Annotated in this window: 209 protein-coding genes, 3 tRNA genes, 5 pseudogenes and 1 riboswitch (1 of these 218 running past the window's edge); of the genes and pseudogenes, 85 read left to right on the top strand and 132 right to left on the bottom strand. The window is 62.8% G+C overall.

The window, feature by feature from the left end; all coding sequences use genetic code 11:
* Positions 1–91 carry the final stretch of an IS110 family transposase gene (locus ACIPHM_RS20110; RefSeq protein WP_400332026.1) on the top strand. It extends 935 nt beyond the left edge of the window, so only the last 91 of its 1,026 coding nucleotides appear in the window; the start codon falls outside the window, past its left edge; its stop codon occupies positions 89–91.
* A gap of 305 nt (positions 92–396) precedes the next feature.
* Here ACIPHM_RS20110 and ACIPHM_RS20105 read toward each other — a convergent pair whose 3' ends face one another.
* Both ACIPHM_RS20105 and ACIPHM_RS20100 read right to left on the bottom strand, forming a co-directional pair.
* A complete protein-coding gene (locus ACIPHM_RS20105; RefSeq protein WP_400332023.1) occupies positions 397–1,203 on the bottom strand; it encodes a basic amino acid ABC transporter substrate-binding protein in 807 nt (268 codons plus the stop codon).
* Positions 1,204–1,287: 84 nt separating this feature from the next.
* Positions 1,288–2,064 carry an enoyl-CoA hydratase gene (locus ACIPHM_RS20100; protein WP_400332020.1) on the bottom strand — a complete coding sequence of 259 codons (777 nt, stop codon included), beginning with the start codon at positions 2,062–2,064 and terminating at the stop codon, positions 1,288–1,290.
* Positions 2,065–2,580: 516 nt separating this feature from the next.
* On the opposite strand from ACIPHM_RS20100, the gene paaN reads away from it, so the two are divergent.
* From paaN to paaK, 5 genes are all read left to right on the top strand, one after another.
* The gene (gene paaN / locus ACIPHM_RS20095; protein ID WP_400332017.1) at positions 2,581–4,275 is read left to right on the top strand and encodes a phenylacetic acid degradation protein PaaN; all 1,695 of its coding nucleotides are present in this window, start codon (positions 2,581–2,583) and stop codon (positions 4,273–4,275) included.
* Between the two features lie 171 nt (positions 4,276–4,446).
* Positions 4,447–5,649, top strand: coding sequence for a 3-oxoadipyl-CoA thiolase (gene pcaF / locus ACIPHM_RS20090; RefSeq protein ID WP_400332014.1), 1,203 nt, complete (start codon positions 4,447–4,449; stop codon positions 5,647–5,649).
* A gap of 60 nt (positions 5,650–5,709) precedes the next feature.
* Complete coding sequence (gene paaG / locus ACIPHM_RS20085) at positions 5,710–6,492, top strand: 2-(1,2-epoxy-1,2-dihydrophenyl)acetyl-CoA isomerase PaaG (protein ID WP_400332011.1); 783 nt, start codon at positions 5,710–5,712, stop codon at positions 6,490–6,492.
* 132 nt (positions 6,493–6,624) lie between these two features.
* On the top strand, positions 6,625–7,083 hold the full coding sequence (gene paaI, locus ACIPHM_RS20080) for a hydroxyphenylacetyl-CoA thioesterase PaaI (protein ID WP_400332008.1): 459 nt from the start codon (positions 6,625–6,627) through the stop codon (positions 7,081–7,083).
* Positions 7,084–7,170: 87 nt separating this feature from the next.
* Positions 7,171–8,466, top strand: a complete 1,296-nt coding sequence (gene paaK, locus ACIPHM_RS20075) for a phenylacetate--CoA ligase PaaK (RefSeq protein WP_400332005.1) — start codon at positions 7,171–7,173, stop codon at positions 8,464–8,466.
* A gap of 119 nt (positions 8,467–8,585) precedes the next feature.
* On the opposite strand, the gene ACIPHM_RS20070 is transcribed toward paaK, so the two are convergent.
* Positions 8,586–9,728, bottom strand: a complete 1,143-nt coding sequence (locus ACIPHM_RS20070) for a murein transglycosylase A (RefSeq protein ID WP_400332002.1) — start codon at positions 9,726–9,728, stop codon at positions 8,586–8,588.
* Between ACIPHM_RS20070 and ACIPHM_RS20065 the strand changes: the two genes are divergently transcribed.
* Entirely contained in the window at positions 9,727–9,984 is a 258-nt protein-coding gene (locus ACIPHM_RS20065; protein WP_400331999.1) for a hypothetical protein, read from the top strand. The genes ACIPHM_RS20070 and ACIPHM_RS20065 overlap by 2 nt on opposite strands.
* Before the next feature lie 49 nt (positions 9,985–10,033).
* Here the strand turns inward: ACIPHM_RS20065 and apaG are convergent, their stop codons facing one another.
* Positions 10,034–10,408: a Co2+/Mg2+ efflux protein ApaG gene (gene apaG / locus ACIPHM_RS20060; protein WP_400331996.1), complete on the bottom strand. Its 375-nt coding sequence runs from the start codon at positions 10,406–10,408 to the stop codon at positions 10,034–10,036.
* Positions 10,409–10,695: 287 nt separating this feature from the next.
* On the opposite strand from apaG, the gene rpe reads away from it, so the two are divergent.
* The 8 genes from rpe to ACIPHM_RS20020 all read left to right on the top strand — a co-directional run bounded on the left by rpe (position 10,696) and on the right by ACIPHM_RS20020 (position 23,483).
* Positions 10,696–11,376 (top strand): ribulose-phosphate 3-epimerase, encoded by a 681-nt coding sequence (gene rpe, locus ACIPHM_RS20055; protein WP_400331993.1) that lies wholly within the window; start codon positions 10,696–10,698, stop codon positions 11,374–11,376.
* Positions 11,373–12,089 carry a phosphoglycolate phosphatase gene (locus tag ACIPHM_RS20050; RefSeq protein WP_400331990.1) on the top strand — a complete coding sequence of 239 codons (717 nt, stop codon included), beginning with the start codon at positions 11,373–11,375 and terminating at the stop codon, positions 12,087–12,089. Before rpe ends, ACIPHM_RS20050 begins: the two co-directional genes overlap by 4 nt.
* A 408-nt stretch (positions 12,090–12,497) precedes the next feature.
* On the top strand, positions 12,498–14,003 hold the full coding sequence (gene trpE, locus ACIPHM_RS20045) for an anthranilate synthase component I (RefSeq protein WP_400331988.1): 1,506 nt from the start codon (positions 12,498–12,500) through the stop codon (positions 14,001–14,003).
* Between the two features lie 305 nt (positions 14,004–14,308).
* Positions 14,309–15,814 (top strand): efflux transporter outer membrane subunit, encoded by a 1,506-nt coding sequence (locus ACIPHM_RS20040; RefSeq protein ID WP_400331986.1) that lies wholly within the window; start codon positions 14,309–14,311, stop codon positions 15,812–15,814.
* 19 nt (positions 15,815–15,833) lie between these two features.
* Positions 15,834–16,907 carry an HlyD family secretion protein gene (locus tag ACIPHM_RS20035; protein WP_400331983.1) on the top strand — a complete coding sequence of 358 codons (1,074 nt, stop codon included), beginning with the start codon at positions 15,834–15,836 and terminating at the stop codon, positions 16,905–16,907.
* 10 nt (positions 16,908–16,917) lie between these two features.
* The gene (gene rbbA, locus ACIPHM_RS20030) at positions 16,918–19,719 is read left to right on the top strand and encodes a ribosome-associated ATPase/putative transporter RbbA (RefSeq protein WP_400331981.1); all 2,802 of its coding nucleotides are present in this window, start codon (positions 16,918–16,920) and stop codon (positions 19,717–19,719) included.
* Positions 19,720–19,808: 89 nt separating this feature from the next.
* The gene (locus tag ACIPHM_RS20025; RefSeq protein ID WP_400332051.1) at positions 19,809–20,933 is read left to right on the top strand and encodes an ABC transporter permease; all 1,125 of its coding nucleotides are present in this window, start codon (positions 19,809–19,811) and stop codon (positions 20,931–20,933) included.
* Between the two features lie 288 nt (positions 20,934–21,221).
* Positions 21,222–23,483, top strand: a complete 2,262-nt coding sequence (locus tag ACIPHM_RS20020; protein ID WP_400332048.1) for a DUF3141 domain-containing protein — start codon at positions 21,222–21,224, stop codon at positions 23,481–23,483.
* A gap of 49 nt (positions 23,484–23,532) precedes the next feature.
* Here ACIPHM_RS20020 and ACIPHM_RS20015 read toward each other — a convergent pair whose 3' ends face one another.
* The gene (locus tag ACIPHM_RS20015; protein WP_400331978.1) at positions 23,533–24,972 is read right to left on the bottom strand and encodes an ATP-binding protein; all 1,440 of its coding nucleotides are present in this window, start codon (positions 24,970–24,972) and stop codon (positions 23,533–23,535) included.
* The gene (locus ACIPHM_RS20010) at positions 24,969–25,634 is read right to left on the bottom strand and encodes a response regulator (RefSeq protein ID WP_400331975.1); all 666 of its coding nucleotides are present in this window, start codon (positions 25,632–25,634) and stop codon (positions 24,969–24,971) included. Before ACIPHM_RS20010 ends, ACIPHM_RS20015 begins: the two co-directional genes overlap by 4 nt.
* A 200-nt stretch (positions 25,635–25,834) precedes the next feature.
* On the opposite strand from ACIPHM_RS20010, the gene dsbD (ACIPHM_RS20005) reads away from it, so the two are divergent.
* From dsbD (ACIPHM_RS20005) to ACIPHM_RS19965, 9 genes are all read left to right on the top strand, one after another.
* Complete coding sequence (dsbD, locus tag ACIPHM_RS20005) at positions 25,835–27,736, top strand: protein-disulfide reductase DsbD (RefSeq protein ID WP_400331972.1); 1,902 nt, start codon at positions 25,835–25,837, stop codon at positions 27,734–27,736.
* Positions 27,733–28,563 carry a prolipoprotein diacylglyceryl transferase family protein gene (locus tag ACIPHM_RS20000; protein WP_400331969.1) on the top strand — a complete coding sequence of 277 codons (831 nt, stop codon included), beginning with the start codon at positions 27,733–27,735 and terminating at the stop codon, positions 28,561–28,563. The genes dsbD (ACIPHM_RS20005) and ACIPHM_RS20000 overlap by 4 nt, the downstream gene beginning before the upstream one ends.
* A 9-nt stretch (positions 28,564–28,572) precedes the next feature.
* Positions 28,573–29,382 (top strand): thiol:disulfide interchange protein DsbG, encoded by an 810-nt coding sequence (dsbG, locus tag ACIPHM_RS19995; protein WP_400331966.1) that lies wholly within the window; start codon positions 28,573–28,575, stop codon positions 29,380–29,382.
* A gap of 448 nt (positions 29,383–29,830) precedes the next feature.
* Positions 29,831–30,418, top strand: coding sequence for an anthranilate synthase component II (locus tag ACIPHM_RS19990; RefSeq protein ID WP_400331963.1), 588 nt, complete (start codon positions 29,831–29,833; stop codon positions 30,416–30,418).
* A gap of 54 nt (positions 30,419–30,472) precedes the next feature.
* Positions 30,473–31,501, top strand: a complete 1,029-nt coding sequence (gene trpD / locus ACIPHM_RS19985) for an anthranilate phosphoribosyltransferase (RefSeq protein ID WP_400331960.1) — start codon at positions 30,473–30,475, stop codon at positions 31,499–31,501.
* A gap of 123 nt (positions 31,502–31,624) precedes the next feature.
* Positions 31,625–32,437, top strand: coding sequence for an indole-3-glycerol phosphate synthase TrpC (gene trpC / locus ACIPHM_RS19980; protein WP_400331958.1), 813 nt, complete (start codon positions 31,625–31,627; stop codon positions 32,435–32,437).
* Positions 32,438–32,585: 148 nt separating this feature from the next.
* The gene (locus ACIPHM_RS19975) at positions 32,586–33,281 is read left to right on the top strand and encodes a CYTH domain-containing protein (protein ID WP_400331955.1); all 696 of its coding nucleotides are present in this window, start codon (positions 32,586–32,588) and stop codon (positions 33,279–33,281) included.
* Between the two features lie 61 nt (positions 33,282–33,342).
* The gene (locus ACIPHM_RS19970) at positions 33,343–34,176 is read left to right on the top strand and encodes a uracil-DNA glycosylase (protein WP_400331951.1); all 834 of its coding nucleotides are present in this window, start codon (positions 33,343–33,345) and stop codon (positions 34,174–34,176) included.
* Between the two features lie 375 nt (positions 34,177–34,551).
* Complete coding sequence (locus tag ACIPHM_RS19965; protein WP_400331948.1) at positions 34,552–36,825, top strand: TonB-dependent receptor; 2,274 nt, start codon at positions 34,552–34,554, stop codon at positions 36,823–36,825.
* Here ACIPHM_RS19965 and ACIPHM_RS19960 read toward each other — a convergent pair.
* Both ACIPHM_RS19960 and ACIPHM_RS19955 read right to left on the bottom strand, forming a co-directional pair.
* Entirely contained in the window at positions 36,819–37,760 is a 942-nt protein-coding gene (locus ACIPHM_RS19960; RefSeq protein WP_400331945.1) for a pirin-like C-terminal cupin domain-containing protein, read from the bottom strand. The genes ACIPHM_RS19965 and ACIPHM_RS19960 overlap by 7 nt on opposite strands.
* Positions 37,761–37,795: 35 nt before the next feature.
* Complete coding sequence (locus ACIPHM_RS19955) at positions 37,796–38,395, bottom strand: FMN-dependent NADH-azoreductase (RefSeq protein ID WP_400331942.1); 600 nt, start codon at positions 38,393–38,395, stop codon at positions 37,796–37,798.
* Positions 38,396–38,617: 222 nt separating this feature from the next.
* Here ACIPHM_RS19955 and ACIPHM_RS19950 point away from each other — a divergent pair, with 222 nt between their 5' ends.
* Positions 38,618–39,556, top strand: a complete 939-nt coding sequence (locus tag ACIPHM_RS19950; protein ID WP_400331939.1) for a LysR family transcriptional regulator — start codon at positions 38,618–38,620, stop codon at positions 39,554–39,556.
* Positions 39,557–39,613: 57 nt separating this feature from the next.
* Here the strand turns inward: ACIPHM_RS19950 and ACIPHM_RS19945 are convergent, their stop codons facing one another.
* From ACIPHM_RS19945 to ACIPHM_RS19935, 3 genes are all read right to left on the bottom strand, one after another.
* A complete protein-coding gene (locus ACIPHM_RS19945) occupies positions 39,614–41,410 on the bottom strand; it encodes a M61 family metallopeptidase (RefSeq protein ID WP_400332045.1) in 1,797 nt (598 codons plus the stop codon).
* A 66-nt stretch (positions 41,411–41,476) separates the two neighbouring features.
* A complete protein-coding gene (locus tag ACIPHM_RS19940; protein WP_400331936.1) occupies positions 41,477–42,238 on the bottom strand; it encodes a DsbC family protein in 762 nt (253 codons plus the stop codon).
* An 87-nt stretch (positions 42,239–42,325) separates the two neighbouring features.
* Positions 42,326–43,513: a UbiH/UbiF family hydroxylase gene (locus tag ACIPHM_RS19935; RefSeq protein WP_400331933.1), complete on the bottom strand. Its 1,188-nt coding sequence runs from the start codon at positions 43,511–43,513 to the stop codon at positions 42,326–42,328.
* Positions 43,514–43,699: 186 nt separating this feature from the next.
* Here ACIPHM_RS19935 and ACIPHM_RS19930 point away from each other — a divergent pair, with 186 nt between their 5' ends.
* Together ACIPHM_RS19930 and ychF are read left to right on the top strand one after the other, a co-directional pair.
* Entirely contained in the window at positions 43,700–44,569 is an 870-nt protein-coding gene (locus ACIPHM_RS19930) for a neutral zinc metallopeptidase (protein ID WP_400331931.1), read from the top strand.
* Between the two features lie 168 nt (positions 44,570–44,737).
* Positions 44,738–45,832, top strand: coding sequence for a redox-regulated ATPase YchF (ychF, locus tag ACIPHM_RS19925; protein ID WP_400331928.1), 1,095 nt, complete (start codon positions 44,738–44,740; stop codon positions 45,830–45,832).
* A gap of 179 nt (positions 45,833–46,011) precedes the next feature.
* Here the strand turns inward: ychF and ACIPHM_RS19920 are convergent, their stop codons facing one another.
* Together ACIPHM_RS19920 and ACIPHM_RS19915 are read right to left on the bottom strand one after the other, a co-directional pair.
* Positions 46,012–46,488, bottom strand: coding sequence for a GNAT family N-acetyltransferase (locus ACIPHM_RS19920; protein ID WP_400331926.1), 477 nt, complete (start codon positions 46,486–46,488; stop codon positions 46,012–46,014).
* Entirely contained in the window at positions 46,485–47,141 is a 657-nt protein-coding gene (locus ACIPHM_RS19915) for a GntR family transcriptional regulator (protein WP_400331924.1), read from the bottom strand. The genes ACIPHM_RS19920 and ACIPHM_RS19915 overlap by 4 nt, the downstream gene beginning before the upstream one ends.
* Positions 47,142–47,210: 69 nt before the next feature.
* Here ACIPHM_RS19915 and ACIPHM_RS19910 point away from each other — a divergent pair, with 69 nt between their 5' ends.
* The 3 genes from ACIPHM_RS19910 to ACIPHM_RS19900 all read left to right on the top strand — a co-directional run bounded on the left by ACIPHM_RS19910 (position 47,211) and on the right by ACIPHM_RS19900 (position 51,431).
* Positions 47,211–48,677, top strand: coding sequence for an SLC13 family permease (locus ACIPHM_RS19910; protein WP_400331921.1), 1,467 nt, complete (start codon positions 47,211–47,213; stop codon positions 48,675–48,677).
* 256 nt (positions 48,678–48,933) lie between these two features.
* The gene (locus ACIPHM_RS19905) at positions 48,934–50,259 is read left to right on the top strand and encodes a glycosyltransferase family 87 protein (RefSeq protein ID WP_400331918.1); all 1,326 of its coding nucleotides are present in this window, start codon (positions 48,934–48,936) and stop codon (positions 50,257–50,259) included.
* Positions 50,260–50,264: 5 nt separating this feature from the next.
* Complete coding sequence (locus tag ACIPHM_RS19900) at positions 50,265–51,431, top strand: glycosyltransferase family 2 protein (RefSeq protein WP_400331916.1); 1,167 nt, start codon at positions 50,265–50,267, stop codon at positions 51,429–51,431.
* Between the two features lie 36 nt (positions 51,432–51,467).
* On the opposite strand, the gene ACIPHM_RS19895 is transcribed toward ACIPHM_RS19900, so the two are convergent.
* On the bottom strand, positions 51,468–51,872 hold the full coding sequence (locus tag ACIPHM_RS19895; RefSeq protein WP_400331914.1) for a GtrA family protein: 405 nt from the start codon (positions 51,870–51,872) through the stop codon (positions 51,468–51,470).
* A 304-nt stretch (positions 51,873–52,176) separates the two neighbouring features.
* Between ACIPHM_RS19895 and ACIPHM_RS19890 the strand changes: the two genes are divergently transcribed.
* On the top strand, positions 52,177–54,618 hold the full coding sequence (locus tag ACIPHM_RS19890; protein WP_400331911.1) for a penicillin acylase family protein: 2,442 nt from the start codon (positions 52,177–52,179) through the stop codon (positions 54,616–54,618).
* Positions 54,619–54,727: 109 nt separating this feature from the next.
* Here the strand turns inward: ACIPHM_RS19890 and ACIPHM_RS19885 are convergent, their stop codons facing one another.
* The 3 genes from ACIPHM_RS19885 to ACIPHM_RS19875 form a co-directional block, all read right to left on the bottom strand.
* Positions 54,728–56,227, bottom strand: a complete 1,500-nt coding sequence (locus tag ACIPHM_RS19885) for an MDR family MFS transporter (RefSeq protein ID WP_400331908.1) — start codon at positions 56,225–56,227, stop codon at positions 54,728–54,730.
* A 397-nt stretch (positions 56,228–56,624) separates the two neighbouring features.
* Positions 56,625–56,864 carry a GlsB/YeaQ/YmgE family stress response membrane protein gene (locus ACIPHM_RS19880; RefSeq protein WP_400331906.1) on the bottom strand — a complete coding sequence of 80 codons (240 nt, stop codon included), beginning with the start codon at positions 56,862–56,864 and terminating at the stop codon, positions 56,625–56,627.
* A 21-nt stretch (positions 56,865–56,885) separates the two neighbouring features.
* Positions 56,886–57,140 carry a GlsB/YeaQ/YmgE family stress response membrane protein gene (locus ACIPHM_RS19875; protein WP_400331903.1) on the bottom strand — a complete coding sequence of 85 codons (255 nt, stop codon included), beginning with the start codon at positions 57,138–57,140 and terminating at the stop codon, positions 56,886–56,888.
* A gap of 316 nt (positions 57,141–57,456) precedes the next feature.
* On the opposite strand from ACIPHM_RS19875, the gene hemA reads away from it, so the two are divergent.
* The 5 genes from hemA to ACIPHM_RS19850 all read left to right on the top strand — a co-directional run bounded on the left by hemA (position 57,457) and on the right by ACIPHM_RS19850 (position 61,727).
* Positions 57,457–58,749, top strand: a complete 1,293-nt coding sequence (gene hemA, locus ACIPHM_RS19870; protein ID WP_400331900.1) for a glutamyl-tRNA reductase — start codon at positions 57,457–57,459, stop codon at positions 58,747–58,749.
* Positions 58,750–59,832 (top strand): peptide chain release factor 1, encoded by a 1,083-nt coding sequence (prfA, locus tag ACIPHM_RS19865; RefSeq protein WP_400331898.1) that lies wholly within the window; start codon positions 58,750–58,752, stop codon positions 59,830–59,832.
* The gene (gene prmC, locus ACIPHM_RS19860) at positions 59,832–60,695 is read left to right on the top strand and encodes a peptide chain release factor N(5)-glutamine methyltransferase (RefSeq protein ID WP_400331895.1); all 864 of its coding nucleotides are present in this window, start codon (positions 59,832–59,834) and stop codon (positions 60,693–60,695) included. Before prfA ends, prmC begins: the two co-directional genes overlap by 1 nt.
* Positions 60,696–60,775: 80 nt before the next feature.
* Positions 60,776–61,090, top strand: a complete 315-nt coding sequence (gene grxD, locus ACIPHM_RS19855; RefSeq protein ID WP_400331892.1) for a Grx4 family monothiol glutaredoxin — start codon at positions 60,776–60,778, stop codon at positions 61,088–61,090.
* A 19-nt stretch (positions 61,091–61,109) separates the two neighbouring features.
* Positions 61,110–61,727, top strand: a complete 618-nt coding sequence (locus ACIPHM_RS19850) for a UbiX family flavin prenyltransferase (protein ID WP_400331889.1) — start codon at positions 61,110–61,112, stop codon at positions 61,725–61,727.
* Between the two features lie 106 nt (positions 61,728–61,833).
* On the opposite strand, the gene ACIPHM_RS19845 is transcribed toward ACIPHM_RS19850, so the two are convergent.
* The gene (locus tag ACIPHM_RS19845) at positions 61,834–62,361 is read right to left on the bottom strand and encodes a VOC family protein (protein WP_400331886.1); all 528 of its coding nucleotides are present in this window, start codon (positions 62,359–62,361) and stop codon (positions 61,834–61,836) included.
* 196 nt (positions 62,362–62,557) lie between these two features.
* On the opposite strand from ACIPHM_RS19845, the gene ACIPHM_RS19840 reads away from it, so the two are divergent.
* From ACIPHM_RS19840 to ACIPHM_RS19815, 6 genes are all read left to right on the top strand, one after another.
* A complete protein-coding gene (locus ACIPHM_RS19840; protein WP_400331883.1) occupies positions 62,558–62,851 on the top strand; it encodes a hypothetical protein in 294 nt (97 codons plus the stop codon).
* A gap of 325 nt (positions 62,852–63,176) precedes the next feature.
* Entirely contained in the window at positions 63,177–63,488 is a 312-nt protein-coding gene (locus ACIPHM_RS19835; protein WP_400331880.1) for a hypothetical protein, read from the top strand.
* Positions 63,489–64,655: 1,167 nt separating this feature from the next.
* Complete coding sequence (locus ACIPHM_RS19830; RefSeq protein ID WP_400331877.1) at positions 64,656–66,326, top strand: methyl-accepting chemotaxis protein; 1,671 nt, start codon at positions 64,656–64,658, stop codon at positions 66,324–66,326.
* Positions 66,327–66,454: 128 nt separating this feature from the next.
* Positions 66,455–67,297: a CheR family methyltransferase gene (locus ACIPHM_RS19825; protein WP_400331874.1), complete on the top strand. Its 843-nt coding sequence runs from the start codon at positions 66,455–66,457 to the stop codon at positions 67,295–67,297.
* Positions 67,281–67,808 carry a chemotaxis protein CheD gene (locus ACIPHM_RS19820; RefSeq protein ID WP_400331871.1) on the top strand — a complete coding sequence of 176 codons (528 nt, stop codon included), beginning with the start codon at positions 67,281–67,283 and terminating at the stop codon, positions 67,806–67,808. Before ACIPHM_RS19825 ends, ACIPHM_RS19820 begins: the two co-directional genes overlap by 17 nt.
* On the top strand, positions 67,805–69,652 hold the full coding sequence (locus ACIPHM_RS19815; protein ID WP_400331868.1) for a chemotaxis protein CheW: 1,848 nt from the start codon (positions 67,805–67,807) through the stop codon (positions 69,650–69,652). Before ACIPHM_RS19820 ends, ACIPHM_RS19815 begins: the two co-directional genes overlap by 4 nt.
* A 171-nt stretch (positions 69,653–69,823) precedes the next feature.
* Here ACIPHM_RS19815 and ACIPHM_RS19810 read toward each other — a convergent pair whose 3' ends face one another.
* The 4 genes from ACIPHM_RS19810 to ACIPHM_RS19795 all read right to left on the bottom strand — a co-directional run bounded on the left by ACIPHM_RS19810 (position 69,824) and on the right by ACIPHM_RS19795 (position 74,190).
* Entirely contained in the window at positions 69,824–71,005 is a 1,182-nt protein-coding gene (locus ACIPHM_RS19810; protein WP_400331865.1) for a DUF3734 domain-containing protein, read from the bottom strand.
* 108 nt (positions 71,006–71,113) lie between these two features.
* A complete protein-coding gene (locus ACIPHM_RS19805; protein ID WP_400332042.1) occupies positions 71,114–71,899 on the bottom strand; it encodes a 3-hydroxybutyrate dehydrogenase in 786 nt (261 codons plus the stop codon).
* Positions 71,900–72,066: 167 nt separating this feature from the next.
* The gene (gene ettA, locus ACIPHM_RS19800) at positions 72,067–73,734 is read right to left on the bottom strand and encodes an energy-dependent translational throttle protein EttA (protein ID WP_400331862.1); all 1,668 of its coding nucleotides are present in this window, start codon (positions 73,732–73,734) and stop codon (positions 72,067–72,069) included.
* 66 nt (positions 73,735–73,800) lie between these two features.
* Entirely contained in the window at positions 73,801–74,190 is a 390-nt protein-coding gene (locus tag ACIPHM_RS19795) for a 2Fe-2S iron-sulfur cluster-binding protein (RefSeq protein ID WP_400331859.1), read from the bottom strand.
* A gap of 86 nt (positions 74,191–74,276) precedes the next feature.
* Between ACIPHM_RS19795 and ACIPHM_RS19790 the strand changes: the two genes are divergently transcribed.
* The 4 genes from ACIPHM_RS19790 to ACIPHM_RS19775 all read left to right on the top strand — a co-directional run bounded on the left by ACIPHM_RS19790 (position 74,277) and on the right by ACIPHM_RS19775 (position 76,796).
* A complete protein-coding gene (locus ACIPHM_RS19790; protein WP_400331856.1) occupies positions 74,277–74,666 on the top strand; it encodes a nucleotide pyrophosphohydrolase in 390 nt (129 codons plus the stop codon).
* Positions 74,667–74,912: 246 nt separating this feature from the next.
* Entirely contained in the window at positions 74,913–76,025 is a 1,113-nt protein-coding gene (locus ACIPHM_RS19785; RefSeq protein ID WP_400332039.1) for a metallophosphoesterase, read from the top strand.
* A 4-nt stretch (positions 76,026–76,029) separates the two neighbouring features.
* On the top strand, positions 76,030–76,326 hold the full coding sequence (locus ACIPHM_RS19780; RefSeq protein WP_400331853.1) for an acylphosphatase: 297 nt from the start codon (positions 76,030–76,032) through the stop codon (positions 76,324–76,326).
* Between the two features lie 23 nt (positions 76,327–76,349).
* Positions 76,350–76,796 (top strand): GNAT family N-acetyltransferase, encoded by a 447-nt coding sequence (locus ACIPHM_RS19775; protein ID WP_400331850.1) that lies wholly within the window; start codon positions 76,350–76,352, stop codon positions 76,794–76,796.
* Between the two features lie 8 nt (positions 76,797–76,804).
* Here ACIPHM_RS19775 and infA (ACIPHM_RS19770) read toward each other — a convergent pair whose 3' ends face one another.
* A complete protein-coding gene (gene infA, locus ACIPHM_RS19770) occupies positions 76,805–77,026 on the bottom strand; it encodes a translation initiation factor IF-1 (protein ID WP_400331847.1) in 222 nt (73 codons plus the stop codon).
* 562 nt (positions 77,027–77,588) lie between these two features.
* Between infA (ACIPHM_RS19770) and ACIPHM_RS19765 the strand changes: the two genes are divergently transcribed.
* Both ACIPHM_RS19765 and ACIPHM_RS19760 read left to right on the top strand, forming a co-directional pair.
* The gene (locus ACIPHM_RS19765) at positions 77,589–78,065 is read left to right on the top strand and encodes a CBS domain-containing protein (RefSeq protein ID WP_400331844.1); all 477 of its coding nucleotides are present in this window, start codon (positions 77,589–77,591) and stop codon (positions 78,063–78,065) included.
* A gap of 314 nt (positions 78,066–78,379) precedes the next feature.
* Positions 78,380–79,081: a hypothetical protein gene (locus ACIPHM_RS19760; RefSeq protein WP_400331841.1), complete on the top strand. Its 702-nt coding sequence runs from the start codon at positions 78,380–78,382 to the stop codon at positions 79,079–79,081.
* Between the two features lie 109 nt (positions 79,082–79,190).
* On the opposite strand, the gene ACIPHM_RS19755 is transcribed toward ACIPHM_RS19760, so the two are convergent.
* Positions 79,191–80,669 carry an MFS transporter gene (locus ACIPHM_RS19755; RefSeq protein ID WP_400331838.1) on the bottom strand — a complete coding sequence of 493 codons (1,479 nt, stop codon included), beginning with the start codon at positions 80,667–80,669 and terminating at the stop codon, positions 79,191–79,193.
* A gap of 476 nt (positions 80,670–81,145) precedes the next feature.
* Here ACIPHM_RS19755 and ACIPHM_RS19750 point away from each other — a divergent pair, with 476 nt between their 5' ends.
* On the top strand, positions 81,146–81,646 hold the full coding sequence (locus tag ACIPHM_RS19750; RefSeq protein ID WP_400331835.1) for a glycine zipper 2TM domain-containing protein: 501 nt from the start codon (positions 81,146–81,148) through the stop codon (positions 81,644–81,646).
* A 274-nt stretch (positions 81,647–81,920) separates the two neighbouring features.
* Entirely contained in the window at positions 81,921–83,336 is a 1,416-nt protein-coding gene (locus ACIPHM_RS19745; protein WP_400331832.1) for an undecaprenyl-phosphate glucose phosphotransferase, read from the top strand.
* A 9-nt stretch (positions 83,337–83,345) separates the two neighbouring features.
* Here the strand turns inward: ACIPHM_RS19745 and ACIPHM_RS19740 are convergent, their stop codons facing one another.
* On the bottom strand, positions 83,346–84,161 hold the full coding sequence (locus ACIPHM_RS19740) for a WecB/TagA/CpsF family glycosyltransferase (protein WP_400331829.1): 816 nt from the start codon (positions 84,159–84,161) through the stop codon (positions 83,346–83,348).
* Positions 84,162–84,415: 254 nt separating this feature from the next.
* Here ACIPHM_RS19740 and ACIPHM_RS19735 point away from each other — a divergent pair, with 254 nt between their 5' ends.
* Together ACIPHM_RS19735 and ACIPHM_RS19730 are read left to right on the top strand one after the other, a co-directional pair.
* Positions 84,416–86,125: an FAD-dependent oxidoreductase gene (locus ACIPHM_RS19735; protein ID WP_400331826.1), complete on the top strand. Its 1,710-nt coding sequence runs from the start codon at positions 84,416–84,418 to the stop codon at positions 86,123–86,125.
* Positions 86,126–86,138: 13 nt separating this feature from the next.
* Positions 86,139–87,068, top strand: a complete 930-nt coding sequence (locus tag ACIPHM_RS19730) for an NAD-dependent epimerase/dehydratase family protein (protein ID WP_400331823.1) — start codon at positions 86,139–86,141, stop codon at positions 87,066–87,068.
* Positions 87,069–87,134: 66 nt separating this feature from the next.
* Here ACIPHM_RS19730 and ACIPHM_RS19725 read toward each other — a convergent pair whose 3' ends face one another.
* From ACIPHM_RS19725 to ACIPHM_RS19710, 4 genes are all read right to left on the bottom strand, one after another.
* The gene (locus tag ACIPHM_RS19725; RefSeq protein WP_400331821.1) at positions 87,135–88,475 is read right to left on the bottom strand and encodes a lipopolysaccharide biosynthesis protein; all 1,341 of its coding nucleotides are present in this window, start codon (positions 88,473–88,475) and stop codon (positions 87,135–87,137) included.
* Position 88,476: 1 nt separating this feature from the next.
* On the bottom strand, positions 88,477–90,141 hold the full coding sequence (locus ACIPHM_RS19720) for a glycoside hydrolase family 44 protein (protein ID WP_400331819.1): 1,665 nt from the start codon (positions 90,139–90,141) through the stop codon (positions 88,477–88,479).
* The gene (locus tag ACIPHM_RS19715) at positions 90,119–91,420 is read right to left on the bottom strand and encodes a hypothetical protein (RefSeq protein WP_400331816.1); all 1,302 of its coding nucleotides are present in this window, start codon (positions 91,418–91,420) and stop codon (positions 90,119–90,121) included. Before ACIPHM_RS19715 ends, ACIPHM_RS19720 begins: the two co-directional genes overlap by 23 nt.
* Before the next feature lie 112 nt (positions 91,421–91,532).
* Positions 91,533–92,249 (bottom strand): polysaccharide biosynthesis/export family protein, encoded by a 717-nt coding sequence (locus ACIPHM_RS19710; RefSeq protein ID WP_400331813.1) that lies wholly within the window; start codon positions 92,247–92,249, stop codon positions 91,533–91,535.
* 252 nt (positions 92,250–92,501) lie between these two features.
* On the opposite strand from ACIPHM_RS19710, the gene ACIPHM_RS19705 reads away from it, so the two are divergent.
* From ACIPHM_RS19705 to ACIPHM_RS19695, 3 genes are read left to right on the top strand one after another with little or no spacing between them, the layout of a single operon-like run.
* Entirely contained in the window at positions 92,502–94,640 is a 2,139-nt protein-coding gene (locus tag ACIPHM_RS19705; RefSeq protein WP_400331810.1) for a GumC family protein, read from the top strand.
* Between the two features lie 18 nt (positions 94,641–94,658).
* Positions 94,659–95,651 carry a DUF6492 family protein gene (locus tag ACIPHM_RS19700; protein ID WP_400331808.1) on the top strand — a complete coding sequence of 331 codons (993 nt, stop codon included), beginning with the start codon at positions 94,659–94,661 and terminating at the stop codon, positions 95,649–95,651.
* A gap of 11 nt (positions 95,652–95,662) precedes the next feature.
* The gene (locus ACIPHM_RS19695; RefSeq protein ID WP_400331805.1) at positions 95,663–96,844 is read left to right on the top strand and encodes an acyltransferase family protein; all 1,182 of its coding nucleotides are present in this window, start codon (positions 95,663–95,665) and stop codon (positions 96,842–96,844) included.
* Between the two features lie 42 nt (positions 96,845–96,886).
* Here the strand turns inward: ACIPHM_RS19695 and ACIPHM_RS19690 are convergent, their stop codons facing one another.
* The 3 genes from ACIPHM_RS19690 to ACIPHM_RS19680 form a co-directional block, all read right to left on the bottom strand.
* A complete protein-coding gene (locus ACIPHM_RS19690) occupies positions 96,887–97,111 on the bottom strand; it encodes a hypothetical protein (protein WP_400331802.1) in 225 nt (74 codons plus the stop codon).
* Between the two features lie 231 nt (positions 97,112–97,342).
* Positions 97,343–97,418 (bottom strand) — tRNA-Glu (locus ACIPHM_RS19685).
* A 17-nt stretch (positions 97,419–97,435) separates the two neighbouring features.
* Positions 97,436–97,511, bottom strand: a tRNA-Ala gene (locus ACIPHM_RS19680).
* A 299-nt stretch (positions 97,512–97,810) separates the two neighbouring features.
* Between ACIPHM_RS19680 and ACIPHM_RS19675 the strand changes: the two genes are divergently transcribed.
* The 6 genes from ACIPHM_RS19675 to ACIPHM_RS19650 all read left to right on the top strand — a co-directional run bounded on the left by ACIPHM_RS19675 (position 97,811) and on the right by ACIPHM_RS19650 (position 105,186).
* A complete protein-coding gene (locus ACIPHM_RS19675) occupies positions 97,811–99,004 on the top strand; it encodes a hypothetical protein (protein WP_400331799.1) in 1,194 nt (397 codons plus the stop codon).
* The gene (locus ACIPHM_RS19670) at positions 99,004–100,134 is read left to right on the top strand and encodes a hypothetical protein (protein WP_400331796.1); all 1,131 of its coding nucleotides are present in this window, start codon (positions 99,004–99,006) and stop codon (positions 100,132–100,134) included. The genes ACIPHM_RS19675 and ACIPHM_RS19670 overlap by 1 nt, the downstream gene beginning before the upstream one ends.
* 40 nt (positions 100,135–100,174) lie before the next feature.
* Positions 100,175–100,825, top strand: a complete 651-nt coding sequence (locus tag ACIPHM_RS19665; RefSeq protein WP_400331793.1) for a hypothetical protein — start codon at positions 100,175–100,177, stop codon at positions 100,823–100,825.
* 54 nt (positions 100,826–100,879) lie between these two features.
* Positions 100,880–102,280 carry a CsgG/HfaB family protein gene (locus ACIPHM_RS19660; RefSeq protein WP_400331790.1) on the top strand — a complete coding sequence of 467 codons (1,401 nt, stop codon included), beginning with the start codon at positions 100,880–100,882 and terminating at the stop codon, positions 102,278–102,280.
* Between the two features lie 218 nt (positions 102,281–102,498).
* Positions 102,499–104,661 (top strand): UvrD-helicase domain-containing protein, encoded by a 2,163-nt coding sequence (locus ACIPHM_RS19655; RefSeq protein WP_400331787.1) that lies wholly within the window; start codon positions 102,499–102,501, stop codon positions 104,659–104,661.
* Between the two features lie 60 nt (positions 104,662–104,721).
* On the top strand, positions 104,722–105,186 hold the full coding sequence (locus tag ACIPHM_RS19650; protein WP_400331785.1) for a CreA family protein: 465 nt from the start codon (positions 104,722–104,724) through the stop codon (positions 105,184–105,186).
* A gap of 31 nt (positions 105,187–105,217) precedes the next feature.
* Here ACIPHM_RS19650 and ACIPHM_RS19645 read toward each other — a convergent pair whose 3' ends face one another.
* Entirely contained in the window at positions 105,218–107,158 is a 1,941-nt protein-coding gene (locus ACIPHM_RS19645) for a sigma-54-dependent Fis family transcriptional regulator (RefSeq protein ID WP_400331782.1), read from the bottom strand.
* Between the two features lie 328 nt (positions 107,159–107,486).
* On the opposite strand from ACIPHM_RS19645, the gene ACIPHM_RS19640 reads away from it, so the two are divergent.
* Entirely contained in the window at positions 107,487–109,007 is a 1,521-nt protein-coding gene (locus ACIPHM_RS19640; RefSeq protein ID WP_400331779.1) for an aldehyde dehydrogenase family protein, read from the top strand.
* A 169-nt stretch (positions 109,008–109,176) separates the two neighbouring features.
* Positions 109,177–110,325: an L-threonine dehydrogenase gene (gene yiaY, locus ACIPHM_RS19635; protein WP_400331776.1), complete on the top strand. Its 1,149-nt coding sequence runs from the start codon at positions 109,177–109,179 to the stop codon at positions 110,323–110,325.
* Between the two features lie 453 nt (positions 110,326–110,778).
* Here yiaY and ACIPHM_RS19630 read toward each other — a convergent pair whose 3' ends face one another.
* Together ACIPHM_RS19630 and ACIPHM_RS19625 are read right to left on the bottom strand one after the other, a co-directional pair.
* Positions 110,779–111,393: an Imm52 family immunity protein gene (locus tag ACIPHM_RS19630; RefSeq protein WP_400331773.1), complete on the bottom strand. Its 615-nt coding sequence runs from the start codon at positions 111,391–111,393 to the stop codon at positions 110,779–110,781.
* A gap of 448 nt (positions 111,394–111,841) precedes the next feature.
* On the bottom strand, positions 111,842–112,198 hold the full coding sequence (locus ACIPHM_RS19625; protein ID WP_400331771.1) for a hypothetical protein: 357 nt from the start codon (positions 112,196–112,198) through the stop codon (positions 111,842–111,844).
* Positions 112,199–113,721: 1,523 nt separating this feature from the next.
* Between ACIPHM_RS19625 and ACIPHM_RS19620 the strand changes: the two genes are divergently transcribed.
* The 4 genes from ACIPHM_RS19620 (at position 113,722) to ACIPHM_RS19605 (ending at position 116,764) form a co-directional block, all read left to right on the top strand.
* Entirely contained in the window at positions 113,722–114,075 is a 354-nt protein-coding gene (locus tag ACIPHM_RS19620) for an immunity 8 family protein (RefSeq protein ID WP_400331769.1), read from the top strand.
* A 415-nt stretch (positions 114,076–114,490) separates the two neighbouring features.
* Entirely contained in the window at positions 114,491–114,733 is a 243-nt protein-coding gene (locus tag ACIPHM_RS19615) for a hypothetical protein (RefSeq protein WP_400331766.1), read from the top strand.
* An 882-nt stretch (positions 114,734–115,615) separates the two neighbouring features.
* Complete coding sequence (locus tag ACIPHM_RS19610) at positions 115,616–115,840, top strand: hypothetical protein (RefSeq protein WP_400331763.1); 225 nt, start codon at positions 115,616–115,618, stop codon at positions 115,838–115,840.
* A gap of 306 nt (positions 115,841–116,146) precedes the next feature.
* Positions 116,147–116,764: a hypothetical protein gene (locus ACIPHM_RS19605; protein ID WP_400331761.1), complete on the top strand. Its 618-nt coding sequence runs from the start codon at positions 116,147–116,149 to the stop codon at positions 116,762–116,764.
* Positions 116,765–117,515: 751 nt separating this feature from the next.
* On the opposite strand, the pseudogene ACIPHM_RS19600 reads toward ACIPHM_RS19605, so the two are convergent.
* Positions 117,516–118,498 (bottom strand): annotated as a pseudogene (locus ACIPHM_RS19600) (IS3 family transposase); the annotation flags it as partial.
* A 64-nt stretch (positions 118,499–118,562) separates the two neighbouring features.
* Here ACIPHM_RS19600 and ACIPHM_RS19595 point away from each other — a divergent pair.
* Entirely contained in the window at positions 118,563–119,576 is a 1,014-nt protein-coding gene (locus ACIPHM_RS19595) for an IS110 family transposase (RefSeq protein ID WP_400331758.1), read from the top strand.
* Between the two features lie 229 nt (positions 119,577–119,805).
* On the opposite strand, the pseudogene ACIPHM_RS19590 reads toward ACIPHM_RS19595, so the two are convergent.
* Both ACIPHM_RS19590 and ACIPHM_RS19585 read right to left on the bottom strand, forming a co-directional pair.
* Positions 119,806–119,922, bottom strand: a pseudogene (locus ACIPHM_RS19590) (transposase); the annotation flags it as partial.
* Positions 119,923–120,426: 504 nt separating this feature from the next.
* On the bottom strand, positions 120,427–120,753 hold the full coding sequence (locus ACIPHM_RS19585) for a DUF6984 family protein (protein WP_400332036.1): 327 nt from the start codon (positions 120,751–120,753) through the stop codon (positions 120,427–120,429).
* Positions 120,754–120,844: 91 nt separating this feature from the next.
* On the opposite strand from ACIPHM_RS19585, the pseudogene ACIPHM_RS19580 reads away from it, so the two are divergent.
* Positions 120,845–121,464, top strand: a pseudogene (locus tag ACIPHM_RS19580) (IS3 family transposase); the annotation flags it as partial.
* Positions 121,465–121,527: 63 nt separating this feature from the next.
* On the opposite strand, the gene ACIPHM_RS19575 reads toward ACIPHM_RS19580, so the two are convergent.
* The 5 genes from ACIPHM_RS19575 to ACIPHM_RS19555 all read right to left on the bottom strand — a co-directional run bounded on the left by ACIPHM_RS19575 (position 121,528) and on the right by ACIPHM_RS19555 (position 138,623).
* Complete coding sequence (locus ACIPHM_RS19575; RefSeq protein ID WP_400331756.1) at positions 121,528–121,857, bottom strand: colicin immunity protein; 330 nt, start codon at positions 121,855–121,857, stop codon at positions 121,528–121,530.
* Positions 121,858–121,863: 6 nt separating this feature from the next.
* Positions 121,864–133,614, bottom strand: coding sequence for a colicin E5-related ribonuclease (locus ACIPHM_RS19570; protein WP_400331753.1), 11,751 nt, complete (start codon positions 133,612–133,614; stop codon positions 121,864–121,866).
* Between the two features lie 89 nt (positions 133,615–133,703).
* On the bottom strand, positions 133,704–134,612 hold the full coding sequence (locus ACIPHM_RS19565) for a peptidylprolyl isomerase (protein WP_400331751.1): 909 nt from the start codon (positions 134,610–134,612) through the stop codon (positions 133,704–133,706).
* Positions 134,613–134,679: 67 nt separating this feature from the next.
* Entirely contained in the window at positions 134,680–136,488 is a 1,809-nt protein-coding gene (locus ACIPHM_RS19560; protein ID WP_400331747.1) for a ShlB/FhaC/HecB family hemolysin secretion/activation protein, read from the bottom strand.
* A complete protein-coding gene (locus tag ACIPHM_RS19555; protein WP_400331744.1) occupies positions 136,485–138,623 on the bottom strand; it encodes a filamentous hemagglutinin N-terminal domain-containing protein in 2,139 nt (712 codons plus the stop codon). Before ACIPHM_RS19555 ends, ACIPHM_RS19560 begins: the two co-directional genes overlap by 4 nt.
* 439 nt (positions 138,624–139,062) lie before the next feature.
* On the opposite strand from ACIPHM_RS19555, the gene ACIPHM_RS19550 reads away from it, so the two are divergent.
* On the top strand, positions 139,063–139,929 hold the full coding sequence (locus tag ACIPHM_RS19550) for a hypothetical protein (protein ID WP_400331742.1): 867 nt from the start codon (positions 139,063–139,065) through the stop codon (positions 139,927–139,929).
* Positions 139,930–140,024: 95 nt separating this feature from the next.
* Here the strand turns inward: ACIPHM_RS19550 and ACIPHM_RS19545 are convergent, their stop codons facing one another.
* The 7 genes from ACIPHM_RS19545 to petA form a co-directional block, all read right to left on the bottom strand.
* Positions 140,025–140,591 carry a PH domain-containing protein gene (locus tag ACIPHM_RS19545; RefSeq protein WP_400331739.1) on the bottom strand — a complete coding sequence of 189 codons (567 nt, stop codon included), beginning with the start codon at positions 140,589–140,591 and terminating at the stop codon, positions 140,025–140,027.
* Between the two features lie 388 nt (positions 140,592–140,979).
* Positions 140,980–141,055 (bottom strand) — tRNA-Thr (locus ACIPHM_RS19540).
* 125 nt (positions 141,056–141,180) lie between these two features.
* Complete coding sequence (locus ACIPHM_RS19535) at positions 141,181–141,639, bottom strand: ClpXP protease specificity-enhancing factor (RefSeq protein ID WP_400331736.1); 459 nt, start codon at positions 141,637–141,639, stop codon at positions 141,181–141,183.
* A gap of 76 nt (positions 141,640–141,715) precedes the next feature.
* Entirely contained in the window at positions 141,716–142,327 is a 612-nt protein-coding gene (locus ACIPHM_RS19530) for a glutathione S-transferase N-terminal domain-containing protein (RefSeq protein WP_044457268.1), read from the bottom strand.
* A gap of 83 nt (positions 142,328–142,410) precedes the next feature.
* Positions 142,411–143,130, bottom strand: a complete 720-nt coding sequence (locus tag ACIPHM_RS19525; protein ID WP_400331733.1) for a cytochrome c1 — start codon at positions 143,128–143,130, stop codon at positions 142,411–142,413.
* Positions 143,131–143,161: 31 nt separating this feature from the next.
* Positions 143,162–144,547: a cytochrome bc complex cytochrome b subunit gene (locus ACIPHM_RS19520; protein ID WP_400331730.1), complete on the bottom strand. Its 1,386-nt coding sequence runs from the start codon at positions 144,545–144,547 to the stop codon at positions 143,162–143,164.
* Positions 144,548–144,549: 2 nt separating this feature from the next.
* Positions 144,550–145,164 (bottom strand): ubiquinol-cytochrome c reductase iron-sulfur subunit, encoded by a 615-nt coding sequence (gene petA, locus ACIPHM_RS19515; RefSeq protein ID WP_400331728.1) that lies wholly within the window; start codon positions 145,162–145,164, stop codon positions 144,550–144,552.
* Positions 145,165–145,590: 426 nt separating this feature from the next.
* Between petA and mscL the strand changes: the two genes are divergently transcribed.
* Positions 145,591–146,037, top strand: coding sequence for a large conductance mechanosensitive channel protein MscL (gene mscL / locus ACIPHM_RS19510; protein ID WP_400331725.1), 447 nt, complete (start codon positions 145,591–145,593; stop codon positions 146,035–146,037).
* A gap of 73 nt (positions 146,038–146,110) precedes the next feature.
* On the opposite strand, the gene ACIPHM_RS19505 is transcribed toward mscL, so the two are convergent.
* On the bottom strand, positions 146,111–146,860 hold the full coding sequence (locus ACIPHM_RS19505) for a Nif3-like dinuclear metal center hexameric protein (protein WP_400331722.1): 750 nt from the start codon (positions 146,858–146,860) through the stop codon (positions 146,111–146,113).
* 18 nt (positions 146,861–146,878) lie between these two features.
* Between ACIPHM_RS19505 and ACIPHM_RS19500 the strand changes: the two genes are divergently transcribed.
* Complete coding sequence (locus ACIPHM_RS19500; RefSeq protein ID WP_400331719.1) at positions 146,879–148,096, top strand: Do family serine endopeptidase; 1,218 nt, start codon at positions 146,879–146,881, stop codon at positions 148,094–148,096.
* A 162-nt stretch (positions 148,097–148,258) separates the two neighbouring features.
* Here ACIPHM_RS19500 and ACIPHM_RS19495 read toward each other — a convergent pair whose 3' ends face one another.
* From ACIPHM_RS19495 to ACIPHM_RS19365, 27 genes are all read right to left on the bottom strand, one after another.
* On the bottom strand, positions 148,259–148,939 hold the full coding sequence (locus tag ACIPHM_RS19495; RefSeq protein WP_400331716.1) for a hypothetical protein: 681 nt from the start codon (positions 148,937–148,939) through the stop codon (positions 148,259–148,261).
* Positions 148,940–149,085: 146 nt separating this feature from the next.
* Entirely contained in the window at positions 149,086–149,880 is a 795-nt protein-coding gene (gene tatC, locus ACIPHM_RS19490; RefSeq protein ID WP_400331713.1) for a twin-arginine translocase subunit TatC, read from the bottom strand.
* A gap of 105 nt (positions 149,881–149,985) precedes the next feature.
* Positions 149,986–150,528, bottom strand: coding sequence for a Sec-independent protein translocase protein TatB (gene tatB, locus ACIPHM_RS19485; protein ID WP_400331710.1), 543 nt, complete (start codon positions 150,526–150,528; stop codon positions 149,986–149,988).
* A 12-nt stretch (positions 150,529–150,540) separates the two neighbouring features.
* Complete coding sequence (gene tatA / locus ACIPHM_RS19480; RefSeq protein WP_400331707.1) at positions 150,541–150,789, bottom strand: Sec-independent protein translocase subunit TatA; 249 nt, start codon at positions 150,787–150,789, stop codon at positions 150,541–150,543.
* A 292-nt stretch (positions 150,790–151,081) separates the two neighbouring features.
* Positions 151,082–151,456 (bottom strand): histidine triad nucleotide-binding protein, encoded by a 375-nt coding sequence (locus ACIPHM_RS19475; protein ID WP_400331704.1) that lies wholly within the window; start codon positions 151,454–151,456, stop codon positions 151,082–151,084.
* 52 nt (positions 151,457–151,508) lie between these two features.
* The gene (locus tag ACIPHM_RS19470; RefSeq protein WP_400332033.1) at positions 151,509–151,826 is read right to left on the bottom strand and encodes a DUF4870 family protein; all 318 of its coding nucleotides are present in this window, start codon (positions 151,824–151,826) and stop codon (positions 151,509–151,511) included.
* A gap of 184 nt (positions 151,827–152,010) precedes the next feature.
* Positions 152,011–152,367 (bottom strand): phosphoribosyl-ATP diphosphatase, encoded by a 357-nt coding sequence (locus tag ACIPHM_RS19465; RefSeq protein WP_400331701.1) that lies wholly within the window; start codon positions 152,365–152,367, stop codon positions 152,011–152,013.
* A gap of 5 nt (positions 152,368–152,372) precedes the next feature.
* The gene (gene hisI / locus ACIPHM_RS19460) at positions 152,373–152,771 is read right to left on the bottom strand and encodes a phosphoribosyl-AMP cyclohydrolase (RefSeq protein WP_400331698.1); all 399 of its coding nucleotides are present in this window, start codon (positions 152,769–152,771) and stop codon (positions 152,373–152,375) included.
* A 17-nt stretch (positions 152,772–152,788) separates the two neighbouring features.
* Positions 152,789–153,562, bottom strand: a complete 774-nt coding sequence (gene hisF, locus ACIPHM_RS19455) for an imidazole glycerol phosphate synthase subunit HisF (RefSeq protein WP_400331695.1) — start codon at positions 153,560–153,562, stop codon at positions 152,789–152,791.
* A 37-nt stretch (positions 153,563–153,599) separates the two neighbouring features.
* Positions 153,600–154,349 (bottom strand): 1-(5-phosphoribosyl)-5-[(5-phosphoribosylamino)methylideneamino]imidazole-4-carboxamide isomerase, encoded by a 750-nt coding sequence (gene hisA, locus ACIPHM_RS19450; protein ID WP_400331692.1) that lies wholly within the window; start codon positions 154,347–154,349, stop codon positions 153,600–153,602.
* A 191-nt stretch (positions 154,350–154,540) separates the two neighbouring features.
* A complete protein-coding gene (gene hisH / locus ACIPHM_RS19445; protein WP_400331689.1) occupies positions 154,541–155,182 on the bottom strand; it encodes an imidazole glycerol phosphate synthase subunit HisH in 642 nt (213 codons plus the stop codon).
* Positions 155,179–155,805: a MarC family protein gene (locus ACIPHM_RS19440; RefSeq protein WP_400331686.1), complete on the bottom strand. Its 627-nt coding sequence runs from the start codon at positions 155,803–155,805 to the stop codon at positions 155,179–155,181. The genes hisH and ACIPHM_RS19440 overlap by 4 nt, the downstream gene beginning before the upstream one ends.
* Positions 155,806–155,931: 126 nt before the next feature.
* Entirely contained in the window at positions 155,932–156,519 is a 588-nt protein-coding gene (gene hisB / locus ACIPHM_RS19435; RefSeq protein ID WP_039393608.1) for an imidazoleglycerol-phosphate dehydratase HisB, read from the bottom strand.
* 27 nt (positions 156,520–156,546) lie between these two features.
* The gene (hisC, locus tag ACIPHM_RS19430) at positions 156,547–157,611 is read right to left on the bottom strand and encodes a histidinol-phosphate transaminase (RefSeq protein WP_400331683.1); all 1,065 of its coding nucleotides are present in this window, start codon (positions 157,609–157,611) and stop codon (positions 156,547–156,549) included.
* Between the two features lie 29 nt (positions 157,612–157,640).
* Complete coding sequence (locus ACIPHM_RS19425) at positions 157,641–158,207, bottom strand: hypothetical protein (protein WP_400331680.1); 567 nt, start codon at positions 158,205–158,207, stop codon at positions 157,641–157,643.
* A gap of 1 nt (position 158,208) precedes the next feature.
* Positions 158,209–159,531 carry a histidinol dehydrogenase gene (hisD, locus tag ACIPHM_RS19420; protein ID WP_400331677.1) on the bottom strand — a complete coding sequence of 441 codons (1,323 nt, stop codon included), beginning with the start codon at positions 159,529–159,531 and terminating at the stop codon, positions 158,209–158,211.
* Complete coding sequence (hisG, locus tag ACIPHM_RS19415) at positions 159,528–160,181, bottom strand: ATP phosphoribosyltransferase (RefSeq protein ID WP_095178579.1); 654 nt, start codon at positions 160,179–160,181, stop codon at positions 159,528–159,530. Before hisG ends, hisD begins: the two co-directional genes overlap by 4 nt.
* Positions 160,182–160,213: 32 nt before the next feature.
* The gene (gene murA, locus ACIPHM_RS19410; RefSeq protein ID WP_400331674.1) at positions 160,214–161,554 is read right to left on the bottom strand and encodes a UDP-N-acetylglucosamine 1-carboxyvinyltransferase; all 1,341 of its coding nucleotides are present in this window, start codon (positions 161,552–161,554) and stop codon (positions 160,214–160,216) included.
* A complete protein-coding gene (locus tag ACIPHM_RS19405) occupies positions 161,551–161,790 on the bottom strand; it encodes a BolA family protein (protein ID WP_044457291.1) in 240 nt (79 codons plus the stop codon). The genes murA and ACIPHM_RS19405 overlap by 4 nt, the downstream gene beginning before the upstream one ends.
* Before the next feature lie 18 nt (positions 161,791–161,808).
* Positions 161,809–162,576 carry an ABC transporter permease gene (locus ACIPHM_RS19400; protein WP_400331671.1) on the bottom strand — a complete coding sequence of 256 codons (768 nt, stop codon included), beginning with the start codon at positions 162,574–162,576 and terminating at the stop codon, positions 161,809–161,811.
* Entirely contained in the window at positions 162,573–163,499 is a 927-nt protein-coding gene (locus tag ACIPHM_RS19395; protein WP_400331669.1) for an ABC transporter ATP-binding protein, read from the bottom strand. The genes ACIPHM_RS19400 and ACIPHM_RS19395 overlap by 4 nt, the downstream gene beginning before the upstream one ends.
* Before the next feature lie 306 nt (positions 163,500–163,805).
* Positions 163,806–164,063, bottom strand: coding sequence for a lipid asymmetry maintenance protein MlaB (locus tag ACIPHM_RS19390; RefSeq protein ID WP_400331667.1), 258 nt, complete (start codon positions 164,061–164,063; stop codon positions 163,806–163,808).
* Between the two features lie 4 nt (positions 164,064–164,067).
* Positions 164,068–164,688, bottom strand: a complete 621-nt coding sequence (locus tag ACIPHM_RS19385; protein ID WP_400331665.1) for a phospholipid-binding protein MlaC — start codon at positions 164,686–164,688, stop codon at positions 164,068–164,070.
* Between the two features lie 241 nt (positions 164,689–164,929).
* Positions 164,930–165,838: a VacJ family lipoprotein gene (locus tag ACIPHM_RS19380; RefSeq protein ID WP_400331663.1), complete on the bottom strand. Its 909-nt coding sequence runs from the start codon at positions 165,836–165,838 to the stop codon at positions 164,930–164,932.
* Between the two features lie 5 nt (positions 165,839–165,843).
* Positions 165,844–166,398, bottom strand: a complete 555-nt coding sequence (mlaD, locus tag ACIPHM_RS19375; protein WP_400331660.1) for an outer membrane lipid asymmetry maintenance protein MlaD — start codon at positions 166,396–166,398, stop codon at positions 165,844–165,846.
* A 53-nt stretch (positions 166,399–166,451) separates the two neighbouring features.
* Positions 166,452–167,219 (bottom strand): lipid asymmetry maintenance ABC transporter permease subunit MlaE, encoded by a 768-nt coding sequence (gene mlaE, locus ACIPHM_RS19370; protein ID WP_400331657.1) that lies wholly within the window; start codon positions 167,217–167,219, stop codon positions 166,452–166,454.
* Entirely contained in the window at positions 167,216–168,034 is an 819-nt protein-coding gene (locus ACIPHM_RS19365; protein WP_400331654.1) for an ABC transporter ATP-binding protein, read from the bottom strand. Before ACIPHM_RS19365 ends, mlaE begins: the two co-directional genes overlap by 4 nt.
* Positions 168,035–168,296: 262 nt before the next feature.
* Here ACIPHM_RS19365 and ACIPHM_RS19360 point away from each other — a divergent pair, with 262 nt between their 5' ends.
* Positions 168,297–168,878: a GNAT family N-acetyltransferase gene (locus ACIPHM_RS19360; protein ID WP_400331651.1), complete on the top strand. Its 582-nt coding sequence runs from the start codon at positions 168,297–168,299 to the stop codon at positions 168,876–168,878.
* 65 nt (positions 168,879–168,943) lie between these two features.
* On the opposite strand, the gene ACIPHM_RS19355 is transcribed toward ACIPHM_RS19360, so the two are convergent.
* The 4 genes from ACIPHM_RS19355 to ACIPHM_RS19340 all read right to left on the bottom strand — a co-directional run bounded on the left by ACIPHM_RS19355 (position 168,944) and on the right by ACIPHM_RS19340 (position 172,419).
* Positions 168,944–170,155 (bottom strand): thiamine phosphate synthase, encoded by a 1,212-nt coding sequence (locus ACIPHM_RS19355; protein WP_400331648.1) that lies wholly within the window; start codon positions 170,153–170,155, stop codon positions 168,944–168,946.
* A 72-nt stretch (positions 170,156–170,227) separates the two neighbouring features.
* Positions 170,228–171,073: a thiazole synthase gene (locus tag ACIPHM_RS19350; protein WP_400331645.1), complete on the bottom strand. Its 846-nt coding sequence runs from the start codon at positions 171,071–171,073 to the stop codon at positions 170,228–170,230.
* 1 nt (position 171,074) lies between these two features.
* Complete coding sequence (thiS, locus tag ACIPHM_RS19345; RefSeq protein ID WP_150670325.1) at positions 171,075–171,272, bottom strand: sulfur carrier protein ThiS; 198 nt, start codon at positions 171,270–171,272, stop codon at positions 171,075–171,077.
* Between the two features lie 16 nt (positions 171,273–171,288).
* Positions 171,289–172,419: an FAD-dependent oxidoreductase gene (locus ACIPHM_RS19340; protein WP_400331642.1), complete on the bottom strand. Its 1,131-nt coding sequence runs from the start codon at positions 172,417–172,419 to the stop codon at positions 171,289–171,291.
* Between the two features lie 134 nt (positions 172,420–172,553).
* Positions 172,554–172,701, bottom strand: a riboswitch (TPP riboswitch).
* Positions 172,702–172,975: 274 nt separating this feature from the next.
* Here ACIPHM_RS19340 and ACIPHM_RS19335 point away from each other — a divergent pair.
* The 3 genes from ACIPHM_RS19335 to ACIPHM_RS19325 all read left to right on the top strand — a co-directional run bounded on the left by ACIPHM_RS19335 (position 172,976) and on the right by ACIPHM_RS19325 (position 177,077).
* Positions 172,976–174,769 (top strand): ABC transporter ATP-binding protein/permease, encoded by a 1,794-nt coding sequence (locus ACIPHM_RS19335; RefSeq protein ID WP_400331640.1) that lies wholly within the window; start codon positions 172,976–172,978, stop codon positions 174,767–174,769.
* 126 nt (positions 174,770–174,895) lie between these two features.
* Positions 174,896–175,696: an SDR family NAD(P)-dependent oxidoreductase gene (locus ACIPHM_RS19330; RefSeq protein WP_400331638.1), complete on the top strand. Its 801-nt coding sequence runs from the start codon at positions 174,896–174,898 to the stop codon at positions 175,694–175,696.
* A gap of 121 nt (positions 175,697–175,817) precedes the next feature.
* Positions 175,818–177,077 (top strand): MFS transporter, encoded by a 1,260-nt coding sequence (locus tag ACIPHM_RS19325; protein WP_400331636.1) that lies wholly within the window; start codon positions 175,818–175,820, stop codon positions 177,075–177,077.
* 185 nt (positions 177,078–177,262) lie between these two features.
* On the opposite strand, the gene ACIPHM_RS19320 is transcribed toward ACIPHM_RS19325, so the two are convergent.
* The 6 genes from ACIPHM_RS19320 to ACIPHM_RS19295 form a co-directional block, all read right to left on the bottom strand.
* Positions 177,263–178,186 carry an SMP-30/gluconolactonase/LRE family protein gene (locus ACIPHM_RS19320; RefSeq protein WP_400331634.1) on the bottom strand — a complete coding sequence of 308 codons (924 nt, stop codon included), beginning with the start codon at positions 178,184–178,186 and terminating at the stop codon, positions 177,263–177,265.
* Positions 178,183–179,007, bottom strand: a complete 825-nt coding sequence (locus ACIPHM_RS19315; RefSeq protein ID WP_400331631.1) for an NAD-dependent epimerase/dehydratase family protein — start codon at positions 179,005–179,007, stop codon at positions 178,183–178,185. Before ACIPHM_RS19315 ends, ACIPHM_RS19320 begins: the two co-directional genes overlap by 4 nt.
* Before the next feature lie 181 nt (positions 179,008–179,188).
* On the bottom strand, positions 179,189–180,499 hold the full coding sequence (locus ACIPHM_RS19310) for an MFS transporter (protein WP_400331628.1): 1,311 nt from the start codon (positions 180,497–180,499) through the stop codon (positions 179,189–179,191).
* Positions 180,500–180,914: 415 nt separating this feature from the next.
* On the bottom strand, positions 180,915–182,381 hold the full coding sequence (locus tag ACIPHM_RS19305) for a glutamate synthase subunit beta (RefSeq protein ID WP_400331625.1): 1,467 nt from the start codon (positions 182,379–182,381) through the stop codon (positions 180,915–180,917).
* Between the two features lie 98 nt (positions 182,382–182,479).
* Complete coding sequence (locus ACIPHM_RS19300) at positions 182,480–187,213, bottom strand: glutamate synthase-related protein (RefSeq protein ID WP_400331622.1); 4,734 nt, start codon at positions 187,211–187,213, stop codon at positions 182,480–182,482.
* 399 nt (positions 187,214–187,612) lie between these two features.
* Positions 187,613–188,314 (bottom strand): transposase, encoded by a 702-nt coding sequence (locus ACIPHM_RS19295; protein ID WP_400331619.1) that lies wholly within the window; start codon positions 188,312–188,314, stop codon positions 187,613–187,615.
* A 197-nt stretch (positions 188,315–188,511) separates the two neighbouring features.
* On the opposite strand from ACIPHM_RS19295, the gene ACIPHM_RS19290 reads away from it, so the two are divergent.
* The 3 genes from ACIPHM_RS19290 to ACIPHM_RS19280 all read left to right on the top strand — a co-directional run bounded on the left by ACIPHM_RS19290 (position 188,512) and on the right by ACIPHM_RS19280 (position 191,048).
* On the top strand, positions 188,512–189,360 hold the full coding sequence (locus ACIPHM_RS19290) for an OmpW family protein (protein ID WP_400331616.1): 849 nt from the start codon (positions 188,512–188,514) through the stop codon (positions 189,358–189,360).
* Positions 189,361–189,639: 279 nt separating this feature from the next.
* Positions 189,640–190,389: an OmpW family protein gene (locus ACIPHM_RS19285; protein WP_400331614.1), complete on the top strand. Its 750-nt coding sequence runs from the start codon at positions 189,640–189,642 to the stop codon at positions 190,387–190,389.
* Positions 190,390–190,670: 281 nt separating this feature from the next.
* Entirely contained in the window at positions 190,671–191,048 is a 378-nt protein-coding gene (locus ACIPHM_RS19280; protein ID WP_400331611.1) for a YqjD family protein, read from the top strand.
* Between the two features lie 210 nt (positions 191,049–191,258).
* Here the strand turns inward: ACIPHM_RS19280 and ACIPHM_RS19275 are convergent, their stop codons facing one another.
* The 4 genes and pseudogenes from ACIPHM_RS19275 to pilQ all read right to left on the bottom strand — a co-directional run bounded on the left by ACIPHM_RS19275 (position 191,259) and on the right by pilQ (position 196,800).
* The gene (locus ACIPHM_RS19275) at positions 191,259–192,395 is read right to left on the bottom strand and encodes a deoxyguanosinetriphosphate triphosphohydrolase (RefSeq protein ID WP_400331609.1); all 1,137 of its coding nucleotides are present in this window, start codon (positions 192,393–192,395) and stop codon (positions 191,259–191,261) included.
* A gap of 16 nt (positions 192,396–192,411) precedes the next feature.
* Positions 192,412–193,488, bottom strand: coding sequence for a 3-dehydroquinate synthase (gene aroB, locus ACIPHM_RS19270; RefSeq protein WP_400331606.1), 1,077 nt, complete (start codon positions 193,486–193,488; stop codon positions 192,412–192,414).
* 326 nt (positions 193,489–193,814) lie between these two features.
* A pseudogene (locus ACIPHM_RS19265) lies at positions 193,815–194,333 on the bottom strand (shikimate kinase); the annotation flags it as partial.
* Positions 194,239–196,800, bottom strand: coding sequence for a type IV pilus secretin PilQ (gene pilQ, locus ACIPHM_RS19260; protein WP_400331603.1), 2,562 nt, complete (start codon positions 196,798–196,800; stop codon positions 194,239–194,241). The pseudogene ACIPHM_RS19265 and the gene pilQ, both read right to left, overlap by 95 nt.
* Between pilQ and ACIPHM_RS19255 the strand changes: the two genes are divergently transcribed.
* Entirely contained in the window at positions 196,781–196,969 is a 189-nt protein-coding gene (locus ACIPHM_RS19255) for a hypothetical protein (RefSeq protein WP_400331600.1), read from the top strand. The genes pilQ and ACIPHM_RS19255 overlap by 20 nt on opposite strands.
* Positions 196,970–197,002: 33 nt before the next feature.
* Here ACIPHM_RS19255 and ACIPHM_RS19250 read toward each other — a convergent pair whose 3' ends face one another.
* Both ACIPHM_RS19250 and ACIPHM_RS19245 read right to left on the bottom strand, forming a co-directional pair.
* Complete coding sequence (locus tag ACIPHM_RS19250; protein ID WP_400331597.1) at positions 197,003–197,557, bottom strand: PilN domain-containing protein; 555 nt, start codon at positions 197,555–197,557, stop codon at positions 197,003–197,005.
* Positions 197,558–197,664: 107 nt separating this feature from the next.
* Positions 197,665–198,648 carry a hypothetical protein gene (locus ACIPHM_RS19245; RefSeq protein ID WP_400331594.1) on the bottom strand — a complete coding sequence of 328 codons (984 nt, stop codon included), beginning with the start codon at positions 198,646–198,648 and terminating at the stop codon, positions 197,665–197,667.
* Between the two features lie 352 nt (positions 198,649–199,000).
* Between ACIPHM_RS19245 and ACIPHM_RS19240 the strand changes: the two genes are divergently transcribed.
* Positions 199,001–201,460, top strand: a complete 2,460-nt coding sequence (locus ACIPHM_RS19240; RefSeq protein ID WP_400331591.1) for a penicillin-binding protein 1A — start codon at positions 199,001–199,003, stop codon at positions 201,458–201,460.
* A gap of 341 nt (positions 201,461–201,801) precedes the next feature.
* Here ACIPHM_RS19240 and cyaY read toward each other — a convergent pair whose 3' ends face one another.
* Positions 201,802–202,134, bottom strand: a complete 333-nt coding sequence (gene cyaY, locus ACIPHM_RS19235) for an iron donor protein CyaY (RefSeq protein WP_400331588.1) — start codon at positions 202,132–202,134, stop codon at positions 201,802–201,804.
* A 57-nt stretch (positions 202,135–202,191) separates the two neighbouring features.
* Here cyaY and ACIPHM_RS19230 point away from each other — a divergent pair, with 57 nt between their 5' ends.
* Together ACIPHM_RS19230 and lysA are read left to right on the top strand one after the other, a co-directional pair.
* Positions 202,192–202,419, top strand: coding sequence for a lipoprotein (locus tag ACIPHM_RS19230; protein WP_400331585.1), 228 nt, complete (start codon positions 202,192–202,194; stop codon positions 202,417–202,419).
* A 127-nt stretch (positions 202,420–202,546) separates the two neighbouring features.
* Entirely contained in the window at positions 202,547–203,812 is a 1,266-nt protein-coding gene (gene lysA / locus ACIPHM_RS19225; RefSeq protein ID WP_400331582.1) for a diaminopimelate decarboxylase, read from the top strand.
* Here lysA and msrQ read toward each other — a convergent pair.
* The 5 genes from msrQ to ACIPHM_RS19200 form a co-directional block, all read right to left on the bottom strand.
* A complete protein-coding gene (gene msrQ, locus ACIPHM_RS19220) occupies positions 203,743–204,528 on the bottom strand; it encodes a protein-methionine-sulfoxide reductase heme-binding subunit MsrQ (RefSeq protein ID WP_400331580.1) in 786 nt (261 codons plus the stop codon). The two genes, lysA and msrQ, sit on opposite strands and share 70 nt — an antisense overlap.
* 11 nt (positions 204,529–204,539) lie before the next feature.
* On the bottom strand, positions 204,540–205,541 hold the full coding sequence (msrP, locus tag ACIPHM_RS19215) for a protein-methionine-sulfoxide reductase catalytic subunit MsrP (RefSeq protein WP_400331577.1): 1,002 nt from the start codon (positions 205,539–205,541) through the stop codon (positions 204,540–204,542).
* A gap of 193 nt (positions 205,542–205,734) precedes the next feature.
* Complete coding sequence (gene ccsB, locus ACIPHM_RS19210; protein ID WP_400331574.1) at positions 205,735–206,919, bottom strand: c-type cytochrome biogenesis protein CcsB; 1,185 nt, start codon at positions 206,917–206,919, stop codon at positions 205,735–205,737.
* Between the two features lie 11 nt (positions 206,920–206,930).
* The gene (locus tag ACIPHM_RS19205; protein ID WP_400331571.1) at positions 206,931–209,066 is read right to left on the bottom strand and encodes a cytochrome c biogenesis protein ResB; all 2,136 of its coding nucleotides are present in this window, start codon (positions 209,064–209,066) and stop codon (positions 206,931–206,933) included.
* Positions 209,067–209,250: 184 nt separating this feature from the next.
* Complete coding sequence (locus ACIPHM_RS19200; RefSeq protein WP_400331568.1) at positions 209,251–209,907, bottom strand: c-type cytochrome; 657 nt, start codon at positions 209,905–209,907, stop codon at positions 209,251–209,253.
* 297 nt (positions 209,908–210,204) lie between these two features.
* On the opposite strand from ACIPHM_RS19200, the gene yihA reads away from it, so the two are divergent.
* Both yihA and hemB read left to right on the top strand, forming a co-directional pair.
* Positions 210,205–210,873: a ribosome biogenesis GTP-binding protein YihA/YsxC gene (gene yihA, locus ACIPHM_RS19195; protein ID WP_400331565.1), complete on the top strand. Its 669-nt coding sequence runs from the start codon at positions 210,205–210,207 to the stop codon at positions 210,871–210,873.
* Between the two features lie 641 nt (positions 210,874–211,514).
* A complete protein-coding gene (hemB, locus tag ACIPHM_RS19190) occupies positions 211,515–212,513 on the top strand; it encodes a porphobilinogen synthase (protein ID WP_400331563.1) in 999 nt (332 codons plus the stop codon).
* A 210-nt stretch (positions 212,514–212,723) separates the two neighbouring features.
* Here hemB and dsbD (ACIPHM_RS19185) read toward each other — a convergent pair whose 3' ends face one another.
* The 32 genes and pseudogenes from dsbD (ACIPHM_RS19185) to tuf form a co-directional block, all read right to left on the bottom strand.
* Positions 212,724–214,652, bottom strand: coding sequence for a protein-disulfide reductase DsbD (gene dsbD / locus ACIPHM_RS19185; protein ID WP_400331560.1), 1,929 nt, complete (start codon positions 214,650–214,652; stop codon positions 212,724–212,726).
* A 55-nt stretch (positions 214,653–214,707) separates the two neighbouring features.
* Entirely contained in the window at positions 214,708–215,040 is a 333-nt protein-coding gene (gene cutA, locus ACIPHM_RS19180; protein ID WP_400332029.1) for a divalent-cation tolerance protein CutA, read from the bottom strand.
* A 194-nt stretch (positions 215,041–215,234) separates the two neighbouring features.
* The gene (gene rplQ / locus ACIPHM_RS19175) at positions 215,235–215,636 is read right to left on the bottom strand and encodes a 50S ribosomal protein L17 (RefSeq protein ID WP_400331557.1); all 402 of its coding nucleotides are present in this window, start codon (positions 215,634–215,636) and stop codon (positions 215,235–215,237) included.
* 155 nt (positions 215,637–215,791) lie between these two features.
* Positions 215,792–216,769 carry a DNA-directed RNA polymerase subunit alpha gene (locus tag ACIPHM_RS19170; RefSeq protein WP_400331554.1) on the bottom strand — a complete coding sequence of 326 codons (978 nt, stop codon included), beginning with the start codon at positions 216,767–216,769 and terminating at the stop codon, positions 215,792–215,794.
* A gap of 105 nt (positions 216,770–216,874) precedes the next feature.
* A complete protein-coding gene (rpsD, locus tag ACIPHM_RS19165) occupies positions 216,875–217,498 on the bottom strand; it encodes a 30S ribosomal protein S4 (protein ID WP_400331551.1) in 624 nt (207 codons plus the stop codon).
* A gap of 152 nt (positions 217,499–217,650) precedes the next feature.
* Complete coding sequence (rpsK, locus tag ACIPHM_RS19160) at positions 217,651–218,055, bottom strand: 30S ribosomal protein S11 (RefSeq protein ID WP_400331548.1); 405 nt, start codon at positions 218,053–218,055, stop codon at positions 217,651–217,653.
* A gap of 17 nt (positions 218,056–218,072) precedes the next feature.
* Positions 218,073–218,438: a 30S ribosomal protein S13 gene (gene rpsM, locus ACIPHM_RS19155; RefSeq protein ID WP_400331545.1), complete on the bottom strand. Its 366-nt coding sequence runs from the start codon at positions 218,436–218,438 to the stop codon at positions 218,073–218,075.
* 35 nt (positions 218,439–218,473) lie between these two features.
* Positions 218,474–218,590, bottom strand: coding sequence for a 50S ribosomal protein L36 (gene rpmJ / locus ACIPHM_RS19150; RefSeq protein WP_400331543.1), 117 nt, complete (start codon positions 218,588–218,590; stop codon positions 218,474–218,476).
* A 19-nt stretch (positions 218,591–218,609) separates the two neighbouring features.
* Positions 218,610–218,828, bottom strand: a complete 219-nt coding sequence (gene infA, locus ACIPHM_RS19145; protein WP_010804116.1) for a translation initiation factor IF-1 — start codon at positions 218,826–218,828, stop codon at positions 218,610–218,612.
* Between the two features lie 9 nt (positions 218,829–218,837).
* Positions 218,838–220,175 (bottom strand): preprotein translocase subunit SecY, encoded by a 1,338-nt coding sequence (secY, locus tag ACIPHM_RS19140; protein ID WP_010804117.1) that lies wholly within the window; start codon positions 220,173–220,175, stop codon positions 218,838–218,840.
* 23 nt (positions 220,176–220,198) lie between these two features.
* Positions 220,199–220,633: a 50S ribosomal protein L15 gene (gene rplO / locus ACIPHM_RS19135; protein ID WP_039393709.1), complete on the bottom strand. Its 435-nt coding sequence runs from the start codon at positions 220,631–220,633 to the stop codon at positions 220,199–220,201.
* 11 nt (positions 220,634–220,644) lie between these two features.
* Positions 220,645–220,827 (bottom strand): 50S ribosomal protein L30, encoded by a 183-nt coding sequence (rpmD, locus tag ACIPHM_RS19130; protein ID WP_010804119.1) that lies wholly within the window; start codon positions 220,825–220,827, stop codon positions 220,645–220,647.
* Positions 220,828–220,838: 11 nt separating this feature from the next.
* The gene (gene rpsE / locus ACIPHM_RS19125) at positions 220,839–221,357 is read right to left on the bottom strand and encodes a 30S ribosomal protein S5 (RefSeq protein WP_039393711.1); all 519 of its coding nucleotides are present in this window, start codon (positions 221,355–221,357) and stop codon (positions 220,839–220,841) included.
* A 13-nt stretch (positions 221,358–221,370) separates the two neighbouring features.
* Positions 221,371–221,736 (bottom strand): 50S ribosomal protein L18, encoded by a 366-nt coding sequence (gene rplR / locus ACIPHM_RS19120; protein ID WP_010804121.1) that lies wholly within the window; start codon positions 221,734–221,736, stop codon positions 221,371–221,373.
* Positions 221,737–221,747: 11 nt separating this feature from the next.
* Positions 221,748–222,281: a 50S ribosomal protein L6 gene (rplF, locus tag ACIPHM_RS19115; protein WP_400331536.1), complete on the bottom strand. Its 534-nt coding sequence runs from the start codon at positions 222,279–222,281 to the stop codon at positions 221,748–221,750.
* A 16-nt stretch (positions 222,282–222,297) separates the two neighbouring features.
* Complete coding sequence (rpsH, locus tag ACIPHM_RS19110) at positions 222,298–222,693, bottom strand: 30S ribosomal protein S8 (RefSeq protein ID WP_400331534.1); 396 nt, start codon at positions 222,691–222,693, stop codon at positions 222,298–222,300.
* Between the two features lie 13 nt (positions 222,694–222,706).
* Entirely contained in the window at positions 222,707–223,012 is a 306-nt protein-coding gene (rpsN, locus tag ACIPHM_RS19105; protein WP_400331531.1) for a 30S ribosomal protein S14, read from the bottom strand.
* A 7-nt stretch (positions 223,013–223,019) separates the two neighbouring features.
* The gene (rplE, locus tag ACIPHM_RS19100; RefSeq protein WP_023593829.1) at positions 223,020–223,559 is read right to left on the bottom strand and encodes a 50S ribosomal protein L5; all 540 of its coding nucleotides are present in this window, start codon (positions 223,557–223,559) and stop codon (positions 223,020–223,022) included.
* 19 nt (positions 223,560–223,578) lie between these two features.
* Positions 223,579–223,887 carry a 50S ribosomal protein L24 gene (rplX, locus tag ACIPHM_RS19095; protein WP_400331528.1) on the bottom strand — a complete coding sequence of 103 codons (309 nt, stop codon included), beginning with the start codon at positions 223,885–223,887 and terminating at the stop codon, positions 223,579–223,581.
* A gap of 11 nt (positions 223,888–223,898) precedes the next feature.
* Positions 223,899–224,267, bottom strand: a complete 369-nt coding sequence (rplN, locus tag ACIPHM_RS19090) for a 50S ribosomal protein L14 (RefSeq protein WP_010804127.1) — start codon at positions 224,265–224,267, stop codon at positions 223,899–223,901.
* Positions 224,268–224,532: 265 nt separating this feature from the next.
* Entirely contained in the window at positions 224,533–224,805 is a 273-nt protein-coding gene (rpsQ, locus tag ACIPHM_RS19085) for a 30S ribosomal protein S17 (protein WP_400331525.1), read from the bottom strand.
* A complete protein-coding gene (rpmC, locus tag ACIPHM_RS19080; protein WP_010804129.1) occupies positions 224,802–224,996 on the bottom strand; it encodes a 50S ribosomal protein L29 in 195 nt (64 codons plus the stop codon). Before rpmC ends, rpsQ begins: the two co-directional genes overlap by 4 nt.
* Positions 224,997–225,010: 14 nt before the next feature.
* Positions 225,011–225,427: a 50S ribosomal protein L16 gene (gene rplP, locus ACIPHM_RS19075; RefSeq protein WP_010804130.1), complete on the bottom strand. Its 417-nt coding sequence runs from the start codon at positions 225,425–225,427 to the stop codon at positions 225,011–225,013.
* Positions 225,428–225,429: 2 nt separating this feature from the next.
* Positions 225,430–226,233 carry a 30S ribosomal protein S3 gene (gene rpsC, locus ACIPHM_RS19070; protein WP_400331521.1) on the bottom strand — a complete coding sequence of 268 codons (804 nt, stop codon included), beginning with the start codon at positions 226,231–226,233 and terminating at the stop codon, positions 225,430–225,432.
* Between the two features lie 9 nt (positions 226,234–226,242).
* Positions 226,243–226,572 (bottom strand): 50S ribosomal protein L22, encoded by a 330-nt coding sequence (rplV, locus tag ACIPHM_RS19065; RefSeq protein WP_400331518.1) that lies wholly within the window; start codon positions 226,570–226,572, stop codon positions 226,243–226,245.
* Positions 226,573–226,582: 10 nt separating this feature from the next.
* Positions 226,583–226,858, bottom strand: coding sequence for a 30S ribosomal protein S19 (rpsS, locus tag ACIPHM_RS19060; RefSeq protein ID WP_010804133.1), 276 nt, complete (start codon positions 226,856–226,858; stop codon positions 226,583–226,585).
* 13 nt (positions 226,859–226,871) lie between these two features.
* The gene (gene rplB, locus ACIPHM_RS19055; protein WP_039393727.1) at positions 226,872–227,699 is read right to left on the bottom strand and encodes a 50S ribosomal protein L2; all 828 of its coding nucleotides are present in this window, start codon (positions 227,697–227,699) and stop codon (positions 226,872–226,874) included.
* Between the two features lie 2 nt (positions 227,700–227,701).
* Positions 227,702–228,016, bottom strand: coding sequence for a 50S ribosomal protein L23 (gene rplW / locus ACIPHM_RS19050; protein WP_400331515.1), 315 nt, complete (start codon positions 228,014–228,016; stop codon positions 227,702–227,704).
* A complete protein-coding gene (gene rplD, locus ACIPHM_RS19045) occupies positions 228,013–228,633 on the bottom strand; it encodes a 50S ribosomal protein L4 (protein WP_010804136.1) in 621 nt (206 codons plus the stop codon). The genes rplW and rplD overlap by 4 nt, the downstream gene beginning before the upstream one ends.
* 2 nt (positions 228,634–228,635) lie before the next feature.
* Complete coding sequence (gene rplC / locus ACIPHM_RS19040) at positions 228,636–229,292, bottom strand: 50S ribosomal protein L3 (protein ID WP_400331510.1); 657 nt, start codon at positions 229,290–229,292, stop codon at positions 228,636–228,638.
* Between the two features lie 206 nt (positions 229,293–229,498).
* Positions 229,499–229,810 carry a 30S ribosomal protein S10 gene (gene rpsJ, locus ACIPHM_RS19035; RefSeq protein ID WP_010804138.1) on the bottom strand — a complete coding sequence of 104 codons (312 nt, stop codon included), beginning with the start codon at positions 229,808–229,810 and terminating at the stop codon, positions 229,499–229,501.
* A gap of 118 nt (positions 229,811–229,928) precedes the next feature.
* A pseudogene (gene tuf, locus ACIPHM_RS19030) lies at positions 229,929–230,141 on the bottom strand (elongation factor Tu); the annotation flags it as partial.

Raw genomic sequence — 230,141 nt, 5'->3', positions numbered from 1 at the left:
TGCGCTAGCGAACAAGCTGGCCCGAACCGCATGGGCTCTGGCCACACGCAACACGGTATTCGATGCAGGGCCGAGCGCTATGCCAACCTGAGCGCCCGCTCCCCCAACTATTATCCGAGAAACACCCACCTGGTTTTGCGACGACTGACATTGGATGACGTGAACGGCATACCGGCCTGACGACAAACCCGACAATGAAATTGGCTTTTCAAGCCGAGGGCTTTTTTAGGACCGTCAGGCGCGACTCTCATCGTGGCGCGGGGAGCGACTCCCCACAACGACGCCGGATAGATTTAGGCAAACCAAACACTGCATCGAACGCCAGTCTTGCAAAAATGGGGGTGACCATAGATTTCATTTCACACGGCACCCGCAGGTGCCGTGCTGCGCTACTTATCAGGACTTCTTCTTGCCGAAGTAGCGCTCATAGATAGCGTCGTACGTGCCATCAGCCTTGATCGCATCGACCCCCTTATTGATCTTGGCCAGCAGCTCGGCATCGCCCTTGCGCACCGCGATGCCGTAATACTCCTTCGGGAAGCTACTGTCGGCCACAGTACGCAACTTGGCGTCCGGGTTGTTCGTGATGAAGTTCACGACGACACCGTTATCCGCGACTACCGCATCCACGCCTCCCGCCTCGAGCTCCTTCATGGCAAGCGGCGTGCCTTCGAAGCGTTTGACTGCCGGATTGTTCTTGCCCATGAGCTGCTGGACGACTTCATCGCCCGTCGTCGCCGTCTGCACACCCACCTTCATCGACTTCAGGTCGTCGAACTTCTGGACGGTCGAATTGACCGGCACGGCGATCAGTTGTGACGCCTCGAAGTATGGCGTCGAGAAATCCATCTGCTTGCGGCGTTCGTCCGTGATCGTGATCGCCGAGATCAGGATGTCGCGGTCGCCCTGCACCAGCGAATTGAAGATGCCTTCGAAAGGCGTATTGATGAATCGGACGGCGATGCCCGCCTTGTCGGCGACGGCCTTCATCACATCGATATCGAAGCCGGCGATCTGCCGGGTGTCGGTTTCATATTCGAACGGCGCATAGGCCGCGTCCGAGCCAACGACGTACACAGGTTGCGAGCCATCCGGCCCCACCGATCGGCCCGAGGCTGATTCTTCCTTCTTCCCGCAGGCACTCAACAGCAGCCCCGAAGACACCACCAAGGCCAGCGCAAATGCACGTCGTTTCATCGACATCGTTTCGTCCCTTGCTGAAAAAACCGGCAGCCTAACATATGACGGCCCCCTCTCCGGAGGCCGTCACAGGTTTTCTCAACCGTTTCAACGATGCTTGAAAACCGGCTTGCGCTTCTCGACGAACGCGGCCATGCCTTCCTTCTGGTCTTCCAGCGCGAAGAGCGAATGGAAAATCCGGCGCTCGAACTGCACGCCCTCGTCGAGCGTCGATTCGAACGCCCGGTTCACCGCTTCCTTCGCCGCCATCACGACCGGCAACGAGAATTCACAGATGGTGTCAGCCGCGCCAATCGCCTCTTCGAGCAACTTGTCGAGCGGCACGACACGCGACACGAGCCCGGCGCGCTCGGCCTCGGTGGCGTCCATGAAGCGCGCGGTCAGGCACATGTCCATCGCCTTAGCCTTGGACACCGCACGCGTGAGACGTTGCGTGCCGCCCGCGCCCGGAATCACGCCGAGCTTGATTTCCGGCTGGCCGAACTTTGCGTTATCCGCCGCAATGATGAAGTCGCACATCATCGCCAATTCGCATCCGCCGCCAAGCGCGAAACCCGACACCGCCGCGATCACCGGTTTGCGGATGCGGCGCACCGTCTCCCAGTTACGCGTGATGTAGTCGCCCTTGAACACGTCCGCGAAGGTGTACTTCGACATCATGCCGATGTCGGCGCCCGCCGCGAATGCCTTCTCGCTACCGGTGATCACCATGCATCCGATGGCTTCATCGGCGTCGAAGGCGGTGAGCGCATCGCCCAGCTCATCCATCAGTGCATCGTTCAACGCATTGAGCGCTTTCGGACGATTCAGCGTAATCAGGCCGACGCGGCCGCGCGTCTCCACCAGAATGTTCTCGTACGTCATCCTCTTGTTCCTCCAGTCAAAGTCTCGTCTTGTGGTTCAGGGGCAGGCGCTCACCCGGGCGCAACGCGCGGGCCAACACCGGAAACAGATAAGGCGATGGACACGCCATTGGTTCGCAACGGCGCGGCGGCGCACGCGATTCGCCGGGGTATGCGGCTTGCCGGGCGTCGACTGTAGTGGTTAGGCATGATGCCATCGATCCCCGGCACACGCACCTTTCGTTCCGCCATGCAGACCCGTCGCTTGCGTTCCTCGCCAACACACCGCCAGGCAAGCAGAACGCGCACCGCAAACGCGTTCGAAGCCGTCGGGGAAAACCCGGCGTCATCGTGCGCGACGCCCGGAAGATTTGGTGCTATATTAACAAACCAACCGGTCGGTCAATTAATATCGCCGATAAACGTCGACGAGACGACCCGGTGCCGTCCCCTGCGTCTTGCCGCGCGAGCCACGAACTTGCCCGCGGGCAGACAGCGAATCCGCCAGCCGCATCCCGATACGGACAGACCCACAACCATGACTCATCCCCTCTTCGCCAAACACCAAGAGACTCTCGAGCGCGCCCTTCAGGCCATCGCCACGCGTGGTTACTGGAGCCCGTTCACGGAAATGCCGAGCCCGCGCGCTTATGGCGAGACGGCCGCCGCCGATGGCGAAGCCGCTTTCAAGCAGTATCTGAACGCCGCCTTCCCGCTGGAGCAGCGCGGCAGCACGGGCAGCGCCGGTCAGGAGGCGTCGCCCTTCGGGTTCGCGCTCGGCACCACCTACCCCGGTTTTGAAATCGACGCCCTGCTCGCGCGCGTGACCGACGCCCACAAGTCGTGGCGCGCCGCCACCCCGGACGCCTGGGTCGGCGTCTCGCTGGAAATCCTCAAGCGCCTGAACGCACGCAGCTTCGAGATGGCCAACGCCGTGATGCACACGACCGGCCAGGCGTTCATGATGGCGTTCCAGGCAGGTGGCCCGCACGCACAGGATCGCGGTCTCGAAGCCGTGGCCTACGCCTGGGACGAACTGCGCCGCATTCCGGCCGATGCCTACTGGGAAAAGCCGCAAGGCAAGAACCCGCCGCTGGCGATGGAAAAGCGTTACACCGTTGTGCCGCGCGGCGTGGCGCTCGTGCTCGGCTGCTGCACGTTCCCGACGTGGAACGGCTACCCGGGTCTGTTCGCCAGCCTCGCGACCGGCAACGCCGTCATCGTCAAGCCGCATCCGGGCGCGATCCTGCCGCTCGCCATCACCGTGAAAATCGCGCGTGAAGTCCTCAAGGAAGCCGGCTTCGATCCGGACGTCGTCACCCTCGCGGCCACCAACCCGAACGACGGCGCCATCGTCCAGCAACTGGCCAAACGCGGCGAAGTGCGCGTGATCGACTTCACGGGCAGCACTGCCAATGGCGACTGGCTGGAGACCAACGCCCGTCAGGCACAGGTCTACACCGAAAAGGCTGGCGTGAATCAGATCGTGATCGATTCGACCGATGACCTGAAGGGCATGGCCCGCAACATCGGCTTCTCGCTCGCGCTGTACTCGGGCCAGATGTGCACCGCGCCGCAGAACATCTACATTCCGCGTGACGGCATTCAGACGCCGGACGGCAAGGTCTCGTTCGAGGACGTCGTCGCCGCCATCGCAGGCAGCGTCCAGAAGACGTGCAGCGACCCGGCCAAGGCCGTCGAACTGCTCGGCGCGATCCAGAACGAAGGCGTGCTCGCCCGTATCGACGCAGCCCGCAAGGTGGGCGGCGTCGTGCTCGACAGCGAGACGCTCCAGCACCCCGTCTTCGCCGACGCCCGCGTGCGCACACCGCTGATCGTCGCCCTCGACGTTGCCGACGAAGCCGTCTACACGCGCGAGTGGTTCGGCCCGATCGCCTTCGTGATCGCAGTCGACAGCGGCGCGCAAGCCTTCGCACTGGCGGGGCGCACTGCCGCCGAACACGGCGCCCTCACGCTGTCGGCCTACACGACGACGCCTGACGGCGAAGCGCAGGCGCTTGACGCCGCCCTCGAAGGCCGCGTCGCCCTGTCGCTCAACCTGACCGGTGGCGTGTTCGTCAACCAGTCCGCAGCGTATTCGGATTACCACGGCACCGGCGGCAACCCGGCCGCCAACGCGAGCCTGGCCGACGCCGCTTTCGTCGCGAACCGTTTCCGCGTCGTGCAAAGCCGCCATCACGTGCCGGCCAAGTCGGACACGGGCGCGGCCTGATCCGTCGGCATTCCAGACGACATCTATATAGAGAGAGGGGACGGGAAACACCTCACGCGAACGCGACGGTAAGTCACTACCATGGTGACTCACCGTCGTGCGGCCGCCGCCAGGGCGCTGCGCGTGCCACCGAACGACTCCCGCCCAAAGCAAGCACAGGAACGAGACACCATGACCGAAGCCTTCATCTGCGACGCGATCCGCACCCCCATCGGCCGTTACGGCGGTGCGCTCAAGGACGTTCGCCCCGACAACCTCGGCGCGATTCCCCTCAAGGCGCTGATGGCGCGCAACCCGAACGTCGACTGGACGCTGATCGACGACATCATCTACGGCTGCGCCAATCAGGCAGGCGAAGACAACCGCAACGTCGCGCGCATGGCCTCGCTGCTCGCCGAGTTGCCTATCGACGTACCCGGCACCACGCTCAACCGCCTGTGCGGCTCGGGCATGGACGCCATCGGCACCGCCGCACGCGCCATCAAGGCAGGCGAAGCCGGGCTGATGATCGCAGGCGGCGTTGAATCGATGACGCGCGCGCCGTTCGTGATGGGCAAGGCCGACAGCGCGTTCTCGCGTCAGGCCGCGATTTTCGACACGACCATCGGCTGGCGCTTCATCAACCCGCTGATGAAGGCGCAATACGGCGTGGACTCGATGCCGGAGACGGCCGAGAACGTGGCCGACGACTTCAAGATCAACCGCGAAGACCAGGATCGCTTTGCGCTGCGCAGTCAGGAGAAGGCCGCTCGCGCGCAAGCCGACGGCACGCTCGCGCAGGAAATCACGCCGGTGTCCATCGCCCAGAAGAAGGGCGACGCCATCGTCGTCGAGCGCGACGAGCACCCGCGTGCGACCAGCCTCGACGCGCTCGCCAAGCTCAAGGGCGTGGTTCGCCCCGACGGCACCGTCACCGCAGGCAACGCCTCGGGCGTGAACGACGGCTCGTGCGCCGTACTGCTCGCCAGCGAAAGCGCCGCCAAGCTGCACGGCCTCACGCCGCGCGCCCGCGTGCTCGGCATGGCCACGGCCGGCGTCGCACCGCGCATCATGGGCATCGGTCCGGCCCCGGCCACGCTCAAGCTCCTCAAGCAATTGAACATGACGCTGGACCAGTTTGACGTCATCGAACTGAACGAGGCATTCGCGAGCCAGGGTCTGGCAGTGCTGCGTCAGCTCGGCATTGCCGACGACGACGCCCGCGTGAATCCGAACGGTGGCGCCATTGCGCTGGGCCACCCGCTGGGCGCGTCGGGCGCACGTCTGGTGACGACTGCGATGTACCAACTGCACCGCACTGGCGGACGCTACGCGCTGTGCACGATGTGCATCGGTGTGGGTCAGGGCATCGCGATCGCCATCGAACGCGTCTGACCGACCGCCCCGCCATCTATAGATAGAGACGCCAGAGACGACACCCGGAGGAAGACACCGATGACCGCCACGGTTCAACTGACGCTGCAAGCCAACGTCGCGACGATCACGCTCAACCGTCCCGAGAAGCTCAACAGCTTCACGCGGCAGATGCATGCGGAATTGCGCGACGCCATCGATACCGCCCAGGCACAAGGGGCGCGTGCCATCGTGCTGACGGGTGCCGGGCGCGGCTTCTGCGCCGGTCAGGATCTCGCGGATCTCGACTTCACGCCGGGCGCCTCGACCGATCTCGGCGCCCTGATCGACGAGAACTTCAACCCGCTCGTGCGCAAGCTGCGTGCCCTACCGCTGCCGGTGATCGCGGCGGTCAACGGCATCGCTGCCGGCGCTGGGGCGAACCTGGCGCTCGCCTGTGACATCGTGCTCGCGGGCGCGTCCGTCAACTTCGTTCAGGCGTTCGTGAAGATCGGCCTGGTGCCCGACACGGGCGGCACGTGGTTCCTGCCGCAGCGCATCGGCATGGCCCGCGCGATGGGGTTGGCGATGTTGGGCGACAAGCTCTCGGCCGAACAGGCCGAGCAGTGGGGACTGATCTGGCGCTGCGTCAGCGACGATGCGCTCCTGGCCGAAGCCCAGAAGCTCGCCGCACAACTGGCAACGCAGCCGACGAAGGCGCTCGCCACGATCAAGGAAGCGCTCTACGCCTCGACCACGAACACGCTCGACGAGCAACTCGACCTGGAGCGCGACGGACAACGCGCACTGGGCGCCTCGTACGACTATGCGGAAGGCGTGAACGCCTTCCTCGAAAAGCGCGCCCCGAAATTCGAAGGCCGCTGACAGCCCGCAGGACCAAGGAAAAGCCACACATCACGCAATACACGGCAGCGACGCACAACGAATGCCAAAACCACACGCGCTGCGCGAGAGACCGACGACATAACAAAACAGGACGAGACAAGAGGACCCCCGATGAGCCAGACCTCCCCCGCCGCCAAGGCTGTCAGTGAGATGACCCCGGAAGCACTCGCCCGCGCCACCGGCGAGGCCATGTACAGCACAGACCGCGCAAGCCAGTGGCTGGGCATGGAATTGCAGGAAGTGCGTCCGGGCTATGCGCGCATGACGATGCGCATCCGCGACGAATTCCTCAACGGCCACGCTATCTGCCATGGTGGCCTGATGTTCACGCTGGCGGACTCGACTTTCGCCTTCGCGTGCAACAGCTACAACGTGGTGACGGTCGCGGCCGGATGCAGCATCGAGTTCCTCAAACCGGTCTCGGGCGGCGACACGCTCACGGCCGAGGCGCAGGAGCAGGTGCTCTCGGGGCGTCATGGCATCTATGACATTCGTTTGACGAACAACGCCGGTGAAGTGGTAGCGATGTTCCGCGGCAAGTCCGCACAGATCAAGGGCACCGTCGTCTGACGTGCCCCGGCAATACGCGTGTCCGGTCACGGGCGCGCGAGATCGATGAGTAATTAGCGTAAGAAGCAAGTCCCCAAGGAGACAGTCATGACCACCGCCTTGCCGCTCGAGCCGATCGAGAAAGCGAGCCTCGACGAACTGCGCGCCCTTCAGCTCGACCGTCTGAAGACGACGCTGCGGCATGCCTATACGAATTCGCCGGTGTATCGCCGCAAATTCGACGAGGCCGGCGTCCATCCGGACGATCTGACCTCGCTGGCCGACCTGGCCAGATTCCCGTTCACGACGAAGCAGGATCTGCGCGACAGCTATCCCTTCGGCATGTTCGCGGTACCGATGGAGCAGGTCTCGCGCGTGCATGCGTCTTCGGGCACGACGGGCAAGCCGACGGTCGTGGGCTACACCGCCAACGACATCAGCACGTGGGCCGATCTGGTCGCGCGCTCGATCCGCGCGTCGGGCGCGCGTCGCGGCGACAAGGTACACATCAGCTACGGCTACGGTCTATTCACTGGCGGTCTCGGTGCGCACTACGGCGCCGAGCGCGCGGGCCTGACGGTGATCCCGTTCGGCGGCGGTCAGACCGAGAAGCAGGTGCAACTGATTCAGGACTTCAAGCCGGACATCATCATGGTCACGCCGAGCTACATGCTCGCGATTGCCGACGAGCTTGAACGTCAGGGCATGGTGGCGGCGGAATCGTCGCTGCGTATCGGCATCTTCGGTGCGGAGCCGTGGACGAACGACATGCGCTCGGCCATCGAGAAGCGCATGGGCATCGACGCGGTCGACATCTACGGTCTGTCGGAAGTGATGGGCCCGGGCGTGGCGTGCGAATGCGCCGAGACGAAGGACGGCCCGACGATCTGGGAAGACCACTTCTTCCCGGAAATCATCGATCCGCAGACGGGGGAAGTGCTGCCCGACGGCGAGTTCGGCGAACTGGTGTTCACCTCGCTCACGAAGGAAGCGCTGCCAATTATCCGTTACCGCACGCGCGATCTCACGCGCTTGCTGCCGGGCACAGCGCGCACGATGCGTCGCATGGAGAAGATCACCGGCCGCTCGGACGACATGATGATCATTCGCGGCGTGAACGTCTTCCCGTCGCAAATCGAAGAACTGCTGCTGCGCCAGCCGCTGCTCTCGCCGCACTATCAGATCATTCTGGACAAGGAAGGTCCGATGGACACCATGGCGGTGGATGTCGAGGCGGCGATCGGCTGCGACGATGCCGCGGCGCTGCAAGCCGCGGGCGGCGAGCTCAAGCGCGACATCAAGACGCTCATCGGCGTGTCGTGCGCGGTGCGTGTGAAGCCGGTCGGCGGTATCGAGCGCTCGGTGGGGAAAGCGCGCCGGGTGGTGGATAAGCGTGCGCGCTGAGTGTCGACATGCATCGGCGTTCATCACCATAAAGTCACCATGAAAAAAGCCCGCGAGATTTCGCGGGCTTTTTTTGCAAGCCGTTTCTTCGACACTCGCTCTCGCAGCGAACCTGCGGCTTACTGATTCGGCAGGAACACCCACATCCGGCCACTCTGGCGCATGCGACCGGCCAGATCGCCAGCGTCGTCGCCCAGTCCCCAGAAGAAGTCGGCGCGTACGCCGCCTTTAATCGCGCTGCCGGTGTCCTGCGCAAACATCAGCCGATTGATGGGCGAGTTCGCCTGCGGACCGAAGGGCGGGCGCGTGGTCGCGAGGAACACCGGGCTGCCCAACGGAATCGACGCCGGATCGACGGCAATCGAGCGCTCGGCCGTCAGCGGCACCCCCAGCGCGCCGATCGGCCCTTCGATACCGCCCACGCCGTGATTCGGCATTTCGCGGAAGAAGACGAAGCGCGGATTGACGTCGAGCAAGGCGTCCACACGCGACGGATTGGCGCGCGCCCAGGCGCGAATGCCCTGCATCGTCGCCTGCGCGGCCGTGATCTCGCCGCGATCGATCAGCCACCGGCCAATCGACTTGTAAGGCTGATCGTTGTTGCCGCCGTAGCCCACGCGCATGATCGAGCCGTCGTCGAGCAACACCTGTCCGGAGCCCTGCACTTGCAGGAAGAACGCCTCGATGGGGTCATCCACATACACCAGCTCGTAACCGCGCAACATGCCGCTGCGCATCAGCTCGGCGCGCGCGGGCAGGGAACCGGCCTTGCGGCCGGCGGGCCATTTGTAGAGCGGCGTCTGATATATCCCGCCGCGCACGCGCGAGCCATGCAACAACGGCTCGTAGTAGCCGGTGATCAGGCCGGTCTGCGTGCCGTCGGCGTTCGCGATGCGAAACGGCGTAAAGTACTGCTCGAAGAACTGACGAACGGCCGCCGGGTCCAGATCGTCGAGTTGCTCGGACGCGCGGCACGCCGGTTGCCAGTTACGCTGACGGCTCAGCTTCACGCAACTTTGCGCGAGCGCCAGTCGCGCGCCGATCAGGGAATCGTCCTGCCAGCCGTCGACGTCCGCCCACGCCACAGGCTGCATGCGGCCCACGCCGGATGGCGGCGTCGCCACGGTAGACGGGGGGGGGCCTGGACGATAGGGGGTCGACGGAGGCACACTCGAACAGCCATAAAGCAATGCAGCAAACGCAGCGAGCGCCAGGCCCCGGCCGGCGCGCCACCGCCCGAATACATTCAGGAAGAGCGTCATGGGTAATTTGTTCGATGAATATCCGGCACTGCTGGTCCTGCCGGAGGTATTGCTGGCGATCGTGATCGTCGCCGCTATCGTGATCCTGCGGCGCAAGCCGTCGCCCAAACGCCGGGTCCGCCAGACACGCGCGATCCGGCCGATGCCAAGCGATACGGTGGACCCGATAGACTCGGCAAGCCCGCGCGACGCCCGCCATCCGGACACCGCCGACGACCCGCTCAAACGAGAAGACTGGTCCGACGATCGCCGCTGAGGGGCGGACTTTTCGGACGCTTTGGGAATTTCGCCCCGCATACCCACGCTCAATGCAGCGTGCGCGGCATGGTGAGCGCAAATTCGGCGATAGGGGCTTCGAAGCGCGTGCCGTCCTCCGCCACGCAGAAATACTCCCCACGCATGGTGCCGACCGGTGTGGCGACCATCGCCCAGCTCGTGTATTCGAACTGCTCGCCGGGTTGCAGGAACGGCTGATGGCCGACTACGCCCAGCCCGTTCACTTCCTGCACCTTGTTGTCGCCATCGGTAATCACCCAATGCCGCGAAATCAACTGCGCGGGCACCTCGCCGCTGTTGCGGATCGTAATCGTGTAGGCGAAAGCAAACTGCTGCCGGTCCGGTTCCGATTGCTCCGGAAGGTACTGCGGGCGCACCGTGACGGTAAATTCGTACTGGCTCATCGGGAGTTCCTGTTGCGCATGCTTGCTCTCTGAGGTCGTTCTGGTCGGGTTCTTGTCGGGCGGCCGAAGGTTCCGGCATCGTGACTGGCGAAAAACGCAAGCACCGTCCCGTTTTGCAAGGCATTCTGCGGCAAGACGTCGCGGGTCGCAACCGGCAAAGGCCCTTGGCACGCCCCGCTTCGGGCGCTTGCCGGGAGACTTTCGGGCCGGCCGATCGGGCACACTACGGGCAAGCGTCATGCGAAAGCTTTAAAATACCGCTTTTGATGCCTCCGCCCCGCTCCGCCATGACGCAATTCTGTATCGCCCCCAGCATCCTGTCCGCCGACTTTGCCCGGCTGGGCGAAGAAGTCCGTAACGTCGTGGCAGCCGGCGCCGACTGGATTCACTTCGACGTGATGGACAACCATTACGTTCCCAATCTGACGATCGGCCCGATGGTTTGCGAGGCGATCCGCCCGCACGTGGACGTGCCCATCGACGTGCACCTCATGGTACGCCCTGTCGATCGCATCGTGCCCGACTTCGCCAAGGCCGGCGCGAACCTCATCACCTTCCACCCGGAAGCCTCGGAACACGTGGACCGCACGCTGGGCCTGATTCGCGACCACGGCTGCAAGGCCGGCCTCGTGTTCAACCCCGGCACTCCGCTGAACTACCTCGACCACGTGATGGATCGCCTGGACATGGTGCTCATCATGTCGGTGAACCCCGGCTTCGGCGGTCAGTCGTTCATTCCGGAGGCGCTCAACAAGCTGCGCGCAGTGCGTGCGCGTATCGACGCCTACACGGCCGAGACGGGTCGTGAGATTCGTCTGGAAATCGACGGTGGCGTGAAGGTCGACAATATCGCCGACATCGCAGCGGCCGGTGCCGACACGTTCGTGGCCGGCTCGGCGATTTTCGGCAAACCCGACTACAAAGCGGTGATCGATCAGATGCGCGCTCAACTTGCGAGCGTTGCATGATCCAGAACCCGCATCTCCAACTGGAGGGTGTCCGCGCCGTCCTGATCGATCTCGACGGCACGCTCGTCGACACGGCAGGCGACTTCGGTGTGGCGTTGAACGCCATGCTGGCCGACCTGGGCGCACCACCGGTGCCAGTCGAGCGTCTGATGACGTTCGTGGGCAAGGGCACCGCCAATCTGGTGCGCAAAACCCTTGCCGAGCGCTTCCCCGAGGCCGAAATCGACGCACTGTTCGAGCGCGCGCAAGATAAGTACGAAGCGGTCTATACGTCGATCAACGGCGAGAACACGGTGCTCTATCCGGAAGTGCGCGAAGGGCTGAGGGCCCTGCGTGAAGCCGGTTTGCCGGTGGCCTGCATCACCAACAAGCAGCATCGCTTCGCGGTAGCGCTGCTCGCGCACTACGGCCTGTCGGACCAGTTCGACCTGGTGTACGGCGGCGACTCGTGGCCCAAGCGCAAGCCGGACCCGATGCCGCTCGTCAAAGCCTGCGAAGCGTTCGGCGTCTCCCCCGCACAAGCGGTGCTCGTCGGCGACTCCGGCAACGACGCGCAAGCGGCCCGCGCAGCAGGCTGCCGGTCGCTCACGGTGCCGTACGGCTACAACCATGGCGAATCTATACAAACGATCGACACGGATGGTATAGTCGCCTCAATTCTGGGCGCTGCCCGGGCGATCGTGCCCGATGCGACGTCCGCTCTGGCGAGCTGAATTCGCCATCTTCCACACTGCATTCAAACGCATGTTCCTGAACAAGAAACGGAGTCTTAGCGTGATCGACCGGGGGGCCTGGCCCTGGCGACGCTGGTCCTGCTGAACCCTTCCCAAAGGGGTGGCCGGGACCGCTGGAGCTCGTCTTCAGCAACCCGTTTCTTGCATCGTTGTTGTTCCCAAGAAGTCATAGATCGGCGCGCCGTCCCGGACGGCGTGCGGATTCGTCGAGACGCGCTATCGCCATTGCATCGCCGTCGCATCATGGGTGCGCGCGCGTTCACTGCGACTCGACGCGGGTCAGCACAGCCACCCCATTCGCTTCGATACTGACTCAGGTATTCTCAACGCCAATCCACGCCGATTCTGCGGGACCACCCGCCGGCAAACTTGCAGGCAGAGTGCAACATGACCGAACTCGAATTCAAATCGCTAGCCAACCAAGGCTTCAACCGCATCCCGCTGATCGCAGAAGCCTTTGCCGATCTCGACACACCGCTCTCGCTCTATCTCAAGCTGGCCCTGGGCGACCAGCACGGCGCCAACACCTTCCTGCTCGAATCGGTGGTCGGCGGTGAACGCTTCGGCCGCTACTCGTTCATCGGCTTGTCCGCGCATACGCTGCTGCGCAGCTTCGGCCCGAAAACGGAAGTCGTGCGCGACGGCAAGGTCGTGGAAACGCACGAAGGCGATCCGCTCGAATTCATCACGCAATTCCAGGCGCGCTTCAAAGTGGCGCTGCGCCCGGGCATGCCGCGTTTCTGCGGCGGCCTCGCCGGCTACTTCGGCTACGACGCCGTGCGCTACATCGAGAAGAAGCTCGCGCACACCGCGCCGCGCGACGATCTGAATCTGCCCGACATCCAGTTGCTGCTCACGGAAGAACTCGCCGTGATCGACAACCTGACCGGCAAGCTCTACCTCATCATCTACGCCGACCCCACGCAGCCCGAAGCTTATTCGAAGGCACGCGTGCGTCTGCGCGCGTTGCGCGCCCGCCTGAAGGCGCCGGTCGATGCCCCGGTCACGTCCGGCAGCGTGCGCACCGAAACCGTGCGCGAATTCGACAAGACGAACTATCTGGCGGCCGTGGCCAAGGCCAAGGAAGCCATCGCCGCTGGCGAGCTGATGCAGGTGCAGGTCGGCCAGCGTCTCGTCAAGCCGTATCGCGACGCCCCGCTCTCGCTCTACCGCGCGCTGCGCTCGCTCAATCCGTCGCCGTACATGTACTTCTACAACTTCGGCGACTTCCAGGTCGTGGGCGCATCGCCCGAGATTCTGGTGCGTCAGGAACGTCGTCAGATGCCCAACGGCGAGCATGAAATCGTGACGATCCGCCCGCTCGCAGGCACGCGTGCGCGCGGCGCCACCCCCGAGCGCGATGCAGAACTGGCCACCGAGCTGCTTAACGATCCGAAGGAAATCGCGGAACACGTCATGCTCATCGATCTCGCACGCAACGACGTGGGCCGCATCGCGCAGACCGGCACCGTTCACGTGACCGACAAGATGGTCATCGAGAAGTACTCGCACGTTCAGCACATCGTGAGTTCCGTGGAAGGTCGTCTGCAACCGGGCCTGTCGAACATCGACGTGCTGCGCGCCACCTTCCCCGCCGGCACGCTCACGGGCGCACCGAAGGTCCGCGCCATGGAACTGATCGACGAACTCGAACCGGTCAAGCGCGGTCTGTACGGCGGCGCGGTGGGCTACCTGTCGTTCGGCGGCGAAATGGATGTGGCCATCGCGATTCGCACCGGCGTCGTGAAGGACGGCAATCTGTATGTGCAAGCGGCTGCCGGTATCGTGGCCGACTCGGTCCCCGAGTCCGAATGGCAAGAGACGGAAAACAAGGCGCGCGCCGTGCTGCGTGCCGCCGAACAAGTGCAGGACGGACTCGACGCCGAGTATTGATCCCCACGGTGCGCCGTCGCATGACGCGCACCGACGCATCAACGTGAAACGCTGCTGTTTGAAACGCTGCGACTTTACGTAGATTGCATGCATGTGACACGGCAACTCGCAAGGCCCCGAATCGACACCCCCGTCGATTCGGGGCCTTTGTTGATTTAGCACAACCGTTCGCTTTTTTAGACGGCTTCGGTATACGCCGATTGACGTCACCCGGGATATAGTTAGGTGTCCGTCAGGAGGTCGAAGTATCTATGGCGAAACCATGCAATCCAGGTAGGCGTTCCGGCGTCGCACATCTCCCTGCGATGACCGTGACGGCCGCACTTGTCACTACCCTGCTCACTGGCTGTATTTCGATGGCGCCCACTTACGAGCGCCCCGCAGCGCCTGTGGCCGGCGTGTGGACACCGGATGTCGGCACATCGGCCGCTACGCCCGCCGCACAGCCTGCGTCCATGCTCGACTGGCGGGAGTATTTCGCCGATCCGCAATTACGCAGCCTGATCGAGACCGCGCTGGCCAACAACCGCGATTTACGCGTCGCACTCGCGCGCGTCGAGCAGTCGCGAGCGGTGTATGGCATTCAACGCGCCGATTTGTTTCCGTCACTGGGCGTCGGCGCCAGCGGCACGCGTCAACGTCTGCCGGCCGACCTGAGCCTCATCGGCAACCCGTATATCAGCAGCCAGTACCAGGTCGGGCTCGGCCTCTCGACATGGGAGCTGGACTTCTGGGGCCGCATTCGCAATCTCAAGGACGCCGCGCTCGACAATTATTTGGCATCCGATGCGTCTCGCCGCGCCCTGGAACTCAGTCTGATCTCGCAAGTCGCTCAGACGTGGCTGAGTCTGCGCGAATTCGACGAACGTATCGCGCTGGCGCAACAGACCGTCGACAGCCGTGCCGAGTCGCTGCGGATCTTCACGCGTCGCGAGCAGGTGGGCTCGACATCGAAACTCGATCTCACCGAAGTCACCACGCTCTGGCAGCAGGCGCGTGCGCTGGTCACTCAGCTTCAGCAGCAGCGCGCCACGCAGGCGCACGCATTGCAGGTGCTCGTTGGCGTGCCCATCGACACGTCGCCGCAAGCGCTCGACCATACGGTCGACGACGCCGGCCTGATGCGCGATCTCGAACCCGGTCTGCCGTCGTCGTTGCTCGAAGACCGCCCCGACATCATTGCCGCCGAGTACCAACTGCGTGCAGCGCACGCAAACATTGGCGCCGCGCGCGCGGCATTCTTCCCGCAGATCACGCTCACCGGCTCCGTCGGCACGGCAAGCAACGCGCTCGACGGCCTGTTCAAGGCCGGCAGCGCCGCGTGGGCATTCACGCCGAGCATCAGCCTGCCGATCTTCCAGGGCGGACGCCTCGCGAACAACCTCGACCTCGCCGAAGCACGCCGCGTGGAGTCCATCGCCCATTACGAGCAGACGATTCAGAGCGCGTTCCGAGACGTAGCCGACGCCCTGAGCGCACGCCGCTGGCTGGCCGATCAGGTCACGATCCTGCAAGCCACGCAAGACGCTCAGGCCGAGCGCGCACGGCTCGCCAAGCTGCGCTACGACCACGGCGCCGCCGCCTTCCTCGAAGTGCTCGACGCGCAACGCGATCTCCTCGCCATCGAACAACAAACGGTGCAGACGCGCCGCGCACTGCTCGCCGCGCGCGTGTCGCTTTACACGGCGCTCGGCGGCGGCAGCCGCCTCATGCCCGCCGCCGACACGCCCGCCGGCCCGCTCGCACGCACGCCTCGCGTCGTCGAACCGTCTGCGCCGGGCACGGCGAACGCGGCGCAGGCCGTCCAATAAATTCGAGAGATCAAAGAACATGACGCTTCCCAACGCCAAGAAACTCGTCCCCGCGCTGATCGTGCTCGTCGTGCTCGGGCTGGGATGGTACGCCTGGAAGACCTATAGCCGCACGGGCCCGGGCGAGGGCTTCGTCAGCGGCAACGGCCGCATCGAAGCTACGGAAGTCGATATCGCGACCAAGATGGCCGGGCGCGTCGAGGCCATCTACGTGCGCGAAGGCGACTTCGTGAAGGCCGGGCAGGTGCTCGCCAAGATGCAGATCGACACGCTCAACGCCCAGCGCGACGAAGCGCGCGCGCAATACCAGCAAGCGCTCACCAACGTCGCGGCGATTCAGGCGCAGGCGGCGGCGCGTCTGTCGGACAAAGCGACGGCCGAGGCCAATGTCGCCGCGCGCGAAGCCGAACTCGACGCCGCGCAGCGACGTCTCTCACGCTCGGAAACACTCTCGAAGGAAGGCGCGTCGTCGGTGCAGGAGCTCGACGACGACCGCGCGCGCGTGCGCAGCGCCCGCGCGGCTGTCACCGCTGCCCGCGCACAGGTCTCCGCGGCCCAGTCGGCCGTGGAAGCCGCAAACGCGCAAGTTACCGGCTCGAAGTCGACGGTCGAAGCCGCGCAGGCCACCGTCAAGCGCATCGAAGCCGACATCACCGACAGCGAACTCAAGGCCCCGCGCGACGGGCGCGTGCAATATCGCGTGGCGCAGCCGGGCGAAGTGCTGGCTGCGGGCGGCAAGGTGCTCAACCTCGTCGATCTGTCCGATGTGTACATGACGTTCTTCCTGCCCGAAGCCGTCGCCGGACGCCTTGCCATGGGCGCCGACGCCCGCCTCGTGCTCGACGCCGCACCGGAGTACGTCATTCCCGCGAGCATTTCGTTCGTCTCCAGCACGGCCCAGTTCACGCCGAAGACGGTCGAGACGGAGAGCGAGCGTCAGAAGCTGATGTTCCGCGTGCGTGCGCAGATCGCGCCCGAGTTGCTGCAACAACATCTGAAGCTCGTGAAGACCGGCTTACCCGGTGTGGCGTGGGTGAAGACCGACAGCGCGGCCCAATGGCCGGCCCAGTTGCAGACGAAGCTGCCGGAGTGAGCCGCGCATCATGACGGATCCCTTGCGCCCCTCCGGCAGCAGCACGCCCCCGTCCGGGCAAGGCGTGCCGCCGGTCGTCCATGTTGCCGATGTAACGCTCCAGTACGGTCGCACGACGATCGCGCTCGATAACGTCTGCCTCGATATCCCGGCGAACTGCATGGTCGGGCTGATCGGCCCGGATGGCGTCGGCAAATCGACATTGCTCTCGCTGATCTCCGGTGCGCGCGCCGTGCAGACGGGCACCGTCGAGGCGCTTGGCGGCGACATGGCGAGCAAGGCGCACCGCGATCTCGTGTGCCCGCGCATCGCCTACATGCCGCAGGGGCTGGGCAAGAATCTCTATCCGACGCTCTCCGTCGAAGAGAACCTGCAATTCTTCGCGCGCCTGTTCGGCCACAACGCCGCCGAGCGACGTCGCCGCATCGACGACCTCACGCGCAGCACCGGCCTGCATCCGTTCCTGGACCGCCCGGCGGGCAAGCTCTCGGGCGGCATGAAGCAGAAGCTCGGCCTTTGCTGCGCGCTGATTCACGATCCCGACCTGCTGATTCTCGACGAACCGACCACGGGCGTCGATCCGCTCGCCCGCGCGCAATTCTGGGATCTGATCGCGCGCATCCGGCGCGAGCGCCCGGCAATGAGCGTGATCGTCGCGACCGCCTATATGGACGAAGCGCAGCGCTTCGACTGGCTCGTCGCCATGGACGCAGGCAATGTGCTCGCCACCGGCACGCCCGCCGAATTACTCGCGCGCACCCATCGGGACAATCTCGAAGCGGCCTTCATCGACTTGCTGCCGCAAGAGAGGAAGCTCGGCTACGAGCCGGTCGTGATCCCGCCGCTGCATATCGACGAGCACACGGAAATCGCCATCGAAGCCAAGGGGCTGACGATGCGTTTCGGCGATTTCGTCGCCGTCGATCATGTGGATTTCCGTATTCGTCGCGGCGAGATCTTTGGCTTTCTCGGCTCGAACGGCTGCGGCAAGTCGACCACGATGAAGATGCTCACCGGGCTGCTTCAGGCCAGCGAGGGTCAGGCATGGCTCTTCGGTCACGAGGTCGACCCCAAGGACATCGACACGCGGCGTCGCGTGGGTTACATGTCGCAGGCGTTCTCGCTCTATACCGAGCTGACGGTGCATCAGAATCTCGTGCTGCACGCGCGCCTGTTCCATGTGCCCGAGGCCGAAGTTGCCGCCCGCGTCGAGGAGATGGTGCAACGCTTCGACCTGACCGACGTACGCCACGCCTTGCCCGACAGCATTCCGCTGGGCATGCGCCAGCGTCTGTCGCTCGCGGTGGCGATGGTGCACAAGCCCGAGTTGCTGATTCTCGACGAACCGACATCGGGGGTCGATCCGGTCGCACGCGACAACTTCTGGCGTCTGCTGGTCGAACTCTCGCGCCGGGATCGGGTGACGATCTTCATTTCCACCCACTTCATGAACGAGGCCGAGCGCTGCGACCGCATCTCGCTGATGCACGCGGGCAAGGTGCTCGTCTCCGATCCGCCCGCGAAGATCACGAAGGATAAGGGCGCCGACACGCTCGAACAGGCGTTCATCGAATATCTCGTGGAAGCCGGCGGCGGCACGCCCGAAGCGCCGGACACACCGAAAACAGCAGTAACTCCGGAGACCGCCGCAGCCGCGCCCGCCGCAACGTCGCACGCCAAGCGCAAGGGCTTCTCCCTCGGCCGGATGATCAGCTACCTCTGGCGCGAGACGCTCGAATTGCAGCGCGATCCGGTGCGCGCCACGCTCGCGCTGGTCGGCTCGCTCGTGCTGATGCTCGTGATGGGCTACGGCATCAGCATGGACGTGGAGGATCTGCGTTACGCGGTACTCGATCGCGACCAGACCACGCTAAGCCAGAACTACGCACTCAATATTGCCGGTTCGCGCTACTTCATCGAACAGCCGCCCCTGACCGATTACGACGACATGGACCGACGTTTGCGCAACGGTGAGCTCGCGCTGGCCATCGAGATTCCGCCCGGCTTCGCACGCGACGTCTCGCGCGGCAAAACGGTGCAGATCGGCGCATGGATCGACGGCGCAATGCCAATGCGTGCGGAGACGGTGCAAGGCTACGTGCAGGGAATGCATCAGAACTGGCTGGCCGATCAGGCATTGCAACGCCTCGGTGTGCGCCCCACGGCGTCGCTCGACATCGAGACACGCTTTCGCTACAACCCGGACGTCAAGAGTCTCCCGGCGATGGTGCCGGCGGTGATTCCGCTGCTGTTGCTAATGCTGCCCGCGATGCTCACGGCGCTGTCCGTCGTGCGTGAAAAGGAGCTTGGTTCGATCCTGAACCTGTACGTCACACCCGTCACGCGCACGGAATTCCTGATCGGCAAGCAGATCCCGTACGTGGCGCTGGCGATGCTGAACTTCCTGCTCATGGCGCTTCTCGCGGTGACGCTGTTCGGCGTGCCCATCAAGGGCAATTTCCTGACGCTCCTCACCGCGATCTTCATTTTCAACGTGGTTGCCACGGGCATCGGCCTGCTGGCGTCCACTTTTACCCGCAGCCAGATCGCGGCCCTCTTCTTCACGATGATCGGCACCATGATTCCCGCGATCCAGTTCTCCGGCATGCTCACGCCGGTGCCGTCGATGGAAGGCTCGGGGCGGTTCATCGGTGAGATCTATCCGGCGACGTACATGCTGATCGTCAGCCGCGGCGTCTTCAACAAGGCGCTCGGTTTTGCCGATCTCGGCAGCGCCTTCTGGCCGATGCTCATCGCCGTGCCCGTGATCCTGGGCGCCACGATCGCGCTGCTCAGGAAACAGGACAAGTGATGGCAGGCCCGAGCACACCGCAAACGTCTGCGCCCGCCACGCCGCCGGCCTCGGCGAGCGCTGCCCCGCCGCACCGCAAGCACCCGTGGCTGCGGCACGTCGCGAACCTCTACCGGCTCGGCGTGAAGGAGCTATGGAGCCTCGTGCGCGACCCGATGATGCTGGTGCTCATCGTCTACACCTTCACGGCGTCGGTGTATTCGGCGGCCACCGCGCAGCCCGACACGCTGCATCTGGCGCCCATCGCCATCGTCGACGAGGACGCCTCGCCGTTGTCGCAGCGCATCGTGTCGGCGTTTTATCCGCCGCAATTCAGCATGCCGCAAATGATTACGGCCGATGCCGTCGACCGCGGCATGGACAAAGGCGCGTACACGTTTGCGCTGAACATTCCGCCCAACTTCCAGCGCGACATTCTCGCGGGACGTGCCGCCGAGGTGCAGCTCAACGTCGACGCCACGCGCATGAGTCAGGCATTTTCGGGTAGCGGATACGTGCAGCAGATCGTCTCGGCGGAGGTACGCGAATTCATCCAGCGCTACCGGTCGACGCCGGAAATCCCGGTCGATCTGGCGCTGCGCGTGCGCTTCAATCCGACGCTGGAGCGAGCGTGGTTCGGCGCGCTCATGCAGATCATCAACAACATCACGATGCTGTCGATCATCCTCACGGGCGCGGCGCTCATTCGCGAGCGCGAGCACGGCACCATCGAGCATTTGCTCGTCATGCCGGTGACACCGACCGAGATCATGCTGGCGAAGGTCTGGTCGATGGGGCTGGTGGTGCTGATCGCGGCGGCCATGTCGTTGTGGCTGATCGTGGGCGGCGCGCTCCATGTGCCGATCGGCGGCTCGGTGGCGCTGTTTCTGCTGGGCGCGACGCTGCATCTGTTCGCGACCACCTCGATGGGGATTTTCCTCGCGACGCTCGCGCGCTCGATGCCGCAGTTCGGCATGTTGCTGATTCTGGTGCTGCTGCCGCTGCAAATGCTCTCCGGCGGGAACACGCCGCGCGAAAGCATGCCGAAGCTGGTGCAGGACGTCATGCTCGCCGCGCCCACGACGCATTTTGTCGAACTGGGTCAGGCGATTCTGTTCCGTGGCGCCGGAATCGGCGTCGTGTGGGTGCAGTTCGTGGCGCTCGCCGTCATCGGCGCGGTGTTCTTCACCGTCTCGCTGCGGCGTTTTCGCCGCACGCTCAGTTCGATGGCGTAACGCTCGCCGGCCGGCTCGCGACAACGCCGGTGCCACCGCCGGCGCGCGAAGCGGCGTTCGCCAATCCTGTCATGCCGGATTTGTGAGGTCATTGCCATGCCCGCCAAGTCATCCGCTTCATCCGCTTCATCCGCTTCGTCTGCATCACGCGCCTCGCGCGCCTCGTCGGCCGCACTCGAGCGCCGCAACGCCCGGCGCGCTACCGCCGCTCCCCTCACCGCTGCCCCCGCGTGCGCTGGCGAGGCCCCGTGGCTCGCCGCCAATCCGTGGCTGAACCACTTGCCATGGATGGCGGCCGCCGCCGAGTATGCCGTCGACGCCTGGCAACGCAGCGTGTTGTTCGCCGACGTGATGCGTCAGCGCGGCAATCAGTATCAGGAACACCTGGCCGAATCGGCGCCGAACGTACTGGATTTCGCGGCGGAAGTGATTCTCGACGGGCACGACCTGCCGCGTCCGTGCAATTACTGCCTGACGCGCATTGTGCCGCCACCCGGCACGCCGACACTGCCCAACGCCCGCCCGTTCGTGGTGGTCGATCCGCGCGCGGGGCACGGCCCGGGCATCGGCGGCTTCAAGCCCGACAGCGAGATCGGCGCCGCATTGCGTGCGGGACATCCGTGCTATTTCGTGGGCTTCCTGCCCGATCCCGTGCCGGGCCAGACGGTGGAAGACGTGATGCGCGCCGAAGCCGCGTTTCTGGAGAAGGTGATTTCGCTGCACCCGGAAAGTGCGGGCAAGCCGGCAGTCATCGGCAATTGTCAGGCGGGATGGCAAGTGTTGATGACGGCGGCGATGCGGCCCGAGCTGTTCGGGCCGATCATCGTGGCGGGGGCCCCGTTGTCATACTGGGCCGGCTGGCGCGGGCGCAACCCGATGCGCTACTCGGGCGGTCTGCTCGGCGGCAGTTGGCTCACGGCGCTCACGAGCGATCTGGGCGACGGTCGCTTCGACGGCGCGTGGCTGGTGCAGAACTTCGAAAACCTCGACCCGGCGAACACGCTTTGGCGCAAGAAGTATCACCTCTATGCGAACGTCGACACGGAAGCGCCGCGCTATCTCGGCTTCGAGAAGTATTGGGGCGGACACGTCTTCCTGAACGCGCAGGAGATCCAGTACATCGTCGATAACCTGTTCGTCGGCAACCGCCTGACGAGCGCGGAGTTGATTACGAGCGACGGCATCCGGCTCGATCTGCGCAACATCCGCTCGCCCATCGTGGTGTTTTGCTCTTATGGCGACAACATCACACCGCCGCCGCAGGCACTAGGCTTCGTCACCGACATGTATCGCAACGACGCCGAAGTGCTCAGTCACGATCAGACCATCGTGTACGCGACGCACGAGAGCATCGGCCATCTCGGCATCTTCGTGTCGAGCAGCACGGGGCGCAAGGAGCACCGCAAGTTCGTCAACAACATCGATCTGATCGACGTGTTACCGGCCGGAATCTATCAGGCACAGATCGCCGACAAGACGCAAGACACGCTGCATAGCGAGTTGGCGGACGGCGATTACGTGATGTCGATCCAGCGGCGCAGCGTGGAGGATGTGCGCGCCATCGTGCAGCCGGATACGGAGAGCGATCGGCGTTTCGCGGCCGTGGCGCATCTGTCCGACATTCATCTGGGCTTGTACCGCAGTCTCGTGCAGCCGTGGGTGCGCGCAATGGTGACGCCGAACTCGGCGTACTGGATGCGTCTGATGCATCCGCTGCGCGTGAGCTACGAGCTCTGGTCGGATCGAAATCCGTTTGCCGTGCCGTTCGCCGAGAAGGCAGAGCGCGTGCGGCAGACGCGTCACCCCGTGTCGCCGGACAATCCCTTCCTCGCGCTGGAGACGGCGCTGTCGGCGACCATCGAGCAGTCGCTGAATTTCTATCGCGACGTGCGCGACGACGGCTACGAGAAGACATTCGAGTTGATTTACGGCCAGCCATGGGTGCAGGCGCTCGCGGGGTTGCGTGGCAGCGACGACGGCGCGGTGCGGGTGCATCCGGGCACGTCGCCGGAGCATGTGGCGTTTGTGAAGGAGGCATTGGCGCTGCGCCGTCACGAGTTGCATCAGGGCGGCCCGCTCGAAGCGGGGATTCGCGCGCTGCTGTGGGTGCATCGTCTACACGGCGAAGCCGACGAGCGGCAGTTCAATCTCGCCCGCTCGCTGCCGCGTGGCGAGGCGGAGATTTCGATCGAGCGCTTTCGCGAAATCATCCGGCGTCAGGCCGGTTTGCTGCGCATGGCGCCCGACGAGGCCATGGCGGCGATTCCGGACATGCTCGCGCAGGCGAAGCCCGAGCATATTCGGCTGGTGGCGAAGGCCGTGAAAGATCTGAGCTTCGCGGTACCGCTGGAAGACGGCGAGCAAAACGATCTGGATACCGTGCTCGCGGTGTTCGAGCATGCGGCCAGCCGCCGGTCGGCAACGTCTGCCGCTACGCCGCGCAAGCGCCCGTCTGCGCCCAGGAAAAGCGCCGCCCCCGCGACGAAAACCGTGAAGACTACGGGCGCCGCGAAGACGGCAAGCCCGGCGCGAAAGAAGAAGGCCGCTTAAACGAGCGCCGTCGGTCGTGCCACTGGAGGCATGCGCGGGATGCCTGCGCTCATCGCGCCGCTTGCCGCAGGGGTTGCCGGCTCGCGCCCAGCCCGGCCGGCACGTAAAGCCGGGCGAGCAAGCCCCCGCCGTCGCGCGGGGCAAATTCGAGCACCGCGCCGAAACGCGACGCGATGGCCTGCACGATGGAGATACCCAATCCCGCGCCCTCGCCGTGCTGCCGTCCCCGGTCGCCTCGCCAGAAACGCTGGCCGAGCCGCATCGTCTGCTCCGGCGCCAGCCCCGGCCCCCGGTCTGCGACGACAATGCTGTACTGTCGACGCGGCGCGTCGAGCCGCACCGTCAGCTCTACCGGACTGCCCGCCGGTGAGTATCGGAGTGCGTTGTCCACCAGATTTCGCACCGCCGTACTCAGCAGCGAACGCGGCACGGTCGTCCCCATGTCGTCCGCGGCCATGGTGAATGTGATTCGCGGGCCACTGCGACGCACCGCGGTGCCATGGCGTCGCTCGCACGCTGCCCCAACGGGCGGCAGCACGGGACGCCGATCCGTCTCTCCCCATTCGCTGATGACGTCATCCAGCGTCTCGCGTAACGACTCGCAGAGATCCTGGGCGTGCGCCGGGGCGTCCGCGCGCGCCAGCGTCATCATCTGCTCCAGCGTGTGCCGCAACTGACGCACGCCTACCCCCGCCTGTTGCACCGCCGCCTGCGCCGACTCCCCCTGCGTAATCTCCGCGACCTGAAGATGCGTGTCGATGGCGGTGAGCGGTGTGCGCAATTCATGTGCGGCGGCGTCGGTGAACGCCCGTTGATAGGCCAGGGCCTGCGTCAGCCGGTTAAGCAGCCCGTTGAGTGCCGCCACCACGGGACGCAACTCGGCCGGCGCGCGCCCCAGATCGATGGGCGACGTATCGTCGGCGCGCTTGTCGCGCAGCGTCGAGCGCAACACTTCGAGCGGCTTCAGTCCACGTCCGATGCCGATCCACAAGGCCAGCAAACCACCCACGACGGCAATCAGGAACGGCACGCCCGCCGCGCGCAGCAACGGGCTCGTGAGCGCCGCCCGCTTGTCGATCAGGTCCGCCGCCATCACCCGATACCCGCGCGCGTCCTGCAACACAAAGATGCGCCACGCCTTGCCGTCCACGACCCTGGTGCTGAAGCCCAGCGGTATCGGGTGCTCGTCGGTATCCGGTGCGCCGTCGGTGCGGGCGACGACCGCCCCATAACCCGAGCGGATCTCGCACGCGATCCCATCGCTGGCGCCCACGCGAATGACCTCGCCCCAATCTGCCGCGTCCGATTTCGGCGTCAGCGTGCCGCGCGCCAGTAGGCCGGAGACCATGCGTGCCGACATCGCAAGGCGCTCGTCGAGCGCGTGCTCGAGATTGGCCTGCACCCCGCGCATCATCCAGCCGGCCGCCAACACCCACAGCGCAATCAGCGCAACGCCTGCAATCAATACCGCTCTCAGTCGAAGACTCATCGCAGCACCCATCCCAATCGATACCCCAGACCGCGCGCCGTCTGAATCACGTCGCTCCCCAATTTGCGCCGCACGTTGTGAATGTGCACATTCAGCGCATTGCTGTTCACGCGCTCCGACAGCCCGTACAGCCGCTCGTGCAACATGTCCGCCGTCAGCCATCGGCCGCGACTGCCCGCCAGATTCGCCAGCAAGTCGACCTCCGTGCGAGAGAGTTCGACGGGCTCGCCATCGAGCCACGCCAGACCGCTCGCCGGCTCGAGGCGCAGCGCGCCCGCTTCGATGACCTGCGCAGCGCGCCCCTGCGTGCGGCGGATGAGCGCGTGCAGACGTGCCGCCAATTCCCGAAGATCGAACGGCTTGACCATGTAGTCGTCTCCCCCGCTGTTCAGACCGGCGATGCGATGCTCGATGGCATCGCGCGCCGTCAGGATAAGGACCGGAACGTCGGGCTCTACCGCGCGGATTTGCGCGAGAAAATCAAGGCCGTCGCCGTCCGGCAAACCCAGGTCGAGTACCAGTGCCTCAAACGAATTCTCGGCATGCGCGCGCACCGCCGCGACACCGCACGCCGCATGCTCGATCGCAAAGCCGAGCGCACTCAGACCCGCGACGATCCCGCTCGCAATCAACGAATCGTCCTCAACCAACAGCACTCGCATCAGTTCGCACCTTTTTCCGAATATGGGGCCATGTTACGTAGTTAGCGTTGCCGATTGAGCGCAGGCGGCGAGCGAGCCGGTGACGATCTCGTTCGCTATCCCAATGCCGCACTGACCCTCACTGTCCATTCGCGTCGTTAACTCTCGATTAATTGACGTCTGCCATGCTCTCTCACCGGCTTTGGAACTCCCGTAGGAGGATGGATTTGCTTCGTCGCCTTATTTCGATTTTTGTGATTTTTCTTAGTTCGCTTGGGACAACGCCGTTGGCAAATGCGTTTCCCTGGGAAAGCGAGCCCAAGTTTCTCGACGCGGCGAAAGTGTTCACCACGACACCCGCCCGGCAAACCGGCGACCAGTTTGACATCGACGCTCGGGTTGCCAAGGATTACTACGTTTATCGTCATTCGCTGCGCGCGGAAGATGCCTCGGGTAAAGCGGTTGCGCTGACGCTTCCTCCGGGGGCACGTCACGTCGACGAATTTTTCGGCGAGACGCAGATCTACACCGGCGACGCCCTGCGCATGGGCCTTCCCGCATCGACCGCCGGGCCCGTGACGCTGCATTGGCAAGGCTGTGCGCAAGCGGGCATCTGCTATCCCCCGCAGACGATGCAGATCGCGCTGCCCACCGTCGCGGCATCGATGGCCGGTGCGCCTTCCGAGGCTTTGGTCAGTGCCCTCACGCCGGTCGCCCCCTTCACACCCGTCGCTTCAACAGCCGCGAGCGCATCGATCCCGTCTTCCGCCTCGGTGCCCCCCGCCGATGCAGCCGCCCCGCTCGCAGAGGATCAGGCCGCCGCGCATCGGTTAGCGACATTGGGGCCGCTCGCCGCCACGCTGCTGTTCTTCGGCTTCGGCCTCTTACTCGCGTTCACGCCATGCACGCTGCCGATGATTCCTATCGTCTCGACGATGATCGTAGGCAACCGTGCGCCGCCGTTGCGTGCGCTCGCGCTCTCGTTGTCGTATGTAGTGGCAATGGCTCTCACGTACGCCGCCGTGGGCGTTGCGGCAGGCATGGCCGGGGCGAATCTTCAGGCCACCTTGCAGTCGCCCTGGTTGCTCGGCGCGTTTGCGGGCCTCTTTCTGGTGCTCGCGGCGTCGCTGTTCGGCGCATTCGAGTTGCGCGTCCCCGCGTTCGTGATGAACCGGCTCGACGCCGCCGGACGCCATCGCACTGGCGGCAGCCTCGCCGGTGCCGCCGCCCTCGGGCTGCTTTCCGCCCTGCTCGTCGGCCCGTGCATGACAGCGCCCCTCGCCGGCGCATTGCTCTATATCGGCCAGTCGGGCAATGCCTGGATGGGGGGCGTGGCTCTCTTTGCGCTCGGTCTGGGCATGGGGCTGCCGTTGCTGGCGATTGCGCTGTTCGGCGCGCGCATTCTGCCGCGTCCGGGGGCGTGGATGACACGCGTACGCGTCGCGTTCGCCTATGTGATGACGGGCATGGCGATCCTGATGCTCAGCCGCTTCCTGCCGGGCAACGTCAGCCTGCTGCTCTGGGGTGCGCTGGGGCTGGGTCTCGTCGTCGGTCTGGGCGGATGGGCGTGGACGTTGCGCGGAAAACCCCCGGGACTCGCGCTGACATTTGCGGCCGTGCTCACGTGTGTCTGGTCGGTGCTGATGCTCGTCGGTGCCGCCTCGGGTGGCGATTCGGTGCTGCGTCCGCTCGCGTGGTCGAATGCCGTGGCCGGCGGGGGCGCGAGTGCGGGTGCCGTCAGTCGCGACGGCAAGCCCGTCGATTACGTCGGCGTGAAATCGGTAGAAGACGTGGACGCACGTATCGCTCAGGCGGCCGCGCGCGGTCAATGGACGTTGATCGACTTCTACGCCGACTGGTGCGTGAGCTGCCACGTGATCGAGCGCAATGTCTTCGGCCATCCGGAAGTCGCTGCACGTCTCGCACGCCTGCAGATTCTGCGGCCTGACGTGACGAAAAACGACCCGACCGATCAGGCGCTGATGAAGCGCTGGGGCGTTCTCGGCCCGCCCACGCTCATCCTCATCGACGCCCAGGGCAATGAGGTGCGAGCGCAACGCATGGTCGGCGAAATGGACCCGCGCGCGTTCCTGCGTCGCCTCGACACCGTGGGGGCACCATGACGGGTATCGGTCCCTTCTCCTTGCCCACCGCGACCGTCGCACTCGCAGCGTTGGTGGCGTGGCTCGTCGCACGCTTCGCGCTGCGCGGCACGGACACGACAGCACGACGCGCCGGGGCGAGCGTCGTACTCGACGCCCTCTTCGCCGGCCTGTTGACTGCGCGACTGGCCTACGTCGTGCAATGGTGGTCCGAATACCTTGCGTCGCCGCTATCGATCCTCGCGATCGGGGACGGCGGCTTCAATCCGTGGGCCGGCTTGCCCGTCGCACTGGCCTGGGCGCTCTGGCGCACGAGACGATACCCGGCCCATCGTCGCCCGATGCTGTGCGGCGTTGCGGCCGGCGTGGCGCTGTGGGGCGCGGCGCAAATCGGTCTGAGCGCGATGCAGCGCAGCGCGCCGCCGCTGCCCGCGCTCACTTTGCAAATGCCGGACGGGCGTCCCGTGGCGCTCGGATCGTTTCGCGGCAGCCCGGTCGTGGTGAATCTGTGGGCCAGTTGGTGCCCGCCATGCCGACGCGAAATGCCGGTGCTCGCGCAGGCGCAATCCGATTATCCGAATGCGCGGTTCCTGATGGTCAATCAGGGCGAGGCGGCGTCCGTGGTCGAAGACTTCGTTCGGTCGCAGGGCCTGCAATTCGATCATCTGCTGCTCGATCCGGCCTCTGACACAATGCGCGCGACCGGCGCACGCGGGCTGCCCACCACACTGTTCTTCGCCCCGGACGGCCGCCTGGTCGATGTCCATCTGGGCGAACTGACGGCGGCGCGTCTGCGCGACACGCTGCAAAGCCGTCTCCACCAAACCCCGGCACCGCGTGTGCCCTAGGAGTTGTCAATGCTTGCTCGAAAGTTTCTCGTCCCCGCCCTGATCGTCGTGCCGGTGCTGGCCGCCGTGGCCTACGCCGTCGCCTCCGGGAAGATTGGCGGTGCGGGTAACGCCACCCCCTCCGATAGCAACACGCCGAGCGTGCTGCGCGCGCTCGCGCGTGAAGGCTTGCAGGATCTGCAACCGTTCGATGCCGGCGCTCACGTTCGGGGCTATGCGGGCAGGGCAGGCCAGCAACCGGTGGCCGTCTATGTCCTGCCCGACGGCAGCGCCATTGTCGGCGCCCGCATCAGCGTGGACGGTAAGCCCCTCGACGACGAACGCGTCAGCGAGCTCGTAGCCAAGCCGATGGGCGAGACCCTGTGGGCAAAGCTGGACGCCTCGACGTGGGTGCAGGACGGCAACACCGACGCGCCGCGCGTGGTGTATACGTTCAGCGACCCGAACTGCCGCTACTGCCACCGGTTCTGGGACGCGGCGCGCCCGTGGGTCGATTCGGGCAAGGTGCAACTGCGTCACGTGATGGTCGGTGTCATCAAAGTCGACAGCAGCACGAAGGCGGCCGCCATTCTCGGCGCGAGCGACCGGGCGGCCGCGTTGCGGCAACATGAGCGTGAGTTCGAGAGTGGCGGCATCAAGCCCGCGCCGAGCGTACCGTCCGACATCGCCCTGCGGCTCGACGCGAATCAGGACCTGATGGCCGAGCTGGGCTTTCGCGGCACGCCGGGCATCGTCTATCTCGATGCGCAGGGCACGCTCGCGCGTGTGAACGGCATGCCACGTCCCGAGATGCTCGCGACGGTGCTGGGTCCGCGTTGACGTTGAGGCCGAGGTATCGAGGCGTTGCATCGATGCATTGAAGCGTCGACACGCACAAGCGCCGCGGGGCCGGCATCCGCCAATGAAGGCCCGGCACCCGCGCAGTAGAATCGTCGAAAGTCGAGCGCTTATGCGCGCCAATTCTTGCGGGAAACGGCCCGATGACGCGCGAAACCTGCCGATTCCCCGCTTTTTGCGACGCCCCGCCCACGGCCCCCCGCAGTTGCTGCTACAATCGGCGTCACTATGAAGTCGCGTCAGTCTTCCTCCCTCCTCTGGTCGCCCCTGACCGCTGCCCTGCGCTGGTGGCGGTAACCCGCCACGTCTATCTCATCCCCATAGCGCCCTCCCCCGCGGATCGCGAAGTCAATGTGGGGGCACGCTCAGGGGACATTCGCAAATTCCATGCGTTCGACAATCCTTTGTCACCAGACGAACAGGGACCATCATGCTGCTGATGATCGACAACTACGACTCGTTTACCTACAACATCGTCCAGTACTTCGGTGAATTGGGCGAAGACGTACGAGTCTTCCGCAACGACGAAATCACGCTCGACGCCGTTGCCGAGCTCGCCCCGGAGCGTATCTGCCTCTCGCCCGGCCCGAGCTGCCCGGCCAACGCGGGTATCACGCTCGACGTGCTCAAGCGTTTCTCCGGTGAAATCCCGATTCTTGGTGTCTGCCTCGGCCATCAGGCCATTGGCGAAGCCTTCGGCGGCAACGTCATTCGTGCCCAGCGAATCATGCACGGCAAGGTGAGCGAGATCGAAACCACGCAACAAGGCGTGTTCGCGAATCTGCCCAAACGCTTTACCGTCACCCGTTATCACTCGCTGGCCATCGAGCGCAGTTCGCTGCCCGATTGCCTCGAAGTAACGGCGTGGACAGACGACGGCGAGATCATGGGCGTTCGTCACAAGACGCTCGACGTCGAAGGCGTGCAATTCCACCCCGAGTCGATTCTCTCGGAGCATGGCCACGCGGTACTGCGCAATTTCCTGCAAGCCGCGCCGCGCGCCGCCATCGCTGCCTGATATCGCCACCCGATATCGCTACCTGCGCCGAACCGACAGAGGAGAAGACAACACATGATTACCCCCCAGGAAGCGCTCCAGCGCACCATCGAACACCGGGAAATTTTCCACGACGAGATGCTTCATCTGATGCGTCTCATCATGAAGGGCGAGATTTCGCCGGTCATGTCGGCTGCCATCATCACCGGCCTGCGTGTGAAGAAGGAAACCATCGGCGAGATCGCAGCGGCCGCACAAGTGATGCGCGAGTTCGCCAACCATGTCGACGCCCCCGCCGACCAGCATTTCGTCGATATCGTGGGCACGGGCGGCGATGTGTCGCATACGTTCAACATCTCCACGGCGTCGATGTTCGTCGCCGCCGGCGCGGGCGCGAAGGTCGCCAAGCACGGCAACCGCGGCGTGAGCTCGAAGTCGGGCAGCGCCGACGTGCTCGAAGCACTGGGCGTGAACATCATGCTCTCGCCCGAGCAGGTGGCCGAGTGTCTGCGTGAGGTCGGTATCGGCTTCATGTTCGCGCCGAACCATCACCCCGCCATGAAGAACGTGGCCGCCATCCGCAAGGAAATGGGCGTGCGCACAATCTTCAACATTCTCGGTCCGCTCACGAATCCGGCCGGCGCGCCGAACCAGTTGATGGGCGTGTTCCACCCCGATCTGGTGGGGATTCAGGTTCGCGTGATGGAGCGTCTGGGCGCGGAGCACGTGCTCGTCGTCTACGGCAAGGACGGCATGGACGAAGTCTCCCTCGGCGCCGCCACGCTGGTCGGCGAGTTGAAAGACGGCAAAGTCACCGAGTACGAGATTCATCCCGAAGATTTCGGCTTGCAGATGGTGAGCAATCGCAGTCTGAAGGTCGGCAGCGCCGAAGAATCGAAGACCATGCTGATCGAAGCGCTCGAAAACAAGACGGGCACCGCACGCGAGATCGTGACGCTCAACGCCGGTACCGCGCTGTACGCGGCCAACCGTGCCGCCTCGATTGCCGAGGGGATCGAGATGGCACGCGAGTCCATCGCCAGCGGCGCGGCACGTGAGAAGCTCCACGAATTCGTCACGTTCACGCATCGCTTCAAGGCGTGAGCTTTCGCCCGATGTGCGGTGGCAATGCAGCTCCCGAGCCAAAAATCGCACAAAATCGCAATGACGGCGAACCTCTGTTCGCAGACGTTCGTCACCTTCAGTCGCCTCTGAGTATCTATTGCTATGTCTACCGTTCTCGACAAGATCCTGGCCGTGAAGGCTGAAGAAGTCGCCGCTGCAAAGCGCTTACGCGAGCTCGCGAGCCTGCGCCGCGACGCAGAAGCAACCGTTGGCGACAGCGCACTGCGCACGCGCGATTTCGTGGGCGCACTGCGCACGAAGATCGACGGCGGCCTGTCCGGCGTGATCGCGGAGATCAAGAAAGCCAGCCCCTCGAAGGGGGTCATCCGCGAGAATTTCGTCCCGCCGCAAATCGCCGAGTCTTACCAGCAGGGCGGCGCCGCCTGCCTGTCGGTGCTCACCGATGTGCAGTTCTTCCAGGGCTCGCCCGAGTATCTGAAGGCCGCACGCGCGGCGTGCGATCTGCCGGTGCTGCGCAAGGACTTCATGATCGACGCCTATCAGGTGTATGAGGCGCGCGACATGGGCGCCGACTGCATTCTGCTGATCGCCGCAGCCCTGGCGCTTTCGCAGATGCGCGATCTCGAAGCGCAGGCGCACGAATTGGGCATGGCCGTGCTCGTCGAAGTGCACAACGGGCAGGAGCTGGAGGCCGCGCTCGAACTGCGCACGCCGCTGCTGGGCATCAACAATCGCAACCTGCACAACTTCGAAGTGTCGCTCGACACGACGCTGGGCCTGTTGAAACACATTCCGCAAGATCGTCTGGTCGTGACGGAGTCGGGTATCCTGTCGCGTGACGACGTGACGCGCATGCGCGCGGCCAACGTCAATGCCTTTCTCGTCGGCGAAGCCTTCATGCGCGCGCCCGAGCCGGGCGATGCTCTCGCCACGCTGTTCGACATGCCTCGCTGACTCGCTACGCGACGTCACGCAAGCGATCGATGGCGCGGTGTCCTGCACGGGGCACCGCCCATTCGCGCAACGGCCGGCAAGACGTGTCGTTCCTGCTCGGTGTTGCGACGCCCGGCCCGCCGGCGTCCCCCTCACAGGAGCGGCCCCGATGGCCATCGAACGCGAACTCAAACTTGCCCTTCCGGGCGACCTGCCCGCCACGCGCGCCAACGCGCTGATCTCCCACCTCGACCATCTGCCCGGTGCCGAAGCACGGGGTGAGCGTCATCTCGTCAATCGCTATTTCGACACGCCCTCACTCGCCCTGGCAAGCGCGAAGGCCGCGCTGCGACTGCGTTTCGTGGCGCGCGACGGCCACGCCGGACAATGGCTGCAAACGCTCAAGTCGGTCGGGGAAGCCCGCAACGGACTTCATGTGCGTCACGAGTGGGAGCAGGCCGTGCAAGGCGAAGCCCTCGAACTGCCGAAGCTGATCGCGGCGTGCGACGTGCCGGCCACGGCCGCGTTGTTACGTGCCGACGGTGCGGACGTTGTCGCGCAGTTCGAGACGAATTTCGTGCGACGTCTATGGCGCTATGTCGCGGGTGACGGCACAGCCGTGGAGATCGCTTTCGACCGTGGGGAAGTGGCCGTCGAAACCGACGGCAAGCGTCACACCGAGCCGCTCATGGAAGTGGAACTCGAACTGCTCGACGCGCCGGACGACGACCGCGAGGGTCAGGGCGAACGCATTCTGCAAGCGCTCGCGCAGGATTTACGCGCGGTGCTGCCGGAGCTGCACGCCGATAACGTCAGCAAGGCGCAGCGCGGCTATCGTCTGCGGCAAAAGGTCCTCGGCGGCTGAGCGCCTCCCCGCAGACCACAAACCCCGCAACGTCTCCCCCCCCATTCAACAGACTCGAAGCATGGCATCACGCGCACGCACGGCACCTCAAGCTTCTCAAGCCTCTCAGGCTTCCCACGCAACGGACGACGAACGTCAGCGCTCGCTGTTCGGTGACGCAGACGACGTCGCAGGCCCCCTGAAGGGCCGCGTCGAAGATCAGTTCGCGGCGTTGCCCGGCGCGTGGAAGACGCTGGTCGCACCGTTCGTCGAGAGCGACGCCTACGCGCCGCTGTGCCGCTACGTCGACGCCGAAGTCGCGGCAGGCAAGACCGTCTATCCGGCGGACATTTTCCACGCGCTGCGCATGACCTCGCCCACGGACGTCAAGGTCGTCATCCTCGGACAGGACCCATATCACGGCGACGACAAGGGTATCGCGCAGGCGCACGGCATGGCGTTTTCCGTGCAACGCGGCGTGCGCGTACCGCCCTCGTTGCGCAACATCTATAAAGAGATCGAACGGGATCTGGGATTCGCCGCACCGTCGCACGGCAATCTCGACGCCTGGGCAAAACAGGGCGTGCTGCTCCTGAACACGACGCTGACGGTGGAAGCCGCCAACGCGGCGAGTCACGCGAAGCCGTTCAAGAAAGGCGGATGGCAAGCGTGCACCGACACGTTGCTCGCAGGCCTTGCCGCGCAGCAAGGTCCGCTGGTGTTCCTGCTATGGGGCAGCCATGCGCAGGCGAAGGCGCCGCTGCTGGCGGGTCACGGCCATCTCCTGCTCGAAGCGCCCCACCCGTCTCCGCTGTCGGCGCATCGCGGCTTCCTCGGCTGCGGCCACTTCAGCGCCGCCAACGATTTTCTCAAGACGCACGGCAAGACGCCGATCGACTGGCGAGTGCCGGCGTAATCCGTCGTCCGCCCGCGAGATTCACAAATCGCTCGCGGCTCATCGGCAGATTGCCAAGGTTGTTACGTCCTGTCGCGTCACTTCGCACGCCTTTGTGAGCGCGCTATCCGAACGATCGTTTTCACAACGACTTCGACCTCTGTCCCGGTTTTCGATCAGCACAAGCCTCGGAAACCGGGACACGACCCCCCTCTCATTTCATATAGCGGAATAGCCGGTTTCACGGAGCGACATTAAGCATTTACATGCAAAAGTGAACCCATTAAACTCCCGCACCGTAATGAGAATTCATATCACTCTCATTAACAATAACTAAACCGAGCGTTACCCGGCATGCGAAGTGTCCGCCGGTGGCGCCATTGCTGGAACACACGTATGTCCACCGCTTTCCAGACGCGCCAGCGTCTGCTCGCTGCTGCCTGCGCGCTCGCCGCCGGTGGTTTCGCCGCCCTCCCCGCTCACGCGCAAACGTCTCAGCCCGCATCCGCCTCGGCGGATACAGCGGATACAGCGGGCGCCGCACAAGCCAGCAGCAGCAACGCGCCCGCCGTTGCACTGCCGGCCACGCAGGTCAATGACAGCGCCGTATCGTCGCCGATGCAGACGAAAACGCTGCCGTCGTACAAGTTCGTCGCCCCGCTGCGCGACACGCCGCGCTCGATCACCGTCATTCCGGAAGAACTGATCAAGCAGACGAACGCCACGACCTTCGCCGACGCCCTGAGGACCGTGCCCGGCATCACGTTCATCGGGGGCGACGCCGCCGCGAACCCGTCCGCCGACCGCCCGGTCATTCGCGGCTTCGAATCGCGCAACTCGATCTTCGTCGACGGCATGCGCGACTCTGGCGTGCAGAATCGCGAGACGTTCGACATCGAGAACATCAGCGTCATCAAAGGCCCCGACTCGGTCTACGCCGGGCGCGGCGCCGTGGGAGGCAGCATCGACATCACCACCAAGACCCCGCGTCTGGAAGACTTCACCAACGCGAGTCTCGGTCTGGGCACCGACAGTTACAAACGTCTGACGATGGACGTCAACCGTCAGATCAACGATCAGACTGCCGTGCGCCTGAACGTCATGGGTCACGACGCCGATCAGGCCGGTCGCACCAACGTCTACAGCAAGCGCTGGGGCGTGGCGCCTTCGGTGGCGTTCGGCCTGAACAGCCCGACCACGGTCACGATCAGCTATTACCACCTGAATTCGTATGACATGCCGGACTTCAGCGCGCCGTTCCGCTCGATAGGGGGCACGCCCGACGGCGGCTTCCAGCGCAATCAGTTCTATGGCCTGAACACCCGGGATTACCGTCGCGCTCAGACCGATACCGGCGAAATCAAGGTCGAGCATCGCATCAACGACACGTGGAAGATCAGGAACATCACCATGGTCGGCCGCTCGACGCTCGATTACGTGGCGACCAACCCGCAGTTCTCAACGACCAATCCGGGCATGATTTCGCTCCAGGCGAAGAGCGGCAAGTACGCGACCAACAGCATCGCCAACCAGACCGAACTGACGGGCAAGGCAACGCTGTTCGGCTTCGAGCACACGCTCACCGGCGGTGTCGAATTCAGCAACGAGCAAAGCCGTTACGAGGGCTATCTGGTCTCGGACAGCGCGGGCAACAACATCCGCTCGGGCGGGCCCTGCTCGGTCGCGTACAACTGCACGACCATCGACAACTGGAACCCCAACAATCCGTGGACCGGCAGCATCGTCCTGAACGGCGACAAGCTCTTCCCCGGTGCGGCGACCAACACGCGCACGAATACGGCGTCGGCGTACCTGTTCGACAGCGTGAAGCTCTCCGAGCGCTGGATGATCAACGCCGGCGCGCGCTTCGACCGCTTCGACGTGAATGCCGTGCAAGCCGGGGCACCCGATCTGAAGAACATCTCGAACCTGTTCAGCTTCCAGTTGGGTCTGATCTACAAGGTGCTGCCGTCGTTGAGCCTGTACACGTCGTACGGCACGTCGGCCAATCCGCCGGGCGCCAATAGCGGTCTTGGCGGCGGGTCGGATCAGCTCACTGCGAAGAACACCAATCTTTCTCCGGAGCGCAGCCGCAACATCGAAGTCGGTGCGAAGTGGGATGTCATCGACCAGCGTCTGTCACTGACGGCCGCACTGTTCCAGACGGAAAAGACCAACGCGCAGGTGAGCGACGGTCTCAACGGCACGATCAACGCAGGCAGCCAGCGCGTGCGCGGTGCGGAACTGGGTTGGGCGGGGAGTCTGACGAATCATTGGCGCGTGTTCGGCGGCTATTCCTATCTGAATGCCGTGACGACCGACGCCGGTCCGGGAGCCCAGCCGGGTTCGAACGGCCTGCCGATGGTGATGGTGCCCAAGCACAACCTGACGCTGTGGACCGACTACGAAGTCATGCCGAAGCTCACGCTCGGCGCCGGCATGACGCTCTCGAGTCTCACGTACGCGTCGGTGTCACCAAGCGTGCGCAAGTGGACGCCGGGTTACGCCCGCTTCGACGCCATGGCCACGTATCGCGTGTCGCGCTCCGTCGATCTGCAACTGAACGTGCAGAACATCTTCGACAAGCAGTACTACTCGAGCGCCTACCCGATCTACGCCACGTGGGCTCCGGGTCGTACCGCCATGCTGACGCTGAACTTCCATCAGTAATCGCCGGTGTCCGAGTCGCGCAAACGCGACTCGGCATCGTTGCAAACGGGGGCCAGCGCCCCCATCGCGCCTTGCTGGTAGCGCCGCGTGAGGGTGACGAGATCGCCTTCGTCGCGCGCCGCAAAATTACCTCGATAGACGACGGCGTCGCCCAGCGGCTCACCGCCGGCGAGCATCAGCCGCGCCCCGCTGCGTCCCGCCAATTGCCACACCCCCGGCGGCAGCAACACCGCTTGTGCCGCGCCTCCTTCCGTACGCAACGCATGACCGCCAACGGCCGCTTCGCCCTGCGCGATCAACGCGACCCAGCGACGGCCGTCACAGGGAACCTCGAGCGTACGAAGCTCGTCCGCCTGCCAATCGAGTTGCAGCAGCGTGGTGCTACCGCCCTCGTCGCGCGCCACGTGACGCTCGCCCCACGCGCCGCACACCAACGTCAGATCGACGTCGCCTTCACGCCAGCGCGGCATCGCCTCGGCGCGCACTACGGTTTGCGCGGGGGCACCGTGCGGGTGACGTCCGGCACGATTGACGATCATCCGTACCCCGCGCACGCTGGCACGCGCGCCCTCGGGCACCTCTTCGTGCACCGTGCCGCAGCGGGTCTCCAGCCAGAGCAGATCGCCGGGACGCAACGTGTCGTCGCCACCGTGGGCATGACGGCAGCGCAGCGAGGTCGTCGAATCGGGAAACAGATAGGTCGCCACCACACACCCGGCATGCGGATGGGGCGGGATGCAAGCGCCGTGACGACGGAAAATGTCGACGGAGAGAAACGGGTCGGTGTGCTCGACCTGATCGAAAACACCCACCCCCGCAGCGGCCGCACATCGGCCGGGACGGGAGACGGGAAGCACGCGCGGGATGGCCCAGGCGTCGGCATGGGCGGCCGCACGCCTGTTCTGACGCGGATGCAAGGGCGTCGGATCGGCCATTGGGGGACCTGCGCGTGCGGGAAACGCGATAACGATTACAGTGCGGCGATGGCTTCGCGCGCGCCAGCGAATGCGGCGGCTGCCGATTCCGGACCGCGCGCCAGACCTTCGGCGAAGATGAACGTCACGTCCGTCATGCCGAGGAAGCCGAGAATCGTCTTGATGTACGGGGTCTGGCTGTCGGCCGGCGTGTCCTTGTAGTTGCCGCCACGGGCAAACGCCACGATCACCTTCTTGCCTTGGATCAGGCCTTCCACGCTGCCGTCTTCACGGTAACGGAAGGTCACGCGGGCACGGGCGATCCAGTCGAAGTAGGACTTCAGTTGCGACGGCACCTGAAAGTTGTACAGCGGCACGCCGAACACGATGTAATCGGCTGCCTGAATTTCGGCGATCAGTTCGTCGCTGCGGGCGATGATGGCCTTCTGCTCGGCCGAGCGTTGCTCTTCCGGCGTGAAGAACGCGCCGATCACGGCTTCGTCCAGATGCGGCACGCCGTCGGCCAGCAGGTCGCGCACGACAACCTTGGCGCCAGCGTTCTTGGCAACCAGTTGTGCCACGGTTTCGTTGGCGAGCGTGGTCGAGTTGGCGCCTTGCGAGCGGGCGGCGGAATTGATTTGCAGAATCGTGGTCATTTCACTGGCTCCAGAGCCGGGGGGGGTCCCCAAAGGTTCGAAAATCCGGTCGCGCTGGCCCCCTTTCGGGATTGCCGTGAATTGCGCGTCGGCTTGGGATGAATTCTAGTTACCCCCAAAAATGAAACAAGCCGGTAAAATCGAATTGTTTGTTCCTATTTTGGAACAATGTCCGCCGGACGGTTTTTTGCAGGATGACCGCGTCACCAAGGAGCGCGCGCGATGATTGACGATCTGAACGACATGCTGATCTTCGCGGAAGTCGTACGCTCGGGGAGCATCACGCGAGCGGGCGAGCGCCTCGATCTGCCCAAGGCGACGGTCAGCCGCCGGCTCTCGCGGCTGGAGGCCCGGCTCGGCACGCGTCTGCTGCACAAGACGACCCGGCGGCTTGAATTGACCGAAGTCGGCGAAGCGTATTACGAGCGCTGCCTGCCGATTCTCGAAGAAGTGGAAGAGACGCGCGACTTCGCGTCGCAAATGTCGAGCAAGCCCCGCGGACGGCTGCGCATCACCGCACCGGCCGACTTCGCCGCGCAATGGCTCGCGGTGCCGCTCGCGACCTTCTGCGCGGCCTATCCCGAGATCACCGTGGACGTCGATCTAAGCTCGCGTCAGGTCGATCTGATTGCCGAACGGGTGGACGTCGCCATTCGCGCAGGACAACTCTCCGATTCCACCCTCGTTGCACGGCCGCTACTCAGACTCACGCGCAGTCTGTATGCGAGCCCGCTCTATCTGAGCGCAACGGGCTTGCCCGCCACGCCCGACGAATTGGCGGGCCATCGCTTCGTGATCCTGCAAGGCGCGCGTCGTCTGTTCAATTCAGACACGCTGCACAAAGGCCGTCAGCGCATGGACATCACCATGCACGGAGCGATTCAGGTCAACAGCATGGGAATGGTCAAGGAGATGGCGCTTGCGGGCAGCGGTATCGCGGCGCTCACGGACATTCTGGCCGAAGATGCATTGCGCTCAGGCCGTCTCGTGAAGGTGCTGCCGGACTGGTCGTTGCCGGAGAGTCCGGTGCATCTGGTCACGCCCTCGCGACGCTTTCTCCCGCGCAAAACGCAGGCCTTCATCGAGCATATGCTCGCCGTCGCGCGCACGTGCCCGGAGGAAAATCGCGACCCGTCGGTGCCGGGTCCGGCGGAAGGTTAAGGCCACACGGACCTCAACTGCCTCGCACTCAGGGTGAGGGCGAAGCCGTCACACACATCAAACCGTCAGCCACTTCTCGCGACGCTGCGCCGCCGCGCGATCCCGCGTCTCGGCAATGCGGTACTGCGAGATTTCGGGCGCGTCGAGCGTGAGCGACGTCTCGCGCAACTCGTCGCGACGGAAAGCGTGCACCGTCACCCGGTCGCCCGCACGATAGCGTTCGAGCAGCTTGTCGAGATTGCCCGACGTCACGCGCAAGCCATCGATGGCGACGAGCGAGTCGCCCGCCGACAGACCGGCGGCTTGTGCCGCGCCGCCGTCGAGCACCTGCGCGAGCGCGAGATCGTCGCCGCGCTTGACGGTCTTGGCCCCGAGGGCCGGGCGGCCATTCTCGGGCGTGATCGGCTCAAGCGTGAGCCCCATGCGCTCAAGCAGCGCCGCGAGCGGCAGATCGCGCGTGCCGTTGACGGCGGTTGCGAAAAACTCCGACAGATCGAGCCCCGAGACGTCTTCGAAGAGCGGCTGCACCGCATCTTCCGCGATACCGACCGGCGAGCCGCGATAGAAGTCGCGGCCATAGCGTTGCCACAGTGCGCGCATGATGTCGTCAAGCGACTTCTGGCCGCGTGTCTGCGAGCGAATCGTCAGATCCAGCGCGAGCGCGACGAGCGAGCCCTTCGTGTAATAGCTGACGATGGCGTTCGGCGCGTTTTCATCCTGACGGTAGTACTTCGTCCACGCATCGAACGAACTCTCGGCCACGGTCTGCTTGAGACGCCCGCTGCCGCGCAGCACATTCACAACCGTCTTGGCAACGAGCTCGTAGTAGGCCGCCGGCGCGATCACGCCGCTGCGCACCAGCATCAGGTCGTCGTAATACGACGTGAAGCCTTCGAACAGCCACAGCAGGCGTGTGTAATTCTCCTGATCGAGCGTGTACGGCGCGAACACCGCCGGCTTGATCCGTTTGACGTTCCACGTATGGAAATACTCGTGGCTCACGAGACCGAGGAAGCCGCGATAGGCGTCGCTCATGCGCGCCTGGCCTTGCACCGGCAAATCGTTGCGGCTGGCGAGCAGCGCCGTGCAGGCGCGGTGTTCCAGGCCGCCGTAGCCATCGCCCACCGTCATGAGCAGGAAGACGTAGCGCGACATCGGCACACGCGAGCGCGAGCTGGCGCCCGGCTCGAACAGACGGATCTGCGCCTCGCAGATCTTCTTCATGTCGCGCAGCAGACGGTCCAGATCGAGATTCGGCACCGGCCCGGTGATCGCGACTTCGTGCGTCACGCCGCAGGCCTTGAACGTGCCGTGCACGAACGTCCCCATCTCGACGGGCGAGTCGATCAGTTCGTCGTAATCCGCCGCCACATAGCGGCCGAAGTCGAGCGCCGCCGTGCCCTCGGTCGGTTCCAGCGCCGTTGCCACGCGCCACGACTTGAAGGCCGCGCCGCGCGGACGCAGCACATCCACTTCGCACGGCGCGTGTTCTTGTCCCTGCACCTGCAGAAACACGCTGGTGCCGTTGAAGAAGCCGTGCGTGTCGTCCAGATGGGCGGCACGTACCGACAGATCCCACGCGTACACCTCATACGTCACGATCAGCGTGCCCTTGCACGGGGCGGCCTGCCATGTGTGCTTGTCGAGCTTGTCGAGCGCGACCTTACGGCCGCGGCACGTCGCGCCGATCGTCACGATGTTGCGGGCGAACTCGCGCACCATGTAGCTGCCCGGAATCCATGCGGGCAGCGTGAAGCGCTGCCCTTCGGGCGCAGGATTCGAGACCGTAACGCTCACTTCGAACAAGTGGGCGGCGGGCGACTTCGGTACGATCGCATAGCGGATCGCGGGCAGATCAGACGTGGCTTTCATGACGTGGCGGCTTCTTGTTGTCGGGATGGGCGGGCGGTGGCCGGACGGTTACTTGACCGTGGCGAGCGCCTTTTCCAGTTCGTCGGCAGGCACAGCCCCCGGCAGACGGCGGCCGTCCGACAGAATGATCGTCGGCGTGCCCGTAATGTTGAACTGATGGCCCAGCGCGACGTTCCGCTTGACCGGCTCGTCGTCGCACTTGGCTGTCGCCACCGGCGGTGCCTTCTTGTCGAGCATCCAGTCGTGCCACGCCTTGAGCTTGTCCGGTGCGCACCAGATCGCCTTCGACTTGGCGTCCGAATCCGGGCCGAGCACCGGGTAGAGGAAGGTGTAGACGGTGATGTTGTCGACGCTCGACTTGAGCGTCTCTTCGAAGCGCTTGCAGTACGGGCAGTTCGGATCGGAGAAGACGGCGATCTTGCGGCTGCCGTTGCCCTTCACGTACTTGAACGCGCGCTCGAACGGCAGCTTGGCAAAGTCGACCTTGTTGAGCTCCGACTGACGCGCTTCGGTCAGGTTCTGACGCGATTTCGTATCGACCAGATTGCCGCCGAGGATCACGTATTGCGCCTTTTCGTCGGCATAGATGATCTCGCCGCCCACCGACACTTCAAAGAGGCCGGGGATCGGCGTGCGCGCCACCGACTTGACCGGGGCATCGGCGCCCAGCGTCTTCTGCACCGCGCTCTTCACGCGGTCGAGCGTGGCGTCGGGCTTGTTCTGCGCGACGGCGGACGTCGTGAAAGTCGCGGCGCAAACGGCCACCAGACCAAACGCAGCGAGCGCCGCGGCGCGATAACGTTGCAACATCGAATATCTCCAGAAGTGTGTCGATCGAGAGGCGCAGCCGGCGTGCCCGGCAGTGACCGGGGTCGACGGCGCTTGCGCCCGAAGGGGTCAGCCCAGGGCGCGGCCGATCAGGAATTTTTTGACGAAAGGCAACATGTTCACGCTGTCGAGCCCCACGTTGCGAACGAACTTCGCGAGCGGGCTGCTCGTGGCGAACAGCTTGTGCAGGCCGTCTGTCGTGAGCGCCATGCTCCCGATATCTTCCTTGCGTGCGCGCTCGTAGCGACGCAGCACCGCGGCGTCGCCACAATCGCGAAACGATTCGCGTGCGGCGAGCGCGTCGCCGAGCGAGGTCACGTCGCGCAGTCCGAGGTTCATGCCTTGTCCTGCGAGCGGATGCACCACATGCGCTGCATCGCCCACCAGCGCGACGCGCGGCGCGATCAGACGCTTGGCCTGCGCGAGCACGAGCGGGAAGCCCTGAGCGCGCGCTGAGACCGGCGTGAGACGGCCGAGTTCACCGCCCGAGAACGTGCCGATGCGCTCGGCCAGATCTTTGGGATCGAGCGCAAGCAGATGCTTCGCGTGATCGTCGGCAGCCGACCAGACCAGCGAGACGTGCTGATCGGGCAGCGGCAGCAGCGCGATGATCTCGCCGTCATGAAACCATTGGAACGCGGTGTCGCGATGCGGGCGCTCCGCACGGAAATTGCATACGATACCGAGCTGTTCGTAGGGACGCACCGAGCCGTCGAGCCCCGCCGTGCGGCGCACCCACGAATGGGCGCCGTCGGCACCGACCACGAGCGCGGCGCGCAGCGTCTTGCCGTCGGACAAACGCACCGACGCCGCAGCGGCATCGACTTCGAGCGTCTCGGCACGGGCGTCGAGCCATTGGACTTGCGGGGAGAAACGCAGGGCGGCGTCGAGCGCGCGCTCCAGGTTCGACGACTCGGCAATCCAGGCGAGTTGCGGCACGGCGGCCTGATACGCGGAGAAATGAAGACTGCCGCGCTCGTCGCCGAACACTTCCATGTCGTAGACGGGATTCACGCGCGCGGGGTCGACCGCCTGCCAGACACGCATGCGCTCGAACAGCGCCTGCGAGCTCGACGAGAGGGAGTAAATGCGGGCGTCCCACCTATCGCCACCCGCGGGGGTGGCAGGCGCCGGCTGGGCGAGCAATGCGACGGACAGACGTGCCTGCGAGAGCAGCAAGGCGGCGGCCTTGCCGACCAGACCGCCCCCGACGACGACGACATCGTGCGTTTGGCTGGAGGTTTGCGTTAGAGACATGCGGCGAACGCAGCGCCAGCGCCTGAATCGCGCGAGCCGGCTGCTTCAGAAAACGAGATGGCGTATTGTCGCACGCCCGCAGAACGCGCGACGTCCTGCCGCCGGTCCGCCCCTGGGGCACAGCGTCGCACTTCGTTTTCGGGCGCTATACTTCGGCGCATATCGATCTAGAAAGGGATCCATCCCATGCGCCTCGATAACGAGTCGGAAAGTCAGAACGTCGAAGATCGCCGGGGCGGTGGTTTTGGGGGACGCACCACCATCGGCATCGGCACGATCGTCGTGGCGCTGGCCGCCTCGTATTTCTTCGGCATCGACCCTCGCGTCATCATTCAGGGCTCGCAGATGATCCAGGGGCAAACGCAATCGCAGCCCCAAAGCGCGCCGAATGCCGCGCCCGCCAACGATCCGAAGACCGTCTTCACCCGCAAGGTGCTCGGCAACATCGAGCGCACCTGGACGACGGTGTTCCCGCAGCAGCTCAATCGTCAGTACGTGCCGCCGAAACTGGTGCTGTTCTCCGGTTCGACGCCCACGGCATGCGGCACCGGGCAAACGGCGATGGGGCCGTTTTACTGCCCCGGCGACAGCAAGGTGTACATCGATTTGCAGTTCTATGACGAGTTGCGTCAACGCTTCGGCGCGGGCGGCGACTTCGCACAGGCCTATGTCATTGCGCACGAAGTGGGCCATCACATCCAGAATCTGCTGGGTATTTCCGAAAAGTTTGACGCAGCGCGCCGCCGGGCGAGCGAGGCGCAGGCCAATGCGCTGTCGGTGCGGCTGGAGTTGCAGGCCGATTGCTTTGCGGGGGTCTGGGCGAACAATGCGGCCAAGGCGAACCAGCAGTTGCTGGAGCCGGGCGACATCGAGCAGGGCCTGAAGGCGGCGGCCGCCATTGGCGACGACCGTTTGCAGCAGCAGTCGCAGGGACGCGTGGTGCCGGAGTCGTTCACGCACGGCACGAGCGCCCAGCGGGTGTATTGGCTGCGTCAGGGGCTGCAAACCGGCGAAATGCGCAAGTGCGACACCTTCTCGGCCAAGCAGTTGAGTTGAACGGGGGCGAGCGGCACCGTTGATGTGCGCAGCAAGGCCGCCAGCCGACCCATAAAGGCGCTGTTTCAGGCAGAACGGGTACAATAGCGGACTTTCCGCGACGCAATCACTGGCTTATTCGACGGTGCATTTGTCGGCGCGCACTTATCGGATCAGACAGGATTTAGCATGAGCCTCAAATGCGGCATCGTCGGCTTGCCCAACGTCGGCAAATCGACCCTTTTCAACGCGCTGACCAAAGCGGGCATTGCTGCCGAGAACTACCCGTTCTGCACCATCGAGCCGAACGTCGGCGTGGTGGAAGTGCCGGACCCGCGTCTGGGCAAGCTGGCCGAGATCGTCAAGCCCGAGCGCATCATGCCGGCGACGGTCGAATTCGTGGATATCGCCGGTCTGGTGGCGGGTGCGTCCAAGGGTGAAGGGCTCGGCAACCAGTTCCTCGCCAACATCCGCGAAACGGACGCCATCACGCACGTCGTGCGCTGCTTCGAAGACGAGAACGTCATCCACGTGGCGGGCAAGGTGAACCCGATTTCGGATATCGAAGTCATCAACACCGAACTGGCGCTGGCCGATCTGGGCACGGTCGAGAAGGCGCTGCAACGCTATACGAAGGCGGCCCGCTCGGGCAACGACAAGGAAGCGGCGAAGCTCGTGGCGGTGCTGGAGAAGGTGGTGCCGGTGCTGAACGAAGCGCGTCCGGTGCGCTCGCTCAAGCTCTCGGAAGACGAGCTCGCGCTGATCAAGCCCTTCTGCCTGATCACGGCCAAGCCCACGATGTACGTCGCCAACGTGAAGGACGACGGATTCGAGCACAACCCGCATCTGGACGCCGTGCGCAAGTACGCGCAAGCCGAAAATGCACCGGTGGTCGCCGTGTGCGCGGCGATCGAAGCGGAGATCGCGGACATGGAAGACGCCGACAAGGCGGAATTCCTGGCGGACATGGGCATGGCAGAGCCGGGTCTGGATCGCGTGATCCGCGCGGGCTTCAAGCTGCTGGGTCTTCAGACGTACTTCACGGCGGGCGTGAAGGAAGTGCGCGCGTGGACGATCCACGTGGGCGACACCGGCCCGCAAGCCGCAGGCGTGATCCACACCGACTTCGAACGCGGCTTCATCCGCGCGCAAACCATCTCGTTCGACGACTACATCCAGTACAAGGGCGAACAAGGCGCGAAGGAAGCCGGCAAGATGCGCGCCGAAGGCAAGGAATACGTCGTGCAGGACGGCGACGTGATGAACTTCCTGTTCAACGTCTGACGCTGCCGTCTGTCAGGACACGAAACCAAACACCCCGGCCGTTGTGCCGGGGTGTTTGGTTTTGGGGCATTAGCGAGACGCGCTGCTCATCGGGCTAGCCGACGCTTTTCAAGCACCGTCCGAAAAAACGAACCCGCGGGAGATCCGGCACGACGACCGTATCGGTCGGAGTAGGACCGTTATCGGAAGTAGCTCGGCCCGCCAAGTCTCTTCCCGTCGTTTGCGGCCATCATCTCTTCAAACTCCCCCTCCTCCGACGTCCCCCGCCCGATCACCTGAAAGCCGTGACGTTCGTAAAACGTCTTCGCCTTCACGTTGCGGACAAGGCATTTGAGGCGATAAGGTCGGTTCGGCCAATCGGGGAGTGCTTGCAGCAGCCGCGTGCCTACGCCTTGACCTTGCGACGACGGCTTGACGTAGAGCATGTGGATGAAGTCCGTGGCGGGCCAGATGGAGATGAAACCGAGGATGTCGCCGTCGTTCGACTTTGCGACACTCACATCTTCGCCTGCCGAGTGCGACGTGAAGTCGTCTTCCCGGTACATCGACGGATCGACCCACGTCATCGTCGCGATACGGACCTCGTAGTAGATCCGGGCGAGCGTCGGCGAGTCCGCTTGCGTCGCGAGGGTAATTTCCATGTGAGGATCGCTCACTGCGTCCATTCCTCGCGAATGATCCTCGCGATCTGCTCGCCCGTCGCGCGGTTGTGGGCCTGCACCAGCGCCACCGCACCCGCGTCGTCGCCCGCTTCGCATAAGCGCAGCAACTCGCGGTGCTCGTCGTGCGAGCGCGTCGCGTTGCCCGCCTTCTGCCACGTCAGGAACAGATAACGTCCGAGATTCAACCGGGCCGTCGCCACCGCACGCTGGAAGTACGGACGCTCCGCCCTCGCGTACAACATGCCGTGAAACGCCGCGTTGCGCGTGACGATGTCCGTCAGATCGGTCGCCGCCGCCAACGCGTCCAGTGCCGCCCTGGCGCGCGCCAGATCCGCTCGCGACAGATTCGGCATCGCCAACGCCATCAGACGTCCCTCCAGCAACGCACGGAAATCCGCCAGCTCGAGCGCATCCGCTGCGGTGAGCGCCGTTACCACCGTGCCGCGATTCATCCGGCTGACCGCCAAGCCATCCGAGGCGAGCATCGTCAGCGCCTCGCGCACCGGCACATGACTCACCCCCAGCGCCGCCGCCAGATGGTCCTGACGTAACGCTTCGCCCGGCTTCAACTCACCACGCCCGATCTGCTCGCGCAAGGCTTCGTACGTGCGCTCGACCGCCGTTCCCGTGCCCGATTCCTGACGCATGGACCGTCTCCCTCGGCTAACTATATATAATCGTGCAAATTATATATTATTTAACGACAGGTGACGTCCATGCCCTCAGCCAGTCCCTCCCCGTCTGCCACGTCCCCCCCCTCCGGCCCATCCAACGCCGCCTCCGGCTCGGCTCAGACCGGACGCCTCTGGCATCACGCGCTGCTCGCCGGGATCAGTACCGCCGCCGGCGTCGCGCTGTACGCCGCGGGCCTGCGTGGCGACACGCTCGCCGTCGCGGTCATCGTTCTGCTGTGTCTGAGCTACTGGGCGACGGGCTGGCTGCCGGATTTCCTCGTATCGCTGCTGTTGATGTTCCTGCTCGCGACCTGCACGTCGCTCGGCGCGAACGTCGTCTTCTCAGGCTTCACGTCGAGCGCGTTCTGGCTCGTGTTCAGCGGCGCGGTCATCGGCATGGCGCTGAGCGTGACCGGCCTTGGCGAGCGTGTGGCGGCGCGACTGGCCAACCATTGCGGACACGCCTACGGACTCGCGCTCACAGGCTTCGTTGCCATCGCGTTCGCGCTCGGTATCGTGATGCCGTCGACGCTCGGGCGCATCGCCATCCTCACCCCCATCGTGCTGAGTTTTTGCGAACGCGTGGGGCTGACGTCGGGGCGGGCGGGCCGCAATGGACTGATGCTCGCGACCGCGTTGGCCAGTTGCGAATTGTCGACGGCGATCCTCCCCGCTAACCTCCCGAATCTCGTGATGGCCGGCACCGCCGAAACGGTGCTCGGCCTGCGGCTCGGTTACGGCGAATACGCGATCGCGCTCGTGCCCGTGCTGGCCGTGGTGCGCGGCATCGTGCTGGTCGTCGTGGCGATGCGGCTCTTCCCGGATCGCCTGACGACGCTCGACAGCGCGCCCCCGGCGAGCGTCATGGCGCCGCACGCCTCAATGCGCGCCGACGAGAAACGCCTGCTCGCGGCCCTCGCGCTGATGCTCGCCCTCTGGCTCACGGAACCGTGGCATCACGTCGCGGCCGGATGGGTCGGGCTGGGTATCGCGCTGCTGTGCCTCGGACCGTTGCGCCTCGTGAACCCGGACGCCTTCCTCAAGCAAGTCAAACTCGCGCCGCTCTGGTTCGTCGCGGCGATCATCGGGCTGACGGCCGCCGTCGATCACGCAGGCTTGGCGAGCGCCTTGCGTCCCGCGCTGTCCCGTCTGGATCTGGCGCAGATGTCGACGATGTCCGCGTATCTGGTACTCGTCGCCCTCTCGCTCGCGATGACGTTTCTCGTCACCTCGAACGCCGCGCCCGCGCTTTACACGCCTCTGGTGCCTGCACTCGCCCTCGGGGCGCCGCTTGGCGTAAAGGCCGTTTTACTGACGCAGGCCGTCGGCATCTCCACCATCGCGCTGCCCTATCAAGCGCCGCCGCTCGTGCTGGCCATGGCGCTCGCGGGCATCGGCATTCGCGACGCTACCCGTTACTGTGTGGTCACCGCCCTCGTCGCGCTGGTGACGGTCGTCCCGCTCACCGCGCTCTGGTGGCAAGTCATCGGCTTGCTATCCCTTCGCTGAACGTCACCTGATATTCCCCTTCAAACGCCGGTTTGCGACGCATCCACCGGAACCGTATCGGACGTGCATCGATGCGATCCGTTTTGATCCTTTCGGAGACCGTCTCGTCTAATATGGAACCGCGTTCGCCACGGCGCGCAATGTCTCGATGCTCGAAACAATGCGCACCGCCACGAACCACCCGCGCACCACCCGCCGAATGCAATCACCGTAGTCGAGCAACGCCGTTTTCATGCAGCCAAGGGGAGGTTCATGCATGACATCGAAGCCGTCGGCCGTCGTTGAAGTGGCATCACGCGAGCGTCGGCACTGGTCCGACGACCGCGCCCGTATTCGGCTCTACAGCGGCGCAGCGCTGTGCCTCGCGCTCGCCGTGCTGATTGTGTGGGCGTACCAGCATCTCTTCGTCACCCCGCCGAAGCTCGGCCCCATCGGGCTCGATTTCCTGCCGTTCTGGGGCGCCTCTCACTTCGTGTTGCAAGGGCATCCGCTCGACGCCTACAACGTCGATCTGATGTCGCGCGTGCAGATCGCCGAGGAGCCGTGGGCCGCCAGGATGGGCGGCGTCATGCCGTGGCTGTATCCGCCGGTGATGATGGCCTTTCTCGCGCCGGTCGCGCTGCTGCCTTTCACGTATGCCTATGCGCTGTACGCCTGCATCGGCTTCGGCCTTTACTATGCAGCCCTGCGCCGCACCGCTGCCTGGCGCGACGCCCGTCTGCCCATCGTGAGTTTCCCCGGCGTTCTGCTCGTGATCATTGCGGGACAGATCGCGCTTTACACCACCGCGCTCGCGGGCTTCTCGCTGGTGCTGCTGCGCAAGCGTCCCGTGTGGGCCGGCGTGCTCGCCGGGCTGCTCTTCGTCAAACCGCACATCGCTCTGCTCTTTCCGCTCGCCTTCCTCTGCGCCCGAGCGTGGCGCGCGCTCGCCGCGTGCATCGTGACGGTCGTCGGCACGACGGTGCTGGCTGCGGCGGTCTTCGGCATCGATGTCTACGCCGCCTTCTTGCACGCCTCGGAATTCGCACGACAGAGCATCGTCAACGGCACCGCGCAGATCGCCCGCGTGCCGACCTTCTTCATCACGGCACGCATGCTGGGGGCATCGGTGGAAGTGGCGGCCATCGTTCACGGCGTGATCGCGCTGTGTGCGGTCGCGGTGACGATCGACTTCTGGCGGCGGCCGGCAACGTTCGCGTTGCGCGCCGCCACGCTCGTGTGTGCGACCACGCTGATCAGCCCTTATCTCTACGATTACGACCTCGCGATCCTCGCGCTGGTCGTCGCCTGGTATGTGCGCGACGGGATCGCGCGCGGCTGGCTGCGCGGCGAACGCGAATGGCTCGTCGTGCTGTGGCTCACGCCCGCGTTCGGCCTGCTCGGCGTGTTGCACATCGGCTTTCAGTTCATGCCGTTCCTCACCCTCGCCACGCTCGGCATGCTGTGGCGACGCCGCCGCCGTCTCGCGCATATCCCCGAAGCGCCCGGAGCGCACGATGGATACACCGTCGTCACGTGTCGTCTCGCTTCCCGCCCCGGCACCTCCGGCACCTCTGCCGCCACGCCTGCGCTCACGAGGTAATCGTCATGCCCCGCGCCGCCGTCCGCACCGATAGCCGTTCCGAGAACCGTCCGTCATCAGTCACTCATCGCGCGTCGCTTAGCGCACCGCTCATCTCGCTCGTCGTGCCATGTCACAACGAAGCCCCGGCGCTCGACAAGTTCTATCGCGCGGTGGCCCCCGTGCTCGATGGCATGCCGGGTGTGCGCTTCGAAATCATCTGCGTCAACGACGGCAGCACCGACGATACGCTGAGCACCCTGCTCGCGCTGCGACGCGCCGATGCCCGCATACGCATCATCGATTTCACCCGCAACTTCGGCAAGGAAGCCGCGTTGAGTGCGGGCATCGAGGAGGCGCAAGGCGATGCCGTGATCCCCATCGACGCCGATCTGCAAGATCCACCCGCCCTCATCCCCGTGATGATCGAACGCTGGCGCGACGGCGCCGAAGTCGTGCTCGCCAAACGCACCAACCGCGCGAGCGACAGCGTTGCCAAGCGCGTGGCGGCGGGGCTTTATTACCGCGTCCACAATCGGCTCTCGGAAGTGAAGTTGCCGGAGAATGTCGGCGATTTCCGGCTCATGGACCGGCGCGTCGTGACAGCCGTCAAACGGCTGCCCGAGCGCCGCCGCTTCATGAAAGGGCTGTTCGCGTGGGTCGGCTTCCATACGGAAATCGTGGAGTACGTGCGCGATCCGCGCAGCGCCGGCGAATCGAAGTTTTCCGGCTGGCGGTTGTGGAATTTCGCGCTCGAAGGCATCACCAGTTTCAGCACCGTGCCGCTGCGCTGCTGGACGTATATCGGCATCTCGCTTGCGCTCGTGTCGCTCGCTTACGGCAGCTATATCGCGCTGCGCACGATCATTCACGGTGTCGACGTGCCGGGCTACGCGTCGTTGCTCGTCGGCATTCTGTTCCTCGGCGGCATTCAGCTGGTCGGCATCGGCGTGATCGGGGAGTACGTCGGACGGATCTATTACGAATCGAAAGGACGCCCCCTCTATCTGGTGCGACGCCGCTATCAGTCGAGCCACAAGGTAAGCCACCTGCCCGCACGTGCGGGGGCGCGTCCTGCGCGGCATCTTCATGAGACGGAGGCTTGGCTGGCGTCGCCGCGAAGGGCGGTGCGCTCGCACGCGAATGGCGTCAAGTTCTCCGGTGCTCGCGCGCATCGCGTCGTGACGCGGTGACAGGGGACGCAGCGGGCGCAGCGTCTTCCGCCCCGCTCATGCGCCTCGATACGTCCAATACCGATGAAGCAGAAAAGTCGTCGGCGGCACGATCAGCACCACGGCGGCGATGCCCACCCAATGGTTGCCGCCAAGGTGCTCGACCGTTCGCGCGACAAGCGTCGTGAGCAACAGACCGAACACCGACACCGGCAGGAATCGCGCAAGACTCGTGCGATGCACCCGCGCCGAGAAACTCCACAGCGTATTGAGCAGATAGGAACACGGCGTGGCCGTGCAGAACGCGACAGCGTTCGCCAGCACCGGCCCCGCGCCGAACGCCTCGATGAGCGTGATCGCCACGATCACGTGTACCGCCGTCGACATCACCCCCGCCACCCCGAAGCGCATCAGCGGCACGACAAGCGTTCGCACATGCGGCGACGCACGCCAGCGTTGCATGCGTGTCGTGGATTCCGGCGAAGACGTCTGACGCAGATCCGGCATCGGCTGAGTGGCAGAAAGAGACAGATGAAGTAGACCGCGCGAGCGACGCGGACGCTGGTTCGCCTGACGATACCAGCACACGTCCACGCCCCCGAAAAAACTTGCGATGCGACATCGAGCAGTCGCGCCGTCACCGCTCGACGATTAAGAATTTATTCCATTTTTTCCGAATTTGGGTTGCATGCCCGAGCGATATGTCTAGGATTGCGTTGTACTCCGCAACAACAAGACAACGTCCAATAACGACAGGAGGAAGACAATGCAACGCCCCCATGCCATCCACGCCGCCAGTGTTCTGGCATTTGCCGTCACCACGTGGAGCGCGTCCCTGCATGCCGCCGACGCCGCCAACGCAGCGTCTGCCTCGCAAACCCTCACCGTCGCCGGTCTCTCGCAGCCAGCGGACATTCTGATCGACCATAACGGCGTGCCGCACATCTTCGCCGCCAACGAGCGCGACGGCTTTTTCGTGCAGGGCTTCAACGCCGCGCGCGACCGCCTGTTCCAGATCGACCTGTGGCGACGTCGTGGACTCGGCCAGCTCTCCGAAGTGTTCGGGCGCGCCTACGTCGCCCAGGACGACGCCTCGCGGCGCTTCGTCTACCGGGGCGATATGGCCACGGAATGGCGTCGCTACGGCCCGGACGCGAAACCCGCCGCCGAGGCCTTCGCCGCAGGCGTGAACGCCTACATCGACTGGCTGGCGCGGCATCCCGACCAGATGCCGTACGAATTCCGCAAGGTCGGCTACTGGCCGGCGAAGTGGTCCGCCGACGACATCGTGCGTATTCGCAGCCACGGCCTCACGCGCAATCTGAAGAGCGAAGTCGCGCGCGCCAAGGTCGTGTGCCGCGCATCGCTCGATGCCGACAGCGTGCGCGTCGGTCTGCAACCCGCATGGAAGACGCAGGTGCCCGAGGGACTCGACCCGTGCCTGCCCGACGATCTGCTCAAGGTCTTCGATCTCGCCACGCAAGGCGTGAAGATCACGAAGGACTCGCTGCAACACGCCGATGCCGACATCGTGCAACTCGCCGAGAACGGCCCGTACGACGTCTCCACCGAATCGGCCGAGGGCAGCAACAACTGGGTCGTGTCGCCGCAGAAGTCCACGACCGGCCGCGCCATCATGGCCAACGATCCGCACCGCGCCTACGCGGCGCCGAGCCTGCGTTACATCGTGCAGATCAGCACGCCCACGCTGAACCTGATCGGCGCGGGCGAGCCGGCAATTCCCGGCGTCGCCATCGGCCACAACGGCACCATCGCCTTCGGCCTCACGATCTTCAATATCGATCAGGAGGATCTGTACGTCTACGAACTCAATCCCGCCAACCCCGATCAGTACCGCTACCGCGGCAAGTGGGTGCCGATGCGCACCGTCCACGAGACGATCGACGTGCGCGACGGCGCGCCGGTGCAGACCGATCTCAAGTTCACGAAGCACGGGCCCGTGATTTACGTCGACGCCGCCAAGCATCGCGCCTATGCCGTGCGCACCGCGTGGCTGGAACCGGGCATGTCGCCGTACTTCGACGCCATGCGCTACATGCGCGCGAAGACCTACGCCCAGTTCCAGACCGCGCTCGACACGTGGGGCGCGCCCACCGTCAATCAGGTCTATGCGGACGCGTCGGGCAACATCGGCTGGGTGCCGAGCGGCATGGCGCCGATTCGTCCGAACTGGGACGGCCTGATGCCTGTGCCGGGCGACGGACGCTATGAATGGGCCGGCTTCTGGCGGCGCGACCAGTTGCCCTCGGCGTACAACCCGGCGAGCGGCTACTTCACAACGTCCAACGAAATGAACATGCCCGCCGGTTATCCGTACGCCGAACGCAAGCTCGGCTTCGAGTGGACCAACGGCTCACGGCACGCGCGTATCGACGAAGTGCTGAAGGCGAAAGACAAGGTCTCGCTGGAGGATTCGGAGCGCTTGCAGAATGACATCGTGTCGATTCCGGCGCGGCGTCTCATGGCGCTGCTCGCCCCGCTCTCGAGCGACGACCCGCAGACGGCCGCGGCACTCAGGCTCCTCAAGGGATGGGACGCGCACATGGGCGCCGACTCGGCGCAAGCTGCGCTGGAGGAAGTCTGGTTCAGCCGGCACCTGGGGCGCGCGTATAAAAACGCGGTGCTCTCCCAGTCGGCGGCCGACACGTTCGGCGCGCCCGATCCGGCCCCGATGCTCGACGCCCTCGAACAGCCTGCCGCCCGCTTCGGCGAAAACGCCAACGCCAAACGTGACGCCGTGCTGCTCACGAGTCTGGGCGAAGCGTGGGGCGAGATGGTCAAGCTGCAAGGCGCCGATCCGGGCACATGGCAGTGGGGCAAACTCCAGACCAACCTGAATGCCCACCCGCTCGCCGACGCCGTCGACGCCGACATGCGCGCCAAGCTCAACGTCGGTCCGCTGCCGAAGGGCGGCAGCCCATTCACGCCGAATCAGTCGACTTATCGGGTGAGCGACTTCCGTCAGACGAACGGCCCGTCGTTCCGGATCGTGGTCGACGTAGGTAACTGGGACAACACGCGTGCGATGAACCTGCCGGGCGAGTCGGGCAATCCGGATAGCCCGCACTATCGCGACCTCGCCCAGAAGTGGCTCGATGGCGAGTACTTCAAGCTGCCGTACTCGCGCGCGGCGGTGGAGGCGGCAACGGAGTCGCGTCTGCATCTCGTGCCGGAGGCGTCGCGTTGAGTTGAAATTTGCGTGGGTGAAGCGTTTGCGCTGGCGAAAATGAAAACAGCCGGCTGGGGAAGCCCGCCGGCTGTTTCTTGTCGCGATGACGAACGCGTAAGCGCGTCGATCAATGCCCGCCGGGCACGAACTCCGGCTTGTCACGTTGGGTGCGATGGGCACGGTCGACGGCGTTGGTCGGCACCAGCAGGAACAACAGCATGACGCCGATGGAGATCGCCAGAATCGACAGGAACGTGAGGTGCAGCGAATGTTGCAGCACTGCACGAATCGCCTCGTCGGCCAGCGACGACACGCCGCGGTCTTCCAGCACATGACGCAACTGATCGGACGTCACCGGCGCGAGTCCGCTCGAATGCGTCAGGCCGAAGTTGAGCACGGCGCCGAAGAGCGTTGCGCCCAGTGTGCTGCCCAGATTCCGCGAGAAGATGTTCGACGCCGTGGCGCTGCCGCGCTGCGACGGATCGACGATCTCCTGAATCAGCACGAGCGCGCTCACGCTGCCGGTGCCCATCGAGAAGCCCATCAGCAGCGAGCCGAACCCGGCGAGCAGCGGCGAACTGTTCGGGCCGAGCAAGGCAAAGACAATCCCGCCGACCGGCATCAGCAAGCTGCCGCCCACGAGAATGCGGCGCAGGCCGAAACGCGTGAAGGTCTTGGCGGCGAGCGTGGCACCGATCGGCCAGCCGACCATGATCATCGTGAGCGCCATGCCGGCCACGACCGGTGTCTGACGCAGCACCCCCTGCGCATACATCGGCAGGAACGTCGTCAGCCCCATGAGCACCATGCCCGTGAGCAATGTCGCCGCGTTGGCTGCGGCAATCGGACGGCGGCTCCACAGCGCGAACGAGATCATCGGGTCCTTGGCACGCCGCTCCTGCCAGACGAACAGCACCGCCGCGATGGCGCACGCGAGCACGCCGCCCCATACGTGGGTGTCGCTGAACGCGTTCGCGTCGGTGAGCGCGATCATGAGCGCCGCCACGGCAATGGCGAAGAACACGGCCCCAAGCACGTCGATGCTCGGGCGCTGACGCGGGGCGTCTTCATGCAGATAGGCGATGAAGCCCGCCGCGGCCAGCAAGCCGATTGGAATGTTGATCCAGAAAATCCACGACCACGACAGGTCGCGGATGATGAGGCCGCCGAGCATCGGGCCGAGCACCGCCGAAATGGCCCACACGCTCGCCAGATAGCCCTGCACCTTGCCGCGCTCGCTGATCGGGTAGTAATCGGCAATGATCACCAGACTGACAGGCTGGATGCACGCGGCGCCTACGCCCTGTAATAGACGGAAGGCAATCATCGCGGGCATGGACCAGGCCAGCCCGCCGCCGAGCGAGGCGACCAGGAAAACGGCGATACCCACGAGAATGACCGGCTTGCGGCCGTAGAGGTCGGCCAGCTTGCCGAACACCACGGTCATGGCCGTCTGCGCAAGCAGGAAGGCGGAAAAGACCCAGCTATATAGATTCAGGCCGCCGAGCTGGGCGACGATTTGTGGCATCGCGGTCGAGATGATCGTGGCTTCGATGGCAACCATAGAGGTCGCTGCCATGACGGACGCCACGATGAATGGCCGCATGGAAGTGCGTGTCGCAAACATGTGTTTTTAGAGTGGGGATACGAGCTAACGAGCCGGAAACTTGCGAGAGAGGCGCCGCGCCCCTGTCGGACACGGCAGCCACACCAGATAGCGGAAGGCGGGGATCGAACGTGGCGGCGGTGCCGCACGCGTAGTCAAGACGACTTGGGCCTGGCGATGGCGACAAGCATAGCCGAACCCGGTCAAACGCGTATGACGCGCGCGGCGTTAGCGCGTCACAGCTCGCAAGCCCGGCCCAAAAGCCTTATGCCACGGGGCCCGGCGGCCAGCAAAACCCTATTTGGATATAGGTTTTGGAAGGTTCTGGACAACGAAAGACTCGCGCGACGCCGATCTGCCGCCCGCCGTTGCCTCAGCGCGACATCTGACGTCCCGATTTCCGACCCGCGCGTGCGGCCTATCGTCGCACCAGGCGCAACAGCGCAAGCAGCACGATCGCGCCGATGGTGGCCGTGATAATGCGCCCGAGCGTGCCGTACCCCACGGCAATACCCAGATGCCGCAGCAGCCAGGCGCCGACGAACGCCCCGATCACACCGACGACGATGTCGCCAATGAGGCCGAAGCCGCCGCCGACGACCAGCCCGGCGAGCCAGCCGGCGACCAGTCCCACGAGCAAGAGCACAACGATGTCCATGACGGCCCCTCGCGTGTGGCCTCAGGCCGCGCGGCTACGTTTGATGGCGCCGTAGATCACCAGCAGCACGATCGCACCGATGATCGAGGCGATCCAGCCAGCCGACTGGCCTTCCGAGTAGATATGGAGAAACTGTCCGGCGTATTTGGCGAGGAGCGCGCCAGCAATGCCGAGGATGATGGTCATGATGATGCCCATGCTGTCCCGCCCGGGATGCAGGGCGCGCGCGATGAGACCCACGATCAGACCGACGACGATGGTGCCGATGATGCCCATGACGAACCTCCAAGGACGGGAACCCGAACGCAGTATAGACCCGATTCGTGGCATCTCGCGGCTCATCCCAAAACCGCACTGACCCGACCCCGCAGTTTTGGCTATCATCCGAGATGGCAAAAGCCCCCGAGAATATTGCCGCGCCTGGCGCCATGGCCCCCCTCGCTATGCCAGGTATAAGGGATGCCTATTTGTCAAAACCGGGCGGCTGCGCGATGATGGGGCACGCTGTCCCAACGCGCGGGGCACGCGGCGCCAATGAAACGGGCATCGCGTCGACGCGCTATAATCAGGGGCTATCAGATCCCCCCACACCATGCAACTGCTCGCTCTCGGCCTGAACCATCACACGGCGCCCGTCTCGCTGCGCGAACGGGTGGCGTTTCCGTTCGAGCGGATCGAGCCGGCGCTGGCGGGCCTCAAGAGCTTGTGGACCGGCAGTGGCAGTGGCAAATTGAGCGCCCCCGAGGCCGCCATTCTCTCGACGTGCAATCGCACCGAGATCTACTGCGTGACGGACGACGCCGCCGCCCGCGAGCGCGCGGTGCACTGGCTGTCCCAGTTCCACAACATTCCCGCCGGCGATCTCGCACCCCATCTGTACGCCCTGCCCCAGTCCGACGCCGTGCGTCACGCCTTTCGCGTGGCGAGCGGTCTGGACTCGATGGTGCTCGGCGAGACGCAGATCCTCGGCCAGTTGAAAGATGCCGTGCGCACCGCTGCCGAGGCGGGTGCTCTGGGCACGTATCTGAACCAGCTTTTCCAGCGCACGTTCGCGGTGGCCAAGGAAGTTCGCGGCCAGACCGAGATCGGCGCGCATTCGGTGTCGATGGCCGCCGCTGCCGTGCGTCTCGCTCAGCGCATTTTCGAGAGCATCAGCACGCAGAAGGTGCTGTTCATCGGCGCGGGCGAGATGATCGAGCTGTGCGCCACGCACTTCGCCGCACAGAACCCGAAAGCCCTGTACATCGCCAACCGGACAGCCGAGCGCGGCGAGAAGCTGGCCGAGCGTCTGGGCGGCACGGCAATCCGTCTGTCGGAACTGCCGCAACGCCTGCACGAGTTCGACATCGTCGTGTCGTGCACAGCGAGCACGCTGCCGCTGATCGGGCTGGGTGCGGTCGAGCGCGCCATCAAGGCCCGCAAGCACAAGCCGATGTTCATGGTCGATCTGGCCGTGCCGCGCGACATCGAGCCGGAGGTCGGCCGTCTGACCGATGTCTTCCTGTACACCGTCGACGATCTCGGCGCCGTCGTGCGCGAAGGCAATGCGCTGCGTCAGGCCGCCGTTGCTCAGGCCGAGGCGATCATCGAGACGCGCGTGCAGAACTTCATGCAATGGCTCGACGCGCGTAGCGTCGTGCCGGTCATTCGCGATATCCACGGCACCGCCGAGGCCATGCGTCTGGCCGAACTCGAGCGTGCCCAGCGCATGCTCGCGCGTGGCGACGATCCTGCCGCCGTGCTCGAAGCCCTGTCCCAGTCCCTCACCAAGAAATTCCTGCACGGCCCGACGCACGCGCTGAACACAGCGCGCGGCGATTCGCGCGAGCAAATCCTTCACCTCATTCCCGAACTGTTCCGCACCTCGGGATCCGCCGACAAATAGATGAAAGCGAGCATGCAAGCCAAGCTCGACCAGTTGACGCAACGTCTGGTCGAGCTTGATGGCCTATTGAGCCAGGGCGACGTTACGCGCGATCTGGACAACTACCGCAAGCTCACGCGCGAACACGCCGAGCTTGCCCCTGTCGTCGCGCAGTATCAGCAATACCGTCAGGCGCACAGCGATGTCGTGGCGGCGCAGGAGATGGCTGCCGACCCGGAGATGCGCGAATTCGCCGAAGCCGAAGCGACGAGCGCCCGCGAACGCATGGACGAGATGGAAAGCACGCTGCAACACATGCTGCTGCCGCGCGATCCCAACGACGACCGCAACATCTATCTGGAAATCCGCGCAGGCACGGGCGGCGACGAATCGGCGCTGTTCGCCGGCGATCTGCTGCGCATGTACACGCGCTATGCAGAGCGTCAGCGCTGGCAGGTCGAGATCATGTCGGCGAGCGAATCCGATTTGGGCGGCTACAAGGAAGTGATCGTCCGGCTGATCGGTCAGGGCGCCTACTCGCGGCTGAAGTTCGAATCGGGCGGCCATCGCGTGCAACGCGTGCCGGCGACCGAAACGCAGGGCCGCATCCACACCTCCGCCTGCACGGTGGCCGTGATGCCGGAAGCGGACGATGTCGCCGACGTCGAAATCAACCCGGCGGACATTCGCATCGACACATTCCGCGCCTCGGGGGCGGGCGGCCAGCACGTCAACAAGACGGATTCGGCCGTGCGTATCACGCACTTGCCCACGGGCATCGTCGTCGAATGTCAGGACGACCGCTCGCAGCATCGCAACAAGGACAAGGCGCTCAAGGTGCTCGCCGCGCGTATCAAGGACGCGCAAATGCGCGCCCAGCAAGCGAAGGAAGCCGCCACGCGCAAGAGCCTGATCGGCTCGGGCGACCGTTCGGAGCGTATTCGCACATACAACTTCCCGCAGGGGCGGATGACGGATCACCGCATCAACCTCACGCTCTACAAGCTCGAATACATCATGGACGGCGATCTCGACGAAATGATCAACGCCCTGGTCACCGAGCATCAGGCCGAGTTGCTGGCGTCGCTGGGCGAGGCCGCCTGATGACGCAGGGCGGCGGGCAAGGCGAGGGACAGGTGGACGTCGGCACCGTGGCATCGCTGCTGCGCGAGCCGGGGCTGCCGCCCGTGGAGTCGCGCATTCTGCTCTCGCATGTGCTCGGCTGGAGCCGCACGCAACTAATCACCCGCGACCGCGAGCCGCTCGCGCCCGAGACGGTCGCCGTCTACCGGGCACTGCATGCGCGTCGCTTGGCGGGCGAGCCCATCGCGTATCTCACCGGTACGCGGGAATTCTTCGGGCTGACGCTCTCGGTGAGCCCGTCCGTTCTCATCCCTCGGCCGGAGACGGAACTGCTGGTGGAACTCGCGCTCGTCCGGCTGGACGCACGCCCAAGCCCGCGCGTGCTCGATCTGGGCACGGGCAGCGGCGCCATCGCGCTGGCCATTGCGCATAGCCGCCCCGACGCCCAAATCACCGCGCTCGACCGTTCCCCCGAGGCGCTCGACGTCGCCCGCGAGAACGCCCGGCAACTCGGGCTAAACGAGCGCGTTAGCTTCATCGCGAGCGACTGGTACGCCGCGTTGCCGGCGGCCTGCGCGCCCTTCGACATCATCGTCTCCAATCCGCCGTACATCGTCTCGGGCGACGAACACCTCTCGCAGGGCGATCTGCGCTTCGAGCCGGTCGACGCCCTGACCGATCACGCCGACGGCCTCGCCGCGCTGCGCACGATCGTGGCGGGCGCGCCGTCGCGTCTGCTCCCGGGCGGGTGGCTGCTGTGCGAGCATGGCTACCATCAGGCGCTCGATGTCCGGGCGCTTTGCACGGCGGCGGGTTTCGCGGATGTCTTCTCCGAACGGGATCTCGCGGGGATCGAGCGCACCACCGGCGGCCGACGCCTCTGAGTGCACGCCGACGGACCCGACGGAAAACCGCTAAAATGCCGGATACGCCGACTTTCCGGCATCCCCACGGGCTTCCGATCATGACTACCCAGCAACGTATCCAGCAAATCGTCTCCGAACATCCCGTCGTCCTCTTCATGAAGGGCAACGCACAATTCCCGATGTGCGGCTTCTCGGGCCGTGCCGTGCAAATCCTGAAGGCATGCGAAGTCAACGACCTGTTCACGGTCGACGTGCTGCAAGACGAGGAAATCCGTCAGGGCGTGAAGGAATTCGCCAACTGGCCGACCATTCCGCAGCTCTACATCAACGGCGAATTCATCGGCGGCTCGGACATCATGATGGAGATGTACCAGAGCGGCGAACTCAAGCAAGTCATCGCCGAACTCGCCTGACACACGCGATTCGCGGTTGATGACGGTGTCGACGGGCGCTTCCCGGACGTCTGCGCCTGTGCGTCTGGTCGTGGCCATTACGGGCGCGACCGGGGCGGTGTATGGCGTGCGTCTGCTCAAGCAGTTGCGCGCCATGGGAGGCGCCGAAACGCATCTGATGGTGTCGAGTGCGGGCTGGCTCACACTGCGTCACGAACTCGGGCTCGAGCGGGCCGACGTGCAGGCGCTGGCCGATCAGTACCACAGCGTGCGTGAGATCGGCGCCAACATCGCCAGCGGCTCGTTCGCGACGGCGGGCATGGTCGTCGCCCCCTGCTCGATGAAGACGCTCGCGAGCGTCGCGCACGGGCTCTCCGACAACCTGATCGCCCGCGCCGCCGACGTCACACTGAAAGAGCGCCGCCGCCTCGTACTGATGGTGCGCGAAACGCCCTTCAATCTCGCGCATCTGCGCAACATGACAGCCGTCACGGAAATGGGCGGCATCGTGTATCCGCCTCTCCCCGCGTTCTACAACCACCCCGAATCGCTCGACGCGATGGTCGACGACACCGTCGCCCGCGTGATCGATCTGTTCGGGATTGCGCCGCCCGTCTCCTCAAGCTGGCGCGGTCTGGGCAAGGACGTCGAAGGCTGAAGAGCGTGAGTGCCGCTCGCTGCTGCGGCGGTTTTCCGGGTTTCGCCCGCTATCACCGGCGCTCACCCGCCCCTAGCTTCACCGCCTCCGCTTCACACCTCCCGCGTTATCTCACGCCGTCGATCCAGCGTTGCAACGTGTCGAGCGCCCCTTGCGATTGCCCGGCCGCCGACTCCGGCGTCTGCACGCACAACTCCAGCATGATGTCGTTCGGATCGAGCAGATAGAGATGTTCGCCGTCGCCATGCCGCTCGATGGCAAACCGCACGTCGTGCGCCCCAAGACGCGTCTTCCAGCGATCCAGCGCTTCGCGGTCTCGCACGCGCAGGGCAAGGTGGTGAATTTGTGTGGCAGGGGTATCGGGATGGGGATGAGGCTCGGGGGCGAGGCCGTCGCAATTGAAGAACGCCAGCGCTTCGCCCGGCGCAATCTGATAGCTCACCAGAAGATAGGGCTTGCCCCACAGGCGGCTCATGCCGGCCTGCGCCCCCGCCAGCGTGAAACCCATGACATCGACGTAGAATCGGTGCGTGAGCGTCGCGTCGTAGCTCGGGTAGGCGACATGATCGATGGCCACCGGGGTCACAGGAGTACCGCTTGCCGTGGCTTCAACGGCATGAGTGGAGTCCAGCATGGCCTGATTCATCACGATCCCCCGGACGACTGAGTGGCGACGGCATCGGGAAACTGCGGTTGTAGTGTAGCCCCGCAACCTGCGTAGCATCAACCGGGTGCCAGCGAGAGCCGCATGGACTATAGTAAAAACGCCACACTTTGCGTGCCAAGCCGCATTCCTTTGTGGTGTGACATGTTAGCGACCGGAGTTTGTCATGGAGACCGCCCTCTCGCCTGTTGTCGTCTACGCCGTAGTGACGCTCGTTTTCGTCATGCTGGTGCTGGTCGTGCCGGCCGGTGCCCGGTGGCGCAATGTCGCCTGGCCAACTGCCGTGCCGCCGCTCTCGCCGCATCGTCCGGGCGACTTGCTCGGCACGCCGCGCACGCCGTATTGGCGCTCTCCGAGCGACACGCAGGCGCTGCGCCGTCCGTCTTACTTCGCAACATCGGAGCGACGCGCACGCCATCACGCCACTTTTCTCGCCCCGCGAGATCACGAACGTCGCTGAGCGTGGCCGAGCGCATCCGATTGTGCGATTGCATCTGGATCACATCTGAATCGCACGTGATCGAACCGCATCGCGACTGAGCGTCGCTGAGCGTCGCTGAGCGCTCAGTGCATCTCTCCTGCCCCCTCAATCGCAGGATCCCTTACGCCTTGTTACATCTGTAGTGCCGCCGTAGCACCGGTGGGCGCTCGCACTCCGTAGAATCGGGTCCACGGATTGCGCGCCAGACTGCATGGAGACAATGCATGGCTGGCAGGCACGAATGACGGATCGATACCGATGATTCCGGTTCGTGCGGGGAGCGCATCGCTGATAAGGAGAACAGATGCAACGTCAATACTGGATTGCTGCCACCGCCATGGCTGGCCTCGCGGCAGCGTTCGTCTCGGGCAGTGCGCTCGCACGCACCGATGTGTCGGTCAACATCGGCATTCCCGGTCCCGCCCTCGTGGCGCCGGGTCCGGTCTATGCGCCGCCGCCCGTCTACGCCGCTCCGGCACCGATGGTCGTCGCCCCGCCGCCGGTGGTCTACGCACCGCCGCCGCGTTACTGGCGAGGGCCACCGCCGCGTCATTGGCATCACGATCGCGGCTGGGACCGCCGTGACCGGGATCGCCGTGACTGGCATCATCGGTAAGCATCTTCGCCGCACTGGCGAAAAAGCCCCGCAAGGTCATCGGACCGGCGGGGCTTCTTTTTTTTGCCAGCACGTCAGGCGTTGCAACAGGCTTGCCATCACTGATGAGGTGCCCGCATGAGGCCCAGCGAATTCCTCCGGACTTCATGCGTCATCGCATATCGACGATTCGGTCGTCTTTTGCAAACGTTCTTCGTATTGAAACGTTCCTCGTATTAAAACGATAAGCCCACATCCATGCTTCAGGCACGCTTCGTCGACGTATCTCGTCAGGCGATTCGCATTCCCCTTGCCCAGGGAAAAGGCAAATTGCGTGACGCATCAATAGCGATAGCAGCAGGGATGCCCGTAGTAACCACCGTAATAAGGACGGGCGGGCACAACCACACATCCGGCAAGCGTGACGGCAAGCAACGCGGCAACGACAAACTTCATGATCTGACTCCAGAGGTAGGAACGCGAATACGTTCGCTTTCTTTATATCGTCGCGCCTGCAGCAAGCCCATCACGCGTCTGTAAGCCGTGTAAGCGAAGGTTGCCAAACGAGGAGTGTGTCGCACTTTGTTACGTAACACGCTACGTGTGTGGCCGTAACGTCGCATGTTTGTGCGTTTCACAGCACCAAGCGAAGTCAATAACGACGCGGGTTCACATGGACGCCTCGCGCTGGCATGGCGTTTGCATCGTGGTAGATGTCGCCCTTTCTATTGCCCCGAATCGTGCGACCTTGCTTCATCCCCTCCTCCCGTTTCAGACGCGGGAGGAGGATTTTTTTCCTACACCTCCGATCCGTGTTCTGCCGTATTTCCGACATGGTATCGCGCCCTTTTCCTGCACCGTCGATGTGCGGGCCGCGCTGGTTCATTCATTTCATTTGCGCGTTTGAAATGTATCGACGCTATAAGAGCGTCGACTTCTCGTGCGATTCCTTTATCTTTAAAGCCTTATTGGACGCGGATTTCGAAGCGATTTCACCGCTCGCGCCAAAAACGACATGCGGGTAGGCACTGATCTCAAGTTGCCTGGATCGCTGTCGTAATCGCGTCTATAGAGGACTGCGCGCTCAATTCCGCAGCGACGCAATCCCTTTCGTGACGGCCGCACGACACGCGCCGGGGCTAGCGTCTCAGGGGAAAAGTCATGGAAATCGCCACGCCTGAATTCCAAATGGAACAACAGGAACTCCAGGCCGTCACCGCCGCACTCAATCGCGTGCAGGCCGTCATCGAATTCGACTTGCAGGGCCGCATTCTTCACGCCAACGAGAATTTCCTGCATACCGTCGGTTATCGTCTCGACGAAATTCAGGGCGAACATCACCGCCTGTTCTGCGAGCCCGACTATTCGGCCTCTGCCGCCTATCGCGACTTTTGGGCCAAGCTCGGTCGTGGCGAATTCGACGCGGGTGAATACAAACGCATCGGCAAGGGCGGGCGCGAGGTCTGGATCCGCGCGTCGTACAACCCGGTGTTCGACGCCAGCGGTGCCCCCTACAAGGTCATCAAGTTCGCCACCGATGTCACGGCGGACCGCACGCGTCAGGCCGAATTCGAGGGCAAGGTTCGCGCAATGGACCTCGCGCAAGCCGTCATCGAATTCAATCTCGACGGCACCGTGATCTCGGCCAACGACAACTTCCTGCAAGCGCTCGGCTACTCGCTCGACGAGATTCGCGGCAAGCACCACCGCCTGTTCTGCGAGCCGGATTACGCGGCGTCCGACGCCTACCGCGACTTCTGGGCCAAGCTCAATCGCGGCGAATTCGATGCGGGACGCTACAAGCGCGTGGGCCGGGCGGGCCGCGAAATCTGGATTCAGGCGACGTACAACCCGATTCTCGACGCGAACGGCCGTCCTTATAAGGTCGTGAAATTCGCGACCGACATCACGCAGCAGGTCGAACTGGAAGCGAGCGTGAAGCGCCGCGCCGAAGACGATCAGCACAAAGTGGCGCTGCTGCTCGATACCGTCAACCGGGCGGCCGCGGGCGATCTGACCGGCGAGATTGGCGTCGCAGGCACCGAGCCCATCGACCAGTTGGCCGACGGCATTCGTCACATGATGGACGACCTGCGCGGCGTGATCGGCAAGGTGGTCAACTCGGCAGGCGAGTTCTCGGGGGCGTCGCACGACATTGCCGAGCGCGCCAATACCGTGGCCACCGGTGCGCAGGCACTGGGCGCGACCGTCGAGGAAATGAACGCATCCATTGAAGAACTCACGGCATCGATCAACTCGATTGCCGACAACACCAAGGGCGCCGATCAGCTCGCCAAAGCGACGCAGCAGGAAGCGGAAACCGGTTCGCGTGCGATTGCCCGCTCGGTCGAGGCGATGGCACTGATCAACAAGTCGTCGGAAGACATCAGCGAAATCGTGAAGGTGATCGGCGAGATCGCCGGGCAGACTAACCTGCTCGCGTTCAACGCGGCCATCGAAGCGGCGCGTGCGGGCGAACATGGTCTCGGCTTCTCGGTCGTGGCCGACGAAGTGCGCAAGCTCGCGGAGCGCTCGTCGCAGGCGACCAAGGAAATCTCCAAACTCATTAACGAGTCGACCAAACGCGTGGCGCAAGGCAGCGACGTATCGCGTCAGGCGGGCGAAGCGTTCGAGAAGATCGTGAACGGCGTGTCGCGCACCACGCAGGCCATCTCCGAGATTTCCTGCGCGGCAGAAGAGCAACTCGTCGCCGCACGCGAAGTGAGTCTCGCGATTCAGCACGTGGCCGAAGAGACGGAGAAGTCGGCAAGCGCGTGCGAGACCATCGCACAAGCGACGACCGGTCTGAACCAGGGCGCGCAAGCGCTCGATCGCACCGTGTCGCGATTCAAGGTGTAGGGATGACCCGGCGAGCACGCGAGTCGCATACCGACAACCCTCGCCAGCATTTTTCGGCGCCAGCCCACGCGGGCCGACACTGACTGCGCACGCAGCGCCGGAGCCAACGTCCGCCAAGAGGACCCCGTATGGAAATCGAAGCCGACGCCGATGCCGTCACCCAGCAAGCGCTTTTGCGCGCTGTGCACCGGCATACCGGCATCTCGATGAACGAGAAGAAATGGACGATGTTGCAGGGCCGGCTACGACCGCGCCTGCGCACGCTGTCGTTGCGCTGCTATCGCGACTATCTCGCGCTGCTCGAGAACACGCCCGAGGAGATTCGGAACTTCGTGAATCTCGTCACGACGAACGAGACCACGTTCTTCCGCACGCCGCGCGTGTGGGACTACGTCGCCCAGCATTACCTGCCGCGCTGGCACGCCGCCAACCCCGGGCGCACTTTCCGGATGTGGTCGGCCGCCGCATCCTCCGGCGAGGAGTCGTATTCCGCCGCAATGATCTGCGAAGCATTCCGCGCGCGGCATCCCGGTTTTCAGTACCAGATTCACGCGACCGACATTTCGAGTCAGGTGCTCGCGGTGGCGATGGCGGGCAACTACGGTGGGCGCAGCATCGACGCCCTCAAGCAGCAACGCCCGGCCATGCTGGCGAAGTATTTCCGCCCGAGCGTGGGCGGCTTCACGGTCGTGCCGGAGTTGCGCGCCCACATCACGTTTGCCGAGCACAACCTGTATCAGCGCCTGGCGCGTCGCGAAGCGTTCGATCTGGTCATGCTGCGCAACGTGTTGATCTATTTCGAGACGAACGATCAGGAACGCGTGCTGGAGAACGTACGTTGCACGCTTGCCCCCGAAGGCGTGCTGATCGTCGGCGAATCGGAGTCGCTCTCGCGGCTCTCGACCGGCTATCAGTTTGAGCAACCGCTGATTTACCGCAATCAGGGAGCGTCGAATGGGGCCGTCGCATGACATTCAGGTGTTGATGGGCGAGGTGCGCATCGGGCGCGGTGAAGACGTGCTGCGCGCGACCCTCGGTTCGTGTGTCGGCATCGGTCTGATGTGGCGCGCCCGTGGCCTGTATGGCCTCGCGCACTGCCTGTTGCCCGAAGCCCCGCAGCCCACGCTCGCCATCGGGGCGAAGTACGTCACGCAGGCAGTGCCGTCGCTGCTCGCGCTGATGAAGGCCGACGATGCACGCCGCAGCGAGATCGAGGCCGTGATCGCGGGCGGGGGCAACATGATGCCGCATCAGCCAACGCCCCGGCATGGCCTGATCGGCGCGGCCAACGCCAAGATGGCGCAGGCCCTGATCGCCGGGACCGGCATTCCGATCGTGCATGTCGAGGTCGGCGGCGAAATCGGACGGCAACTGACCATCGACTGTGCTCACCACGCGTTCTTCGTGCGCACGATCGGCTCAAACGGGAGCGCTGCGGTGCCGCGTCGCCCCGCGCTCAAACTCGTGGAACGTGAATCATGAACGCACGCACGCCGGGATTTCCGTTTCTGCATCAAGACGCCATCGCGGGCGCGATGGTACTCCCGCCCACGATGTCGCCCTATCAGGGGTTCCAGGGGTATCAGGAGCATCAGGGCTACGCGCGCTCCGGCACGGGTTACGGCTCGCCGCCAGGGGTGACGGCGGGCATCACGACGCAGACGAAGACTGGCGTGAGCACGCGCGCGCCCGCCATGCCGTCGGCCACGCCGCAAGCGGCTCACGCATCGTCCAAAGCACCGGCCAGCGCACCGATACCGCAAAAGCCCCAGAAGCCACGCACCGCCGCTCCGGACGACATCGAAGTCTTCGGCTCGTTTCATCTGGGCGACGTCGAGTTCGCGCTGCCCATTGCGGCATTGCAGGAGGTGGTGAATTACCCCGGCCATGTCACCCCCGTGCCGCTCTCGCCCGACTTTCTGCTCGGCCTGTTCAATCTGCGCGGCACGCTCATCCCCATCGTCGATCTGAAGCCGTTGCTGGCGATTTCCGGAGAGGCGTGCGGCCGGGCGATGCCGATGACGGAGAAGATTGCGATCGTCGACATCGAAGGCGTGCGCGTCGGACTGCTCTTCGACAGCACGAGCGAGATCCTGCGCGTGCGGGCGTCTGAGCGCACCGGGTTCGAATACGACCCGTCGCACACGGCGCCGCAGGTGGTGTCCGGGGCGATCAAACTCGACGGCGGCGAACGCATTCTGCAAATTCTCGCGCCGGGCGCCCTCGTGCGTATCGAAAACATGCCGCAGTTGCTCGCACGTCAGGCGCTGAGCGCACCGCAGCGCCGCCAGCAACGTCAGCGTCTGCAATGCGTGTCGTTCACCATCGAACACTCTCGACTCGCGCTGCCGATGGGGGCGATTCGCGAAATCATTCGCGTCCCGGAATTGCAGAACTCGGCGCTCGCGAGTGTGTTTTGCGTCGGCATGCTCAATCTGCGCGGTACCGTGGTGCCGGTTATCGATTTCGCTCACTTTCTGGGCTTGCAGGCCAGCCAGCCGCACGCCGAGGTCGCAGGCACGGCCTCGGACCTGCGCCGGATTCTGATCGTCAAACAGGAGGATGTGCACTTCGGCCTGCGGGTCGATGCCGTGGACAGCATCGTCACGTATTTCGCCGACGAATTGCTTGCGATGCCGTCGTTCAGCGCGTCGCACGCGCAGCTTTTCTCGGGATGCATCGCACGCGAGCCGGCGAACGACATCGTGCTGCTCAACGCCGACGAACTCTTCACCCACTCCCAGGTGCTCGAACTCACGCGCGGCCATCGCGAGCTTTATCGCGAGACGGACCCTGCGCAGCGCGCAAAGGCAGGCGATGCGGCGTGCCACGGAACGAGGGCGAAGGCGTCTCCCGGCACGCGTCACGCTTACGTGTCGTTCCGTCTGCAACACATGCTGGCGGTGCGGCTCGATCAGTTGCGCGAGATCATCCACGATTCGCCGGACGTCATGCCCGCACCGGGCGCGCCGCCATTCGTGCGCGGCATGCTCAATCTGCGTCGAGAGCTGGTGACCATCGTCGATCTGCGCGCGCTCTACGGCATGCCGCCGCAAGACGACGCGCAGGCACGCAAGATTCTCGTCATCGAACACGGCAAAGACAAGTTCGGGCTGCTGGTCGACGCCATCGAGAACATCGTCACGCTCGACGAGGCGGACAAGCTGCCCGTGCCCGCCTTACTGCTCGGGCGCGCCACGCACGAGATGCGCAACGACATGCGTGAAGCGGTGGAATTGCCCACGGCGGACGGCGCCGCGCGCACGGCCATGCTGCTCGATCTTCAGTCGCTCAAGATGCGGCTGGAGACGGTGCTGACGGCATAAGCAAAGGGCGCGAAAGGAGCGCAGCGAGTCGCGAGCCAGCGACGCTCAGCGCAGTACCGGCGAATCGCGAGCGCCGGAGGCAGGGCCCTGCGGCGTGTTGGGACGGCGCGCCGCAGGGGGTAGTGCGAGAGAGACAGCGGGGGCGACAGCGGCGGCGTCAGGGGCGACGCGTCAGACGACTTCCTGACGATGGATATCGTGCGTGATAAAGCCCCGGGCGTCGTTCGGCATGGCCAGCCACTCGGGATGTGCGAGGGTGCGGCGCACATCGTCCAGACCGCTCGACCAGTGATCGAGCATGGTGGCGAGCCCGAACTGGTAGTCCTTGTAGTGCCCCTCGTACTCCTTGTTACGGTAGATAAGCTGAATGACGTTGTAGCGCTTGCTGCACGCGATTTCTTCCGCCGCATGGCACCACGGATCGCGGGCGCGCACCTCCGCGGGCACCCGGTCGAGCACTTCGCGCAGGACACGGCGATAGTGCTGCGCGCGCTGAAGGTTGTCCGTCACCAAACGCGTGCGGCTCGAAAACTGGATGTCCTTCTGACGGTCTGCGACGTCGTTCAGATTGTCGGGCAACGGACCGCGCGCACTCCACAGGTCGACCTGAAACGCGAGCGTGTCGCGGCGCGGCGACGTGCCGAGCACCTCCGAGAGCGGCGTGTTCGACACGAGGCCGCCATCCCAGAAATACTGGCCGTCGATTTCCACGGCGGGGAAGCCCGGCGGCAATGCGCCCGAGGCCATGAAGTGCTCCGCGCGCAGCTTCTCGCGGGTGTTGTCGAAATAGACGAAGTTGCCGGTATGCACGTTCACGGCGCCGACCGAGACGCGAATCTCGCGCGCATTGATCCGGTCGAAGTCGACGAAGCGCTCCAGCGTGCCGCGCAACGCCGACGTGTCGTAATAGCTCGCATGGGCCGGGTCGCCCATCGCGGTGGGCAACGGTTGCGGCCAGCGCGGCGTGAAGAAGCCCTTCTGGCCCTCGACCAGCGCACGCCATGCCTGCCATGCGCTGTAGGCGATGCGGCCCGGCTCGGGGCCGTTGAGGATGGCCGCTTCGAACGGCGCGGGCAACGGCGGAAAGACGGCCGGCTCGCAGATCGTGCGCCAGAACGCTTCGAGTTGCGCCACGCGATGCTCCGGCGCATTGCCGGCGATGATCGCCGTGTTGAACGCGCCGATGGATATGCCCGCGACCCAGGTCGGGGCAATGCCGGACTCATGCAGGCCGGCATACACGCCCGCCTGATAAGCCCCGAGCGCGCCGCCACCCTGCAAGACAAGCGCGACCGTCTCGTACGGCGGCAGATCGATGGCGCGTTTGGGGACTTTGGGCGGATTGGCCGTCATGACCGTTCTCCTGATGCTTGTCTGCTTGACCTGGAACCGCCCCGGCGTGCGAGCGTGCCGGGGCTGCCGAGCCACTGAGCGTGGCTTGCGGCGAGATGTGCGACGCGATTACTGCATGAACCAGCCGTGGCTCACCACGAACGATTGCCCCGTGAACGCGGCGCTCGGGAACGTGGCGAGGAAGAGCGCCGTCTGGGCGACGTCGTCGACCGTGGTGAACACGCCGTCGACCGTGCCGCCGAGCATCACTTTTTTGATGACCTCGTCTTCCGAAATCCCCAGTTCCCTGGCTTGCTCGGGAATCTGCTTGTCCACGAGCGGCGTGCGCACGAAGCCCGGGCAGATGACGTGCGAGCGCACGTTGTGCCTGGCGCCCTCCTTGGCGAGCACGCGGGCCAGACCGAGCAGCGCATGCTTGGCCGCAACGTAGGCCGACTTCAGCGGCGAAGCCTCATGCGAGTGTACCGAGCCCATATAGATGACGATGCCACCGCGGTCGTCCTTGTACATGTGCTTGAGCGCCGCCTTGGTCGTGAGGAAGGCGCCGTCCACGTGAATGGCCTGCATCTTCTTCCAGTCGGCGAACGCATAGTTCTCGATCGGATTGACGATCTGGATGCCCGCGTTCGAGATCAGGATGTCGATCGAGCCGAAGGTCTGCGCCACTTTGTCGATGCCGCTGTTCACCGCGTCTTCGTTGGTGACGTCCATGGCCACGCCGATGGCCTTGCCGCCCGCGGCCTTGATCTCTTCAGCAACGGCGTCTGCGCCCTGCTGATTCAGATCGGCAATCGCGATGGCCGCGCCGGCGCGTGCCAGCGTGAGCGCGATTTCTTTGCCGATGCCGCTCGCAGCACCGGTCACCACGGCGACCTTTCCATTCAACTGATTCACTGACTGGCTCATTTGCACACTCCTGATTCGTCAAAATGGCGGGTCATGCGACGCGTAGCGCACGCATGGCTCGTCGAACACTGGCGGATGGCGGACAAACCCACTGCATCGAACCGGCCTGGCCGCCGCACAAACAGAAAAGGCGCCTTGCGGCGCCTTTTCCTGCGTTACCGCGCGATCGGCTTGTAGCGGATTCGCTTCGGTTTTGCTGCCTCCTCGCCGAGGCGCTTCTTCTTGTCCGCCTCGTACTCCTGATAGTTGCCCGGGAAGAACTCGACATGCGAGTCGCCTTCGAAGGCCAGAATATGCGTGGCGATACGATCGAGGAACCAGCGATCGTGCGAGATGACCATCACACAACCGGCGAACTCGAGCAGCGCGTCCTCGAGTGCACGCAAGGTTTCGACGTCCAGATCGTTCGACGGTTCATCGAGCAGCAGCACATTGCCGCCGGAGATCAGCGTCTTGGCCATGTGCAGACGGCCACGCTCACCGCCGGAGAGCGAACCGACCTGCTTCTGCTGGTCCGAACCCTTGAAGTTGAAGCGCCCGATGTAGGCGCGCGAGGGCGTTTCGTACTTGCCCACCGTCAGTACGTCGGCACCGCCCGAAATCTCTTCGAACACCGTCTTGGTGCCATCGAGCGCGTCGCGGCTCTGGTCGACGTAGGCCATCTTGACGGTCGGGCCGACCTTGATCTCGCCGCTATCCGGCTGCTCGCGGCCCGTGAGCATCTTGAAGAAAGTGGACTTACCGGCGCCGTTCGGGCCGATGATGCCAACGATGGCGCCCGGCGGCACCGTGAAGCTCAGATCGTCGATCAGCAAACGGTCGCCAAACGCCTTCGACACGTTCTTGAACTCGACGACTTCGTTACCCAGACGCTCACCCACCGGGATGAAGATTTCCTGGGTTTCGTTGCGCTTTTGATATTCCTGGCTGTTCAGCTCGTCGAAACGGGCGAGACGCGCCTTCGACTTCGCCTGACGACCCTTCGGGTTCTGACGCACCCATTCCAGTTCCTTCTTGAGCGCCTTCTGACGGGCCGACTCGGTCGACTCTTCCTGCTTCAGGCGTTGCTCCTTCTGGTCGAGCCACGAGCTGTAGTTGCCCTTCCAGGGGATGCCGTGACCGCGGTCGAGTTCGAGAATCCACTCGGCAGCGTTGTCGAGGAAGTAGCGATCGTGGGTGACGGCCACGACGGTGCCCGGGAAGCGCGTGAGGAACTGTTCGAGCCAGTCGACCGATTCGGCGTCCAGGTGGTTGGTCGGTTCGTCGAGCAGAAGCATGTCCGGCTTGGAGAGCAGCAGACGAGCCAGCGCCACACGACGCTTTTCGCCGCCGGAGAGCACGCCGATCTTGGCGTCCCACGCCGGCAGGCGCAGCGCGTCGGCGGCGACTTCCAGCGTCTGCTCGATATTGTTGCCGTCGCTCGCGGCGAGGATCGCTTCGTACTTGGCCTGCTCGGCGGCCAGCGCGTCGAAGTCGGCGTCCGGCTCGGCGTAGGCGGCGTAGATTTCGTCGAGCTTGGTGCGCGCTTCGAACACTTCGCCCATGCCGCCTTCCACAGCTTCACGCACGGTCTGCTCGGGATCGAGCTGCGGCTCCTGCGGCAGATAACCGATATTCAGATTGGACATCGGGATCGCTTCGCCCTCGATCTCCTTGTCGACGCCCGCCATGATCTTGAGCAGCGTCGATTTCCCCGAACCGTTCAGGCCCAGCACGCCGATCTTGGCGCCCGGGAAGAACGACAGGGAGATGTCCTTGAGGATGTGACGCTTGGGCGGCACGATCTTGCCCACGCGGTTCATGCTGAATACGTACTGTGCCATTCGGCTTTCCTGATCCTGAAACGGTTATGACGGCTCACGGGCGAGCGCCAGATAGCAGCGAGTTTATCAAAGCGCGGCACGCACAGCATCGGACACGTCGATCACAAGGTCACTGCACGCGTATGCGCAGCACGGCAGCAGCCAGCCATCGGCCTTTTCGTCGCGCGACAAGCCCGGCCACTCGATCCGATACACGACCGGGGCCGGCGCGCCACCGGCGACGTCAGCCACATTGAATCGGGCCTGGCACAGACATGCGCGGCAGGTGCCGTTGCGGCACAGGCTGGGCAACTTGATGCCGGCGGCCTGCGCTGCGAGCAGGATCGGCGTGTCGGCCGGGGCATCGAAGTGCCAGCCCGAGGGCTTGAGCGTGACGCGGTACGTCTGCGGCGTTCGGGACTCGGCGGCGTCAGCCGATTCGCCCGAGCGCGTGGCGTCTGAGGGGGAACGGTCCAAGGGATAGGGGTGCCGGGGAAATGGGAGCTACACGGCGCATCTTGCGCCAACGCGCTACCATAACCCACTTCCGAGTTCCGAATCCCATGTCAAACGCTCCCCACGATGCCTCGGCACAAGGCGAGGCCGACGCGAAAGCGCGTCCCATCGCCCGTCTCATCGATACCGCCGGACTCGAAGCCGCGCTGCACGCGTTCGCCGACGCGCGCGACTGGCATCCGTTCCACACACCGAAGAACCTCGCGATGGCCCTGTCGGTCGAAGTGGCTGAGCTCGTCGAGATCTTCCAGTGGCATACCGATGCGCAGGCCAAAGCCGTCATGCAGTCGGACGAAGCGCGGCATGTCGAGCAGGAACTGGCCGATATCGCCATGTATCTGGTGCGTTTGTCGACGGTGCTGGGCGTCGACCTGAACCGCGCCGTGGCCGACAAGCTCGTCATGAACGCGCAGAAGTACCCGGTGCCGAAGACGTAACCGCGCATGGCCTTCCGTTTGGCCGAATCTGACGCCCACCTCTTGCAATCGGGCGCGGCGCCCGCATAACGGCACATAACGACATGTCGCTACATGTACCGGCCAAACGCCGCCCCCGAATTCCGAACAGACAACGCTATGTCTCACTCCTCCCAGGCTTCACAGGCATCTCAAACGCCTCCCGGCGCAGGCCACACGCACGGCAAGTCGTCCAGGCGCACGCTGCCCGCGCGTCCGCGCTGGTTGATGCTCGCCATCATCGCGGCACTGCATGCTTACATCGGTTGGCGACTGCTGACCCCGTTGCCGGTCGCCCTTGGCTGGAAAGTGCTCGGCGGGTTATGGCTCGCCGTGTCGACCGTGCTCATCCCGCTCGGTCTGATGAGCCGCGCCATCCAGAAGGAACCGCTCGCCACACTGCTGACGTGGACAGGCATGACCGCCATCGGCATCTTCTCGTCGCTCTTCGTGCTCACGCTGCTGCGCGACGTCGTGCTCGCCGTGGCGATGGCCCTCTCCTTGCTCGACACGCAACTCGTCACCCGTTCGGCCGTCATCGTGCTGATCCTCACGGCGGCGTCGACGGTGCTGGGTTTCTACAACGCGCGACGCCTCGCGCGCGTGGTCGATGTCGACGTTCCCATTGCCGATCTGCCGCCCGCGCTCAAGGGTTTCACGATCGTGCAATTGAGCGATATTCACGTGAGCTCGACGATTCGACGTCGCTATATCGAAGCCATCGTCGAAGCATCGAATGCCCTCAAGCCCGACCTCGTGGCAATTACCGGCGATCTGGTCGATGGCGGTGTGCCGGCGCTGCGCGATCACATCGCGCCGCTCGGACAACTCGCGTCTCGTCACGGCACCTATGTGTGCACCGGCAATCACGAGTACTACTCCGGAGCGCCGGCCTGGGTGGCGGAGTTGCGACGCATCGGCCTGACCGTGCTCGAAAACGAGCACGTGGTGCTCGAGCACGAGGGCGCGTCGCTCACCGTGGCAGGCGTGACGGACTTTACGGCACATCATTTCGATCCGGAAAAACGCAGCGACCCGCAAGCCGCCGCGGCGGGCGCGCCGGAAGGCGTGCCGCGCGTGCTGCTCGCCCACCAGCCGCGCAGCGCACCGGCGGCGCAAGCGGCCGGGTTCGATCTGCAACTCTCCGGACATACGCATGGCGGACAATTCTGGCCGTGGATGTATTTCGTGCCGCTGCAACAGCCGTTCGTGCATGGTCTGCACCGGCTCGGGCGTCTGGCCGTTTATGTGAGCCGGGGAACCGGCTACTGGGGACCGCCGAAACGGTTCGGCGCACCGTCCGAAATTACGCGTATCCGGCTGGTGCCGGGCAAGGCCTGACGCTATGCAACCCCTATCCATCAGTTCATCGCTCGAAACCGTTGCCGTGCGCTTGCGCGGCAAGGTTCAGGGCGTCGGCTACCGTCAGGCGGCCGTGCGTGAGGGGCATCTGATCGGTGTTCGCGGCTGGGTGCAGGCGTTGCCCGAGGGCGACATCCTGGCGGTGGTGCAAGGCACGCCCGATCAGGTCGACAAGATGCTCGAATGGATGCGTCACGGCCCGCCGGGAGCCCGCGTGACGGATTTCGAAAGCGAAGTGGAATACACCGGTCGTCGTTTCGACCGCTTTGAACAGCTCTGACGCCTGCGCCAACCCACGCCGACATGACAACGCCCACGCCCAGCACACGCCGCGCCATCGACGACGACGCACCGCGCATCGTCACCCTGCTCGCACAGTTGGGTTACGAAACCCCGCTGGAGATCGTTCGACGCAATATCGCGCTGTCAGCCGCTCATGGCGATGACGCGGCTTTCGTCGCACTCGACGAAAACGCTCGGATCGTGGGATGTATCGGATTGCACGCGCTCACCATGTTTCATCAGGCGGGGCGTCTGGGGCGCATTACGGCGCTGGTGGTGGAGGAAAATGTGCGAGGCTCGGGCGTCGGGCACGCGCTGATGGCGGCCGCTCACGCATGGTTCAACTCGCGGGGATGCGAGAAGTTCGAAGTGACGAGCAGCGACCACCGGGTCGCCGCGCATCGCTTCTATGCGCGGCATGGCTATGCCCGCGACGGGCAACGACTTGCGCGCAAAAGTCAGGCTTGAAGCCTGACTTAGTTCTTGTGACGGTAATTGATGCGACCCTTCGTCAGGTCGTATTGCGACAATTCCAGCGTCACACGGTCGCCCGTGAGAATGCGAATACGGTTTTTCTGCATGCGCCCGCTCGCATACGCCATCACTTCCACGCCGTTCTCGAGCGTGACGCGAAAGAAATTATCCGGCAGCACGTCCGAAACGCGTCCGTCGAATTCGATCAGTTCTTCCTTGGCCAATATCGTGTCCTCTTGTGGGTGCCGCTCGCGAGGCGCAGCACCGGTGTAACTGAAAGTTCGTTCGCCAATACCGTTCCAGCCCCCCGGAATCTGATGGGGTGTACAAACGCCCAAAAGAGCCTACCCGGTGGACCGTCCACAAAGGCGGACAGCGCACCGAAAAGCGGCGATGGTTCGAAGGAACAAGGCACATTGCGGCAGTGCCGCAATGACGAGCAGTGCGTGTCGGGAGAGCGAAGACCAGGTCGGTCCGCGTCATCGGCACAGCGATTGATCCGGCTCGCAGGACATCGATGTCAGCGGCGCCGATAAAGCATTTCGCGATCGTCAGGCGATGATCGGCGAATTTTCGCCGATCGCGTAAGGATACGCTTTTCTGCGTCGCCCGTGTGGAAAAAATGGCTTTGGCAAGCTTTTTTGAAGCCGTTTGCCGCCCATTTGTGGCGCAATGCACCAATGAACGCGCGCAGCCTCACCGGGGCCCCTCGGGGTCAACGCGGGCATGACGCACGACGCGCGCTCAACTATCCTGTAAACACCCGTAGCCCGCAGGAGGATGACCATGAAAACAGTCGCTCAGATCCTGAAGTCCAAATCGGCCAGCACGGTGTACCAGGTGCGACCGACCGATTCGGTACTCGATGCCCTGACCCTGATGGCCGAAGCGCGGATCGGCGCGGTGTTGGTCAGCGATGACGGCGGCGCAATCGTCGGTATCTTCACCGAACGCGATTACGCTCGCAAAGTTGCGCTGATGGGACGCACCTCGGTCAACACGCCCGTGCGCGATGTCATGACCTCCGCCGTGCGTTACGTGAGTCCCGAGCAGACCAACGAAGAGTGCATGTCACTGATGACGGAGCATCGCATTCGTCACCTGCCTGTCATGAAAGACGGCGAACTGGTCGGCCTGTTGTCCATCGGCGACCTGGTCAAGGCCATCATCACCGAGCAGCAATTCACCATCGACCAACTCGAGAACTACATCATGGGCGGGAGCGCCGCGCTGGTCGGCACCCCGCACTCGCGGCCAAGCTGAGTCGGCACTCACCTTCCTTATCAAGGCCGCCCGGCGTCGTTCGCATCGCTTCACATTGAAACCGGCAGCGCAATCAGGGGCACGGCGCTTCGTTTGAAGCGCCGTTTTTTCGAGGACCTGACGCAAAGTACCGGGACGGGTCTGCCTCGCCGGGCGGCGTGTGCCAGAATGCAGCCCTGCCGCCGGTTTTCGACAGCACTCATGCTTTTGCCCTTGCGGTCATCCACATCCCTGGCTCCTCCCCTGCTCTGACCTTCGCCCGCCATACGCCATCGATAGCCGTACGCTCGTCGTCTCGCGAGGTTGACGCGCGCATGCCCCTTAGCGTCTGGTGGGTCCCGGCCGCAGTGCTCGCGTTGCATTGGCTCATGTGGTTCGTCACGCCGGTACCGCTCAGCGACTTCAGCGACCCCAGCCACAATTCGCCGACGCGCACGGCCATGCAGGTCACCCTCGTGCCACCCCCCGCACCGCGAAGTTCAGCGCTTCAAGCCCCGACCGTCGCCGAACCCGCGCGCAGAAACACCGCAACGTCCGCGACCCGTGCCCCGATACCCGCGCTGCCCCAGCGACGGACATTACCTTCCGCGAAGCCCACCGAACCGCAGACACAGGTCCCGCCCGCTCCCACGGTGAGCGCGCCACCCCCGCCAACCCTGGACTGGCGCGCCGACATTGCACGGCAAGCCGGTACGCCACCGGCGTCGAAAGCCTCGTCACCGGTCGCAAGTGCCGAACGCGCAGTCACTGATCGGTCGCAACGCGCCGCCCCGCGCGATGCGCCTCCAGCGCAAGGCAACGTCGCGCAACGCGCCTTCGAGCGCGAATTCGGGTCAGGTCAGGCCGCCGTGAGCGGCCCCAGCGCCACGCGCGAAGGCGGCAATCCGTTGGGTACCCGGGAATGCATCGAGATGAACGGGAAAAAGGTGTGCTCACGCCAACGCAACCTGGCAAGTGACATCGACCCGTTCATGAAACGCGAGCGCCTGTTCGCGCCCGAGATGGGGGCGCGCTGACTCGTCAGGCATCCGCTTCACGGGGAACACGGACTCACGACGGTCGCCGCGCGATGTCGGCGAACGCCATTGCGATGGCGCCCCCTACCCACCCGCAGGCGGGCGACGCTCAGAAGTCCTCTGCGTCGACATCGTAATTCGAGGGCTCCCACCGAATTGCCAGCAAAGCCAACAAACCGATGGCCGGCGCGAAGGCAATTACCCAAAATACCTTCGTCGCGAGGGCCGCAGCCAGCACCGGGAACAGGAACAGCGAGACGGTCGAACTCGTACGCATGAGCGTCTGGTTCAAACCCACGCCCACTCCCCGCAGCGACGTCGGATAGCTCAGCGACGCGAACGTCATCGAGTGCGCCCCCGGTCCGAAGCCCTGACCCAGCAGGAACAGCGCGAGCAAGCCAAGCGCCCACGCGACCTGCACGGCGCCGTCGGGCTTGCCCACGACCGCCAGACCGACGAGTGCCGTCAGCTGGAACGCGTAGCCCACCACAGTGAGTTTCCAGGCGCCGACCTTCGGCACCAGACGCACCCCCAGCAAGCCGCCCGTGAACGCGAACAACAGGTTCAACGCGAGCGACATCAGAATCGTGGTCAGCATCGACTGGGCTAGGAAGCTGGCGATGATGACCGGCAGTCCGAACGCCACCGCGTTATAGGCAAACGACGACGCCACGGCGATGATGGTCGCGAGCGTCGTGCGACGCAGGTACACGCCCTTCAGCAATTTCCCATAGTTGCGCCACGCGGCCGGACGTTTCGGCGCGACACGCTCGGCGTCCTTGGCCACAACGGCATCGATCCCGTACGAACGCTTGAGAATCTTCGCCGCCGCTTCCAGATCGCCCTGATTGGCGGCCCACACCGGCGATTCGCTCATGTAACGGCTACGCACGGCGATGATCGCCAGCGCGGGAATCGCGCCAAAGCCGAGGATGATCCGCCACAGCAACCCGCTGTGCGACGACGGGAGCACCGAGTAGCACAGCAGCACCAGCAGATACGAGCCGCATATCGCGGCATACCAGGTGGGGCACCACATCGCGACCCGCGCCGCCTTGTTGCCTCGTCCCTTGAGTTTGGAGAACTCGGCGAGGAATGCCATCGCGACCGGTAAATCGATGCCCACGCCCAGCCCCATGACGAAGCGCGCACCGGCGAGCACATACTCGTTCGGCGCAAGCGCGCAGGCAATGGCGGCAATCACGAAGCACAGCATGTCGGCCATGAACACGCGGTAACGGCCAATGCGATCGGTGAAGTAGCCGCCGAGGAACGCCCCGACGATGGCACCGAACGTGATGGCGGACGCCACCATGCCCGTACCGGCCGGCGTAAGCTGAAACTCACGCGCAACGTCTTTCAGGCCGAAAGCGAGCGCACCGAGATCGTAGGCATCGAGGAAGACACCGCCGAGGGCGATCGCCACGATCCAGCGGGCATTCGACACGCGGGCGCCGCCCTCATTGACGAGCTGCGCGACGTCGGCGGCTGAGCGGATGATGGCCGGACCCGCGGTGCGAGAGGCGGCGGATGCCGCAGCGCTCGCGTGTGCAGACGCGGCGCAAGACAAGGAGACGTCAACAGACATGAGACTGAACCAGAGGAAAAACGGAGGGACACCGGAGGTCGCGATGTTACCGCTTGGTACTGAGCCCCCAAAGTCTTTTCTGGTTATATGCTTAGACGATTCCCGCGCCTTCCGATACATTTCGATGATTTAGCATCAATTCGCCACGAAATTCAGTGAAATATGAGTGGATATCTCTCAATCATTAAGCAATGGCAGCGCATGATCCAACGTCTCACCACATGGGAATATCATCGAGACACGTTTCCAAACCCGTACTGCGCCGTGCCAACCCCGTCGTAGCGCGATGCAGCATCTTTACAGTCGCTTACCTTTTCTTACAGCAGAAAGCCCTGCGGAACCCTACATTCCGCATCGTGGTCGCAATAGATGTGCCACATGGTGCACAACATCACTTCGACAACGGTGACGGCGTGCCACCACGCGCATCACGCTCACCTTGCATTAACACCTCACGCTCACGAGGACGATCCAAAATGAACATTAAAGCACTTACGGGAATCAGCGCGGCACTGGCCGCCGTCATGTTGGCCGGTTGCGTGGCTCCGGGTCAGCAATATGGCGGGTATCCGCAGCAGGGGTATCAACAGCCGGGATATCAACCGGGCTATCAGCCGCCGCCTCAACAACAACCGCAGGGCGCGCTTTACGGCACGGTCCAGTCGATCGAGCAACTCAACGGTGCGAATAACAGCCCGAACATTCTGGGCACGGTGCTCGGCGGTGCGGCGGGCGGTCTGCTCGGCAACACGCTGGGTGGCGGACGCGGACGCACTGCCACCACCATCGCCGGCGCCGTGGTCGGTGGTATCGCGGGTAACCGCATCGAAAACAGCATGGGTCAGCCGAACGTGCTCTATCGCATCACCGTACGTCTGGACGACGGCCGTGTCGCCACGGTCACGCAAGCGCCGCCGCTGCGTGTGCAACAAGGCCAGCGCGCCGCCGTCTCGAACGACACGGTGTACCCGTACTGACAGAACGTCATATCAAAGTTCACGCTTCACGCCCGCCGGTGCCTCAGCCCGGCGGGCGTTTTCGTTTTGTGCGTCGCAAACGCACGACATGGGGGACGCCGGGGGGACGGCGCAGGTCGATAATCGTCAGTCAGAGTGTTCATACGAAAGCGAATTTGACCTACTAAGATACGCGCGCAAAATACGGCGCGACCATCGGAGGGCTCCCGCCGTTCCGGAACTTTGTCGAATCCGTCTCGAATCCGTCAGTTACCGTTACCCTTCGAATCTCGTCATGTCGACCCAGACGACTTACCACCATCGGCTTTTCATGGCGATGGTCGGCGGTTTCAGCGCAGTGCTTAACGCAGGCGCTTTTCTCATCGTTCTGCAACTGAACGGGCACAACCCCTATACCCCTTTCGGTCTGACCCTCGTATGCGCGTTGGCCGTCGCGGCGTTCATCGTGTTCGCCAGCTTTCACCTGCTCGCGAGCGCCCGGAACCTCGGGTGGATGCTCGGACGTGGCGCCATGCGCTGGTGCCGGGTGCTGGTGTCGGCCATCGTCCTGCTGTTTCTGACGTACGAGAGCCCGGAAGATGTGCGCCTGATGGTGGCCGAGTGGATTCTCTTCGCGCTTCCGCTGCAAATGATCGGACTCGCGGTGCTGCGCGGCATGGCCCACAGCATCAACAACGCGCCCGGCAATCAACGCCGCGCGGCATTTTTCGGCCTGGGACGCGAAGCCCGCAAATTGAATCTGCGCCTGCGCCGCTCGCCGATCCTCGGCATCCAGGTGGCGGGCTACTACAACGATGTTCCGATCACGCCGGACGATGGCGAAGTGCTGCCGCCCTACCTCGGCCGTTATGCCGACGCTGCCGAACACATTCAGGCCAACGCGTACGAAATCGTCTTCATCGCCATCGGCCAGCAGGACAACAAGGAACTCACCAGCGAGATCGTCAACCGTCTGTACGACTCGACGGCCGCCATCTATTTGCTGCCCGAGTTCAGCTTCCCCGGCGATCTCCCGCTGACTGGCACCGATCTCGCCGGTGTTCCGCTGCTCGCCCTGCACGACATTACCGTGCAGGGTCTGCTGCGCATGATCAAACGCAGTATCGATGTCGTGGGCGCAGCGTTGATCCTGGTACTGCTCAGTCCGGTGATGCTCGCCGTCGCCATTGCTGTGCGCCTCGATTCGCCCGGTCCGATCCTGTTTCGTCAACGGCGCTACGGCGAGCGCGGCGAGCCGATCGTCGTGCACAAATTCCGTTCGATGCGCGTGATTCAGCCGGAAGATGCGGCGGCGGCCGCGACTGGCGGATTGCGTCAGGCGCACGCGGGCGACAGTCGCATCACGCCGATCGGACGGCATCTGCGCCGCACCTCGCTCGATGAATTGCCGCAGTTGTTCGACGTGCTCGCCGGTTCGATGAGCCTTGTCGGCCCGCGTCCGCACGCTGAAGAGCACAACGAAATGTATCGCCGCCTGATCCCGGGCTACATGCTGCGTCACAGCGTCAAGCCGGGCATCACGGGATGGGCGCAGATCAATGGTCTGCGAGGAGAAACCGACACGCCTGACAAGATGCAGCGGCGCGTCGAATACGACCGTTACTACATCACCAACTGGTCGTTGTGGCTGGACATCAAGATTCTGCTCAAGACGATCCCCGTGATGGTCACGGGGCGCAATGCCGTCTGAGCTGCTGCGTCACTGACGTCCGAGTTCGCGCCACTGCCGCCAGCAGATGCTGATGAAGCGACGGTCGTCGACGAGATACCGGCGCCACATGCGGCCCGGGTCCTGCAAGATGCGCCAGATCCATTCGGAACCCGTGCGCTGCATCCACTTCGGCGCGCGCTTCTGCATGCCCGCAGCGAACTCGATGGCCGCACCGACGCACAGCATGACACCGCCCGGCATGGTGCTCGCGTACGCCATCGCCCAGCGCTCTTGTTTAGGCATGCCAAGACATACGAAGATGAGATCGGGTGCGAGCGCACGAACGCGCTGCGCGATCTCCTCGCCTTCGGCACCGGTAGGATCGAACGTCATCGACGGAATCATCAATGTGAAATCGAGCCCCGGAAAGCGCTGTGAGAGGCCTTCCATCAGTTGCGCGTCCTGTCCCGGGCGTCCACCGACGAAGACCGCCCGACGGCCCGACGCCCGCGCTCTGTCGCACAACGCGGGCAGCAGGTCTGCGCCGGTCACGCGGCCCGGCAGCGGTTTGCCGAACAGACGGCTCGCCCAGATGATGGGCATGCCGTCGGCGAAAAGAAAGTCGGCTTTGCGGTACTGCTGCTTGAATTCCGGCTGCGTGTCGAGACGCACGATGTGATCGACGTTAGGTGTCACCACGATGCGCGAGCGTCCGTCGCGTTGTGCACCCGCGTGTGCGAGCACGTCGACGGCCGTCTCGAACGGCACCGCTGCGATGTTCAGGCCGAACAGTGCGACATTGGGCTCGAAGACATCGCGAACGGCAGTTTCAGGTGTGGTTTTCAGATCGTTGTCACGGTTCATGACTTATCGTTTTCCCCTGTTTTCCGGCAGTACCGGACACGTTCGATGGCAGCCCCGATAGTAGCAGCGTGCACTGCGCACGTCAGTGACACTTTTCATCACGTGTCGCGTATTTCGCGACGAAGCGGCGACGAAATTCGTCGTCCCCACGCCATGGATCGGCTACCATCGCAGCGGCTGCAAGCCCTGCCCGATACCGTCCATTTCGTCCATTTCTCTTGTTACCGCGAGCCCGCTGCCGGTTGATGTAGACGATGATCCTCGACGCCCACGACATTCCCGCCGATACCTGCCTGCAAGCCGATCTGTGCATCGCAGGCGCAGGCGCCGCCGGCATCACGCTTGCCCTGGCGCTCGAAGCGAGCGGACTGGACGTGATCCTCCTCGAGAGCGGCAGCGACGCACCGGAGCCCGCCGTCCAGCAACTCTACACAGGCACGGTGGCCGACGCGCGCCTCCATCCGCCTGCCGACAGCTACCGCGTGCGCCGCTTCGGCGGCTCGACCACGCTGTGGGGCGGACGCTGCATGCCGCTCGATCCCATCGACTTCGCAGCACGCGACTACCTGCCGCACAGCGGCTGGCCTATCGGGCTCGACGATTTGATGCCGTGGTACGGGCAAGCCAACGCGCTGTGCGAAGCGGGTGAATTCGCGTACACCGCGGAGCAGGCGTTTCCCCGCGCGTCGAATCCATCGCGGCCGATGATCGGCAACTTCGAGAGCGACGTTTTTTCGACGAACACACTGGAGAGATTTAGTTGTCCGACGGATTTCGGCAGCCGCTACCGGAACCGTCTCGCCAAAGGACGCGTGCGCGTGGTGCAGCATGCCAATCTGTGCCGTCTGCCGATGCAGGAAGGCGCCACGCGCCTTGTCGGCCCGGCGCAAGTGAAAACGCTGGATGGCAAGCCCTTTACTGTCGCCGCACGCGCTTACGTGCTGGCGACGGGCGGCCTCGAAGTGCCGCGTCTGCTGCTCAACAGCCCCGGCACGAGCGGCAGCGGGCTGGGCAATGCGCACGATGTCGTCGGCCGTTATTACATGAGCCATCTGGCCGGGACCATCGGCACACTCGATCTCTCGGGCGCGACATCCGTCTGGCACGGCTACGACGTATCCGACGAGGGCATCTACTGTCGTCGCCGTCTGGCATTGCGGGCGCAGGCGCAACGCGAACTTCACGCGGGCAACTTCATCGCGCGCCTGCATCACCCGCGCATTCCCGACGCGGGGCATGGCAACGGCATTCTCTCGGCGCTCTATCTGGCGCGCCCCATCGTGCCTTACGAGTACGCCAAGCGTCTCTATGGCGATGCCCCCGGCAATGCCGGCAACTGGCTCGCTCATGCGCGCAACGTCGTCACGGATGCGCCGAACACCGTGCGCTTTCTCACCCATTGGCTGAAAAACCGCACACTGGCAGCGCGCAAGTTTCCGTCGGTCATCGTGCGTCCCGCGAATCTTCGCTTCAGCCTGGATTTCCACGCCGAGCAGGTGCCTTACGCGCACAGTCGAGTCTCGCTGGGCGACGAAACCGACGCCCTGGGCATGCGACGCATTCACATCGACTGGCGCTACACGCCGCAAGACGTGGCGACCGTGACCCGTTCGCTGGCAGCACTCGCGCAAGAGATCGAGCGCACAGGCGTCGGTCACTTCACGTACGACCCGAACGAAGTCGAAGCCGAGATGACCCGCTATGGCGCCTATGGCGGCCACCACATCGGCACCGCCCGCATGGGCGACGATCCGCTCACCAGCGTGGTCGACGCCGACTGCCGTCTGCATGAGGTCGATAACGTGTTTATTTCGAGCGCAGCGGTCTTCCCGACGTCCGGCCAGGCCAACCCCACCCTGAGCATCGTGGCGCTGGCCCTGCGGCTCGCAGCGCATTTGCAGGGACAGGCCAACGTGTCTGCCCTGCCCGTGCCGAACCTTCCGATTTCTTCCCCTTCTACGTGATCCCGTCCGCCCTATGAAAGCGCGCATCCTTGTCACCGGCGCAACCGGCTTTATCGGCCGCCACGTCGTCAACGCCCTTGCCGCGAGCGAGTGGGCGGAACCCATCGCGGCGTCGCGCCGAGCCGACGCCGGCCTGCACGCCGTAGACGCGCTATCCGCCGCCTCGCTGGGCGCAGCACTCGCCGGGGCCGACGCCGTCGTGAACTGCGTCGCGGGTTCGCCCGAAACCATCATGGCCAATGCACACGCGCTGCGTGAGGCGCTGGATGCACGCGGCAGACCCATGCCCGCGGTGTATTTCAGTTCAATGGCGGTGTACGGCGTTGCCGAGGGCCGGATAGACGAGTCGGCCGCGCTCGTGGGCGCGAGTCCCTACGGCATGGCAAAAGTGGACGCCGAAAAGGCGCTCACGGGTCTGCCGACGGTCTCGATCCTGCGTCCGGGGTGTGTCTATGGCGGGGGAAGTCCGCAGTGGTCGGCGCGCATCGCGCAACTGCTGCGCGAGGGCCGTCTCGGCGATCTCGGTGCGGCAGGCGACGCACACAGCAATCTCGTGCACGTCGACGATGTCGTGAAAGCCGCGCTGAGCGCCCTGCGTCGCCCCGAGGCCGGTGGACAGGCGTACAACCTGGCGATGGCCAACGCGCCGCGATGGAACGAATACTTCATCGCCTATGCAATGGCGTTAGGCGCAACGCCGGTGAAGCGCATCGGGGGGCGACGTCTGAAAATCGAGACGAAGCTCATCGCACCCGCGCTCAAGATCGCCGAGATCGCGGGACGCAAGATCGGTCTGAAGGGATTGCCGCCGGCGCTCGCCCCGTCGCTCGCCCGTCTCTGGCAACAGGACATTTGCCTCGACGCCAGTCGCGCCGAAAAGACTTTCAACCTGACGTGGACACCGTGGCGCGAGGCCGTCAAGGCGGAAGCCGCCCGCGCCTGATCGACTGCCGCGCTTCGGCGACACGTATCGACGTGTCGCACCAACGTCGCCCATCGTCCACACGATTCAACGACGCGCGACGCGTCCCCCCGTCCAGGCCCACAGCGTGGAGAACGGCGCCACGCCGAGCAATCGGCGTCCCGCCCACGCGGCCGCCGCGCCGTTGACCGCAATCGCCAGCGACGCCGCGACCGATGCGCCGACACTGCCGCCCAACGGCGTGAGCACAGCCAGCCCCAGCAACAGCACCCCCACCGACACCACGTTGATGCGCATGAGCGCGCGCGTGTGTGCCGTCATGCCGAGCAATTCGGGCATCGCGGTGAAACAGGCGGCAGCGATCTGCCCGAGCGCGAGCACCCGCAACGCGCTCGCCCCGTCGTCGTAACCGTGACCGAACAGCCCCAGCAGATGTTGCGGGATGAGCAGCATGCCAAGCGTCACCGGCAGTGCCAGGCACAATACCAGCCCGATCGCCTGCGCGGCGCTGCGCTCCAGCCCCGGCAGATCCTGACGCGCGTACAGGCTCGCGAAGCGCGGCGCGGCCATGCCCGTCACGCCGCTGATGAGAATGTTGACGACCAGCGCCAGACGCCACGCGAGTGCGAACAGCCCTGTCTCGCGCGACGACGCGACGATACCCAGTACGATGGCCGGCGCCGACGTAATCAGCAGCTTGGTGAGTTCCAGTGAGAAGAGCGACAGCCCCGGCTTGAGCAGCCCCGGAATCGCATCGTGTGGTTTCCCCGCAGGCACTTCGCGTAGAAACCGTCGAAGCAGTACCGCCCCGACAATCGCCGCGATGGTAAAACTCGCGGCAGTCAGCATCAGCGTATTGGCCACCGTCAGGCGTCCCGTGGCGATCAACGGAATGGCCGCCACGCAGAAAATCGCGGGCCACAGCCACGAGTAGATCATCTGGCTGAACCCCACGCGCTGCAAACCGGCGAGCGCACCGGCGAGTGCCGCGCCCATGTTCTGCGGAATGAACGACAGTGCGCCGAGCATGAGCGGCACCGCAAGCGCGGGTTTGTGCAGCACGTCGTTGGCGAACAGCGTCGCCACAGCGGCCAGCAGGATCGACACCGCCGTCGACGCAATGAACACATGCCCCAGCGCGCGACGGATCGTCGGGCGAACGTCGCCGGCGCGGCCCGATGCGATGTCCATCGCCAACTGACGCGTCAATGCCTGATCGATGCCGAGACGCCCGAAGCCCGCGAGCGCCACCATCGTGCTGAAGACGATGTAGAAGTTACCCGTCTCGACGACGCCGAGCGCGGCCGCAATCAGCAGGTGAAAACCGTAGCGGCTCGGCAGATCCAGCAAGCGCACGCCAAGGCTTATCGCGCTACCGCGAATCATCGAAGCGCCCGTCTTGCCGGGCGGAGTGGGCGTCTCGCTCATCTCATTTCACCGGCTTGTGCAATACGAAGAGCTGGATGCTCTGCGGCGGCAGTTCCGCATGCAACTCGCCGCCGGAAAAAGTGGCGTCGGGCTGGCGCGCGAGCGCGTTATCGGCCAGTCGCCAGATTTCGCTCGTCCCCGCGTCGGCGAAATTGGCCAGCGAGATCGTGGCCTGCGCCGCGCGATCGAGTTGCTTGTTGATGACGATCACGGTCAACGCGCTGTCCTTCTCTCGTAGCGCTGCGAACGCCGACACCGTATCGGGATCGGGGACGGTTGCGGCGACGCTGGTCGAGCCGAACGCGCCGCCCTTGCCGTCGTAATTGCGATATAGCTTGATCGCCTTGTAGACCGGCATCGACGGATCGAGCGTACCCCAGCGAGTCGCCATGTCCAGCCTCTCGCGTCCGAAAATTCCGAGGATATCGGCCTGCGCCGTCGCCCCGTTCATCCGCGTATCGGCGCCCCAGTTGTATTCGGTGAGCGCGATGGGCGTGCCGGGGTAGTAATACGTGTCGACCCATTGACGCATCATCGGAATCAGCGCCACCACGCTGTTGATCCATGTCGGGTCTTTGTAATTCGGGTCCCAGAGATTGCGCGTGGACCGATTGCGCATGAGCGCAATGGCCGTCGAATTGCCGTCTGCCGGTTCCTCGTACTCTTTGCTCTGCGGATAAAAGTGCAGACTGAAGATATCGACCGGACGACCGGCCTTCTTCCATTGCGTGAGCAGCCACGGGATATAAGGCATGCCACCGGTTTCGTTCAGACGATCCGGCGCCTGCGCGTAACCGTGCCTGATCGAATGCTGCTGATCGAAGCCGCTGTACAGATAACCGTTCCAGCCCCACTCTTCCGGCGCGAGCACCTTGGCGCCCGGATCGGCTGCCTTCACGGCACGCGAGTACGCGATCACCTTCGCGGCAATCTCGCTGGCGTGCGCGCCTGTCGGATGCGAGTTGTTGTGGATCAATTGCCACAGGCTCGGCTCGTTATCCATCGCGTAGTACTTCACGCCGCCCGCCTTCGCCGGTCCGAACTGCTGCACCAGCGCCGCGACCCGCGCTTGCTGGCTGGCAGGATCGTCGAGCACCGTCGCGTCGTCCGGATCGTTCACCACAGGGGTGCCGTCGCGCAGAATGCCGTTGCCCGCATCGGTCATGCCGTCCACATCGTGGTTCTGTTGCGGGCCGTACTTGGCGACGGAATAACTCGCCAGGCGATCACGCGCGCGTGAGAGCGTGGCCACGCGCCCGAGCATGGAAATGGTGACGATCGGCGCGGCGCCACCCGCCTGCGTCAGCGCGACGAACCGGTCGCCGAACTGGTCGTTGATGTCCGCCGGATTGACCGGCAGGCTCTCGTAATACCAGTCCCGGCCCGCGTTGCGTGCGTCGAGCCGCCAGTTGTAGGCCGACGCGCTGTTACCGCCCGAACGGTTGAGCGGCGCGCGCAAATCCTGAAGCATCGCCGTCGTACCGAAATTGATGCCGTAGATCAGCGGATTGATCGGATGCCGGTTGGCGGCTGCGTCCACCGAAATCGCGACAGGCAACGGTCCGCCGGGAGTGGCTTTGGTGCACGCGGCGGAAGACAACAGCACGGCGGCGCCCGCCAGTTGGATCAGTCTGGAACACGCACTACGGCGCGGCAACACGCGCATGGAAACTCCGGGGGACGGCACGATGGGCATGATTGTCGAACCCGCCAACGCGCCAGATATAGACGAAGATCGCCAGAATGACGGCGGTCTCGCCCGGCGCGAGCGTTGGCGGATAGAAGAACGAAACCAGCAGCACAAAGACCAGATAGTCGTACAGTGCCCCGAGGAAATCGTCTTCGACTTCCATGCGCAAGCGCCGGTAGAAAAACAGGCCTCGCAGTTGCAGGCAAAGGATGATGAACGCACCGATCAGTCCGAACTCGAAAACGATGCCCAGCCAGGTGATGTCCGCCAGAAAGAAGAAATGGTGGAAGTACGTGGTGAGGGTGTCGCCGCTTGCGGGGCTGATCGTGCCAACGCCGAACAGCCAACGCAGCCAGTCGTTACCGAGGAAGCGGGTCGCGAGCAACGCCGAAATACGACGCGTATCGAAGCCCGTTTCGGCATTGGCGCTGAAGATCGTCGCCAGATACCCCATCGAGAAAATACTGGCGAGCACGACCGGTGCAACGAGTAACAGCCCGATACGCGCACGCGGACGCGCCCACACGAACGTGTTGATGACCAGCACACCCATGATACCGATGGCAAGTGCACGCGATTTCACGATCAGCAATGCCACCGCCAGTCCGATGATGACGGCGACGAGGTATCGGAAATTTCGTTCGAAGAACGCGCGGCGGTAGCAGAAAAACAACAGGATGAACGGAAAATACATCGACATCCGGATGCGATGGCCGCGGCTGTCGTTGGTAAAGAACGGCGCCTGACCGAAAACGTAGGTTTCCTTGTACCAACTCGCGGGCACCACGAGCCACATCAGGATCAGTGCGCCGACGATCACCGCGCCCAGAATCACGAAGCTGCGCCCCAGCTCGTTCAGCGTGGGCTTGAGCATCAGCAGCAGCGCCAGAAACGAGAAGAAATACAGGATCGGCAGCAGCTTCACCTGTGCCGTGAGGCTGGTGAAGAAACTCTCGTGAAAATAAATGACGGCCGCAAAACTCGGCACCATCACCAGCCACGCGAAGCTCAGCAACACCTGTCGCGTCATGGGAAAACGCGGCTGGCTTCCCAGGCGCAACACCAGCGGCAGCGTGAGTATCGGGAACGCTTTCGAGAGTGCCCACAACGGATACAGCGTCGAAATGTAGTGAAAGGTTTGCCCGAACAACGGCAATAGCACCAGGAGACACCCAACGACAAAGGTGCGCGGCAAGCCGGGTGCGAATACGGGCGGCAGAACGTCCGTCGTTTCGCCGGGTGCGGCGTTTTTCATATCGAGAGGTAGCTGCGCAGCTGTCACGAAGCGGTTGAATTCGTTGGTTAGACTCGGTGAGTTTGACGACATCGGCCGCCACGAAACTTCCGTGGCGGCCGGTGGCGGACGATCAGTAACTGCGAGCGCCGTTGATGTCGTAGTTCACGTTCTTGTTAAACGGAATTGCCTTGTTGATGTACTGGTCGACCCACAGGTCCACCTCGGCAATCGACGACTTCGGCACGAAGACCGTGTCGTTCGATTGCAGAACGATGTCCTGCGCCGGATCGCCTTGCTGCGTGAGCGCCTTGACGTCGACCGTACGAAGCATCGGGCGACCGTCCGAGCTGCGGCGAATCAGCACGATCTCGCCGGTGCGGGCCGTGTCGAGCAGGCCCTGTGCGGTGATGATCGCTTGCATCACGCTCATGCCGGGCGTGAGTGCGAGTTCGCCAGGCTTGCCGACTTCGCCACCGACGAAAACGTGCGCAGCGGTTTGCGTGACGGCGACCATCGCGTGCGCGTTGGCGGTCATGTTGTTCGCGGCCAGTGCGCGGTTGACCGTTTCACCGAATTGCGTGAGCGTCTGACCCGCAGCAGGCAGATTGCCGGCGAACGGCATGGCGACCGTGCCGTCGGGTGCAACGCGACCCTTGTAGTTGAGTTCGATGTTGAAAGGCAACACGACGGAAATGTCGTCGCCAACCAACAGTCGATACGGACCCGGTGTGGAATCGACCCACGTAGCGAAGCGATCGGGTTGCTGGAATTTTGTGTCGACCCAGGTGTGGGTGCAGGCCGTAAGCGTCATCGTTACCACGACGCAGGCCGAGCGGAGCATGTTCATTGGACAGATGGCACTAGGCCGTGGTTTCACAGTTTCGACCGTACTCTAGTGCACTTCTGTCGTCTCGCCAAGCACGATAAATCAGCGTCGGATTTAGGATAATGCGGGATTTAGGGGGACTTTACGGGGACTTTCTTGCGTAAGATATGCGCCTGAAACCATGAACAATGGCCGGGCAACCTTTCCGCTTCTTGCATCCCTATGGCAATTACGACTAGAACAAGGCCTGACAGGCACGCCGCGGTCGTTGACGTGACGATCCGGGATTACCTCAACACGTTTTTTTACTACCGCAAGATTGCGACGACGGTGTTTCTCGTCATCGTTGCGCTAGGCGTGTTGATTGCGCTGTTTGTGCCGATTCCGTATCGCGCACAAGCCACGCTGCTTGTGCTCAATGCGGGGTATTACGACCAGACCAACAATCCCAACAGCGGTGTGTCGTTACAACCTCCGCCCGGACAGCTCAACGGCGTTGAAGCCCAGATCCTGTCGAGTCCGGAACTGCACCGCGACGTCATCCTGTCGAAACTCGGACCGACTGCGACAGCGAGCGACATCGACCGCGAGGTGCAGAATTTCGAGCGACGCCTGCACATCGAGCAGAACGATCTCGCGAACACCATCACGCTGACTTATTCGGATACCGATCCAAAGGCAGCGGCCGATGCGCTCGCGCGTCTGCTCGACAAATATTTCCGTCAGCGTGCGTCGATCTTCACGCAGGGCCGCGTCAACCTGCTGGTCAGCCAGCGCGACGACGTGGGCAAGCAGCTCGACAAGGCCGACGCGGATCTGCTCGCTTTCCAGAAGAAGCATGGCATCGTCAAGATCGACGATCAGACCTCGCGCGCCGTGATGCTCGAAGCGCAACTCGAGCAGCGCAAGCTGGAAACCGACGCAAAGCTCGCACAGGACCGCAGCGAACTGAAGTCGTTGCAGGCCTCGACCAGGGACGTGCGCTCGACCATCCCGATCTACACGGACGACTCCGAGACCAGCCGCGCGATCAACACCCTGCAAGGCACGCTCAGCGAACTCGAAAACAAACGTGCCGACTTCGCTTCGCGCTACATGGCAACGTCGCCGTTCGTGGTGCAGCTCGACAAGCAGATTGCCGACATGCGCGCCAACATCGCCAAGCAGAAGCAGGAGATGATGACCGCAACCCGCCTGGGCCATAACAACTACTACGACGTGGTGCAGGAGCGTCTGGCCGTGCTCAATGCGAGCATTGCCGGCGGTCTCGCACAGCAGGCCGCACTCGACGCGCAAATCAAGGAAACGCGCAGCCGTCTGCAGGGAATGAGCGATGTTTCGAGCCAACTGAGCCAGTTGCAGGCGCGCCGCGACATTCTGGCGGACAGCTTTAAGGACCGTTCGCGTCAGGTCGAACTCGCACGCGTGCAGCAGGGTCAGGTCAGCCAGATCAACGGCACGAACGTGCGTGTGATCCAGGCGCCGTTCCCGCCGTCGCAACGCAGTGTGTCGGCCAGCCTGCTGATTGCCGCCTCGATCGCCGCCGGTTTGCTGATCTCCGCGCTGACGGTGCTGATTCTGGCCAGCATGCGCGAGACGTTCCTGAGTCCCGAACAAGTCGAACGTGCCCTGCTGTTGCCGGTGGTCAACGCACCCGTGCTGCTCGGTGCCGACCGGCGTGCGGGGGCAGCCGGTGCTGCCGGTGCCGTCACGACCGGGGCTGCTGCGAATGCCGAGACGGCTTACGGGCGGCCTGCACATCTGGCTTATGGCCGCATGATCGCCGCGATCAACAGCAGCAGCGACCGGCCCGCCAAGGTCGTCATGGGGCTCTCGGCCGGCAAGAACGACGGCCTGCCGTCCGTCATTCAGGGCCTGACCAGCGAACTCGAACATCGCTCGGACAAGCCGATTCTGATCCTGGATATCGCATCCACGCCGGACTCACAGGTCTACGGCAAGCCGAATGCGCAGCGCCTGCTGGCCTGGCCGTCGAACGGTGGCAGCGGCACGGCGAGCGCCGACGTCGTCATACCGGCCGACACCACCGACTCCGCCTTGCTCTCGGACCTGACGTTTACGCGTGTCGAGCGTCACAACATCGTGGTGGCACAGCCGCGCAGCGGGGCGATCCCGTCGTCGTGGCAACAGGTCACGCGCCTGTTCGACGCGCTGCGCGAGTCGCACGACTACATCGTCGTTCACGCGCCGCCGTCGAGCCAGTCGTTCACCGGCATCGAAAACGCCTCGCTTGCCGACGCCACGCTGCTCGTGGTGCGCGCCGAAGCCACGCGCAAGCCGGTCATCGCCGAGCTCAAGGCACAGGTCGAAGACGCCGGCGGACGTTTGATCGGCGTGGCACTCACGCATCGTCGAGGGTATATTCCGAGCTTCATCTACCGATTCTTCTAGCCGGCGGTCCTGACCACCATGCAACAAATCAGCGCGATTTTGCCGATCAAGACCCGCGGAAGACACTACGCCGACAACATCGGCCGTTGTGACATTCTCTTCTCGTCGTTGCGCCACTTCACGACGCCGGACCTGTTCCATCGCTTCGTGATCATCGTGCCGCACGACGAGGTCGAGGAAGTGCGCGGCTACGCCAAGGCGTGGTCCGACTTCCCCATCGAAGTGATCGACGAATCGCTGTACATGGGCGCGTTCAACGAGTTCTCGCAGCGACACCAGATTCGTAACTGGCATCGTCAGCAGATCATCAAGATCAACGCGCCGGAGTGGATCGAGACCGAGTACTTCCTGATCTTCGATCCGGACTGCTTCGCAACGCACGCGTTCGACTATGACTCGCTGATCGTCGACGGCCGTGCGATCACGCACCTCAAGGGGCGCAGTGTCGAGCCGTATTACTGGGAGGCGTCGGCCAAACTGCTCGACGTCGATCCGCATCTCGATCGTGAAGGCGTGTGGTGGACACCCGCAACGCTCTCGCGCTCGCTCTGCCTGTCGTTGCAACAACGGCTCGAAGCCGTGAACGGCACGGACTGGAAGCGCGTGCTGCTCGCGAACTACGCCATCGACTGGACGGAATACACGCTGTACTGGCTCAACGCCGAGCACGCCGACCTGCTCGATCGCTATCACACGACGGCGGTGCCGCCGCAACGTACGCTGCACGCGAGCGAGAGCGTATGGTTTGCCGACAAGATGCAGGAGTGGGACGCCGCGCACTATTTCGCGCAGGAAAGCGACGGCCTCTTCGCGGTCGTTCAGAGCAACACGAAGATTCCGCTCGACCAGGTCGTTGCCAAGCTGTCCCCGTATTTCCCCATCGAGATTCAGCCGTACGAGCGGCACGTCGACCCGGTGCTCAAGGGCGCCGAGCTGTACTCGGCCGTTGTGCGCAAAGGACTCAAGATGGTTCAGAAGTTGCTGGGTAACGGCGCAGGCATCAAGGGATAGGAACAAGTTCGATGGGCAGTACCACCCCCGGCACCACAGTCAGCACGGGTAGCACAGGCAGCACCAAGGGCCGGATGGTCGGCATCGAGATCCTGCGTTTCTTCAGCGCATTCGCCGTTCTGATCTGGCATTACCAGCACTTCTTTTTCCGGCCCGAGACGGCGTCCATCGAAGTCGTTCCCAGCACGCAGCCGCTCTACGGGCTGCTGCACCCGTTCTACGATTTCGGATGGCTCGGGGTCAACGTCTTCTGGACAATCTCCGGCTTCATCTTCTTCAATCGCTATCTGTCGAAGATCGTGGCGCGCAAGGTCTCCGGCGGCCTGTTCTTCGTGAACCGTTTCTCGCGGCTGTATCCGCTTCACATCGTCACGCTGATCGCCGTGGCGTTGCTCCAGGCGTATTACGTGCGCGAGAACCACGCGTTCTTCGTGTATCCGTACAACACGCCGTACGACTTCTTCGTCAACGTCATCTTCGCGTCCGGATGGCTCACGCCTTACACCGACTCCTTCAACGGACCGGTCTGGAGTGTCTCGACGGAAATCGTGGTCTACGTCGCCTTCTTTCTGCTCGCGCGCTTCTGCCGTATCGGCATGGTGTGGACGCTGCTGCTCATGTGCGTGTCGGCGGCCATTGGGGGCGTGCTGATTCAGCATCAGATCAAGGGCAGCGAATCGAACATCGTCTTCTGCGCCTTCTATTTCTTCATGGGTGGCGCCGTTCATCTGCTCTACGCGCAATTTCGCAACGTGATCGAGCAGCACCGTCGCGCCACTGTCCTGCTGTGCTGCGCGGCGTATGCGGGTCTGATCGGGGTTTGCGTCGTCTTCGGCGGCACGAAATATCTCGCGGCCACGGTCATCGCGCCGGTGTCGATCGTGTTGCTGCACGCCATCGAACCGTGGATTCCCGAGCGGTTGGCCGCGCCCATCGCCAATCTCGGCAATACGACCTACTCCAGCTATCTCATCCACTTCCCGCTGCAACTGACGACGGTGATCGTGCTCAATGCACTGGGCATGTCCAGCGCCACACTGGCGATGAGCCCGTGGTTCCTGGTGGCCTATCTGATCGTGGTGTTCGCGCTGGCCCGGCTGGTTTATCGCCTGCTGGAAGCACCGGCACAGACGTTCCTTCGGCGGCGTCTGGCGTGGATCGGCGCTCGCTCACAGGCCAACGCCGCGCGCTGAGGCGGCAACGCCGCGCCCTGGGGCGCTGACGAGCCGCCCAGATCAATGATGATGATGGTGGTGATGCGACCAGAGCGGGTCCATCGAGTCGACGAACGACGCCACGGCATCCTTGTCGCCCGTGGCGTGACGCATCAACTGGCCGCACTTGCACCAGCCCTGATACGGCGTGATATGCGAGCAGGCGGTCGTCTTCTGCAAATACAGCGTGACGGGTTTGGCGCACTTGGTGCACTTGAACGTGAGGGTAAGGGCTGGTTTGCTCATCGGAAAATCGGGAAGCCACGACAGGGCGCGTGGCCGACGGCCGGGCGCGAAGGCGTCATTGTACCGGGAGTGCTTACCGGGAGCCGCCGGGCGCGCCAGCGGGGGCTGAACGTCAACACAGGACGTAAACGCAAAAAGCCGGATGTCGTGAAGACATCCGGCTTTTGATCTGCGTTGCCGAATCTGACGCCGGCGGCGTCGATGTGTCAGTGTCACACCGCTGCCTTGAGATGGCGTCCCCTAGGGGATTCGAACCCCTGTACTCACCGTGAAAGGGTGATGTCCTAGGCCTCTAGACGAAGGGGACGGAAACCGTCATTCGTTTGGTGGAGGTAAGCGGGATCGAACCGCTGACCTCTTGCATGCCATGCAAGCGCTCTCCCAGCTGAGCTATACCCCCGCGCGAAGAGGCGTGACTATAGCGCATTTGGCGGGAACTCGCAACCGTCTCTGCGCAATGCGGCGCCGGTGGGCTGACCTTTCGACAGGCGCCCCTCTGGGCAGACGACGGCATCGCGTTTCCGGTCCCCACGACCGCCCTCTCCAGAGACATACATTCACCCCACATGAAGCCACGCCCGACACCTATCAGTTTCAATGGGGTGGCGACTCAATTGATTGACTGCGAATCGTTAGTAATCCAGTATTTCGCGATCTCGCGCCCGTGGTCACGGGTGCGTAACGGGGGAGCATAACAATATGAAAGCCGACGGGTTCTTCTTCCGTCTTGCCGTCGCTGTTTCGATGGCATTCTCGATGACGTTTGCGGCGCAGGTTCAGGCCCAGGTCACAGACAAGACAGTGACGTTTGCGGGCGCGGCCTATGGTGGCGACGCCGCCAGCATTGACAAACGATTTCCTTACTCGCGCGCCTACGAAAACAGCCTGAAAGCCGCTGGCGATTCGCCCTACAAGCGCTTGCTGGCTGCCGTGAATCAGAATCCTGCGCAGCATTTCAAGCTGACGACCGGGCCGATCGATCAATTGAAAGGTCGCGATCAGGCGCTCGTCGTCTCGCTGGTCATCAATACCGAGACCGTTTCCGTCGAACGCTTCGGCGCCATTCGCAAGCTGTTTGTCCTGCTGCGAGGGCAAGTGCTGTTCTTCGACTTCAAGTCGATGACGGTGCTGCGCTCTTATCCGGTCAGCTTCGGCTATGTCGACAACCTTGATCATGAGCCGACCCGCGTCGAAGTGCTCGAGCGCGTGCGCATGGTCTACGACGGCGCGAACGGCAAACCCGGCTTGTACACGCGCTTCGCATCGTCGCTCGCCGAAGCGCAACTGCCCGATCAGGCGCCACGTTATTTGCAAGTCACGCATGTCGACGTCACGCCCGAAGCTGCCGCGGTCCTGCCCGATTACCTGAAGGCCTCACCTGCGGCCGCACAGACGTGGGTAGCCGACATGGTGAGCGAAGCGATTTCCACGCGCATCGGCGTGCCCGTCGTGCCGTACTCGAAGGGCTACGCCATCGGCAATGTCATGTCGATGCAAATCATGGACGGTACCGTCTTCAACCTGAAGCTACCGCAGCCCGATTACGAGATCGACGTCACGCTCAGGAACTTCAGGAAGATCAAGTACAGCGAAAACGCGGTCGGCACGGCGTACATCTATGGCAGCTACGCGGATGTTGCGATTCGCGAGCCGCTGACCGGGGCCACCTACCTCAACACGTCGCTCAAGAACGGTGAGGTGAAACCGGTGCCGGCGTCGCAAACGTGGGTGGACGATTTTCCCGCCTACTACGACTCCGTCAATGGACTGTTCGTGAAACTTGCCGAGTCCGTGGCCGGCAAAGACACGTCATGGGTGAAGTCTGCCGCCTCGGCGCCGGACATTTCGTCGCAAATCGACAAGACGATGGGATTGATGAAGCTATGCAAGTAATGAAGAAACTGTTTTTGCTGTTCGCCGCGACGGTGTTCGCGTCGAGCGCGATGGCGCAGGTGCAGCAGGCACGTGGCAAAGCGACGGTGACCTACGAGGGCTGGTCGATCTCCCGCGAAGACAAGGCACGCGCCCTGTCCGCGGCGCAGATGAAGGCCGTGGAGTTCTACTACGCCGAAGCCGGCGAGGCCGAGTCGGAGAACTTCGATGCGATCCGCCAGAAGATCCTCGCAGAGCCGGACCGATACATTCTCGACTCGACGATCCTCGCCGAAGACGAGAACTCGGACAAGAAGCAATACACGGTGGCCGTGCGCGTCTCGCTGAACGTTGCGAACCTGCGCAATGCCGTGAAGACGAACTCCGCTGTCGCCAAGGGCGGCCCCGCCGGACGCTCGCCGCTCGCGTTTATCTTCGTGTCGCGAGAAGTCGGCACCTCGCGCGCCTATGACGACCGCGTGTACAAGCGAGTCGACCGCAAGGCCGACGTCAAGGCGCAGGTCAATGCGTCCGAGCAAGGCACCGAAGGCGAGAACATTCGGGGCAATCAGATCGGCACCAATGCGTCGACCAGCACCAGGGTGGCGGCGTCGATGCACAGCTCGGCATCGGTCGAGACGGGCGGCAGCACCACGCGCCGTGCCACGGATACGACGTACCGTCTGATCCCCAGCGCCAACCTGTCGCAAGTCTTCACGTCGACCTTCTCGAAAGCCGGCTTCAAAGTCAACGAGGCCGCACTGATCGAGCCGTATACCGGCGGTCAGTTCAAGGTCGCCAATATCGAGAACGATTACAGGAGCGGCGCGGACCTCAAGCCCGCCACCCTCGCGTCGATGGTCTCGGGCATGCGCGTGGCGCACATGGCCTACATCGCACTGGGCACGCTCGACGTCGGTCTCGCGGATCGCGACCCGAACTCCGGCCTGATGCGTGTGGCTGTCACCGTCAACGCAAAGCTGCTCGACATCGGTCAGACCATTCCCGACACCATCGCCTCGGTGGGCCCAGTGCAGTACGCCGGCACCGGCCCGACCGAAGACGAGGCGCGTACCAACGCGCTGCGTCTGGCGGCCAACAACGCCGCGCGCGAGTTGACCAGCCAGATCACCAATCTCAGTTTGCGTTAATTGCCCGATTCCCCCCTTTCCTTACGCGGAGAAGAAGTTCATGAAGAAGATCATTGCCTGCGCCGTTGCAGCCACGCTCGTTGGTGTTTCGGGTGCTTCGTACGCCCAGCTCGGCGGCCTGACCAGCCTGGTCGGCGGCGGTAGCAAGTCGGACAGCTCGGTCGACCTGAGCGGTCAGCAAGCCGCACTGGTGAAGAACTATGTCGCCGCCAACGTCGACGTGCTCAACGCCAACGTCAAGATGGGCGAAGCCCTGGGCCTGAAGACGCAAGCCGAGCAGGCTGCCGCCGTGGTGTCGCAACTGTCGTCGGGCTCGACCCAGGACAAGGATTCGGCATCGAAGGCCGTGAACGCCGTGGGCGATACCAGCGGTGCCATTGCCGCAAAGCTCAAGGAAAAGCCGGTGCTGGACGACGCGTCGAAGAAAACCTTCGCGCAAGGCCTGGGTCATCTGGCGCTCGGCATGGTGCACTACGCCGGCATGCGTAACGACGTGACGTCGATGGGCAACAACATGAAGAGCGCCTCGCCAATGGCGCTGACGTCGCTCGGCGGTGCCGCCTACGTCGTGTCCAACTTCCCGGGTTCGGTGACGGAAGCGGGCAAGGCACTCAAGAACGCCGTCGACTTCGCGCGCAGCAACGGTATCGAAGTGCCGTCGGACGCCACCAAGGCCCTCGCCGCACTGTAAGCCGAAACACGACATAACAACGACATGATGCGTCACTCGCTCACGGGGGCCTTGATGGCCCTCTTTTTTATTGCCGGTTGTTCGGAAAAGACAGCCGACGCGCCTCAATCTCAAGCGCCCGCTGCGGCGTCGGCTTCCGCCGCCGCTCCCGTGCCCGACGTCGGCAAAGTGGAAACCGAGACGGTCACGGCCGCAGGATTCGGCAGCACCGCCGGTGAAGCCATGCTCGAGGCGATGAAGCTCGCCCTGTTGCAAGTCAACGGCGCGGTAGTGCAGTCGGACAGCGTGTCCGCCAAATACGGGCTCGACGTCAGCCTCGGCCAGAACTCTGCGTCGCTGCGCGCGAATGCGTTTGCCGAGATCGTGCAGCAACGCTCCGGCGGCGTGATCCAGCACCTGCGCGTGGTCAGCCTCGACGAGCCGGGCGTCATCTCCCAGCGCTACAAGGCGACCATTCAGGCCGATATCGCGAAGTTCAAGCCCTCGGCCGACATGCAGAAGCTCAAGGTCGTGATCGGTCCGGTCGTTTTCGCCCAGGCCTCGTTGCCGATGGGCGACACGAGCGTGCCGTCGCGCGAAGTGGCGGCCACGCTGCGTCAGCGGGTCAGCGATGCCCTGGTGCAAACCGGCCGCTTCGCCGTACTCGACCGGGAGATGAGTCCCGAAATCGAGCGCGAGCTGGACATGATCTCGTCCGGGCAAGCGCCGAGCGCCGAGTTGACGAAGCTCTCGCAGGCGGCGAGCGCCGATCTGGTGTGGAGCGCGCGGGTCAGCGCCTTCAACTACACGCGGCTCGCACGCCAGTTGCGCACCAGCGATCGTCAGCTCGTGAGCTATTCCGGCGGCTGGGCACTCTCGCAGAAGATGGTGAATGTGGCGACACGTCAGGTCCTGGCGTCCAGTTCGCTGAGCAACACCCTGCCTGCCACGGCGCCCACCACGTTGGGCAACGGTGTCGACGGACAACGCATTCTCAACGAAATGACCGATCAGGCCAGCAAGGCGATCGTCAGTGCCATTCTCCAATCGACCTTCCCGATCACGGTAGTCTCGCGCGACGGCACCAACGTGGTCGTGAGTCAGGGTGGCCAAGCCCTGCGTGAAGGGGCGCGTTACGCGGTCGTAGCGATGGGCAACGAGTTCAAGGATCCGCAGACGGGGCAAAGCCTCGGCCGCACCGAGAACCCGTGCTGCGAGTTGGTCGTGGAGCGCGTAACGCAGAACCTGTCGTACGGGCATCTGGAAAACGTGCGCGCCAACCTCAACCTCGACACGCTGCCGATGGCCGGCCTGCAAGTGCGTGGCGAAGTCGCAGGAAGACCCGCACAGACATCGCAACAAGCGAGCGCCCAGGCGGCAGCGCCCACGGGCGCCTCGACCGGCGCTAAGCCGGCGAAGCGCAGCACGTCGTCGGCGGGGGCGCCGTCGGCAACGGCGCAAGACGACAAGTGGTAAGCCGGCTGGAAGGCTGAACAGCGGCAGTGCGTCGCGATGTATCAGGAAGACGCACTGCCGCTGGCGCATGACGGTCCTTGAACGCGTGGCCGGCGCAAACCTTGCGAGCGGGTAGAATCCGCCTCACGCATAGCTGGCGACTCTCGCCGCTGCCGCAGAATCTGACGGGGCTGCTCATGAGGCGTCATGCGTCGCCCCGCTCCCAGCAAGGTTGAGTCATGAGCGATACGAAATCCCCGGCCCGCACTCCTCGGTTCGTCCCCAACGGCCCGCCGCTGACCGACGAGCAGATCGCCATCCAGACGGCCAACGCGCGAATCGGCATCGCCATGGCCAATGCAGGCACCGGCAAGACGACAACGCTCGTCGCCCGCATCGGTGAAGCGATCGCGTGCGGCACACCGCCCGAACAAATCCTCGCCCTGACCTTCACGGCCACCGCCGCCGAGGTGCTTCGCACCCGCTTGCAGCGCTCCGGCATTCATGCCGATCTGCAAAAGCGCGTGCAGGTTGTCACGTTCGACGACTACAGTCACGCCGTGCTCGAACGCCTGCCCACCGCCAACGAGCGCGCACGACGCATTCAGCGCGACAGTTTCCTGACGAGTCACATCGCCGACGCCATGCAGATGTTGCGCGATGACATCGGTCATCGCCATGCCTCCGGCGCGTTCGACGACAACCACGTCAACGTCGCGCAAAACATCGAGGCCATGCGCAAGCTCAAGGCCAGTGGCGCGCTCTTCGACGATGTCGACGACGAACAGCTCGACGCCTATCTCGAACGCCTCGACATAACGCGCGCTCAGTACGCCGTCACGCAAGCCTATGAACGAGACCGGATGGGTTCGATCGACGAGCCGCTTTTTCGCGACCGCTTCGATGCGACTTACGATCTGGCCCAGCTCATCGGTCGCGACGGCGTCGCGTCGCAATACTTCCCGCCCTGCCGGCTGATCGTTTGCGACGAACAGCATGATTTCAACGAAGCGTCGTACCGCGTGCTGCGTCATTTGTTGCGCACGCTGGATTGCCATTTCGTTGGTGTGGGCGATCGGGACCAGGTGATTCATGGCGCCATGGGAGCGAGCGATATCTACATGGGCGAACGCTTTCAGAGGGATTTCGCCGGCACGGTGGCTTACCGGCTCACGCAGACGTTCCGTCACGGCCCGCATATCGCCTACCCCGTCGCCGCATTCAAACGCAAGACCGTGGAGTCGTTCGTCCGGCGTCACACGCCCATCGAGATCAACACGGCAGACGGCGCACAAGACGCCGTGGCGCTCGGCGTGCTCGACGACGTACGTCATTGGTTGCAGGAGAGTGCGAAACGCTCGACGTGCGCGGTGCTGCTGCGTGACTGGCATCAAAGCGCGGCGATCGAAGAGGCGCTGTGGCGTGCGCAAATTCCGTTCGAATCGCCGAACAAGGAGGGGTTTCAGTTCCGTGAGGAGATTCGTTTCGTACGCGCAGTGTTCGCATTGGCACTTCGCGCCCACGAGCGTATCGACGAGCGCGAACGCATGTCGGTCGCGGCCGTGCTCGGCATCTTCGCGAACATTCGCCTCACGCGCGACCAGTATCAGTTGACGGCCAAGCATCCGGAACTGATCGAGCAGATCTACACCTCGTACCTGCTGGGCGCAGCACAGGAGAGCGCCGCCGCAAATGTCGGCCGCCTGATTCGCGAGCTGCGCGCGAGTGCGTCGACGATCTCCGCCAGCGACGCGTTCCGTCACATCCGTCAGCGGATCGATTTTCAGGCAGTCGCCACGCGCCTGTATGCGCGACCGTATGACGTCGATCTCGTTGAACGTTCGTTGCGCGCGTTCGCCGCGACGCTCCCGCAGGACGACACCCCCCTCGGCGATTACTTCGCGGCGATGATGACGCGTCTGTCGGCCATGCGACGCACACGCACCGACGCACGCGTGAGCGTCGACACCGTTACGAACATCAAGGGCCGCGAGTTCGATCACGTCATCATCCCGTTTCTCGAACGCAATGAGTTTCCGAACCCGTTCGCGCCGCTGGAGAGCGAGAAGAACCTGTTTTACGTCGCGCTCACCCGGGCCAGAGAATCGATCACCCTCATTACACAGAAAGACGTGACGCGGCAAAGTGGCTTTATCGGTTCGCTCGATCTGTTGCAGACCACGCACCTCGCCGACGACGCGCTGGTGCGCAATATGGCCATGCCCGCCGACGCCGGCCCGGTGCGGCGCTATCTGAGCGGCGACACCTATAACGCGAGAGACGAACTGACCTCGCTCGGTGCCCGATACGACGCGGCACGCCGGCAGGTGTACATCACGTCCGACATGGACCCTGAACCTTTCTCGCCCTGGTTGCGCACGCCCGCCATGCGACGCGAGTAGAATCCGCAACGCGTGGCTGGCGATCGTCGCCGCCACCGTAGTTTTTTGCGAGACATGCTTATGAAGAACGCAATCGCACTGGCGCTGATGTTCGCTGCGAGTTGGGCGCATGCCGAGAAGATCGGCGATGTCAGCACCGCATTCAAGTTTGTGGGACCGGACCACAAGATCGTGGTCGACGCCTTCGACGACCCGAAGGTGCAAGGCGTGACCTGCTACGTGTCACGTGCGAAAACCGGCGGCCTCAAAGGCATGGTCGGGTTGGCCGAAGATAAGTCGGAGGCATCGATTGCCTGCCGCCCCGTCGGCCCGATTACCTTTGCCGGACCGCTGCCCAAGGAAGAAGAAGTCTTCTCGGAAGGCCTGTCGCCGCTCTTCAAGAAGCTGCGCATCGTGCGCATGGTCGACAAAGCGCGCAACACGCTCGTCTATCTCACCTATTCCGACAAGCTGATCGACGGCTCGCCACAGAACAGCGTCACCGCCGTTCCCGTGGATCGCGCAATGCCGATTCCGATGAAGTAGGGCGTCTGTCGCAATCGCTGCGCGGCGGACGTCAGCCGCGCAGCAGACCGAAACGCTTCAACTTCCGGTACAACGTGTTGCGGCTCACGCCGAGCCGTCGCGCTGCGGCACTGACCTGCCCCTGACAGGCATCGAGTGCGGCGCGCAATGCCTGACGCTCTGCGGCGTCCAGCGGCGCCTCCTCCGGCCGCTCGGCCGACGAGCCCGACGAGCCCATCAGCGCAACCACCTGGGCATCGCGCAACTCGTTCGGCAGATCGTCGAACGTGATGACACCGTTCTCGCTGAGCGCCACCAACGTCCGAATCACACTGCGCATCTGACGCACATTCCCCGGCCACGCGTAGGTGCACAGCCGATCCTGTGCGGCCTCGGTCACACTGACCGCGCCACCCTGCCCCGGCGTTCCGGTACGGGTCTGCGCCAGTAACCGCCGAATCAGGTCGAGTTTGTCCTCTCGCTCGCGCAGTGGCGGCACGGTGATTTCCAGACCGCTCAGACGATAGAACAGGTCCTCGCGGAATTGCCGCTGGGCAATGCGCTCGGACAGATCGCGGTGCGTCGCGCTGAGCACGCGAATATCCAGCGGCACCGGCTCGCCACCGCCAAGCGGCATCACCATCCGGTCTTCCAGCACCCGTAGCAGACGCGTCTGCATCGCGAACGGCATGTCGCCGATTTCGTCGAGGAATAACGTGCCGCCGTTCGCCTGCCACAGCTTGCCGTGCATCCCCTCCTTGCGCGCCCCCGTGAAGCTACCGCCAACGTATCCGAACAACTCGCTCTCGATCAGCGACTCGGGAATCGCCGCGCAATTCAAGGCGACGAACGGCCCGCTTGCCCGCGCACTCGCCGCATGCACGGCGCGCGCGAAGACTTCCTTGCCGCTGCCCGTCTCGCCACGAATGAGTACCGGTACGTCGTGCGCGAACACCCGGCAAGCGCGCGAAAACTCGCGCGCCAACGCCGGATCGGCAAACGGCTCGGGTGGGGTGGTCGGCACCGCATCCGGCAGACGCGTCACGCGTCGCACCGCACGCGCCGGCGCGCGCAACATGGCCAGCAGCAGCTCGCCCGTATGCGTACGAATCGGCCAGCACGCGCTCGGCGACGGGTGCGCTTGCGCGAGCAACGCGTCGAGCGTTTGCGCAAACCACCGATCTACGCGCGTGCCGACAATGGCGTCGCGCGTGACACCGAGACGATTCAATGCGCTCTGATTTGCGGCGAACACGCGTCCCGAATCGTCGAACGCGAGCAACGCCTGCGCGAAGCCGCCCAGATGATCGGCCTGCTCCTGTAATTGCAGCAGCCACTCGTTGCGATAGTGCTGAAAGAAATACTCGCTCTCCACGAGCTTCGCCGACAGGTTGACCAGCGCGAGCGTATGAAACTGGCTTTGCCGGGTGACGTCGGTACTCGTGGACGACACATCGATCACGGCGAGCAATTCGCCCTGCGGCGCGAACACGGGACTTGCCGTGCAGGTGAGCGGCGTATGCAGCGCCCGAAAGTGCTCCTGCTGGCAGATGATGACGGGCGCACGCTCGACGACGCAGGTGCCAATGCCGTTGGTGCCCTCGCACGACTCGCTCCAGTCCGCCCCCGGCCACAACCCGGCGCGATGAAAATCGTCGCGCGAGCCGTCGTGCAGACGGGATTCGACGATCACGCCATCGGGCGCCGTCAGCAACACCGCCTGACGCGGGTTCATCAACTGACGTTGCAGACGCTCCAGCACCGGCATCGATACGCTGCGCAGGCACTCCAGCGCACTGCGACGCTCACGCAATTGTGAGGACGCCAGAACACGGGGCGCCATACGCGCGCCCGGATCGAGCGCATGCGTGTCCAGACAGCGACGCCATGAACTGGCGATATTCGGGTCCGTGGCCGCCACGCCGGACGGCTGGTGGCCCTGCGCGACATTCAGCACGCGTCGCGCGTGCGCAGACTCTGCAGTAGGTGGCATTGGTGTCTCCCCCGTGCCGGATGATCTGTTGATCTCGTAGTCGTTCCCGAAGCATCTCCCATGCCGGAGCCGATTGCAATGCGCTATGTCAATCGGAAGCCGTCATGCGATTGACGATAGGCCGTCGGGTGTCACGAACGCGATACAACGGGTGTCATGGCGCGAGACAAAGGTGTCACGGAATCGGCACATCTTGCACTGCACCACGCGGCCCCGACACCGCCCGAACGCGCGTCGATGCGATATCTGCCGGGGGTGGCCCGCGACTTGCTTAGTCTCTGGCGCGTGGCCGGCGAGCCACCGACACAACAATACCCGGAGACATAACATGCGATACGCCCCACCCGGCACGCCCGGTGCCCTGCTGTCTTTGCAAGCGCGTTACGAGAACTTCATCGGCGGCAAGTTCGTACCGCCCGTGGAGGGACGCTACTTCGTCAACACCTCGCCCGTCACCGGCGCGACCATCGGCGAATTCCCTCGCTCCAACGGCGCGGACATCGAACTGGCGCTCGACGCCGCGCATGCTGCGGCGTCCAAGTGGGGAAAAACGTCCGTACAAGCGCGCTCGCGCATTCTGTTGCAGATTGCCGACCGTCTCGAATCGCAACTGGAGCGCTTCGCCGTTGCGGAGACGTGGGACAACGGCAAACCCGTGCGCGAGACGCTGGCCGCCGACCTGCCGCTGGCCATCGATCACTTCCGCTACTTCGCCGGGTGCATTCGCGCGCAGGAAGGCACCGCGGCCGAGATCGACGAACACACGGCCGCCTATCATTTCCATGAGCCGCTGGGCGTCGTCGGCCAGATCATTCCGTGGAATTTCCCGCTGCTGATGGCCGCGTGGAAACTCGCGCCCGCATTGGCCGCGGGCAACTGCGTGGTGCTCAAACCCGCAGAGCAAACGCCGCTGTCGATCACCCTGTTTGCCGAGCTGGTCGGCGATCTGTTGCCACCGGGCGTGCTCAACATCGTGCAGGGCTTCGGTAAGGAAGCGGGCGAGGCGCTCGCCACAAGCAAACGTATCGCCAAGATCGCCTTCACGGGCTCGACGCCGGTGGGCAATCACATTCTGACGCGCGCCGCCGCCAATCTGATCCCGAGCACGGTCGAGCTGGGCGGCAAGTCGCCGAACATCTTCTTCGACGACATCATGCGCGCCGAGCCGGCGTTCATCGAGAAGGCCGCTGAAGGCCTCGTGCTGGGCTTCCTGAATCAGGGCGAGGTCTGCACCTGTCCGTCGCGGGCGCTGGTGCAGGAATCGATTTACGAGCCCTTCATGGAAGTGGTGATGAAGCGTGTCGAGCGCATCAAACGCGGCGATCCGCTCGACACCGACACGGCGGTCGGGGCGCAGGCGTCGCAGCAGCAATTCGACAAGATCCTCACGTATCTCGATCTGGCACGCAAGGAAGGCGCGCAGGTGCTGACCGGGGGTGGCATCGAGATGCTGGACGGTCCGCTCGCCTCGGGTTTCTACATTCAGCCGACGCTGCTCAAGGGCGAGAACCGCATGCGCGTGTTCCAGGAGGAAATCTTCGGACCGGTCGTGGGCGTGACGACCTTCAAGGACGAAGCCGAGGCGCTCGCGATTGCCAACGACACCGAGTTCGGTCTGGGCGCCGGGGTCTGGACCCGCGACATCAATCGCGCGTATCGCATGGGACGCGGCATTCAGGCCGGACGCGTGTGGACCAACTGTTATCACCTGTATCCGGCACACGCCGCGTTCGGTGGCTACAAGAAGTCCGGCATTGGCCGCGAGACACACAAGATGATGCTCGGCCACTATCAGCAGACGAAGAATCTGCTGGTGAGCTACGACGTCAATCCGCTCGGTTTCTTCTGAGCACTCACTCTAGTCAAGCGTAACTTTGCAGCAGATCAAAGACGCATCGCGCCGCGAGTGCGATGCTGTCTTTGATGCATGCGAAAGATGATTCTGGACACCGCTTGCGCGCATGTTCATCCGTTCGGCGCGCGGTGTGCCCCTCACAGAACAGATAAGGAGCATGACCATGAGCACGACTTTCTTCATCCCCGCCGTCAACATGATGGGTGTCGGCAGCCTCGACGAAGCGATTGCCGCCCTGCGTCAATACCATTTCCGCCGCGCATTGATCGTGACCGACGCGGGACTCGCCAAGGCAGGCGTGGCCGACAAGGTTGCCAAGCTGCTCGCGCAGCAGGACATTCAATCGGTCGTGTTCGACGGCGCCAAGCCGAACCCGACGGTGGGTAACGTGGAAGCCGGTCTGGCGATCCTCAAGCAGCACCAGTGCGATTTCGTGATCTCGCTCGGCGGCGGCTCGCCGCACGACTGTGCGAAGGGCATTGCGCTGTGCGCGGCCAATGGCGGACACATTTCGGATTACGAAGGCGTCGATCAGTCGAAGAAGCCGCAACTGCCGCTCGTCGCCATCAACACGACGGCCGGGACCGCTAGCGAAATGACGCGCTTCTGCATCATCACGGACGAGAAGCGTCACGTGAAGATGGCGATCGTTGACCGTAACGTCACGCCGCTGCTGTCGGTCAACGATCCGGCGCTGATGGCCGCGATGCCCAAGGGGCTGACCGCCGCGACCGGCATGGACGCGCTGACGCACGCCACCGAAGCCTATGTCTCGACGGCCGCAACGCCGATTACCGATGCCTGCGCGCTCAAGGCCGTCACGCTGATCTCGCAGAACCTGCGTCGTGCGGTGTCGCACGGCGACGACATGACTGCGCGCGAGAATATGGCATATGCACAGTTCCTGGCGGGAATGGCGTTCAACAACGCGTCGCTGGGCTACGTGCACGCGATGGCGCACCAGTTGGGCGGCTTCTATGACTTGCCGCACGGCGTTTGCAATGCCGTTCTGCTGCCGCACGTGGAAGAGTTCAACGCGAGCGTGAGTGCCGGGCGTCTGAAGGATATCGCTCACGCCATGGGTGAAAAGGTCGAGGGTCTGAGCGACGCGGAAGGCGCGAAGGTCGCCATTGCAGCGATTCGCCGGTTGTCGAAGGACATCGGCATTCCGTCGGGGCTGGCGGAGCTTGGCGCCAAGGTCGAAGACGTGCCGACGCTCGCCGCGAACGCAATGCAGGATGCGTGCGGATTCACGAACCCGCGCCGTGCCGAGCAGGCCGAGATCGAAGAGATTTTCCGCCGGGCGTTTTAACGGGTAACGCGATTCGGGTGTGGGACGTTTTCGTCACCGCCTGAACGGATCGCGGCTGACCGGTATCGTAGGAACACAAAGGGCTGCGTGAGGTTACGCAGCCCTTTGTGTTTGCTGTCGGCAATCAAGCCATCGCCTGCGCCACCGCAGGCGTTTCGCGTCGACGCAACCGCCGACGCCCCAGCGTTTGCATCCGAACCTGCCCCTCCCGCACCGAGCACCCCCCGCGAACCCAGCGAGCATCGCCAACGCCGCGCGTTGCGCCGGGTCCGGTGGCTGACCGCTCGCGCCCCTTCTGACTCAGTTAATGCGTCACCGTCACGCACGTCCGAGACCACGAACGTATCACCCTCGATCCGAGCCAGCAGAAGGTTCAATGCCTGAGCGCCAGCTTCTATATCCTTCCGCCAACCTTCAAGGTCGCCATGGTAGCCAACTCTGTGATGCCGTTAGTTAGATTGCCGCCAAATAAAGTACTCCGTTACTCAATGCTATTCCGCCACTGCGGGCGCTTTCAGCCTGCGAATACGCTTTACTTAAATAAAGCGCCTTGTCTAAGAATGGAACATGATCATCAACTTCATCTCTTGCAGAATGTGAAGCGATTACCGCCCAGTCGGGATCCCAAGAATTCACAAAGGCAGACATCAGTCCTTTTTGCAAAACTCCCGAATTCACATCAAAATTTGACGGAAGTGATAGAACCACTGCGTTCGACAGTCCAACCACATTCGAATACATCCCACATCCGATCATCAGGGATGCGACATTTTCTTCGCCTGCACCGTTCCAAAGAGACGCGGAGTAGCCAAGGCTATCAATGACCTCCTTACTCACGTCCCGACGGATTCTTCCAGAATCAAGCATTGAAATAAGTTCTACAACATCCATCGCATTGATAGTTTTTTTTCTTTTCGCATCCACCCTGCTCCGACCTTGTTTCCTCCACTCCTTAAACGACTCGGAAATAAGTGAAATATCCACCAGAAATTGCGACAACCTTTTTGCACAACTATCGACTGATTCAGGTCTATGCCCCCAATACGCGGCAGCAAAATAAGTTTCCATTTATCGGCTCACGGTTTTGGTATCTTGTTGATTACGGATACCTTCACACCCTTCGGCAAACCATACTGAACTGCTTGATTGATAGCCTGCTGCTGCGCGGTCGAGCCCGTGTTGGGTATTACTAGGTCGAGACCTCTTCCGGTTATTTACGAAGAGTCAATTTTCACGCCCGCCCATCCGTTCGGACCTGTGCCATCGTAACCAGCAACGCTGTCGATATACCCGTTCAGCGTCCTGCTAAGAATTAGCATCAACGTTGAGGCTCGTGACGCTCGTCGCCATCCCGTTGCCGAAGATATCAATAACGGGGAAGTTTTGAGGCAAGTTTTGTCCCAACTGCCGCTCTATCGCGGTTCCCCGAGCGAATGGATTGAGACTCCACACGCTATTCGAGGAGCTTCCGTTGTTTGCGGCAACACAAGCAGCGGACGTAACTGCACATCGATCCTCAAGTTGCTATAACTGGGCAAATCCCGAAGCGAGTCGTGACCACGTAAGATTCAAGCCCGTTTCGCTCCGGGATGATCTTCAACTGCTTTCCGTCTTCGAAGTTCAATGTCAGCACAGACTCGTTGTCGAGTTCAGCACCTTTTACCGTTTGATTTAGATATTCAAACAGGAGAGTGCTGTCAATGGCCTGCTCTCCGTGCCCGTGACGAACATTCCCTCGCTCAATGCACTGGAACGTGCACTGAACCAGTACATGTGCCCCGCTCGCAAAGAGCAGTATCAGCGACCCAGTCCCAACAGTTACTCCTGTCAGAATTGTTGCGCAGAGTTCCGCCAAGTCCTTTTCCTCAATCATCCTTGACCTCTCATCGCGTAGGCGGCATTGTATTAGGCGGCAGCGGGATATGCGTCTGTCCCCGTGGACCAGTTCCACCTGTTGCGGGATTTATTGGCTGTCCATTTTGGATGGAGACCCAATAGCCACTCTCAAGCCCCGGCACTGTAGTCGAGCCGGGCGGCATCACTCGAATATACGTGCTTCCGGGAGCACTGGGGTCCGTTCCTGGAGGGTAATAAATGGTACTGCCTGGCGTCCTACCTGGTTGGCTGACCCAATCGGAAGGAATCACCGGGCCTTGAGCCGGATTTGTAAGCGGCTGAAGGTTCGGCGGTACTTTGGGTCCACCCGACGCCGTGTCTGTCGCGTCACGCCCCCCACTATCATTAGCACTCGACAGGATCGCATTGCTCGGCACCCCCGTACCGCCACCAGCAACCACCGGCGGCGTAATGACGCATGCACCGCCTGGCGTGCAAACCGGCACCGATGGTGTCACCACTGCCCCACCGCTCGCAGGCGGTGTACGGTCATTCTCCTGCATCAGAGGGTTGGCGTCAGCCGGAGGCTGATTACCCGACTGCTGTCGATGCGCTAACAAGAACTGTTTCGCCAACCACGCCCGAGCATCTGCCGGACCATTGAGCATCTCGACGACAACGCTCGCAAATTTTGAGACCAGCCCGCTCTCGCTCGGGTGCGCTTCCGAATTATTCAGCGCCTCGTTCTGCCCCCAGAACGCCCCAGCGTTTGCATCCGAACCTGCCCCTCCCGCACCGAGCGCTCCCGCGAACCCAGCGAGCATCGTCAACGCCGCGCGTTGCGCCGGGTCCGGTGGCTGACCGCCCGCGCCCCTTCTGACTCAGTTAATGCGTCACCGTCACGCACCGCGTGATAAAGCAAAAACCCGGCCTAAGCCGGGTCTCGCCTATACAGCCCCCGGCAGAGGCCAACCCTCTGGTGCAGGAGAATGACCGTACACCGCCTGCGAGCGGTGGGGCAGTGGTGACACCGTCGGTGCCGGTTTGCACGCCAGGGGGTGCATGCGTCATTACGCCGCCGGTGGTTGCTGGTGGTGGTACGGGGGTGCCGAGCAATGCGATCCTGTCGAGTGTTCATGATAGTGGGGGCCGTGACGCGACAAACATGGCTGTGACGTCGGAAGGTACAGCGAACGCAGCGACCCTCCAGGGTTTGAAGGGACAGCTCGCGAATGAGAATCTGGCCAATATCGCGGCGCAGGACTCAAGATTGGCCGCGGCGGTGAATGGTAGCGGCACGTCAGATCCAAATTTCTCTGTTGGAACAGGAACAGTTGCTGAGGCTAACGCGTTGGGGCAGAGTTGGGTAGGTGAAGGTGCTACGCTAGTCTCCAATCAAGCGGCTTGTCCTGGGTGTTTAGTTAGTGCAGACGGAACTATGATTTATAGACCGCCGCAACCAAAATCTTCGCAATTTGCTACAACGGGCGTTCAAGCAAATTTTGTAAGGCAAACGCCGAGTGGAACGATAATTAGCAACGGTCACTTAAATGTAACGCCATGAAAGCAATTGTGAAATCGATGTGGGTGGATAGCCCCACTATAAAGCTGGATAGCTATGTCCCAGACAACCCAGAGAATTTCAGCTTATGGATTGAACTTAGGGTGGGTCCCGACGATTCTGCTGGCGCAGATGATTATCGGGTTCTGGTATGCACGCCAGAATGGCTTCTTCAAAACGTATGGGAGCCACAGTGGGGACGTCACATGTTGATTGTTCGAGAGTACGATCGTTCAGTCATCGAGAGATGCGTCGACGATTACATCGCGAAATGTTCGGGCGACGAGTGGGGAATCGTCGCGAAGAAGATTGCGCGTAATCTCTCTTGGGAGTTCGAGGACTACCAAGATTAGCTGAGTGCCATCGCGAACGCCGGTGTTGGCGACTTGTTGCCACAAACACGTCCGACGAGGCCGCACGGCTCGTCGGGCAAAGTCGTGAAACCTCGGTCGCCAACGTCGTCAATGGCTCAACATCAGGCGAGCAGGTCGCTGTCTCAGGGCTTGGTTCCACGGATATTGGGTCGTCGCGGCGAACGGTGATCTAATTGAAATGGGCAATCGATGCAGGTTCATTACTACATGAATTCGGTTACGGGTAAGGTCGATTACGTTACGCCAGACTTCAAGGTGAAAGGGGTAGTGAAACCGTGAAAGTGCGTATGCGAGACCGCGTGACTATAAAGGGCAAGGCGATGATCCAAGTTTCACGTTAGGGAAGACATACGTTGCTCTTGGTGTTCGTTTCCAGCCAGAAGGCCGTCCAGCAATGATCACGGTTCAGCGAGACTCCGATAGCACGCCGGTCCTGGTGGAGCTTCAATGCTTTGATGTTGTCGATCCGGCAGTTCCTAATGACTGGACCTTTTTGGATTTCGGTAGCGGGCGCTATTCCATAGCACCTAGAGAGTTTGGCGGCGATTTCTGGGATCGCTTCCATGACGAGAACCCGGAAGCCGAAAAGACGTTTGAACAGGTCATAGAGAGACTTAAGATTTTCCACGAAGCCTAAACTGCAAGTACAAGCGGCCTCAGCGAGCCCGAACCCGGCATGCCGGGTTTGTGCTTTATGGCGTTGGCGAGTGTGACGGTGACGTATTAACTGGGTCTGAGCTGGCGCGGGTTGTCAGCCACTGGCCCCGGCGCAACGCGCGGCGCTGACGATGCTCGCTGGGTTCGCGGGAGCGCTCGGTGCGGGAGGGGCAGGTTCGGATGCAAACGCTGGGGCGTTCTGGGGGCAGAACGAGGCGCTGAATAATTCGGAAGCGCATCCGAGCGAGAGCGGGCTGGTCTCAAAATTTGCTAGCGTTGTCGTCGAGATGCTCAACGGTCCGGCAGACGCTCGGGCGTGGCTAGCGAAACAGTTCTTGCTAGCGCATCGACAGCAGTCGGGTAATCAGCCTCCGGCTGACGCTAACCCTCTGGTGCAGGAGAATGACCGTACACCGCCTGCGAGCGGTGGGGCAGTGGTGACACCATCGGTGCCGGTTTGCACGCCAGGGGGTGCATGCGTCATTACGCCGCCGGTGGTTGCTGGTGGTGGTACGGGGGTGCCGAGCAATGCGATCCTGTCGAGTGTTCATGATAGTGGGGGGCGTGACGCCACAGACAATAGCTTGCCTACCAACGCATCTCAGCTGTCGCACATCTTCCGTGACGATACTGGACATCTGACGGATTCTCCCGAGAATCAGCGAGCGTTGGTCAATCTGGTGAACAATTCTGCAAACAGTTTGGGCACGGACCAGTTTGGGAATCAATGGTTTGCTCAAATGCAGCCAAACGGAACTCAGCTTTGGGGAAGTGTCCGAAACGGGGTTATCCAAAATGGCGGATTGAATACGACGCCACGAAGCTTTAGCCCAGCTACTGGATTATCGAAAGGAAAATAGCAATGAACACGGAAAACTTGACGCCCGAAATTGCGTACCTAGCAATGTACGAGTTCTTGGTAGAGCTGTATCAGCGGACGGAATCGGACGAGTTAGGTTCGCTTTTGGGCAACATGAGCTATCTAGCCGACGGTGAGACTGCTGATCCGGCAGTTTGGAAAGATTGGATGCGCTGCGTGGACAAGGTCTTGGCTGGACGAGGTGATGCTGAACTTAAATTGCGATGATTTGTTGCCACAAACAGTGGGACGTCAGGGGCGAACTCCGCGTTTGATACGTCGATTACCTCGCCGGGAAGCAAATTCCTGAATGTCCAGACGGACGTAACCGCCGAGCAGTTTCAGTCGAACCTGATCTCGAAAGGGTATGACGTTACCAGCCAAGGTACTGGGAAGAATGGGGCATTCACGGTTCTGAGCAACGGGTCTTCCACCTATACGATTTACACTCGTTCAAGCACGGGTTGCGCTGGCGCTCAGTACTTCGGGCCGGGCAGGGCATCGGTCAAGTTCTCGCTCAAAGGGCAGTAACTAATGTTTGACGACACCGTTGACGAGGGGCATATGAGTCTGGGCGAAGGGAATGTGGTTTATCAGCGGAGGGCGTTTGATAACGTCGTTAAGGCGCTGGATTTCGATAGGACGCTACCGGACCGTGTTCATGTGGGACCTTGGAGCGACTTTCTATTCTTCCCGTCCGATCACGTCTTCGCGCCAGACTTCCAGGAAGTTGTGCGCGAACTTCTGAGTGTCGAACGGGCTCATGTCGCGTGCCTTCTCAACCTTGACATGACCGAGCGGTTTGAATTTGACAGCATTGCGGCGATCTTCTTGGACGAGATGATTAGTGGAGTCGCGTACGACGATAAGTTACGTGACGGTGGTCCTGCGAGCGGTTGGCTTTACAGGGTTGATAGGTACGTTTGTGCATCTGACGTAGGCGATTGGTGCATCTATTGCGAGAAAAGCAATGACGTCGCCGTCATCGGGTTGCGCGACATTGGCGGCATCGGAAAATTCGAGACACCTCTCAAGCGATTGTGGGCTAAGCCAATTAACGAGTTGATTGATGGGGGTAGTTCCCCGGTCTTTCCATTCGACCAACTGGTGCCAGCGTGGCGTCAAGGGTTAGTGCAAAACTACGGTCGCTAACGCGATAGCGTAGGGTAGGCTTGCATCGGCTTTTAACCGGACAGCAGCAGTGAGACGAACCCGGCCGAGCGCCGGGTTTGTACTTTATTGCGTCTGAGCGTGTCGCGGCGCTGCCATCCGATTTGTGCAATTCGCGGGTGTTGTGCGTGTGGCACCGATTGGCTAGAGAAGCCGGTTTGCGACTTCCCTGCGAGCTTCTTCGTTGCTGTGCATTTCCTTAATTCCGTTGATCGCATGTCGTAGCCATTCATCGGCAATGACGCGATGTTCCGCGTGTGGCCGGTTGGCTGGACTGGCTGTCGGATTGCGCGAGTGGGCGTCGTTGTTCTGCATGAGAATCCCCTGTTGAGAGCACACACATTACGCACGCGCCAAAGCGCTTGCAAAAACCCGGCAAACTGGCGCGGATATTAGGTTTGCGGCGGTACACAGTAAAAGTGTCGGGACTGCGCCGAAAACTGCGTTGCTGTGCGTAACCCAGGCGTGACAAGGGTTCGCGGGTGGTGCGATTTGCACCACGCAATGGTTAGAGTCGGGCAGGCATTGGGCTCGTCGTATCTGTTCAGCCGCCGTCGTGGGCTGCTGTAATTCGAGCAGTTCGACGTGCCGCGTGTACGGTGTTGGCTGTTGAAATTCGCTGGTAATTGCGTCGACGAACTGGCTGGTGCGCTGGCTGATGATGTCGCACATGACTTTGTAATTGACGGTCGTGGGGGAGTTGACCTCCCCCCGGATAACCGAGCACTTTGGCCTAGAGAGTTCCGGCTTCAAGGTGGGCAAGTCGGAACTCACCCGGGGTCAAATCGCCTAGCGAACTATGCGGTCTGAAGTCGTTGTAATCCTGTCGCCAGCCTTCGATCTTTTCTCGGGCATCGTCCAGTGACAGAAACCAATGCACGTTCAGGCATTCATCCCGAAAACTGCCGTTAAATGACTCGATGAACGGATTGTCCGTGGGTTTGCCGGGACGGGAGAAGTCCAACATTACGCCATTTTCATACGCCCAGTGATCCAGCGCATGAGAAATAAATTCGCTCCCATTATCGACCTGTATCCGTTTCGGGGTACCTCGCAGCGCTTTTAGATGTCCCATCGTTGCCACCACATCGGCTGCCTTCAAGGCGTAATCGACGGTAATCGCCAAGCTCTCCCGACTAAAGTTATCGACCACAGTTAAGGCCCGGATTTTCTGCCCGTTGAACAACTGATCGGCCACGAAATCCATGCTCCAGCATGCATTCACCGTAGAGATTTCGGGGCGCTCCATACGGTGTGCGGCAGCGACACGACGGCGAGGCCGCTTACGCCTCAGGTTCAGCCCCTCTTCACAGTAGATTCGGTAGGTCTTCTTGTGATTGATCAACCAGCCTTCGCGGCGCAGTAGAACGTGAATGCGCTCTACGCCGTAGCGTATCCGAGTCTCGGCAATCTCCCGGATGCGCCGGCGCTCGGCACGGTCGTCACGTGGGCTCGGCACATAGAAGTACGTGGCCTGGCGTAGCTGCAATAGTGCTGTCGCACGCCGGATGCTCACTCGATACGCTTGAATCAAAAAATCAGCCAGCTCGCGCTTACGGGCTGGCTTCACAGCTATTTTTGCACCACCTCCTGAAGCATTTGCTTGTCGAGGCTTAGGTCCGCCACCATGTGCTTGAGTCGGGCGTTCTCCTCTTCGAGTTGCTTTAGGCGCCGCAACTCGGAAACTCCGAGGCCGCCGTACTTCTTCTTCCAGTTAATGGGATGGACTGCCCCGGAAGGGGTATCGTGCTAATGACTCATCTCGTTTTCGGAGGCCATCATGGCAATCTCTTTTCTCGGAATCGATGTGGCAAAAAATGTGTTCCAACTGCACGGCGTCGACGCGTCTGGGAAAATCACGCTACGACGCCGTGTCGCGCGGTCGCAACTCATGGAAGCCATTCTGAGGCTCACGCCGTGCACCATCGGCATGGAGGCATGTGGCAGCGCCCACCATTGGGCCAGGGAGTTCGCCAAGCTGGGCCACGCGGTTCGGTTGATCAGTCCGCAGTTCGTCAAACCCTTCGTCAAGGGAAACAAAACCGACAGCAATGATGCAGAGGCCATATGCGAGGCATTACAACGCCCCTCAATGCGATTTGTTCCCGTAAAGTCTGTTGAGCAACAGGATGTTCAAAGTCTGCATCGTGCTCGCAGTCGCCTGGTCAACAATCGAACCGGCCTGGTCAGCCAGATGAGGGGCATCTTGGCCGAGCGTGGCATTGTGTTTGCTCAGTCAATCACGCGGGCGCGTCGGGAGATTCCCGCTATTGTTGCTGACACCGGCAATGCGCTCACACCACTCGCGCGGGAAATGTTGTCCGATCTCATGGACCAGTTGCGGGAGCTTGACAGTCGAATCTCCGGTTTTGACAAGCGCATTGATGCGGTCTTCAAGGCCAGTGAAACATGCCAGCGCATCGCGAAGATCGAAGGCGTCGGCCCCAAAACGGCCACAGCCATTGTGGCCGCTGTCTCGACCCCCAAAGACTTCAAGAACGGGCGTCATTTCTCCGCATGGCTGGGCTTGGTGCCTCGCCAGTGCTCAAGCGGCGACAAAACGAGACTCCAGGGAATCAGCAAACGCGGCGATCGACATCTGCGAACACTACTAATTCATGGCGCGCGAGCGGTACTTCGAACGGCCCCGACTAAACAGGATAGAAAGCATGCTTGGGCTTTGGCGCTTAAAGAGCGGCGTGGCGCAAATCGTGCGATCGTCGCAATGGCCAACAAGATGGCTCGTACCATCTGGGCCGTGCTCGCCTCAGGCCAGCCTTACCACCCTGCGTAACCTTACTTCCACGACGATGCGTTGATGATTGACAAGCGGCACACCGGTCGATCCGGCGAACAGGGAACCTGATTTTTATAACGGCCCTTGAGGTCTTCCAGTTGTTGAGGCCTGTTCGTGCGGATTTCCAGTTAGGCGCAGGGCTTACCCATGACTGCCGGATATATGTACGCAATCGACTCTCGTGCTCATCAAAACATCAACTTGCTATCCAGGGCAGTCCATATATGTAGAACGTGGCTTCGGAAATACCCATCTTCCGACACACTTCTGCCACCGTGGTACCCAGTTCGGCCTGCTTCAGCGCGAACGCGATCTGCTCTTCCGTGTACCTAGATTTCTTCATGCAAACCTCCCGCCCGTCAGGGCTTCAAATTTGCCAGAAATCTCTACTTCTCGCCGCTACGTTTTTTCGGGCGGAGGTCAATTGGGCCCGCTCAACCAGTAGCAACCTCTATGGCAATCACCTCACCCTGCAGAATCGAATCCACATGCCGTTTCCCTTCCGACAAAGAGAAGCCGCAACACTCTCGAAGTAGCGAGCCGAACTGAACCTTGTTAAAGCCAGTATTCCATCCTGTAACGCGAATCATCGTCACTAGTTCACCTTGATCGTAATGCTGCGAGGGACTTTACCTGGGCTCGCACCAAAAGTCCGTGTGCCGCCGTTGATGACAACCTCGTCAACCCCGTATTGTTGACCTAAAGCACGAGCAATATTCCGCTGTTGACTAACGCTGCTCGATCCGGCTCCGGGACCATCGATGTGCATACCATTCAATATGAGCTGATTGCCGCTCTGCGTCATTTCCGTTACGACGGACAGGTCGCCGTTCACCCCCAATCCATATCACGCGGTCGGCAACTGCTTCAATGGCGAGAAATCAACCTTCCATATATCAAGCTCGTAGAGATCGCCATGCTCGTCCAAGTTGATGGCAACCATAATTGGTATGCCCTCGCTATCGATGAATTCCTTTTCGACCAACTGTGCGCCGAGACGGCGAGGCCTCGCATCTGAGGCGCAAAAGCGCAGGCTCCCCATTCCACCATCGTTCATTTCTTCAACGCGGGCGCCAACAAGAGAACCGAGAAGCTGCGCTGCTTGAGGCTTCCCCGCGATCAGCACAGTTAGCAGCGCCCTCTCATCATCTTTTAACGATCTCACAGTGCCCATATTCATCTCGGTGGCGTAATTCGCCCTACGTTAATCGTGCCGCTAGGGAGCTTGTAGGCACTGTAGTTGAAGGTCGTCCCATTCGAGCGCCAACGGTATCCGAGCCCGCCACAAGCGCCGTTATCGCGCGACAACCGATTCTCGGCACAAGCTGCCGGTCGCACCGAATGTGTTGAACCGCAACTTCACGCCGGCCGAGCCCAATCAGGTGTTTACCTCGGACATCACGTACATCTGGACCGACGAAGGCTAGCTGTATCTGGCGGTCACGCTGGACCTGTTAATCGGGAGGTCGTGGGCTGGTCGGTCAAGCCGCGCATGACGACCGAACTCGTGGCCGATGCGCTGACGATGGCGTGGTTCCGCCGCCGGCCCGGGCCGGGTGCGCTGCATCATTCGGACAGAGGCAGTCAATACGCCAGCCACGACTTCCAGCGCAAGCTGGCCGCGTACGAGATGCGCTGCTCGATGAGCCGCAAAGGAAATTGTTGGGACAACGCGCCGACGGAAAGCTTTTTCAACAGCTTGAAGAACGAGCGGGTCCACGGCATGAGGTATCGCACGCATCGCGAAGCCGTGGCGGACTTGTTCGAATACATTGAAGTGTTTTATAACCGCAGTCGTCGTCATTCATCGCTTGGCTTCATGTCGCCAACTCAGTTCATGCAAGACTGGCTTGCGGCTCAGCGGACAAAGGATACGGCTGCATAACCCAGGGCCTCTGGAAGGCGAAAAGCCGAGGGAAGCTCATGGTTAGGATGGTCTTCGCTCAATTCACCAGCCTGTTATCCGCGGGGCCGTCACAACAAAGACATCATGCACACGGCTCTCCGAACGAATGAACTCGGCCGCAGCTAGATTGTTTTGTTCCGCGGCACTAACCTCGACGGGCGGATCGGCTCCATCCCAAATGCAATCGAGCCTCGCTTCGAATCCGGGGGAGTGCCAAAGACCTCCCTCAATCCGAGCAATAACCAAGCCGTGTTGCCCCGCCCGCTCACAAACCGTGATTGCTGCATCGGCAGAGAGCTTCATCACAACGCTGCCACCAAGTGAGAAAAATTCATCCGGCGAATCGTAGCGTCGTTGGAGATCAATTTTCATCGTGACTCACTTCCATTTAATTCGACTGTCGGGAACCCAGCCCGGATCGTTCTTGCCGCTCACCTGGACAACTTCGCCAGTCCTATCGTTAACCACAACATAACCACTCTTCGATCCATACACGGATGCAGGATCATTTCTCAGCAACCCGTCTGAGGTCTTCCCTGCAGATCGATTATCCATCGCCGTTCCAACCGGTCCCTCATTGACGACTGCTTGCATTTCCTCCTGTGTCCATCCACGACCCTCAAGTTGGCCGCCGATCTTGCCGTCGATAATAATCTTGCCTGTATCTGTGGCGTCACGCCCCCCACTATCATTAGCACTCGACAGGATCGCATTGCTCGGCACCCCCGTACCACCACCAGCAACCACCGGCGGCGTAATGACGCATGCACCCCCTGGCGTGCAAACCGGCACCGACGGTGTCACCACTGCCCCACCGCTCGCAGGCGGTGTACGGTCATTCTCCTGCACCAGAGGGTTGGCGTCAGCCGGGGGCTGATTACCCGACTGCTGTCGATGTGCTAACAAGAACTGTTTCGCCAGCCACGCCCGAGCATCTGCCGGACCATTGAGCATCTCGACGACAACGCTCGCAAATCTTGAGACCAGCCCGCTCTCGCTCGGGTGCGCTTCCGAATTATTCAGCGCCTCGTTCTGCCCCCAGAACGCCCCAGCATTTGCATCCGAACCTGCCCCTCCCGCACCGAGCGCCCCCGCGAACCCAGCGAGCATCGTCAACGCCGCGCGTTGCGCCGGGTCCAGCGGCTGACCGCCCGCGCTCAGGGCTTGAATCAGATCCGGCATCAGGCCTGCACTTATCGCCGCACCAATAGCACCACCGGAACAGCCACTGCCGGATGCCGCACTGCCAACACACCCCAAAGCCCCATGCGTTGCTATGTACGTCAACTCACCAGATAAGCCGTCTCCAAACGTGCCCGCAACCTTTCCTTCTCCAATCTCAAACGCCAGCGCCGCACCAAGATTGCTAACTCCACTGCCCTTTAACGCCTCAAGGAAACTGCCGTCCCGAATCGCCGACGCCACACCTGCCTGAATCGCGGACACTGCGGCAATGGCTAACAATTGCCGCGCGTAATCGCTCGCAGTCGACGCAACCGCCTTGCTTGCCAGCCCTTGTGCAACGCTTGGGTTCGCCCCGGCCAGATTCGCAAGACTGTTGGACGAACCGCCCATCGAGAAGCCGATTCCGTCGGCACCGTTGACGGTAATCCCCTGTGTCAGTCCGGCTGTCAGGCCCGACACCGCGCCAGCCTTCAGCATTTCACCGAAGTTGAGCGTGCCGCTTGAGGTCAGTTGCGCGACAGCCGAATTGAAGGCTCCGGCAGAAGCCGCCGTGACCACCGCGTTGCCCACCGTCCCCGCCGCAAGCCCTGAGAGCAAGCCACTTGTGAGTGCGGCGCTGGCAGCGGCCTCGGCCGTTGCCGCCACCCCACCCTGAGCCAAAACGGAGATCGCCGCATCAAAAGCCGCCTGATGCGCCACCGTTGCCAGCGACGCCGAAATGCCCGCTCCCACCGTCGCGGTCATCGCGGCAACAACGATCATCCCAACCTGCTGAATCCCGAAATTCCCGCCCTGCTTCACGAACTCCGTGTGCAAGTTGTCTTGCAACGTCTGCTGTAAGAAGTTCTCGCCCAACTGGCTCGCCACGCCCGCCAGAAACGCTTGCGTTGCTGCGTGATCGATCTGGCCGTTCGGGTCCAGCAGCGTCAGCGCCCCGCCGATCTGGTTGAGCTGATCGACGTTCAGCGTCAGCCCGCCCGCCGCCGCGCTCATGAAACCGCCCGGCTGCACCGTCGTGCCCGTTGTCTTCAGGTACCCGGCGTCCTTGATGTAGCTCCAGATCTCGCCAACATCCACCACGTTCGCGCGGTTCGTCAGCGTGCCCGTGTTCACCGTCAGCGTGCCGCCCGACGTGATCGAGCCCGTGTTCAGCACACTGCCGCCCGTCGCGCTACCGCCAAAATTCAACGACAGGTCATTGCTTGCCAGAATTTGTCCGTCTGCCGACAGCGCCGTGAAGTTCTCCGGCAAATACACCTGCGGCATCAACGCCATTACCGTCGGGCATTTCGCGTTACCCGTTGCCTGGCACCCCGGCTCCGGAACGGTTTGCTCCACGTACCACAGCATCGGTTGCGACAACCCGCTGATCTGCTCCGGCGTGAGCGCCTGACCTACCTGGATGTTGTTCGTCTTCGCGTACTCCACCGCGTTGCCGTACAGCACCAGTTTTTGCTGGTCGAGCACCGTCAACTGCGACTTGCTGTCCGTCGACAAGCCATTGACGAAGCTCGCCTTGCCTGTCTGTGTGAGCGCTGCCTGCTGAAGTTGGATCGCCTCTTGCTGCGGCGAGAAGTAGAACGTCGTCGTACTCGGCTGCAGCGACGACGGCAGATTCGACAGCAACACTTGTGGCGACACCGGGTCGAGCACCGCACCCAAACCGCCAACCACATAGCGCGGACCGCCTTGCGTGCCAGTCGTACTCGTAAGAATGGAGTGCTGTGTGCCGCCCAAGCTCACCGGAATCGTCAGGTTCAAGCCACCGTTTGCCGGCGCCAGACTGATCACCTGCGGCGGATTGCCCACTTGCGGCGTGTAGGTGTTCGCCGTTGTGATGCCGTTGACCAGACTCGTGCCCGCCAATGACACGGACTGCCCCACGACATTGCCGATGTTGACAATCTGTCCGCCGGACGTCACCTTCAGGTTCGGCGCCTGAATCGTCGCCGCGATGTTGCCCACAGGCGTCGGTGGGTTGATGACCCCGCCCACGCTCGTATAGGCATCGCCATACAGTGATGTGCATTCCGCAGCACTGCCGCAGCTCCAGACATCGTGACGCTTGTCCGGGTCGAACATCCCCGTCTCTTCCACCCAATGCGAGTGCCAATAGGCATTGAGCGTCTGAGCACTGTTCACCACCGGGCCGCTCACGTTGATCGTCGCATTCGTACCCGCCGTGATCAGACTGCCGACGTTCGTCAGCGACCCGCCATCGATCGTAAGATTGTTCCCCGCTCCGATGATCGACGCGTCGCCCGACTGCTTATCGACGTATGCCTCGCAGTAACTCTCCTTGTAACCCCCCGCCGTCATACAGCCCGCGTATTTTTCGAGCGTCCCGTAGTTCTCGTGCACCTGAACCGGTGGCGGCAACGTGTTGGTGATCTTGCCCGCCACGTTAAGCGTCAGGTCGTTGCCCGCGAGGATGTTGCCCGACGTATTGGTCAGCGAGCCGGCTGGCGTCGTGCTCGTGGCAGACGAGCCAACGCCCTCGACTACGAGGTCGTGGCCGGCAATCAGATCGCCGTATTCGTTGTTGATCGTGCCTGCCGCAATCGTGAGATCGTTGCCGGCGGTGATCGCGGCGTTGTTCTGCGCGAAGGTGAAACTCGTCGTATCCGGGTTTTGCCCACGAACGTCGTTCCCCTTGAAGCACGCCAGATTGTCCACGCCCCCGGCACATCCGGCTTGCGAAGTGAACTGCTGGGTGTTGCCGCCGCGGTTCGTCAGGCTCGCGGCATTGATATTGACGTTGTTCCGGGCGTAAATCATGCCCTCGTTCACCAGATTCCCGCCGTTGATGGTGAGGTCGTTCGCGGCGGTGATCAGACCGAGAGATGAAGACCAGGTGATCGCCGACGTGGAACTCGGTGCCGTGGCATTCGGGTTGACGACAAACGTTACATCGGGTTTGTTGGTGTTGTAGTAGTCACGAGCCGGGTCATAGGTGCTGCGGACAATGACGGTCCCCGCCGCCATGATCTGCCGAAGCATGGCCGTGTACTCGGCCTGATCGACCCAACTGAACGCCTGACTCGTTGTCGTCGATGCCGCAGCCCCGTTTGACAGCGCATCGACGTTGAGCAGCACGTTTCTGGCCGCCGCGATTTGCCCGCCCTTGTTTGACAGGCTTCCGGCAGTCATCGTGACGTCGTTGCCCGCGATCATGACGCCCGGCGCGCCCATTTCCATGACGGTCGCCCTTTGATGCACCGTCGGGAGCGTGACGGCGATGGACGACGTCGCACGCGGCATGGGACTGCCACTGATCAGAACCGAAGCGCCCTCCCCAGGCCCGAACCGATTCAGGTAAAAAACGCCTGAACCCGCTACTGGCGACGAGGCTCCCGCCGTGCAAAAGTATGGCGCTACGGTGCATCTCTCCCCCGACCAAACGTGAACACCATCCGGCTTGCCCGCCAAGGTGCGGCCGGTTGGGGAAAGCAGATCTCCCAGCGTCGCATTGGCTGATGAACTCATCAGCTCGGCAGTCATGTTGCCTTCACCACCGGTGCCGTTCGGAAAACCGAAGAAGTAGTTGATCTTCGAGCCGACCATCGCGCTCCAGATCAGGTACGGATCGATGACGTCGGTTGTCGTGGTCACCGCCCCACTCCCTTCGGCCTGGTCATTGACGACCGACGCGGCATTCACCGTCAGGTTTTTCCCCGCGATGATCGTGCCCGCAATGTTGTTCAACTGCCCCGGCAGTGCGAATGTGATGTCCCCGACGGCTTGCGTCTTTGCGCCCGCATTCGAGAAGTTCGGACCGTTCGCTTGCAAGTTACGCCCGGCTTCCAGCAGCCCGCGATTGATCACATTGCCCGTCATCGTCAGGTCGCGCTCGGCGTGAATCGACGCGCCCGCAACATTCGACAACTCGGCGCTCACCGCCACATCGCTGCCCCCCACCACCTTGCCTCGGTTGGTGAACCAGCCTTGGCTCGCCAGTGTGAGTGCGCCATTGCTCTGAATCGTCCCGTCGTTGATGAGCGACGACAGGCCCGTGAGCATCGCGCTCGCACCAGCCAACTGGAGCACCCCCTTGTTGTTGATGGCGTCTGCTGTAATCGCCAGCGATTCGCCTGCCTGCAACGCGCCGCCTGTGGCATCGAACGCTGCCTTGTTCATCGTCGCCGTTAGATTGCGCGACGCGGCAAGCTGGCCGCCTGCGGTCGTCACCGTGCCCGCGCCATTGACCGTCAACTCGAGATCCGCGCTCCCTGGCTCCGCTTTGGTCACGTTGCCTGCCAACATCATGCCGCCGTCGTTGTTCAAGCCGCCGACGTTGAGCGTGATGCCGTTCGCACCGAGCACCGTGCCGCGATTGGCTAGCGTTCCGTGTGCATTCACGAAGGTGGTGCCACCGTTCATCAGACCGTCGTTGGTGACGTTCTCCGTCGCGCTCAACGTCAACGCTTTGGTCGACACCAGTTGCCCTTTGGCCCGGTTAACAATGTCGTTTGCAAAAATCGACAGCGGCCCTGCGCTGAGCACCGAGGTACCTGCCGAGTTGGTGAAAGTCCCCGCCCCTGCGTTGAAAGTCGTAGCGCCGTTGATCAACGCCAGCCCGTGCGTCTCGATAGCGCGGGTTGCAGTGACGTCCAACCCGCCGCCGACAATCATCTCGCCGGTGTCGACACGGGTGCCACTAAAATGCGCATCTTTCGTTACGAAGAGTTTCCCGGCGCTCGAATCGAGCGTATCGGTAGCCGCTGCCGTGAAGGATTTCGACGCTGTGGTCGAACCGTTGATGACGACGTTGCGACCGGTGAGCGTCATGTCGCCGACGACGGCGTTGGTGCCGCCTATCGCGAGCCGCTCCCCTGCACGCAGCGTGACTGCGTTGTTACTGGAAATATCCGCAGCGTTCAGGTCGCCCTTCTGCGCAACGAGCGTCATCGCGCCCATGCTGGACACCCCTTGCAGCGCAGTCAGATGGACCGCGGCGGTCGCATCGAACACGCCGCCCACAATCGTCTTGCCCAACATCAGGCTACCGCCTGTGCTCGCGAGCGAGACCTTCCCGATAGCCGTCAATGTCCCCAGCGATGCATCGCCGTGCGCCGCGATCTTGGCGTCGCCCGCTGTCTCGATGCCATTCAGTTCCAATTTGCCGCGCGACGCGATCGAGACGTCTTTGCGGAACGCCAGCATGTCGTTCTCGCTCGCGATATCGCCACCCGATTTCAGCGTCGCCGAGCCATTGCCCAGCAAACGACCGAGCGTCATCGAGCCGCCCGAGGTCAGCGTTGTGTCGCCGTTGATCTTCCCGCTGCCGATGGTGAGCGCACTGCCTGCGTTGGCGATGAAATCGCGAATGGCCGTGATCGGGCCGTGCAGAGTGAGATTGCCGCGCGTCGCAGTCAGGGCAATGCTCTCATTCGCGGACACCGCCCCGTCAATGGTGAGATCACCCGTCGCGACGGCGTCTACGCCTGCCCCTGCCGTTACCGCACCATCGACAATGACATCGCGCCCCGCAACCATCTTCAGACCATTCCCCGTGGCAATATCGCCAGCGACACGCACGTCGCTCATGCCACTCGCCGTGAGCGTTGCCGATTTACCCGCTTGAACGGACGCCGCGGAAAGCTCGCCCATTGTGGACATCTTCAAGGCATCGCCTGCGACGATTGCTCGTGCGACGTCTGTGGCTTTGCCGGAGGTCGTCGTGAGTCCGCCTTTACCGAAGGTCAGCGACGTGGCTTTCAGCGTGCCGCCCGCGTTCATCACACCGGCCTGAGCGCCCGCGGCGACGCTACGCACGTCCCCCAATGTCATGTCGCCACCGGCCGTCAAACGCACGAGGCCGTTGGCCGCAGTGTCGCCTTGCATCGTCAACGACTTGCCGGCGTTGGCCATGATGTCGCCTTGTGCGCCAACATTGCCTGTCGAGATTGCACCGTGCGATGCCGTCAGCGCGAGACTGCCTGTCGATGCCGTATCGGCCTTGAGAAGAATATTCCCGGTCTTGGCCGTGAATGTAATGTTCTCGCCCCCAACGGCGTTGCCGGTCACCGTGACATCGCGTGCGCCGGTCATCGTCCACGCACCAAGCGCCACGGCGTCACCGCTTACGGTCACATCTCCGCCGCCGGCTTTTCCGTCTGCCGTCACGGTAAGTGACTGGGACGCCTGCACGTCATGCAACCCCACGCTGTTTGCCGCGTGAACATTGACGCGCTGTCCGGCAAGCGTGCCGGTCAATACCGTGTTGCGGCCAGCACTCAACGTGACGTCCCGCCCGAAGACCGCCGTGCCGTCGCCCTTAACGTCGTTCCCGGCCTGCAATTCGCCAAAACCTTGAACGCTCACCTCTCCCCTCAGCGTGAGGTCATCCGCCGCCGACGCGCGCAAATCGCCCTGAATGTTCAGCTTGCCGTCCAACGATGCATTGCCCGCACTCCTGGCCCATAACGTGCCGGAAGTCGTCACCCCTGCATTGATGGTGAGGTCGCCCGTGCGCGTAAGCAACGACAGATCGCCCAACGTGAGTGCGGATCCAGTGATCGACAGATTTCGCTGGGCAATCAACTCGCATGCAGCGCCGCACGTCACGCTGCCGGGCAACAGAACGTCGCGTGCCGCAACCGCCGAGAACGCGTGCGGCGACGACACGGCACCGTTGAACGTGATGTCTCCCCGGCCACCCAATGCCCCCGCGGCGCCAGTCGTCACGACTTTCACCCCGGCTGCCGAGTTAAGTATGCCGAACGTCGCATCTCCACCTGCCGTCACGTCGATGCCGTTCGCCTGCACGCTTGCCGTGAGATCGGTGTCACCCTTCGAGGCGAGCGTCGCCTTCCCGACGAATACGACTTTGCCGGTGCCGTCGCCCGCATCGAACAACGTCCGCCCGGCGCTCAGATTTGCATTGACACCGACAAGCACTGCGCCGAGTTGCAGATCGTGCCCCGCGTTGACCTCGATATCGCGCAGCGCGCTCGTCGACGCGCCGAGCACAACGTCTTGCCCGGCACCGACGAACAGATTCGCGCCACCACTGATGCCACCTTGTGAGCGAACACTCCCGGCCTGTGCCGTGAGACGTGCGTCGCCGACCGACTGGATTGCGCCATTCACTGCAATGTCGCGCTGCGCATCCAGTGTCGTTGTAGCTCCGCCGCCCAACATGCCTGCGACGGTGATGTCTCGTGCCGCTTGCAACGTCACCACCCCAGGTGCGCCGGCGGTGCCATTGACGTTGATGTCACCGCCGCCTACGAGGCCCTTCGCGACCAATGCCAACGCCGCAGCAGACTCTGCATTCTTCACGGTAATGTCGTTATCCGCCGTGACCGTCAAACCACCGCCTTGCAACAACCCGCCGTGGTCGACGTCGCGGGCGGCCGTCACATCGAACGCGCCTGTGAACGCGGCCGTCCCGGCGCCGCGCACATCGCGACCAGCATCGATGCGTCCGACACCCTGACCGTGCATCGTCCCGGCAACGACCACGTCACGGCTCGACGTCAGCGTCGTATTGCCCGCGACGACGGTTATTCCGCCCATTACGATATCGGTGCCTGCGATCGCGTTCAGATGATTGCGAACACCGAGCGTGCCCTGCTGATTGACGTTGCCCCGACCCGCTCTCAGGTTGGCATTCCCCACTGCCTGAACGGCGCCCGTGATGTTGACGTTACGCGCCCCAGTAAGGCCGACGTTATCGCCCGTCGCCAATGTGCCGGAAACGCTCACGTCTCGCGCCGCCGTGAGATCGACGGCACCGACCACCTTTGTCGTGCCGTTCAGCACCACGTCGCCGCCGCCGTCATTGCCATTGGCCAAGACGGAGAACGCGCCGTTGGACGTGACGTTTGAGACGGTCGCGCTATTTTCAGCGCTCACCGCCACGGCATTGCCCTGCAGGACACCCGCCAGATTGACGTCGCGCTTGGCGTATAGCATCGCAGTCCTGGAGAATGCCGCCGCGCCAGTGCCTGCGAGATCACGTCCGGCACGCAGGTCGCCCGCAAGCCCCACCAACGCACCACGCAGCAAGATGTCCTGTTCCGCCATCACCGACACATTGCCAATGGCGCTCGTCTGCGGCGCATCTAATGTCACCGATTTCCCCGCGGCAAGCGCGAGCCGGCCGTTGGTACTCAGATCGGCCGTCGTCTTCAGATTGCCGGAGACAGCGGTAATCGCGGCGTCGCCGACCGCGGTCACGCCGCCGTCGAGCTGCACATCGCGCCGACCTGTGACGGTCAGCCTGTCTTTCGTCACGACCCTTCCGGTTCCTTCGACCAGAACGTCGCGTTCCGCCTTCAGTGTGGCGACGCCGAAGGACGCGAGCAGACCTTTCACGCGAATGTCACCGCTGCCTGCCAGGCCGTTTGCCGTGACATCGAGCGTGCCGCCGGTGTGAATATCGCCGAGCGTGACCGCATTGCGGCTCGCGACCACAAGATCCGTCGTCTGCACTTTGCCGCCGAGTGTGGCGTTCCCACCCGCTGTCAGACGTGTATTGCCAAGGAAGTGCGCGCCGCCGCTAATGTCGAGATTCCCCGCAGCATCGATAGCCCCCTCGCGCAGCCCCGAAACATTGCCCGTTACGCGCAGATCGCCGCCAGATCGCAACTTGACGCCGCGTGCTGCCGTGAGACTACCGGCGACGTCAAGTCTCGTGCCCGACGCGGCATCGAGGTCCGCACTCGCTTCGATCGTGCCGGGGACCGTCAGCGCATGGCCTGCGGTTATCGACATCGCCTTGGTCTTGCCAGCCGTCTGGAGTGAGCCTGCAACGTTGATGTTACGCAAGGCGTTGAATGTCACGGTATCGGCACCAGCTGTCGCACCGTTGACATGCACGTCGCGCGCAGCACTGAGCGCTGCCGCGCCGTAGAACAAGACCTCGCCTTGAAGTGCGATATCGCCACCGCCGGCATTGCCCATCGCTCGCAACACCGTATTGCCGACACTGTGCACATCGTTGAGCAAAATACCGTTCGCCGCCTCGACGTCCAACGTCCCTGCCAGCACCGCGCCAGTCATCGAGACGTCGCGGCCAGCGCGCAGCGTAGCGTTCGTGCCGAAAGCCGATTTTCCTTTGCCCGTGATGTCTGCGCCCGCGCGCAAGTCGGCGTCGACCTGCCCCAGCAACGTGCCGTCAACGTTCAACGCCCCGCCTGCGCTCAGTCGTAATGTGTCAGTCGATGCCACGGCCCCCTGAATATCGAGCCCCTCATCCGAGGTCATCGTGAGTGTTGCCCCCGACGCCAGCGTGCCGCCGATATGCGCGCTGCGGCCAGATTGCGTCGACAGCGCACTGCGGCTAGTCAAACGTGCGCCTTGAGCAATCTGGAAATCGCCACCCGTCACAACGGACACGTTGCCGTCTGCTCCCACACTTCCCGTCACGATGACACTGCGTGCAGCATTCGCGGCGAGTGCGCGCGCGATCGTCACCGGACCGGTCAAACGGATGTCACCTTGCGCGACGTCTTGTGTCTCAAGCGACAACTCGCCACCGACTTGCGCTTGCTCGAGCGTAAGCACCTTTGCGGCATTGAGCGTGGCGTCGGCATTCAACTGAATATTCGCCAGCGTCAGATTCGCGCCAGACCGGATGTCCATGGCCTTGGCCGATTGCAGCACACCCACCGACGAAATATCCCCCGTCGCGGTCAATCGGTAGCCGGTCTCGCCAAGTCCGGTCCCGGATAGCGCGACATCGCCTCCACTGGACATCTTCACCTGCTGCTGCGCCGCGTGGTTGGCCACGGCGAGATCGCCACCCGACGACAAGACAAGATCACCCGCCGTCGATGCAAGATCTCCAACCATGCGCACACCCAGGCCGGCCGCGGTGCCGATTACCTGAATCTGCCCCGCCATCATGGCGCCGAAGCGCGTGGCGTCGACAGCGAACGCAGAGGAATTGCCCGTCGCGGTCTGGACGGCCTTGGCCGTATTCGCCACCCCATTCGCCGACGTCACGTAACGTGTCCCCGTGCCATCCACGGCACTGGTCAGCACGTGCTGGTTACCGGTGATCGCGTTGATGCGTGTACCCGCATACAACGGTGCGTTCACCCCGAGTGTCTGGCCGATCAGATCGATGGACCCGACGGTGCCTTCGATGCCACTGCCCGGACCATTCGCCCCGGCATTGCCTTCGAGCTGAATGTGCCCGCTGGTAACGTTGTAACCGAGTGCATTGGCGTTCGCGAAATCGGTTGGTCTGCCACCCGGCCCGCTAAGAAATTCTGGCACGCCGGTCGTCAGCGTCACACCAATCGTGTTGGTGAATCCCGCGCCGCGCACAGAAACGCCGTTCGGGTTGGCGATGATCACCGTAGCGGGTGCGCCGAACACTTCAAGCGGGCCGTTCAGTGCACTTGCGTAAGCACGGCCTGAGGACGTCACCTGGTTGACGATGGTGCCTGCGGTGCGTCCCGAGAGATTCGGGTTGGCCGCCACGGTGCCGCCATTGAGTGACGTGCCATTGACCAGACTGTTGTTGAGGATCAGGCCGGCTGCGTCGACGTTGAACGACTGGAACTGATTGAGCGAGATCCCGGCGGCATTGGGTGCCGTGATGTTGACGACGGGCACGCCGTCGCCGCTCGTCGAAATTTTCGGCGCGAAGACGATGGGTGCGGTCGGATCGGTGATCGGGGCGGCCGACGCCGTCTGCAACCCGACGTGAATACGCAGCGTAGCGAGCGAGCGCATTACGCTCAATGCCGTCTCCTCGGTGTTCGTGTGGTTTTCCGCCAGTTCTCTGGCCGCCGACCGGCTCAGCTCGAACGTCACGGAGATCGGGCCGATGAGCAACGTCAGGGCAACGCACGCCGCAATCACGCGCTGAGATGTGCGGATCGCAGGTGTCTTAGTCGAGAGTGAATCGTCCGCCGGGCCGTTGATGCCAATCGACCGACGAGCGCGCTCCCCCGCCCCGATGAAACCTCTCGAGGATGTTTTCATGACATGCCCTGTTCGTACGTGTGACGTGCGTTATCCGAGTCCGCAGCTTCATACGGCTGCGGATCGTCGACCTGGTATCGGCGGCTTGGTTACTGCTGGACGCGAGCGTTCTTGAGGAGATCGCCAATGACCTTCGCGGTGGCCTTCTCCATCGCCACCTGCTCGAGTTGCTTGCGCAGCAGCGGTGCGCTCTCTTCGAACTTCGGAATTTGCGTGTCGCGTTTGTCGTCGACACGCAGAATCCAAAGCTGATCGCCGATCTGCACTGGCTCACTCGATACGCCGCCGGCAGGGAGCTTCACCAGTGCTTCGGCAATCGGCAGGGGCCAGTTCTGAGTGTTCCCTGCGGTAAGCGGCGTCTTGAAGGACACCCAGTTCAACCGGCCTCCTTGCGCAGCGTTCGGGCCTTGACTGTACTGGCGCGCCAATGCTGCGAAATCGCTGCCCTTCTTCAGTTGATCGAGCACGGTTTGCGCGGTGACAGCGTCGGGCACCGCGATAGCACTCGCCCGGTATTCGCTCTCACCCAATGTGGCGACGACAGCGTCGTATTTGGCCTTGACGTCTGCGTCGGTCACCGGCTGAGTGTCAAGGTGCTCGGTCATATAGGCGCGCGTGACGATTACGGTTTTGGCAGCGTCGAGCGCAGCGCGCACTTCCGGACGTGTTTCGTAGCGCTGACCGAGCGCCGCCTGCTTGATGAGCTCTTGCGCGATCAGTTGCCCTTTGAATAACTCGCGCAATTGCGGGCTGTCAGGTTGCCCGCTGGCCTTGACCATCGCGTCGAGCGACGTCTTCGGGATCGCCACGCCGTTGACACTCGCGATGGCGTCGGACGGTAACGGTTGCGCCGCTGCCGAGCGGCTATGCGCCTTGGCTTCCGGTTTCTCGAGCACCTTCGTTGTCCCGGCCTTGGCCGCCATTGCCGAGGGCACTGCAAGACCCAATGCCGCACACACACCGGCGGCCACCCATACACGACCGAACTTCGCTTTCATCGATACGTCTCCTGCAACGTTGGTGGACATGGCGAGCCGAATACCCGCATGCCCGTGTTTTCAGAACTCAACCGGCCCAGTTAAGCGTGACGAGAACCACACTTCCCTTCGGGCCAATGGCAGACGGCTTGATCAGTGAGCGGCCGGCCATCAACTCGCCCGAGAGTGTCTGTCCGCGGAACTGCCACTGCGCGCGCACGCCAGCACCAGCGCCTATCAGCGTCGGCCAGCCCGCCTGCGCCACCAGATGTGCTTTGCCGCCATCCAGGAAGAGATACGGCTCCCAGCGCAGCCCCTGCCAACTGGGCGTATTGGCCCAGACGACTTCGTTACGCGCGTAAAAGCCGCTGTCGCCCGCGATACCGCCCTGCATGAATCCACGCACGGAATCGGTCCCGCCAAGGAAGATCTGCGCGTTACCGAAGAGCGCTACGGCGCTGTACTGGCCGGTGAGCGTGGTGCGCCACGTCCAGTAGGTCGGGCCAATCTGTGCGAATGGCAATTGCACCGTCGCGCTGACATCCCACTTGGTGAACTGCGCATGGGCGTCCTGTTTCTGAATGCCGTTGAAGTCTCGCGTGGCGTCGAACCAGGGCACGCCCTGCGATACGCCCAACAATGCGGTGAGCGCGCCCGGCTTTCCGTTTCGCGAGAAGCGCCAGAGCCCGGAGACGCCGATACGCAAGATCGTCAGATCCTGCGGGGACAGTTGGATGTCGTTGATGCTGCGTTCGGAGGACAATCTGGTGAGCGTTGCGTCCACGCTGACGCGTCCTGCCGACGTGCGCCTCAGAACGCCGTTCCATCCGAAAATCTGACTGAGCGTGCGGCCGTAAAGCAGCGCCGTACCGCCGATGAGTTGTTGGTATTCCGAAAGGGCTGCGGTGTAACTGAACGTCTGGTAGCCGTAGGGAACCGCCGCCGAGACGACAACCGCATTGCTGTCGCGCGTGCCGATGTAAGAGACGTTGAACGACTCCTGCAGACCGATGACATTCCCCGTCTCCAGCGACGCCCGCGTGCGCCATTTGCCGGTCGCGGTGCTGCCATAGTTGTCGATGCCGACGTTGTAGTTCAAGCGACTGCCGAATGGATTCTGGATCGCGACGATGGACTCGCCAGCCGCTTGCCCGGGGAGAATCTGAATCTGCGCCTGATTCCGGCGCAACCGGTTGATTTGTTCGACGCCTTGCTCAAGCGCGGGAAGTTCAAGCACATCGCCGACCGATGCGGGGAAGGCCCATGCGGTACCTGCGTCCGTCAGCAATCCGCCGCCATCGCCTTGCTTGTCTTTACCTACAGGACGCAATGCGCCGCCGTTCAATGTGAAGCCGCTGATGCGGCCCGCCACGATCGTGATGGCCAACGTTCCGGAGGACAGGTTCTGCGGCGTGGCGAGGTAGGCACGCGTTGTGATGAGACCGTTGGCGACGAACGCCTCCGTCAATCGGCGTAGTAGCAAATCGATGCGTCTGCGGCCAAGTTGTCGATGGAGGAAAGGCGCCGAGATCCGGTCGAGTTGCGACTGACTGAGCACGGCATCGCCTTTGAAGACGATGTGATCGATGCGAAAGGTCGGCTCGGGGTCCGGCAGCGTTGCGATATCCGCGTCCGCAGGAAGGTCGGGCACTTGTGGCTTTGCCGTTGGTGCTACCTCGATTGGTGCGGACTCGCGGTCGAGCTCACGTTGCAACTCCCCGCTGCGTTGCTCATCAAGCAACCGCTGTCCGGGATCCTGCTGCGCAACGATGCCATGCGGCGATGTCGACATTGCGGGAAATCCCGGCGGACTTTGCGCGAACGCGGGGGCCGTCGTCCACATGACCGCGAACGTTGTGGCAATGATGCGAGCGGCGAAGGTCGTGCGCATCGTCATAGCCCGAACCACGTCGTCAGCCCCAGGTTTATGCCAATTCTCGCCGGGTCACGGCGCGGCGCGTAGGCGGTCTCGATCCCCTGCGGCGCCCTCACGCCCTTGGCTCCGGCGATGACACCTCCTTTGATCATCCCGCGCCCGGTTAACACGACCTCGCCCGACGACGCCGAGAACAGCCCGCCGTCGATCTGTGCATAGATGGCGGCCCAGTGATTGCCGAACCATGCTTTCAGACCGCGCGTGCCGTTGAAGGCGGTGTAGCCAGTCAAACCCTGTGCCGTGACGAAAGGCGCGTCGACGCTCAGACGCTTACCCCAGGCGATAACATTGCCACCGATGTTGACGGCGCTTTGTCCGGCGCTCAGGGCGATGCTGCCGCCGGCTTGCATCTGACCGCCATAGGAGGCCGTCGTCGTCGATGCCACCGCCTTGCAGAAGATGAAGCACGTGCGTTGGTACGACGCGCGGCCCGCCATGACTGCCCGGTTGACGAGCTGGTTGGCCGCCGTAGCATGGATGTCGCCGCCATTCGTGAGGACGGCACCGCCGACGTTGTAGATGTTTCGTCCCGAGAGCGTAACGTTGCCCGCGTCGGCGACGATGTAGGACAGTTGCTTGGGTGCAGGGACTGAGCCGTAGTCAACAGAGAAACCTTCGTTTCGCGTCGAGAAAACGATCCAGCGACGGCCTCGGTTGGCATAAGCGATCGACGCGCCGCCATTGACGCCTTCGATATGAGAGATGACGTTGCTGATATCGCCTTGCGCTTGCATCGACACCGATCGGTTCGACTCGATGCGCGCATTTCGATTGTCGATGTCGCGTCCGGCGCGCATGACGACGTCGCCGTTTACGCCGAAGATGACCCCAAATGCGCCGCTCGGATAGCTCGGATCGGAGGTGTTGGTGATAGTGCCTGTAGCATCCAGGGTAATCGCGCCTGCCGACGATGCCAGCGCGGCATCGCGCGTCGCCCCTTGAATCAGGCTGCTGATGTTGGTGATGTCGCCCTTGCTGTTGACCACTACGCCACTGCGTGACGAGACCAGCGTCGACTGAACGGCGCCTGCATTTGCCAGGAGGAAGCCGCGAGCGGACAGGTTGATCGAGCCGCCGGCCAATATCGATGCGCCTCGTATCGTCGTGCGCCCCGCCGAGCGCCACGATAGGTTATTGGCAACGGTGATCCCGCTGGAGGTGGCCAACTGCACATCGCCGTGCGACGTTAGCGAGAAGTCCCCCGCAGTCGCCATCATTGCACCTGCGTGGCGCACGCCCGCGCCGAGATCCGTCGTCAGCAGTTGGATGCGACCCGACGTGATGCTACCTGTCACCCCGACATCAAGCGCGATGGCATCGGAGTTCGCCTGCTGCTTATTGGCGAGTGTGATCCAATCGTTGTTGTTGTCGTCGGGAGAGAAACTCGTATTGAGCGAGGCCTTGCTGCTACCGGCGCTCACGCGAACATACGCCGTCGGCGAAGAGAAGTCGTTGGTGATCGGAGCGCTCACTTTGACGGTCTTGGCGATGAGCTCCAGTCCAATCAGTGTCCCGGCAAGTCCGCCGCCCGCAACTTCGATAGTGCCCTTTGAGGTGTTAAGGAGGACGTTTCGCCGGTAAATGCCGGGGGCAACGAGCACGTCGCTAAACGAGACCTGGCCTGTGCTCAGTGCTACATGGCCGGTATTGACGAATGAACCACCGTTGACGATGATGCCATTGGGGTTTGCAAGAACGACGTTTGCCCGCGCTCCGGCCACGGCGATCTGCCCCTGAATCAGACTGGGGGCGTTCCCCGTCACTTCGTTGACAATAGTCCGTGCGTTCACCGCAGTGTTGTCGAGGGTCGCACCGGCACGGCCGACGTTGAAGCTCGTATAGGTGTTGTGCGAGACGCCGTGGACGGGGACAGCGATAGCGACGTTCTGACGCCCGCCGGGCCCAACAGTGACCGATGTCGACGTGCCGCCATCGGGCACAATGCCTGCGCCATAACAATGAGCGGCTGTGGCGAGCACCGTTGCCAGACCATATCTCGCCGCATGCTGAATTCGCCGACTTCCCGACTTGCGTGTACTTTTCCCGCCAATCTCGCCGGTTTTCGACAAGACTTCGCGCGGTGGTTGCCAAGGCATCTGATCTTTTGTGCTTATTGTGATATTTCTCGCAACGTCCAAAGGCCGCCTCGCGTCGTGGTGGATCGCCCCCCACGTTCCTCGAACGACACCTTACGTGACCGCTGCCGTGTGCTTTCCAAATTCGCCCAAAGCATGTCGCGCCCGTTGGATTCCTAGCCGATGTCAATCGGCGCCGACGGAGCATTACAGAATTTCCCAAAAATATATTTAGGAAACCGACCAAAATTTATTGATAAATTTCTTTGACACGGTCCCGGACCGACATAAGCCGGTGACAATCTGGCAAGCATTTCGTCTTTTTTTGGGGGCTTGCCTAAGCCGGTGGCGCGAGTGCGATCTCCCGAAGCAAGAGGATCGATGTCACCCGGCAGAATGCGCAAAGGGTTACGTAAAGAACGCGTCGCTTTTTCCGTTCGCCTACTATCTGGCGATGAATATGAAAACGCCGGGTGCGACGATCAACCACGCGCTCGATCTCGTGCAGCGGCAGGTGGCGGAACTGACGGGCGGTCAGCAGCGTCCGTGGATTTCGAGCGGCCTGATCGGCGACGTGCCGCTTGCTGCGCAGTATCTGGTGACATCGAACGTGCCCGCCAACAAGACGGCGGACGTCACGCGTGGCGGTGCAACGCGCGGTACGGCGGCTACGGGGTCGGCGCCTGTCTCACCTGCCTCGGCGCAGGCTGCACCGGGAGTGCCAGCAGTGCCGCAGACGGCAACGCCGACCGGAGGCACTGTCTCCGGCGTACATATTCCACCCTATCTGGCTGATCAACTGGCAAAGTCCGGCGAGAACGCGAACACGCCATCCGTCGCGCCGCAACAGATGCTGCAAGCCCACCGTGCCAACGCCTGGGACGACGCCGAAGTCCACATCACGCAAGCCGCACAGCGCGCCGACCGTAACGACATCGCTGCGCTGCGCGCCCGGGGCAACGACGCTGCCGCGCTCACGACGCTCGGCATGATCTACGAATACGGCTACGGCGTGCCGCGCGACGGCAAAGCCGCCGTCAACTTCTACAAGCGCGCAGCCAATGCCGGCTACCCGATCGCGCAGACGCTGTTCGGCGAAATCTATTTCGAAGGCAAGCGCGCGCAACGCGATTATGCGCAAAGCGGGAAGTGGCTGGCGCGGGCGGCGGGGCAGGCCTACGCTCGCGCCCGCATAGACCTCGCTCAGGTACGCGCCACGCGCGGCCAAGGCGGCGCCAACGGCATGCAGAACTGGGCCGACGCGGCATCGATCATGATCGACTCGGTGCGTCGGCAGCAACAGCAGATGCAGCAGTATGGGCGGTGAATGGGGCCGGAGCGGTTGTTTGGCCGGGTATTGACGGCGACGGCGTCTGCGCGGAAGCCGCCAACGCTATCGCGGCTTCAGGCAATTGCGTGGCATCAGGCCAGAATCCGCGCTTTTTGTTCGGCAAATTCGGCATCGGTGAGGATGCCCCGCTCCTTCAACGCAGCAAGCCGCTCCAGCTTCGAAACAACGTCATCCGCCGTCGAAACGGACGCAGTGGCAGCGGCAGCTTGACCGGCCGCCGGCTTCCGGTACGCGTGCAATGCGTCGCGCACCTTGTTCGTGAACGCAACCACTGTCTTCTTCCAGACATTCTTGATAACCCGCTCGCTGGCGCCGTCTTCAATGCGAATCTCGCCGAAGAACAGGCCCGTGGTACCGGACACGGAATTGATCTTGTCGAGGTTGATCGATACTTGCTTCAGCCCGTAAATGAAGCCTTTGTCGAGGAACACAACGCGCTGATCCGTGAGGGCAATAAGCCAGGTGTTGTTATCCATCAGTCCGGAGGTAAATGCCAGCACTTGTTCGCCGTCCATGAGGATTTCGGGGAGGTGGTTCAGTTCTTTCTTCGTAAAGAACTGATCGTCACCGATCTCCCGAGCGATGCGGTTGTACTCGATCTTGAGCTGTTCTTTACTCGCGTTCTTGAAGTCAAACATGCGGCAATCACCTTCTGAGGAAGTGTTACGTTATTGCGTCTGTCTATGATGTTGGGGGGGCTGTTACAGGCGCGCGGCACGGCCAATAACTACCGCCGGCAAGCGGAGCGCATGACAGAGCGATTTCTTATTCATCGCCACATCTTACGTGACTAGTTTGGCTTGTGTGACTACGCTGTTACTGAGCAGCACCTGTCCCAGCTGAAACACTGTGGTAACGGTTGACCCCGGGGGGATTTTCGGCCCGGCTAACACTTGAGAGATTGGCTTCCCACGAAGGAACTAAGCCATGAGGAAGCGCCGGCTCACGGAAAAGCCGATTTGTAGAACGCCTGTGTTTCTTAGGACCAAAAAAAGGGGTCTACATGTGTGTAGACCCCTTTGAATTTGGTGCCGGCTGCAGGACTCGAACCCGCCACCTGATGATTACAAATCAACTGCTCTACCAGATGAGCTAAGCCGGCGAAGTCGTGTATTGTAACCGATTCGTCGGTTACTGCGACTACCTGTTAGTGCAAAAATCGTCGGCTATTGCAGGTCTTTGGCGCAATGCTCGGAAAGCATCTCGCCAATCACCCGCCTTTGCGAATTACTTCACTACCTTCAAGCGAGCGCGTCCGGCGTTGCCGCCAGCCGCACTGTTGCCGCCGGGACGCGTCGGATCCGGATCGTCTTCGCCCGGTGCCTGCACCGGAGGCACCGCTTCCAACTCGGCTCCCTCTTCCACAGACGCCTGCTTGTCGACCGGGAACGCCATCCCCTGACCATTCTCGCGAGCGTAAATCGCCAGCACGTTCGGCACCTGCACTTCCACCTTCTGTGAGATACCGCCGAAGCGAGCGCTGAATTCAATCCAGTCGTTGCCCATCTGCAATCCGCTCGTGGCGTCGAAGCTGATATTCAGCACGATCTCGCCATCTTTCACAAACTCGCGCGGAACTCGCGTCCTGGCATCGACATGCACGGCCAAATACGGCGTGTACCCGTTATCGGTACACCACTCGTACAGCGCGCGCAGTAAATAAGGCTTGGTAGATGTTTCAGGCATATAACCAACTCATCCCGCCGCGAAACCCGCTCGCCACACTCGGCAAGCCAGCTTCGCCAGCGGGCAAATCAACGCATTAGCGACGCATGACCTTTTCGGACGGCGTCAGCGCTTCAATGTACGCCGGACGACTGAAAATCCGCTCGGCATACTTCATCAACGGCGCAGCATTCTTCGACAACTCAATGCCGTAGTGATCCAGACGCCACAACAACGGCGCAATCGCCACGTCGAGCATCGAGAACTCTTCGCCCAGCATGTACTTGTTCTTCACGAAAATCGGCGCCAACTGCGTCAGACGATCGCGGATCGACAAACGTGCCTTCTCGTGATTCTTTTCCGCCGCCTTGCCCTTTTCGTTCTCGAGCGCGCTCACGTGCACGAACAGCTCTTTCTCGAAATTGAACAGGAACAGGCGCGCACGCGCACGCTGCACCGGATCGGCAGGCATCAGTTGCGGATGCGGGAAACGTTCGTCAATGTACTCATTGATGATGTTCGATTCGTACAGAATCAGGTCACGCTCGACAAGAATCGGCACCTGACCGTACGGGTTCATCACCGCAATGTCTTCCGGCTTGTTGAACAGATCGACGTCACGGATTTCGAAATCCATGCCCTTTTCGAACAAAACCAGCCGGCAACGCTGGGAGAAGGGGCACGTAGTGCCCGAGTACAAAACCATCATAGCGCGTCTTCCTTAAAAACCAACGGGGCCGGGGCGGGAAACCGACGCTCCCCAAACCCTGGCCCCGTCGTACAGACGTTATTTTACTTCACGTCCTTCCAATAGGCCGAATTCAGGCGCCAGGCAAGTACCGTAAAGAGTCCCAGGAACAACAAGACCCAGACACCCAACTGCCGGCGCGTACGTTGCGCCGGTTCTGACATCCAATCCAGATAAGATACCAAATCCGCCATAGCAGAATCAAATTCCACTGGTTTCAGCGTCCCCTGAGTGATCTGCACGAACTGCGCCGGGCCATGTTCTGCCCCCTCAACGTGCTTCAAACCCCGCTGTCCCTGCAATTGCCAGAACGGGTTGGGCATGCCCACATTCGGAAACGCCAGGTTGTTCCAGCCCGTCGGACGGGAATCGTCCCGATAAAACGTACGCAAGTACGTGTACAGCCAATCCGTGCCCCGCGCACGCGCCTCGACCGACAGATCCGGTGGCGCCACACCGAACCATTCCTTGGCGTCCGCCGTGCGCATGGCAACGGTCATCGTCTCCCCGATCTTGTCCGTCGTGAACAGCAGATTGTTCTTGATCTCCGCTTCCGACAACCCCAGATCCTTCAGGCGCGAATACCGCATCGACGCCGCCGAGTGGCAGTTCAGGCAGTAATTCACGAACAGCTTCGCGCCCCTTTGCAGCGAGGCCAGATCGTCGATCCGATTGGGCGCCGTGTCGAGTGCGGCCCCCTCTTCAGCCAAGGCCGGCGCCGCGAAGCCACTCAGGAGCGCCAGGATAAGCAACAGTTTTCTCATCTTGATATTCCTAGTCGTCGTTCGAGTGTGCTCAATGCGCCGCGAAGGTCACGCGCTCCGGCACCGGCTTGAAGGTGCCGCGCTTGCTCCACAGCGGCATCAACCAGAAGAATCCGAAGTAATACAGCGCGCCAATCTGCGAGATGGCAGTCTTCACGGGCGTCGGTTCCTGGATCCCCAGATACCCCAGCACCGCGAAAACGACGACGAGAATACCCAGCAACACCTTGTGGAATCCCGGACGGTAACGAATCGACTTCACCGGGCTATGGTCCAGCCACGGCAGGAAGAACAGCGTGACCACCGCCCCGCCCATGACCACCACGCCCCAAAACTTGGCCTCGGTCAGATACATCGCCAACAGCAGCAACACCACGCCGCCGGATGCCGCCACCTTGGTCGTCGCGGCCGCCTTGCCCTTGCCCCACCAGACCGCCGTAACAAGCACCGCCAACACCATCAACAGATGCTTGAAGTCGTCGGTCGTCGCACGCAGCATCGAGTAGAACGGGGTGAAGTACCACACCGGCGCGATATGCGGTGGTGTCTTGAGCGGATCGGACGGGATGAAGTTGTTCGCTTCGAGGAAGTACCCCCCCATCGTTGGCGCAAAAAACACGATCGCCGAGAACACCATTAGGAATACGCCCACGCCCATGATGTCGTGGACCGTGTAGTACGGATGGAACGGAATGCCGTCGAGCGGGCGGCCGTTGGCGTCTTTCTTGTCCTTGATCTCGATGCCGTCCGGGTTGTTCGAGCCAACCTCGTGCAGCGCGATGATGTGCGCGACGATCAGCCCGATGAGCACCAGCGGAATCGCAATCACGTGGAACGCGAAGAAGCGGTTGAGCGTGGCGTCCGACACCACGTAATCGCCGCGAATCCACAACGACAGGTCCGGCCCGATGAACGGGATCGCCGAGAACAGGTTCACGATCACCTGCGCGCCCCAGTACGACATCTGCCCCCACGGCAGCAGATAGCCCATGAACGCTTCGGCCATCAGGCACAGGAAGATCAGGCAGCCGAACACCCACACCAGTTCGCGCGGCTTGCGATACGAGCCATACAACAGCCCCCGGAACATGTGCAGATACACGACGACGAAGAACATCGACGCGCCCGTCGAGTGCATATAGCGAATGAGCCAGCCCCACGGCACCTCGCGCATGATGTACTCGACCGAGGCGAACGCGAGGTTAGCGTCGGGCTTGTAATTCATCACCAGGAAAATGCCGGTGAGGATCTGGATTACCAGCACCAGCATGGCCAGCGAGCCGAAGAAGTACCAGAAGTTGAAATTCTTGGGAGCGTAATACTCGGACGCGTGGTCCCTCCAGAGCTGCGTGAGCGGGAACCGGCGATCGATCCAGCCCAGCAAGCCCGTCGTGTCGACTTGTTTGTCGGCGGCCATGATTACGCTTCTCCTTTTTCGTCTTTACCGATCACGATCTTGGTGTCGTTCACGAACATGAAACGAGGAACGTCGAGGTTCTTTGGCGCCGGCTTGTTCTTGAAGACGCGGCCCGACATATCGTAGGTCGAGCCGTGGCACGGGCAGAGGAAGCCTGGGTCAGGGCCCAGCGCAGGGATAGTGTTCGCCAGGTAAGGGCCGGAGGGGATGCAACCGAGGTGAGTACAGACGCCGACAACTACGAGCAGATCCTTATGCTCGGCACGCGCACGAAACGCGTTCTTGCAGTAGTCGGGCATCGGGTAGGAAAACGTTTCCTTGGAGTCCGGATCGGCCAGCTCGGACGTCACTTTGGACAGCGAAGCCATTTCGTCCGGTGTACGGCGCACGATCCAGACGGGCAGACCACGCCAGGCCACCGTCATCTTTTCGCCGGGCCGCAGATTGCTGATATCGGCTTCGACGGGCGCTCCGCCGGCCTTGGCGCGCTCCGAAGGTTCGAGGGAACTGACGAAAGGAACTAGTGTTGCAACGCCGCCTACGCCTCCAGCTACGGACGTTGCAATCAACAGATTCCGGCGGCTACTGTCGACGGCCTTTTCTTGATTGTCACTCATCACAAGCCCCACACGGTTGAATTTGTATTTCCGTCAACCTTAAATCATACGCGAGCGTAAATGCCTGAAACAACGGCAAAACGCCCCAGTCTCCTAGTGGTTTTCGCGTATTTTCAAAGGATTAACGTACCCTGCGGGTGGCAATCGCTCCCCCGGGGTTTCGCTTCTGGGATGCTGCACGAGAACCGCTATGATCGCCGCTTTCGTTGACGCGTGCACGACATTTAGTCATCATTTTCCCTGTCTCGCCCCGGTGACATCGTGCGCGGCCTGTGGCATTCGCGTGACATCGATCGACCCTGGTCGGCGCCCGCGAGGCCCTCGTCCCTAGCCCCGCATGAGATTACCGGTCAATCAATGCCAATTCGAGAGGGCTGGCGCAGCGATGCACCCCCCGGCCACTCATCAAAACAGCGGAGGAATGGCATGAGCTTCATGTCGGAATTCAAGGAATTTGCAGTTAAGGGCAATGTGATCGATCTGGCCGTCGGTGTGATCATCGGCGGGGCCTTCGGCAAGATCGTCGATTCGGTGGTCAAGGACCTGATCATGCCGATCGTCGGTGCGATCTTCGGTGGTCTGGACTTTTCGAGCAAATTCATATTGCTCGGCGCCATTCCACCCGACTTCAAGGGCAACCCGACGTCCTACGCCGACCTGACCAAAGCCGGTGTCGCCGTATTCGGATACGGTAACTTCATCACCGTCGCCCTGAACTTCCTGATTCTCGCGTTCATCATCTTTCTGATGGTCAAACAGATCAACCGCCTGAGGCGACCGGCGCCGGAAGCCCCGGCAGCCCCCGCGCCCACGCCGGAAGACATTGTTCTGCTGCGCGAAATCCGCGACAGCCTCAAGAAGCAGAACGGCTAATACCGGCACAGTTTTGGCAACCGGGACGGCCGGCGTCATGCCCGCTGGCCCGGTTGGCCCATACAGCGCCACCTCAGGCCGGGTTCGGCATATCGAAGAACCGATGTTCGAGCCCGAAGCGCTCGGCAACGTGCTCCCCAACCGCTCTGGCGCCGCCCCGCTCGGTGGCATGATGCCCCGCGGCCAGATACCCCACCCCGCTTTCGACGGCGAGATGCTGGGTCGGCTCGGACACTTCGCCGCTGATATAGACGTCCGCCCCAGCGGCAATCGCGGCCTCGAAGAAGCCTTGCGCCCCGCCGGTGCACCACGCCACGCGGCGCACCTCACGGTCCGGATTGCCAAGCATCAGCGGTTCGCGCCCCAATTGGTTGCCGACGTGCGCCGCGAGGGCCGCAAGCGTGGTCGGTTGCGCAGGCGCGCCAAGCCATCCGAGCGCATCGGGGCCGAAACGGCCGCCATCGTCGGCAAAACCCAGCAATTTGCCGAGTTGCGCGTTGTTGCCCAGGTCGGGATGCGCGTCGAGCGGCAAGTGGAAGGCAAACAGGTTGATGTCGTTGCCGATCAGCACCCCCAGACGCTTGCGCTTCATGCCGGTAATGCGCGCATCTTCGTTCTTCCAGAAATACCCGTGATGGACGAGGACGGCGTCGGCGCCCCAGTCGCGGGCCGCTTCGAGAAGGGCCAGACTGGCGGTCACGCCGCTGGCGATTTTCTTTATCTCGCTGCGCCCTTCGACCTGTAGACCGTTCGGGCAATAATCGCGAAATTGCGCGATTTGCAGGGTATCGTTCAGATACAATTCGAGTTCAACACGATTCATATAAGGTCTCGCTCTTTCATGCTCAGACGCTTCTGGCTACTGTTCGCGCAAGCGGTCACCGTGCTGCTTGCGTTGCTCTTCATCATCGCCACGCTCAAACCTCAGTGGCTGCAACGCCAGGGTTCGTTCGGCAAGCAACTGGCCAATCCGATCATCGCCTTGCAGGAAGTCGCGCCGAGTTTGTCCGACAAGCCGGCCACCGGCTCGTATGCGGACGGCGCGCAAAAGGCCATGCCCGCGGTCGTCAGCATCTTTTCCAGCAAGGAGCAAAAGCAGAATCGCGATCCGCGCCTCGATGATCCGCTGTTCCGCTATTTCTTCGGCGACGGCGGTGGCACGGTGCGGCAAGATCCGGTGTCGAGCCTCGGTTCTGGCGTGATCGTGAGCAGCGAAGGCTATATTCTCACGAATCATCACGTGGTGGACGGCGCCGACGAGATCGAAGTCGCCCTCGCAGACGGTCGCAAGGCCCGCGCAAAGCTGGTCGGCAGCGATCCCGAGACCGATCTGGCCGTGCTCAAGATCACCCTCGACAATCTGCCCGCCATCACGCTCGGTCGCATGGATCAGGTGCGCGTGGGCGACGTGGTGCTCGCCATCGGCAACCCGTTCGGCGTCGGCCAGACGGTGACGATGGGCATCATCAGTGCGCTGGGCCGCAATCACCTCGATATCAGCACGTTCGAGAACTTCATTCAGACCGATGCCGCCATCAACCCCGGTAACTCGGGCGGCGCACTGGTGGACGTGAACGGCAACCTGCTGGGCATCAACACGGCGATCTACTCGCGCAGCGGCGGCAATATGGGCATCGGCTTCGCGATCCCCGTGTCGACGGCCCGCTCGGTGCTCGAGAGCATCATCACGACCGGCGGCGTCACGCGCGGCTGGGTCGGGGTCGAGCCGCAGGACATCACCTCGGACATCGCCGAGTCGTTCGGATTGCAGCAGGATTCGGGCGTCATCATTGCGGGCGTCGTGCAGGGTGGTCCGGCCGACAAGGCGGGCGTCCAGCCGGGCGACATCCTGACGAAGGTGAACGACGAGTCGATTCGCGACACGACCGAGCTGCTCAACGTCATCGCCCAGATCAAGCCGGGCACGCAGGCCAAGCTGCACGTCACGCGCAAGAAGAAGGAGCTGGATCTGACCGTGATGATCGGCAAACGCCCGCCGCCGCCCAAACGGCCGGCACAGGACGAAGACGACGGCAATGACGAAAACAACGCCGACTGACGCACTGACGATCGCATCGGCCGGCTAACTGCGCCGGCTGATCGCGCCAAGCTGGCAGACTTGCGAAACACGAAACGGCTGCGCCTCGGCGCAGCCGTTTTCGTTTGTGGCGCGGCCTGCATTTCCCCGCAGGCCATACCCAGTTGTGGCGAAGCGAACCGCTCAGTTGAACTGGAACGGACTGTCGTCGCCGTCGCTGGTCTGGTAATACTGCGAGAGGCCCGGGTTGCGCTGCGCAATGGCCGCATCGCGCTGAGCCGCCACGCCACCGAGCTGATGCAGCACGGCCGGGTCGTGCGACGCCCCGATATACTCGGCGGCCTGTTGCGGCGTCCAGCCCTGGCTGTACACCAGATCCGCCGCCCGGCCGAACAGCACCGGATCCTGCTGCCCCTGTGGACGATGCGTGTACGCGTGCATCATCGCCTCGATATGATCGCGCGTGCCGGTATGGGCGAACATGTCACGCAACGCGTTGCACCGGATCATCGCCTGATTTTCGGTCATTTGCCCTGCTTCGGCGGCGTTCAGCAGACCATTGACGAGCGCAATCCCTTCATCCGACGTCCGCGGGTTACGCGTCAGCAGATTTTGCAGGTACTGCCGTGTGGCGGCGTCGGAATTGAGCTGCGCGGGCGCAGTGCGCGGACGTGCACTACCCGCCGACGCCTGCGGGCGTCGGCCACCCGGCATGCCCGCAGGGTCCGTGAAGGCACGTTGATTGGCTGCATTCGGTGCAGATGAGGACGAGGACGCGTTCGTCGAATGCGAATGGGACGTGGCGTCGTGGCCCTGATTGACGTACGGGTTCGCGCCGGAGCGGTCACGAATAGTGGATGGCATCGCGGGTCATCCAAGGGGAAGAAGTCGAATGCTTGATTATCTTCCGATTGCCACGCGAATGACCGGGCGATGCGAATCCCGGTTCCGGTTTGCGAAGGCCCCGCCGTTCAACGCAGCAAGCGGCGGGCCTTCTTCATGACGACGGATCAGGGCGTGGCCTCTCCGTTCCCTTCGCTACCCTCGCCGTCTTCCTGTTGTCCCTGTTTGACGAACAACCTCGCGGCGATCAGCCCCAGTTCGTAGAGGATACAGAGCGGCACCGCCAGCATCAGTTGCGAGAGGATGTCCGGCGGCGTGACCACCGCGGCGAGCACGAAAGCGCCCACGACCACGTACGGACGGATCTGCTTGAGCTTGGCAATGCTCACGATGCCCATACGCGCGAGCACCACGACGACCACGGGCACTTCGAACGTCACCCCAAACGCCATGAACATCGTCAGAACGAAACTCAGGTAATTATCGATATCGGTGTTCATCTCCGCGCCCAGTGGCGCGTTGTAATGCGCGATGAAGTGGAACACCGTCGGGAACACGAGGAAGTAGGCAAACGCCATGCCGATCAGGAACAGCGTATAGCTGCTCACGACCAGCGGCATCACCAGCTTCTTCTCGTGCTGGTACAGCCCCGGCGCAATGAACGCCCACATCTGATAGAGCACGATGGGCAGCGCGATCACGAACGCGACCATCAGCGTGACTTTCATCGGCACGAAGAACGAACCGGTGATGTCGGTGACGATCAGCTTGCCGCCAGCCGGCAGCGACTGCGTGAGCGGGCGGGCGAGCAGCCGGAAGATGTCCGGTGCCCAGTAGACCAGCGAGAGGAACACCACGATCACCGACGCACCCGCACGAATAATGCGATTGCGCAGCTCGATCAGGTGCGAGATGAAAGTCTCTTCGGTGCCCCCGTCGGGGATTTGCTTGTCGTCGCTCACGTCGACTTATCCAGGAATGAAGCCGGCACAATGCCAGATGGCGGGAAGTTCAGCGCGCTTATGCATAGGGAGGCATCAGAAGGCATCGGACGGCCTCGGAAGGCCTCAGAAGAACTTGACGGGCCGGCGCAGTTTGGCCGGCGTGTGACGCGCCACGCGCGCCGCGCCCGACTGCACCCGCGTGCGCGTCGTGCTGGCCTGCTTGAACCATATGGGGGTGGCAGCCCGGCGCACGCGCCAGTTGCGGCGCTTGGCCGACGTGCCGATGCCCGAGGTCACCACCGGTTCGGCGAGGTAGCTGTCGGCGTATCCGGTCGCCGCATCGGTACCGCCGCCGGCGATCTCGCTCGACGACGTGCCCGTGGCATTCGCCCAGGCCTCGTTGAGCGACGCTTCCTGCTCATGCAACTGCTTCTGAACGGTGTTCTGGGCACTGCGGGCCGCGTCCTCGAACTGCGTGCGCATGTTGCGCAGCTCGTCGAGTTCCATCTCGCGGCTCACCTCGGCCTTCACATCGTTGATATAGCGTTGTGCACGGCCGAAGAGCGCGCCCGCCGTGCGCGCCACCTTGGGCAGACGCTCAGGACCGATCACGACCAGCGCGACCACGCCGATCAACATCAGTTTGGAAAGACCGAGATCGATCATGTCGACGCCGGCTTAGCCTTGCTTGTTATTGCTCGCGTCCTTGGCCTGCACGTCGATGGTGGTCGAATCGCGCAGTTCCTTGGCAGCAGCAGCCGGATCTTCCTTGGCACCGGGGGCGCCTTCACCCTCCTTCATGCCGTCCTTGAAGCCCTTGACCGCGCCCCCCAGATCGCTGCCGATGTTACGCAGCTTCTTGGTGCCGAAAACCATCATCACGATCACCAGCACGATCAGCCAGTGCCAAATACTCAACGAACCCATGACCACTCTCCTTGCGTTTGCTACCTCTGCCGCCTCGCGGCGAGGATTTGTCCAGCCCGTCTGCCCAGGGCTCCCTGAGCGCCGGACCAGTACGATATGTTTGCCCCGGTGTGCGCAGCAATGTGCCCCATTGTGGCACATTGCACGTCACGTCCAGCATCGTAACCGGCCATCGCGCCGGGTAGAAATAAATGTTTCGTGAAACCTTTCCCGATGCGGGAGTATTGCACGTTCATTCGGTATAACGCGGCAACATGGCGCGATATGCCGTCGACTGCCGCTATTCCTGCATTTACATGCGCTTCCACGGCCGCGGTCCGGCCAGAATGTGCATGTGAAGATGATAAACCTCCTGGCCGCCGCCCGGTCCCGTGTTCGTCACGACCCGGAAGCCATTGCCCTCAATATTCGACGCATCGCCGTCGAAACGATAGCCCTGCTCGGCCGCGAGCTTCGGCGCGAGCAGCATCATCTTGCCCAGCAGCGCCTGATCTTCCGACTGGCAGTCCTGCAACGTGGCGATGTGCTTGCGCGGCACCATGAGCAAGTGCAGATCCGCGGCCGGATTGATGTCCTTGAACACCACGACATCGTCGTCGGCGTAGACCTGCGCACTCGGAATCTGTCCGGCGACGATTTTGCAGAAGATACAGTTTTCGTGCGTCATGCGTGTGTCTTCCTCTCGAACTCTTGTTGATCGAAGCGCCGCCTGAACGGATTCAGGCGCGCCCGGCGTACATAGGCTTGTGGTCGTTCAGATAGAGCCAGCCCTTGACGATTCGGTACAGCGTCCAGATGCCGAGCACCCAGAGAATCGCGAAGCCGATCACCACCACCGCAAGCGCCACACCCACCACGGCCCAGAGCACCGACCACCAGAAGGTGCGGATCTGCCACGTGAAATGCGAGGCATAGAGCGTGCCGACGGTTTCGTCGCGCTTGATGTAATTGATGATGATCGCCACGATGGCGGTCACACCGCCCGTGAGCCAGAACAGCGCATAGAGTGCGTAGAGCACGTGCGTGAGCTTGCGCATCGCACGCTCGCGCTCTTCGCTGGGCACATTCGGGGTGTGGGGCGTGTTGACGATATACGGATTGTCCGTGCTGCCGGACGAACCGGAAGCACCGGGGGTCTGCGGATCGTTCATGAAGTGTCTCCTCGTGAGAGCCAGCGTGCGGTATATCAGCCGTGTCGGACCAATGGAGAAACCGGCGAGATCAGTCGGCGTGTTCGCCGCGCGTGCCGCGTTGCGCCTTCTCGGCAAGCCCCGACAAGCCTTCGCGGCGCGCCAGTTCGGCGAGCACTTCGTTCGGGCTCAGGTCGTGATGCGCGAGCAGCACCATGCAGTGAAACCACAGATCGGCCGTCTCGTTGACCAGCTTCTGACGCAGGTCGTCGGCCCCGCCGATGCGGATGTCCTTGGCCGCGAGCACCACTTCGGTGGCCTCTTCGCCGATCTTCTTGCAGATGGCGTCGTCGCCCTTGTGGAACAGGCGGGCGACATAAGACTTGTCGGGATCGCCCCCCTTGCGCGAGGCGATCACTTCGGCAACACGCTCAAGCGTATCGTTCATGGCGCTCACTTGTAGATCTTGTTCGGGTCTTTGAGCACCGGCTCGACGGTGGCCCACTGACCCTCGGCGGCATTGTCCTCGAACTTCTGGAAGAAGCACGAATGACGGCCGGTGTGGCAGGCGATGCCATCGTTCTGCGTTACCTTGAGCAGCACGACGTCTTCGTCGCAATCCAGACGAATCTCATGCACCTTCTGCACGTGCCCCGATTCCTCGCCCTTGTGCCACAGGCGCTTGCGCGAGCGCGAGTAGTAGACGGCTTCGCCGAGCTCCACCGTACGCGCGAGCGCCTCGCGGTTCATCCAGGCGAACATCAGCACGTCGTTGCTGCCGACTTCTTGCGCAATCACGGGCACGAGGCCCTGCGCGTCCCAACTTACCTTGTCCAGCCAGTCTTGCGTCATGATGCGTCGATTCCCGTTCAGAGGCGTACCGAAATGCCCTTATTGGCCATGAAGCGCTTCGCTTCACCGACCGTGTGCTCGCCATAGTGGAAGATGCTCGCGGCGAGCACGGCATCCGCATGGCCTTCGGTCACGCCATTGGCCAGATCGGCCAGCGATCCCACCCCGCCCGAGGCGATCACGGGGATGCTCACGGCGTCCGACACCGCGCGCGTGAGCGCCAGATCGAAGCCGCTCTTGGTGCCGTCGCGATCCATGCTCGTGAGCAGGATTTCGCCCGCACCGAGCGCCTCGATCTGCCTGGCCCAGGCCACAGCTTCGAGGCCGGTGCCCTTGCGCCCGCCGTGCGTGAACACTTCCCAGCGTGGCGCTTCGCCGTCGGCCGAGACACGCTTGGCGTCGATAGCCACGACGATGCACTGCGAACCGTACTTGGCTGCCGCATCCGCGACCAGTTGCGGATTGGCCACGGCCGACGAATTCATGCTGACCTTGTCGGCACCGGCATTGAGCAGACGTCGCACGTCGGCCACTTCGCGCACGCCACCGCCCACGGTCAGGGGGATGAAGACCTGCGCGGCCACCGCCTCGATGATCGGCAGGATGAGGTCGCGCCCGTCGGAGGTCGCCGTGATGTCGAGGAACGTCAGTTCGTCGGCGCCCTGCTCGTCATAGCGGCGGGCGATCTCGACGGGGTCGCCCGCGTCGCGAAGTTCGACAAAATTGACGCCCTTGACCACGCGGCCGGCCGTCACGTCCAGACACGGGATGATGCGTTTAGCGAGAGCCATGATGTTGGCACGCGAGACGGCCGCAGCCGTGCCTCGCTTATGCCGCTCCTTCGGAAAGCTCGTCGGCACGCGTTTGCGCCGTCGAGAAATTCAAGTCGCCCGAGTAGATCGCACGGCCGCAGATGACGCCTTCGACGCCCTCGCCCTCGACCTTGCACAGCGCATCGATATCGTCCAGATTCGACAGGCCGCCGCTGGCGATCACCGGCACAGTCACCGCCTGCGCGAGGCGCACCGTCGCATCAATGTTGATGCCCTGGAGCATGCCGTCGCGGCCGATATCGGTGTAGATGATCGATTCGACGCCGTAATCCTCGAACTTGCGCGCCAGGTCCACGACTTCGTGGCCGGTGAGCTTGCTCCAGCCGTCGGTGGCGACCTTGCCGTCCTTGGCATCGAGGCCCACGATGATGTGCCCGCCGAAAGCGCTGCACGCGTCGCGCAGGAAACCGGGGTTTTTCACCGCCGCCGTGCCGATGATGACGTACGACAGGCCATCGTCGAGGTAACGCTCGATGGTGCCGAGGTCACGAATACCGCCGCCCAGTTGCACGGGGATATCGGCCCCCACTTCCTGAATGATGGCGCGGATGGCCGCTTCGTTGCGCGGCTTGCCAGCAAATGCGCCGTTCAAATCCACCAGATGCAGGCGGCGCGCGCCTTGCTCGACCCAATGTCGGGCCATGGCGGCGGGGTCCTCCGAGAATACGGTGGCTTGATCCATGTCGCCTTGTTTAAGGCGAACACATTGACCGTCTTTAAGGTCGATGGCCGGAATGAGCAGCATAGGCAATCGTGAAACGTCGCTAGTGGAGAGTAAAAGGGATTCGCGAGTTACGCGGACAACACAAAACCGATCCCGGCCTCGCCGGACAGCGGCACGTCGGAATCGGCTTCTTCAACATGACACAGTATAAGCCGTGAACGAGGGCACGCTCTGGGGGACGCCTGAACGCACGCCCGCAGCACGAGCCGTCATCAGGGCTTCCACTGGGCAAAATTGCGGTAAAGGGCCAGGCCGGCCTGGGCGCTCTTTTCGGGGTGAAACTGAGTGGCGAAGATATTATCTTGGGCCACAGCACAGGTAAAGGGCACGCCGTAGACCGTCTCACCGGCCGTCAATTCGGGCTTGGCGGGCACAACGTAGTAGCTGTGCACGAAGTAAAAATAGCTGTCGTCGGGCACGCCGGCCCAGATCGGGTGACCGGCCTGCGTCTGACGCACACGGTTCCAGCCCATCTGCGGCACTTTGAAGCGCGAGCCGTCGTCCTGCACCTGGCCTTCGAGATCGAAGCGCACCACGCGGCCCGGCAGCAGGCCAAGTGCGGGCGTGTTGCCCTCGTCGGACATGTCGAACAACATCTGCTCGCCCACGCACACGCCGAACATCGGCTTGGTGGCGGCCGCCTCGACGACCGCTTCACGCAGACCCGACTCGTTCAGGCAGCCCATGCAGTCGCGCATCGCGCCCTGACCGGGCAGCACCACGCGGTCGGCAGCGCGAATCTCGGCGGCGTCGCTGCTGATGCTCACGTCGGCCTCCGGGGCGGCGGCACGCAGCGCCTGATAGACCGAGCGCAGGTTGCCCATTCCGTAGTCGACAATCGCAATCTTATTCATCTCAAACCCGGCAGCAGTATTTTCAAACCATCGATAATGAATTCCACGGCCAGCGCCGAGAGAATCAACCCCATCAGACGGGTACCGATATTGATACCCGTGCGCCCAAGCCAGCCCTCAATGCGACTGGCGCTGCGCAACGCCACCCAGCACACCGCCCCGACACCCACGCCGATCGCCATGAGCGCCAGAATCTGCGCCCAGCCGTGCGCGCGGCCCGAGTAGATGATCACGGTACTGATCGTGCCCGGCCCCGTGAGCAGCGGAATCGCGAGCGGTACCACGGCGATGTTCGGCCGCTCTTCCGCTTCGTGACGCTCTTCCGCCGTCGCCCGCGTGTTGCCGGTCTGCGCGTTGATCATGTTCACTGCCATGAGCAGCATGATCACCCCGCCGCCGACTTCGAGCGACGCAATCGAGATGCCGAAGAAGCGAATGATGGCCTCGCCGAACAGTCCCGAGCCTGCGACCACCAAGGCAACGGCAATCGCCGCAATGTCGATCGTATGGCGCTTCTCTTCGCGCGTCTGCGTGGACGTCAGACTGATGAACAGCGGAATCGCCCCGAGCGGATTGATCAGGGCCAGCAGCGAGATGAAAAACTTGAAGGCGTCGAGCGTCATAAGGGGCACACGGCGCCGGCGGCCGGCCGGTCGATGAATCTTCGCGGGGAGTCGCCGGACACATCGTCCGGCGGGCTATCCGGCAGGCGCTGCCGGTCAGTCTGACACCTCACATGCGTGATGACGTTAGAGACTTCCCTTCGTAGACGGCACGACACCCGCCGCACGCGGATCGATCTCGACCGCCATGCGCAGCGCACGGCCGAACGCCTTGAACACCGTTTCGCACTGGTGATGGGCGTTGATGCCGCGCAGGTTGTCGATGTGCAGCGTGACGCCCGCGTGGTTCACGAAGCCGCGGAAAAATTCGATGAGCAGGTCCACGTCGAAATTGCCCACGCGAGCGCGCGTGAACGGCACGTGGAATTCGAGACCGGGACGGCCCGAGAAGTCGATCACCACGCGCGAGAGCGCTTCGTCGAGCGGCACATAGCTATGGCCGTAGCGCACGATGCCCTTCTTGTCGCCGATGGCCTTGGCGACCGCCATCCCCAGCGTGATCCCGACATCTTCCACCGTGTGGTGATCGTCGATGTAGGTGTCGCCTTTGGCTTCGACATCCATGTCGATGAGGCCGTGACGCGCGATCTGGTCGAGCATGTGATCCAGAAACGGCACGCCGGTATCGAGCGTCTTCCGGCCGGTGCCGTCCAGGTCGATCTTGACGCGTATTTGCGTTTCGCTGGTATCGCGAACGACTTCCGCAATGCGCATGATGGTGAGTTCTCGTCGTATAGCTTATTAGAGCGATGCCGCCAGGGCCTGAGCCATGGCCGCATTCTCCGTGGGGGTGCCGACCGTCAATCTGAGGCAATTGGCCAGCAATACGTGCATTTTACCCACGTTTTTGATCAACACCTTGTGCGCGAGCAGGCCGGCGTGGGTTTTGTCGGCATCCGGCACCCGCACGAGCAGGAAATTCGCATCGCTCGGGAACACCGTCACCCCGGGCAGCGCCGCCACGGCAGCGGCCAGCCGCGTGCGCTCGGCACGCAATTCGGCCGCCTGCGCGTCGAGCACGTCGAGGTGATCGAGCATGAATTCGGCGCAAGCCTGCGTCAACACGTTCACGTTGTACGGCGGACGCACTTTATCGAGCTGATCCAGCCACTCGGCGCGGCCCGCTACATAGCCGAGACGGATACCCGCCAGCCCGAGCTTCGAGACGGTGCGCATCACCAGCAGGTTGGGAAACTCGGGCAGACGCGGCATCCACGTCTTGCCCGCGAACGGCTGGTAGGCCTCGTCGATCACCACCAGCCCGTTGCCGGCCGCGCGCACAAGGGTTTCGATGTCGGCGTCGGCAAACAGATTGCCCGTCGGGTTGTTCGGATACGCCAGATAAACCACCGCACCCGGATGCGCCGCAATGGCGTCGAGCATCGCCGGCATATCGAGCGAAAAATCGGCGCGCAGCGGCACGCCCACGAACTCGATGCCCGCGAAACGCGACGACATCTCGTACATGACGAAGCCCGGCACCGGCGCAATGACCGCCGCGCCCGGGCGGGCCGTGGCCATGGCGATCATGCTGATGATTTCGTCCGAGCCGTTGCCCAGCAGCAACTTCGCCCCGGCCGGCACGCCCATCGCCCGCGAGAGCTTCTCAAGCAACGCCTGCGGACGCGGCGCCGGGTAGCGATTGAGCGCCACGTCGGCCAGACGCTGCCCCAGTGCGGCGCGCAGTGCGTCCGGCAGACCGTACGGGTTCTCCATCGCGTCGAGCTTGAGGAAGCCGCTGGCGTCAGGCACGGGATAGGTGCTCATGGCGAGCACATCGGGGCGAATCACTTGGTCGACGGACATGGCGAGCGAGGGCGATGGAGTGAGGGGAATCAATTGAACGCGAAGGTCAGCAGGCCGGCGTCGGTCCCGTCGATCTTGACGGTACAGCGGCGGCCGGTTTCCACGCTGCCGAGCGCGTCGGTAATGCGCTGCACGCGCACGCCAGTCTGCCACGACAGCGCCTGCGCCACGGCGGGACTCACCCGCGCGGGCGCCTCTTCGGCTTCGCAGCGCATGGCAACGAGCCGGTTGCCGACACGTCCGAACACGCCGTGCGCAACTTCGTCGTCGGTGCCGCGCAGCGCGGTCTTGCCGTCCAGACGCAGCACATAAACGTCGTTATCGAACGCCTGACGCCGCACGCACACCGTCATCTTCGAGACGGAGGCGCCTTCGAACCTCGCGTGCTGGCAGTAACTGCTGGCAGCGTGAGCGGCAGTGCTGGCCGTCAGCCCGAGGCCGAGCAAAGCAACGAACCGAACGACAGCACGCGGCGCAGCCCGCGTGAAGCGGGCTGGCAGCAGGCACAACGAGAGGAATGCGATGGCGCGGGTCCGACGCCGGGCAGTGGCCGGCGTCGTTTGACGATACGCGGGCCGCAGGGCGTCGTCGCGCATGTCAGGACTCGTGATGCAGACGGTATTCGGCGCTGCGCGCGTGCGCTTGCAGGCCTTCGCCGTAAGCCAGTTCGGCGGCAATTTCGCCGAGCATGCGGGCACCGCCCTCGCTCACTTCGATGAGACTGGAGCGTTTGATGAAGTCATACACACCGAGCGGCGACGAGAAACGCGCGGTGCGCGATGTCGGCAGCACGTGGTTCGGACCGGCACAGTAATCGCCCAGGCTCTCGCTCGTGAACTTGCCGAGAAAGATCGCACCCGCATGGCGGATCTTGTCGCCCCACTGCTGCGGTGTCTCAGCCGAGATTTCGAGGTGCTCGGGCGCGATCACGTTGGCGATCTCGCACGCTTGCTCCATGTCACGCACGTGGATCAGCGCGCCACGGCCTTGCAGCGACGCGGCAATCACTTCGCGCCGCGGCAGGTCGTCGATCTGACGCTCCAGCGAGGCGTGCACGCGCGCGATGTATTCGGCGTCCGGGCACAGCAGGATCGATTGCGCGAGCTCGTCGTGCTCGGCCTGCGAGAACAGGTCCATCGCGACCCAGTCGGGGTCGGTCGACCCGTCACAGATGACGAGAATTTCCGACGGCCCGGCGATCATGTCGATGCCGACCGTACCGAACACGCGACGCTTGGCCGCCGCCACGAAGGCGTTACCCGGGCCGACGATCTTGTCGACGCCGGGCACCGTCTCGGTGCCGTAAGCCAGCGCGCCGACCGCCTGCGCGCCACCGATGGTGAACACGCGGTCCACACCGGCGATATGCGCGGCGGCGAGCACCAGCGGGTTCTGCACGCCATCCGGCGTGGGCACCACCATGATGATTTCCTTGACGCCGGCCACGCGGGCCGGAATCGCGTTCATCAGCACAGACGAGGGATACGCCGCCTTGCCGCCGGGCACGTAAATGCCCACGCGATCGAGCGGCGTGACCTTCTGGCCCAGCACCGTGCCGTCGGCCTCGGTGTACTGCCAGCTATGGCTGCCGCATTCGATGCGTTGCTTCTCGTGATAGGCGCGCACGCGAGCCGCCGCCGCTTCGAGGGCGGCGCGACGCTTCGGCTCAAGGCTTTCCAGCGCAGCGGCGAGCACGTCCGCGGACAGCTCCAGCGCGGCCATATCCGGCGCGCTCAGGCGGTCGAACTTGTTGGTGTATTCGATGACGGCCGCGTCGCCGCGGGTCTTCACATCGGCGAGAATTTCGGCGGCCGCACGGTCGATGGCGGCGTCTTCGCTCGCCTCGAACGCGAGGACATCGCGCAACTGCGTCGCGAAGCCTTCAGCGGACGAATCGAGTTTGCGAATATCGAGTTTCATGCTGTTTGCCGGGAGGCCTGCTCGAAGGCATCCAGAATAGGCTGCAACGACTCACGTTTCAACTTGAGCGCAGCCTGGTTGATCACGAGGCGGGACGAGATATCCATGATCTCTTCCACTTCCACCAGATTGTTGGCCCGCAGCGTGCCGCCGGTGCTCACCAGATCGACAATCGCGTCGGCCAGGCCCACGAGCGGGCCCAGTTCCATCGACCCGTACAGCTTGATCAGGTCGACGTGCACGCCCTTGGCCGCGAAGTGCTCACGCGCCGTCTGCACATACTTGGTTGCCACGCGCAGACGTGCGCCTTGACGTACCGCGTTCGCGTAATCGAAGCCCTTCGGTACAGCCACAGACATGCGGCAACGCGCAATGTTCAAATCGATCGGCTGATACAAACCGCCGCCGCCGTGCTCGATGAGCACATCCTTGCCGGCCACGCCGAAGTCGGCGGCACCGTATTGCACATAGGTCGGCACGTCCGTCGCACGCACGATGATCACGCGCAGGTTCGGATCGGTCGTCGGCAGGATCAGCTTGCGCGAGGTCTCGGGGTCTTCCGTCACTTCGATACCGGCGGCGGCCAGCAACGGCAACGTCTCCGTAAAGATACGCCCTTTCGAGAGCGCCAGCGTAAGCGGTTGGGCCAGCGGCTGGGCCGGTTTGGCCGGCTTGGCGGTACTCATGCAATCTCTCCCTGGCGTGCTTCGACACGCCGGATTCGCGCGCCCACGGCGCACAACTTGGCCTCGATACGATGATAGCCGCGATCGAGGTGATGAATACGGTCGACGAGTGTGCGGCCATCGGCCGTCAACCCCGCAACAATCAGGCTGGCGGACGCGCGCAAATCCGTGGCCATCACGTGCGCACCGGACAGGCGGTCCACGCCCGAAATCCGCGCCGTGTTGCCTTCGATGCCGATATTCGCGCCCAGACGCATCAATTCCTGCACGTGCATGAAGCGGTTCTCGAAGATCGTCTCGACGACCTGCGACGCCCCTTCTGCGATGCAGTTCAACGCCATGAACTGCGCCTGCATGTCCGTCGGGAACGCCGGGTATTCCGATGTCCGGAAGCTCACCGCCCGCGCGCGCCGGTCCATCTGCACACGCAACCAATCCGCACCGCCGCTCACATTCGCGCCGGTTTCGCGCAGCTTCTCGATCACCGCATCGAGCGTGCCCGGCGCCACACGATGCAGCGTAATGTCGCCGCGCGTCGCCACGGCCGCGCACAGGAACGTGCCCGCTTCAATGCGATCCGGCACGACATCGTGCGTTGCACCATGCAAGCGCGATACGCCAGTCACGACCAGACGGTCGGTGCCGATGCCCTCGATCTTCGCGCCCATCTTCACGAGCAGATTGGCTAGATCGGTGACTTCCGGCTCGCGTGCGGCGTTGGCCAGCACGGTCACACCGTCGGCCAACGTTGCCGCCATGAGCAGGTTCTCCGTGCCCGTGACGGTGATCATGTCGGTCACGAGCGTCTCGCCGCGCAGGCGCGACGCACGCGCCACGATGTCGCCGTGCGTCAGCGTGATCTCGGCACCCATCTTCTGCAGACCCTTGATGTGCTGATCGACGGGACGCGCCCCGATGGCGCATCCGCCCGGCAGCGACACGCGCGCCTCGCCGCAACGGGCGAGCAACGGGCCGAGCACGAGAATCGACGCGCGCATGGTCTTGACCAGTTCGTAAGGCGCGGCTGGTTCGGTAATCTGCGAGGCATCCAGCGTCACGGACTCGCCGTGGCGCTCGACCTTCACGCCCATGCGGGCGAGCAGCGTCAGCATAGTGCGCACGTCATGCAGATCCGGGACGTTACCCAGCACCAGCGGCTCGGCCGTCAACAGGCTCGCACACAGAATGGGCAGCGCCGCATTCTTGGCGCCCGAGACGGCAATCTCTCCTGCCAGCCGCTCGCCGCCTTCGATTTCCAGGTGGTCCGCGGCCACACGCCCGCCGGCGGCAGCCTCACCATTGCCGGCTGCGCCAGCGCCTTCTTGCGTCATCCTCATTGCGCCTGATACTCCGCCGGCGTGAGCGTCTTCATCGAGAGCGCGTGAATTTCGGCCTTCATGCGATCGCCCAGCGCGCCGTACACGAGTTGATGGCGAGCGATGAGACGCTTGCCTTCGAACTGTGCGCTCACGATGGTCGCGAAGAAGTGCTGGCCGTCACCTTCGACGGCCACGTGCTCGCAAGCCAGACCGGCTTCGATGTACTGTTTGATTTGTTCGGGGGTAGGCAGCATTGCTGATCCTGGAGAAGTTCAGTGACGCAGTTTGTAGCCGCGGCGCAGCAGATTTAGCGCGACGGCAGCGAGTATCACGAAGGTCACGCCAACGACGGCGAGGCTCGTCTGCGGCGCGACGTCGGACACGCCGAAGAAGCCGTAGCGGAACCCGTCGATCATGTAGAAGAACGGGTTGAAGTGCGAGACGGCCTGCCACAGCGGCGGCAACGATTGAATCGAGTAAAACACGCCCGCGAGGAAGGTCGCCGGCATGATCAGGAAGTTCTGGAACGCCGCGAGCTGGTCGAATTTCTCGGCCCAGATGCCCGCGATCAGCCCCAAGGTACCGAGAATCGCCGCCCCGAAGAACGCGAAACCGATGATCCACAGCGGGGCAGCAAACGTCAGATGCGTGAACGCCACCGTCACCGCGAAGACACCCAACCCGACGCACAGGCCGCGCACGACCGCCGCGAGCACGTACGCTCCGTACATCTCCCAATGCGAGAGCGGCGGCAGCAGCACGAACACGAGGTTGCCGGTAATCTTCGACTGAATCAGCGACGAGGAACTGTTCGCGAACGCGTTTTGCAACACGCTCATCATCACCAGCCCCGGCACGAGGAAGGACGTGTAATTGATCTGGTCATAGACCTTCACGCGGTCTTCCAGCACGTGACCGAAGATCATCAGATACAGCAGCGCGGTGAGCACCGGCGCGGCCACGGTCTGGAAACTCACCTTCCAGAAGCGCAGCACTTCCTTGTAGAACAGCGTGCGAAATCCAACGAACCCGCCGATCATGCTGCCACCTCCTGCGCGCGCGAACCCGACATGATCTGCACGAATACGTCCTCGAGATCGGCCTTCTGAATGTCGATGTCTTCGACGATGCCACCTGCCGCACGGCAGGTGGCGAGAATCGATTCGACTTCGTCGCAGCCCGCCAGACGCAGCGCGAACTGATGGCCGTTGGCGTCCTGGCCGTCGACCAGCAACGGCCGCAGTTCGGCCGGCAACGTGCCCTGCTTGAAGCGCAGCACGAGACGCGTGCCCGCAAAACGCTGCAGCAGCGACGCGGTACGCTCCAGCGCCACGACTTCGCCGCGCTTGAGCATGGCGATGCGGTCGCACAGCGCTTCCGCTTCTTCAAGATAGTGCGTGGTCAGCACAATGGTGTGACCTTCGCGGTTCAGGCGCGAGATGAATTTCCAGAGCGTCTGACGCAGTTCGACGTCGACCCCGGCGGTCGGCTCGTCGAGCACGATCACAGGCGGACGATGCACGAGCGCCTGCGCTACGAGCACGCGTCGCTTCATGCCGCCCGAGAGCTGACGCATGTTCGCGTCCGCCTTGTCGGTCAGATCGAGGTTGGCCATCACTTCGTCGATCCAGTCGTCGTTGCGCGTCAGCCCGAAATAGCCGGACTGGATACGCAGCGTTTCGCGCACGGAGAAGAAGGGATCGAAGACGAGTTCCTGCGGCACCACGCCGAGCTTGCGGCGGGCATTGCGGTAGTCGCGCACCACGTCGTGGCCGAGCACGCTGATGTTGCCCGAATCCGCACGCGCGAGGCCCGCGAGGATACTGATCAGCGTGGTCTTGCCGGCGCCGTTGGGGCCGAGCAGACCGAAGAATTCACCTTCTTCGATCGAGAAGCTGACGCCTTTGAGCGCCTGCAACGCCTGATAGCGTTTTTTGACGTTACGGATTTCGATGGCGGCCATGGACTGCACGCACCCGTCTTGGCGGGTACGCCATTATTGTTTTCCGGATCGCCGCAACAGCCATGATCGCAGCGTCGAAGCCCGGAAGGGGGTAACTGCCCAAAAGGCGGCAGAAAACCGCTGATTATAAAGGAAGCCGGTGGCGGCCGTGCTCACACGGGCCGAGCAGCCCCCGACGAGGCGCCCTACAAGGCCCTACCCATCCCGTTACGCAAGGCGCCCGGTCGGAACCCGGTGCATCGCCCATAAAAAAAGCGCCGCTGGGAGACGGCGCTTTTTCGGGAGGCGGCAGTCCGGCCAGACAAATCAGCTAGAGAGCAGATGGTCGACACCGTACACCAGCGCGAGGCTGGCCAGCCCCGCGGGCAAGTTAGTGAACGCCAACGTCGCACCACGGCGGCTCGCGTGACGGCGCAGGGCCAGCAGCACGGCGAGCGCCGACGAGTCGAAATGCGTGAGCCCGGCGCAATCGATCTGGGTTTCCCCCGCGTCGATGCGATCGATGGCCTGCGCGAGGACCTCGCCGGCGGTGTCGTGAGTCAGGTCGGTCTGCAACGCGAGCATGTGCTTACTTGCCGCCCGAGAGTTGCCGGTTGCGCTGCGTCAGGAACTGAATCAGACCGTCGATACCCGACTGATTGATCTGTTCGTTGAACTGCGACTTATACGTCTGAATCAGCCACGCACCGAGCACGTTCAGGTCGTACAGCTTCCATTCGCCGCTGGCCGTCTTGTACAGGCGGTAGTCGAGTTCGATCGGCTGACCGTTGTTGATGACGTCGGTATAGACCACGGCATCGGTGTCGCCCGGCTGGCCGCGGAACGGCTTGTAGTTGACCTGCTGATCACGGATCTGAGCGATCGCGCCGGCGTACGTGCGCAGCAGCAATGCCTTGAACTGCGTGGTCAGCTGTTCGCGCTGCTGCGGCGTCGCTTCGCGCCACGCCCGGCCGGTCGCCAACTGCGTGGTACGCGAGAAGTCTGCGTGCGGCAGGATCTTCTGCTCGACCAGTTTGGTGATGCTGTTGAGATCACCCTTCTGAATGTTCGGGTCGCTCTTGGCGGCAGCCATCACCTCGCTCACGGTCTGCTTGACCAGCGCTTCCGGCGACTGAGCCTGTGCCATTGCCGAACCGGCGGCGGTATACGTCATGAATGCCATGACGGGAATGAGCCAGAACTTCTTCATTGTGGACTTCCTCTTTCGAGTGACGAATATTGCGGGTTTGGATACCCGCGTCGCGTCTGGAGTTCTCGGATTGACGGCAGCGTCGTGTAACAAACTGTTGCCCCGCGCATCGCGTCGATACTGTCAGGATAGCGGTGCTACCGGTGGGCCATCTCCCGAAGGTGCCCTAACCGGCGGGGCGTGCTGTCATCTTTTGCCGATTGACGCCGAACGGTTCACGAACGGCGCCTATCGTATCGAATCAACGACGGAAAGGCAGACCGCCCGGCACCATCCGGCCCGGCACGGGTGAGCCTTGTGGCGCGTCCGGCTCAGCTTGTGCGCCCGACGCCGGGGCCGGTGCACTCGCGCCCGACGCAGGCGCCGCCGGCTTGGCGGGCATCGGCTGAGCGCCTGCACCACCCGCGGCAGCGGGGGCACTGGCGGCGCCCTCTTCCTCATCGTAGTTCGGCAGCGAGGCGTCGCTCGATGCACCACCATTGACGAGGTACTTGCGACGCGCCAGATAAGCGTCGCGCGTGAACGAGTACGGATCGAGCGCCGCGGCTTCGAGCAGGTTCGAGGCGTCGAGCAGATTGGCGCGCGTGTTCACCAGACGCACGCCATAGAGCGAGTAGCTCACCCAGTCCGGTTTGATGTACGAAGTCGGATCGATGAACATGTTGCCCGCCATGCCGACGGTGTCGCGCACCGTGCTCGGGCCGAGCAGCGGCAGCACGAGGTACGGGCCGTCAGGCAGGCCCCACTTGCCGAGCGTCACGCCGAAGTCCTGGCTGTGCTTGGGCAAGCCGGCGGGCGTGGCGAAGTCGATCAGACCGCCGACACCGAACACCGTGTTGATCGTCAGACGCATCAGATCCTGAACGGCGGCCGTGACCTGCAACTGGAGCAGGTTGTTGGCGAAGTTGTACACGTCGCCCACGTTCGAGAAGAAGTTCGTGACCATGTCGCGCGCCGGTTCCGGCACGGTGAAGCGGTAGCCCTTGGCCACCGGCACGAGCACCGCCTTGTCGAGCGTGTCGTTGAACGTATACATCGAACGGTTGAAACCTTCGATGGGGTCAGCGGGGTTGGGGTTCGTAACAGTCGCGCAACCGGCCAGCGCCAACGCGCCAGCGGCCAGCACTGCCGAAGTACGGAAGCTGGTCATTTCTCTTATTTTCCTTGGGTTACCGTTGCTGCCCCTGGCGCCGGTGCCGCAGCGGGGGCTGCTGCTGCCGGTGCTGCCGATGCGCCGCCCGCCTGGGCGCCACCAGCGTCTGCCGCCTTGTTGTACAGGAACTGGCCGATCAGGTTTTCGAGCACGATGGCCGACTGCGTGAGCGTGATCGTATCACCGCCCTTGAGCATCTGATCGTCACCGCCGGGTTCGAGCCCGATGTATTGCTCGCCGAGCAGACCCGACGTCAGAATCTTCGCCGACGAATCCTTCGGAAACTGATACTGCGAATCGATGTTGAGCGTGACGTCGGCCAGATAGCGCTTGTCGTCGAACTGGATCGACGCCACGCGACCGACCACCACGCCGGCGCTCTTGACCGCCGCGCGCGGCTTGAGGCCGCCGATGTTATCGAAGCGCACCGTCACCGGATAAGTCGTCGAGAACGACAGCGAGCTCATGTTGCCCGCCTTGAGCGCGAGGAACAGCAGCGCTGCGAAGCCGAGTACCACGAACAGGCCGACCCAGAAGTCGAGGGGGTGTTTTTTCATTGTGTCAGTGTGCGCAAACTGTCTGTCTATGTCTTGGCAGGCAAGCCGGCCCGTTAGCTGAACATCAGAGCCGTGAGCAGGAAGTCGAGGCCGAGCACGGCCAGCGACGCCTGCACCACCGTACGCGTCGTTGCACGCGACACGCCTTCCGGCGTCGGCTGTGCTTCGAAGCCCTGATACAGCGCGATAAATGTGACGGCAATGCCGAACACGATACTCTTGACGACGCCGTTCGCAACGTCCGACCAAACGTCCACGCCGCCTTGCATCTGCGACCAGAACGCGCCGGTATCCACGCCGATCAACTGCACGCCGACGAGATAACCGCCGAAGATGCCGACCGCAGAGAAGATCGCCGCGAGAATCGGCATGGCGATCACGCCCGCCCAGAAACGCGGTGCCACAACGCGCGCAATCGGGTCGATCGCCATCATTTCCATGGCGGTCAACTGCTCACCCGCCTTCATCAGACCGATCTCCGCAGTGAGCGACGTCCCCGCACGTCCCGCAAACAGCAACGCGGTGACCACCGGCCCCAACTCACGCACCAGCGAGAGCGCCACGAGCAGGCCGAGCGCTTGCTCCGAGCCGTACTTGTTGAGCGTGTAATACCCTTGCAGGCCGAGCACGAAGCCGACGAACAGGCCCGAGACAGCGATGATGACGAACGAATAGTTACCGACGAAATGAATCTGATCGGTCACCAGACGCGGCCGGCGCAGCAACGCGCGGCTCGACGTCAGCATGCGCAGGAACATTCGCGCGCCGTAACCCAGGCGCTCGACGTGGCCGCGAACAAAACTGCCAATGGCGGTAATCATGCACGCGCTCCGATACCGAAATCTTCCGCGAGCGGCGGCGCGGGATACTGAAACTTGACGGGGCCGTCCGGCTGGGCGTCGATGAACTGACGCACCGTCGGGTCGTTCGAGGCACGCAGCGCGTCGGGCGAGCCTTCGGCAGCGATGCGGCCTTCGCTGATGAAATAGATGTAGTCGGCGATGGTGAACGTCTCGGCAACATCATGCGACACGATGATCGACGTGGCCCCCAGCGCATCGTTGAGCTTGCGAATCAGGTTCGCGGTAATGCCCATCGAGATCGGGTCCAGACCGGTAAACGGCTCGTCGTACATGACGAGGTCCGGGTCAAGTGCAATCGTACGCGCAAGCGCCACACGGCGCGCCATCCCGCCCGAGATCTCAGCCGGCTTCATGTCGCGCGCGCCACGCAGGCCCACGGCATTGAGCTTCATCAGCACGAGGTCGCGAATGAGGTCTTCATCGAGACGGGTATGTTCGCGCAGCGGAAACGCCACGTTGTCGAACACGGTCATGTCGGTGAACAACGCGCCAAACTGGAACAGCATGCCCATGCGGCGACGCAACCGGTACCAGCCATCGCGATCGAGCGACGAAACATCGGTCCCGTCAAAGTCGACCTCGCCGCGACTGGCGTGCACCAGACCGCCGATCAAACGCAGGACGGTCGTCTTTCCGCAGCCCGACCCTCCCATGACCGCAATGACCTTTCCGCGGGGAAACCGCATATTCAACCCGGAAAGCACCAGACGTTCGCCGTAACCAAAGCTAACGTCGCGCAATTCGAGCAGATTTTCCGGATTCGGGGTAGGCACGTTTCGGGTCTTATAGTGCGGCGCAAAACGCCAATTATAGGGGGGTTTGCCAATCGATGCCGTTCAAGCCCGGCTGGCGAAAGCGACGACCGGCGTTGCCCCGCGGGATTTTACAGGGGCAACGTGCATTCGTATCGACACGTTCCGGGAGACGCCACAGCGTAAAAACGTAACCGCACCAATGACTTACCTGGCCCCGCCGGATGCCGGTGTTGCGTCGTTGCTACAATACGACGTTTTGCGCGATAAATCATTGATCGGAATGTCTTCCGCCCCCCCAAAGCCTTTCCGCCCCCTTCAGCCGCGCGCGACGAGCGCACACACGTTTCAGATTCGTCCGATGCAGATCGGCGACCTTCCCCATGTCATGAGAGTGCAGGCGCTGGCCTATGGCGATGTCATGCTCGAATCGGAAGCCACGCTGGCCTCGCGTCTGGCGCTGTCGCCGGGCACTTGCTGGGTAGCGGTAGATAGGGAGGGTGTGAGCCCTAACGAACTTCGCGTGGCGGGTTATCTGTTCACGCATCCCTGGCATCTGGCCGCACCACCCCCGCTGGACACCGTGCTCGACGCCCTGCCCGACGCGCCCGACTGCTGGTACGTGCACGACATGGCACTCGCACCTCGTACACGCGGCGCAGGGGTCGCCAGCCAACTTTACGCCGCTGCGCTGACAGCGGCACAGTCGCTCGGCTTGCAGGCCTCGGCGCTTGTCGCAGTGCAGCAATCCCAGGGATTCTGGGCGCGTTTCGGCTATGGGCCGGCGCCGGAGGTCTCGCCGCTGATTGCCGCCAAACTGGCCGGATACGGCGACGGCGCCGTGTTCATGACGCGCGCACTGTAATCACCGCCGTTCCGCCCTACTGCATCGGGTCAGCGCATCACATCGGCGCGTCACGTGTCGACGCATCAAGCCCGCCGCGCAAACTCCTGCTCCATCCCCCGAACTGCGGCTGCCACATCGGTGGCTTGCGTCACGGCGCGCACGACTGCCGCGCATCTCACGCCGGTATCGAGCACCTGAGACAGATTGGCCGCATCGATGCCGCCAATCGACACCAGCGGGTAATGCGGCGCGATGAGCTTCACGTAGCGCGCGAGCTTCGCCAGCCCTTGCGGCGCGGTGGCGATCACTTTGGTCGTCGTCGGGAACACCGCCCCCACGGCCAGATAGCTCGGCCGGAAGTGATGCGCCGCGAGAATCTCGTAATAGCCGTGCGTGCTGATGCCCAGCCGCATGCCGCTCGCGTGCAGCGTCGCGACCTCATCGGCCGAGAGCGCCGCCATGTCTTCCTGCCCGAGATGTACGCCGTACGCACCGGCGTGCGCCGCTTCGCGCCAGTGGTCGTTGATGAACCATGCGCTGTCGTTCCTGTGCTGGGCAACGCGTCGGCCGGCGGCCACGGTCCGCTCGATCTCCGAGCGCAAGCCCGGGTGCGCCGGATCCTTGATACGCAACTGCACGGTGCCAACGCGGAGGTCTGCCATGCGCTCGCACCAGTCGGCGTCGGGCAGCACCGGATACAGACCCAGTCGCGACGGACACCCCGGAAAGCCCCCCGGCGACGGCACCTGACCGAGCACTACGGGAAACGTCTCCAGCACGGTCGGCCAAGCGCCCAGCGTGTCGGCGTCTTCCGCGCGGGCATGGCTGCCGTCGGTGCGCCAGGCGCGGGCGAGCACGAGCGCGTCGTGCGGCGCGAATCCGCAATCCAGAAACGCGGCGAATGCCGGGAAGAAAGCGGGATCGTCGACGCCCGCCACGCGATAGGTCGCATCGCTCGTGTACAGCGTGTCTTCCACGCGGCCCTGCACAAGCGCATGGGAACAGAGCACAGCGGCACCGCCCGCGCGCCATGCATCGATCTGCACGCTCGACGCCGTACCCGGTGCGCCGTGCGGCGACAGCGGCCACCAGACGATATCGCCTTTACCTGCGCTCGCGGGTGTCTGAGCATGCAGACGCCATTGCGGCGATGTCGCGCCCGATGAATCAGACGGCCACGGCGCGAGACGCGCGCGAATCCCGGCGGCGGCCTGCTGCCACGCCATCGCGAGGGGTGCGTCGGCGGGCAGGCATTGCACGTGCGAGAGCCCGGCGGCGCCAGTGTGCGTCGTCATGAAAAATCCTTGTCGGTCTGGCGATGCGCCGGCGTGGCGAGAATGAGCGGATTCAAGCGAAGTCCAACCAAATCAGGCCCCCGTCTGATGCCAGAACGGCACCCCGACGACCGGCGTGCTGGCCTCGGCACTCTCGCGCTCGGCCATCGGCCCGGCAAGCCATGCCGCACGGCCCGCCTTGATCGCGCCAGCAAATGCACCGGCCATTTCCACCGGCTGCGCGGCGAGGGCAACAGCGGTGTTGAGCAACACGCCGTCGTAACCCCACTCCATCACCTGACACGCGTGCGACGGCAGACCGAGCCCCGCGTCGACGATCAGCGGCGTATCCGGCAGACGGTCGCGCAGCAAACGCAGGCCGTACGGATTGATCACCCCCTTGCCGGTGCCGATCGGCGCGCCCCAGGGCATCAGCGCCTGACAGCCGACATCCAGCAGACGACGGCACAGCACCAGATCCTCCGTGCAATACGGCAACACCTTGAAGCCATCGCGAATGAGCTGCTCGGCAGCCGTCACCAAACCGAACGGATCGGGCTGAAGCGTGTAGTCGTCGCCGATCAACTCGAGCTTGATCCAGTCGGTCTCGAACACCTCGCGCGCCATTTGCGCCGTCGTCAGCGCTTCCTGCACCGAATGGCAACCCGCGGTATTGGGCAGCACCGGCACGGCGAGGCGGCGCAGCGTCTCCCAGAAATGGCCTTCCGACGCTTGCGCGCCGGTGCCCGAGAGTTGACGGCGCAACGCCACGGTCACCATGCCCGGACGAGCGGCGTCGATGGCGTCGTTCAACGCCTGGAGCGACGGATAGCGCGCCGTGCCGAGCAAAAAGCGGCTGCCGAAGCGGGTGTCGTAGAGCGTGAGCGCGTCGCGCGTGCTGCCTGCGGCCACATTGGCCGATTCCGTGAATGCGTTCATTTCAGCCTCCGGCTACCGGTTGCACGACATCGATCTTGTCGCCCTGCGCGAGCGTGCGCGCCGCGTATTGCGTCTTGGGCACGAACTGCCCGTTGATCGCCGCCGCGAAAGGCGGCTTGGCGCCATAGGCGGCCAGTGCCTCGGCCAGCGTCGCCGTCTCGGCCACGCTCAGTGTCTGTTGATTGATATGGATGTCCATCGCGTACCGCTTCCTCTCATGCCTGACGGAACAGGTCCGGCCACGGCCGGCTCGCTCGCCACGTATCCCAATCGAACGCGTGCTCGGTTCCCACTGGCGCGCCCGTCGTTTGCATCAATGCCTGCGCCAGCGCGCAAGCCTCCCCCGTGACCGCCGGCGCGAGCAGATAACCGTGCCGGTACAGGCCGTTCACGCGCAGCAGCCGCGCGCCGTCCCATTGCACTCGCGGCAGATGATCGGGCAGCGCCGGGCGGCAGTTGACGTTCAGCTCGACGATGCGCGCCTCGCCGAACGCCGGGTTCAGCGAATGCGCCGCCGAGAGCAGTTCGAGCGCCGAGCGCACGGTCATCGGCGACATATCTTCCGATTCGAGTTCGGTCGCGCCGATCACGTACAGGTCGTTTTCCTTCGGCGCGATATAGATGGGATAGCGCGGATGCAGCAAACGCACCGGCCGGCGCAGTCCGATCCCCGGCGCGTGAATCCGCACCACTTCGCCACGCACACCGCGCAGTTGCGTGAGCGCTTCGCGCGCGCCGAGCCCGCGACAGTCGATGACCAGACCGGCGTCCGGATAGGCGCCCTCGGCGATCTCGGTATGCCAGTGCAGTTCCGCCCCCGCTTTCGCAAGGCCTGCTGCGAGCGCGCGCAACAGTTGACGGTTATCGAGTTGCCCTTCGTTGGGCAGCAGCCAGCCTTCCTGAAAGCGGCCGGCGAGCGCCGGTTCCACGTCCTTCAACCGGGCGCCGGGAATACGCTCGACACCGCCGCGCAGCAACTCGGGCGGGGCGTTCGCGCGCATGCGACGCTCAAACATGACAGCTTCGGCGCGATCGGGCTGATGCCACACGACCAACGTGCCATTGCGTTGAAAGAAGACGTGCTCGGGAAGGCCGTCGATCAGCCCAGGCCAGCGCTCCAGGCCGACAGCGCCCATCTCCACGATGCTCGGCTCGGCCACGGCAGCCTCGGCCAACGGCGCAAGCATGGCGGCCGCTACCCAGCCGGCAGCGGCCGATCCGTCGGCGTCGCCGCGCTCGTACAGCGCCACGCGCGCACCGGCGCGCACCAGTTGCCACGCAAGCAGACGGCCGGACAGCCCGCCGCCCAGCACCGCAATATCGGGACGTGAAGTAGAGGCACTCATACGCGCACTGCCGCGCAAGCCGTCACGGCGCGCTGGCACTCAGGGAAATGCGGAGGATGTTGTGGGAGGCAATGCATGGGGTCCTTTCCTCATGAAAGCAAAAGGACGAAACGGTGCCGGAACACCTTACCCCGCTGGAGTAGTCGGAAACTTCCCACGCCGGTATTACCCGGGTCGGGTGCAAAGGGTCTCTCTCAGCCCCGCGTGACCTCTGACGTCGTTACGCATGGTAAACACCTGCGTCCCGCCGATGTCAGATACGGAGCACCCCTGTTTCGCCCGCGACCATTACATCATAGATGCCGACGCCCGTGCAAGCTGGCTTCCCGGGCGGTTGCACGCCTGTCCACGCGCTCGGCGTCTCGTTTTTTGACGATTCTCCGCGCCCGTGTAACGGCACGTAAACTGGAATTCACCGTGACACGCGTCTCAGGCCCGAATTCGTGCAACGCACCATCGGGAACTGAGGTCAAATGAGCCGATTGGCATTCGTCCCTGCTCACCGTATGTCGTCAATCACAACGTTGCATTACCGCGGCCGCGCCGCCTGACGATCATGGCCCAAACGCCGATATCCCCCACGCCGCCCGAAGCACGTCCTTCGGGCAACACCGCCGCGCCCCCGCCCAAGCCGCCGAAGCATCCCACCGCCTGGCAACTGATCCGCCCGTACTGGGTCTCGGAGAAACGCTGGGAAGGCCGCCGCTTGCTCGCGCTGGTCATTGCGCTGAACCTGGCCGTCGTGTTCATCAACGTGCGCCTGAACGCGTGGAACGCGAGTTTTTACGACGCCCTCGACAAACGCAACTGGCCTGTCTTCAAGTCGTCGCTCCTTGAGTTCGCCATATTGGCGTTCAGCTTCATCATCATTGCGACGTTTCGCACCTACTTCCGCCAGATGCTCGAAATTCGCTGGCGGCAGTGGGTTACGGATAGCAATCTGACAAAGTGGTTCACGCACCGGGCGTACTACCGCATCGAGCGCGATCATCTGGCGGACAACCCCGACCAGCGTATTTCCGAAGACATCCGCACGCTCGTCAATTCGTCGCTCGCACTCTCGCTCGACTTGCTGACGACGCTGGTCTCGCTGTTCTCGTTCATCACCATTCTCTGGACGATCTCCGGCGCAGTGTCGTTCGTGCTCGCCGGCATGAACGTAACGATCCCCGGCTACATGGTCTGGGTCGCGGCGCTGTACGCCATCGTCGGTTCGTTCTTCATCTTCAAGGTCGGTCGACCGCTGGTGGGACTGAGCTATCGCCAGCAACAGGTCGAAGCCGACTTCCGTTTTCTGCTGGTGCGGCTGCGCGAATCCGCCGAGCAGATCGCGCTCTACCGCGGCGAGGGCGCCGAGCTGACACGCTTGAAGTCCGCGTTCGGTGCGGTGCGCGACAACTGGTGGCAGATCATGGTCGTGACGAAACGCCTGATCTTCGCGAACTCGATTTACGCACAGATCGCCATCGTCTTCCCGATCATGGCGGCCGCACCGCGCTATTTCGCAGGCGCGTTCACGCTGGGCGTGCTGATGCGAATCATCGACGCGTTCGGTCAAGTGAGCGACGGCTTCTCCTGGTTCGTGAACAGCTTCTCGACGTTGGCCGACTGGAAGGCGACGATCAATCGTCTGCGCGAATTCACGCGCGTGATCGACGAAGCCCCCGACGCGCCGCATGACGGCGGCATATCGGTCGTGACGGCCAGCGGCACGCCCGCGTACATGGCGGCCGACCTGAAACTCGCGCTGCCCAACGGCGCGCCCCTCGCGGTGGCGGGATCGTTCGCATTCGCCCCCGGCTCGCGCTGGCTGATTCGCGGCCGCTCGGGCTGCGGCAAGAGCACCATGCTGCGCGCGCTCGCCGGTCTGTGGCCGTTCGGCAGCGGACGCATCGAAGTCCCCGCCAACGCCCGCGTGCTGTTCCTCTCGCAGCAAAGCTATCTGCCCATCGACACACTCAAGGCTGCGCTCGCGTTCCCGTCGCCGCCCGACACCTTCACCGACGCCGAATGCCGCGACGCGCTAGGCGCCGTGAGTCTTGGCCAATACGCCGACGAGCTGTCCACGGCGGCGCACTGGGCGCGACGTCTTTCGGGCGGAGAACAACAGCGTCTGGCCGCCGCACGCGCGTTGCTGCAAAAGCCCGACTACCTGTTCCTCGACGAGGCCACGAGCGCGCTCGACGTCGAAACCGAAGAGGCCGTGTACGAAGCGCTGCACGCGCGGCTGCCCGGCACGGCCATCGTGAGCGTGGCCCATCGCGACACGCTCGGACGCTTCCATCAGCACATCATGACGTTGCACGCGACGGGCGACGTCGAGCCGCCGCGGGTGCTCGGCGCGGTGTAAAAGGCGGTGCAAACCGCCCCCGACGGCCAGATTCGTTAACTTCATCAATAATATTGACGCGTCTGGCCCGGCACGCGGGGCGTTTGGCATAATCATGAGCACCCTTATGCGTTATCCGGGCTCATCGTGACCACCGCCGCTTCCTCGTCCAGCCAGTCTTCGCACCGCGCCGGACGCACCATCGTCGTCACCGGCGCCGCTTCCGGCATCGGCGCAGCCATCGCCCGCCGTCTCGCTTCGCCCGATACCCGTTTGCTTCTGCACACCCGTGGCGCGTCCGGCGCGAGCGAGCAGCGGCTGACGGACGTGCGTCAGGCCTGCGAGGGCTTCGGGGCCCAGTGCGCCGTCTGGTTGGGCGATCTGACGCAACCCCAGTCCGCAGTGCGCCTCATCGACGCCGCACACGACGCCTTCGGCCCCATCGACCAGTTGGTGAGCAACGCGGGGTTTGCCACGCGGCAGTCTTTGGCGGACATCGACGACGAGGCCTTCGCCCGCACGCTGGCGGCAATGCCCGGCGCCTTCGCCGCGCTGCTGCGCCACGCGCTGCCGGATCTGCAACGCTCGCCGCAGGCGAGCGTCATCGCCATCAGTTCTTTCGTCGCGCATCGCTTCGCCGCGAATCAGCCCGGCTTCCCGGCGACGGCCGCGGCCAAGGCCGCTATCGAGGCGCTCGCGAAAAGCGCCGCCGCCGAATACGCGAGTGCCGGGGTGACGGTCAATTGCATCGCGCCTGGCTACACACGCAAGGACAGCACGCACTCGGCCATCGATCCGGCCGCGTGGCAGCGCGCTGCCGACGCCACGCCGAGCGCACGCCTGTGCGAACCCGACGACATTGCCGCCCTCGCCGTCTTCCTGCTCGGCCCGCATGCGCGACAGATCACCGGGCAGGTGATTCACGTGGACGGCGGCCTCACCCTCTAAAAACGACACCAGGACAACGAGTCAGACGTGGACTCAACCCACCTTCGATGCCACGCATCGAAAGACAACAACCACACGTCACGCACATCACGACAAGCGCACGATCCACCGAGGAGTCTTCATGGCATTTTTTTCCTGGTTCAACGAACTCAATACGAAGGAGCGCAAGGCCCTCTATGCGGGCTTCGGCGGCTATGCCGTCGATGCGTTCGACTTCATGATCTATTCGTTCCTGATCCCCACGCTCATCGCCGCATGGGGGATGACCAAAGGTGAGGCGGGCATGATCGCGACCAGTTCGCTGATCTCCTCGGCGGTGGGCGGATGGCTCGCCGGCATTCTCGCGGATCGCTACGGCCGCGTGCGCGTGCTGCAATGGACGATCGCCACGTTCTGCCTGTTCACGTTCCTCTCGGGCTTCACGAACTCGTTCTGGCAACTGCTCGTCACGCGCACATTGCAGGGCATCGGCTTCGGTGGCGAATGGACCGTCGTCACGATGATGATGGGCGAGATGATCCGCTCGCCGCAACATCGCGCGAAAGCGGTCGGCACGGTGCAGAGCAGTTGGTCGGTCGGCTGGGCCGCCGCCGCGCTGCTCTACTGGTTCTTCTTCGCCGTGCTCGACGAGGGCACCGCATGGCGTGCTTGCTTCTGGATCGGCATCGTGCCCGCGCTGTGGATCACGTACGTGCGTCGCAACGTGTCGGACCCGGAGATCTTCACGCAGACGCGTCGCAAGATTGCCGAGGGGAAACTGCAAGGCAACTTCGCGCAGATCTTCGCCCCCGCCCATCTGAAGACGACAATCCTCGGCAGTCTGCTGTGCACCGGCATGCTGGGCGGCTACTACGCGATCACCACATGGCTGCCGACGTATCTGAAAACGGTGCGCGGCCTCTCGGTGTTCAACACGAGCGCGTATCTGATCGTGCTGATCGTCGGGTCGTTCGTGGGCTACATCGTCGGCGCGATCCTCTCCGACAAGCTCGGGCGACGCGGCGCGTTCATTTTCTTCGCCGTCGCCTCATTCGTGCTCGGCATGGTCTACACGATGCTGCCGATCACCGACAGCGCAATGCTGCTGCTCGGGTTCCCGCTGGGCATCGTCGTGCAGGGGATTTTCGCGGGGATCGGCGCGTATCTGACGGAGCTGTATCCGAATCACATTCGCGGCTCGGGACAAGGCTTCTGCTACAACCTGGGGCGCGGCATCGGCTCGTTCTTCCCCATCGCCGTCGGCACGCTCGCGCAGACCGGCTCGCTCGTGAAGGCCATTGGGATGGTGGCGGGCGGCGGCTATCTGCTCGTGGTCGTGTGCGCGTTGCTGCTGCCCGAGACACGGGGCAAGTCGCTCGTCACGACGGACTTCGTGCATTGACCCCACATTGATCCTGCACCGAAAAGGCAGGATGGCAAAACGGGACGCCGGATCGAACACCACGATCGACCCGACGTCCCGTCGCCTCACCGGATGGCCCGTTGTGTAAGCCAGCCATACCGGAACCGCTTCATTGCGCGCCGCTTTTGCATGACAGCGCGGCGTCGCAACCTTCATGCCCCCGCCTACACACCTGCCGCCGGCAGCGCGCCCGCGTAGGGCACTTCCGGCAATCCCTGCACACCGCAACGCACCGCGAACACGTGACCGTCGTGTTCGTTCGCGTTCGCGCCCGGGCGAATCGACGTCACGAACAACGTATCGAAGTCGCGTCCACCGAAGGCGCACATCGACGGCTTCGACACCGGCAACACGATCTCGCGATCGAGCACGCCCGCCGGCGTGAATCGCAGCAGACGGCTGCCGTCGTTGGCGCATGTCCAATAGCCACCGTCGGCGTCCACCGCTGCGCCATCGGGGCGCCCCGGATATTGATTCATGTCGACGAACAGACGCCGCTCACTGATCGCGCCGCTGTCGGCGTCGAAGTCGAACGCCCACACACGGCGCACCGTCGGATGCGAGTCGCTCAGATACATCGTGCGGCTGTCGGGCGAGAAAGCCAGCCCGTTCTGCGTGACGAGCCCGTCGACCAGCGACGCGGAAAGCCCGCCCTTTGCATCGAAGCGAAAGAGCGAGCCCGCGTCGCTCGCGAGCGACATATCCGCCACCATCGTGCCCGCCCAGAAGCGGCCCTGACGGTCGCAGCGGCCGTCGTTGAAGCGCATACCGGACGCCGCAAACACCGGCGCGGCCAGACGCTCCCACTCGGATGCCGCAACGTTGTGGGGCGCCCCCAGGCGCACCGCGAACAGCCCCGTCTCGCAAGCGGCGAGCAACGTGCCCGACGCGTCGAACGAGAAGCACGCGACCTGCTCGGGGAATGTCCACTGGCGATGCTCGCCGTCGGCGGGCGTCACGCGATGCAATTGCTTCGCAGGAATATCCACCCAGTAGAGCGCCTGTTCGTCGGCTCGCCACAACGGGCTCTCGCCAACCGCGTGCGGCGTCTCTCGCGACGGCTCCAGCCGTTCGATCGACACAGTCATGCCTTGGGCTCCATCGGCCCCATCAACACGAACGGGCCGCCCTGGAAGCGCTGCGTCCAGTCGTCCATCTGCGGATCGGGCGCTTTCGCAGGGAACAAACCGGCGAACTCGGCCGAGCTATCTTGCGGACGGAAGCCGAGGAACGCGGCCTTGGTGTTGTCGACCCACAGCGTGGGGTTGTCCGACACGCCGTAGATGATCGCGTGACCGACGCGATTCGTGAACAGCGAGCAACGCACGAGTTCGACGAAATCGCGATAACTCAGATACGTCACCATCATGCGCGGATTCTTCGGCTGTTCGAACGACGAGCCGATGCGCAGACACACGGTCTCGAGACCGAAACGGTCGAAGTAGTAGCGCGACAGGTCTTCACCGAAGCACTTCGAGATGCCGTACATGCCGTCCGGGCGGTGCGGTGCGTCGATGTCGAGCACCTCCGTCACGGGATGGAAGCCGACCGCATGGTTCGAGCTCGCGTAGATGATGCGCTTCACGCCCTGCTTCTGCGCCGCGCTGTAGACGTTGTACAGACCGAGGATGTTCGCTTGCAGAATGTCGTCGAACGGCGCTTCGACCGATACACCGCCGAGGTGCACCAGCGCGTCGACGCCTTCGAGCAGCGCGTGCACGGCGGCACGGTCGGCGAGGTCGACCTGCATCGCTTCTTCGTGCGGTGCGTCGGCCGTGAGCGGCACGATGTCGCTCACGCGCACGATGTCCGCCCACTCCGCGAGCTTGCCGCGCAGTTGTTTGCCGAGATTGCCCGCCGCGCCGGTCAGCAGCAGACGGCGAAAAGGTTTGCCGGAAGTCTGGCTCATGGTGATCCTTATTACTCCTGATTCATCGGTAAATCGCAATGCACGCCACGCGGCACCGCTACAACAAAACCGACGCCGCGCCGCACACCCAAGGGGGAGTGTGCGGCGCGGCGTACGTCAAACCATCAGGTGACGACACTGCGCTACGGCATCATCGCACCAAGTGGGGGAAGCCCGCCCGCTACGCATTCGCCGTGCGTCCCGCATCGACCCGCGTCACCGGCGCCGGCGTCGCCGTGCCCGTGATGTGCGGCTTCACCATTGTCCACAGAATCACTGCGCCGATCAGATCGCCCAGACCCAGCGCCACGAAGAACGGGGCGTAACCGACCGCTGTCACGAAGGTGCCGATCACCAGCGTGAAGAGCAGGTTGCCGATACCGGAGGACAAGCCTGTCAGACCGGTGACCGTGGCCACTTCGTTACGCGGGAACAGGTCGGCCGACATCGAAATGACGGTGATGGAGAGCGTCTGGTGTGCGAAGCCGCCGAGGCACAGCAGGAAGATCGCGACCATCGGATCCTTGACGAAGCCCACGCCGCACATCGCCGTCATGATGAGCGCGCCGATGGTGAACACCACGCGCTTGCCATTGAAGACGGTGATCCTGAAATGCTTGTTCAGCCAGACGGACACCGTGCCGCCCATCAGACACCCGATATCCGCCGCCACGAACGGCAGCCAGGCCGTGGCCGCAATCGTCTTCAGATCGAAACCGCGCGCCTGCGTGAGGTACAGCGGCATCCAGAAAACAATCGTGCCCCACACCGGATCGGCAAAGAAGCGCGGCAGCGCAATGCCCCAGAAGTTGCGCTGACGCAGGATCGTGACGAGATTCGGCTTGCGGGCGTCGGCCGCGGTGTCGACCACCCGGCCTTCGTTGATGTACTCGGACTCGGCTTGCGTGAGCGCCGGGTGATCGGTCGGGTGGCGATAGAACGCGAACCACAGCACGCCCCACACGAGACCGAGACCGCCCGCGATCACGAACGCCGTCTCCCAGTTGTAGCGCAGAATCGACCACGCGATCAGCGGCGGCGCGAGAATCGCGCCGACGGAGGTGCCGATATTGAAGATGCCCGCCGCGAGCGCCCGCTCCTTCGACGGAAACCAGAACGCCGCCGCCCGCATGCCCGCCGGGATGAACGACGCCTCGGCCAGACCCAGCAAACCGCGCAGCACGAACAGGCCGACCCAGCCCTGCGCCAGACCGTGCAACATGCACACCACCGACCACATCACACCGCAGAGCAGGAAGCCCAGACGCAGGCCGATGCGATCCATCAGGTAACCGGTGATGGGGGCACCGATCGGATACAACACGAGAAATGCGCCCGTGATCCAGCCGTACTGCTGGGTCGTGATGTGGAGATCCTTCATCACCGTGGGGGCGGCAACGGCAAGCGAGCTGCGTGCGAGGTAGTTCATGACCGTGCCGAGTGTCAGCAGACCGATCATCCACCAGCGCAGGCCTTTGATCTTCAGTGCCATGATGGTTGTCTCTCTCTTTCGTAGATATTTTTATTGCGAGCGAGTGACTCGCATGGAGAGGCATCCTACGTGAGACGATGTACGATGACAATGGCCGATTACGTGGTTTACGGATAATCCCTAGTCTTTTGACGGCCTATCGCAACCCGCGCTATCACCCTTATATACATTGAAGTTTGCACATATTGGGAGAGTTTTTCCGCATGTGAGCAAAACACAGAGATGTCTTGTTGTATGACGTCTTATATTTAGCAACCTACAGAATTTCAAGTCGCCGCCGGACGCGGCTTGCCGTGCCGTCCGCAAGAGAAACGGGCAAGAAAAAACCGTCCGGATGTTGCCATCCGGACGGCTTCTTCACAGTGACGCGAATGCCTACCTCCGCGCCCCTCCTCTCAACTTCCCCGTATCAGCATCAGCGCGGCAGTTCCGAGTGCCCCATCAGGAACTCGTCGACGGCGCGGGCACACTGACGGCCTTCGCGAATCGCCCACACGACCAGCGACTGACCGCGGCGCACGTCACCGGCCGCGAACACCTTCGGCAGGTTCGTTGCGTAAGCGCGCTCGCCTTCGGTCGAGGCACGCACGTTGCCGCGCGCGTCCTTGTCCACGCCAAAAGCGTCGAGCACGGTTTGCAGCGGCGAGACGAAGCCCATCGCGAGCAGCACGAGGTCGGCCTTGAGCTCGAACTCCGAGCCCGGCACTTCCTGCATCTTGCCGTCCTTCCATTCGAGACGCACGGCGATCAGCTTCTCGACCTTGCCGTTCTTGCCTTCGAAGCGCTTCGTGGCCACCGACCAGTCGCGCTCGCAACCCTCTTCGTGGCTCGACGACGTGCGCAGCTTGGTCGGCCAGTACGGCCACACCATCGGCTTGTTCTCCTGCTCAGGCGGCTGCGGCAGCAGTTCGAACTGCGTCACGGCCTTCGCGCCATGACGGTTCGACGTGCCCACGCAATCCGAGCCGGTGTCGCCCCCGCCGATCACGATCACGTTCTTGCCCGTGGCCAGCAACTGGTTCGCCAGCTTGTCGCCCGCGTTGACCTTGTTCTGCTGCGGCAGGAATTCCATCGCGTAATGAATGCCTTCGAGCTCGCGGCCCGGCACCGGCAGATCGCGCGGCTGCTCTGCGCCACCCGCGATGACCACGGCGTCGAACTGCGCCTGCAACTGCTCCGGCGAGATCGTTTCTTTGGAGAAGTTGTTGACGTGCGCTTCGGGGGCGTCCTTGCCGACGTAGACACCGGTGCGGAACGTCACGCCTTCGGCTTCCATCTGGCGCATGCGGCGATCGATCAGCCACTTCTCCAGCTTGAAGTCCGGGATGCCGTAACGCAGCAGGCCGCCCACGCGATCGTTCTTCTCGAACACGGTGACGTCGTGACCGGCGCGCGCGAGTTGTTGCGCGAGCGCCATGCCCGCGGGGCCCGAACCGACGACGGCGACCGTCTTGCCAGTCTTGTGCTTCGCCGGTTGCGGCTCGACCCAGCCTTCGCTCCACGCCTTGTCGATGATCGCGTGCTCGATCGACTTGATGCCCACGGCGTCGCTGTTGATGTTCAGCGTGCAGGCCGCTTCACACGGCGCCGGGCAGATGCGTCCCGTGAACTCCGGGAAGTTGTTCGTCGAGTGCAGCACCGAGATGGCCGACTTCCAGTCCTGGCGATACACCAGATCGTTGAAGTCGGGAATGATGTTGTTGACCGGGCACCCGTTGTTGCAGAACGGAATGCCGCAGTCCATGCAGCGTGCGCCCTGCACCTTTGCCTGATCGTCGGAGAGCGCGAGCACGAACTCCTTGTAGTGCTTCACGCGTGCCAGCGGTGCTTCGTACGACTCGCTCTGGCGCTCGAATTCGAGAAAACCTGTGACCTTGCCCATGTTTCTTCAGTCGGAAAGTTTTGTGGTTACCGTGCCTCACCCGCGCGCGGCACGCCTGCGGGGCCCTCACCCCGCGTGGCGTTGCCGCGCCAGCGGCGTCAGGCCGCCAGTGCTTGTTTTTCGCCCGCCTTGGCCATTTCGCCCAACGCGCGTTTGTATTCGCTCGGGAACACCTTCACGAACTTGCGGCGTGCGCCGTCCCAGTCTTCGAGCAGCGCCTTGGCGCGCGTGGAGCCCGTGTACTGGAAGTGACGCTCAATGAGCTCGCGCAGCTGTGCCTCGTCCGTCTGGCCGCGATGCCACAGCCCCTGGCTCACCGTACGTTCCTGCTCACCGTGCGGCAGCACCGGATCGAGCGCGACCATGGCCGTGTTGCACTTGGCGGCGAACGAGCCGTCCGCGTCGTACACGTAAGCCACACCGCCCGACATACCCGCCGAGAAGTTACGGCCGGTCTCGCCCAGCACGACCACCGTGCCGCCCGTCATGTATTCGCAACCGTGGTCGCCCGTGCCTTCCACCACCGCGGTGGCGCCCGAGTTACGCACGCAGAAGCGCTCGCCCGCCACGCCGTTGAAGAACGCTTCGCCTTCGATGGCGCCGATCATTACGGTGTTGCCCACGATGATGTTGTCTTCGGCGTTGCCACGGAAGTCGTTGGTCGGACGCACGATGATGCGGCCACCCGACAGGCCCTTGCCCACGTAGTCGTTACCGTCGCCCACCAGATCCAGCGTGATGCCGCGTGCGAGAAACGCGCCGAAGCTCTGACCCGCCGTGCCCTTGAGCTGCACGTGGATGGTGTCTTCCGGCAGACCGTCATGGCCGTAACGCTTGGCCACTTCGCCCGAGAGCATGGCGCCGACCGTACGGTTACGGTTGCGCACCGGCTGGATGAACGAGACGTGCTCGCCCTTCTCAAGTGCCGGCAGCGCCTTCTCGATCAGCGCGTGATCGAGCGCACCGGCCAGACCGTGATCCTGCGTCTCGACATGCAGACGCGGCACATCGGCTTCGACTTCCGGCTGATAGAAGATGCGGGCGAAATCGAGGCCCTTCGCCTTCCAGTGCTCCACGCCAGCCTTGGTGTTGAGCAGATCGGCACGGCCGATCAGGTCGTCGAACTTCGCGATGCCCAGTTGCGCCATGATTTCGCGCACTTCCTCGGCCACGAAGAAGAAGTAATTGACGACATGTTCCGGCTTGCCCTGGAATTTCTTGCGCAGCACCGGATCTTGCGTCGCAACACCGACCGGGCAGGTGTTCAGGTGACACTTGCGCATCATGATGCAGCCTTCGACGACGAGCGGTGCCGTCGCGAAGCCGAACTCGTCTGCGCCGAGCAGCGCGCCGATCACCACGTCGCGGCCGGTCTTCATCTGACCGTCGGCCTGTACGCGGATACGACCGCGCAGGCGGTTGAGCACCAGCGTCTGCTGCGTCTCGGCCAGGCCCAGTTCCCACGGCGTGCCGGCGTACTTCACCGACGAGAGCGGCGACGCGCCCGTACCACCGTCGTGACCGGCGATCACCACGTGATCGGCCTTGGCCTTCGCAACACCGGCAGCCACGGTGCCCACGCCGACTTCCGACACGAGCTTCACCGAGATCGACGACGACGAGTTCACGTTCTTCAGATCGTGAATGAGCTGCGCCAGATCTTCGATCGAGTAGATGTCGTGGTGCGGCGGCGGCGAAATGAGGCCCACGCCCGGCACCGAGTAACGCAGCTTGCCGATGTACTCCGTCACCTTGTGACCCGGCAGTTGACCGCCTTCGCCCGGCTTCGCGCCCTGCGCCATCTTGATCTGGATCTGATCGGCCGAGACCAGATAGTCGGCCGTCACGCCGAAGCGGCCCGACGCGACCTGCTTGATCTTCGAGCGCAGCGAGTCGCCGTCTTCCAGTTCGATGTCGGTTTCGATAACGTCGCGACCGACGATCGAGGCGAGCGATTCGCCCTTCTTGATCGGAATACCCTTGAGCTCGTTGCGATAACGGCGCGGATCTTCGCCGCCTTCACCCGTATTCGACTTGCCGCCAATGCGGTTCATCGCCACCGCCAACGTGGCGTGCGCTTCGGTCGAGATCGAACCGAGCGACATGGCGCCCGTGGCGAAACGTTTCACGATGTCCTTGGCCGACTCCACCTGATCGAGCGGAATCGCGCGCTGCGGATCGACGCGGAACTCGAACAGACCGCGCAGCGTCATGTGACGCTTGCTCTGGTCGTTGATGAGGTTCGCGTACTCCTTGTACGTCTGGTACGAGTTCGACCGGGTCGAGTGCTGGAGCTTCGCGATGGCATCCGGCGACCACATGTGATCTTCGCCACGAATGCGGAACGCGTATTCGCCGCCGGCGTCGAGCATGTTCGCGAGCACCGGGTTGTCGCCGAAGGCGTCGCGATGCAGACGCACCGCTTCCTCGGCCACTTCGAAGATGCCGATACCGCCGACGTTCGACGCCGTGCCCTGGAAGTACTTCTTGACCAGTTCCTGCGACAGGCCAATGGCCTCGAAGATCTGTGCCCCCGTGTACGACATGTACGTCGAGATGCCCATCTTCGACATGACCTTGTGCAGGCCCTTGCCGACGGCCTTGACGAAGTGCTTGACCGCCTTCTCCGGCGTCAGGTCGCCGCCTTGCTTGCGGGCGATCTGCGCGAGCGTTTCCATCGCGAGGTACGGGTGGACGGCTTCCGCGCCGTAGCCCGCGAGCAACGCGAAGTGGTGCACTTCACGTGCCGAACCGGTTTCGACCACGAGGCCAGTGCTCGTACGCAGACCTTGTGCGACCAGATGCTGGTGCACGGCGGACGTGGCGAGCAGCGCGGGGATCGCGACCTGTTCGCGGTTCGTCAAACGGTCCGAGACCATGAGGATGTTGTAGCCCGACTTCACGGCATCGACCGCTTCGGCGCACAGCGACGCGAGGCGCGCTTCGATACCTTCCTTGCCCCAGGCCACCGGATAGCAGATGTTCAACTCGTACGAGCGGAATTTGCCGCCGGTGTACTTGTCGATGTGACGGATCTTCGAGATTTCCTTGAAGTCCAGCACCGGCTGCGACACTTCGAGACGCATCGGCGGGTTGATGTTGTTCGTGTCGAGCAGGTTCGGCTTCGGGCCGATGAACGACACCAGCGACATCACCATGTTTTCGCGAATCGGGTCGATCGGTGGGTTCGTCACCTGCGCGAACAACTGGCGGAAGTAGTGATAGAGCGTCTTGTTCTTGTTGCTCATGACCGCGAGCGGGCTGTCATTGCCCATCGAGCCCACGGCTTCTTCGCCGTTGATCGCCATCGGCGTCATCAGCAGCTTCACTTCTTCCTGCGTGTAGCCGAACGCTTGCTGCAAATCGAGCAGCGGCGTGGCCGTGTCGTGATGCACGCCGGCTTCTTCGACCTTCGGCTCGATTTCGTCGAGCTTGATGCGCACGGCGTCGATCCAGCTCTTGTACGGCTTCGCGTTGGCGAGGTTGTCCTTGAGTTCCTTGTCGTCGATGATGCGGCCCTGATCCATGTCGATCAGGAACATCTTGCCCGGCTGCAGACGCCACTTCTTGACGATCTTCGACTCGGGGATCGGCAGCACGCCCGACTCGGACGCCAGGATAACGACGTCGTCGTCGGTGATCACGAAGCGCGCCGGACGCAGGCCGTTACGGTCGAGCGTCGCGCCGATCTGACGGCCGTCGGTGAAAGCGATCGCGGCGGGGCCGTCCCACGGCTCCATCATCGCGGCGTGGTATTCGTAGAACGCGCGACGGTTCTCGTCCATCAGCGTGTGCTGTTCCCAGGCTTCCGGGATCATCATCATCACGGCGTGGGCGAGCGGGTAGCCGGCCATCGTGAGCATTTCGAGGCAGTTGTCGAACGATGCGGTGTCCGACTGGCCCGGATAAATCAGCGGCCACAACTTCTGCAGATCGTTGCCGAGCACGGCCGACGAGATCGCGCCCGTACGAGCGTTGATCCAGTTCACGTTGCCCTTCACGGTGTTGATTTCACCGTTGTGCGCGACCATGCGATACGGGTGCGCCAGCTCCCATGCCGGGAACGTGTTCGTGGAGAAACGCTGGTGAACGAGGGCGAGGGCCGAGACGGTACGCGGATCGGCCAGATCGCGGTAGTAGCGACCGACCTGATCGCACAGCAGCAGGCCCTTGTAGACGATCGTGCGCGCCGACATCGACGGCACGAAGTATTCCTTGCCGTGCTTGAGCTTGAGCGCCTGAATGCGGTGGCTTGCGGTCTTGCGGATGACGTACAGCTTACGCTCGAGAGCGTCCGTCACCATGATGTCCTGGCCGCGGCCGATGAAGATCTGGCGGATGACCGGCTCGGTGGCCTTCACGTTGGGCGACATCGGCATGTCGCGATCGATCGCGACATCGCGCCAGCCCAGCACGACCTGGCCCTCGGCCTTCACCGTGCGCTCGAGTTCCTGTTCGCAGGCCAGACGCGACGCGTGTTCCTTCGGCAGAAAGATCATGCCCACGCCGTATTCGCCAGCCGGCGGCAACGTCACGCCCTGGCGGGCCATTTCTTCGCGATAGAACTGGTCGGGAATCTGGAGCAGGATACCCGCGCCGTCCCCCATCAGCGGGTCGGCACCCACGGCGCCCCGGTGATCGAGGTTTTCGAGAATCTTCAGACCCTGCTCGACGATGGCGTGGCTCTTCACGCCTTTGATATGGGCCACGAAGCCGACGCCGCAGGCATCGTGTTCATTGGCCGGGTCGTACATGCCCTGTGCGTCCGGCGCCAAGTACGCCTCACCCGGCAGCGCTGCTGCCGTCGCAATCGGTTGCTGTTTCTTTTCCACGAGTTACACCGTCTCTTGGCGAGGCCGCCGCGCGCATTCTCGTCGCGGTCGACCGGGTTAAGTGGGGTTGGCCGGGCGGGCCAGGGCTGCGGATTCGCGCGCGTCGAAGGTCATTCTCGGGCGTCGCCACAGAAACCGACTCAGCGCGCACGGTTTTCCGCATCGCACCAATCGGCCGAAGTTGGAATATACGCTATGAAATTCACAATGACAAAATAATTTAATAGGGTCAGATTCTAATTAAAAACCGCACCAAAAGAAGGCTTGTTTTTATTGGGGTCAGATTAATTTGGAACGACAGCAGTTTGACGAAAAAATCTGTGATTTCAAATGCTTGGGGGAATTTCGAGTGGAGTGAGCGGGAGCGACAGGCCGGAACCGGCCTGTCGAAATACAACATCAAAGGCTGTCAGACGCCAACTTGCGGGGGCGACCACGCGTGAGCGGGCTTACCCGGCGGTTTGCCGCGAGCGACATTCTCGCCTGATATTCGGGACTGCCGAGCAGCCACCCTTTTTGCGTCGCTGTACGCAATGCGTCAACCTCATGCGCAGGCAGCGGGATCGAGAACCCCTCTGCGTAAGCCCGTTGCCGCTCGAACGGCGTATTGCCCAGCGCCCAGTACAACGCGTGATCCGTCACCAGACTGTCGACGCTCAGGCCAACGTGATGGTTGTAACTCGACCACAGGTAATTACCCGGGGCCTCCGCCAGACCAGCGCGCACGGGATTGAGCTCGACATAGCGGCTCGCGAGCAGCAGATAGTGCTCTGCCTCGATCACCGTCGCGCGATACCGGCCCTCCCAAAGCGTGCCGGTACGCTGATGGCGTCGGTTGAAATACAGCACGTAGTAACGGCCGACCGCCTGCAACGTCGCGGGCAGGCTGCGCTCGTCGGACGGCGTCGCCACCAGATGCAGATGGTTCGGCATCATGCACCACGCGTGGATCGCCAATCCGTGGGCGCGCGCGGCGTCGCGCAGACGGTCGTGAAAGACACGTCGGTCTTCGTCGTCCACGAATATCGTCTGCCGGTTATTACCACGCAGAATTACGTGTTGCGGCTGACGCGGAATGAAAAGTCTCGGTAATCGGGCCATGCTTATTAAAATGTAATGCTTTAAAGCTCTACATCACGATTCGCGAGAGAGTTTATTATGAAAAATCTCTTTAAATACTGATATCTAGCTAAACCTCGTTGATTCGTACAAAAGCTCTATATCCGACGATTGCGTGACTAAATCCCAAGCGCATAATGCATCAAAAAATAAATAAATAATCTTGGGAGGATAGACAAATGGCAACTCGGACCTATCGGTCCGTGGCGTGCTTATGCGCGCTCGGATTCGGCATTTCCCTGGCGTCCACCAGCGCCAGCGCACAACAAGCAGGCGACAACGTCGTCAACCTCGGCTGGTTCCACATCGCACCGCAGGACTCCAGCAAACCGATGACCACCAGCGTCACTCAGGATGGACTCACCCCCGCCCTCGTGCCATCGAACTTTACTTCACCCGGGAGCGGCGCGAAGGTCAGCAACGCCGACACGCTCGGGCTGGTCGTCACGCATTTCTTTACCGACAACATCGCGCTACAAACGGTGGCCGGCGTTCCCGCCAAGTTCAAACTCACCGGCCAGGGCGTGATCGCCCCGCCGGGTCTGGCGGGTGCGCTCACGAGTATCGACCTCGGCGCCGCACAAAACAACCCGATCGTGCAAAGTGTGCGCCAGTGGAGCCCCGCGCTCGTGCTGCAGTACTACTTCGGTCAGGCCAATTCGACGTGGCGCCCTTTTCTGGGTGTCGGCGTGAGCTATACGTTCTTCACGAACGTCAGCCTCAATCCGAATTTTGAAGCGGCGCTGAATCAGAATTTTGGCAGTGTGCTCGCTTTCACGTCCGGGCATAACGGGCCAACAACGGTCGAAGCCAAATCGTCGGCGTCATGGCAACCGGTTTTCAATGCGGGCGTTTCTTATGCGTTCGACAAACATTGGGTCGCAAGCGCATCGGTCTCCTATCTGCCGCTCAAAACCACAGCGAACATCAAGATCAAGGCGCAGGACGGAACGGTACTCTCATCGTCCAACGCCGAAATCAAGCTCAATCCGATTGTGACCTTCGTCTCGCTCGGGTACAAGTTCTAGACCCAGCAGGCGGGACGCATATTGCGTTCCGCCTGCTGCGGCAGCATATCGGACTCCGCAGTGAATTCCTAAAGTGTGCCTGACATATAAAGGTGCGCATTTCTTTCGTCCAGCGCTTTTTTCTAGGGGCATTCCATAAGGCGATGCGTGGATACAACACCTTTAGAGCGCAGCCTCCAGACTCTTGCTATCCGTCGATATGCACGCTCGGCATAATGACCCTGAATTTCATTTAACGAAATTCTCAACAATAAAGAATCTTGAGCAGGAGACGAATCGATGAAGTTGAAGCATTTGACGATTGCTGCCGCGGCTATGCTGACGGCATCGGGGGCCGCCTTCGCACAACAAGCTGGCGATAACGTGGTGAACCTTGGATGGTTCCACCTTTCGCCGCAAGTCTCCAGCGATCCGTTGCGAGTGACGGGATCGAGTGTCCCCGGACTGGCTGCCGGATTGAATGCCGGTCTTGGCAACACAGGCGCACAGGTTGACGATGCCGACACGCTGGGCATCACTTTCGCGCACTTCTTTACCGACAATATTGCCGTTGAAGCCGTCTTCGGCATCCCGCCGAAGTTCAAACTGTACGGTCAGGGCCTGCTGTCGCTGCCGGGCGGAGGTTCGCTGGCGTCGGCCAAGCAGTGGAGCCCGGCGCTCTTGCTGAAGTACTACTTCGGTCAGGCCAACGACAAGTGGCGTCCGTTCGTGGGTATCGGTGCCAGCTACTTCTGGTACTCGAACATTCAACTGACGCCGGGCTTCCAGCAATTGGCGAGCAACGCGCTCACGCTGGGTCAGGGTGGCAACACGACCGCGCAGTTGACCAACTCGTGGGCGCCTGTGTTCAATGCCGGTATCAACTACAACATGGACAAGCACTGGACGCTCGCGCTGTCCGTGTCGTACATCCCGGTGAGCACCACGGCCAAGCTGACGACCACGCGCGGTCCGATCACCACCACCAGCGAAGCCAAGGTCAAGCTGAACCCGGTCGTGACATTCCTGTCGCTCGGCTACCGCTTCTAAGTCGCCGCTGTTCGACAAAAGTCGCTTCAGGTTGTAAAGAAGACGCCGCCTCGTGCGGCGTTTTCGCGTTTACGGCGCCAGATCGGCATAACGTCAGCGCATTCCCACATCATCTTCAGCCAACGCGCTGCAACTTTCTTTTTTTGCGAACTGTCTCTTAGGGTGTACGCACGCGAGCGGCCGCGCCATAATGGCCGCTCGCCTCAGGGTTCCACCGGCGTCGGCTTCCCCCCGGATCCACCGCACGCCGCATTTCAATACCACCTCTTGGGAGTCTGAAAATGGGAATTGCCTCGAAAGCGGAAACTGCACTCAACAGCGGCCTGGAAGATGCGCGCTTCGCCGGTCGACGTACAGCGCGTGCGGCACGCCTGGCGGGTAGCGACGTCACTTCGCGTGTTCGCGACCTGCTCGACGATCTGGATCATGCACTCTCCAACGCCAAGTCGGCGTCGGATGTCGAGGCGCTGCGCGCGGAGATCGGTGACAAGTTGCGTCAGGCACGCAGCGATTTCGGCGATGCCGGTGCCAACTTGCGTCGCCGCGCCAATGAAGTCTGGGAAGAGGCCGACGGCTACGTGCATGAGCGTCCGTGGCAGACCGTCGGTACGGTGGCTGCCGTTGCCTTGGTGCTTGGCTTCATCGCCGGACGCAGCTAATCCGGTCGCCTGACATGCCGGTGCGCCCGTGGCGCCAACCGCACTGACCGTACTGCGCACTAGTCGCGCCAATCGCACTAGCCACGCGGTGGCCTTATCGCACTGCCGAGTCGAGTGCACAATGAACTCAGCCGGCGAATGCCGGCTGTTTTCCTTTGTGCCTGTCCGGTTTCGCTGCATCGGCAGGCTCGAACGTCGGGCGCCTCTCACTCAGAGCGTCGGCTCGACGCTGAACAATCTGCGGTATTCCTTGATCGCGTAACGATCCGTCATCCCTGCCACGTAGTGCGCAATCCAGCGAGGCTGATCTTCGGGATTCTCCGGCCGGTAATTCGGCGGCAATAGCCTCGGCTCGGTGAGAAAAGCCTCGAACAATTCCTTCACGATCCGCTGCGCCTTCGCGGCCATCCGCATCACGAGATAGTGCCGGTAGAGGTTATCGAACAGGAATCGCTTGAGACTTCCCGCCTGCTCGCGCATCTCGGCGCTGAACGCGACCAGCGGTCCCGAGGCACGCACGTCATCCATGGAGAACGGCGAGGCGTCTGCCACGCGTTGGCGTGTGGTCGCGATCAAATCGACAATCAGCGCATTGATGATGCGGCGTGTCGTTTCGTGCACCAGCCGACGCCCTGAAATGTCCGGCCAATCGAGCTTTGCTTCGGTGCAGAAGCGCCGCCAGAGTGGCACTTCGTCCAGTTGTTCGAGCGTCAGCAGACCGGAGCGCACGCCGTCGTCGATATCGTGATTGTTGTAGGCGATCTCGTCCGCCAGATTAGCGATCTGCGCCTCGATGCCCGGCTGCCGTCCCTGGAGGAATCGCTCCCCGAGCTCGCCGAGTCCGCGTGCATTCGCGCGCGAGCAATGCTTGAGAATGCCTTCGCGTGTCTCGAAGCAAAGGTTCAGCCCGTTGAAACCGCCGTAATGCTCTTCGAGCTCGTCGACAACGATCAGGCTCTGCAAATTGTGCTCGAACCCACCGTAATTCTGCATGCAGGCATTGAGCGCGTCCTGTCCGGCGTGGCCGAAAGGCGTATGCCCGAGATCGTGTGCCAGCGCGATAGCTTCGACGAGATCCTCGTTCACGCGCAGATTGCGCGCAATCGACCGGCCGATCTGGGCCACTTCGAGACTATGTGTCAGGCGCGTACGAAACAAGTCGCCTTCGTGGTTCACGAAGACTTGCGTCTTGTACTCGAGACGGCGAAATGCCGTCGAATGGATGATGCGGTCGCGATCACGCTGAAACTCGGTGCGCGTGGTAGGCGCAGCTTCCTCGAACCGCCGTCCGCGTGACGCGCCGGAGCGTGCCGCGTATGGGGCAAGCGATGCTTCGTAATCGATCATCGCCAGCCCTCCTTACTCAGATGTTGGCGCGCAACGTGGCGCGAAGCTCGGCGTCAGGCACGCTCGTCATGAACGCCTGCCCCAACCGGTTGAGCAGCACGAAGCGGATGTCCCCGCCTTCGGCTTTCTTGTCGACGCGCATCAAATCGATATAGCGATCTTCGCCGAGATCCGGCCCGGTCACGGGCAATTTGGCGGCGGCAACCAATGCCTTGATTCGCGGCACAAGTGCCTCATCGATGAATCCCAGACGGGCCGACAGATCGGCGGCCATCACCATGCCGCAACCCACCGCCTCGCCGTGCAACCATTCGCCATAACCGAGACCCGCCTCGATGGCATGACCGAATGTGTGGCCGAAATTGAGCGTGGCACGCAGACCTTGCTCACGCTCGTCGCTGGCCACCACTTGCGCCTTGATCTCGCACGAACGTTGCACGGCGTACGTGAGGGCTGCGGTGTCGCGGGCATTCAAGGCGTCGATATTGGCTTCGATCCAGTCGAAGTATTTCTCGTCGGCAATTGCGCCATGCTTGATCACTTCCGCCATCCCGGCCGCCAATTCGCGCTCGGGCAAGGTGGACAGCGTACCCATGTCGGCCAGCACGGCGCTCGGCTGCCAGAACGCACCGATCATGTTCTTGCCAAGCGGGTGATTGATGCCCGTCTTGCCGCCCACGGACGAGTCGACCTGCGCGAGCAGCGTCGTCGGCACTTGCACGAAAGGGACACCGCGCATGTAGCAGGCGGCTGCAAACCCGGTCATATCGCCCACGACACCGCCGCCCAGGGCGATCAACGTGGCTTTGCGGTCTGCCTGTGCACCGAGCAGTTCGTCGAAGATCAGATTGAGCGTTTGCCAGTTCTTGTGCGCTTCGCCATCGGGCAGCACGGCGGTCACGACACGCTTGCCGAGGCGCTGCAACGTTGCCGCGACGCGCTCGGCGTACAGCGGAGCCACCGTCGTGTTCGTCACGATCACAGCGTGCGTGCCACGCACGTGCGGCGCAAACAGGGCTTCCTGCGTCAGCAGTTCAGTGCCGATGTGAATGGGGTAGGCGCGCTCGCCAAGATCGAGTTTCAGGGTAATCATGCCGCTTGTTGGCTTGTTGTCATGTTCAGCGATATCGACTGCTCGACTGGCGTCAGCCGATATCAGCGAGGAAAGGTATCACGGGCGGATGGCAAAGGCTCCGGCGGCGAACCCTCGGCGCCGGCGTGCGGCAAATCGGCTTCGCTCTCATGCGTCAGGTATTCGGCGCCGGCGGCACCTGCGGCGCCTTTCGCACCGTCCGCACCATCTGTACCGCCGGCTTCAGTTGCCTCATTCGGCCCGTCCCGAAGATGCGCGGCGGCACCATCGGCTTGCGCACCTTCGGGAACGTCTGCAGCGTCGGACGCCACACCGGAAATGCCCGGCACGATTCCCGCAACTTCGAGCTGCATGAGGACCATGTTGACGAGTGCATTGACACTCGGCCGACCGGTTTCGATGACGAACGTCGCGCATTCGCGGTAAAGCGCATCGCGCTCCTGATACAACTGCTCGAGACGCGCGCGCGGATCGGCGGTTTGCAGCAACGGACGATTCTTGTCGCGGCGCGTGCGCAGCCAGAGGTCGTGCGGATTGGCGCGCAGATACACAACAGTACCGCGCGACTTGATGTACTCGCGGTTTTCCGCGCGCAACACCGCGCCCCCGCCAGTGGCGAGTACGATTCCGCTGCGTTGGGTGAGTTCGTCAATGGTCTGGGTCTCGCGCTGACGAAAGCCGTCCTCGCCTTCGTGCTCGAAGATGATCGGAATGCGCACGCCCGTGCGCGCCTCGATCTCATGGTCGGAGTCATAGAACTGCCGTCCAAGACGTCGTGCCACTGCGCGTCCAACCGTGGTCTTGCCCGCCCCCATCAGTCCGACAAGTATTACGTTTTCCAGCATAAATCGCTGATATTTGGGTTCCAATCCCTGATGATACCGGGATCTGCGTCGGGCGTGCGGAACGCGTCGCCTCGTGGAACACCCCGATGAGCCGCCGATGCCCAAGCGGCAAGTCGTCCTGCGGGGGCGCCGGACCCGGCTCCAAGGCGGGCGCCCGGACGGGTTCCAACGAGGCGGACGGCCGGGCCGACGCTTCCTCAAGACGCTCGGCAGCCCCCTGCCCTTCGCCTCCGGCGTTGCCTTCCGGCACAACGCTGGGCGTCAGAAACACCAGCAATTCCGTACGACGGTCTTCATTGGCACGATTACGGAAAAGCGCTCCCAGCACCGGTACATCTCCCAGCCACGGCACGCTGGCACGGTTGTCACGCCGTTCTTCCTGATAAATACCGCCGATGGCCACCGTCCCGCCGTTTTCGACCTGCACCTGTGTCTTGACGTGCCGGGTGTCCACCGCGAAGCCCTCAGCCACCGCCTGCCCCACGCTGTCCTTGCGCACATCGACATCCAGAATCACACGACCGTCCGGGGTAATCAACGGCGTGACTTCCAGCCTCAGCGTGGCCTTGCGGAACTGGATGGACGTCACGCTGCGCCGCCCGCTGCGCGTCTGGTAAGGCAATTCCGTACCCTGCTCGATAACGGCCTGAATCTTGTCCGCCGTGACCACACGTGGCCGCGAGACGACCCGGCCTCGCCCGCTGGTCTCCAACGCAGAGAGTTCCAGTTGCAAGAAGCGAGTGGCCGAACGGCCGAACAGGGTGATCGCGAGGCTCGGTGGCGTCACACCGGCCAGCGCCGCCGCGGACAAACCGACGTCGAGTGCACTGCCGGGGCCTCTCGCGTCGCCGACGGCCGGGCCGCTCACGCCAGTCGCGCCTCCGATGCCGCCCTCATCTCTTGTCCCCGGTCGCTTGCCGTCTCCTCGTCCGCCGTCTGCCCGACTGTTGTATCCCGCCAGCCTGACGCCGAGCGACTCGCTGAATCGGTCGTCTGCCTCGACGATACGCGCCTCGATCAGTACCTGCCGCACGGGAACGTCAATCCGCGCGATGAACGACGCGAGCGCTTCGAGCTTCTCGGGCAGGTCGGTCACGAACAATTGATTGGTGCGCGGATCGGCGATCAGACTGCCTCGTGGGGACAACAGCCGCTGCCCCTTGCTGTCCTTTTCGCCAAGAATGATTTCTCTCAACGCCAGTGCACGCGGGTAATTGAGCGTGAAACGACGACCGCTCAACGGCAGCAACGCCTCGCGCTTCGCGGCAGCTTCCAGTTGTGTCTGCTCGTCGGCCAGCAGATCGGCACGTGGCGCAATCCAGTCGACGCCATTCACGGATTGCACGCCGAGACCCGCGCTGCGGATCATAACGTCGAACGCCGTGGCGGCCGAAACGCCCTGAACTTCCATGTCGAGACGCCCACTCACCCGCTCTCCGATCACCACACTGCGGCCGGTCAGACGCGCAAACGCCCGCAACGCATCGGCCGCCTCTACACCGTGGAGTGTCACGTCGACCGTCGGTGCCCGGCCACTTTCACGAACCTTGGCCCGCCCCGGCGGCCCTTCGTTCCAGGTCGCGGTCAGTCCCTGTGCCGAGGTGCGGCGAAGTACAACGTAGCGAAGCCCCGCGCGCATCGACCCAACAGGCCTGGCGTCGTCGACCGGAGCTTGGGTAGCCGATGCGGTCATCGTTACCGCATCTTGCGCGGAGCGACGTGTCAGCGGCGCACGAAAAACATCGATCGTGTCAGCGGGCATGCGCCATTGCGGAGCGGGCTCGGGCAGCACAGGCCAGGTGCGGACGATAGATGCGCTGGACGTATCGAAAACATTGGAAGCATGGGACCCATCGGACGCATCACGCAAATTGTCCTGGCTGGGCAACTCGCCGGCACGCTGCCAGCGATAGGCGGCCACCGTGACTGTGAGCGTCCCTTCGATGTCGCCTGCCTCCGTCATAGCGGAGTCCGCCGAACCGGCACCCATCCGAGGCCCCTGCAACGACAGGTGCTCAACCGTCAGATGACGCGGCACCCTGTCAATCTCGGCAAGCCAGCCAAGTAAGTTCGCCACCGTCCCTCTGACGCGTATCTCGGCGCGCTCGATCTCGACTTCGCCAGACGACGCCGACGGTCCCGGTCGGGCAAATTCCAGCATCAGGCCTGTGCGCAACACCAGGGATTCGAGATCGGCGCGCCATGTGGCGTGCTCCTCCTCGGCCTCGACAGCCTCTTCGGCCACGTTCGCCACCTTCGCCTCGCCGGCATTGGCAGTTGTCGACACGCCTTGCACTGGCGCGCCAGTGTCGTCTCGTTTCCGGGGGGCAGCCATCGGCAGCAAGCGCTGCCACGCGATTGTTTCCGCCTCCGCCTCATGAAGCCGGGTCATGAGCACCGGCAGACGCCGTGCCGCTTCGTTCGCCCGATCCAACGACTGCCGTTCGATGACGAGATCCTTCTGCAACGTCGCCCTCACCGGCAATCCGATCAGCCACCAGATCGACCATGCCAACAAGAGTGCCGCCGACCAGACGAGCGCTGCCAGCCCCCATCTGAGCGCCGGTGCCCACTCGGCCGGTGACACTGACGACCACGTGCGCCACCGCGCGCGCCAACGCGCCGTCATCTCATGAAATATGTCGCGGACATCGTCCGGCGGATGGTTCTCACCGCGCATCGGGTACCTCCTGCGTCTGGCTCACGTCGACATCCGCGTCGACCGCCAACACGGTTGGCGTCGGTGACGGCTTTCGCTCGATGCGTAACGTAAAACGCCGGATGTTCGGTACTGACACCGGCGTCTGCGCGCCGATCCACTGGCGCCTGACACTCTCCGGCACGACGCTCGATTCGACTTCTGCGACTTTTTTCACCCATGGCAACGCCCGCAGCCGTTTCTGCGTCTCGCGCACACGTGATTGCGTTGTCGCGTAGCCCTCGACTTGCAGGTGATCGTCAACGCTTCTCACCAATGTCAGTCGTACACCGTCGGCACAGGCCCGCATGATGTCCAGCATCCGGTGTGCGACCGGGCGTCTGCGCTCGATCAGGGCAACGACTGCCCGGCGGTGTGCGCTCATCTCGGCAAGTTTGCGTCCCGTGATATCGAACGCCGCCGTCTCCTTGATTAACTTTCGGCTTGCTTCGCGTAGCGCCACAAGTTGCGCCCGCGCCTCCCGACGCTCCTGGATGTCCCAGGCAATAGGCACGAGCGCTGCCACGGCGCCGCACACGGCGACGCATATCCAAACACGCCATTGGTGCCGAAAGTCGCTGTGTCGCCGCTGCGCCAGCGTGGGCAAAAAATCGAGCGGCGGGAATTTCATACTCACGCGCATGACACCCCCTGCATCGACATCGCACGCAGCGCAAGCCCGCAAGGCACGGCCAGCGCCGTACGTTGCGCGAACGTCTGGTAATGCGGCCCGGAAGGGTCTGATATCTCGAATCGCTGCAAGGGATCGAAGGGTCCCACGGGGATGCCGCACGCTGCGGCCGTGGTGTCGCAGATCGTGACGAGCCCGCTCGGGCTGGCGCCTTGCGCAGCAACATGGATGGCCAGGGGCGCAACGGGCAATGCTCCCATCAATTCGCGCACGACACTCGCCAGTGCTTCGGGATGGCCACCGACGCCATCGAAGCGCTCCCGGACGTCCGCCACACACACATCCCCATCGAACACCGCCAGATCGAGATTGCGATGATCGATCTGTAACAGCGCCATTGGCATATCCGCCCGCTTGGCGCCCGACTGCGGCGCAAGCGCCGGTTCCCGCCTGGACTCAGGTACCGACGCCCCGTCAGACTCAGGCCGTGCCCATCGAAACGCACGACGTCCGGCCTCATGTGCCGCATCGATGGCGTGCACGCGCAAGCCGGACATCTCCAGCACGGCAACCCGGTCGTCGACCAACGTCGCCTCGCAGGCGTAAAGGCGTAGCCGGTGACTGCCGGGGTCGGCCCACGCAACGCCCACGCGAGTGCGCAAATCGGGATCACCGTCCCCAGGCAGCAGTAGCGCAGCGCGGCGCTCACACCATGCGCGCATCGCACGTGGTGGCAAATCCGACGGATAGTCGATGACCTCGGTTTTGAGCCCATGCGCCGGGAGGGCCAATACGATGGTGTCGTCCCGCAAATCCTGCGCGCTCATGCCTAGCCGCTCCAGCAACTCCTCCAGACGGCGTGCCGCCGCCTCCGGTTTGACGATCAGCGCGCCACGCAGCACGTCGTCCTCAAGGGCAGCCGTCCCATAGGCGTGCAGACGCAATTGCGCACTCGCGGTCCCACGCGTTACGCGAACGAATTGCATGCCGCCAGCGTCAAAATGAATACCGCACCCCCCACCACTCGTGCGTGGCATCGCCGCCGCCAATCGATCTCCCATGTGACGCATTCCGCGCAGGACCGCTTCGATCATGACTTCCTCCCGTCTATCGCCTTGTCGATGTGATCGATGCTAGCGAGGCCGGCACGGCGGCCCAATCGGACAAGTCCGAATCCTTGCGGCATAACGGCAAGCGAGGCGCGCTTTCGGAATTCATGCCGTTTTTTTCTCGGCCGATTCCTATACCCCATAGGCCGAAACTCCGATTTCGGGAGTCTGCCGAGGGGGGTCACAAGTCGTTCGCTATAATCGGCCCATCGTTTTTTCCGGTTCCCCCATGGCAAGCACACCCCAAACCGAGACACCCCGCGACAAGCGCGCGCCGAAACCGCGCCGCTCCATCTGGCTGCGCATCACACTTTGGTTTGCCGGCCTGATCGCTGCGATGGTCGTATGCGGCGCATTGCTCGCGGGGTACATCCTGGTGGTGATGACGCCGCAATTGCCGTCGCTCGACACAATCGTCGACTACCGGCCGAAGATTCCGCTGCGCATCTACACGGCCGACGAAATCCAGATCGGTGAATTCGGAGAGGAGCGCCGGAATCTGGTGCGCTTCGCCGACATTCCCGACGTCATGAAGAAAGCCGTGATCGCCATCGAGGACGACCGCTTCTATCAGCACGGCGGCGTCGATTTCATCGGCATTTTCCGCGCGGGCATCGCCAACTTCGCACGTGGCGGCTCGTCGCAGGGCGCGAGTACGATCACGATGCAGGTCGCGCGTAACTTCTTCCTGTCCAGCGAGAAGACCTACACGCGCAAGATCTACGAAGCCCTGCTCGCCTATAAGATCGAGTCGCGTCTCACCAAGGATCAGATTCTTGAGCTCTACATGAATCAGATCTATCTCGGCGAGCGCGCCTACGGCTTCGCCAGCGCTGCACGCGTCTATTTCGGCAAGGATCTGAAGGACATCACGCTCGCCGAAGCTGCCATGCTCGCCGGGTTGCCGAAGGCACCCTCGGCCTATAACCCGATCGTCAATTACAAGCGCGCTCGCGTGCGTCAGGAATACATTCTGAAGCGGATGTACGACCTGGGGTATGTGTCCAAGGCCGAATACGACCAGGCCATTGCACAGGAAATGGTGGTGCGCGGGCTGGGCAGCGAGTTCAGCGTGCATGCCGGGTATGTGGCCGAAATGGTGCGTCAGCTGCTCTACGCGCAGTTCAAGGACGAGATTTACACGCGCGGTTTCAACGTCTATACGACGATCAACTCGGCCGATCAGGAAGCCGCCTATGAAGCGCTGCGCGCGGGCGTCATGGCTTACGAATTGCGTCACGGCTATCGCGGTCCGGAGGCGAATATCGATTTGCCGTCCGATCAGGACGAACGCGAGCAATTGATCGACGACACACTGGTCGAGCACCCCGACAGCGGCGACATGGTCGCAGCCGTGGTGCTGTCGGCCACGCCGCAGCAAGTCAAGGCGGTGCTCCTGAACGGCGACGATGTCACCGTGACGGGTGACGGTCTGCGCTTTGCCGCAGCCGGACTGAACGCCAAGGCGCAGCCGAAGCAGAAGATCCGTCCGGGTTCGGTGATTCGCGTGACGAAGGACACGAAGGAAAACTGGCGGATCGTGCAGATGCCGGACATCGAAGCGGCGTTCGTGTCGCTCGACCCGCAGAACGGTGCGATTCGCTCGCTGGTCGGCGGCTTCGACTTCAACCGGAACAAGTTCAACCACGTTACGCAGGCATGGCGCCAGCCGGGATCGAGTTTCAAGCCGTTCATCTATTCGGCGGCACTCGAAAAAGGTTTCGCGCCTGCGACGATCATCAACGACGGCCCGCTGTATTTCACGGCGGCGCAGACTGGCGGTCAGCCGTGGGAGCCGAAGAACTACGGTGGCGGGTTCGAAGGGCCGATGCCGATGCGCGTCGCGCTGATGCGTTCGCGCAACCTCGTCTCGATTCGTATTTTGCAGAGCATCACGCCGGGTTACGCCCAAAAGTACATCGGACGGTTCGGCTTCGAAGCGGACAAGCATCCGGCGTATCTGCCGATGGCACTGGGCGCGGGCATGGTCACGCCGTTGCAGATGGCGAGCGCCTATGCGGTGTTCGCGAACGGTGGCTTCCGCGTGAATCCGTTCATCGTGGCGCGCATTACCGACTCGAAAGGCAACGTCATCATGGAAGAGAAGCCTATCGCGGCGGGTGACGAGTCCATTCGTGCCATTCCGGCGCGCAACGCGTTCATCATGAATTCGATGTTGCACGACGTCGCGACCCGCGGCACGGCGGCCAAGACCAATGTGCTCAAGCGCAGCGATCTCGCCGGTAAGACCGGGACGACGAACGATTCGCACGACGCGTGGTTTGCGGGTTATCAGTCGCAATTGGTCGGGGTGGCCTGGATCGGTTTCGATCAGCCGCGCAATCTGGGCGATCGCGAAACCGGCGGCGGTCTGGCATTGCCAATCTGGATCGACTACATGTCGAAGGCGTTGCGTGGCGTGCCGGAGTCGACGCGCGCGGTACCGCCGGGGATTATTCAGGCCAATGGCGACTACTACTACGACGACTATCCGCCGGGACGCGCCGTCAGCACGGTCGGCCTGAGCGCCGATACGACACCGGATGGTTCGGCGGCGCCTGGCCCGTCGGCGGGCGCATTGCCCGGCCAGATGCCCGCGCAACCGAGCCCGCCACAGGCACCGCCACCGGCGCCGGTGGATCGTCAGGAGCGTCAGCGCATCCTGGATATGTTCAATAGCAAGCCCTGATGACACAGCGAACTGGCCCGGTGGGCTCAGGCCGGTTCTGACCTGAGAGTCTGAACCGGCTTCTACAAGCACAAAAGCGGCGCAGCGTCCCAATTACTGGGGCACTGCGCCGCTTTTTTGCTTCGTATGACGGTCGGCCGGCTTGTCTCGGGCTTTCGTCCGCTTTTCACCCCCGCTTTTCCCGAGTTCTCGTCAGGCTCTTCTCAGGCTTTCGCGCAGCGCTCGTCCGGCGGCGGCCAGTGCTCCGCCAGCATACTTTCAGCGCTTTGCGGACCGCTTCCGACGTTTTCCCACGGACCCACGGGTTCTTCGATCCGCCGATCCGTCAGCCCGTCAGCCCGTTACTCAGCCCGAAGCGTCACCGGCTCACCTGCCTGCTGCGACGCGAAGCGCGACAAGGCTTCGAACAGCTCGGAGTCGTCGCGCGTGTCGCGCCATTCATCGCCCTTCAAGCGGAAGTGGAAGCCGCCCGAACGGGCGGCGATCCAGATTTCGCTCATCGGCGTCTGCACGTTGACGATGATTTTGCTGCCGTCGTCGAATTCGAGCGTCAGGACGTTGCCCGTCCGCTCGCAATCGATGTCCACATCGCTATCGTCGACGACCGTCTCGACAGCCGCCTCGACCTGCGCCAGCACTGCCTCGGCGAGCGCCAGGAATTCACTTTCCGTCATGCTAAACTCCACGGTTTGCGTCATCGTTTGCATGCCGCACCACGCGGCGATACCCCCATGACTGCACCTATTCGAACCTGCGCGATTGTAGCGTCGATTGCCCTGTTGAGCGTTTTGGCCGGCTGTGGCCAGGCCGGGCCGCTGTATCTGCCTGCCCGTCCGGCGAAACCGACGCCGCCCCCGGGTGCACCGCTGCCTCCGCCCCCGCGCGTTCCCGAACCGCAGCGCGGACCGTCGGTCGACGTGCCGCCGGCCAACTCGCTGCCCGCACCGAAGCCGGAATAAGCGAGAATTAGCCAGAGTTTCCGAAGTCTGCCGAAATCGAGCGAGATCGGCTGCAAAGACGCCCAGGCCGAAAACCTTCGGTCCGACCGGCGCCCCCAGTTGTCCAGTTGATTACCGAGTTTTTGCGATGTCCGACGCCACCTTCTCCTACCGCGACGACGTACTCCATGCCGAGGGCGTAGCCCTGCCCACGCTCGCCGAGCGTTTCGGCACACCGCTCTACGTCTATTCGAAGGCGGCTCTGACGAGCGCCTATCAGGCCTACGCCAAAGCCTGCGAAGGCCGCAACGCTGCCGTGCACTACGCCGCCAAGGCCAATTCGAACCTCGCCGTGCTCGGCGTGTTCGCCAAGCTCGGCGCCGGCTTCGACATTGTGTCCGCCGGAGAGCTCGCCCGCGTGATCGCGGCGGGCGGCGACCCGAAGCGCGCGGTGTTCTCGGGCGTCGGCAAGCATGCGGACGAAATGCGCTACGCGCTGGAAAAGGGCGTGTTCTGCTTCAATGTGGAATCGCGTCCGGAACTCGATCGCCTCAATGAAGTGGCGGGTCAGGTCGGCAAGCGCGCGCGCGTGTCACTGCGCGTGAATCCGAACGTCGACGCCAAGACGCACCCGTATATCTCCACCGGTCTGCGCGGCAACAAGTTCGGTGTGGCGTATGAGGAAGCCTTCGACGCCTATCGTGCGGCGGCGGCAATGCCGAACCTTGAAGTCGTCGGTATCGACTGCCATATCGGCTCGCAAATCACCGAAATCTCGCCGTATCTCGACGCCATCGACAAGCTCCTCGACCTCGTCGAAAAGCTCGAGACGGCGGGCATCTCGCTGCATCACATCGATGTGGGTGGCGGTCTGGGCATCACGTACACCGACGAAACGCCCCCGAACATCACGGCGTTCGCCATCACGTTGCTCGATCACATTGCCAAGCGCGGCCACGCCCATCGTCAGGTGCTGTTCGAACCGGGCCGCTCGCTGGTCGGCAACGCGGGCGTGCTGCTGACGCGCGTGGAGTTCCTCAAGCATGGCGAGACGAAGAACTTCGCCATCGTCGATGCGGCCATGAACGATCTGGCGCGCCCGGCAATGTACGAGGCCTATCACGGGATCGATCCGGTCGAGCGTCGTTCGGCCGAGGTGGCGACCTATGACGTCGTGGGCCCCGTGTGCGAAAGCGGCGACTGGCTCGGCCGTGACCGCACGTTGGCGATTGCCCCGGGCGATCTGCTGGCGATTCGTTCCGCCGGTGCGTACGGCTTCACGATGAGCTCGAACTACAACACGCGCCCGCGCGCCGCCGAAGTGATGGTCGACGGCAACGAAGCCTATCTCGTGCGCGAGCGCGAGACCGTCGAGTCGCTGTTCGCCGGCGAACGACTGCTGCCCGGCGCCTGAGTTTGCGCCAGGCTTGGCGGCCTGCGTTTCAGGCCGCCAATTGCCCAGATCACACGAGCGCCGAGCAATCCCGTCACCACGATCGCATAGATCGCTGGCTGGGCAAGATCGTTCTTGCCCGCCTTCATCCACCAGTAGTGCAGGATCGCCAGTACGGCAATCGCGTAGATCGCGCGATGCAGCCGTTGCCAGCGACGCCCCCCCAAGCGTCGCACCATTGCATGCGGCGAGGTCAGCGCCAGTGGCACCATCAGCACGAACGCCGCAAATCCCACCGTAATGAACGGACGCTTGCCCGACACGTCGCGCAGGATATCCGCCCAATCGAACCACTGATCCAGCCAGAAATACGTCGCGAAATGCAGCGCGCCGTAGAAAAACGCGAATAGCCCGAGCATGCGGCGCAATCGCGGCAGCCACGGCATGCCTGTCAGGCGGCGCACGGGGGTGATGGCGAGCGTGACGCAGAGCATCACCAGCGTCCACGTGCCCGTCGATCGGGTGATGAACTCGACCGGATTGGCCCCCAACCTGTCCGTCAGCCCGTAGACAACGAGCCGCAGTAACGGCGTGAGCGCGAGCAGAAAGACAACCACTTTGCCCCACGGAAGCCAGCGTTGCGTTGAACGACGGCTGTCTCGCCGGCCAACCGCAGATGCCGGCACGCTGGCTGCGGCGGCGGGTTGGGCGGTCGGTTGGGAAGGAGATGTCGGCACGACGCGTCGGCTCAGAAGAATTTGCGCAGATCCATGCCCTGATACAGGCTGGCGACTTGCTCGCCGTACCCGTTGAACATCAGCGTCTTGCGCTTGGGCGTGAAAATACCACCGTCGCCGATGCGACGCTCGGTCGCCTGACTCCAGCGCGGGTGGTCGACATCGGGATTCACGTTCGAATAGAAACCGTATTCGTCCGACGCGGCGCGATTCCAGCTCGTGAGCGGCATCTTCTCGACGAAACGGATTTTCACGATGGACTTGGCGCTTTTGAACCCGTATTTCCAAGGCACCACCATGCGCACCGGCGCGCCATTCTGATTCGGCAGCACTTCGCCGTACAGGCCGAACGTCAGCAACGAGAGCGGATGCAAGGCTTCGTCCATCCGCAACCCTTCTACGTACGGCCAGCTCAACACCGGATAGGACAGGCCCGGCATCTGCTTCGGATCGGCCAGCGTGACGAACTCCACATACTTCGCGTTACCCGTCGGCTGCACGCGTTTGATGAGTTCGGCCAGCGAGTAGCCGATCCATGGGATCACCATCGACCAGCCTTCCACGCAGCGGTGCCGATAAACGCGCTCTTCCAGCGGCGCGAGTTTGAGTAGCGCATCGAGGTCGTAGACCTTCGGTTGTTTCACCTCACCTTCGATAGCGACCTGCCACGGACGCGGCTTGAGCGTGCCCGCCCGGCGTGCCGGGTCGGACTTGTCGGTGCCGAATTCGTAGAAATTGTTGTAGGTGGTGACGTCCTTGATATCGGTCGGCTTGTCGGTCACGACGTAGCGCGTGTTGCGTGTCGCCGAGAGTTTCGCGAGCCCGGTGCCGGGGCTATCGGCCGCGAAGGCGGCACTTGACGGTAATGCGCCGAGGGCGGCGCCGCCAAGTCCCGTCAATCCGATGCCGGACGCTTGCAAAAAGCGCCGCCGTCCGGTCGCCACTTCGCGTGGCGTGATGCTGCTCGCCGGGATATCCGCCCCGCGCAGACGCGACTTGTTCATGCTCATCATGCCCACCTCTCAACCTGCCAACATTGCCAACTTGCCAAATCCGTCGATAGCGGGTGAGACCCCGTACCCGGATGACGCCGTTCCCATCGTCATGTCGCGGGAAATCATACGACACGACGAAAAAAAGCCGCCGGCACCTGAGCGCGGCGGCTTTCCTGAGCCTCTTCAAACGGATCCGAGCGGACGTCTCGCGTCAGAGTTGCCCATAGCTGTGAAGTCCCGAAAGGAACATGTTCACCCCCAGGAACGCAAACGTCGTGATCAGCAGCCCCGTCAGCGACCACCACGCTGCCACCACCCCGCGCAAGCCCTTCATGAGACGCATGTGCAGCCACGCCGCGTAATTCAGCCAGACGATCAGCGCCCACGTCTCCTTCGGATCCCAGCTCCAGTAGCCGCCCCAGGCATCAGCCGCCCACAGGGCACCGAGAATCGTGGCGATCGTGAAGAACGCGAAGCCGACGGCAATGGCCTTGTACATCACGTCGTCAAGCAATTCGAGTGACGGCAAACGTGACGAGAAGAACCCGCTGTCGAGCGGTTTGCCGTTCGCGGCCAATCGCTTGTTCTCGCCCGACTTGAGCAGATATGCCACCGAGACCATCGCAGCGAGGGCGAAAGTGCCGTAGCCGATGAAGTTAGCCGGCACGTGGATCTTCATCCACCAGCTCTGCAACGCCGGCACCAGCGGCTGAATTTCATAAGCGCTGCGCGCCACGCTGTACCAGAGGTTGAAACCGACGGCCGCGCTGATCACGAGCAGCACGAACGGCCCGAGCGAACGCGTTTCGTAGTGTTGCTCGTAGTACAGGTAGAACAGCGAGGTAATCAGGCAGAAGAGTACGAACACTTCGTACAGGTTCGAGATCGGGATGTGGCCGACGTCTGCACCGACCAGATACGACTCGTACCAGCGCACCATCATGCCCGTGAAGCCGAGCAACACTGCCGCCCAGCACAGCGACGATCCGACGCTCGCCCCGAACGGCGAACGGGCGAGCAGGCCGCCCCAGTAAAAGAGCGTCGACAGGAAGAACAGCGCGCTCATCCACAGGATGGCCGACTGACTCGAGAGGAAGTACTTGAGAAAGAACGCCTGATCGGCGCGCGCCAGATCGTGGTGATACAGCCCGATGCCCGAGATCGCGAGAATCGCGATCCCCGCCATCAGCCAGCGCACCGCACGCCAGTGCCAGCCGAGCAACGCAAAGGTCGGCACGCTGAGCACCAGAATCGTGTGCTCGTAATAATCCATGTAATGGCCGTAGCGGCTGAGCGCGAAGGCCGCCCCCATCGCCAGCGCCAGCGCGAACAGCCAGTCGCCGATGCTCCGGCGGCGCAGCCACGAGACTTCTGAATAGCCTTGCGATAACTCCATCTGTCTCACCTTCATCGTTTTGTGACGATCTCGTCCATCTCCGCCTTCGTACGGGCGAATTCCTTTTCGAAGTCCAGCGTGCGACGCGTGGTCGACACCGCCATCAACACCGAACTGCCACCCTCCGGCGTATCCTTGATCCACAGCCACAAACGCCGCTCGCGCACGTAGAACATCGAGAAGATGCCGAGCACCAGCAGCAAGCTGCCAAGATACACGATCTTTTTGCCCGGCGAGCGCGTGAGCTGGAAGACGCTGGCCTGGATCTGCTCGAACGAGTCGAGTTGCAGGAAGACCGGGGCGTCGTACAGGAAATTGTCGGACAGCGCGTTGGTGGCCGTATGCACGAAGCGCTCGCTCTCGGGCGTGGGCTCGATGGCCGGTTGTCCGGCCTGCTCGCGTGCGACCTGCCAGAGTTGCCAGATGGTGCCGTCCAGAATGCGACGGAACATGTCCGCCGCGCTCGACTGCTGATCCTGTGGCACCTTCTCGTTCACGAACTCGGCAATTGCCTGCAAGCCGCCAGTCGCATGGCCGGTTTTGCTCGCCGGAATCGCGCCGGCAAACAGATCCAGCTCGCGCTTGGCGCTCTCCTGCAATTGGCCGCGCAGTTCAGCCGACGTTTGCGACGGCAGCGATTGTGCGGCGAACCGGCGGGCAGCCTCGACGCGCGCACCGTCGTCCTGAAGCGCCGCGCGCAGCAGCATCCATTGCTTGACGGAGCCGTCTGCATCCGCCGGAATGCGCAAGTACTGGAAGGGACCGTCCGGCGTGTCGCGCACACCAGTCATGAAGACACGCTCGCCGTCCTCCACCAGAATCGGCAGCATGTAGTTGCGGTACTCCTTCGCCTGTCCGCTGCGGTCTCGCACCTTGTATTGCACCGACGGGCCGACGTTGCGCAGATCCTTGCTCAGATCGGTGCGGGCGCCCGAGCCCAGTTGTGCGCTCAGGTCGTCGCGCAACGACTTGCGAGCGACACCGCGCACATCGCGCTCGCCGCCGCCATTGCTGATGTTCTCGACGTTGATAGCGCGAAAGTCGCTGAACTCGACGGTGTATTCGTCCTTGCCGGCCGCGCCACCGCGCAGTTGCGTCGACCCGCCGATGTCGCCCGAGAAGGCAAACGTCCGGTCCGTCGCGCCGCGCATGGGGTAGCCGGTCAGCTTCAGCTTGCTGCCGCCGTCCTCGAAGCTCGACTGATAGATCGCCACGCCCTTGTAGATGAACGGCTCGTTGACCTTCACCGTTGCGCTCATCGTCTTGCCGGTTTCGGGGTCGGTGACCACGATATCGCTCGCGAACAGCTTCGGCATGCCCGTCGAGTAGTAGTCGACGTGGAATTTCTTCAGCTCGATGGCGAACGGCAGATCCTGCACGACCGAGCCGTCCTGAAAATTCAGAATTGCCGTGGTCGATTTGCCACCTTCGGGCACGAATGCGTAACCGCGGAATGCGGGATTGTTCGGCGAGAGCCGGTGCGTTTCCGGAATCTGCGCAATTACGGCGTTGCCTTGCAGCGGTGATTTGCCGAACAGCGCCATCTGGACACGGATCAGCAAGTCGCTGTCGACCAGCCCGCCCAGGCAGATGATCACGATGGCGCTGTGCGCGAAGATATAGCCGATCTTGTTGATGGCCCCAATCTTGGCGGCCACAAGCGTCGCCCCCTCGCGCTCGCGCACGACGAAGCGGTAGCCCCGGTGTCCGAGATAGCCACCCAGACGCCCGATCAGGTCGGCACGGGACGTCGGCCCGGTGAACTCCGCCTTGTGACCGAAGGCACGCAGACTGCCTTCACGCACGTGATCGCGCCAGCTCCGGATGTCCGCGATCATCTTCGGCGCATTGCGCACGATGCACAGCGTTGTCGACGCCATCAGGAAGAAGAGGATCAACAGGAACCACCACGAGCTGTACACGGTGTACAGGCCGAGCGAGCGGAAGACGTCGGCCCAGAACGGACCGAACTGATTGACGTAGTTAGGGTAGGGGTCGCCCTGCTTGAGCACGGTGCCGATAATGCTGGCAATCGCGAGCACGGTGAGCAGGCTGATGGCGAAGCGCATCGAGCTGACGAGCTCGACGCCGTCGCGCACCCATCGTTGCGCGCCCTTGATCTGCATTCCCGAGGTACTGATGCTCATCCTGTTTCCGACAACAAAAAAGGGCGGCGACGCGTTTCTCACGCGCCCGCCACCCTGTGTATGCTAAACCAGTTCGATCCGCTCGCTCTGCGGCGCCGCGGCTGGTTTCGTTATAAGTCAGCGAATATACCCTGACGTTCACATGGTGTCAGGGCAGGGCTCCCGATCATCGCCATTGATGTGATCAACGCAGACCGGCGATGTAATCCGCGACCGCCTTGATTTCCTTGTCCGACAAACGCCCCCCGATCGTATGCATCGGTGCGTTGTTGCCGCGCGTTTCGTCGCGGAACGCCACGAGTTGGGCAGCGGTGTATTCCGCCCACTGACCGGACAGACGCGGGTATTCCGACGGCATGCCGGCACCGGTTGGGCCGTGGCACGAGGCGCAGGCCGGCACGCCCTTCTCCGCGATCCCGCCACGATAGATCTTTTCGCCCAGCGGCACGGTGTCCTTGTTGCGCGCGACGCCCGGCTTGGCCGTCTGCGACGCGAAGTAGGCGGACACGTTGCGCATGTCCTGATCGGACAGTGCGGCGACCATGCCAGCCATGATGGGATTGTTACGTGCGGGTGTTTTGCCGGGCTGCGCCTTGAAATCGACGAGCTGCTTGTAGAGATATTCGGAATGCTGACCGGCGAGCTTCGGATAAGCCCCACCGGTGCTGTTGCCGTCTGCGGCGTGGCAGGCAGCGCATACCTGACTGGCGATGGCCTGTCCCCGGGCCAGGTCGGGTTTGGCGGGCGTCTGAGGCTCGGCGGCCTGTCCTGCGCCACTCAGAAGAAAGCATGCCAGCGCCAACGGTGTTGCAGCGAGAGACTTCCACACTCCTCGGTTCATTCGCACACCTTATATCTGTTTTGTCGGGAAATCGGTCGTTCGAACTCACCGTCCGACGCCGTGTTTCTCCTCCAACCTCACGGCGCGCGAGACGTTCGGGCAAGCCCTGGCAAGGCCAAGGTTAACTTTCATATTGTACAATAAAGACTTTCCCCGGCTTTAGGGGATTTCCATGTAGAAGGCCGCAGAACGGGGCTTCCCGGCCTGTCGCCGGTGAGCGTCAAACCCACCGTCTTGCGTGCCTCCGCCCGCGTTGTGGCCCGATTCCCGTGGCTGCGGCGCTCCCCGGTTTCCGTCATGTCCCTACTTCATCAAGCCCGCTTCTTTACGACCGTCAATCATCTGCGCGACCTGCCGCCAACGGCCGTGCCCGAGGTCGCCTTCGCGGGCCGCTCGAACGCGGGCAAGTCCAGCGCGCTCAACATCCTGTGCAACCAGAAGCGGCTGGCTTTCTCGAGCAAGACGCCGGGTCGCACGCAGCACATCAACTATTTCGAGATCGCTCACCTCGAGCACCTGTACGGCTATCTCGTCGACCTGCCCGGCTACGGCTATGCCGAGGTCGGTGGCGGCGTGAAGGTCCACTGGCAGCAACTCCTCGGTGACTATCTGGTGCAGCGTCCGCAATTGCGCGGCCTGGTGCTGGTGATGGACTCGCGCCGGCCGTTCACGGATCTCGATTGCGAACTGATCGACTGGTTCTTGCCGACCGGACGCCCCATCCATGCCCTGCTGACCAAGGCTGACAAGCTCACGCGCCAGGAATCCACCAACGTGCTGCGCGACACGCAAACGCGCCTGTCCGCGTTGCCACGTACCGACGGACTGTCGTCCAACGATCCCGAAACACCGCCGCAATTCACGGCACAACTGTTCTCGTCCCTCAAGCGCACCGGCGTCGACGCCGCCCAGCGCGTGCTCGAAGACTGGCTCGCCATTCCGGCACGCGACGCCAACAAGAAATGAGCGTCGCCCCGTCGCGCGATCTGTGCAGGCGATATTTGCCCGGTCATGGCAAGCGTGGCGATGGTGTAGGGCGAAGGATGAACGGCGAATGGTGATGGCGCGTTTTAAACGCACCCGATCTGCTCGTCAGCTTTTCGCGATAGACGGCGCGCCCGGGTAGGCCAAGGAGCGCGCGAGCGCGACAAATCGTCGCGGCGAGCCTAGCCGCATTTCATCGTCTTGGCGAGAATGCGGCAGGCGCCAGAGGTCGGATATCGCCCCATCGGCCGAATGGATGATGCCCCCTCGAACCGGCCGGAAAACGGGGCAATCCGGGATGTTGCAGGGATGTTCCGCAACGATTCGAGCGCGCATAAAAAAACCGCCGTGTAGGCACGGCGGGTTTAAATAAGCCTTATCGTAGAACGACAGGCGCCCGCTCAGGGAGGAGAAGCGGGGGACGTCGCACGCAGTGCGAACATCCGGTTGGTATGATATACCATGCGTTCGAAAGTTTCCCGGCAAGCCCCCTTTTTTGCGCGCCTTCCCTCTTACGGAATCGTTGAGCGAACCGCAACGACACCACCGTTTTCGGGACGCGTCCCGACGTCCGATCCATGGGAATTTTCGACGCGCCATTCTTCGTCCAAAGGACCGATCGCATGAGTTCCTACCCCCTGCTTCGTCCGCGCCGCATGCGACGCGATGACTTCTCGCGCCGTCTGATGCGCGAAAACCACCTGACTTGCGACGACCTCATCTATCCGGTGTTCGTGCTCGAAGGTGAGAAACGCCGCGAGGCCGTGGATTCGATGCCCGGCGTCGAGCGCGTCTCCGTCGACGAATTGCTGCGTGTGGCCGACACGTGCGTCACGCTCGGCGTTCCGGTCATCTCGCTGTTCCCGAACATCGAAGCGTCGCTCAAGACACCCGACGGTATCGAAGCGGCCAACCCCGAAGGCCTGATCCCGCGCGCCGTACGCGAACTCAAGCGCAATTTTCCGGATCTCGGCGTGCTCACCGATGTCGCACTCGACCCGTACACGAGCCACGGCCAGGACGGCGTGCTCGACGAGAACGGCTACGTCATCAACGATGTGACGACACGTCTGCTCGTGCAGCAAGCGCTCACGCAAGCGCAAGCCGGCGTGGACATCGTGGCGCCGTCCGACATGATGGATGGCCGCATCGGCGCCATTCGCGAAGCGCTTGAAGCCGGTGGTCATATCCACACGCGCATCATGGCCTACGCCGCCAAGTACGCATCCGCCTTCTACGGCCCGTTCCGCGATGCCGTCGGCTCGGCAGCAAACTTGGGCAAGAGCAACAAGATGACGTACCAGATGGACCCGGCCAACTCGGACGAAGCGCTGCGCGAAGTCGCGCTCGACATCGAAGAGGGCGCGGACATGGTGATGGTCAAGCCGGGCATGCCGTATCTGGACATCGTGCGTCGCGTGAAGGACGAGTTCCGTTTCCCCACCTACGCCTATCAGGTGAGCGGCGAATACGCGATGCTCAAGGCCGCGGCCCAAAATGGCTGGCTCGATCACGACAAGGTCATGATGGAATCGCTGCTCGCATTCAAACGCGCAGGCGCCGACGGCATCCTCACATACTTTGCGCTCGACGCAGCGCGCCTGATCCGCGCACAAGCCTGAGCAAGACGCGAACGATGCAAGTTGCCAGCGCAAGCCGCTAATTGCCTGGCTTTCGTGCGCAAGACGTCGTGCATCTGAAAACGGCCAACCCGGTCTTGGGTTGGCCGTTTTTCGTTAGCGACTCGTGGCTGAATCAGGCAGCGCGCTTTGACACGTCAAACGGTCTGCCGGCGCGGCTAGACGTCAGGAACGCCCATAACGCCGGCCCGCTCAGGCAGCCGATCCGAATGCCTTTTCGAGGCTGCGCAGGAACTGGTCTGCCGACTGTGCGCCGATCACTCGCGTGCCCGCGACCTCTTTTCCACTGCCGTCGAAGAAGATGATCCCCGGTGGGCCGAACAATCCGAAGCGCTTGAGCAAAGCCTGATCGTCGGCATTGTTGGCCGTAACGTCGGCCTGCACCAGCACCATCCGATCAAGACGCGCTTTCACTCGCGGATCGGTAAAGACGAAGCGCTCCATCTCCTTGCAACTGATGCACCAGTCAGCATAGAAATCGAACATCACTGGACGGCCCGCCGTTGCCACCACTTGATCGAGCTCCGCAACGCTGCGCACACGCTGGAAACTGACGCCCCCTGCCACCGGCGCACCGGCGTTGGCATTTCCGGAAGCCGTCGTCGACAGCCCGGCCAGCGGCGCCAGCGGATCTCGCGCACCTGCTGCGGCACCGACGAGCGCCACGCCACCCAGTAGCGCGACAGCCACACCAAGGCCCTTGAGGAGGCGTCGTGCACCGCTCACCCCATCGGGCAGGCTATCGAACACGCGCATGAACGTTGCCGCGACCAGCAGGAGAACGCCCCAACCGAGCAGCAACACGGGGGTGTCCAACAGCGGGCGAACAATCCACAGCGCGACACCGAGGAGCAGGAAGCCGAAGAAACGCTTCACACCGTCCATCCATGCACCTGCACGGGGAAGTAACGTGCCACCACCTCCGGCAAGAATCACGAGCGGCAGACCCATGCCCAACGACAGGGCGAAGAGTGTCGCACCACCAAAGACGGCATCACCGGTCTTGGCGATGAAAGCGAGCGCGGCCGCCAGCGGGGCAGTGACACAGGGGCTAACGATCAGCCCCGACAACACCCCCATCATCGCCGCGCCGACCCATTGCCCGGACTTCTGCTTACGTGCCGCGTCATCGATCCGATCACGCAATCGGGAAGGCAGCTGGATCTCGTACATGCCGAACATCGACAGCGACAGAATCACCATCAACAACGCAAACAAGACAAGCACCCATGGCGCCTGCAAGAAGGCGATCAGCCCTTGCCCAAGCAAACCGGCAGCCACACCAATGACGGTGTTCACGATCGCCATACCGAGGACATAGGCGATAGCCAGACGCACCGCCTTGCCCCGGCTAGCCTCTTGTCCCGCAACGATCGACAGGAGAATCGGTACCATCGGCAGGACGCACGGCGTAAACGCCAGCCCCACACCAAGCACGAAGAAGATCCCCAGCGCCAGCGCGAAGCTTCCGCCCGACAGAATGCGTTCCGCTTCGCTATAGTCCTCGCGGGCCGAGAGCCAGCCGCCACCCGCCGCATTGCCGGGCTGTGTAGCCGGCGCCGCAGCCGCCGGGGAACCACCCGCCGCTGCGCCGCCACCGAGCAACGCCTGAGTCGCTGGCCCCGGCGACTGGGCTGCACTCAAGCTGCTGCCGCTGGAACTGCTGGCTCCGCCGGCTGCCGATGCAGAAATCTTCAGCGGCTTATCCATCGGCGGATAGCACAGGCCTTTGTCCGCGCATCCCTGCATCGTGACGTTCAGAGTGAACGGGCCGCTCGCCTGAGTGACGGGAATACGCACGTCGATAGGCTCGTGGTACACCTCCATATCCTTGCCGAAGGTCTCGTCGTGCTTGACCTCGCCCTTGGGAAATTCCGGCGTACCAAGCGTGACGGCAGGATTGTCGGCGGCGAACGCAAAGCGCTCGCGATACAGGTAATAGCCTTTGGCGACTTCGAAATGCAGCAACACCGCGCCGGGCTGCTCCGTCTTCGACACCTTGAAGGCAACGTCCGGATCGAGGAAGTCGTCCGCGGCATGAGCGCGCCCAGCGCCCAGCACAAGCAGGGGCACGATAACGAATAGCGCGAACCACCAGAGCCGCAAGACTCGGCGCCCCATGGAAACATCCCTTCCACTAGCGCGACCGACCACTGGCGCGACCATCGTGTTCACGTCAAACATGTAACTCCCCTCGCGTCTCACCCTCAACCCAACGCGCATAAGCAGGCAATGCCGTGGTGGCCGGCCATGCGACGATTTCCGGTACGTCATAAGGATGATGTTCTTTGATGTACTGCTCCAGCGCGCTGTATCGTGCGGCAGTGGTCTTGATCATGAGCGGCACTTCCACACTCGTTTCACGCGTACCTTGCCAGCGATAGCTCGACCGCACTGGGGGCATTTGCTGCACGCACGCCGCCAATCGTTCTGTCAGCATGCCGTCGATGGCGGCTTCGGCGCTGGCCTCGTCGGGAAACGTCGTCATGACGATAAGAAGGGCATCCATGATGTGCGGTAAATCGTTCAAGCGTAAGGATTGCTCACTGTACACCGACACCACGAAACATGTGCGTGTGAGCGGCGATTTCCGGACAGCTCCGATCCGTGTTCGGACAACACCTTAAGACGAAAAAAAGCCAGGTCAACGACCTGGCTTCTTTCTACGGCTGACGGCCTTGAAAAGACCGTGACGCGAATCGCTTACTCAGCGACTTCCGGCACTTCCGGCACTTCCGTATCGACTTCCGGACGATCCAGCAGTTCGACGAAAGCCATCGGTGCGTTATCGCCCACGCGGAAACCCATCTTCAGGATACGCAGGTAGCCGCCCGGACGGTTGGCAAAACGCGGGCCGAGTTCGTTGAACAGCTTGGTGACCATTTCGCGGTCGCGCAGGCGATTGAACGCCAGACGACGGTTAGCAACGGAGTCCTTCTTGCTGAGCGTGATGAGGGGCTCGACGACCTTACGCAGTTCCTTGGCCTTCGGCAGCGTGGTCTTGATGGCTTCGTGCTGGAGCAACGAGTTCGACATGTTACGCAGCATTGCCAGACGGTGGCTGCTGGTACGGTTCAGTTTACGCAGACCATGACGGTGACGCATTTCAACTTTCCTTTAAACAGAGTTTTCGACCAAGCTCTTCTATCGGTGATGAACACCGCGGGCCGGTACCTTCGCAATCGGCCGTTTCGGAACATTCCGACGCGCCGCACTGACGTAGCAGCACGGCCGCCCGAGGGCGGCCATGTCGTTACACTTTACTTCTCGAGACTAGCCGGCGGCCAGTTTTCGAGCTTCATGCCGAGCGTGAGACCCCGCGAGGCAAGCACTTCCTTGATCTCGTTGAGCGACTTGCGACCCAGGTTCGGGGTCTTGAGCAATTCGTTCTCGGTACGCTGAATCAGGTCGCCGATGTAGTAGATGTTTTCGGCCTTCAGGCAGTTGGCCGAACGCACCGTCAACTCGAGATCGTCCACCGGACGCAGCAGGAGCGGATCGATCTGCGGCGCACGCATCGGCGCTTGGCTGACCGCTTCCGTGCCTTCCAGCGCAGCGAACACCGACAACTGGTCGACGAGGATGCGAGCCGATTGACGGATCGCTTCTTCCGGCGACACCACGCCGTTGGTTTCGATGTTCATCACGAGCTTGTCCAGGTCCGTGCGCTGTTCCACGCGGGCCGACTCGACCGCATAGCTCACACGACGGACCGGCGAGAACGATGCGTCGAGGACGATACGGCCGATAACCTTGGCCGACTCGTCGCCATAACGGCGCACGTTACCCGGGACATAACCACGACCCTTTTCAACCTTCAGTTGGACGTCGAGCTTGCCGCCCTTGGCCAAATGCGCGATCACGTGATCGGGGTTGATCAGTTCCACATCATGCGGCACTTCGATATCCGAAGCGCGCACCACACCTTCACCATCCTTGCGCAGCGTAACGGTGACTTCGTCACGGTTATGCAGCTTGAACACGACACCCTTGAGGTTTAACAGGAGGTTGACGACATCTTCCTGGACACCGTCAATCGTGTCGTACTCATGCACAACGCCGGAGATTGTCGCTTCGGTCGGCGCATAGCCCACCATCGACGACAACAGCACGCGGCGAAGCGCGTTGCCCAAGGTGTGGCCGTAGCCACGTTCGAACGGCTCCATCACGACTTTGGCGTGATGCTCACCGACCGGCTCAACCGCAATAATCTTGGGCTTCAACAAACTGGTTTGCATAGGTTTCCTTTTCAATACCCTCGGCTCGTTACACCGATAAGGCTGATGGGTGACAACCTGCACGGAACGCAAAACGCGCCGAGAGGCGCGTCAGCATCATACGGATTAACGCGAATACAATTCGACGATCAGGCTTTCGTTGATGTCGCCCGCGATATCGCTACGTTCCGGCAGTGCCTTGAAAGTGCCTTCCATCTTCTTGGCGTCAACCGCAACCCAGATCGGGAAACCGACTTGCTCAGCCAGCGTCAGTGATTCGACGATACGCACTTGCTTCTTGGCCTTTTCACGCACGGTGATCACGTCACCCGGCTTGACCTTGATCGACGGGATGTTCGAAACCACACCGTTCACCACAATTGCCTTGTGGCCGACCAACTGGCGCGCTTCAGCGCGCGTCGAGCCAAAGCCCATGCGGTACACGACGTTGTCCAGGCGCGACTCGAGCAGTTGCAGCAGGTTCTCACCCGTGTTGCCCTTGACGCGGTCGGCTTCCGCGAAATAACGACGGAACTGACGCTCAAGCACGCCGTAAATACGCTTGACCTTCTGCTTTTCGCGCAGCTGGTTGCCGTAGTCCGACGTACGAGCACCCGAGGTGCGGCCATGCTGACCCGGCTTGCTATCCAGCTTGCACTTGTCGGCGAGCGAGCGACGTGCGCTCTTCAGGAAGAGGTCAGTACCTTCACGACGGGAGAGTTTGGCCTTCGGGCCGATATAACGTGCCACGTTTGTTCCTTTATCTCAAAATTTGACGCAGCGAACTTTGTCCACTACGCAAGTCCGGCACCAATGTACCGGACGGTGGTCTTAAAAATTACTACGCGCACGGCCGAGGCCGTGCGCGAACCCGCGATTATAGCAGGATTTTCTTCAGCGTCTTAGATACGACGACGCTTCGGCGGGCGGCAGCCGTTGTGCGGGACCGGCGTCACGTCCGAGATGGCCGTGATCTTGATACCCAGTGCACTCAGCGCACGAACCGCGGATTCGCGACCCGGGCCCGGGCCCTTGATGCGAACTTCGAGGTTCTTCACGCCGTATTCCAGTGCCACGCGGCCAGCCGACTCAGCAGCAACCTGGGCAGCAAACGGGGTCGACTTACGCGAACCCTTGAAGCCCTGGCCACCCGACGTCGCCCATGCCAGCGCGTTGCCCTGACGATCGGTGATCGTGATGATGGTGTTGTTGAACGAAGCGTGGACGTGCACGACGCCTTCTGCAACGCTCTTCTTGACCTTCTTGCGAACGCGCTGCGAAGCGGCGTTGTTCTGTTGCTTAGCCATGAGTTCCTATCCTCTGGTTACTTCTTCAGCGAGACGCCGGCCTTACGCGGGCCCTTGCGGGTACGCGCATTGGTACGGGTGCGCTGACCGCGGAGCGGCAAGCCCTTGCGGTGACGCATACCACGATAGCAGCCCAGATCCATCAGGCGCTTGATGTTCATGGTCACTTCACGACGCAGGTCGCCTTCGACCGTCAGTTGACCGACGTGATCACGCAGCTTTTCGAGATCGGCGTCGTCGAGGTCCTTGACCTTCTTCGAGTACGCCACGCCGGCGGCATCGCAAATCTGGCGAGCGCGCGTGCGGCCGACACCGTAGATAGCCGTCAGGCCAATAGCGGTGTGCTGGTGGTTCGGGATGTTAACCCCTGCGATACGAGCCATTCGTAATTCCCCAACTAAATAGCGTTAAAGGCCGATTAGCCCTGACGTTGCTTGTGGCGCGGATCCGTACTGCAGATCACGCGCAGCACGCCTTTGCGCTTCACAAACTTGCAATTGCGGCAGATGCACTTAACAGATGCCAAAACTTTCATGACAATTCCCTCTCTCTAATCACTTCGCCCGGAAGACGATCCGCGCACGCGACAGATCGTAGGGCGTCAACTCTACCGTCACCTTATCTCCGGGAAGGATGCGGATGTAATGCATCCGCATCTTGCCGGAAATATGTCCGAGTACTACATGGCCATTTTCCAGCTTTACCCGGAAGGTGGCATTGGGGAGGTTTTCAAGGACCTCTCCCTGCATTTGAATAACGTCGTCTTTCGACATGATCCAGGATCAGCGAAGCGTCATGTTATTGCCGCCCTTGAAATTCGCCTTGCGGAGCAGCGACTCATATTGTTGCGACATCACATACGACTGCACTTGCGCCATGAAGTCCATTGTCACCACCACGATAATCAGCAGTGAGGTTCCACCGAAGTAGAACGGGACATTCCAACGCAACACCAGGAACTCCGGCAGCAAACACACCAAGGTGACGTAAGCTGCACCGGCCAGTGTAAGACGCGTCAGGATCTTGTCGATATAACGCGCGGTCTGGTCGCCCGGCCGGATACCCGGAACAAACGCTCCACTCTTCTTCAGGTTCTCGGCGGTCTCCTTGCTGTTAAACACCAGTGCGGTGTAGAAGAAGCAGAAGAACACGATCGCCAGTGCGTAGAGCATCACGTAGATCGGCTGACCCGGCGACAACTTCGCCGCAATATCCTTGAGCCAGCGCGCGTTATCACCTGCGCCGAACCAATTCGCGATCGTTGCCGGGAACAGGATGATCGACGATGCAAAGATCGGCGGAATCACGCCTGCCATATTCAGCTTGAGCGGCAGGTGCGAAGCCTGACCACCGTACACCTTGTTGCCGACCTGACGCTTCGCGTAGTTCACAAGGATCTTGCGCTGACCACGTTCGACGAACACGACGAAGAACGTCACGAGTACCACGAGGGCACAGATCACGATCGCCGAGAACGGACCGATCGAACCTGTACCGACGAGCTCGAACAAGCCACCCACAGCATTCGGCAAACCGGCCGCGATACCACCAAAGATGATGATCGAGATACCGTTACCGAGGCCGCGTTCGGTGATCTGCTCACCAAGCCACATCAGGAACATCGTGCCGGTCACGAGCGTGATCACCGTCGTCAGGCGGAACAACATGCCCGGATCGACGACGAGCCCTGGCTCGCTCTCCAACGTCACCGCGATTGCAGCTGCCTGGAAGAGCGCAAGCACCACCGTGAAATACCGGGTGTACTGCGTGATCTTGCGCTGTCCGGCCTGGCCTTCCTTACGCAACGCTTCCAATTGTGGCGAAACCATCGCCAGCAACTGCATGATGATCGACGCCGAAATGTACGGCATGATCCCCAGCGCGAAAATCGTGAAACGCGACAACGCACCGCCAGAGAACATGTTAAACATGCCCAGGATCCCGCCCGACTGGCGCTGGAACAACTGCGCCAGCTGATCGGGGTCGATGCCCGGCACCGGGATATGCGCACCAATACGGTAGACGATCAACGCCAGCAGCAGGAAAACCAGCCGCCGGCGCAGATCCGCATACTTCGGGCCCTGCGTGCCAGGCTTAGCGAGATTAGGAGACTTGGCCAATGCTGGCTCCGGGGTGTCCTAACTTACTCTGCGACCGAACCGCCAGCCGCCTGAATTGCCGTGAGCGCACCCTTGGTGACGCCCAGACCCTTCACAACGACCTTGCGGGTGATCTCGCCAGCGGCGATGATCTTGGCCGACAGCGACAGCTCGCTCACCAGACCGGCCTGCTTCAGAACCAACAGGTCGATTTCGTCGACCGGCAGGTTGTTCAGGTCCGACAGGCGAACTTCGCCCACGAAACGACGCGTCAGCGACTTGAAACCACGCTTCGGCAGACGACGTTGCAGCGGCATTTGACCGCCTTCGAAGCCCACCTTGTGGAAGCCGCCCGAACGCGACTTCTGACCCTTGTGACCACGGCCGGCGGTTTTACCCAGACCCGAACCGATGCCACGGCCAACGCGGCGCTTGGCGTGCTTGGCGCCTTCTGCCGGCTTAATCGAATTCAATTCCATTTTGCCCTCGCTCAGTCGACGATCTTCACAAGGTACGAGACCTTGTTGATCATGCCCCGCACAGCGGGCGTATCCTGCAACTCGCTGACCGAATTGAGGCGACGCAGGCCCAGACCCTTGACGGTCGCGCGATGTTCTTCACGCGTACCGATCAGGCTCTTGACCAGCTTAACTTTCACAGTTTGCTGCGACATATTGATCACCCTTAGCCGAGGATCTCTTCCACCGACTTGCCACGCTTAGCGGCGATGTCAGCAGGAGTCGATTGTTTCTTCAGGCCATCGAGCGTGGCGCGGACCAGGTTATACGGGTTCGTCGAGCCAAGGCTCTTGGTCACCACGTTGGTCACGCCCATCACCTCGAACACCGCGCGCATCGGGCCACCGGCGATCACGCCAGTACCGTCCTTAGCCGGCGACATCAGGACGCGCGAGGCGCCGTGCTGGCCGAGAACGTTGTGTTGAAGGGTGCCGTTCTTCAGAGCAACCTTGAACATATTGCGGCGGGCTTGTTCCATTGCCTTTTGAACGGCAACCGGGACTTCCTTCGCCTTGCCCTTGCCCATGCCGATGCGGCCATCGCCGTCACCAACCACGGTCAACGCGGCAAAACCGAGAATACGGCCACCCTTCACAACCTTCGTGACACGGTTGACCGCGATCATCTTCTCGCGAAGGCCGTCGTCGCGTTCGTCAGCCTGAACTTTCGCTTGCATCTTTGCCATGACGGATCCTTACTTAGAACTTGAGGCCGGCTTCACGGGCAGCGTCGGCCAGAGCCTTGACGCGACCGTGATAGCGGAAGCCCGAGCGGTCGAAAGCAACGCTTTCGATGCCGGCGGCCTTCGCCTTCTCGGCGATACGACGACCGATCAACGCAGCAGCGGCAGCGTTGCCACCCTTGCCTTCCTTGTCGCCCAGTTCCTTGCGCACTTCGGCTTCCAGCGTCGAAGCGCTGGCCAGCACTTGCGTGCCGTCTTCCGAAAAAACTTGCGCGTAAATGTGCACGTTGGTGCGATGCACGGAAAGGCGATGCACCTTCTGAGCTGCCAGCTTGATACGAGTCTGGCGAGCGCGGCGCACACGAGATTGTTTCTTGTCCATGTTTCGCACCCTTACTTCTTCTTGGTTTCCTTGAGGATCACCACCTCGTCCGCATAGCGGACGCCCTTACCCTTGTAGGGCTCGGGCGGACGGTAACCGCGAACTTCCGCAGCCACTTGTCCGATGCGTTGCTTATCAACGCCCTTGATGATGATCTCCGTCTGCGTCGGGGTTTCTGCCTTAACGCCTTCCGGCATGGCATGCACAACATCGTGCGAGAAACCCAGCTCGAGCTTCAGGTTGTTACCTTCAGCCTTGGCACGGTAACCCACGCCAACGAGTTGCAGCTTCCTTTCGAAACCCTTGCTCACGCCGGTCACCATATTGTTGACCAGCGCACGTTCCGTACCATACAGCGCATTCGCTTCGCGGCTTTCGTCAGCCGGGGCGAAGGTGATGGTGCCGTCTTCAATCTTGACGATCACGAGGGGGTTGATGCCGCGGGTCAGCGAACCCAGGGCGCCCTTGATCGTCAGCACATTGCCAGCCAGCGTTGCTTCAACACCCTTCGGCAGTGCAATGGGACTCTTACCTACTCGAGACATCTCAACTCTCCTCGGGTTAGGCCACGTAGCAGATGACTTCGCCGCCCACGCCAGTGGCGCGTGCCTTGCGATCCGTCATCACGCCCTTCGGGGTCGAGACGATTGCAACGCCGAGGCCATTCATGACCTGCGGGATGTCGTTGCGACTCTTGTACACACGCAGACCCGGGCGGGAAACGCGCTCGAGGCGCTCGATCACCGGACGGCCAGCGTAGTACTTCAGTGCGATGTTCAGCACCGGCTTGGTTTCTTCTGCTTCAACCGCGTAATCTTCGATGTAGCCTTCGTCCTTCAGGACCTTGGCGATCGAGATCTTCAGCTTGGACGAGGGCATCTTCACCGATGCCTTCTCAACCATCTGAGCGTTGCGGATGCGAGTCAGCATATCGGCGATAGGATCGCTCATGCTCATGGTGCTTCTCCTATTACCAGCTTGCTTTGGTCACGCCCGGGATTTCGCCACGGAAGGCGATTTCACGGATCTTGTTACGGGCCAGGCCGAATTTGCTGAAGGTACCGCGCGGACGACCGGTAATCTCGCAACGATTGCGTTGACGCGTCGGGTTGGCGTTGCGGGGCAGCTGTTGCAGCTCAAGGCGCGCAGCATAACGCTCGTCTTCCGACTTGCTGGTGTCTTCGATGGTCTTTTTGAGTTCAGCACGCTTGCCAGCGTACTTCGCTACCAGACGGGCGCGCTTCTTTTCGCGTTCGATAAGTGCCAGTTTAGCCACGATTACCTCAGTTACGGAACGGGAATTTGAACGCCGACAGAAGAGCCTTGGCTTCTTCGTCAGTCTTCGCAGTCGTCGTGATGCTGATATTCAGACCACGCAGTGCGTCGATTTTGTCGTACTCGATTTCGGGGAAGATAATCTGTTCCTTCACACCGATGTTGTAGTTGCCACGACCGTCGAACGCACGACCCGAAATACCACGGAAATCGCGCACGCGCGGCAGAGCCACGGTGATGAAGCGATCCAGGAATTCGAACATACGCTCACCGCGCAACGTCACCATCGTACCGATCGGGTAACCTTCGCGGATCTTAAAACCGGCGATAGCCTTGCGAGCCTTCGTCACCACCGGCTTTTGGCCGGCAATCTTCGTCAGGTCGCCAACGGCGTGCTCAATGATCTTCTTGTCAGCCACAGCTTGACCAAGGCCCATGTTCAGGGTGATCTTGGTGATGCGCGGCACTTCCATGACGGACTTGTAACCGAACTGCTTCGTGAGCTCGGCGACAATCTTGTCCTTATAGAATTCTTGCAAACGGGCCATTATCTATACTCCCTGCGACTTAGGCACCGACGACCGCACCGGTCGTCTTGAGGAAGCGGACCTTCTTGCCGTCTTCGACCTTGATGCCCACACGCGACGGCTTGCCATTGGCATCCACCAGCGCCACGTTCGAAACGTGAATCGGCATCGTCTTGTCGACCACGCCACCTAGCGTGCCCTTCGTCGGGTTCGGCTTGGCGTGCTTCTTGGCAACGTTCACGCCCTCGACGACCAGCTTGTCGCCATCAACAGCCAGGACCGTGCCACGCTTGGCCTTGTCCTTGCCCGTCAGAACGATGACTTGGTCACCCTTGCGAATCTTGTTCATGTGTCGGCTCCTTACAGCACTTCCGGGGCCAGCGACACGATCTTCATGAAGCGTTCGGTACGCAGTTCACGCGTAACCGGTCCGAAGATACGGGTGCCGATCGGCTCAAGCTTGGTGTTAAGCAGCACGGCGGCGTTGCCGTCGAATTTGACCAGCGAGCCGTCCTGGCGACGCACGCCCTTGGCGGTGCGCACGACCACTGCATTGTAGATTTCGCCCTTCTTGACGCGACCACGCGGGGCAGCATCCTTCACGCTGACCTTGATGATGTCGCCAATGCCGGCGTAGCGACGCTTGGAGCCGCCCAGCACCTTGATGCACATCACTTCGCGCGCACCGGTGTTGTCGGCCACTTCGAGCCGGGTTTCAGTTTGAATCATGGTGTTATCTTCCCAACTTAATCCGACACATACGCGTCGGTCAGTCTTGGTCCCCGTCAGCACCAAAGGGTGCCGTTTGGGTTGAGTCGTTCAAAAGTGGACAACCTTGCTACCTCGACCTGACTCGTAGAGGATACGAATCGGCTTCGGAAGCCATCCACTCCCTTGCGAAACCAAAGACCGGTTTTAGCGAAAGAAGCGGAAAGTCCGGAATTATACAATGATAATTCCGGACTTGCAAGTCAAGCCTTCGCTTCAGCGCGCCTTAGACGATACGGGCGGCTTCCACGAGACGGGCGACCGTCCAGGCCTTGGTCTTCGACAGCGGGCGGGATTCTTGAATCTCGACCATATCGCCTTCCTTGTACTGGTTGGCCTCATCGTGCGCGTGGTACTTCTTCGAACGCACGATGTACTTGCCGTAGAGCGGGTGCTTCATTTGGCGCTCGACCAGCACGGTAACCGTCTTGTCCATCTTGTCGCTGACAACCTTACCCACGAGGGTACGCTTCAGCGGAGTCTTAGCGGTATCGTTCATTTCTGGCTCGCCTTCTCAGTCAACACGGTACGCACACGCGCGATGTCCTTGCGCACCTTCTTCAGCTGGCTGGTGTTGCTCAGCTGTTGGGTGCCCGCTTGCATGCGAAGACCGAATTGGGCCTTCAACAGATCCGACAGTTCCTTGTTCAGGCCGTCGACATCCTTGGCACGAAGTTCGGATGCTTTCATTTCAAATTCTCCCTTCAGGCGCCAAGGCGACGTACGAAGAACGTCGTCTGAATCGGCAACTTGGCTGCAGCCAGGCGGAACGCCTCGCGCGCCAGCGCTTCATCCACACCGTCCATTTCGTACAGCATCTTGCCCGGTTGAATCTCGGCGACGTAGTACTCCGGGTTACCCTTACCGTTACCCATACGCACTTCTGCCGGCTTTTGCGAGATCGGCTTGTCCGGGAAGATACGGATCCAGATACGGCCACCGCGCTTGATGTGGCGAGTCATGGCACGACGAGCAGCTTCGATTTGACGAGCCGTCAGGCGACCACGACCGACCGCCTTCAGGCCGAATTCGCCGAACGACACTTCGTTGCCACGGGTGGCGACGCCAGTGTTACGGCCCTTCTGCTCTTTGCGATACTTTCTGCGTTTCGGTTGCAGCATGATTATTCTCCAGTCTTGGCGTCGCCTTCAGGCTTGCCAGCCGGGCGGCGAGCACCACCGCGCTTCGCGCCGGCCTTATCGCCAGCGTCGTCACGACGGGGGCGACGGTCGCCCGGACGCGCGTTGCGGCGCGGACGCTTTTCTTCGGCCGGCTCTTCAGCCACCGGAGCGTCGTTGCGGCCCAGCGTGTCACCCTTGTACACCCACACCTTGATACCGATGATGCCGTACGTCGTCTTCGCTTCCGAGGTTGCGTAGTCGATGTCAGCGCGCAGGGTGTGCAGGGGCACACGGCCTTCGCGGTACCACTCGGTACGGGCGATTTCGATACCGTTCAGACGGCCAGCGCTCATGATCTTGATGCCTTGGGCACCCAGACGCATCGCGTTCTGCATCGCGCGCTTCATTGCGCGACGGAACATGATACGGCGCTCAAGCTGCTGAGCGATCGAGTCGGCGATCAGCTGCGCATCGGTTTCCGGCTTGCGGATTTCCTCGATGTTCACGTGCACGGGCACGCCCATGCGCTTTTGCAACTCAGCCTTGAGGATTTCGATGTCCTCGCCCTTCTTGCCGATCACAACGCCCGGACGCGAGCTGAAAATCGTGATACGGGCATTCTTGGCCGGACGCTCGATGACCACGCGGCCAACCGAAGCGTTCTTCAGCTTCTTCTTCAGGTATTCGCGAACGCCGATATCTTCCTGCAGCATTTTCGCGAAATCCTGGTTGTTCGCGTACCAACGCGAAGACCAGTTACGACTGACAGCCAGACGGAAGCCAGTCGGATGAATTTTCTGTCCCATCGTGACCCCTTAGTTGCCCAGCGTCACAGTGATGTGACAGGTTTGCTTCTCGATGCGGTTACCACGGCCCTTAGCACGCGCGGTGAAACGCTTGAGGGAGGTCGCCTTGTCAACGAAGATGCCCTTAACGCGCAGCTTGTCGATGTCAGCACCTTCATTGTGCTCGGCGTTGGCGATTGCCGACTCGAGCACCTTCTTGATGATGACCGCGGCCTTCTTCGGCGAGAAGGTCAGAACATTGAGCGCACGCTCAAGCGGCAGGCCGCGAATCTGGTCAGCGACCAGACGCGTCTTCTGCGCCGAGATACGCGCACCGCGATGAATTGCTTTCACTTCCATGATCGGCCCCTTATTTCTTCGCCTTCTTGTCGGCCGCATGGCCCTTGAAGGTACGGGTGAGTGCGAACTCACCCAGCTTGTGGCCGACCATGTTTTCCGTCACGTACACCGGCACGTGTTGACGGCCATTGTGTACGGCGATCGTCAGGCCGATAAAATCGGGCAGGACGGTCGAACGACGCGACCAGGTCTTGATCGGCTTCTTGTCACGCGATGCAGCTGCCGCTTCCACTTTCTTCAGCAGATGAGCGTCGCAAAACGGACCTTTTTTAACAGAACGAGTCATTTGCTAGCTCCAATTAACGCTTCTTGCGACGCTGAACGATCATGCTGTCGGTGCGCTTGGTCGAGCGGGTACGCTTACCCTTGGTATGCTGACCCCACGGGCTGACCGGATGACGACCAGCAGCCGTACGACCTTCACCACCACCGTGCGGGTGATCCACCGGGTTCATCGCCACACCGCGAACGGTCGGGCGAATACCGCGCCAACGCTTCGCACCGGCCTTGCCGAGTTGGCGCAGGCTATGCTCTTCGTTACCGACTTCACCGATGGTGGCGCGGCACTCGATGTGCACGCGACGGACTTCACCCGAACGCAGACGCACTTGAGCGTACGTGCCTTCGCGAGCCAGCAGCATTGCCGACGTACCAGCGGCACGGGCGATTTGCGCGCCCTTACCCGGCAGCAGTTCGATGCCGTGGATCGTCGTACCGACCGGAATGTTACGGATCGGCAGTGCGTTGCCCGCCTTGATCGGCGCTTCCGAGCCGCTCACCACTTGCTGGCCGACGGTCATGCCCTTCGGTGCAAGGATGTAACGACGTTCGCCGTCGGCGTAGCACAGCAGAGCGATGTTTGCGCTGCGGTTCGGATCGTACTCAAGACGCTCGACCTTCGCCGTAATGCCGTCCTTGTTGCGACGGAAATCGACGATACGGTAGTGCTGCTTGTGACCGCCACCCATATGACGGGTGGTGATGTGACCGTTGTTGTTACGGCCAGCGGTCTTGCTCTTGGTATCGAGCAGCGGGGCGAACGGCTTGCCCTTATGCAGATCCTTGTTGACGACCTTGACCAGCGAACGGCGGCCCGGCGACGTCGGTTTCGTTTTGACGAGTGCCATGATTACTTGGCCTCCGCTTCAAAATTGATTTCCTGGCCCGGCTTCAAGCTCACGTAAGCCTTCTTCTCGTGGTCGCGACGACCCATGAAGCGGCCAAAGCGCTTTTGCTTGCCCTTACGGTTCAGGATTTGCACCGACTCGACTTCAACCTTGAAGAGAAGCTCAACTGCAGCCTTCACTTCTTGCTTGTTCGCGTCGCGTGCAACTTGGAACACCACTTGTTCATTCATGTCAGCCACCAGCGTCGCCTTCTCGGAGATCACCGGCGCGAGCAAGACCTGGTACAGACGATGGTCGTTTTTACGCACGTCGCTCATGACAGCATCTCCTCAATCTTGGCGATCGCGCCCTTCGTCAGCAGCACCTTCTTGAAGTAGATGAGCGACAGCGGGTCGGCGAAACGCGGCTCGGTGACGGCAACGTGAGCCAGATTGCGCGAGGCCAGGAACAGGTTCTCGTCCACGCTATCCGTGATCAGCAGCACCGACTCAAGACCCATGGCCTTGATCTTTTCAGCGAGCAGTTTGGTCTTCGGCGCATCAAGCTTGATGTCCTCGACCACCGACAGACGACCTTCACGGGCGAGCTGCGACAGAATCGAGCACACACCGGCGCGGTACATCTTCTTGTTGACCTTGTGGGTGAAGTTTTCTTCCGGCGAATTCGGGAAGATACGGCCACCGCCGCGCCACAGCGGGCTCGACGACATACCGGCACGAGCACGGCCCGTACCCTTCTGACGCCACGGCTTCTTGGTCGTGTGCTTGACCTGTTCACGGTCTTTCTGCGCACGGTTGCCGCTGCGGGCGTTGGCTTGGTAAGCCACCACAACCTGATGGATCAGCGCTTCGTTGTAGTCACGGCCGAACACGACGTCCGACGCGTTGACAGCAGCGCCTTCCTGACCTTGCTCATTCAGGAGCTTCAGTTCCATTGTTACGCTCCCTTCGCGAGTTTGGCCTTGACTGCCGTGGTCACGAAAACCTTACCTTCGTTAGCGCCCGGAACGGCACCCTTCACGAAGATCAGGCCACGTTCAGCGTCAATGCGCGCGATTTCGAGATTCTGCACCGTCGTGGTGACGTCACCCAGGTGACCCGTCATGCGCTTACCCGGGAAAACACGACCCGGATCCTGCGCCATACCGATCGAACCCGGCACGTTGTGCGAACGCGAGTTACCGTGCGATGCGCGGCCCGAAGCGAAGTTGTAGCGCTTGATGGTACCGGCGTAGCCCTTACCGATCGACACGCCTTGCACGTCGACCTTCTGGCCTACCTGGAACAGATCGACGCCAACCACTGCGCCCGGCTGCAGTTCAGCAGCTTTGGCAGCGTCAACGCGGAATTCCTTGAGGATTTCACCGGCTTCGACACCTGCTTTCGCGAAGTGACCGGCGGCGGCTTTAACCACGCGCGTGGCGCGGCGATTGCCGAAAGTGACTTGAACGGCGGTGTAGCCGTCCGTTTCATCCGTCTTGATTTGCGTCACACGGTTGTTAGACACGTCGAGCACGGTGACGGGAATCGAATCACCGTCGTCCGTGAAAATACGCGTCATGCCAACCTTGCGACCGACAAGGCCAAGGCTCATGATTTTCTCCATTCCCGACTGCGATTGGCCGGGGCTAAATGACAAAAGGATGGTCCACGGATGTGGGCCATCTTTTCAAAACTACACTTGAGCCCGCCATTATAGGCGGACTTTTATCGCTTGACAAGTGTTGCTAAATCACATAACAAAAGCCCCGCCGGGTTCAGCATTGGCGGGGCTTTCAAGAGCGAAATCGCTCGCAAGCTTTACTGCAGCTTGATCTCGACGTCGACGCCAGCCGGCAGGTCGAGCTTCATCAGCGCGTCAACCGTCTTGTCCGTCGGATCGACGATGTCCATCAGGCGCTGGTGCGTGCGGATTTCGAGCTGGTCGCGCGACGTCTTGTTGACGTGCGGCGAGCGCAGGATGTCGAAACGCTCGATGCGCGTCGGCAGGGGCACCGGGCCCTTGACGATTGCGCCGGTGCGCTTGGCGGTCTCAACGATTTCGGCGGCCGACTGATCGATCAGGCGGTAGTCGAAAGCCTTCAGGCGGATACGAATCTTTTGGTTCTGCATGGAAATTCTCCAAAGAGCATGGCAACCCTCGCTCGGGCGCCGGGTACATCACAAAGAGCAAATAGATTTTTGAGAAACGGGCACCGGCGAACCGGCACCCATTTCACCAGATCCGCAATTAGTCTTCGATCTTCGACACCACGCCGGCGCCGACGGTACGGCCACCTTCGCGGATTGCGAAGCGCAGACCTTCTTCCATGGCGATCGGCTGAATCAGGTTGACGCTGATCGAGACATTATCGCCAGGCATAACCATTTCCTTGTCGGCCGGCAGCGCGATCGAGCCCGTCACGTCCGTCGTACGGAAATAGAACTGCGGGCGGTAGTTGTT

It is taken from the genome of Pandoraea sp. NPDC087047 (assembly GCF_044745225.1).
In the GTDB taxonomy this organism is placed as follows: Bacteria; Pseudomonadota; Gammaproteobacteria; order Burkholderiales; family Burkholderiaceae; genus Pandoraea.
Note: the sequence above shows the minus strand (reverse complement) of the source record. Positions and strands in the feature narration are given on the sequence as shown.

Bases quoted from the DNA above. Each gene is read 5' to 3' on its own strand.
- ACIPHM_RS20105 (WP_400332023.1), bottom strand. From the start codon at position 1,203: ATGTCGATGAAACGACGTGCATTTGCGCTGGCCTTGGTGGTGTCTTCG.
- ACIPHM_RS20100 (WP_400332020.1), bottom strand. From the start codon at position 2,064: ATGACGTACGAGAACATTCTGGTGGAGACGCGCGGCCGCGTCGGCCTG.
- paaN (WP_400332017.1), top strand. From the start codon at position 2,581: ATGACTCATCCCCTCTTCGCCAAACACCAAGAGACTCTCGAGCGCGCC.
- pcaF (WP_400332014.1), top strand. From the start codon at position 4,447: ATGACCGAAGCCTTCATCTGCGACGCGATCCGCACCCCCATCGGCCGT.
- paaG (WP_400332011.1), top strand. From the start codon at position 5,710: ATGACCGCCACGGTTCAACTGACGCTGCAAGCCAACGTCGCGACGATC.
- paaI (WP_400332008.1), top strand. From the start codon at position 6,625: ATGAGCCAGACCTCCCCCGCCGCCAAGGCTGTCAGTGAGATGACCCCG.
- paaK (WP_400332005.1), top strand. From the start codon at position 7,171: ATGACCACCGCCTTGCCGCTCGAGCCGATCGAGAAAGCGAGCCTCGAC.
- ACIPHM_RS20065 (WP_400331999.1), top strand. From the start codon at position 9,727: ATGGGTAATTTGTTCGATGAATATCCGGCACTGCTGGTCCTGCCGGAG.
- ACIPHM_RS20070 (WP_400332002.1), bottom strand. From the start codon at position 9,728: ATGACGCTCTTCCTGAATGTATTCGGGCGGTGGCGCGCCGGCCGGGGC.
- apaG (WP_400331996.1), bottom strand. From the start codon at position 10,408: ATGAGCCAGTACGAATTTACCGTCACGGTGCGCCCGCAGTACCTTCCG.
- rpe (WP_400331993.1), top strand. From the start codon at position 10,696: ATGACGCAATTCTGTATCGCCCCCAGCATCCTGTCCGCCGACTTTGCC.
- ACIPHM_RS20050 (WP_400331990.1), top strand. From the start codon at position 11,373: ATGATCCAGAACCCGCATCTCCAACTGGAGGGTGTCCGCGCCGTCCTG.
- trpE (WP_400331988.1), top strand. From the start codon at position 12,498: ATGACCGAACTCGAATTCAAATCGCTAGCCAACCAAGGCTTCAACCGC.
- ACIPHM_RS20040 (WP_400331986.1), top strand. From the start codon at position 14,309: ATGACCGTGACGGCCGCACTTGTCACTACCCTGCTCACTGGCTGTATT.
- ACIPHM_RS20035 (WP_400331983.1), top strand. From the start codon at position 15,834: ATGACGCTTCCCAACGCCAAGAAACTCGTCCCCGCGCTGATCGTGCTC.
- rbbA (WP_400331981.1), top strand. From the start codon at position 16,918: ATGACGGATCCCTTGCGCCCCTCCGGCAGCAGCACGCCCCCGTCCGGG.
- ACIPHM_RS20020 (WP_400332048.1), top strand. From the start codon at position 21,222: ATGGCGGCCGCCGCCGAGTATGCCGTCGACGCCTGGCAACGCAGCGTG.
- ACIPHM_RS20015 (WP_400331978.1), bottom strand. From the start codon at position 24,972: ATGAGTCTTCGACTGAGAGCGGTATTGATTGCAGGCGTTGCGCTGATT.
- ACIPHM_RS20010 (WP_400331975.1), bottom strand. From the start codon at position 25,634: ATGCGAGTGCTGTTGGTTGAGGACGATTCGTTGATTGCGAGCGGGATC.
- dsbD (WP_400331972.1), top strand. From the start codon at position 25,835: ATGGATTTGCTTCGTCGCCTTATTTCGATTTTTGTGATTTTTCTTAGT.
- ACIPHM_RS20000 (WP_400331969.1), top strand. From the start codon at position 27,733: ATGACGGGTATCGGTCCCTTCTCCTTGCCCACCGCGACCGTCGCACTC.
- dsbG (WP_400331966.1), top strand. From the start codon at position 28,573: ATGCTTGCTCGAAAGTTTCTCGTCCCCGCCCTGATCGTCGTGCCGGTG.
- ACIPHM_RS19990 (WP_400331963.1), top strand. From the start codon at position 29,831: ATGCTGCTGATGATCGACAACTACGACTCGTTTACCTACAACATCGTC.
- trpD (WP_400331960.1), top strand. From the start codon at position 30,473: ATGATTACCCCCCAGGAAGCGCTCCAGCGCACCATCGAACACCGGGAA.
- trpC (WP_400331958.1), top strand. From the start codon at position 31,625: ATGTCTACCGTTCTCGACAAGATCCTGGCCGTGAAGGCTGAAGAAGTC.
- ACIPHM_RS19975 (WP_400331955.1), top strand. From the start codon at position 32,586: ATGGCCATCGAACGCGAACTCAAACTTGCCCTTCCGGGCGACCTGCCC.
- ACIPHM_RS19970 (WP_400331951.1), top strand. From the start codon at position 33,343: ATGGCATCACGCGCACGCACGGCACCTCAAGCTTCTCAAGCCTCTCAG.
- ACIPHM_RS19965 (WP_400331948.1), top strand. From the start codon at position 34,552: ATGTCCACCGCTTTCCAGACGCGCCAGCGTCTGCTCGCTGCTGCCTGC.
- ACIPHM_RS19960 (WP_400331945.1), bottom strand. From the start codon at position 37,760: ATGGCCGATCCGACGCCCTTGCATCCGCGTCAGAACAGGCGTGCGGCC.
- ACIPHM_RS19955 (WP_400331942.1), bottom strand. From the start codon at position 38,395: ATGACCACGATTCTGCAAATCAATTCCGCCGCCCGCTCGCAAGGCGCC.
- ACIPHM_RS19950 (WP_400331939.1), top strand. From the start codon at position 38,618: ATGATTGACGATCTGAACGACATGCTGATCTTCGCGGAAGTCGTACGC.
- ACIPHM_RS19940 (WP_400331936.1), bottom strand. From the start codon at position 42,238: ATGTTGCAACGTTATCGCGCCGCGGCGCTCGCTGCGTTTGGTCTGGTG.
- ACIPHM_RS19935 (WP_400331933.1), bottom strand. From the start codon at position 43,513: ATGTCTCTAACGCAAACCTCCAGCCAAACGCACGATGTCGTCGTCGTC.
- ACIPHM_RS19930 (WP_400331931.1), top strand. From the start codon at position 43,700: ATGCGCCTCGATAACGAGTCGGAAAGTCAGAACGTCGAAGATCGCCGG.
- ychF (WP_400331928.1), top strand. From the start codon at position 44,738: ATGAGCCTCAAATGCGGCATCGTCGGCTTGCCCAACGTCGGCAAATCG.
- ACIPHM_RS19915 (WP_400331924.1), bottom strand. From the start codon at position 47,141: ATGCGTCAGGAATCGGGCACGGGAACGGCGGTCGAGCGCACGTACGAA.
- ACIPHM_RS19910 (WP_400331921.1), top strand. From the start codon at position 47,211: ATGCCCTCAGCCAGTCCCTCCCCGTCTGCCACGTCCCCCCCCTCCGGC.
- ACIPHM_RS19905 (WP_400331918.1), top strand. From the start codon at position 48,934: ATGACATCGAAGCCGTCGGCCGTCGTTGAAGTGGCATCACGCGAGCGT.
- ACIPHM_RS19900 (WP_400331916.1), top strand. From the start codon at position 50,265: ATGCCCCGCGCCGCCGTCCGCACCGATAGCCGTTCCGAGAACCGTCCG.
- ACIPHM_RS19895 (WP_400331914.1), bottom strand. From the start codon at position 51,872: ATGCAACGCTGGCGTGCGTCGCCGCATGTGCGAACGCTTGTCGTGCCG.
- ACIPHM_RS19890 (WP_400331911.1), top strand. From the start codon at position 52,177: ATGCAACGCCCCCATGCCATCCACGCCGCCAGTGTTCTGGCATTTGCC.
- ACIPHM_RS19885 (WP_400331908.1), bottom strand. From the start codon at position 56,227: ATGTTTGCGACACGCACTTCCATGCGGCCATTCATCGTGGCGTCCGTC.
- ACIPHM_RS19880 (WP_400331906.1), bottom strand. From the start codon at position 56,864: ATGGACATCGTTGTGCTCTTGCTCGTGGGACTGGTCGCCGGCTGGCTC.
- ACIPHM_RS19875 (WP_400331903.1), bottom strand. From the start codon at position 57,140: ATGGGCATCATCGGCACCATCGTCGTCGGTCTGATCGTGGGTCTCATC.
- hemA (WP_400331900.1), top strand. From the start codon at position 57,457: ATGCAACTGCTCGCTCTCGGCCTGAACCATCACACGGCGCCCGTCTCG.
- prfA (WP_400331898.1), top strand. From the start codon at position 58,750: ATGAAAGCGAGCATGCAAGCCAAGCTCGACCAGTTGACGCAACGTCTG.
- prmC (WP_400331895.1), top strand. From the start codon at position 59,832: ATGACGCAGGGCGGCGGGCAAGGCGAGGGACAGGTGGACGTCGGCACC.
- grxD (WP_400331892.1), top strand. From the start codon at position 60,776: ATGACTACCCAGCAACGTATCCAGCAAATCGTCTCCGAACATCCCGTC.
- ACIPHM_RS19850 (WP_400331889.1), top strand. From the start codon at position 61,110: ATGACGGTGTCGACGGGCGCTTCCCGGACGTCTGCGCCTGTGCGTCTG.
- ACIPHM_RS19845 (WP_400331886.1), bottom strand. From the start codon at position 62,361: ATGCTGGACTCCACTCATGCCGTTGAAGCCACGGCAAGCGGTACTCCT.
- ACIPHM_RS19840 (WP_400331883.1), top strand. From the start codon at position 62,558: ATGGAGACCGCCCTCTCGCCTGTTGTCGTCTACGCCGTAGTGACGCTC.
- ACIPHM_RS19835 (WP_400331880.1), top strand. From the start codon at position 63,177: ATGCAACGTCAATACTGGATTGCTGCCACCGCCATGGCTGGCCTCGCG.
- ACIPHM_RS19830 (WP_400331877.1), top strand. From the start codon at position 64,656: ATGGAACAACAGGAACTCCAGGCCGTCACCGCCGCACTCAATCGCGTG.
- ACIPHM_RS19825 (WP_400331874.1), top strand. From the start codon at position 66,455: ATGGAAATCGAAGCCGACGCCGATGCCGTCACCCAGCAAGCGCTTTTG.
- ACIPHM_RS19820 (WP_400331871.1), top strand. From the start codon at position 67,281: ATGGGGCCGTCGCATGACATTCAGGTGTTGATGGGCGAGGTGCGCATC.
- ACIPHM_RS19815 (WP_400331868.1), top strand. From the start codon at position 67,805: ATGAACGCACGCACGCCGGGATTTCCGTTTCTGCATCAAGACGCCATC.
- ACIPHM_RS19810 (WP_400331865.1), bottom strand. From the start codon at position 71,005: ATGACGGCCAATCCGCCCAAAGTCCCCAAACGCGCCATCGATCTGCCG.
- ettA (WP_400331862.1), bottom strand. From the start codon at position 73,734: ATGGCACAGTACGTATTCAGCATGAACCGCGTGGGCAAGATCGTGCCG.
- ACIPHM_RS19790 (WP_400331856.1), top strand. From the start codon at position 74,277: ATGTCAAACGCTCCCCACGATGCCTCGGCACAAGGCGAGGCCGACGCG.
- ACIPHM_RS19785 (WP_400332039.1), top strand. From the start codon at position 74,913: ATGCTCGCCATCATCGCGGCACTGCATGCTTACATCGGTTGGCGACTG.
- ACIPHM_RS19780 (WP_400331853.1), top strand. From the start codon at position 76,030: ATGCAACCCCTATCCATCAGTTCATCGCTCGAAACCGTTGCCGTGCGC.
- ACIPHM_RS19775 (WP_400331850.1), top strand. From the start codon at position 76,350: ATGACAACGCCCACGCCCAGCACACGCCGCGCCATCGACGACGACGCA.
- ACIPHM_RS19765 (WP_400331844.1), top strand. From the start codon at position 77,589: ATGAAAACAGTCGCTCAGATCCTGAAGTCCAAATCGGCCAGCACGGTG.
- ACIPHM_RS19760 (WP_400331841.1), top strand. From the start codon at position 78,380: ATGCCCCTTAGCGTCTGGTGGGTCCCGGCCGCAGTGCTCGCGTTGCAT.
- ACIPHM_RS19755 (WP_400331838.1), bottom strand. From the start codon at position 80,669: ATGTCTGTTGACGTCTCCTTGTCTTGCGCCGCGTCTGCACACGCGAGC.
- ACIPHM_RS19750 (WP_400331835.1), top strand. From the start codon at position 81,146: ATGAACATTAAAGCACTTACGGGAATCAGCGCGGCACTGGCCGCCGTC.
- ACIPHM_RS19745 (WP_400331832.1), top strand. From the start codon at position 81,921: ATGTCGACCCAGACGACTTACCACCATCGGCTTTTCATGGCGATGGTC.
- ACIPHM_RS19740 (WP_400331829.1), bottom strand. From the start codon at position 84,161: ATGAACCGTGACAACGATCTGAAAACCACACCTGAAACTGCCGTTCGC.
- ACIPHM_RS19735 (WP_400331826.1), top strand. From the start codon at position 84,416: ATGATCCTCGACGCCCACGACATTCCCGCCGATACCTGCCTGCAAGCC.
- ACIPHM_RS19730 (WP_400331823.1), top strand. From the start codon at position 86,139: ATGAAAGCGCGCATCCTTGTCACCGGCGCAACCGGCTTTATCGGCCGC.
- ACIPHM_RS19725 (WP_400331821.1), bottom strand. From the start codon at position 88,475: ATGAGCGAGACGCCCACTCCGCCCGGCAAGACGGGCGCTTCGATGATT.
- ACIPHM_RS19720 (WP_400331819.1), bottom strand. From the start codon at position 90,141: ATGCGCGTGTTGCCGCGCCGTAGTGCGTGTTCCAGACTGATCCAACTG.
- ACIPHM_RS19715 (WP_400331816.1), bottom strand. From the start codon at position 91,420: ATGAAAAACGCCGCACCCGGCGAAACGACGGACGTTCTGCCGCCCGTA.
- ACIPHM_RS19710 (WP_400331813.1), bottom strand. From the start codon at position 92,249: ATGAACATGCTCCGCTCGGCCTGCGTCGTGGTAACGATGACGCTTACG.
- ACIPHM_RS19700 (WP_400331808.1), top strand. From the start codon at position 94,659: ATGCAACAAATCAGCGCGATTTTGCCGATCAAGACCCGCGGAAGACAC.
- ACIPHM_RS19695 (WP_400331805.1), top strand. From the start codon at position 95,663: ATGGGCAGTACCACCCCCGGCACCACAGTCAGCACGGGTAGCACAGGC.
- ACIPHM_RS19690 (WP_400331802.1), bottom strand. From the start codon at position 97,111: ATGAGCAAACCAGCCCTTACCCTCACGTTCAAGTGCACCAAGTGCGCC.
- ACIPHM_RS19675 (WP_400331799.1), top strand. From the start codon at position 97,811: ATGAAAGCCGACGGGTTCTTCTTCCGTCTTGCCGTCGCTGTTTCGATG.
- ACIPHM_RS19670 (WP_400331796.1), top strand. From the start codon at position 99,004: ATGAAGAAACTGTTTTTGCTGTTCGCCGCGACGGTGTTCGCGTCGAGC.
- ACIPHM_RS19665 (WP_400331793.1), top strand. From the start codon at position 100,175: ATGAAGAAGATCATTGCCTGCGCCGTTGCAGCCACGCTCGTTGGTGTT.
- ACIPHM_RS19660 (WP_400331790.1), top strand. From the start codon at position 100,880: ATGGCCCTCTTTTTTATTGCCGGTTGTTCGGAAAAGACAGCCGACGCG.
- ACIPHM_RS19655 (WP_400331787.1), top strand. From the start codon at position 102,499: ATGAGCGATACGAAATCCCCGGCCCGCACTCCTCGGTTCGTCCCCAAC.
- ACIPHM_RS19650 (WP_400331785.1), top strand. From the start codon at position 104,722: ATGAAGAACGCAATCGCACTGGCGCTGATGTTCGCTGCGAGTTGGGCG.
- ACIPHM_RS19645 (WP_400331782.1), bottom strand. From the start codon at position 107,158: ATGCCACCTACTGCAGAGTCTGCGCACGCGCGACGCGTGCTGAATGTC.
- ACIPHM_RS19640 (WP_400331779.1), top strand. From the start codon at position 107,487: ATGCGATACGCCCCACCCGGCACGCCCGGTGCCCTGCTGTCTTTGCAA.
- yiaY (WP_400331776.1), top strand. From the start codon at position 109,177: ATGAGCACGACTTTCTTCATCCCCGCCGTCAACATGATGGGTGTCGGC.
- ACIPHM_RS19630 (WP_400331773.1), bottom strand. From the start codon at position 111,393: ATGGAAACTTATTTTGCTGCCGCGTATTGGGGGCATAGACCTGAATCA.
- ACIPHM_RS19625 (WP_400331771.1), bottom strand. From the start codon at position 112,198: ATGATTGAGGAAAAGGACTTGGCGGAACTCTGCGCAACAATTCTGACA.
- ACIPHM_RS19620 (WP_400331769.1), top strand. From the start codon at position 113,722: ATGAAAGCAATTGTGAAATCGATGTGGGTGGATAGCCCCACTATAAAG.
- ACIPHM_RS19615 (WP_400331766.1), top strand. From the start codon at position 114,491: ATGATCACGGTTCAGCGAGACTCCGATAGCACGCCGGTCCTGGTGGAG.
- ACIPHM_RS19610 (WP_400331763.1), top strand. From the start codon at position 115,616: ATGAACACGGAAAACTTGACGCCCGAAATTGCGTACCTAGCAATGTAC.
- ACIPHM_RS19605 (WP_400331761.1), top strand. From the start codon at position 116,147: ATGTTTGACGACACCGTTGACGAGGGGCATATGAGTCTGGGCGAAGGG.
- ACIPHM_RS19595 (WP_400331758.1), top strand. From the start codon at position 118,563: ATGGCAATCTCTTTTCTCGGAATCGATGTGGCAAAAAATGTGTTCCAA.
- ACIPHM_RS19585 (WP_400332036.1), bottom strand. From the start codon at position 120,753: ATGGGCACTGTGAGATCGTTAAAAGATGATGAGAGGGCGCTGCTAACT.
- ACIPHM_RS19575 (WP_400331756.1), bottom strand. From the start codon at position 121,857: ATGAAAATTGATCTCCAACGACGCTACGATTCGCCGGATGAATTTTTC.
- ACIPHM_RS19570 (WP_400331753.1), bottom strand. From the start codon at position 133,614: ATGAAAACATCCTCGAGAGGTTTCATCGGGGCGGGGGAGCGCGCTCGT.
- ACIPHM_RS19565 (WP_400331751.1), bottom strand. From the start codon at position 134,612: ATGAAAGCGAAGTTCGGTCGTGTATGGGTGGCCGCCGGTGTGTGTGCG.
- ACIPHM_RS19560 (WP_400331747.1), bottom strand. From the start codon at position 136,488: ATGACGATGCGCACGACCTTCGCCGCTCGCATCATTGCCACAACGTTC.
- ACIPHM_RS19555 (WP_400331744.1), bottom strand. From the start codon at position 138,623: ATGCCTTGGCAACCACCGCGCGAAGTCTTGTCGAAAACCGGCGAGATT.
- ACIPHM_RS19550 (WP_400331742.1), top strand. From the start codon at position 139,063: ATGAAAACGCCGGGTGCGACGATCAACCACGCGCTCGATCTCGTGCAG.
- ACIPHM_RS19545 (WP_400331739.1), bottom strand. From the start codon at position 140,591: ATGTTTGACTTCAAGAACGCGAGTAAAGAACAGCTCAAGATCGAGTAC.
- ACIPHM_RS19535 (WP_400331736.1), bottom strand. From the start codon at position 141,639: ATGCCTGAAACATCTACCAAGCCTTATTTACTGCGCGCGCTGTACGAG.
- ACIPHM_RS19530 (WP_044457268.1), bottom strand. From the start codon at position 142,327: ATGATGGTTTTGTACTCGGGCACTACGTGCCCCTTCTCCCAGCGTTGC.
- ACIPHM_RS19525 (WP_400331733.1), bottom strand. From the start codon at position 143,130: ATGAGAAAACTGTTGCTTATCCTGGCGCTCCTGAGTGGCTTCGCGGCG.
- ACIPHM_RS19520 (WP_400331730.1), bottom strand. From the start codon at position 144,547: ATGGCCGCCGACAAACAAGTCGACACGACGGGCTTGCTGGGCTGGATC.
- petA (WP_400331728.1), bottom strand. From the start codon at position 145,164: ATGAGTGACAATCAAGAAAAGGCCGTCGACAGTAGCCGCCGGAATCTG.
- mscL (WP_400331725.1), top strand. From the start codon at position 145,591: ATGAGCTTCATGTCGGAATTCAAGGAATTTGCAGTTAAGGGCAATGTG.
- ACIPHM_RS19505 (WP_400331722.1), bottom strand. From the start codon at position 146,860: ATGAATCGTGTTGAACTCGAATTGTATCTGAACGATACCCTGCAAATC.
- ACIPHM_RS19500 (WP_400331719.1), top strand. From the start codon at position 146,879: ATGCTCAGACGCTTCTGGCTACTGTTCGCGCAAGCGGTCACCGTGCTG.
- ACIPHM_RS19495 (WP_400331716.1), bottom strand. From the start codon at position 148,939: ATGCCATCCACTATTCGTGACCGCTCCGGCGCGAACCCGTACGTCAAT.
- tatB (WP_400331710.1), bottom strand. From the start codon at position 150,528: ATGATCGATCTCGGTCTTTCCAAACTGATGTTGATCGGCGTGGTCGCG.
- tatA (WP_400331707.1), bottom strand. From the start codon at position 150,789: ATGGGTTCGTTGAGTATTTGGCACTGGCTGATCGTGCTGGTGATCGTG.
- ACIPHM_RS19475 (WP_400331704.1), bottom strand. From the start codon at position 151,456: ATGACGCACGAAAACTGTATCTTCTGCAAAATCGTCGCCGGACAGATT.
- ACIPHM_RS19470 (WP_400332033.1), bottom strand. From the start codon at position 151,826: ATGCGCAAGCTCACGCACGTGCTCTACGCACTCTATGCGCTGTTCTGG.
- ACIPHM_RS19465 (WP_400331701.1), bottom strand. From the start codon at position 152,367: ATGAACGATACGCTTGAGCGTGTTGCCGAAGTGATCGCCTCGCGCAAG.
- hisI (WP_400331698.1), bottom strand. From the start codon at position 152,771: ATGACGCAAGACTGGCTGGACAAGGTAAGTTGGGACGCGCAGGGCCTC.
- hisF (WP_400331695.1), bottom strand. From the start codon at position 153,562: ATGGCTCTCGCTAAACGCATCATCCCGTGTCTGGACGTGACGGCCGGC.
- hisA (WP_400331692.1), bottom strand. From the start codon at position 154,349: ATGCTGCTCATTCCGGCCATCGACCTTAAAGACGGTCAATGTGTTCGC.
- hisH (WP_400331689.1), bottom strand. From the start codon at position 155,182: ATGAATAAGATTGCGATTGTCGACTACGGAATGGGCAACCTGCGCTCG.
- ACIPHM_RS19440 (WP_400331686.1), bottom strand. From the start codon at position 155,805: ATGACGCTCGACGCCTTCAAGTTTTTCATCTCGCTGCTGGCCCTGATC.
- hisB (WP_039393608.1), bottom strand. From the start codon at position 156,519: ATGCGCATTGCGGAAGTCGTTCGCGATACCAGCGAAACGCAAATACGC.
- hisC (WP_400331683.1), bottom strand. From the start codon at position 157,611: ATGTCCGTCGACCAAGTGATTCGCCCCGATGTGCTCGCCATGAGCACC.
- ACIPHM_RS19425 (WP_400331680.1), bottom strand. From the start codon at position 158,207: ATGCGCGACGACGCCCTGCGGCCCGCGTATCGTCAAACGACGCCGGCC.
- hisD (WP_400331677.1), bottom strand. From the start codon at position 159,531: ATGAAACTCGATATTCGCAAACTCGATTCGTCCGCTGAAGGCTTCGCG.
- murA (WP_400331674.1), bottom strand. From the start codon at position 161,554: ATGAGGATGACGCAAGAAGGCGCTGGCGCAGCCGGCAATGGTGAGGCT.
- ACIPHM_RS19405 (WP_044457291.1), bottom strand. From the start codon at position 161,790: ATGCTGCCTACCCCCGAACAAATCAAACAGTACATCGAAGCCGGTCTG.
- ACIPHM_RS19400 (WP_400331671.1), bottom strand. From the start codon at position 162,576: ATGATCGGCGGGTTCGTTGGATTTCGCACGCTGTTCTACAAGGAAGTG.
- ACIPHM_RS19395 (WP_400331669.1), bottom strand. From the start codon at position 163,499: ATGGCCGCCATCGAAATCCGTAACGTCAAAAAACGCTATCAGGCGTTG.
- ACIPHM_RS19390 (WP_400331667.1), bottom strand. From the start codon at position 164,063: ATGCTCGCGTTGCAGACCGACCTGACTCACGACACCGCCGGCGAGGTC.
- ACIPHM_RS19385 (WP_400331665.1), bottom strand. From the start codon at position 164,688: ATGAAGAAGTTCTGGCTCATTCCCGTCATGGCATTCATGACGTATACC.
- ACIPHM_RS19380 (WP_400331663.1), bottom strand. From the start codon at position 165,838: ATGACCAGCTTCCGTACTTCGGCAGTGCTGGCCGCTGGCGCGTTGGCG.
- mlaD (WP_400331660.1), bottom strand. From the start codon at position 166,398: ATGAAAAAACACCCCCTCGACTTCTGGGTCGGCCTGTTCGTGGTACTC.
- mlaE (WP_400331657.1), bottom strand. From the start codon at position 167,219: ATGATTACCGCCATTGGCAGTTTTGTTCGCGGCCACGTCGAGCGCCTG.
- ACIPHM_RS19360 (WP_400331651.1), top strand. From the start codon at position 168,297: ATGTCTTCCGCCCCCCCAAAGCCTTTCCGCCCCCTTCAGCCGCGCGCG.
- ACIPHM_RS19355 (WP_400331648.1), bottom strand. From the start codon at position 170,155: ATGACGACGCACACTGGCGCCGCCGGGCTCTCGCACGTGCAATGCCTG.
- ACIPHM_RS19350 (WP_400331645.1), bottom strand. From the start codon at position 171,073: ATGAACGCATTCACGGAATCGGCCAATGTGGCCGCAGGCAGCACGCGC.
- thiS (WP_150670325.1), bottom strand. From the start codon at position 171,272: ATGGACATCCATATCAATCAACAGACACTGAGCGTGGCCGAGACGGCG.
- ACIPHM_RS19340 (WP_400331642.1), bottom strand. From the start codon at position 172,419: ATGAGTGCCTCTACTTCACGTCCCGATATTGCGGTGCTGGGCGGCGGG.
- ACIPHM_RS19335 (WP_400331640.1), top strand. From the start codon at position 172,976: ATGGCCCAAACGCCGATATCCCCCACGCCGCCCGAAGCACGTCCTTCG.
- ACIPHM_RS19325 (WP_400331636.1), top strand. From the start codon at position 175,818: ATGGCATTTTTTTCCTGGTTCAACGAACTCAATACGAAGGAGCGCAAG.
- ACIPHM_RS19320 (WP_400331634.1), bottom strand. From the start codon at position 178,186: ATGACTGTGTCGATCGAACGGCTGGAGCCGTCGCGAGAGACGCCGCAC.
- ACIPHM_RS19315 (WP_400331631.1), bottom strand. From the start codon at position 179,007: ATGAGCCAGACTTCCGGCAAACCTTTTCGCCGTCTGCTGCTGACCGGC.
- ACIPHM_RS19310 (WP_400331628.1), bottom strand. From the start codon at position 180,499: ATGGCACTGAAGATCAAAGGCCTGCGCTGGTGGATGATCGGTCTGCTG.
- ACIPHM_RS19305 (WP_400331625.1), bottom strand. From the start codon at position 182,381: ATGGGCAAGGTCACAGGTTTTCTCGAATTCGAGCGCCAGAGCGAGTCG.
- ACIPHM_RS19295 (WP_400331619.1), bottom strand. From the start codon at position 188,314: ATGGCCCGATTACCGAGACTTTTCATTCCGCGTCAGCCGCAACACGTA.
- ACIPHM_RS19290 (WP_400331616.1), top strand. From the start codon at position 188,512: ATGGCAACTCGGACCTATCGGTCCGTGGCGTGCTTATGCGCGCTCGGA.
- ACIPHM_RS19285 (WP_400331614.1), top strand. From the start codon at position 189,640: ATGAAGTTGAAGCATTTGACGATTGCTGCCGCGGCTATGCTGACGGCA.
- ACIPHM_RS19280 (WP_400331611.1), top strand. From the start codon at position 190,671: ATGGGAATTGCCTCGAAAGCGGAAACTGCACTCAACAGCGGCCTGGAA.
- ACIPHM_RS19275 (WP_400331609.1), bottom strand. From the start codon at position 192,395: ATGATCGATTACGAAGCATCGCTTGCCCCATACGCGGCACGCTCCGGC.
- aroB (WP_400331606.1), bottom strand. From the start codon at position 193,488: ATGATTACCCTGAAACTCGATCTTGGCGAGCGCGCCTACCCCATTCAC.
- ACIPHM_RS19255 (WP_400331600.1), top strand. From the start codon at position 196,781: ATGACGAGATCCTTCTGCAACGTCGCCCTCACCGGCAATCCGATCAGC.
- ACIPHM_RS19245 (WP_400331594.1), bottom strand. From the start codon at position 198,648: ATGCAATTCGTTCGCGTAACGCGTGGGACCGCGAGTGCGCAATTGCGT.
- ACIPHM_RS19240 (WP_400331591.1), top strand. From the start codon at position 199,001: ATGGCAAGCACACCCCAAACCGAGACACCCCGCGACAAGCGCGCGCCG.
- cyaY (WP_400331588.1), bottom strand. From the start codon at position 202,134: ATGACGGAAAGTGAATTCCTGGCGCTCGCCGAGGCAGTGCTGGCGCAG.
- ACIPHM_RS19230 (WP_400331585.1), top strand. From the start codon at position 202,192: ATGACTGCACCTATTCGAACCTGCGCGATTGTAGCGTCGATTGCCCTG.
- lysA (WP_400331582.1), top strand. From the start codon at position 202,547: ATGTCCGACGCCACCTTCTCCTACCGCGACGACGTACTCCATGCCGAG.
- msrP (WP_400331577.1), bottom strand. From the start codon at position 205,541: ATGATGAGCATGAACAAGTCGCGTCTGCGCGGGGCGGATATCCCGGCG.
- ccsB (WP_400331574.1), bottom strand. From the start codon at position 206,919: ATGGAGTTATCGCAAGGCTATTCAGAAGTCTCGTGGCTGCGCCGCCGG.
- ACIPHM_RS19205 (WP_400331571.1), bottom strand. From the start codon at position 209,066: ATGAGCATCAGTACCTCGGGAATGCAGATCAAGGGCGCGCAACGATGG.
- ACIPHM_RS19200 (WP_400331568.1), bottom strand. From the start codon at position 209,907: ATGAACCGAGGAGTGTGGAAGTCTCTCGCTGCAACACCGTTGGCGCTG.
- yihA (WP_400331565.1), top strand. From the start codon at position 210,205: ATGTCCCTACTTCATCAAGCCCGCTTCTTTACGACCGTCAATCATCTG.
- hemB (WP_400331563.1), top strand. From the start codon at position 211,515: ATGAGTTCCTACCCCCTGCTTCGTCCGCGCCGCATGCGACGCGATGAC.
- dsbD (WP_400331560.1), bottom strand. From the start codon at position 214,652: ATGGGGCGCCGAGTCTTGCGGCTCTGGTGGTTCGCGCTATTCGTTATC.
- cutA (WP_400332029.1), bottom strand. From the start codon at position 215,040: ATGGATGCCCTTCTTATCGTCATGACGACGTTTCCCGACGAGGCCAGC.
- rplQ (WP_400331557.1), bottom strand. From the start codon at position 215,636: ATGCGTCACCGTCATGGTCTGCGTAAACTGAACCGTACCAGCAGCCAC.
- ACIPHM_RS19170 (WP_400331554.1), bottom strand. From the start codon at position 216,769: ATGCAAACCAGTTTGTTGAAGCCCAAGATTATTGCGGTTGAGCCGGTC.
- rpsK (WP_400331548.1), bottom strand. From the start codon at position 218,055: ATGGCTAAGCAACAGAACAACGCCGCTTCGCAGCGCGTTCGCAAGAAG.
- rpsM (WP_400331545.1), bottom strand. From the start codon at position 218,438: ATGGCTCGTATCGCAGGGGTTAACATCCCGAACCACCAGCACACCGCT.
- rpmJ (WP_400331543.1), bottom strand. From the start codon at position 218,590: ATGAAAGTTTTGGCATCTGTTAAGTGCATCTGCCGCAATTGCAAGTTT.
- infA (WP_010804116.1), bottom strand. From the start codon at position 218,828: ATGTCGAAAGACGACGTTATTCAAATGCAGGGAGAGGTCCTTGAAAAC.
- rplO (WP_039393709.1), bottom strand. From the start codon at position 220,633: ATGGAATTGAATTCGATTAAGCCGGCAGAAGGCGCCAAGCACGCCAAG.
- rpmD (WP_010804119.1), bottom strand. From the start codon at position 220,827: ATGTCGCAGCAAACTGTGAAAGTTAAGCTGGTCAAGAGCCTGATCGGT.
- rpsE (WP_039393711.1), bottom strand. From the start codon at position 221,357: ATGGCAAAGATGCAAGCGAAAGTTCAGGCTGACGAACGCGACGACGGC.
- rplR (WP_010804121.1), bottom strand. From the start codon at position 221,736: ATGGACAAGAAACAATCTCGTGTGCGCCGCGCTCGCCAGACTCGTATC.
- rplF (WP_400331536.1), bottom strand. From the start codon at position 222,281: ATGTCTCGAGTAGGTAAGAGTCCCATTGCACTGCCGAAGGGTGTTGAA.
- rpsH (WP_400331534.1), bottom strand. From the start codon at position 222,693: ATGAGCATGAGCGATCCTATCGCCGATATGCTGACTCGCATCCGCAAC.
- rplE (WP_023593829.1), bottom strand. From the start codon at position 223,559: ATGGCCCGTTTGCAAGAATTCTATAAGGACAAGATTGTCGCCGAGCTC.
- rplX (WP_400331528.1), bottom strand. From the start codon at position 223,887: ATGAACAAGATTCGCAAGGGTGACCAAGTCATCGTTCTGACGGGCAAG.
- rplN (WP_010804127.1), bottom strand. From the start codon at position 224,267: ATGATTCAAACTGAAACCCGGCTCGAAGTGGCCGACAACACCGGTGCG.
- rpsQ (WP_400331525.1), bottom strand. From the start codon at position 224,805: ATGAACGATACCGCTAAGACTCCGCTGAAGCGTACCCTCGTGGGTAAG.
- rpmC (WP_010804129.1), bottom strand. From the start codon at position 224,996: ATGAAAGCATCCGAACTTCGTGCCAAGGATGTCGACGGCCTGAACAAG.
- rplP (WP_010804130.1), bottom strand. From the start codon at position 225,427: ATGCTGCAACCGAAACGCAGAAAGTATCGCAAAGAGCAGAAGGGCCGT.
- rpsC (WP_400331521.1), bottom strand. From the start codon at position 226,233: ATGGGACAGAAAATTCATCCGACTGGCTTCCGTCTGGCTGTCAGTCGT.
- rplV (WP_400331518.1), bottom strand. From the start codon at position 226,572: ATGGAAGTGAAAGCAATTCATCGCGGTGCGCGTATCTCGGCGCAGAAG.
- rpsS (WP_010804133.1), bottom strand. From the start codon at position 226,858: ATGACTCGTTCTGTTAAAAAAGGTCCGTTTTGCGACGCTCATCTGCTG.
- rplB (WP_039393727.1), bottom strand. From the start codon at position 227,699: ATGGCACTCGTCAAAACGAAACCGACGTCGCCGGGCCGCCGTTCGCTG.
- rplW (WP_400331515.1), bottom strand. From the start codon at position 228,016: ATGAGCGACGTGCGTAAAAACGACCATCGTCTGTACCAGGTCTTGCTC.
- rplD (WP_010804136.1), bottom strand. From the start codon at position 228,633: ATGGAACTGAAGCTCCTGAATGAGCAAGGTCAGGAAGGCGCTGCTGTC.
- rplC (WP_400331510.1), bottom strand. From the start codon at position 229,292: ATGAGCCTTGGCCTTGTCGGTCGCAAGGTTGGCATGACGCGTATTTTC.
- rpsJ (WP_010804138.1), bottom strand. From the start codon at position 229,810: ATGCAGAACCAAAAGATTCGTATCCGCCTGAAGGCTTTCGACTACCGC.